This is a genomic window from Rhodococcus sp. 5G237 (assembly GCF_053764735.1).
Window position 1 is genome coordinate 170,116 of record NZ_JBSNCD010000002.1, and the last position, 230,686, is coordinate 400,801.

Annotated in this window: 205 protein-coding genes, 6 tRNA genes and 1 riboswitch (2 of these 212 running past the window's edge); of the genes, 108 read left to right on the forward strand and 103 right to left on the reverse strand. The window is 68.6% G+C overall.

The window, feature by feature from the left end; genetic code table 11:
• The 5 genes in view from ACWPOC_RS04155 to ACWPOC_RS04175 are tightly spaced (at most 14 nt apart) and all read right to left on the reverse strand, a layout consistent with a single transcriptional unit that may run on beyond the window.
• Positions 1–101, reverse strand: the 5' end (the start) of a protein-coding gene (locus ACWPOC_RS04155; RefSeq protein ID WP_455408049.1) for a nuclear transport factor 2 family protein. It extends 313 nt beyond the left edge of the window; the window shows 101 of its 414 coding nt (coding positions 1–101); it begins with the start codon at positions 99–101; the stop codon falls past the left edge of the window.
• Positions 98–979, reverse strand: coding sequence for a TIGR03619 family F420-dependent LLM class oxidoreductase (locus tag ACWPOC_RS04160; RefSeq protein WP_455408050.1), 882 nt, complete (start codon positions 977–979; stop codon positions 98–100). Before ACWPOC_RS04160 ends, ACWPOC_RS04155 begins: the two co-directional genes overlap by 4 nt.
• A gap of 9 nt (positions 980–988) precedes the next feature.
• Positions 989–2,164 carry a thiolase domain-containing protein gene (locus ACWPOC_RS04165; RefSeq protein ID WP_455408051.1) on the reverse strand — a complete coding sequence of 392 codons (1,176 nt, stop codon included), beginning with the start codon at positions 2,162–2,164 and terminating at the stop codon, positions 989–991.
• Entirely contained in the window at positions 2,164–3,225 is a 1,062-nt protein-coding gene (locus ACWPOC_RS04170) for a thiolase domain-containing protein (RefSeq protein WP_455408052.1), read from the reverse strand. Before ACWPOC_RS04170 ends, ACWPOC_RS04165 begins: the two co-directional genes overlap by 1 nt.
• A gap of 14 nt (positions 3,226–3,239) precedes the next feature.
• Positions 3,240–4,211 (reverse strand): Zn-ribbon domain-containing OB-fold protein, encoded by a 972-nt coding sequence (locus tag ACWPOC_RS04175; protein ID WP_455408053.1) that lies wholly within the window; start codon positions 4,209–4,211, stop codon positions 3,240–3,242.
• A 90-nt stretch (positions 4,212–4,301) separates the two neighbouring features.
• On the opposite strand from ACWPOC_RS04175, the gene ACWPOC_RS04180 reads away from it, so the two are divergent.
• A complete protein-coding gene (locus ACWPOC_RS04180; protein ID WP_120281369.1) occupies positions 4,302–5,339 on the forward strand; it encodes an LLM class F420-dependent oxidoreductase in 1,038 nt (345 codons plus the stop codon).
• Positions 5,340–5,416: 77 nt separating this feature from the next.
• Here the strand turns inward: ACWPOC_RS04180 and ACWPOC_RS04185 are convergent, their stop codons facing one another.
• Both ACWPOC_RS04185 and ACWPOC_RS04190 read right to left on the reverse strand, forming a co-directional pair.
• On the reverse strand, positions 5,417–6,946 hold the full coding sequence (locus ACWPOC_RS04185; RefSeq protein WP_120281370.1) for an AMP-binding protein: 1,530 nt from the start codon (positions 6,944–6,946) through the stop codon (positions 5,417–5,419).
• A gap of 129 nt (positions 6,947–7,075) precedes the next feature.
• A complete protein-coding gene (locus tag ACWPOC_RS04190) occupies positions 7,076–7,975 on the reverse strand; it encodes a crotonase/enoyl-CoA hydratase family protein (RefSeq protein WP_455408054.1) in 900 nt (299 codons plus the stop codon).
• A gap of 45 nt (positions 7,976–8,020) precedes the next feature.
• On the opposite strand from ACWPOC_RS04190, the gene ACWPOC_RS04195 reads away from it, so the two are divergent.
• Together ACWPOC_RS04195 and ACWPOC_RS04200 are read left to right on the forward strand one after the other, a co-directional pair.
• Complete coding sequence (locus ACWPOC_RS04195; protein WP_120281372.1) at positions 8,021–9,688, forward strand: acyl-CoA synthetase; 1,668 nt, start codon at positions 8,021–8,023, stop codon at positions 9,686–9,688.
• Between the two features lie 8 nt (positions 9,689–9,696).
• Positions 9,697–10,809 carry an NAD(P)H-dependent flavin oxidoreductase gene (locus ACWPOC_RS04200; protein ID WP_455408055.1) on the forward strand — a complete coding sequence of 371 codons (1,113 nt, stop codon included), beginning with the start codon at positions 9,697–9,699 and terminating at the stop codon, positions 10,807–10,809.
• A gap of 90 nt (positions 10,810–10,899) precedes the next feature.
• On the opposite strand, the gene ACWPOC_RS04205 is transcribed toward ACWPOC_RS04200, so the two are convergent.
• Positions 10,900–11,481, reverse strand: a complete 582-nt coding sequence (locus tag ACWPOC_RS04205; protein WP_238588733.1) for a TetR/AcrR family transcriptional regulator — start codon at positions 11,479–11,481, stop codon at positions 10,900–10,902.
• 38 nt (positions 11,482–11,519) lie between these two features.
• Entirely contained in the window at positions 11,520–12,341 is an 822-nt protein-coding gene (locus tag ACWPOC_RS04210) for an esterase/lipase family protein (protein WP_455408056.1), read from the reverse strand.
• A 109-nt stretch (positions 12,342–12,450) separates the two neighbouring features.
• Between ACWPOC_RS04210 and ACWPOC_RS04215 the strand changes: the two genes are divergently transcribed.
• The 8 genes from ACWPOC_RS04215 to ACWPOC_RS04250 all read left to right on the forward strand — a co-directional run bounded on the left by ACWPOC_RS04215 (position 12,451) and on the right by ACWPOC_RS04250 (position 23,191).
• On the forward strand, positions 12,451–14,250 hold the full coding sequence (locus ACWPOC_RS04215; protein ID WP_455408057.1) for a multicopper oxidase family protein: 1,800 nt from the start codon (positions 12,451–12,453) through the stop codon (positions 14,248–14,250).
• Positions 14,247–15,422: an alpha/beta hydrolase gene (locus tag ACWPOC_RS04220; RefSeq protein WP_455408058.1), complete on the forward strand. Its 1,176-nt coding sequence runs from the start codon at positions 14,247–14,249 to the stop codon at positions 15,420–15,422. Before ACWPOC_RS04215 ends, ACWPOC_RS04220 begins: the two co-directional genes overlap by 4 nt.
• Positions 15,419–16,696: an oxygenase MpaB family protein gene (locus tag ACWPOC_RS04225; protein WP_120281376.1), complete on the forward strand. Its 1,278-nt coding sequence runs from the start codon at positions 15,419–15,421 to the stop codon at positions 16,694–16,696. Before ACWPOC_RS04220 ends, ACWPOC_RS04225 begins: the two co-directional genes overlap by 4 nt.
• A 48-nt stretch (positions 16,697–16,744) precedes the next feature.
• Positions 16,745–17,797, forward strand: coding sequence for a lipocalin-like domain-containing protein (locus tag ACWPOC_RS04230; RefSeq protein WP_120281377.1), 1,053 nt, complete (start codon positions 16,745–16,747; stop codon positions 17,795–17,797).
• On the forward strand, positions 17,794–19,164 hold the full coding sequence (gene hmgA, locus ACWPOC_RS04235) for a homogentisate 1,2-dioxygenase (RefSeq protein WP_455408059.1): 1,371 nt from the start codon (positions 17,794–17,796) through the stop codon (positions 19,162–19,164). The genes ACWPOC_RS04230 and hmgA overlap by 4 nt, the downstream gene beginning before the upstream one ends.
• Complete coding sequence (locus ACWPOC_RS04240) at positions 19,164–20,639, forward strand: aldehyde dehydrogenase family protein (RefSeq protein ID WP_120281378.1); 1,476 nt, start codon at positions 19,164–19,166, stop codon at positions 20,637–20,639. The genes hmgA and ACWPOC_RS04240 overlap by 1 nt, the downstream gene beginning before the upstream one ends.
• Before the next feature lie 19 nt (positions 20,640–20,658).
• Positions 20,659–21,894, forward strand: a complete 1,236-nt coding sequence (locus tag ACWPOC_RS04245; protein WP_455408060.1) for a CaiB/BaiF CoA transferase family protein — start codon at positions 20,659–20,661, stop codon at positions 21,892–21,894.
• A gap of 166 nt (positions 21,895–22,060) precedes the next feature.
• Positions 22,061–23,191, forward strand: coding sequence for a nitronate monooxygenase (locus tag ACWPOC_RS04250; RefSeq protein WP_120281380.1), 1,131 nt, complete (start codon positions 22,061–22,063; stop codon positions 23,189–23,191).
• A 16-nt stretch (positions 23,192–23,207) separates the two neighbouring features.
• Here ACWPOC_RS04250 and ACWPOC_RS04255 read toward each other — a convergent pair whose 3' ends face one another.
• The 12 genes from ACWPOC_RS04255 to ACWPOC_RS04310 all read right to left on the reverse strand — a co-directional run bounded on the left by ACWPOC_RS04255 (position 23,208) and on the right by ACWPOC_RS04310 (position 36,146).
• A complete protein-coding gene (locus ACWPOC_RS04255) occupies positions 23,208–23,729 on the reverse strand; it encodes a DUF3253 domain-containing protein (protein WP_455408061.1) in 522 nt (173 codons plus the stop codon).
• Between the two features lie 16 nt (positions 23,730–23,745).
• Positions 23,746–24,957, reverse strand: a complete 1,212-nt coding sequence (locus ACWPOC_RS04260; protein WP_455408062.1) for an MCE family protein — start codon at positions 24,955–24,957, stop codon at positions 23,746–23,748.
• Positions 24,954–26,048: an MCE family protein gene (locus tag ACWPOC_RS04265; protein WP_455408063.1), complete on the reverse strand. Its 1,095-nt coding sequence runs from the start codon at positions 26,046–26,048 to the stop codon at positions 24,954–24,956. The genes ACWPOC_RS04260 and ACWPOC_RS04265 overlap by 4 nt, the downstream gene beginning before the upstream one ends.
• Positions 26,045–27,262, reverse strand: coding sequence for an MCE family protein (locus tag ACWPOC_RS04270; RefSeq protein WP_455408064.1), 1,218 nt, complete (start codon positions 27,260–27,262; stop codon positions 26,045–26,047). The genes ACWPOC_RS04265 and ACWPOC_RS04270 overlap by 4 nt, the downstream gene beginning before the upstream one ends.
• Positions 27,259–28,278 carry an MCE family protein gene (locus ACWPOC_RS04275; protein WP_455408065.1) on the reverse strand — a complete coding sequence of 340 codons (1,020 nt, stop codon included), beginning with the start codon at positions 28,276–28,278 and terminating at the stop codon, positions 27,259–27,261. Before ACWPOC_RS04275 ends, ACWPOC_RS04270 begins: the two co-directional genes overlap by 4 nt.
• Positions 28,275–29,291, reverse strand: coding sequence for an MCE family protein (locus ACWPOC_RS04280; protein ID WP_455408066.1), 1,017 nt, complete (start codon positions 29,289–29,291; stop codon positions 28,275–28,277). Before ACWPOC_RS04280 ends, ACWPOC_RS04275 begins: the two co-directional genes overlap by 4 nt.
• A complete protein-coding gene (locus ACWPOC_RS04285) occupies positions 29,288–30,445 on the reverse strand; it encodes an MCE family protein (protein WP_455408067.1) in 1,158 nt (385 codons plus the stop codon). Before ACWPOC_RS04285 ends, ACWPOC_RS04280 begins: the two co-directional genes overlap by 4 nt.
• A gap of 5 nt (positions 30,446–30,450) precedes the next feature.
• Positions 30,451–31,305 (reverse strand): MlaE family ABC transporter permease, encoded by an 855-nt coding sequence (locus tag ACWPOC_RS04290; protein WP_455408241.1) that lies wholly within the window; start codon positions 31,303–31,305, stop codon positions 30,451–30,453.
• Between the two features lie 2 nt (positions 31,306–31,307).
• Complete coding sequence (locus ACWPOC_RS04295; RefSeq protein WP_016692401.1) at positions 31,308–32,072, reverse strand: MlaE family ABC transporter permease; 765 nt, start codon at positions 32,070–32,072, stop codon at positions 31,308–31,310.
• Between the two features lie 119 nt (positions 32,073–32,191).
• Positions 32,192–33,826, reverse strand: coding sequence for a long-chain-fatty-acid--CoA ligase (locus ACWPOC_RS04300; protein ID WP_455408068.1), 1,635 nt, complete (start codon positions 33,824–33,826; stop codon positions 32,192–32,194).
• Positions 33,827–33,830: 4 nt separating this feature from the next.
• A complete protein-coding gene (locus ACWPOC_RS04305; RefSeq protein WP_120281389.1) occupies positions 33,831–34,946 on the reverse strand; it encodes an acyl-CoA dehydrogenase family protein in 1,116 nt (371 codons plus the stop codon).
• 15 nt (positions 34,947–34,961) lie between these two features.
• The gene (locus tag ACWPOC_RS04310; protein WP_120281390.1) at positions 34,962–36,146 is read right to left on the reverse strand and encodes an acyl-CoA dehydrogenase family protein; all 1,185 of its coding nucleotides are present in this window, start codon (positions 36,144–36,146) and stop codon (positions 34,962–34,964) included.
• A gap of 132 nt (positions 36,147–36,278) precedes the next feature.
• Here ACWPOC_RS04310 and ACWPOC_RS04315 point away from each other — a divergent pair, with 132 nt between their 5' ends.
• The 12 genes from ACWPOC_RS04315 (at position 36,279) to ACWPOC_RS04370 (ending at position 48,032) form a co-directional block, all read left to right on the forward strand.
• Complete coding sequence (locus ACWPOC_RS04315) at positions 36,279–36,464, forward strand: ferredoxin (protein ID WP_016692405.1); 186 nt, start codon at positions 36,279–36,281, stop codon at positions 36,462–36,464.
• Positions 36,465–36,597: 133 nt separating this feature from the next.
• Positions 36,598–37,524 carry a 3-oxoacyl-ACP reductase gene (locus tag ACWPOC_RS04320; protein ID WP_120281391.1) on the forward strand — a complete coding sequence of 309 codons (927 nt, stop codon included), beginning with the start codon at positions 36,598–36,600 and terminating at the stop codon, positions 37,522–37,524.
• Positions 37,525–37,993: 469 nt separating this feature from the next.
• Positions 37,994–38,758, forward strand: a complete 765-nt coding sequence (locus ACWPOC_RS04325) for an MlaE family ABC transporter permease (protein ID WP_006551898.1) — start codon at positions 37,994–37,996, stop codon at positions 38,756–38,758.
• 16 nt (positions 38,759–38,774) lie between these two features.
• Entirely contained in the window at positions 38,775–39,623 is an 849-nt protein-coding gene (locus ACWPOC_RS04330; RefSeq protein ID WP_120281392.1) for an MlaE family ABC transporter permease, read from the forward strand.
• A gap of 10 nt (positions 39,624–39,633) precedes the next feature.
• Positions 39,634–40,812 (forward strand): MCE family protein, encoded by a 1,179-nt coding sequence (locus tag ACWPOC_RS04335; protein WP_120281393.1) that lies wholly within the window; start codon positions 39,634–39,636, stop codon positions 40,810–40,812.
• 2 nt (positions 40,813–40,814) lie between these two features.
• The gene (locus ACWPOC_RS04340) at positions 40,815–41,834 is read left to right on the forward strand and encodes an MCE family protein (RefSeq protein WP_455408069.1); all 1,020 of its coding nucleotides are present in this window, start codon (positions 40,815–40,817) and stop codon (positions 41,832–41,834) included.
• On the forward strand, positions 41,831–42,889 hold the full coding sequence (locus ACWPOC_RS04345; protein ID WP_120281394.1) for an MCE family protein: 1,059 nt from the start codon (positions 41,831–41,833) through the stop codon (positions 42,887–42,889). The genes ACWPOC_RS04340 and ACWPOC_RS04345 overlap by 4 nt, the downstream gene beginning before the upstream one ends.
• Complete coding sequence (locus tag ACWPOC_RS04350; RefSeq protein ID WP_120281395.1) at positions 42,886–44,211, forward strand: MCE family protein; 1,326 nt, start codon at positions 42,886–42,888, stop codon at positions 44,209–44,211. The genes ACWPOC_RS04345 and ACWPOC_RS04350 overlap by 4 nt, the downstream gene beginning before the upstream one ends.
• Positions 44,208–45,425 carry an MCE family protein gene (locus tag ACWPOC_RS04355; protein ID WP_006551892.1) on the forward strand — a complete coding sequence of 406 codons (1,218 nt, stop codon included), beginning with the start codon at positions 44,208–44,210 and terminating at the stop codon, positions 45,423–45,425. The genes ACWPOC_RS04350 and ACWPOC_RS04355 overlap by 4 nt, the downstream gene beginning before the upstream one ends.
• Positions 45,422–46,834 carry an MCE family protein gene (locus tag ACWPOC_RS04360; protein WP_120281396.1) on the forward strand — a complete coding sequence of 471 codons (1,413 nt, stop codon included), beginning with the start codon at positions 45,422–45,424 and terminating at the stop codon, positions 46,832–46,834. The genes ACWPOC_RS04355 and ACWPOC_RS04360 overlap by 4 nt, the downstream gene beginning before the upstream one ends.
• On the forward strand, positions 46,834–47,346 hold the full coding sequence (locus ACWPOC_RS04365) for a hypothetical protein (protein ID WP_120281397.1): 513 nt from the start codon (positions 46,834–46,836) through the stop codon (positions 47,344–47,346). The genes ACWPOC_RS04360 and ACWPOC_RS04365 overlap by 1 nt, the downstream gene beginning before the upstream one ends.
• Entirely contained in the window at positions 47,343–48,032 is a 690-nt protein-coding gene (locus tag ACWPOC_RS04370; RefSeq protein ID WP_120281398.1) for a twin-arginine translocation pathway signal, read from the forward strand. The genes ACWPOC_RS04365 and ACWPOC_RS04370 overlap by 4 nt, the downstream gene beginning before the upstream one ends.
• A gap of 10 nt (positions 48,033–48,042) precedes the next feature.
• Here the strand turns inward: ACWPOC_RS04370 and ACWPOC_RS04375 are convergent, their stop codons facing one another.
• Both ACWPOC_RS04375 and ACWPOC_RS04380 read right to left on the reverse strand, forming a co-directional pair.
• Positions 48,043–49,554: a trehalose-6-phosphate synthase gene (locus ACWPOC_RS04375; protein WP_120281399.1), complete on the reverse strand. Its 1,512-nt coding sequence runs from the start codon at positions 49,552–49,554 to the stop codon at positions 48,043–48,045.
• A gap of 86 nt (positions 49,555–49,640) precedes the next feature.
• The gene (locus tag ACWPOC_RS04380) at positions 49,641–49,850 is read right to left on the reverse strand and encodes a hypothetical protein (RefSeq protein ID WP_016692417.1); all 210 of its coding nucleotides are present in this window, start codon (positions 49,848–49,850) and stop codon (positions 49,641–49,643) included.
• A 195-nt stretch (positions 49,851–50,045) separates the two neighbouring features.
• Here ACWPOC_RS04380 and ACWPOC_RS04385 point away from each other — a divergent pair, with 195 nt between their 5' ends.
• The 3 genes from ACWPOC_RS04385 to ACWPOC_RS04395 all read left to right on the forward strand — a co-directional run bounded on the left by ACWPOC_RS04385 (position 50,046) and on the right by ACWPOC_RS04395 (position 52,706).
• Positions 50,046–50,846, forward strand: coding sequence for an alpha/beta fold hydrolase (locus tag ACWPOC_RS04385; protein ID WP_085469374.1), 801 nt, complete (start codon positions 50,046–50,048; stop codon positions 50,844–50,846).
• A 235-nt stretch (positions 50,847–51,081) separates the two neighbouring features.
• Positions 51,082–52,473 carry a lysine N(6)-hydroxylase/L-ornithine N(5)-oxygenase family protein gene (locus tag ACWPOC_RS04390; RefSeq protein WP_120281400.1) on the forward strand — a complete coding sequence of 464 codons (1,392 nt, stop codon included), beginning with the start codon at positions 51,082–51,084 and terminating at the stop codon, positions 52,471–52,473.
• Positions 52,470–52,706 (forward strand): MbtH family protein, encoded by a 237-nt coding sequence (locus ACWPOC_RS04395; protein WP_006551884.1) that lies wholly within the window; start codon positions 52,470–52,472, stop codon positions 52,704–52,706. The genes ACWPOC_RS04390 and ACWPOC_RS04395 overlap by 4 nt, the downstream gene beginning before the upstream one ends.
• A gap of 9 nt (positions 52,707–52,715) precedes the next feature.
• On the opposite strand, the gene ACWPOC_RS04400 is transcribed toward ACWPOC_RS04395, so the two are convergent.
• Entirely contained in the window at positions 52,716–54,425 is a 1,710-nt protein-coding gene (locus ACWPOC_RS04400; protein WP_120281401.1) for a threonine/serine exporter family protein, read from the reverse strand.
• A gap of 145 nt (positions 54,426–54,570) precedes the next feature.
• On the opposite strand from ACWPOC_RS04400, the gene ACWPOC_RS04405 reads away from it, so the two are divergent.
• Positions 54,571–54,645: transfer RNA gene (locus ACWPOC_RS04405), tRNA-Thr, on the forward strand.
• Between the two features lie 32 nt (positions 54,646–54,677).
• On the opposite strand, the gene ACWPOC_RS04410 is transcribed toward ACWPOC_RS04405, so the two are convergent.
• From ACWPOC_RS04410 to ACWPOC_RS04425, 4 genes are all read right to left on the reverse strand, one after another.
• On the reverse strand, positions 54,678–54,965 hold the full coding sequence (locus tag ACWPOC_RS04410) for a hypothetical protein (protein ID WP_455408070.1): 288 nt from the start codon (positions 54,963–54,965) through the stop codon (positions 54,678–54,680).
• 87 nt (positions 54,966–55,052) lie between these two features.
• Positions 55,053–55,280 carry a hypothetical protein gene (locus tag ACWPOC_RS04415; RefSeq protein ID WP_455408071.1) on the reverse strand — a complete coding sequence of 76 codons (228 nt, stop codon included), beginning with the start codon at positions 55,278–55,280 and terminating at the stop codon, positions 55,053–55,055.
• A 122-nt stretch (positions 55,281–55,402) separates the two neighbouring features.
• Positions 55,403–55,645 carry a hypothetical protein gene (locus tag ACWPOC_RS04420; RefSeq protein ID WP_026061175.1) on the reverse strand — a complete coding sequence of 81 codons (243 nt, stop codon included), beginning with the start codon at positions 55,643–55,645 and terminating at the stop codon, positions 55,403–55,405.
• Positions 55,646–55,825: 180 nt separating this feature from the next.
• Positions 55,826–56,299 carry a general stress protein gene (locus ACWPOC_RS04425; protein WP_059382457.1) on the reverse strand — a complete coding sequence of 158 codons (474 nt, stop codon included), beginning with the start codon at positions 56,297–56,299 and terminating at the stop codon, positions 55,826–55,828.
• 134 nt (positions 56,300–56,433) lie between these two features.
• Between ACWPOC_RS04425 and ACWPOC_RS04430 the strand changes: the two genes are divergently transcribed.
• The gene (locus tag ACWPOC_RS04430) at positions 56,434–57,045 is read left to right on the forward strand and encodes a TetR/AcrR family transcriptional regulator (protein WP_059382456.1); all 612 of its coding nucleotides are present in this window, start codon (positions 56,434–56,436) and stop codon (positions 57,043–57,045) included.
• Between the two features lie 44 nt (positions 57,046–57,089).
• Complete coding sequence (locus ACWPOC_RS04435) at positions 57,090–57,959, forward strand: ribokinase (protein WP_455408072.1); 870 nt, start codon at positions 57,090–57,092, stop codon at positions 57,957–57,959.
• Positions 57,960–57,974: 15 nt separating this feature from the next.
• Here ACWPOC_RS04435 and ACWPOC_RS04440 read toward each other — a convergent pair whose 3' ends face one another.
• The 3 genes from ACWPOC_RS04440 to ACWPOC_RS04450 form a co-directional block, all read right to left on the reverse strand.
• Positions 57,975–58,805 carry a hypothetical protein gene (locus tag ACWPOC_RS04440; protein WP_016694817.1) on the reverse strand — a complete coding sequence of 277 codons (831 nt, stop codon included), beginning with the start codon at positions 58,803–58,805 and terminating at the stop codon, positions 57,975–57,977.
• A gap of 65 nt (positions 58,806–58,870) precedes the next feature.
• Positions 58,871–59,185: a DMT family transporter gene (locus tag ACWPOC_RS04445; RefSeq protein ID WP_455408073.1), complete on the reverse strand. Its 315-nt coding sequence runs from the start codon at positions 59,183–59,185 to the stop codon at positions 58,871–58,873.
• Between the two features lie 13 nt (positions 59,186–59,198).
• Positions 59,199–59,264: riboswitch (guanidine-III (ykkC-III) riboswitch) on the reverse strand.
• Positions 59,265–59,304: 40 nt separating this feature from the next.
• Positions 59,305–59,511 (reverse strand): hypothetical protein, encoded by a 207-nt coding sequence (locus ACWPOC_RS04450; protein WP_085469369.1) that lies wholly within the window; start codon positions 59,509–59,511, stop codon positions 59,305–59,307.
• A 147-nt stretch (positions 59,512–59,658) separates the two neighbouring features.
• Between ACWPOC_RS04450 and ACWPOC_RS04455 the strand changes: the two genes are divergently transcribed.
• The gene (locus ACWPOC_RS04455) at positions 59,659–60,756 is read left to right on the forward strand and encodes an alpha/beta hydrolase (RefSeq protein ID WP_455408074.1); all 1,098 of its coding nucleotides are present in this window, start codon (positions 59,659–59,661) and stop codon (positions 60,754–60,756) included.
• A 25-nt stretch (positions 60,757–60,781) separates the two neighbouring features.
• On the opposite strand, the gene ACWPOC_RS04460 is transcribed toward ACWPOC_RS04455, so the two are convergent.
• Genes ACWPOC_RS04460 through ACWPOC_RS04475 form a run of 4 tightly spaced genes read right to left on the reverse strand, consistent with a single transcriptional unit; the run spans position 60,782 to position 64,418 of the window.
• Complete coding sequence (locus ACWPOC_RS04460; protein WP_455408075.1) at positions 60,782–62,302, reverse strand: MDR family MFS transporter; 1,521 nt, start codon at positions 62,300–62,302, stop codon at positions 60,782–60,784.
• A gap of 58 nt (positions 62,303–62,360) precedes the next feature.
• Positions 62,361–62,786 carry an HIT family protein gene (locus ACWPOC_RS04465; protein ID WP_059382450.1) on the reverse strand — a complete coding sequence of 142 codons (426 nt, stop codon included), beginning with the start codon at positions 62,784–62,786 and terminating at the stop codon, positions 62,361–62,363.
• A 25-nt stretch (positions 62,787–62,811) separates the two neighbouring features.
• Positions 62,812–63,312, reverse strand: a complete 501-nt coding sequence (locus ACWPOC_RS04470) for an ArsR/SmtB family transcription factor (RefSeq protein ID WP_225623717.1) — start codon at positions 63,310–63,312, stop codon at positions 62,812–62,814.
• Positions 63,309–64,418: a serine hydrolase gene (locus ACWPOC_RS04475; RefSeq protein WP_120281409.1), complete on the reverse strand. Its 1,110-nt coding sequence runs from the start codon at positions 64,416–64,418 to the stop codon at positions 63,309–63,311. Before ACWPOC_RS04475 ends, ACWPOC_RS04470 begins: the two co-directional genes overlap by 4 nt.
• A gap of 132 nt (positions 64,419–64,550) precedes the next feature.
• On the opposite strand from ACWPOC_RS04475, the gene ACWPOC_RS04480 reads away from it, so the two are divergent.
• The 4 genes from ACWPOC_RS04480 to ACWPOC_RS04495 all read left to right on the forward strand — a co-directional run bounded on the left by ACWPOC_RS04480 (position 64,551) and on the right by ACWPOC_RS04495 (position 69,553).
• Positions 64,551–65,216 (forward strand): nucleoside/nucleotide kinase family protein, encoded by a 666-nt coding sequence (locus ACWPOC_RS04480; RefSeq protein WP_120281410.1) that lies wholly within the window; start codon positions 64,551–64,553, stop codon positions 65,214–65,216.
• 10 nt (positions 65,217–65,226) lie between these two features.
• Entirely contained in the window at positions 65,227–66,480 is a 1,254-nt protein-coding gene (gene purD, locus ACWPOC_RS04485; protein ID WP_268655138.1) for a phosphoribosylamine--glycine ligase, read from the forward strand.
• Positions 66,481–66,564: 84 nt separating this feature from the next.
• Positions 66,565–68,346: a CocE/NonD family hydrolase gene (locus ACWPOC_RS04490; RefSeq protein ID WP_225623718.1), complete on the forward strand. Its 1,782-nt coding sequence runs from the start codon at positions 66,565–66,567 to the stop codon at positions 68,344–68,346.
• A gap of 31 nt (positions 68,347–68,377) precedes the next feature.
• A complete protein-coding gene (locus tag ACWPOC_RS04495; protein WP_159416727.1) occupies positions 68,378–69,553 on the forward strand; it encodes a pyridoxal phosphate-dependent aminotransferase in 1,176 nt (391 codons plus the stop codon).
• Here the strand turns inward: ACWPOC_RS04495 and ACWPOC_RS04500 are convergent, their stop codons facing one another.
• Entirely contained in the window at positions 69,554–71,197 is a 1,644-nt protein-coding gene (locus tag ACWPOC_RS04500) for a GMC oxidoreductase (protein WP_229582335.1), read from the reverse strand.
• Between the two features lie 145 nt (positions 71,198–71,342).
• On the opposite strand from ACWPOC_RS04500, the gene ACWPOC_RS04505 reads away from it, so the two are divergent.
• From ACWPOC_RS04505 to ACWPOC_RS04535, 7 genes are all read left to right on the forward strand, one after another.
• A complete protein-coding gene (locus ACWPOC_RS04505) occupies positions 71,343–71,957 on the forward strand; it encodes a TetR/AcrR family transcriptional regulator (protein ID WP_120281415.1) in 615 nt (204 codons plus the stop codon).
• 44 nt (positions 71,958–72,001) lie between these two features.
• Positions 72,002–73,423, forward strand: a complete 1,422-nt coding sequence (gene purB, locus ACWPOC_RS04510; RefSeq protein WP_120281416.1) for an adenylosuccinate lyase — start codon at positions 72,002–72,004, stop codon at positions 73,421–73,423.
• 114 nt (positions 73,424–73,537) lie between these two features.
• The gene (locus ACWPOC_RS04515) at positions 73,538–74,140 is read left to right on the forward strand and encodes a TetR/AcrR family transcriptional regulator (RefSeq protein WP_120281417.1); all 603 of its coding nucleotides are present in this window, start codon (positions 73,538–73,540) and stop codon (positions 74,138–74,140) included.
• Positions 74,137–74,565: an HIT family protein gene (locus ACWPOC_RS04520; protein WP_159416724.1), complete on the forward strand. Its 429-nt coding sequence runs from the start codon at positions 74,137–74,139 to the stop codon at positions 74,563–74,565. Before ACWPOC_RS04515 ends, ACWPOC_RS04520 begins: the two co-directional genes overlap by 4 nt.
• A gap of 4 nt (positions 74,566–74,569) precedes the next feature.
• On the forward strand, positions 74,570–76,171 hold the full coding sequence (locus ACWPOC_RS04525) for an L-lactate permease (protein ID WP_455408076.1): 1,602 nt from the start codon (positions 74,570–74,572) through the stop codon (positions 76,169–76,171).
• 39 nt (positions 76,172–76,210) lie between these two features.
• Positions 76,211–77,275, forward strand: coding sequence for a Dyp-type peroxidase (locus ACWPOC_RS04530; RefSeq protein WP_419150175.1), 1,065 nt, complete (start codon positions 76,211–76,213; stop codon positions 77,273–77,275).
• Positions 77,272–78,090, forward strand: coding sequence for a family 1 encapsulin nanocompartment shell protein (locus ACWPOC_RS04535; RefSeq protein ID WP_159416721.1), 819 nt, complete (start codon positions 77,272–77,274; stop codon positions 78,088–78,090). Before ACWPOC_RS04530 ends, ACWPOC_RS04535 begins: the two co-directional genes overlap by 4 nt.
• A 145-nt stretch (positions 78,091–78,235) precedes the next feature.
• On the opposite strand, the gene ACWPOC_RS04540 is transcribed toward ACWPOC_RS04535, so the two are convergent.
• From ACWPOC_RS04540 to ACWPOC_RS04550, 3 genes are all read right to left on the reverse strand, one after another.
• Positions 78,236–78,715: a MarR family winged helix-turn-helix transcriptional regulator gene (locus tag ACWPOC_RS04540; protein WP_268655141.1), complete on the reverse strand. Its 480-nt coding sequence runs from the start codon at positions 78,713–78,715 to the stop codon at positions 78,236–78,238.
• A gap of 58 nt (positions 78,716–78,773) precedes the next feature.
• Positions 78,774–79,520: a cutinase family protein gene (locus ACWPOC_RS04545; protein WP_455408077.1), complete on the reverse strand. Its 747-nt coding sequence runs from the start codon at positions 79,518–79,520 to the stop codon at positions 78,774–78,776.
• A gap of 149 nt (positions 79,521–79,669) precedes the next feature.
• Positions 79,670–80,332 carry an alpha-ketoglutarate-dependent dioxygenase AlkB family protein gene (locus tag ACWPOC_RS04550; RefSeq protein WP_455408078.1) on the reverse strand — a complete coding sequence of 221 codons (663 nt, stop codon included), beginning with the start codon at positions 80,330–80,332 and terminating at the stop codon, positions 79,670–79,672.
• A gap of 119 nt (positions 80,333–80,451) precedes the next feature.
• On the opposite strand from ACWPOC_RS04550, the gene ACWPOC_RS04555 reads away from it, so the two are divergent.
• Together ACWPOC_RS04555 and ACWPOC_RS04560 are read left to right on the forward strand one after the other, a co-directional pair.
• Positions 80,452–81,282, forward strand: coding sequence for an SDR family oxidoreductase (locus tag ACWPOC_RS04555; protein WP_159416718.1), 831 nt, complete (start codon positions 80,452–80,454; stop codon positions 81,280–81,282).
• Positions 81,283–81,325: 43 nt separating this feature from the next.
• Positions 81,326–82,297, forward strand: coding sequence for a phosphotriesterase family protein (locus ACWPOC_RS04560; RefSeq protein ID WP_455408079.1), 972 nt, complete (start codon positions 81,326–81,328; stop codon positions 82,295–82,297).
• 36 nt (positions 82,298–82,333) lie between these two features.
• Here ACWPOC_RS04560 and ACWPOC_RS04565 read toward each other — a convergent pair whose 3' ends face one another.
• A complete protein-coding gene (locus ACWPOC_RS04565) occupies positions 82,334–83,050 on the reverse strand; it encodes a 2OG-Fe(II) oxygenase (protein ID WP_455408080.1) in 717 nt (238 codons plus the stop codon).
• 96 nt (positions 83,051–83,146) lie between these two features.
• Entirely contained in the window at positions 83,147–83,575 is a 429-nt protein-coding gene (locus tag ACWPOC_RS04570; protein WP_455408081.1) for a MarR family winged helix-turn-helix transcriptional regulator, read from the reverse strand.
• Positions 83,576–83,664: 89 nt separating this feature from the next.
• On the opposite strand from ACWPOC_RS04570, the gene ACWPOC_RS04575 reads away from it, so the two are divergent.
• Positions 83,665–85,563 carry an ABC transporter ATP-binding protein gene (locus ACWPOC_RS04575; RefSeq protein ID WP_120281429.1) on the forward strand — a complete coding sequence of 633 codons (1,899 nt, stop codon included), beginning with the start codon at positions 83,665–83,667 and terminating at the stop codon, positions 85,561–85,563.
• Here the strand turns inward: ACWPOC_RS04575 and ACWPOC_RS04580 are convergent.
• Genes ACWPOC_RS04580 through ACWPOC_RS04590 form a run of 3 tightly spaced genes read right to left on the reverse strand, consistent with a single transcriptional unit; the run spans position 85,514 to position 89,125 of the window.
• On the reverse strand, positions 85,514–87,163 hold the full coding sequence (locus tag ACWPOC_RS04580; RefSeq protein ID WP_455408082.1) for a (2,3-dihydroxybenzoyl)adenylate synthase: 1,650 nt from the start codon (positions 87,161–87,163) through the stop codon (positions 85,514–85,516). The genes ACWPOC_RS04575 and ACWPOC_RS04580 overlap by 50 nt on opposite strands.
• Positions 87,164–87,203: 40 nt before the next feature.
• On the reverse strand, positions 87,204–87,986 hold the full coding sequence (locus ACWPOC_RS04585) for a 2,3-dihydro-2,3-dihydroxybenzoate dehydrogenase (RefSeq protein WP_120281431.1): 783 nt from the start codon (positions 87,984–87,986) through the stop codon (positions 87,204–87,206).
• Positions 87,983–89,125, reverse strand: coding sequence for an isochorismate synthase (locus tag ACWPOC_RS04590; RefSeq protein ID WP_455408083.1), 1,143 nt, complete (start codon positions 89,123–89,125; stop codon positions 87,983–87,985). Before ACWPOC_RS04590 ends, ACWPOC_RS04585 begins: the two co-directional genes overlap by 4 nt.
• A 178-nt stretch (positions 89,126–89,303) precedes the next feature.
• Between ACWPOC_RS04590 and ACWPOC_RS04595 the strand changes: the two genes are divergently transcribed.
• The 5 genes from ACWPOC_RS04595 to entS all read left to right on the forward strand — a co-directional run bounded on the left by ACWPOC_RS04595 (position 89,304) and on the right by entS (position 109,094).
• Complete coding sequence (locus ACWPOC_RS04595; RefSeq protein WP_455408084.1) at positions 89,304–97,097, forward strand: amino acid adenylation domain-containing protein; 7,794 nt, start codon at positions 89,304–89,306, stop codon at positions 97,095–97,097.
• Between the two features lie 94 nt (positions 97,098–97,191).
• Positions 97,192–98,220 carry an ABC transporter substrate-binding protein gene (locus ACWPOC_RS04600; RefSeq protein WP_455408085.1) on the forward strand — a complete coding sequence of 343 codons (1,029 nt, stop codon included), beginning with the start codon at positions 97,192–97,194 and terminating at the stop codon, positions 98,218–98,220.
• A 111-nt stretch (positions 98,221–98,331) separates the two neighbouring features.
• Positions 98,332–107,571, forward strand: a complete 9,240-nt coding sequence (locus ACWPOC_RS04605; protein WP_455408086.1) for an amino acid adenylation domain-containing protein — start codon at positions 98,332–98,334, stop codon at positions 107,569–107,571.
• Positions 107,572–107,611: 40 nt separating this feature from the next.
• The gene (locus ACWPOC_RS04610) at positions 107,612–107,833 is read left to right on the forward strand and encodes a phosphopantetheine-binding protein (RefSeq protein ID WP_455408087.1); all 222 of its coding nucleotides are present in this window, start codon (positions 107,612–107,614) and stop codon (positions 107,831–107,833) included.
• A gap of 10 nt (positions 107,834–107,843) precedes the next feature.
• On the forward strand, positions 107,844–109,094 hold the full coding sequence (entS, locus tag ACWPOC_RS04615; RefSeq protein WP_455408088.1) for an enterobactin transporter EntS: 1,251 nt from the start codon (positions 107,844–107,846) through the stop codon (positions 109,092–109,094).
• 49 nt (positions 109,095–109,143) lie between these two features.
• Here the strand turns inward: entS and ACWPOC_RS04620 are convergent, their stop codons facing one another.
• Together ACWPOC_RS04620 and ACWPOC_RS04625 are read right to left on the reverse strand one after the other, a co-directional pair.
• Positions 109,144–109,542: a hypothetical protein gene (locus ACWPOC_RS04620; RefSeq protein WP_064064571.1), complete on the reverse strand. Its 399-nt coding sequence runs from the start codon at positions 109,540–109,542 to the stop codon at positions 109,144–109,146.
• A 74-nt stretch (positions 109,543–109,616) separates the two neighbouring features.
• Entirely contained in the window at positions 109,617–111,050 is a 1,434-nt protein-coding gene (locus ACWPOC_RS04625; RefSeq protein WP_455408089.1) for an MDR family MFS transporter, read from the reverse strand.
• A gap of 105 nt (positions 111,051–111,155) precedes the next feature.
• Here ACWPOC_RS04625 and ACWPOC_RS04630 point away from each other — a divergent pair, with 105 nt between their 5' ends.
• The gene (locus ACWPOC_RS04630; RefSeq protein ID WP_059382426.1) at positions 111,156–112,043 is read left to right on the forward strand and encodes a phosphoribosylaminoimidazolesuccinocarboxamide synthase; all 888 of its coding nucleotides are present in this window, start codon (positions 111,156–111,158) and stop codon (positions 112,041–112,043) included.
• Between the two features lie 6 nt (positions 112,044–112,049).
• The gene (locus ACWPOC_RS04635) at positions 112,050–114,197 is read left to right on the forward strand and encodes a S9 family peptidase (protein WP_230788241.1); all 2,148 of its coding nucleotides are present in this window, start codon (positions 112,050–112,052) and stop codon (positions 114,195–114,197) included.
• Positions 114,198–114,394: 197 nt separating this feature from the next.
• Here ACWPOC_RS04635 and ACWPOC_RS04640 read toward each other — a convergent pair whose 3' ends face one another.
• Positions 114,395–115,087, reverse strand: a complete 693-nt coding sequence (locus ACWPOC_RS04640; RefSeq protein ID WP_120281438.1) for a response regulator — start codon at positions 115,085–115,087, stop codon at positions 114,395–114,397.
• Positions 115,084–116,631, reverse strand: coding sequence for a sensor histidine kinase (locus ACWPOC_RS04645; RefSeq protein WP_159416705.1), 1,548 nt, complete (start codon positions 116,629–116,631; stop codon positions 115,084–115,086). The genes ACWPOC_RS04640 and ACWPOC_RS04645 overlap by 4 nt, the downstream gene beginning before the upstream one ends.
• Before the next feature lie 261 nt (positions 116,632–116,892).
• Here ACWPOC_RS04645 and ACWPOC_RS04650 point away from each other — a divergent pair, with 261 nt between their 5' ends.
• Positions 116,893–118,257: a cation:dicarboxylate symporter family transporter gene (locus ACWPOC_RS04650; RefSeq protein WP_120283942.1), complete on the forward strand. Its 1,365-nt coding sequence runs from the start codon at positions 116,893–116,895 to the stop codon at positions 118,255–118,257.
• Between the two features lie 96 nt (positions 118,258–118,353).
• Here ACWPOC_RS04650 and ACWPOC_RS04655 read toward each other — a convergent pair whose 3' ends face one another.
• From ACWPOC_RS04655 to ACWPOC_RS04690, 8 genes are all read right to left on the reverse strand, one after another.
• On the reverse strand, positions 118,354–119,217 hold the full coding sequence (locus ACWPOC_RS04655; RefSeq protein ID WP_230788221.1) for a fumarylacetoacetate hydrolase family protein: 864 nt from the start codon (positions 119,215–119,217) through the stop codon (positions 118,354–118,356).
• Positions 119,218–119,245: 28 nt separating this feature from the next.
• Positions 119,246–120,625, reverse strand: coding sequence for an MmgE/PrpD family protein (locus ACWPOC_RS04660; RefSeq protein WP_455408090.1), 1,380 nt, complete (start codon positions 120,623–120,625; stop codon positions 119,246–119,248).
• An 80-nt stretch (positions 120,626–120,705) separates the two neighbouring features.
• Positions 120,706–122,052: an MFS transporter gene (locus tag ACWPOC_RS04665; protein ID WP_225623720.1), complete on the reverse strand. Its 1,347-nt coding sequence runs from the start codon at positions 122,050–122,052 to the stop codon at positions 120,706–120,708.
• 112 nt (positions 122,053–122,164) lie between these two features.
• Positions 122,165–123,409, reverse strand: a complete 1,245-nt coding sequence (locus ACWPOC_RS04670; protein ID WP_145709508.1) for a flavin reductase family protein — start codon at positions 123,407–123,409, stop codon at positions 122,165–122,167.
• Positions 123,402–124,691, reverse strand: coding sequence for an MFS transporter (locus ACWPOC_RS04675; protein WP_455408091.1), 1,290 nt, complete (start codon positions 124,689–124,691; stop codon positions 123,402–123,404). Before ACWPOC_RS04675 ends, ACWPOC_RS04670 begins: the two co-directional genes overlap by 8 nt.
• An 83-nt stretch (positions 124,692–124,774) precedes the next feature.
• Complete coding sequence (locus tag ACWPOC_RS04680; RefSeq protein WP_145693018.1) at positions 124,775–126,019, reverse strand: acyl-CoA dehydrogenase family protein; 1,245 nt, start codon at positions 126,017–126,019, stop codon at positions 124,775–124,777.
• A gap of 43 nt (positions 126,020–126,062) precedes the next feature.
• Positions 126,063–127,064 carry an alpha/beta fold hydrolase gene (locus ACWPOC_RS04685; RefSeq protein WP_120281446.1) on the reverse strand — a complete coding sequence of 334 codons (1,002 nt, stop codon included), beginning with the start codon at positions 127,062–127,064 and terminating at the stop codon, positions 126,063–126,065.
• A 134-nt stretch (positions 127,065–127,198) separates the two neighbouring features.
• On the reverse strand, positions 127,199–128,059 hold the full coding sequence (locus ACWPOC_RS04690) for a VOC family protein (RefSeq protein ID WP_194699187.1): 861 nt from the start codon (positions 128,057–128,059) through the stop codon (positions 127,199–127,201).
• Between the two features lie 201 nt (positions 128,060–128,260).
• Here ACWPOC_RS04690 and ACWPOC_RS04695 point away from each other — a divergent pair, with 201 nt between their 5' ends.
• The 5 genes from ACWPOC_RS04695 to bluB all read left to right on the forward strand — a co-directional run bounded on the left by ACWPOC_RS04695 (position 128,261) and on the right by bluB (position 132,079).
• Positions 128,261–129,142, forward strand: coding sequence for a hypothetical protein (locus ACWPOC_RS04695; RefSeq protein ID WP_455408092.1), 882 nt, complete (start codon positions 128,261–128,263; stop codon positions 129,140–129,142).
• Between the two features lie 81 nt (positions 129,143–129,223).
• Positions 129,224–130,078 (forward strand): IclR family transcriptional regulator, encoded by an 855-nt coding sequence (locus ACWPOC_RS04700; RefSeq protein WP_159416698.1) that lies wholly within the window; start codon positions 129,224–129,226, stop codon positions 130,076–130,078.
• Between the two features lie 171 nt (positions 130,079–130,249).
• Positions 130,250–130,876, forward strand: a complete 627-nt coding sequence (locus tag ACWPOC_RS04705) for a DUF1801 domain-containing protein (RefSeq protein ID WP_268655152.1) — start codon at positions 130,250–130,252, stop codon at positions 130,874–130,876.
• A 47-nt stretch (positions 130,877–130,923) separates the two neighbouring features.
• Entirely contained in the window at positions 130,924–131,418 is a 495-nt protein-coding gene (locus tag ACWPOC_RS04710) for a glutathione peroxidase (RefSeq protein ID WP_455408093.1), read from the forward strand.
• A gap of 1 nt (position 131,419) precedes the next feature.
• Positions 131,420–132,079, forward strand: coding sequence for a 5,6-dimethylbenzimidazole synthase (gene bluB / locus ACWPOC_RS04715; protein ID WP_455408094.1), 660 nt, complete (start codon positions 131,420–131,422; stop codon positions 132,077–132,079).
• A gap of 108 nt (positions 132,080–132,187) precedes the next feature.
• Here bluB and ACWPOC_RS04720 read toward each other — a convergent pair whose 3' ends face one another.
• Positions 132,188–134,314 (reverse strand): oxidoreductase, encoded by a 2,127-nt coding sequence (locus ACWPOC_RS04720; protein ID WP_455408095.1) that lies wholly within the window; start codon positions 134,312–134,314, stop codon positions 132,188–132,190.
• Between the two features lie 139 nt (positions 134,315–134,453).
• On the opposite strand from ACWPOC_RS04720, the gene ACWPOC_RS04725 reads away from it, so the two are divergent.
• A complete protein-coding gene (locus tag ACWPOC_RS04725; protein ID WP_455408096.1) occupies positions 134,454–135,158 on the forward strand; it encodes a DUF2334 domain-containing protein in 705 nt (234 codons plus the stop codon).
• A gap of 58 nt (positions 135,159–135,216) precedes the next feature.
• Positions 135,217–136,860, forward strand: a complete 1,644-nt coding sequence (locus tag ACWPOC_RS04730; RefSeq protein ID WP_268655155.1) for an FAD-binding dehydrogenase — start codon at positions 135,217–135,219, stop codon at positions 136,858–136,860.
• A gap of 94 nt (positions 136,861–136,954) precedes the next feature.
• Here the strand turns inward: ACWPOC_RS04730 and ACWPOC_RS04735 are convergent, their stop codons facing one another.
• Positions 136,955–137,599 carry an MBL fold metallo-hydrolase gene (locus ACWPOC_RS04735; protein WP_455408097.1) on the reverse strand — a complete coding sequence of 215 codons (645 nt, stop codon included), beginning with the start codon at positions 137,597–137,599 and terminating at the stop codon, positions 136,955–136,957.
• Positions 137,600–137,629: 30 nt separating this feature from the next.
• On the opposite strand from ACWPOC_RS04735, the gene ACWPOC_RS04740 reads away from it, so the two are divergent.
• From ACWPOC_RS04740 to purM, 12 genes are all read left to right on the forward strand, one after another.
• Positions 137,630–138,520: an LLM class flavin-dependent oxidoreductase gene (locus ACWPOC_RS04740; protein WP_455408098.1), complete on the forward strand. Its 891-nt coding sequence runs from the start codon at positions 137,630–137,632 to the stop codon at positions 138,518–138,520.
• Between the two features lie 126 nt (positions 138,521–138,646).
• The gene (gene purS / locus ACWPOC_RS04745; protein WP_006551824.1) at positions 138,647–138,892 is read left to right on the forward strand and encodes a phosphoribosylformylglycinamidine synthase subunit PurS; all 246 of its coding nucleotides are present in this window, start codon (positions 138,647–138,649) and stop codon (positions 138,890–138,892) included.
• Complete coding sequence (gene purQ, locus ACWPOC_RS04750; protein WP_455408099.1) at positions 138,889–139,566, forward strand: phosphoribosylformylglycinamidine synthase subunit PurQ; 678 nt, start codon at positions 138,889–138,891, stop codon at positions 139,564–139,566. The genes purS and purQ overlap by 4 nt, the downstream gene beginning before the upstream one ends.
• 348 nt (positions 139,567–139,914) lie before the next feature.
• Positions 139,915–140,265, forward strand: a complete 351-nt coding sequence (locus ACWPOC_RS04755; protein ID WP_455408100.1) for a VOC family protein — start codon at positions 139,915–139,917, stop codon at positions 140,263–140,265.
• A 72-nt stretch (positions 140,266–140,337) separates the two neighbouring features.
• Positions 140,338–141,633, forward strand: coding sequence for a M18 family aminopeptidase (locus tag ACWPOC_RS04760; RefSeq protein ID WP_455408101.1), 1,296 nt, complete (start codon positions 140,338–140,340; stop codon positions 141,631–141,633).
• The gene (locus ACWPOC_RS04765; protein WP_455408102.1) at positions 141,630–142,304 is read left to right on the forward strand and encodes a Uma2 family endonuclease; all 675 of its coding nucleotides are present in this window, start codon (positions 141,630–141,632) and stop codon (positions 142,302–142,304) included. The genes ACWPOC_RS04760 and ACWPOC_RS04765 overlap by 4 nt, the downstream gene beginning before the upstream one ends.
• A gap of 67 nt (positions 142,305–142,371) precedes the next feature.
• Positions 142,372–144,651 (forward strand): phosphoribosylformylglycinamidine synthase subunit PurL, encoded by a 2,280-nt coding sequence (gene purL, locus ACWPOC_RS04770; RefSeq protein WP_120281458.1) that lies wholly within the window; start codon positions 142,372–142,374, stop codon positions 144,649–144,651.
• Positions 144,652–144,653: 2 nt separating this feature from the next.
• Complete coding sequence (locus tag ACWPOC_RS04775; RefSeq protein ID WP_455408103.1) at positions 144,654–146,429, forward strand: alpha/beta hydrolase; 1,776 nt, start codon at positions 144,654–144,656, stop codon at positions 146,427–146,429.
• A 98-nt stretch (positions 146,430–146,527) separates the two neighbouring features.
• Positions 146,528–147,118 (forward strand): CPBP family intramembrane glutamic endopeptidase, encoded by a 591-nt coding sequence (locus ACWPOC_RS04780; RefSeq protein WP_455408242.1) that lies wholly within the window; start codon positions 146,528–146,530, stop codon positions 147,116–147,118.
• A gap of 11 nt (positions 147,119–147,129) precedes the next feature.
• Positions 147,130–147,516 carry a sterol carrier family protein gene (locus ACWPOC_RS04785; protein ID WP_120281460.1) on the forward strand — a complete coding sequence of 129 codons (387 nt, stop codon included), beginning with the start codon at positions 147,130–147,132 and terminating at the stop codon, positions 147,514–147,516.
• Positions 147,517–147,614: 98 nt separating this feature from the next.
• The gene (gene purF, locus ACWPOC_RS04790; RefSeq protein WP_268655164.1) at positions 147,615–149,198 is read left to right on the forward strand and encodes an amidophosphoribosyltransferase; all 1,584 of its coding nucleotides are present in this window, start codon (positions 147,615–147,617) and stop codon (positions 149,196–149,198) included.
• Between the two features lie 137 nt (positions 149,199–149,335).
• Positions 149,336–150,409, forward strand: a complete 1,074-nt coding sequence (purM, locus tag ACWPOC_RS04795) for a phosphoribosylformylglycinamidine cyclo-ligase (protein ID WP_016695606.1) — start codon at positions 149,336–149,338, stop codon at positions 150,407–150,409.
• A 226-nt stretch (positions 150,410–150,635) separates the two neighbouring features.
• Here the strand turns inward: purM and ACWPOC_RS04800 are convergent, their stop codons facing one another.
• From ACWPOC_RS04800 to ygfZ, 4 genes are all read right to left on the reverse strand, one after another.
• On the reverse strand, positions 150,636–150,827 hold the full coding sequence (locus ACWPOC_RS04800) for a DUF3073 domain-containing protein (protein ID WP_006551813.1): 192 nt from the start codon (positions 150,825–150,827) through the stop codon (positions 150,636–150,638).
• 194 nt (positions 150,828–151,021) lie between these two features.
• Positions 151,022–152,002, reverse strand: coding sequence for an asparaginase (locus tag ACWPOC_RS04805; RefSeq protein WP_120281462.1), 981 nt, complete (start codon positions 152,000–152,002; stop codon positions 151,022–151,024).
• Positions 151,999–152,703: an MOSC domain-containing protein gene (locus ACWPOC_RS04810; RefSeq protein ID WP_120281463.1), complete on the reverse strand. Its 705-nt coding sequence runs from the start codon at positions 152,701–152,703 to the stop codon at positions 151,999–152,001. The genes ACWPOC_RS04805 and ACWPOC_RS04810 overlap by 4 nt, the downstream gene beginning before the upstream one ends.
• On the reverse strand, positions 152,700–153,830 hold the full coding sequence (gene ygfZ, locus ACWPOC_RS04815; RefSeq protein WP_120281464.1) for a CAF17-like 4Fe-4S cluster assembly/insertion protein YgfZ: 1,131 nt from the start codon (positions 153,828–153,830) through the stop codon (positions 152,700–152,702). Before ygfZ ends, ACWPOC_RS04810 begins: the two co-directional genes overlap by 4 nt.
• Before the next feature lie 56 nt (positions 153,831–153,886).
• Here ygfZ and ACWPOC_RS04820 point away from each other — a divergent pair, with 56 nt between their 5' ends.
• From ACWPOC_RS04820 to ACWPOC_RS04845, 6 genes are all read left to right on the forward strand, one after another.
• A complete protein-coding gene (locus ACWPOC_RS04820) occupies positions 153,887–154,741 on the forward strand; it encodes an aminodeoxychorismate lyase (protein WP_120281465.1) in 855 nt (284 codons plus the stop codon).
• A 217-nt stretch (positions 154,742–154,958) separates the two neighbouring features.
• Positions 154,959–156,458 (forward strand): cytochrome ubiquinol oxidase subunit I, encoded by a 1,500-nt coding sequence (locus ACWPOC_RS04825; RefSeq protein WP_455408104.1) that lies wholly within the window; start codon positions 154,959–154,961, stop codon positions 156,456–156,458.
• A gap of 12 nt (positions 156,459–156,470) precedes the next feature.
• Positions 156,471–157,508: a cytochrome d ubiquinol oxidase subunit II gene (gene cydB, locus ACWPOC_RS04830; RefSeq protein ID WP_455408105.1), complete on the forward strand. Its 1,038-nt coding sequence runs from the start codon at positions 156,471–156,473 to the stop codon at positions 157,506–157,508.
• Positions 157,505–159,214: a thiol reductant ABC exporter subunit CydD gene (gene cydD / locus ACWPOC_RS04835; RefSeq protein WP_455408106.1), complete on the forward strand. Its 1,710-nt coding sequence runs from the start codon at positions 157,505–157,507 to the stop codon at positions 159,212–159,214. The genes cydB and cydD overlap by 4 nt, the downstream gene beginning before the upstream one ends.
• On the forward strand, positions 159,211–160,878 hold the full coding sequence (gene cydC, locus ACWPOC_RS04840) for a thiol reductant ABC exporter subunit CydC (protein WP_455408107.1): 1,668 nt from the start codon (positions 159,211–159,213) through the stop codon (positions 160,876–160,878). The genes cydD and cydC overlap by 4 nt, the downstream gene beginning before the upstream one ends.
• A gap of 297 nt (positions 160,879–161,175) precedes the next feature.
• Positions 161,176–162,969, forward strand: a complete 1,794-nt coding sequence (locus ACWPOC_RS04845) for a BCCT family transporter (protein ID WP_455408243.1) — start codon at positions 161,176–161,178, stop codon at positions 162,967–162,969.
• A 73-nt stretch (positions 162,970–163,042) separates the two neighbouring features.
• Here ACWPOC_RS04845 and ACWPOC_RS04850 read toward each other — a convergent pair whose 3' ends face one another.
• The 7 genes from ACWPOC_RS04850 to ACWPOC_RS04880 all read right to left on the reverse strand — a co-directional run bounded on the left by ACWPOC_RS04850 (position 163,043) and on the right by ACWPOC_RS04880 (position 167,057).
• Entirely contained in the window at positions 163,043–163,705 is a 663-nt protein-coding gene (locus tag ACWPOC_RS04850) for an FABP family protein (protein WP_159416681.1), read from the reverse strand.
• A gap of 184 nt (positions 163,706–163,889) precedes the next feature.
• On the reverse strand, positions 163,890–164,195 hold the full coding sequence (locus tag ACWPOC_RS04855; protein ID WP_006551801.1) for a DUF1416 domain-containing protein: 306 nt from the start codon (positions 164,193–164,195) through the stop codon (positions 163,890–163,892).
• 2 nt (positions 164,196–164,197) lie between these two features.
• Positions 164,198–165,034 carry a sulfurtransferase gene (locus ACWPOC_RS04860; protein ID WP_060651898.1) on the reverse strand — a complete coding sequence of 279 codons (837 nt, stop codon included), beginning with the start codon at positions 165,032–165,034 and terminating at the stop codon, positions 164,198–164,200.
• A gap of 104 nt (positions 165,035–165,138) precedes the next feature.
• Positions 165,139–165,603, reverse strand: a complete 465-nt coding sequence (locus ACWPOC_RS04865) for a DUF4395 domain-containing protein (protein WP_230788186.1) — start codon at positions 165,601–165,603, stop codon at positions 165,139–165,141.
• A gap of 120 nt (positions 165,604–165,723) precedes the next feature.
• Positions 165,724–165,831, reverse strand: coding sequence for a putative leader peptide (locus ACWPOC_RS04870; RefSeq protein ID WP_367652172.1), 108 nt, complete (start codon positions 165,829–165,831; stop codon positions 165,724–165,726).
• Positions 165,832–165,852: 21 nt separating this feature from the next.
• Positions 165,853–166,278 carry a thioredoxin family protein gene (locus tag ACWPOC_RS04875; RefSeq protein ID WP_230788184.1) on the reverse strand — a complete coding sequence of 142 codons (426 nt, stop codon included), beginning with the start codon at positions 166,276–166,278 and terminating at the stop codon, positions 165,853–165,855.
• Positions 166,275–167,057 carry an LmeA family phospholipid-binding protein gene (locus ACWPOC_RS04880; RefSeq protein WP_081314531.1) on the reverse strand — a complete coding sequence of 261 codons (783 nt, stop codon included), beginning with the start codon at positions 167,055–167,057 and terminating at the stop codon, positions 166,275–166,277. The genes ACWPOC_RS04875 and ACWPOC_RS04880 overlap by 4 nt, the downstream gene beginning before the upstream one ends.
• 165 nt (positions 167,058–167,222) lie before the next feature.
• Between ACWPOC_RS04880 and ACWPOC_RS04885 the strand changes: the two genes are divergently transcribed.
• The 6 genes from ACWPOC_RS04885 to pstB all read left to right on the forward strand — a co-directional run bounded on the left by ACWPOC_RS04885 (position 167,223) and on the right by pstB (position 173,237).
• Positions 167,223–168,032: a winged helix-turn-helix transcriptional regulator gene (locus ACWPOC_RS04885; RefSeq protein WP_268655174.1), complete on the forward strand. Its 810-nt coding sequence runs from the start codon at positions 167,223–167,225 to the stop codon at positions 168,030–168,032.
• On the forward strand, positions 168,029–168,940 hold the full coding sequence (gene mshD, locus ACWPOC_RS04890; protein WP_455408108.1) for a mycothiol synthase: 912 nt from the start codon (positions 168,029–168,031) through the stop codon (positions 168,938–168,940). The genes ACWPOC_RS04885 and mshD overlap by 4 nt, the downstream gene beginning before the upstream one ends.
• A 276-nt stretch (positions 168,941–169,216) precedes the next feature.
• Positions 169,217–170,341 (forward strand): phosphate ABC transporter substrate-binding protein PstS, encoded by a 1,125-nt coding sequence (gene pstS / locus ACWPOC_RS04895; protein WP_060651904.1) that lies wholly within the window; start codon positions 169,217–169,219, stop codon positions 170,339–170,341.
• An 88-nt stretch (positions 170,342–170,429) separates the two neighbouring features.
• Entirely contained in the window at positions 170,430–171,485 is a 1,056-nt protein-coding gene (pstC, locus tag ACWPOC_RS04900; RefSeq protein WP_455408109.1) for a phosphate ABC transporter permease subunit PstC, read from the forward strand.
• 3 nt (positions 171,486–171,488) lie between these two features.
• On the forward strand, positions 171,489–172,415 hold the full coding sequence (gene pstA, locus ACWPOC_RS04905) for a phosphate ABC transporter permease PstA (protein ID WP_455408110.1): 927 nt from the start codon (positions 171,489–171,491) through the stop codon (positions 172,413–172,415).
• A 45-nt stretch (positions 172,416–172,460) separates the two neighbouring features.
• Positions 172,461–173,237: a phosphate ABC transporter ATP-binding protein PstB gene (gene pstB / locus ACWPOC_RS04910; RefSeq protein ID WP_455408111.1), complete on the forward strand. Its 777-nt coding sequence runs from the start codon at positions 172,461–172,463 to the stop codon at positions 173,235–173,237.
• Positions 173,238–173,340: 103 nt separating this feature from the next.
• Here pstB and phoU read toward each other — a convergent pair whose 3' ends face one another.
• The 6 genes from phoU to ACWPOC_RS04940 form a co-directional block, all read right to left on the reverse strand.
• Entirely contained in the window at positions 173,341–174,063 is a 723-nt protein-coding gene (gene phoU, locus ACWPOC_RS04915) for a phosphate signaling complex protein PhoU (RefSeq protein ID WP_120281475.1), read from the reverse strand.
• Positions 174,064–174,148: 85 nt separating this feature from the next.
• Positions 174,149–175,969 carry an LCP family protein gene (locus ACWPOC_RS04920; protein ID WP_455408244.1) on the reverse strand — a complete coding sequence of 607 codons (1,821 nt, stop codon included), beginning with the start codon at positions 175,967–175,969 and terminating at the stop codon, positions 174,149–174,151.
• Positions 175,970–176,869: 900 nt separating this feature from the next.
• Positions 176,870–178,012, reverse strand: a complete 1,143-nt coding sequence (gene dusB, locus ACWPOC_RS04925; protein ID WP_060651909.1) for a tRNA dihydrouridine synthase DusB — start codon at positions 178,010–178,012, stop codon at positions 176,870–176,872.
• Between the two features lie 118 nt (positions 178,013–178,130).
• On the reverse strand, positions 178,131–179,084 hold the full coding sequence (locus tag ACWPOC_RS04930; RefSeq protein WP_088897468.1) for an acyl-ACP desaturase: 954 nt from the start codon (positions 179,082–179,084) through the stop codon (positions 178,131–178,133).
• Between the two features lie 203 nt (positions 179,085–179,287).
• On the reverse strand, positions 179,288–179,890 hold the full coding sequence (locus ACWPOC_RS04935; RefSeq protein WP_258259618.1) for a DUF937 domain-containing protein: 603 nt from the start codon (positions 179,888–179,890) through the stop codon (positions 179,288–179,290).
• 86 nt (positions 179,891–179,976) lie between these two features.
• Complete coding sequence (locus ACWPOC_RS04940) at positions 179,977–180,438, reverse strand: hypothetical protein (RefSeq protein WP_016695567.1); 462 nt, start codon at positions 180,436–180,438, stop codon at positions 179,977–179,979.
• A 185-nt stretch (positions 180,439–180,623) separates the two neighbouring features.
• Here ACWPOC_RS04940 and ACWPOC_RS04945 point away from each other — a divergent pair, with 185 nt between their 5' ends.
• Positions 180,624–181,262 carry a hypothetical protein gene (locus ACWPOC_RS04945; protein ID WP_455408112.1) on the forward strand — a complete coding sequence of 213 codons (639 nt, stop codon included), beginning with the start codon at positions 180,624–180,626 and terminating at the stop codon, positions 181,260–181,262.
• An 87-nt stretch (positions 181,263–181,349) separates the two neighbouring features.
• Here the strand turns inward: ACWPOC_RS04945 and ACWPOC_RS04950 are convergent.
• A tRNA-Lys gene (locus ACWPOC_RS04950) sits at positions 181,350–181,422 on the reverse strand.
• Positions 181,423–181,754: 332 nt separating this feature from the next.
• Here ACWPOC_RS04950 and ACWPOC_RS04955 point away from each other — a divergent pair.
• From ACWPOC_RS04955 to ACWPOC_RS04990, 8 genes are all read left to right on the forward strand, one after another.
• Positions 181,755–182,414, forward strand: a complete 660-nt coding sequence (locus ACWPOC_RS04955) for a TetR/AcrR family transcriptional regulator (RefSeq protein WP_016695565.1) — start codon at positions 181,755–181,757, stop codon at positions 182,412–182,414.
• A gap of 100 nt (positions 182,415–182,514) precedes the next feature.
• Positions 182,515–182,587 (forward strand) — tRNA-Glu (locus ACWPOC_RS04960).
• A gap of 54 nt (positions 182,588–182,641) precedes the next feature.
• Positions 182,642–182,715: transfer RNA gene (locus tag ACWPOC_RS04965), tRNA-Asp, on the forward strand.
• 39 nt (positions 182,716–182,754) lie between these two features.
• Positions 182,755–182,831, forward strand: a tRNA-Phe gene (locus tag ACWPOC_RS04970).
• A gap of 85 nt (positions 182,832–182,916) precedes the next feature.
• Positions 182,917–182,990: transfer RNA gene (locus tag ACWPOC_RS04975), tRNA-Asp, on the forward strand.
• A 222-nt stretch (positions 182,991–183,212) separates the two neighbouring features.
• Positions 183,213–184,451, forward strand: a complete 1,239-nt coding sequence (locus ACWPOC_RS04980) for a glycosyltransferase family 4 protein (RefSeq protein WP_455408113.1) — start codon at positions 183,213–183,215, stop codon at positions 184,449–184,451.
• Positions 184,445–185,176: a class I SAM-dependent methyltransferase gene (locus ACWPOC_RS04985; RefSeq protein ID WP_258259622.1), complete on the forward strand. Its 732-nt coding sequence runs from the start codon at positions 184,445–184,447 to the stop codon at positions 185,174–185,176. The genes ACWPOC_RS04980 and ACWPOC_RS04985 overlap by 7 nt, the downstream gene beginning before the upstream one ends.
• Positions 185,163–186,254, forward strand: coding sequence for a prenyltransferase (locus ACWPOC_RS04990; protein WP_455408114.1), 1,092 nt, complete (start codon positions 185,163–185,165; stop codon positions 186,252–186,254). Before ACWPOC_RS04985 ends, ACWPOC_RS04990 begins: the two co-directional genes overlap by 14 nt.
• Before the next feature lies 1 nt (position 186,255).
• Here ACWPOC_RS04990 and ACWPOC_RS04995 read toward each other — a convergent pair whose 3' ends face one another.
• Genes ACWPOC_RS04995 through ACWPOC_RS05025 form a run of 7 tightly spaced genes read right to left on the reverse strand, consistent with a single transcriptional unit; the run spans position 186,256 to position 192,639 of the window.
• On the reverse strand, positions 186,256–186,918 hold the full coding sequence (locus ACWPOC_RS04995) for a class I SAM-dependent methyltransferase (RefSeq protein WP_455408115.1): 663 nt from the start codon (positions 186,916–186,918) through the stop codon (positions 186,256–186,258).
• Positions 186,919–186,962: 44 nt separating this feature from the next.
• Positions 186,963–188,030 (reverse strand): phosphotransferase family protein, encoded by a 1,068-nt coding sequence (locus ACWPOC_RS05000; RefSeq protein ID WP_455408116.1) that lies wholly within the window; start codon positions 188,028–188,030, stop codon positions 186,963–186,965.
• A complete protein-coding gene (locus ACWPOC_RS05005) occupies positions 188,027–189,136 on the reverse strand; it encodes a TIGR03857 family LLM class F420-dependent oxidoreductase (RefSeq protein ID WP_455408117.1) in 1,110 nt (369 codons plus the stop codon). Before ACWPOC_RS05005 ends, ACWPOC_RS05000 begins: the two co-directional genes overlap by 4 nt.
• Positions 189,133–189,501: a carboxymuconolactone decarboxylase family protein gene (locus ACWPOC_RS05010; RefSeq protein WP_016693004.1), complete on the reverse strand. Its 369-nt coding sequence runs from the start codon at positions 189,499–189,501 to the stop codon at positions 189,133–189,135. Before ACWPOC_RS05010 ends, ACWPOC_RS05005 begins: the two co-directional genes overlap by 4 nt.
• Complete coding sequence (locus ACWPOC_RS05015; RefSeq protein WP_059384236.1) at positions 189,498–190,397, reverse strand: NAD(P)-dependent oxidoreductase; 900 nt, start codon at positions 190,395–190,397, stop codon at positions 189,498–189,500. The genes ACWPOC_RS05010 and ACWPOC_RS05015 overlap by 4 nt, the downstream gene beginning before the upstream one ends.
• A complete protein-coding gene (locus ACWPOC_RS05020) occupies positions 190,394–191,143 on the reverse strand; it encodes an SDR family oxidoreductase (protein ID WP_455408118.1) in 750 nt (249 codons plus the stop codon). Before ACWPOC_RS05020 ends, ACWPOC_RS05015 begins: the two co-directional genes overlap by 4 nt.
• A 26-nt stretch (positions 191,144–191,169) precedes the next feature.
• Complete coding sequence (locus tag ACWPOC_RS05025; RefSeq protein ID WP_455408119.1) at positions 191,170–192,639, reverse strand: aldehyde dehydrogenase; 1,470 nt, start codon at positions 192,637–192,639, stop codon at positions 191,170–191,172.
• An 82-nt stretch (positions 192,640–192,721) separates the two neighbouring features.
• Between ACWPOC_RS05025 and ACWPOC_RS05030 the strand changes: the two genes are divergently transcribed.
• Positions 192,722–193,639, forward strand: a complete 918-nt coding sequence (locus ACWPOC_RS05030) for an SDR family NAD(P)-dependent oxidoreductase (protein ID WP_455408120.1) — start codon at positions 192,722–192,724, stop codon at positions 193,637–193,639.
• Positions 193,640–193,677: 38 nt separating this feature from the next.
• Here the strand turns inward: ACWPOC_RS05030 and ACWPOC_RS05035 are convergent, their stop codons facing one another.
• Positions 193,678–194,508, reverse strand: coding sequence for an oxygenase MpaB family protein (locus ACWPOC_RS05035; RefSeq protein ID WP_455408121.1), 831 nt, complete (start codon positions 194,506–194,508; stop codon positions 193,678–193,680).
• Positions 194,509–194,554: 46 nt separating this feature from the next.
• Positions 194,555–195,151, reverse strand: coding sequence for a TetR/AcrR family transcriptional regulator (locus ACWPOC_RS05040; protein ID WP_159416656.1), 597 nt, complete (start codon positions 195,149–195,151; stop codon positions 194,555–194,557).
• Between the two features lie 87 nt (positions 195,152–195,238).
• Here ACWPOC_RS05040 and ACWPOC_RS05045 point away from each other — a divergent pair, with 87 nt between their 5' ends.
• The 9 genes from ACWPOC_RS05045 to ACWPOC_RS05085 all read left to right on the forward strand — a co-directional run bounded on the left by ACWPOC_RS05045 (position 195,239) and on the right by ACWPOC_RS05085 (position 204,150).
• Positions 195,239–196,465 (forward strand): cytochrome P450, encoded by a 1,227-nt coding sequence (locus ACWPOC_RS05045; RefSeq protein WP_455408122.1) that lies wholly within the window; start codon positions 195,239–195,241, stop codon positions 196,463–196,465.
• 76 nt (positions 196,466–196,541) lie between these two features.
• On the forward strand, positions 196,542–197,102 hold the full coding sequence (locus ACWPOC_RS05050) for a TetR/AcrR family transcriptional regulator (protein WP_159419036.1): 561 nt from the start codon (positions 196,542–196,544) through the stop codon (positions 197,100–197,102).
• Between the two features lie 75 nt (positions 197,103–197,177).
• Complete coding sequence (locus ACWPOC_RS05055) at positions 197,178–198,365, forward strand: cytochrome P450 (protein ID WP_159419035.1); 1,188 nt, start codon at positions 197,178–197,180, stop codon at positions 198,363–198,365.
• Positions 198,358–199,143 (forward strand): SDR family oxidoreductase, encoded by a 786-nt coding sequence (locus tag ACWPOC_RS05060; protein WP_358418662.1) that lies wholly within the window; start codon positions 198,358–198,360, stop codon positions 199,141–199,143. Before ACWPOC_RS05055 ends, ACWPOC_RS05060 begins: the two co-directional genes overlap by 8 nt.
• The gene (locus ACWPOC_RS05065; RefSeq protein ID WP_455408123.1) at positions 199,140–200,528 is read left to right on the forward strand and encodes a cytochrome P450; all 1,389 of its coding nucleotides are present in this window, start codon (positions 199,140–199,142) and stop codon (positions 200,526–200,528) included. Before ACWPOC_RS05060 ends, ACWPOC_RS05065 begins: the two co-directional genes overlap by 4 nt.
• Positions 200,529–200,535: 7 nt before the next feature.
• Positions 200,536–200,730, forward strand: coding sequence for a ferredoxin (locus ACWPOC_RS05070; protein ID WP_271038543.1), 195 nt, complete (start codon positions 200,536–200,538; stop codon positions 200,728–200,730).
• Between the two features lie 15 nt (positions 200,731–200,745).
• Positions 200,746–201,297, forward strand: coding sequence for a Cif family virulence factor (locus tag ACWPOC_RS05075; protein WP_413768153.1), 552 nt, complete (start codon positions 200,746–200,748; stop codon positions 201,295–201,297).
• The gene (locus tag ACWPOC_RS05080) at positions 201,291–202,550 is read left to right on the forward strand and encodes a hypothetical protein (RefSeq protein WP_455408124.1); all 1,260 of its coding nucleotides are present in this window, start codon (positions 201,291–201,293) and stop codon (positions 202,548–202,550) included. Before ACWPOC_RS05075 ends, ACWPOC_RS05080 begins: the two co-directional genes overlap by 7 nt.
• 22 nt (positions 202,551–202,572) lie before the next feature.
• Entirely contained in the window at positions 202,573–204,150 is a 1,578-nt protein-coding gene (locus ACWPOC_RS05085) for a GMC oxidoreductase (protein WP_455408125.1), read from the forward strand.
• Positions 204,151–204,197: 47 nt separating this feature from the next.
• Here ACWPOC_RS05085 and ACWPOC_RS05090 read toward each other — a convergent pair whose 3' ends face one another.
• Together ACWPOC_RS05090 and ACWPOC_RS05095 are read right to left on the reverse strand one after the other, a co-directional pair.
• Positions 204,198–205,661 carry an FAD-dependent oxidoreductase gene (locus tag ACWPOC_RS05090; protein WP_455408126.1) on the reverse strand — a complete coding sequence of 488 codons (1,464 nt, stop codon included), beginning with the start codon at positions 205,659–205,661 and terminating at the stop codon, positions 204,198–204,200.
• 22 nt (positions 205,662–205,683) lie between these two features.
• The gene (locus ACWPOC_RS05095) at positions 205,684–206,529 is read right to left on the reverse strand and encodes an LLM class F420-dependent oxidoreductase (RefSeq protein WP_455408127.1); all 846 of its coding nucleotides are present in this window, start codon (positions 206,527–206,529) and stop codon (positions 205,684–205,686) included.
• A gap of 163 nt (positions 206,530–206,692) precedes the next feature.
• Between ACWPOC_RS05095 and ACWPOC_RS05100 the strand changes: the two genes are divergently transcribed.
• Positions 206,693–207,376, forward strand: a complete 684-nt coding sequence (locus ACWPOC_RS05100) for a TetR family transcriptional regulator (RefSeq protein ID WP_120281497.1) — start codon at positions 206,693–206,695, stop codon at positions 207,374–207,376.
• Between the two features lie 34 nt (positions 207,377–207,410).
• Here ACWPOC_RS05100 and ACWPOC_RS05105 read toward each other — a convergent pair whose 3' ends face one another.
• The 6 genes from ACWPOC_RS05105 to ACWPOC_RS05130 all read right to left on the reverse strand — a co-directional run bounded on the left by ACWPOC_RS05105 (position 207,411) and on the right by ACWPOC_RS05130 (position 215,152).
• The gene (locus ACWPOC_RS05105; RefSeq protein WP_455408128.1) at positions 207,411–208,238 is read right to left on the reverse strand and encodes a hypothetical protein; all 828 of its coding nucleotides are present in this window, start codon (positions 208,236–208,238) and stop codon (positions 207,411–207,413) included.
• 169 nt (positions 208,239–208,407) lie between these two features.
• Entirely contained in the window at positions 208,408–208,515 is a 108-nt protein-coding gene (locus ACWPOC_RS05110; RefSeq protein WP_006551747.1) for a methionine/alanine import family NSS transporter small subunit, read from the reverse strand.
• Positions 208,512–210,137: a sodium-dependent transporter gene (locus ACWPOC_RS05115; protein WP_455408129.1), complete on the reverse strand. Its 1,626-nt coding sequence runs from the start codon at positions 210,135–210,137 to the stop codon at positions 208,512–208,514. The genes ACWPOC_RS05110 and ACWPOC_RS05115 overlap by 4 nt, the downstream gene beginning before the upstream one ends.
• Positions 210,138–210,200: 63 nt before the next feature.
• Positions 210,201–211,322, reverse strand: coding sequence for a lysylphosphatidylglycerol synthase transmembrane domain-containing protein (locus ACWPOC_RS05120; RefSeq protein WP_455408130.1), 1,122 nt, complete (start codon positions 211,320–211,322; stop codon positions 210,201–210,203).
• Positions 211,323–212,753, reverse strand: a complete 1,431-nt coding sequence (locus tag ACWPOC_RS05125; RefSeq protein WP_455408131.1) for an HAD-IB family hydrolase — start codon at positions 212,751–212,753, stop codon at positions 211,323–211,325.
• Positions 212,750–215,152, reverse strand: a complete 2,403-nt coding sequence (locus ACWPOC_RS05130; RefSeq protein WP_455408132.1) for a glycerol-3-phosphate 1-O-acyltransferase — start codon at positions 215,150–215,152, stop codon at positions 212,750–212,752. Before ACWPOC_RS05130 ends, ACWPOC_RS05125 begins: the two co-directional genes overlap by 4 nt.
• A gap of 164 nt (positions 215,153–215,316) precedes the next feature.
• Between ACWPOC_RS05130 and ACWPOC_RS05135 the strand changes: the two genes are divergently transcribed.
• On the forward strand, positions 215,317–216,828 hold the full coding sequence (locus tag ACWPOC_RS05135; RefSeq protein ID WP_455408133.1) for a bifunctional aminoglycoside phosphotransferase/ATP-binding protein: 1,512 nt from the start codon (positions 215,317–215,319) through the stop codon (positions 216,826–216,828).
• A gap of 70 nt (positions 216,829–216,898) precedes the next feature.
• Here the strand turns inward: ACWPOC_RS05135 and ACWPOC_RS05140 are convergent, their stop codons facing one another.
• Complete coding sequence (locus ACWPOC_RS05140; protein WP_088897845.1) at positions 216,899–217,792, reverse strand: universal stress protein; 894 nt, start codon at positions 217,790–217,792, stop codon at positions 216,899–216,901.
• 148 nt (positions 217,793–217,940) lie between these two features.
• On the reverse strand, positions 217,941–219,473 hold the full coding sequence (locus ACWPOC_RS05145) for a CYTH and CHAD domain-containing protein (protein WP_455408134.1): 1,533 nt from the start codon (positions 219,471–219,473) through the stop codon (positions 217,941–217,943).
• Positions 219,474–219,637: 164 nt separating this feature from the next.
• Here ACWPOC_RS05145 and ACWPOC_RS05150 point away from each other — a divergent pair, with 164 nt between their 5' ends.
• On the forward strand, positions 219,638–220,183 hold the full coding sequence (locus tag ACWPOC_RS05150) for a flavodoxin domain-containing protein (protein ID WP_016693032.1): 546 nt from the start codon (positions 219,638–219,640) through the stop codon (positions 220,181–220,183).
• 46 nt (positions 220,184–220,229) lie between these two features.
• Here the strand turns inward: ACWPOC_RS05150 and ACWPOC_RS05155 are convergent, their stop codons facing one another.
• The gene (locus ACWPOC_RS05155; protein WP_016693033.1) at positions 220,230–220,736 is read right to left on the reverse strand and encodes an SRPBCC domain-containing protein; all 507 of its coding nucleotides are present in this window, start codon (positions 220,734–220,736) and stop codon (positions 220,230–220,232) included.
• A 28-nt stretch (positions 220,737–220,764) separates the two neighbouring features.
• Positions 220,765–221,685 (reverse strand): pseudouridine synthase, encoded by a 921-nt coding sequence (locus ACWPOC_RS05160; RefSeq protein ID WP_455408135.1) that lies wholly within the window; start codon positions 221,683–221,685, stop codon positions 220,765–220,767.
• 169 nt (positions 221,686–221,854) lie between these two features.
• Here ACWPOC_RS05160 and ACWPOC_RS05165 point away from each other — a divergent pair, with 169 nt between their 5' ends.
• Together ACWPOC_RS05165 and ACWPOC_RS05170 are read left to right on the forward strand one after the other, a co-directional pair.
• Positions 221,855–222,850, forward strand: a complete 996-nt coding sequence (locus ACWPOC_RS05165; protein WP_254072913.1) for an alpha/beta hydrolase — start codon at positions 221,855–221,857, stop codon at positions 222,848–222,850.
• The gene (locus ACWPOC_RS05170; protein WP_160873765.1) at positions 222,840–223,706 is read left to right on the forward strand and encodes an oxidoreductase; all 867 of its coding nucleotides are present in this window, start codon (positions 222,840–222,842) and stop codon (positions 223,704–223,706) included. Before ACWPOC_RS05165 ends, ACWPOC_RS05170 begins: the two co-directional genes overlap by 11 nt.
• 51 nt (positions 223,707–223,757) lie before the next feature.
• Here the strand turns inward: ACWPOC_RS05170 and ACWPOC_RS05175 are convergent, their stop codons facing one another.
• The 5 genes from ACWPOC_RS05175 to ACWPOC_RS05195 form a co-directional block, all read right to left on the reverse strand.
• On the reverse strand, positions 223,758–224,192 hold the full coding sequence (locus ACWPOC_RS05175; protein WP_159416641.1) for a GNAT family N-acetyltransferase: 435 nt from the start codon (positions 224,190–224,192) through the stop codon (positions 223,758–223,760).
• A 24-nt stretch (positions 224,193–224,216) separates the two neighbouring features.
• The gene (locus ACWPOC_RS05180; RefSeq protein ID WP_230788125.1) at positions 224,217–224,951 is read right to left on the reverse strand and encodes an aspartate/glutamate racemase family protein; all 735 of its coding nucleotides are present in this window, start codon (positions 224,949–224,951) and stop codon (positions 224,217–224,219) included.
• Between the two features lie 6 nt (positions 224,952–224,957).
• The gene (locus ACWPOC_RS05185) at positions 224,958–226,475 is read right to left on the reverse strand and encodes an NCS1 family nucleobase:cation symporter-1 (protein ID WP_455408136.1); all 1,518 of its coding nucleotides are present in this window, start codon (positions 226,473–226,475) and stop codon (positions 224,958–224,960) included.
• Positions 226,476–226,611: 136 nt separating this feature from the next.
• Entirely contained in the window at positions 226,612–227,334 is a 723-nt protein-coding gene (locus ACWPOC_RS05190) for a GntR family transcriptional regulator (protein WP_455408137.1), read from the reverse strand.
• Between the two features lie 102 nt (positions 227,335–227,436).
• Entirely contained in the window at positions 227,437–228,609 is a 1,173-nt protein-coding gene (locus ACWPOC_RS05195; RefSeq protein WP_455408138.1) for an RNA polymerase sigma factor, read from the reverse strand.
• A gap of 165 nt (positions 228,610–228,774) precedes the next feature.
• Between ACWPOC_RS05195 and ACWPOC_RS05200 the strand changes: the two genes are divergently transcribed.
• On the forward strand, positions 228,775–229,662 hold the full coding sequence (locus ACWPOC_RS05200; protein WP_230788114.1) for an oxidoreductase: 888 nt from the start codon (positions 228,775–228,777) through the stop codon (positions 229,660–229,662).
• Between the two features lie 52 nt (positions 229,663–229,714).
• Here the strand turns inward: ACWPOC_RS05200 and ACWPOC_RS05205 are convergent, their stop codons facing one another.
• Positions 229,715–230,686, reverse strand: partial view of a DEAD/DEAH box helicase gene (locus tag ACWPOC_RS05205; RefSeq protein ID WP_455408139.1) — the 3' portion only. The gene runs 1,329 nt beyond the window's last position; 972 of the gene's 2,301 nt are visible here — the last part of the coding sequence; its start codon lies off the right edge, out of view — the gene reads right to left on this strand; it ends in the stop codon at positions 229,715–229,717.

Below are 230,686 nucleotides of genomic sequence, written 5' to 3' on the forward strand. Positions count from 1 at the left end.
GCATCCTCGGCGAACAGCGCGAGCCACTCGTCCTTGCGCTTGCCGCTCGCCGCAGCCTGCGACGCCCGGGCCGCCACGCGCGCCGGATGTTCCTCGCTCATGCCGCGTCCTTTCCGTGGATGTACTTGTCGGCGAACTTCCGCAGCGATTCCTGCTTCGCCTCGAGCGGCGAGTCGAATCCGTGCCCGTCGAAGATCCACGGCACCACGATGATGTCGGTGACCCCGGCGTCGGCGAGTTCGGCATAACCGGAGCTGCCGAACCTGTCGACGCACACGGCCTGGATCTCGAACGGCTCGTCGCTGCGGCCGTACTCGGCGCGCAACTCGCGCAGGCGGGTGACGACCTCGACGAGATCGTCGAACTCGATCATCGCCGACGTCCACCCGTCCCCGACCCTGGCCGCGCGCCGCAGCGCCACATCGGTGTGCCCACCGACGTAGAACGGCACCGGCTCGGTGGGGGCGGGGCTCATCTGGAGTCGGTCGAAATCGTAGAACTCACCGTGGTGCTCGACCATGCCGCCGCCGAGGATCAGCTTCAGCACGTCGATCATCTCGTCCACGCGCTTACCGCGCTTGGCGTACGGGGCGCCGCACCACTCGAATTCCTCCGGCGCCCATCCGATCCCGACACCCAGACCGAACCGGTTGCCGGTGAGATTGGCGACCGAACCGACCTGCCGGGCCAGCAGCACCGGATTGCGCGAGCCGAGCTTGAGCACCTGCGTGTAGAACCGGATCGTCGACGTGGCGGCCGCCATGGACGCCGCGGCGATGAGCGGATCGACCCACGGGGTGTCGGGCGTCCACATCCGCGAACCGTCGGGGGTGTACGGATAGTCGACCGTCTGCTTCTCCATGTAGAACAGGGAGTCGGGCAGGGCGATCGAGGTGTATCCGCACTCCTCGGCGGTCTGCGCGATTCCGGTGAGCTGGTCGAGCGGGGTCATCGCGACCCCGACGGTGAACGAGACCATGCCCGCCTCCTAGTTCGTGGGCCGGTCGGAGCCCACGACCCACATGGAGAAGTACTGCGAGCCACCGCCGTAGGCGTGTCCGAGTGCCTTGCGGGCACCGTCCACCTGGTGGTCTCCCGCCTTGCCCATCACCTGGATCGCGGCCTCGGCGAAGCGGATCATGCCCGACGCGCCGATCGGGTTGGAGCAGAGCACGCCGCCGGACATGTTGATCGGCAACTGGCCACCGATGGCCGTTTCGCCGGCCTCGGTGAGTTTCCAACCCGAACCCTCGGGAGTGAAACCGAGATTCTCGAGCCACATCGGCTCGAACCACGAGAACGGCACGTAGATCTCGGCGCAGTCGATCTCGGTGAGCGGATCGGTGATACCGGCCTGCTTCCACAGCGCCGCGGCGGCGATGCGACCGGCCTCCGGATTGACCTGGTCGCGACCGGCATAGGTGGTCGGTTCGGTGCGCATCGCGGTGGCGTGGATCCAGGCCACCTTGCGGCCCGCCTGCTCGGCGGCCCTCGCGGTGTCCTCGTCACCGAGCACGACCGCGCACGCACCGTCGGACGACGGGCACGTCTCGTCGTACCGGATGGGATCCCACAGCATCTGCGAGGCCTGCACCTTCTCCAGGGTGATCTCGGGCTGCTTCAGATGCGCGTACGGATTCTTCGCGCCGTTGAGGCGGTCCTTGACCGCGACCATCGCTCCGATGTGCTCGGGCGCGCCGGACCGGCGGATGTACGAACGGACGTGCGGAGCGAAGTAACCGCCCGCGCCGGCACCGACCGGCATGGTGAACGGGACCGGTGTGGACAGCGCCCACATCGCGTTCGACTCGGACTGCTTCTCCCAGGCCACCGCGAGCACCCGGCGGTGCACACCGGCCTGGACGAGGCTTGCCGCGACGTTCGCCGTCGAGCCCCCGACGGACCCGGCGGTGTGTACGCGCAGCATCGGCTTGCCCGTGGCGCCGATGGCGTCGACCATCGACAGTTCGGGCATCATGACGCCTTCGAACAGGTCGGGGGCCTTGCCGATCACGACGGCGTCGATGTCGTCCCAGCCCACCTGTGCGTCCGTCATGGCACGGTCGATCGCCTCGCGGACGAGGCCGGACATCGACACGTCGTGCCGCTTGGCGACGTAGTGGGTCTGCCCGGTTCCGAGGACAGCTGCGGGTTGCTTCGCCATCAGTTGCGTCCCTCCAGAACGGCTACCAGATTCTGTTGCAGCACAGCACCACTCGTCGCATGCGCGAGTGCACGTCCGGCCGTGCCGTCCATGATCGCCTGCGCTGCGTAACCGATGCGCTCGAGACCGCCGGAGAACATCGGGTTGCCCGTCAGCGGTCCGCCGGACGGGTTGATCGTCGTCGAATCGTCCAAGCCGATCGCCTCGCGGAGGATGAGCTCCTGATGCGTGAACGGCGCGTGCAGTTCGGCGACGTCGAAGGCGGTGTCGCCACCGGTGACCGCCTGCGCGGCAGCCCGTGCGGAGACCGACACCGTGAGGTCGAGCGAGCCGAAGTTCGGTGAGTCGGTGCGGTGTTCGATCCCGGTGATCCACGCGGGGTTCTCGCACAGCTCGCGCGCCCGGTCGCCGCTCGCGAGGACGATCGCGGCGGCACCGTCGGTGACCGGAGCGCAGTCGTGCTTGCGCAGCGGATCGGCGATGTACGGCTGCGAGAGCAGGTCCTCGATGTCGAGATCGCCCGAGAGCTGGGCCTTCGGGTTGTTCTTCGCGGCCGCGCGGCTGCGCACCGCGACCTCGGCCATCTCGCGGTCGGTCCACTTGCCGGAGTCGAGACCCATGCGGGCCTGCAGACCGGCGAGCGAGACGGAGTCGACGCCGAGCGGTGTCACGAGGTACGGATCGAGCTGCAGGGAGAGGGTGCGCCGCAGGGTGCCGGCCGAGGACTTGCCGAAGCCGTACACGAGGGCGGTGTCGACCTCACCGGTGATGAGCTTGACCCACGCCTCGTAGAGCGCCCAGGCCGCGTCCATCTCGACGTGCGACTCGTTGATGGGTGGGACCGCGCCGATCGCGTCGATCGCCGAGATGAACGAGAACGCGCGTCCGGCAAGGTAATCGGAGGAACCCGAGCACCAGAATCCGATGTCGGACTTGGTGATGCCGAGCTTGTCGTACAGCTCCTGGAAGCACGGGACGAGCATCTCGACGCCGTTGGTGGTGCCGAACGTCTTGCGCACGTGCGGAGCATGTGCGAAGCCGACGACTGCAATGTCTGTCATGATGTCCGCTGCTCCTAGAGGTGGTGTTTGAAGGTGTCGTAGTCGGCGTCGGGTTCACCGGTGGGCCGGAAGTACTCGATGTTGCGTAGCGTGTGGTCCCACTCCTCGCGCGGACGCCACTTGGCCTCGACGCGCATGCCCATCCGCACCTCGGAGGCGTCGCACTCGAGGATCAGGTGCAGGAAGGGGATGTCGGCGCCGTCGAGTAGCACGTAGGCAGCGACGTAGGGCGGCTTGATCTGCTGGCCCATGAACGGGACGTTGACGATGCAGAAGGTGGTGACGATGCCCTTGTCGGAGACCTCCACCGGTTCCTTGGTGGGCACACCGTCGGTCGGGCTCGCACCGCGCGGCGGCACGTAGACCTTGCCGCCCGCACCGGTCCGCCCGCCGATGATCTTCCCCTCCTTGAGTCCGCGCAGATACCAGGACTCCTCGGGGGAGGCCGAGTGGCGGTAGTGCAGGTCGACGGGGGTGGTGATCATGGTGACCGGCTCGCCGTCGCCCACATCCACGGTGAGGGTCGACTCGCCGGGTTCGAACGCCTCGATGTCGTGGATGTCGCCGGTGCGCTCGGCGGCCCAGCGCACCCGCACGCGCAGACCCGTTGCGATCTCGTCCGCGGATGCGACGTCGACCGCGTGCAGCAGCGTCGTGTCGGCTCCGTCGAGACGGATCAGCGCCCACGCGAACGGCCGGTCGAACGGCTGTCCGGGCAACGGCTCGGCGTTCCACGTCCAGCTCACCACGGTGCCGGTCTGTCCGACCTCGACGAAATCGGTGAGCGGTTCATGGGTGACCGCGTCGAATTCGGGGGGTGGGACGAGGACCCGTCCGTCGGATCCACGCGCGCCGAGAATGCGGCCGTCGCGCAGTCCGGTGACGAAGGCTCCGACGGTCGGTCCGGTGGATCGTGTGTAGTCGAACTTCAGATTCAGCGGTGCGCTCAGCGGTGGCTCGGCAACCGCGCTCTTTCCCAGGCTCACAATTTCGAGTAGAACAGGTTCTAGTGTTGCTGGCAAGAGCGGCGCGCGAACTGCACCTCGCCGCGATTCGTCCGACAGGAAAGGCGTCCAATGAGACTGGGACTGCAACTCGGTTACTGGGGTGCCCAGCCACCCCCGAACGCACCGGAACTCGTTGCTGCGGCCGAGGCCGAAGGATTCGACGCCGTCTTCGCTGCCGAATCGTGGGGGTCCGACGCGTTCACTCCGCTCGCGTGGTGGGGTTCGTCGACCGAGCGGGTGCGGCTCGGCACGTCCGTCGTGCAGATCTCCGCGCGCACACCGACGAGTTGCGCGATGCACGCGCTCACACTCGATCACCTCTCGGGCGGCCGGCACATCCTCGGCCTCGGCGTCTCGGGGCCGCAGGTGGTGGAGGGCTGGTACGGGCAACCGTTCGCGAAGCCCCTCGCGCGCACCCGCGAGTACGTCGACGTGATCCGCAAGGTGCTCGCGCGCGAAGAACCGGTGACCAGCGACGGACCGCACTTCCCGCTGCCCTATGCGGGCGCCGGCTCCACCGGGCTCGGCAAACCGCTCAAGCCCATCACGCATCCGTTGCGGTCGGACATCCCGATCTGGATCGGTGCCGAAGGCCCGAAGAACGTCGCGCTCACCGCCGAGATCGCCGACGGTTGGCTCGCGATCTACTACACCCCGCGACTGGCGTCGATGTACGACGAGTGGCTCGACGAGGGGTTCGCCCGGCCGGGTGCCCGGCGCACCCGCGAGGACTTCGAGATCGCTGCGACCTGCCAGGTGGTCGTCACCGACGACCGCGCGGCGACCATCGAGGCGATGAAACCGGTGACGGCGCTGTACGTCGGGGGAATGGGCGCGCCCGAGTTGAACTTCCACGCGCAGGTCTACCGGCGGATGGGGTACGACGCCGTGGTCGAGGAGGTGACCGCGCTGTTCCGTGCCGGTCGCAAGGACGAGGCGGCCGCAGCGATCCCGGACGAGATGATCACCGAGACGATGATCGTCGGCGACGTCGACGAGGTGCGCGAAGGTGTGAAGCGGTGGGAGGAGGCCGGCGTGACGATGCTGCTGGTCGGTTGTCGCGACGTCGATCAGGTTCGCACGATCGCCGACGTGGTGCTCCGTTAGACCGTGGTGTTGCGCTGAGCGCGACAACGGGCGGAAACCGTTCCGTGAGGACGGTTTCCGCCCGTCGCGTGCGGACGTCAGGAGGCGTAGGCCGCCTTCAGCTTGCCCTTCACCAGCTTGCCCGTGGGGGTGCGGGGCAGTTCGTCGACGAAGTCCACCGACCGCGGCACCTTGAAGTGGGCGACCCGTTCGCGGACGTATGCGATGAGCTCGTCGGCGAGATCGGGTGATGCGGTGGCACCGGACGACACCTGCACGACGGCCTTGACCTCCTCGCCCATCTCCGGATGGGGCACGCCGATCACGGCGACGTCGTCGACGGCCGGGTGCAGGGCGAGTACGTTCTCGATCTCCTGCGGATAGATGTTCACTCCGCCGGAGATGATCGTGAACGACTTGCGGTCGGTCAGATACAGATAACCGTCCTCGTCGAGATAACCGAGGTCGCCGACCGTGGTCCAGGTGGGATGCTCGGGATGCTGCGACGCCGCGGTCTTCTCGGGATCGTTGTGGTACGAGAACGGAACCTTCTCGTATTCGAGATAGATCGTCCCCACCTCGCCGGCCGGAAGTTCGCGCCCTTCCTCGTCGCAGATGTGCGCGGGCCCGAGCACACTCTTGCCCACCGAGCCCGGGCGTTCGAGCCATTCCTGGCTGTTGATGAACGTGATTCCGTTGGCCTCGGTGGAGCTGTAGTACTCGTAGATCACCGGTCCGAGCCAGTCGATCATCGCCCGCTTGACCTCCGGCGGGCACGGCGCGGCGGCGTGGACGAGCACGCGCAGACTCGACAGGTCGTGGCGGGCACGGATCTCGTCGTCGAGCTTGAGCATGCGGACGAACATCGTCGGCACCATCTGCCCCGCGGTGATCTTGTGCTCCTCGATGTGCCGGAGCGCGGTCTCGGCGTCGAACTTGTCGGCGAGGACCACCGTGCCGCCGAGCGCGTGGATCGCCCCACCCCAGCGCAGAGGTGCTGCGTGATAGATCGGGGCGGGGGAGTAGTAGACGTCGGAATCGGTGAGGCCGAACAGGAACTGTGCCACCGTCACCAGTGGCTCACCGGGTTCGTCGACGCGACGGTCCGGGAGATCAGGCTGGATTCCCTTGGGGAAGCCCGTGGTTCCGGACGAGTACAGCATGATGGCGCCGCACGGTTCCTCCTCGAGTCGCGGGCCGGCCGCGGCGAGGGCGTCCTCGTACGACTCGAAACCGCGTACGGCGCCGCCGAACGCGAGTCGTGCGGAACCGATCGTGACCTTCTCGCCGACCTGTTCGGAGAGATCGCCCAGGGTGGCCGACACGATCAGGGCCTTTGCGCCGCTGTCCTCGACGATGTATGTCACCTCGCCGGCGGTGAGGTGGCTGTTGACCGCCGTGATGTACAAGCCGGACCGCATCGCGGCCCAGAACACCTCGAAGGCCTCCGGCTGATTCTCCGTGAGAAGGGCGACGACGTCGCCGGGGCGGAGTCCGGAATCGTGCAGCACGCGGGCGAGCGCCGCCGACCGGTCGTCGAGTTCGCGGTAGGTCAGGCTCCGGCCGCTGTCGGCCAGGACGACGGCGAGCTCGTCCGGGGCGGTTCGGGCGTGGACTCCTGGATACATGGGGCTCCTCATTACCTCGACGAACGCTGCGACTCTGTGTTGTGGGTCACAGCGGGCAATGTAGCAGGGCCGAGGGCATGGCTGTGACCGCGCTCTCACGAGTGGGAGCGCGGTTCGCAGCGCCGCAGGTCAGGAGCCGGTGAACTTCGGGGCGCGCTTCTCTGCGAAGGCCCGCGGACCCTCCTTCGCGTCGGCGCTCTTGAAGACGGCTGCGCCGAGCTCGGCGTCGATCCGGAACGCTTCCTCCTCGTGCAGACCTTCCGAGTCTCGGATGGTCCGGAGGATGGCCTGCACGGCGACCGGCCCGTTGTTCGCGATCGTCTCGGCGACCTCGAGGGCCTTGTCGAGGGCGGTGCCGTCGGGGACGACGTAACCGATGAGCCCGATCTCCTTGGCCTCGGCGGCCTTGATGTGGCGCCCGGTGAGCAGGATGTCGGCGGCGATCGTGTACGGAATCTGACGGACGAGACGCACGGCGGATCCGCCGAGCGGGAACAGTCCCCACTTCGCCTCGGAGACGCCGAATTTCGCGCTCTCGCCGGCGACGCGGATGTCGGTGCCCTGCAGGATCTCGGTGCCGCCGGCGATGGCGGCGCCCTCGACGGCCGCGATCAGCGGCTTCGTCAGGCGGCGACCCTTGAGCAGTGCGGGAAGCCGGCTGAGATCCCACCCACCGCCGTTGCCATTCCCGTCGCTCCGCTCGCCCTGCTCGAACTTGTCTCCGGGAGGTGCTGCATTCATGGCCTTCAGATCGGCGCCCGCGCAGAACGCGCCACCGGCGCCGGTGAGGATCGCGACGCGGATCTCGGGATCGTTGTCGACGCGGTCCCACGCCTCGTTCATGATCGCCATCATCTCGCCGGACAGCGCATTTCGTGCTTCGGGGCGATTGAGCGTGACGATCAGGACGTGGCCGCGTTGCTCGACGAGGCAGTGCGGTTCGCGGGACGAGATGTCCGAATCGGCTGCGCCGGGGGCTTCGGTAGCGGACACTGGCAGGACTCCTCGTGGTGTTGTGAACTGGATCATATTCGGGTCTTGTCAGAAACGGTAACACGTTCTACTTTTGTCAACGTGGCCCTAAACATCGCAGACCTCGTCGAACACGCAATCGACCTCGTTCCCGAGCGCGTCGCGCTGGCCTCGGACGGACGTGAGGTCACCTACGCACAGTTGGAGGAACGAGCCAACAGACTTGCTCATTACCTGCGCGAACAAGGCGTGGAGCCGGGCGACAAGGTCGGCATCTACTCCCGGAACACCATCGAGGCAGTAGAGGCGATGATCGCGGTCTTCAAGATCCGTGCCATCATGATCAACGTCAACTACCGCTATGTCGAGAACGAGTTGCAGTACATCTTCGACAACTCCGACATGGTGGCCCTCATCCACGAGCGCCGGTACTCCGACAAGGTGGCGAACGTCCTTCCGAGCACCCCGCTGGTGAAGACCGTCGTGGTGGTCGAGGACGGCACCGACGTCGACTTCTCGGCCTACGGCGGCATCGAATACGAAGCGGCACTGGCGCAGAGCCCGCCGGAACGCGACTTCGAAGACCGCAGCGCCGACGACATCTACATCCTCTACACAGGCGGCACCACCGGCCACCCCAAGGGCGTGATGTGGCGTCACGAGGACGTCTGGCGCGTCCTCGGCGGCGGCATCAACTTCATGACCGGCGAGTGGGTCAAGGACGAATGGCAGCTGGCGAAGGAGGGCGCCGAGAATCCCGGTCTCGTGCGCTATCCCATCCCGCCGATGATCCACGGCGGCGCCCAGTGGGCGCTGTTCCAGTCACTGTTCAGCGGTGGCAAGGTCATCATGCACCCCGAGTTCTCGGGCCACGAGGTGTGGCGCATCATCGACGACCACAAGGTCAACGTCATCTTCATCACCGGCGACGCGATGGCCCGTCCCATGCTCGACGCACTCGAGGAGGGCAACCCGAAGACCGGTCAGCCCTACGACCTCTCGACCCTGTTCGCTATGGCGTCGAGCGCCGCTCTGTTCTCCCCGTCCATCAAGGACCGCTTCCTCGACCTGCTGCCCGGCAAGATCATCACCGACTCCATCGGTTCGTCCGAGACCGGCTTCGGCGGCATCGGTATCGCCGAGAAGGGCAAGACCCTCGGCGGCGGTCCCACGGTGAAGATCGACGAGTCGACCACCGTCCTCGACGACGACGGCAACCCGATCGAACCGGGTTCCGGCAAGGTCGGCATGGTTGCGCGCACCGGCAACATCCCGCTCGGCTACTACAAGGACGAAGCCAAGACCAAGGCGACCTTCCGCGAGTACAACGGGATCCGCTACTCGATCCCCGGCGACTACGCGCGTGTCGAGGCCGACGGCACCGTCACGATGCTCGGCCGCGGTTCGGTCTCGATCAACAGCGGCGGCGAGAAGGTCTACCCCGAAGAGGTCGAGGGCGCACTCAAGCAGCACCCGGCGGTCTTCGACGCCCTGGTGGTCGGTGTCCCGGACGAGCGCTTCGGCGAGCGGGTCTCCGCCGTCGTCGCGCTGCGCGAGGGCGAGCAGACGACGCTCGACGAACTCATGACGACGGCGCGGTCGAAGATCGCAGGGTACAAGGTGCCGCGCGCGGTGTGGTTCGTCGACGAGATCAAGCGGTCGCCGGCGGGCAAGCCCGACTACCGGTGGGCCAAGGACCAGACCGGACTGCGTCCGGCCGACGAGGTCTACAACAACGGCGACGGCAACGGCGCCGCGGCGACGGGATAGAAGGACACATGCAGACCGGCCTCAGCAAGAAGTTCGGTATCGAGTATCCGATCTTCGGATTCACGCCCTCCGAACACGTCGCGGCGGCGATCAGCCGCGCAGGCGGACTCGGCGTCCTCGGGTGCGTGCGGTTCAACGACCCGGAGGAACTCGACGCCGTCCTGACCTGGATGGACGAGAACACCGACGGTAAACCGTACGGCGTCGACGTCGTGATGCCCGCCAAGGTGCCCACCGAGGGCACCGCGGTGGACCTCGACAAACTGATCCCCGCCGAGCACCGCGCCTTCGTCAACCGCACACTCGACGAACTCGGTGTGCCGCCGTTGTCCGACGACGTCGGCGAGGCGAGCGGTGTTCTGGGCTGGCTGCATTCGGTCGCGCGTTCGCACGTCGACGTCGCCCTCGCCCACCGGCCCGCCCTGATCGCCAACGCACTGGGATCGCCGCCGAAGGACGTCATCGACCTCGCGCACGAGAAGGGAGTGCCGGTCGCGGCACTCGCGGGCGCGGTCGAGCACGCGAAGCGGCACGTCGAGAACGGCGTCGACATCGTGATCGCGCAGGGCTACGAGGCCGGCGGGCACACCGGTGAGATCGCATCGATGGTGCTGTGGCCCGAAATCGTCGATGCACTCGGCGATTCCGCGGCAGTGCTCGCTGCCGGCGGTGTGGGATCGGGGCGGCAGGTCGCGGCGGCACTGGCTCTCGGCGCCTCCGGCGTGTGGATGGGTTCGTACTGGCTCACCACCTCGGAGTACAAGCTCGGGGCGGCCGCACACGGCCCGTCGTCGATCCAGCGCGCGTTGCTCGGAGCGAGCTCGTCCGACACCGTGCGGTCGCGGATCTACTCGGGCAAGCCCGCGCGTCTGCTCAAGACCAAGTGGACGGAGGCGTGGTCGAAACCCGATGCGCCCGAACCGCTGCCGATGCCGCTGCAGAACATCCTCGTGAGCGAGGCGCACCAGCGCATGTCTGCGGCCGACGACCCCGAGGCCGTCGCGATGCCGGTCGGGCAGGTGGTGGGGCGGATGAACGAGATTCGTCCCGTCGCGGAGATCATGGCCGAGCTCGTCCGGGGCTACGACGAGGCGGTCGAGCGGCTGAACGAGGCGCGCTAGACAGGACCACAGTGGTGGGGTGGCAGGTGCCCGGGGTGGAGTGATCCGCCCCGGGCATCGTCCCGTTTCGGGAACGGCGCCGGACAGGGATCAGCGGCGGACCAGGATCTTCAACAGCTCCTGGATCTGCGTGGCGGTGGGGGAGGGCAGGCTGTCGCGGCCGTACAGGAAGCCGATGCCCGCGTAGACGAGGGTGCCGGCGCGCAGCTCGGCTTCTTCCTCGTCGAAACCCAGTTCGAGGAAACAGTTTCGGACGACGGCCATGATGCGCTGGTCGAGTGCGCGAACCGACTCGGCGACCTGCGGGTCGCTGCGCGCCCATTCGCGGACCGCGACCTCGGCCTCCCAGGCGCGTTCGTCGACGAGCATTGCTCCCATGTGGGCGAGCCGTTCGTCGACGGGCAGTTCCTCGAGGCTCGTCAGACCGCGCGCGGCGTCGTTGTCCTGCGAGGTGTAGCGGGTGGCGATGGCCTTCATCAGGTCGTCGATGTCGGAGAAGTGCCAGTAGAAGCTACCTTTGGTGACTCCGAGGTCGTCGCACAGGCGCGAGATCTTCACGGCGCTGCGTCCTTCGGAGACGAGCAGGCGCAGACCTGCCTCGGTCCAGTCGTCGAGGGACAGTCGTGGTCGTCTGCCCGACCGGCGACCGCTCCTCGCCGGTTGCTCTGCCACGGATGGTCACCTCGTCTCGATCGGATCCGAAATCGAGACTACATGCCCGAACCGGGCAGTGCCGTGAGGACGGCATCGCGTGCCGAGCCATCGTGGGGGAGCGCCCAATGGTGAACGCATGGTGACGAATCCGGCCCGGGAAGCGTGACCGCGGTCGAGGTGGGCAGCGCCCCGTTCTCGGGCGGGACGACGAGTCCGTCGCAGCGGGAGACGATGTCGGTGTAGTCGATCCCGGTCGTGGGCGCTCCGCGCGCATGCAGGTCGCGTAGAAGATCCGATCCGGCGATGATCTCGCGGCATCCGGCACACAGGGGGTCGACGAGCGGCTTCTCGAGGGTGAGGACCGCGTCGTAGGTGCCGAGGTCGCGGCTGGTCTGCTCGGCGGCGGCCAGTCCGGCGATCTCCGTGCCGTGCCACATCGGGCCGAGTGTGGTCAGCGATCGGACCCGATCGTTGCCGTGATCCTGCAGGTATCGCTGGGTGACGAGGGAACCGGCGCCGTGCGCCACGACGTCGACCGTGCACTGCGATCGCTGCCCGCACAGCTCGTCCAGGGCGTCGGCCAGGTCGCGTGCGCCCGCGTCGACGCCCCGCAGGCCGGCGAGGGGGATCGGGACATCGGTGCCCGCCGGTTGGCCCCAGGTGACGGGGACGGTGCAGAAGCCGGCTCCGGTGAGGTCGGCGCGCAGATCGGACCACACGTCCGGAGTGCTCGCGAGGTCGTGGACGAGTGCCACAGCAGCGTCTGCGCCGGAGCACGGCGCAGGGCTCGGATCGGCCGCTGCGGGCGCCGGAGCCACCGCGGCGAGGGTGAGAACAGCGACCGCCGAAACCATCGCCGAGCAGGGGGATCGAGTCATCTGCACTCCTCTGTGCGCACCTTGACCAAACCATACCGTATGGTACTGTGGCGGCGGTCACGATGACTGTCCGCATCGACTCCCGATCCGGAACACAGAAAGCCGCGTCATGCAGAGACTCACCCGTAGAACCCTTCTCGCCGGGCTCGCCGCAGGAACCGGTGCGGTGCTTCTCGGTGGCCGAGCGTTCGCGGACGGGCCGGACATCTCCCGCCCCCTGTTGTTCCACTCCCCACGACTCGAACCCTTCGTCGACGGCCTGCCCGTCCTGCCGCGTCTGGACTCGTCGTCCTACCGGATCGACGCCGTCAGCACGATGCACAGCTTCCACCGCGACCTTCCGCCCGGTCCCGCTCTCGCCTACGGCGACAACACCTACGGCGGACCGACTCTCGTGGCGCACCGCGGGCAGGAGACGTCGATCGAGTACCGCAACCGCATCGACGCGCATCCCTTCGCCGTCGACTTCGACACCTCGCTGCACGGTCTGAGCGAACGCGACCGCACCGACGTCCCCACCTCGATGCACCTGCACGGTGGGGTCACGCCTCCGGAATTCGACGGCAACCCCGAGCAGATCTCCCGGCCCGGACAGGGATTCACGTACCGCTTCCCGAACCGTCAGGACGCGACGACGCTGTGGTACCACGACCACGCCATGGCCGTCACCCGCCTGAACGCCTACGCGGGACTGGCCGGCATGTACCTGCTCCGCGACGACTACGACACCGGACTGCCCGGCAACCCGCTGGGCCTGCCCACCGGCGAGTTCGAACTCGATCTGGTGCTGCAGGAGAAGATCGTCAACGGCGACGGTTCGCAAAGCATCCGTTCCACCCCGATCGTCCCGCAGGGTCGCTGGGAGGGCGGCGCCGTCGGCGACGTCGGCGTCGTCAACGGCAGGATCTGGCCCGAGGCCCGGGTCGCGCGCGGGCTCTACCGGGTCCGGCTGCTCAACGCGGCGTCGTTCAGCATCTGGGACCTGCACTTCTCCAACGGCATGCCGTTCTGGGTGATCGGCATGGAAGGTGGCCTGCTCGATGCGCCGGTTCCCACGACCCGCGTGCGACTGTCGCCCGGCGAACGCGTGGACCTGCTCGTCGACTTCGCGCAGCTCGACGTGGACGCCACTGTCGAATTGCGCAACTCCGAACCCGCCGCACCGCAGGCCGCGCAGATCGGTGCCGTGCTCATGCCGCTGTTCATGCGCTTCCGAGCCGAATCCGGCCGCGGGTTCACCGGTCCGGTCCCGGACCGCCTGCGCGGCGGCCCCGGACTACCGCCCGCGGTCGGGCCGATCCCGGTGCCGCAGAACGTACGGAACGTATCGCTGAGCCAGCCCTCGGAGGTGCGGATCCCGCCGTCGATCATGTCGCTGAACAACCTGATGTACCACAGCACCGACATCGAGATGCCGCGTCAGGGCACCGTCGAGCAGTGGAACATCGTCAACGCGACGCCCGACCCGCACCCGATCCACCTGCATCTGGTGCACTTCCGCGTTCTGGGACGGCAGGCGATCAACACCCTCGCGATGTGTGCGCGGCAGCCGCAACCGCCCATCGGGCTCAAGTGGACGCCCGATCCCGACCCGTACGTCGTCGAACCGATGCGGGGACCGGAGCCGTGGGAGACCGGCTACAAGGACACGGTCATCTGCGATCCGAACTCGGTGACCCGCATCATCGCGTACTTCCCGACCGCCGACGAACTCGGCTTCGACCCCGACGCGACGTTCTCGCGCGCGGTGCACACCTTCGATCCGCACCGCGCCGGCCACGGCAAACACGGTGACCACGCCGACCACGGCGACACTGCCGGCGGCGACCTGCAGGGATATGTGTGGCACTGCCACATCCTCGACCACGAAGACCACGACATGATGCTCAAATACCGGACGGTGACATGACTTCCACCAGTTCCACCACGACCCGAGACCACTTCCAGCGCATCCCGTACGAACCGGCGAACGACGGTCGCGTCGAGATGCACTCCGGGCTCAGCCGCCACTACCCGACGCTGCACGGCAACCTCGTCGCGCAACCCGGGTACTCGAAGGACGTCGGTGTGGTCATGTGCCACCCGGCCTCGAACTTCCTGAGCCACTTCCTGCTCCGCGCCTTCGCCGAAGCAGGCGTCCCCGCAATGGGACTCAACACCCGCTACTCGTCCAACGAACCGGCACTCATCATGGAGCGGGCCGCCTTCGACCTCGGCACCGGGGTGCGGTGGATGACCGACGAACTCGGCTTCGAGAAGGTCGTACTCCTCGGGTTCAGCGGCGGCGGGTCGCTCGCGTCGTTCTACCAGTCGCAGGCGCAGAACCCGACCGTGACGACCACACCCGCGGGCGACCCGGCACCGTTCGCCGAGGCGAACCTGCGACCGGCCGACGCCCTGATGCTCGTCGGCGCGCACCCCGGCCGGGCACGCGTTCTCCGGCACTGGATCGACGGCGCGGTCACCGACGAATCCGACCCCTACGCCACCGATCCCGATCTCGACCTCTACGCCCCCGGGCGCACAGCGCCACTCGATTCCGAATGGGTGCAGAGGTACCGCGACGCGCAGCTCGCCCGCATGCGCCGCATCGACGCGTGGGCGCTCGAGCAACTCGCCGACCTCGAACGCACCGGCGCCTCCGATCGCGGCTTCGTCGTACACCGCACCGTCGCGGATCCGCGCTTCGTCGACCTGAGCCTCGACCCGAGCGACCGCGCACTCGGCTCCATGTACGGAGATCCGAAGGCGGCCAACACCGCCGCCGGTGGACTGGCCCGCTTCGTCACGGTGCGCAGCTGGCTCAGCACGTGGAGCGTCGACCACACCCACGCCGACGCACTCACCGACCTCCGCAACGTCACCAGCCCGACGATGGTGATGAGCCTGCTCGGCGACCAGGCGGCCTTCGCCGAGGATTCCCGGCTGATGTACGGCGCGCTCGCGGGCAGCAACAACGAACTGATCGAGATGCGGAACCTCAACCACTATCTCGTGGATCAACCGGACGGTCTCTCCGACGTCGTCGGACGACTGGTCGAGTGGATCCGCCGAACGGTACTCGAGGAGGTATCGGCATGACCCGAATACTCGCCGGTCCCGGACGCACCGCACAGGACCGATGCCCGAGCGCCTTCCCCTACTGGCAGGCGCTGGAGAAGCCCGGGGTGAAGCGCACCCGCAACCTCGTCCGATGGCTCACCGGCTTCGACTTCCTGCCCACCGACGAACAGGCCCGGGCCCTGTGCAACGACCTGTTCAGCGGCGACCCCACGGCGGAGCGCTTCGTCGACGAGGTCTACCACGGTGAACTCGGGCCGAAGAAGACCCGCGAGATGCTCGACAAGGCCCTCGTCGACGGCATCGACTCGCTCGACGACGTGCCCGACGCGATGAAGGCCCTGTTCGAGGAGTTCGAGACCGTGCCCGACTGGGTGCAGCCCGAACTCGTCGAGCAGGGTGCCGCGATCTGGCGTCGCTGGGGCACGATGCTGTTCAGCTTCGCGGGCGCCGAGACCCTCGAGATCTACACCGAGGCAGCCGTCGCGACACCGCTGTCGCTCGCCGGAGGTTATGCCGGCGACAACGCCCTGCGCCGCTTCCTCGAGACCTGCCGGTTCTGGATCGACGTATCCGAACCCGGCGCGCTGCTCGCCCCGGGTTCGAAAGGGCGGGCCACCGCGCTGAAGGTCCGCGTGATGCACGTGTCCGTGCGCTCACGCGTCGCGAAGCACCCCGAATGGGACATCGCCAAGTGGGGACTGCCGATCAGCCAGACCTACATGCTGCTCACCCTCATCGCCGGCAGCCTCACCCCGGGTCTGGCCCTGTGGACCCTCGGCTACCACACCACCCCGCGAGAGATCCGCGCGCTCATCCACTTCCAGAAGTACATGGGCTACCTGCTCGGGGTGCGTATGCAGTGGTACCCCGAGACCATCGCCGACAGCATCCGCGCGCTCATGAGCACCGTGATCTCCCGCTCGTACGACTCGGGTGAGCACGGCAAGGAACTCATCGAGTCCTACCCGCAGGCGTTCGCCCCGCGCGACGGGCACCGCGGCCTGAAGAGACTGCGGGAGCACTACAACTTCCGCATCAACTCGGTGTACTCGGCGATGTTCATGGGGCCGGGCACCCGACGCAAGTACTCGATGCCGAAAGTGCTTCCCTGGATGATCATCCCGATCGTCCGCTTCCCGCTCATCACCGCGATGGAACTCACCCGGCGGTTCGTCCCCGGCGCGGCCGGCGTGCACGAGAAGATCATGTGCGCTCATCGCGAGAACTGGTACCGCGCCCAGATGGAGGGGCGCGAAGCGCAATTCGACGCCAGCGGAGCACTCCGTCGCTGATCGGCCCGGACAGTCCCGCCCCACTAGACCTCGTACGGAGAGAACTCGATGACCCTGCACATCGTCGAAGCATGGAACGGCCCCGGACGCCGCGACGGTGAGATCACCGCCGTGGAGGCCGCCGACAACGGCGCCCACCCGTCCACCGACAAGCACGCCTTCGAACACTGGTACTTCGACGCCCATCTCGACGACGGACGGATCGTCGTGGCGATGATCCAGACCCGGGAACTGGTGCACCGCAAGCCCGGTGTGGAGATCCACGTCTACAGCGCGGACGGCAAGCGACGCGAGGCGAGCCGGTCGTACACCGACGCCGACCTCTCGGTGTCCACCGAACGGTGCGACGTGCGCGTCGGCGAGAGCTTCGCGAAGCTGACCGGCGAGGAGGACGGGTTGCCCGTCTACCACGTGTCGGTGTCCGAAGGCGACCTCGCCTTCGACCTGACCTTCACCGCCGAGGTCCCGCCGTGGATGCCCGGTGGCGGCCGGACCAGCTACAACGAACGCGAATTCTTTGCGTGGGTCGTCGGCGCGCCGCGAGCGCGAGTCGCGGGGACGGTCACGGTGGACGGGCAGACCACCGAGGTCACCGGTCGCGGCTACCACGACCACAACTGGGGCGTCGGCGACATGAAGCGCCTCATCGACAAGTGGTACTGGGGCCGGCTGTACACCGAGGACTTCACCCTCGTCTACGCGATGGTGCACACCCAGAAGAAGTACGGATCGCACTGGTCGCAGCCGGTGATGGTCGCGCAGGGGCGCGAGGTGATCCTCAGCAACGGCGAGGTGGAACTGACGGAGGGGCCGATCGTGCACAACGCGGTCGCCGACCGCACCTACCCGGCGTGGATCCGTCTCCGCATCCCGGGCTCGCTCGACGTCAAGCTCACCGTCCGCGAGATCGTGCACGCCCACAACCTGCTCGAGGACGTTCCGCTCGCGTCGAGCAGGTTGCTCAAGCCTCTCGTCAACCGGCTCGTCGGTCATCCCGGTTACTTCCGCTTCCGGTCGGATTTCACGATGACGGTGACCGTCGACGGAACCGATCACGAGCGTTCGGGTTCGACGCTGCACGAGATGGTCGCGTTGACATGAGCGAGCGCGCGGACGTCGGTGTGGAGCCCGGCTGCGCGGGCATCGGTGTGGAGCCCGGCTTCGCGGGCATCGAGTATCTGCACGGCTTTGGCAACGAGCACCACAGCGAGGCCGTTCCGGGTGTGCTTCCGTGGGGACAGAATTCGCCCCAGCGGGTCGCGTACGGGCTCTACGCCGAACAGCACTCGGCCACCGCGTTCACCGAGCCCCGCGAGATCAATCGCCGCACATGGACATACCGGATCATGCCGTCCGCCGCGCACGGCCCCTTCGAGCGGATCGACGACGCCGGCTGGGTGTCGGCACCCGACGCCGGGGGAGTGCTCACCCCGAACCGGTTGCGTTGGGATCCGCAGCCGGAACCGGCACCGGGCACGGACGTCCTCGACGGCGTGACGACCTACGCAGTCAACGGGGACGTCCGCGCCCGCACGGGCATCGCCGTCCATCTGTACGCGGCGTCGCAGTCGATGACCGACCGTTACTTCGTCGACGCCGACGGAGAACTGCTGTTCGTCCCGCAGGACGGCGCGCTGCTGCTGTGCACCGAGCTGGGACGGCTGCTCGTCGAACCCGGTGAGATCGCGGTGATCGGACGAGGTCTGCGGTTCCGCGTGGACCTGCTGGGGGAGAAGGCGACCGGTTACCTGCTCGAGAACTACGGGGCCGCCCTGACCCTGCCGGAACTCGGCCCCATCGGCGCGAACGGTCTCGCCCACGCCCGCGACTTCCTGTACCCGACGGCCTGGTACGAGGACCGTTCGGACACGGTGCAACTCGTGCAGAAGTTCGGTGGGCACCTGTGGGCCACCGAACTCGACCACTCGCCCCTCGACGTCGTCGCCTGGCACGGCACGCACGGTGCCTACAAGTACGATCTGGGCCGCTTCAACGCGATGACCACGGCCGGCTGGGACCATCCCGATCCGTCGATCTTCACCGTGCTCACCTCGCCCACCCCGATTCCGGGGCAGGCCAACGTCGACTTCTGTGTGTTCCCTGACCGCTGGGTGGTGGGGGAGCACACCTTCCGGCCGCCGCACTTCCACCGCAACGTCATGACCGAGTTCATGGGACTCGTTCGTGGACAGCACGACTCGAAGGCGGAAGGATTCGTCCCCGGCGGCGCCTCGCTCCACAACCAGTGGGGCGCCCACGGACCCGACGTCGAGACCTTCGATCTCGCGACGTCGGCCGAACTGAAGCCGGTCAAGCTCGTGAACACCCTGTCGTTCATGTTCGAGACGAGACTCGCCCTCTCCGTCACCGACGCGGCCCACCGCGCAGCGCATCGCCAGCCGAACTACGACTCCTCGTGGTCCGGCCTCACCCGACGCTTCACCCCACCTTCTCCCCAGGAGTCGTGATGACCGAACTGTCCACCCCCGCACCCGTCGTCGTACCCGACCCGCAGCTGCGGATCGGCGGCCGGGCCGTGCCCGCCCGTTCGGGTGCCCACTTCTCGTCGATCAACCCGGCGACGGAAGAGGTCGTCGCCGAGGTCGCGGCGGGTGGGGCCGCCGACATCGACGCGGCCGTCCTCGCCGCGCGCGACACCTTCGAATCCGGTGCCTGGTCGCGGATGGCCGGTGCCGAACGCGGCCGGATCCTCTCCCGTGCCGCCGACCTCATCGAGCAGCACGCCCCCGAACTGTCGGCGCTCGAGACCGCGGAGATGGGCAAGCTCTACGCCGACACCGTCGCCGGGGACATCCCCGCCGCCGCGGCGTCGTTCCGGCACTACGCCGGCTGGGCCGACAAGATCGCCGGTGAGGCGATGATCCTGCCCGATGTGGGTCCGCAGCACCGCTTCGGATTCACCCTGCGCCAGCCCCTCGGTGTGGTCGGTGCGATCACCCCGTGGAACAACCCGACGGTCGTCGCGGCCTGGAAGATCGCCCCGGCCCTGGCCGCCGGATGCTCGGTGGTCGTCAAGCCCGCCGAGGACGCCTCGCTGTCGACCCTGAAGCTCGCCGACCTGCTCGCCGAGGCCGGAGTACCGGACGGCGCGTTCAACGTCGTGCCCGGTCTCGGTCCCGAAGCCGGTGCTGCGCTGGCCGCCCACGAGGGCATCGACAAGATCACCTTCACCGGCAGCCCGGCCGTCGGGAAGACCATCACCTCGCTCGCCGGCGAGAAGTTCCGGAAGGTGACCCTCGAACTCGGCGGCAAGGCCCCGCAGCTGATCTTCCCCGACGCCGACCTCGAGGCGTCGCTGCCGTGGATCGCGATGGGCAACTTCTACCACCAGGGCCAGGTGTGTGCGGCCGGCACGCGCGTGATCGTGCACGAGTCGATAGCCGATCAGGTCGTCGAGGGACTCGTCGAGTTCGCCCGCGGAGCGGTGATCGGTGATCCCTTCGACGCGTCGACGACGCAGGGCACCATCGTCAACCGCAAGCAGCTCGACCGCATCCTCGGCTACATCGAGAAGGGCAAGAACGAAGGTGCTCAGCTGCTGACCGGCGGGTCGCGGGTGGGGGAGCGCGGTTTCTTCGTGGAGCCGACCGTCTTCCGCGGCACCAACGACCTCACCATCGCCCGCGAGGAGATCTTCGGCCCCGTCGCCACGGTCATCACCTTCAAAACCACCGAGGAGGCCGTGCAGCTGGCGAACGCCACGAAGTACGGTCTCAACGCGTTCGTCTTCAGCCAGAACCTGTCGACCGTGCACAGCGTGATCCCGCAGTTGCGTGTGGGCACGGTGTGGGTCAACGGCTGGGGTGTCCCCGATCCGGCACTACCCTGGGGTGGACGTGACGCGAGCGGCATCGGGCGTGAACTGGGCCGCAGCGGGCTCGAAGCGTTCACCGAGGAGAAGACGGTTCACCTCGGTTACTGACCAGAGGACGGAAGAGGCAGTGACACAAGCCGAGTCGACACAAGGCGAGTCGCAGGCAGCGGGAGCGCTCGCGGACATCAGGGTGCTCGAACTGGGAACCTTGATCGCCGGTCCGTATGCAGGACGTCTGCTCGGCGACATGGGTGCCGACGTCATCAAGATCGAGGATCCGAAGCGTCCCGACCCGCTCCGCACCTGGGGACAGGGCGAGCGGGACGGGCATCGCTACTTCTGGACGGTGCACGCGCGCAACAAGCGCTGCGTCACCCTCGATCTGCGGGCACCCGACGGGCAGGAACTGTTCCGGCGTCTCGTCGCCGAGTCCGACGTGGTGGTCGAGAACTTCCGTCCCGGCACGCTCGAGAAGTGGGGGCTCGGCTACGACGTGCTCTCCGAGATCAATCCGGGCATCGTGCTGGCTCGCGTCTCCGGCTATGGGCAGACCGGTCCCAAGGCCGGGCAGGCCGGTTACGCGTCGGTGGCCGAGGCGGAGAGCGGACTGCGGCACCTGAACGGATATCCCGGCCAGGCGCCCCCGCGACTCGCGCTGTCCCTCGGCGACTCCCTCGCCGGGATGTTCGCCGTGCAGGGCATCCTCGCCGCGCTGCTCGGCCGCGAACGGACCGGACGCGGGCAGGTCGTCGACGTGGCGCTCACCGAGGCGTGCCTGGCCATCCAGGAATCGGTGATCCCCGACTACGACGTCGCGGGCGTCGTCCGCGGCCCCTCCGGCACACGGCTCGAGGGCATCGCCCCGTCGAACCTGTACCGGACGTCCGACGACATGTGGATCGTCATCGCCGCCAACCAGGACACGGTCTTCCGTCGCCTGTGCGCGGCGATGGAGCGCCTCGAGCTCGCCGACGACCCGCGCTTCGCCGACCATCTCGCGCGCGGCGTGAACCAGGACGAGCTCGACGCCCTCATCGGTGAGTGGGCGGCGACGTGGACGCTCGACGACCTGCTGGCGCATCTGTCGTCGTCGGGTGTGGTGTCCGGGCCGGTGAACACGGTCGCGGAGGTCGTCGCCGATCCGCAGTTCCGGGCACGCGAGATGATCGTCCCGCATCACGACGAGCGCACCGGCGCAGACGTACTCGGCCCGGGTGTGGTGCCGACGCTCACCGGGACGCCGGGTTCGGTACGTCGTGCCGGTCCGCCCGTCGCGGGATACGACAACGCGGCGGTCTACGGCGAGATCCTCGGACTGAGCGACATCGAGCAGAAGGAACTCCGCGAGCGGGGAATCATCTAGCACGGCATCATCCGAGGTACGCAACGCGAGGTGAAGGCTCGCAACATCGGCAGTCACTGCCGATGTTGCGAGCCTTCATCCGTTGTTGCGTGCCTTCCGCACAGGGCCATCTCGCACTAAGGTAGAACACGTTACAGTCTTCTACGTTTCTCTCGAGGAGTGCCGAATGCACACGCCCATCTGCGACGAACTCGGCATCGAGTTCCCGATCTTCGCATTCACCCACTGCCGCGACGTTGTCGTCGCCGTCGCCAAGGCCGGCGGCTTCGGCGTCCTCGGCGCCGTCGGGTTCACGCCGGAAGAGCTCGAAATCGAGCTGAACTGGATCGACGAGCACATCGGCGACCGCCCGTACGGTGTCGACATCGTCATCCCCAACAAGTACGAAGGTATGGACGCGAACCTCTCCGCCGAGGAACTCACGAAGATGCTGCAGTCGATGGTGCCGCAGGAGACCCTCGAATTCGGCCGTAAGATCCTCACCGACCACGGCGTCCCGCTGCCCGAAGGCGACGATAACGCGTTGCAGCTTCTCGGTTGGACCGAGGCCACCGCGACCCCGCAGGTGGAGGTGGCACTGCAGCATCCGAAGGTCACGCTCATCGCCAACGCGCTCGGCACCCCGCCGGCCGACATGATCGAGCACATCCACAAGGCCGGTCGCAAGGTCGCGGCGCTGTGCGGTTCGCCGAAACAGGCCCGCAAGCACGCCGACGCCGGTGTCGACATCATCATCGCCCAGGGCGGCGAAGGTGGTGGGCACTGCGGTGAGGTCGGCTCGATCGTGCTGTGGCCGCAGGTCGTCAAGGAGGTCGCACCGGTCCCGGTGCTGGCCGCCGGCGGTATCGGCAGCGGCCAGCAGATCGCCGCCGCGCTTGCGCTCGGCGCCCAGGGGGCGTGGACGGGTTCGCAGTGGCTCATGGTCGAGGAAGCCGAGAACACTCCGGTGCAGCAGGAGGCCTACATCAAGGCGAGCAGCCGCGACACCGTCCGCAGCCGGTCGTTCACCGGCAAGCCCTGCCGCATGCTCCGTAACGACTGGACCGAGGCGTGGGAGCAGGAGGGCAACCCGAAGCCCCTCGGAATGCCGTTGCAGTACATGGTCTCCGGTATGGCCGTCGCCGCCACCCACAAGTACCCCGACGAGTCGGTCGACGTCGCGTTCAATCCCGTCGGTCAGGTCGTCGGGCAGTTCACGAAGGTCGACAAGACCTCCGCGGTCATCGAACGGTGGGTGCAGGAGTACCTCGAGGCGACCGGCACACTGGAGAAGCTGAACGAGGCCGCGAGCGTCTGATCCGCTCGGATTCGTCTCACGGGGAGGGACGAGGGTGCTCGAGGTTCGGTCCGGGTGCGATCCGGATCGGACCTCGAGCCGTCTCCACGTCCACCGGTTCACCCTTCTGCGTGATCACGACGTGTTCGCTGTGTTCGAGTTCGGCGGCCACCGAGCGGGCGGTGTCCATCAGGTCGCGCCACGCCTCACCGCCCGCGACCCGCGCGGCGTCGCTCGGGCAGATGGTCGACGGATCCCGCTCGCGGAGCAGCGCACAGATCGTGGCCGCGAGCCGTTCGCGGGCCGCGTCGTCGTCGAGCGGTTCCCACCACGGATGCCCGCGTTCACCGAGCGCGACCTTGGCGTCCTGGACACGATGCCGCGCGGCGTCGCCCTTGCTCTTCACGAGACGACGGGCCCGCATCAGCTCCGCCACCAGCTGCTTCCGCAGAGGTTCGGGAATCGCGGGATCGGTGGCACGCCAACGCCGCCCCTTCACCACCACGTATCTGCCGTCGGGCGTGCGTTCCGCCTCGCCGGATGACCCGTCGGTGTCCATCGGCCCCGCCCGTCGCTCAGTTCGGCGGCGACAGAAGCCCTTCCAGACTCGTCGCCGAATAACCACCGTCGCGGCACAACTGTACCGTGGGGGCGCGGCGCCCCGGGTACTCGATGCACGGCATGTTCCGCGCCCCGCGCACCGCGATGGGGGAGTCCGCCGGCAGCTTGCAGTACAGATCGGGCGGGGTGTCGGGCACGTCGAACTCGGTGGGCGAGCGCCGCTGTTCCGGCGGCAGGAAGCCGGTGATGCACGGCGGCGGGTCGTTGAAGGTCGCGGTGAAGTAGGTGTTCTGGGACGGGTTGTCGACATTGGGCAGACCTGCCGACTGGGTCGACGCCATGATCGACGGGAACAACACCAGCATCTGTTCGAGCGACGGCCGGTACACCGCGACGACCTGCTCGACGGTGACGAGATTGGCGAGCAGCAGGGGCAGGGTCGGTTCGGCATCCTCGAACAGCGCCTGCACCTGCGCGGCCGCGGGGGCCGCCACACCGAGGAGTGTGCGCACGTCGCTGTCGGAGTCGCGCAGCTGTGCGGTGGTGCCCGCCAGGGAGGACGCCCATCGGGCGATCGCATCCGACGACGCGACCTGCGTGTCGAGCAACGGACCGGCCTGATCGATCAGCGCCGCGGTGCTGTCCGCGCTCGCGGCGGCCTCGGCGCTCACCGCCGCGCCGGCCTCGACGAGGATCCGCAGCGCGTCGCCGGAATCGGCCACCGCCGTGTGGGTCTCGTCGAGCAGCAGGGCGAGGCGGTCGGGACCCACGGACTGCAGCGTGGCGTCGAGCTGATCGAGCGCACTGCCGATCGGTTCGGGCACGGAGATGCGGTCGCGCGGAACGATCGAACCCGCGGTCAGGTACGGGCCGTCCTCGTCGTCGGGCAGGAACTCGACGTACTGCTCGCCGATCGCCGACATGCTGCGGATCTGCGCCGCCGACTCGGCCGGCACCGGGACGTCCGAGTCGAGCGACAGGACCGCCTCGGCGCCGCTCGTGGTCATGGTCAGCGACGTCACCCGGCCGATCTCGATGCCGCGGTAGGTGACGTTCGCCGAGGGATACAGACCACCGGCGTCGGCGAGGTCGAGACGCACCTCGTAGCGCCCCACCCCGAGCAGGGCGGGCACCTCGACGATGAACAGAGCGACGATCAGCACCGCCGCGATCCCGACCGAGAAGAACACCGCCAGTTTGCGGCGCAGCACCGCGGCAGGGCTCATCGGGTCGGCTCCGACACGGGCGGGACGAGCAGCGACACCAGATCCGGCACGGGTCGCCCGCCACCGGTGAGTGCGTTCTCGAAGGGCGTGCCGAGCAGCAGTGCGTTCTCGAGGGTCGGCAGGGTGAGGTCGAGGATGACCGTGCCGTTCGCGTAGTCGCCGCGTACCGCGTTGCGGTAGGTGTCGATGGGGAACGGGAAGGTCAGCAGGTAGCGCAGCGACTCGGTGAGCGAGTCGCCCGCCGACGCGAGCGACGCCAGCACCGGTTCGAGATCACGCAGGTTCGCGACGACGTCGTCACCGCTCGCCTCGACGACCTCGTTCGCGACGCGCCCGAACTGCCCGAGCGCATCGGCGGCGCGGGTCAGATCGTCGCGCTGGGTGGACAGCACCTCCATGGCGGGTGCGAGATCGTCCGTCGCCGCGGCGATCTCGGCGTTGTGTTCGGCGACCTCGACGGCGAGTGCGTCGAGCGATTCCATCGCGCTCACGATCTGCTCCTTCTGACCGTCCAGTCCGGCGAGCACCGCGTCGAGACGGGTGAGCAGGGCCCGCACCGACTCCTGCCGCCCGTCCATCGCCCGGTTGAGTTCGCGGGTGATCTCCTGGGCATGGGCGAGACCGCCGCCGCTGAGCACCAGCGACAGCGACGACAGGGTCTGCTCGGTGGTGGGGAACGCACCAGCCCGCTCGGGGGGGATGACGTCGCCGTCCGCGAGCCGGCCACGGGCTGGTTCGGCGAACGGGGGAGAGAGTTCGACGTGGGCGGACCCGAGCAGGCTCGTCTGGCCGATCTTCGCGACCGTGTTCCCGGGGAGCACCGTGCCGCCGTCGACCATCACCGTCACGAGCGCATGTCCGTCGCCGAGCCGCAGGTCGGCGACCCGCCCGACGGTGACGTCGCCGACGCGGACCCGCGAATTGCGTTCGAGGGTCGTGACGTCGGGCATCTCGATGGTCACGGCGAACGCGTCGTCGCCACGACCGTGCGTGCCGGGAAGGGGCAGGCTGTTCAGGCCGCGCCACTCGCACCCGGTGGTCAGCGCCAGGCAGGCCAGGACACCGATCGTGCGCAGGACTCGTGTTCTCACGGCGCCCCCGGGGAGAGCAGGTCGGCCAACGAGGTGGGCGACGGCGCACCGGGTGCCGGCATCAACTCGGGCTCGGTGTAGACGAGTTGGTCGGGCAACGCGCCCACGCCGCGCGTCGGGTTGATACGCACGGGCGGGTAGTCCATCGCGAGCAGCGGCAGGATCGGGCCGAGATACTGCACGCACAACTCCGACGCGGTGTGCGCGTCGACCTGCTCGGCCGCGGCGAGCGCCGAGCACACGAACTGGGCGGGATTCGCGAAATTGGTCAGCGACAACGCCGAGACCACCGTGTTGTGCGCGGGCTGGTAGATGCCCTGCAGGTTCGACAACGCCGTCGGCGCGACGTGCAGTACCTGCGCGATGCCGTCGCGCTGCGCCGCCAGGGTCTCGGTCAGTGCGGCAGTGCGATCGACGGTCGTGTCGACGCGCTCGCGGTTGTCGCGGACGAACCGTTCGACGTCGACGAGGACGGCGTCGAGTCCCGCCAGCGCGGCACCCATGTCGTCGCGGTTCGCGTCGAGGATCTCGGTGACGGACGCGAGTCGGTCGTGGAAGGAGACGATCTGGTCGCCGCTCATCGACAGCGCCTCGACGAAGACCTGCAGGTTGCCGAGGGTGCCGAACAGGTCGTGCCGGCCGTCGGAGATCGTGCGCATCGCCGTCGCGAGTTGCTGCAGGCTGTCGCGCAGGGCGGGGCCGTGCCCCTCGGCGTTGGCGGCCGCGACGTCGAGGACCTCGCCGAGCGCCCCCTGCGGGTCGGTGTCGTCGGGCCCGAGTTCGGTCGTCAGCCGCGTCAGTTGTTCGGTGATCTCGTCCCATTCGACCGGCACCGCGGTGCGTTCGACGGGAATCGTTGCTCCCACCGGCAGTTCGGGTCCTCCCGTGTGCGGTGGGGTGAGCTGGACGAAGCGGGCGGAGACCAGGGTGGGAGCGACGATCGCGGCCTGCGCGTCGACGGGGATGCGGCGCTCGGAGTCGACGTCGAAGCGGACGAGCACGCGATCGCCGCGCGGCTCGATCTTCGTCACGCGTCCGACCTCGACACCCATGATGCGCACGTCGTCGCCGACGTACAGGCCACGGCTCGAGGTGAATTCGGCCGCGTACTCGTCGGCCGACCGCCACGGCGCGACGGTGAACGACACCACCGCGACGACGGCGAGAAGCAGGATCGGGAGACCCCACGAGATCAGGGGACGCAGTCGCGTCACGGTGTACCTCCCGTCGGGGTGATACCGGCGTTCTCGAGCGCGGCGGTCAGGGCCGGCTCGATGATCTGCATGGGCAACAGGTTCTGGATGTACGAGTTGAAGAACGGGCCGGACGCGACGGCCTCGCCGAGTTCGGTCGCGTACGGGCCCAGCCGCTCGATGGCCAGGGCGATGTTGTCGCGGTTGCGTTCGAGGATCCCGAGGACGGCGTTCAGCTTGCCCAGGGTGGGTTCGAGCTGGGCCTCGTTGTCGGCGACGAGATTCGAGATCTGGATCGACAGCGCATCGACGTTCGCGAACAGGGTGTCGAGAGCGGCTCGGCGACGGTGCAGTTCGCCGAGGATGCGGTCGGCGTCGACGATCAACGCGTCGATCGCGTCGCTGCGCTCGGCGAGGACGGTGGTGACCTGTTCGGCGTGCGCGAGCAGCGCCCGCAGGGATTCGTCCCGCGACGCGACGGTCTCGGACAGTCGCCGCACACCGTCGAGCGCCGCACCGACGTCGTCGGGGGTCTCGCGCAGGGTGTCGGACAGTACTTCCATCGATTCGCGCAGTTGCTCGGTGTCGATCGCTGCGGCGGTGTCGGTGAGATCGCCGAGGGCGTCGGTCAACTGGTAGGGCGCGACGGTGCGGTCGAGGTCGATGGTGGCGCCGTCCTCGAGTCGTCCCGGACCGGCGGGGCGCACGCGCAGGTTCCGTGCCCCGAGCGCGGTGGCGGTGGCGATCTCGACGGTGGTGTCGGTTCCGAGGATCACCGCCCCGTCGACCGTGAACGTGACGGCCACGGCGTCGTGGTCGATGTCGATGTCGGTCACCTGGCCGGCATCCTTGCCCGCGACCTGCACGGTGTCGCCGGTGTTCAGGCCACCGGCGTCGACGAATCTCGCCCGGTAGGTCGTGCCGCCGTCGAGGAACGGCAGGGAGCGGATATTCAGGGCGCCGAGTACGAGCACGACGAGCACGATCGTGCCGACGACACCGACACGCACGGGGTTCATCTCGCGGAACTGGGTCATGCCGGCGCGCACCTGCCCGTCGTCTGGCCGAACAGCGGTGAGGTGACCTTGTTGCCGGACAGGTCGTTGATCTCGATGAGCATGCCGCACAGGTAGTAGTTGAAGAATCCGCCGTAGGCGCCGAGGCGCGTGAGGGCCTTGTAGGCGTCAGGGAGTTCGGTCGTCAGTTGTTCGACGGTGTCGCTGCGCGAGTCGACCTGCACTGCAAGGCTCCCGGTTTCGCGGATCGTGCCGGCGAGTGAGATGCGGGACTGCGCGAGCAGACCGGTGAGCGACCCGCCGATCGCGTCGATGTGGGTCACAGCGTCGCCGACCAGCGTGGCGTCCTGTGCGAGTCGCGCGGCCACCTCGTGGGCGCGCACCAGTGCGGTGTCGAAGGTGTCGCGGTGCGCGGCGAGATTCGCGAGGACCGAGTCGAGGTTCGTGATCACCTGCCCGACGAGGACGTCGCGGTCGGCGATGTGCGAGGTGAGCGAAGCCGCCTGGGCGAGGACGGATTCGACGGTGCCGCCCTGGCCCTGCAGCACGGTGATGAGATCGGCCGACAACCGGTTGACCTGTTCGGGTTCGAGCGCGCGGAACAACGGTGTGAAGCTGCCGATGAGCACGTCCAGATCGAGCGCCGGCCGGGTCCGGTCGGTGCCGATCGTCTCGCCGGCTGCCATGGGTGTGGGATCGCCGGCGCCGTCGGACAATTCGAGGTACCGGTCGCCGACGAGGTTGAGATAACGCACGGTGGCGATGCTCGCGCGGGTCGGGGTGTACGACGAGTCGACCTCGAAGGCCACGTCGATGCGGTTGTTCTCGGCGAACTCCACGGCGGTGACCCTGCCGACCTCGACCCCGGAGACGCGGACGAACTGGCCCTCCTCGAGACCGGAGACGTCGTCGAAGAGCGCGTGGTAGCGCGTGTGTTCACCGAACCGGACCTGGCCGAAGACGACGAACAGTCCGGCCAGGATCAGAACCATGACGAGGGCGTAGATGCCCGCGGCGATCGCGGTGCGTGTCATCCGGCGCCTCCGGTGAGCAGTTCGAACAGCGAGTCGGGGACGAAGACCGGTGAGGTGTTGCCGGCCTCGAACGGATTGGCGCCGGTGTTCGCTACGACGTACGGGGCGGGGGTCTCGTCGACCGTCACGATGGGCAGGGGACCGCAGCGTGGCCCGCCGGTGGCCTCGACGACCGGAAGATTGCGCGGATATTCGTACGGGTCGGTGCCGAGCAGGAAGGTCGACTTCAGCATCATCGACGAGCCGTTGCCACCCGAGGCCGGTTCGGCGAGCTGCCGGGCACGGTCGGCGCCCTGCAGGAAGCAGGGGAGGACCGGCGAGTACTCCTCGAGGAGAGAAGCCGTGGGGCGCAGGAGATCGAGCACGTCGACGATCTGCTCGCTGTTCGGCTCGACCACACGGCGACCGGCGTCACCCATGCCGATCGCGGCGAGCAGGACGCGGTCGAGGTCGTCGGCGCGGTCGACGAGGGTCGTGCCGGTGACGGCGAGATTGTCGAACGACGCCACGATCCCGTCGGTGGCTCCGGCGTAGATGTCGGCGGTCGCCTCGGCGGCGGCGAGATCGCGTCGCAGTGTCTCGGTGCGCGGTTCGATCCGGGTGAGGACGGCGTCGGTGTCGACGAGCGCGCGGCCGAGCGACTCGCCCTGTCCGCGCAACGCCGACGACAGCGCACCGAGCGTGCGGTTCAGCTTCGCCGGATCGACCGCGTGCAGGACGTCGGACAACGATTCGAAGACGGTGTTCGTCTCCACGGTCACGCTCGATGCGCGCAGCACCGTGCCCTCGGCCAGTCCGATCGGGCCGGGCGACGGTGGGTCGGTGAGGGTGACGTACTTGGCGCCGAAGACCGTCGTCGCGCGGATGTCGGCGCCGGGGTCGGCGGGCAGCCGGGCGGCGGCGTCCGGATCCAGGCGCAGTTCGATCACCGCGCCGGACGGCGTCTGCTGCACCGCCGTGACGCTGCCGACGTGCACCCCGTGCGCCTTGACCATGGCGCCGTCCTCGAGCATCAGACCGGAGCGGCCGCTCTCGACGGTCACCTTCACGCCGGGCGTGAACGAGCCGCGGAAGCCGTGGTAGACGAACACGAGAACGAGCGCGGAGACGACGACGAAGCACGTCGCAGCGACCTTCGGCAACCAGGCGGGCACGCTCCTCACCCCGCCAGATGCAGCTGGCGGCTGCTGCCGTAGAGGACCAGGGAGATCAGCAGGGTCACCGTCACCACCGCGATGAGCGACATCCGCACCGCGCGACCCGTCGCGACACCGACGCCGGATGGTCCGCCCGTGGCGGTGTAGCCGTAGTAGCTGTGCACGGTCATGACGACCACGGCCATGGTGATCGCCTGCCCGAACGACCACAGCACGTCGGTCGGGCGCAGGAAGGTCGCGAAATAGTGGTCGTAGACGCCGGGCGACTGGCCGAGCACCACGACGGTCGCGATGCGGCTCGACAGGAACGACGCCAGCACCGACAGCGAGTACAGGGGCACGACGGCGATCAAGCCCGCCAGGATGCGTGTGCCGACGAGATACGGCACCGACTTGATGGCCATGACCTCGAGCGCGTCGATCTCCTCGCTGATCCGCATCGCGCCGAGTTGAGCGGTGGTCCCGGCACCGATGGTCGCGGCGAGACCGACACCGGCCGTCACAGGTGCGACGACCCGGACGTTGACGTAGGCGGACAGGAAGCCGGTGAGCGCTTCGACACCGATGTTGCCGAGTGAGGTGAAACCCTGCACGGCGACGGTCGCGCCGGCGAACAGGGTGAGGAAACCCATGATGGCGACGCTGCCGCCCACCATCGCGAGCACGCCGGTGCCGAGGCCGATCTCCGAGACCACACGCAGGGTCTCGCGCGGATAGTGCCGGGCCGCCCGCACCGTCGAGAACAACGCGCCGACGAGGAAGACGACCTGGCGTCCCAGGGTGTCGATGCTGCGTGAGATCCCGTGGCCGAGGCGGCGCACCACCTGCGCAGTCCGACCGGTGGCCGCCCCCGCGATACTCATCGCCCCATCACCGCGATACCGATCGAGGTGAGCAGCATGTTGGCAAGGAACAACGCGACGAACGCGAAGACCACCGTCTCGTTGACGGCCTCGCCGACGCTCTTCGGGCCGCCGCTGACCGAGAGCCCGCGATGGCACGCGATCAGACCGGCGAGCAGACCGAAGACCGCCGCCTTGATCTCCGAGAGCAGCAGCTCACCGGGACCGACGAGCAGTGTGACCCCCGCGGCGTAGGCGCCGGGATCGACGTTCTGGAGTGTCACCGAGAAGAAGAACCCGCCGATCAGACCGATCGCGCACACCGCCCCGTTGAGCGTGACCGCGACGGCGGTCGACGCCAGTGCGCGCGGCAACACGAGCCGGGCGGCGGGGTCGATGCCGAGCACCTCGAGCGCGGCGATCTCGTCGCGGATGGTGCGGGAGCCGAGGTCGGCGGCGATCGCGGTGGCGCCGGCCCCGGCGACCACCAGCACCGTCACGAGCGGGCCGATCTGCGTGATGGCGCCGAGCCCGGCACCCGCTCCGCTCAGGTCGCCGGCACCGATCTCGAGCAGCAGCGAATTGAGCGTGAACACGACGAGGACGGTGAACGGGACGGACATCAGGATCGTGGGCACGAGCGACACCCGGGCGATGAACCAGAACTGGGTGAGGAATTCGCGCCATTGGAAGCGGGAGCGGAACAGGGCGGTGAACGCGTCGAGGGACAGCGCATAGAAACCGCCGAGTGCGTGTGCGGTCGCGCGTGGCACCGATCCCATGAATCCTCGCTTCTTCCACGGTCGCATCGACGAAACCGCGTCCCGACCTCTCGGGTGCGCCGAACATACCCCAGGGTATGTAGAGCGGCAAGGGAGCGATCCCGGGTCTCGGGACGACGCTATCGCGCAGAAGTGCCGACGGAGGCGGGTTCGAGAAGGTGCACCAGTTCGTCTGACAACAGCCGGAATTCGGAATCGCCACGTTCCCGAAGCCACACCGGATCGCTACAGGACCAGCGTTCGGCGGCCAGGGAACGGGTCAGGACCTTGAAGGTCGCGGTACGGGGGAACTCGCTGCAGACACGGATCAGACCGGGCATCTGCTTGGGGCCGAGATCGGTCTGCGCATCGAGGAAACGCGCGAACGCGACCGGATCGAAGTCGGAGCCCGCCGCAGGGATCACCGCGGCCATCACCCGGTCGCCGACGTTGCGGTCGGGCACCCCGTACACCGCAACCTGAGCGAAACCCTCGTACCGCATCAGGATGCGCTCGATGGGTGCCGCACCGAGATTCTCCCCGTCCACCCGGAGCCAACCCGAGCTGCGTCCGGCGAAGTAGACGAAGCCGTTCTCGTCCCGGTAGGCGAGGTCGCCGCTGTGATAGCGCCCGTCGCGGAGGCGTTCGGCGTCGGCCTCGGGGTTGTTGTAGTAGCCGTCGAACAGACCGGCACCGCGCACGTTGACGAGCTCGCCCGTCGCGGCGTCGGCGTTGGTGATCCTGCCGTTCGCGTCGAACACCGCCGGAGGGCAGCGTCGCCCCGTCTCGGGATCGAGGATCTCGATGCCCTCGGGAAGCCGGCCGAGGGCGCCGGCCGGGGCGTCGGGTGCCGACGCGATCGCGATGCCGCCCTCGGTCGAGCCGAATCCGTCGACCACCCGTGCGCCGAAGCGCCGCGTGAACTCGGCGACGTCGGCGGCCGACGCCTCGTTGCCGTACACGATGCGCAGCGGGTTGTCGTGGTCGTCGGGCTGCTCGGGAGTCGCCACGACATACGACAGCGGCTTGCCGACGTAGTTCGCGAAGGTCACGCCGTAGCGGCGGACGTCGGGAAGGAAACCCGACGCCGAGAACCGTCGGCGCAGAGCGATGCTGCCGCGCGCCGCGAGCCCGATCGACCAGCCGGCGATCATCGCGTTGGAATGGAACAGGGGCATCGACACGTACACGGTGTCGTCGGGGCCGAGACCGAACCGCGTGGCGAGCATCGTCGCGGGATCGGTGAACTTGCGGTGCGTGCACCGTACGGCCTTCGGGTCGCCGCTCGTGCCCGACGTGAAGATCAGCATGAACAGGTCGTCGGGGGAGGGCGAGGCAGTCTCCCCGACCGTGTCGGCGAACGGGGCGAGCATCGCCGTCCACTCGGACGAGTCGACGTCGATCACCCGCACGTCGCCGAGATCCACACCGTCGAGCAGGGACGCATGTGCGGCTTCGGTGAACACGACCCGGCAATCGGCGAGCGCGATGTCGCGGGCGAGCGCCGCACCGCGCCGGGTCGTGTTCAGGCCCACCACCACCGAACCGGAGAAGGCCGCGGCGCCCAGCAGCAACGAGAACTCCGGGACGTTGTCCATGAGGATCCCGATGTGCTTCGGCGCCGGGCCGTCGAGCAGGTCGCGTAACAGTGCGGCGCGTCGCCGGGACTGCGCGACGTGTTCGCGCCACGACAGTTCGGTCTCCTCGAAACGCAGGCCTCGATCGTCGACGTCGGCGAGTCGTTCGAGCAGTTCGGTGACGGTGAGAGCGGTCATGCGATCAGGCCGGGACGTCGGCGAGTTCGTGTCCGAGCGCGCGCAACTGGTCGGTGGCGGAGCCGAGCAGGAACTCGTGGTGCTTGGCCGCGAGGAAGTAGCGGTGCACCGGATGGTCCTCGTCGAGCCCGACACCGCCGTGCACGTGCACGGTCGTGTGCGCGACACGGTGTCCCGCATCGGCCGCCCAGAAGGCCGCGGTGCGCAGGGCGTCGTCGTGACGCTCACCCGAGGCCATCCGGAAGGCGGCCTGCCACAACGTCAGTCGCACCGCCTTGACGTCGATGTAGGCGTCGGCGAGTCGCTGGGAGACGGCCTGGAAACTACCGATCGGGCGATCGAACTGGACGCGTTCGCGCGCGTACTGCGCGGTGAGCTCGAGGGCCTGTTCGAGGACGCCGCACTGGTAGGCGGCGGAGCCGAGCAGGCTGCGGTCGCGCAACCACGTCGCCACGGCGACGCCGTCGGTGCCGAGAACACGGTCGGCCGGGAGCGGGACCTGCTCGAGGGTGACGATGCCGCGACTGTCGAAGTCGGTGGTCTGCTGCCGGGTGATCGAGACACCCGGATCGTCGGGTCGCACGAGGAAGACCGCCACCGAGTCGCTTACGGTGGCCGGGACGAGGAAACCGTCGGCGACCGGCGCCGCGTCGACGACGATCTTCACGCCGTCGAGCACGTGCCCGTCGCCCGTGGCCTGCGCCCGGGTCGCCGGGGTCGTGGGATCGGGATTCAGTTCCTCGGCAAGGGCTGCGGAGAGGATCTGCTCACCGGTCGCCGCGGGACGCCCCCACTCGGCCTGCTGCTCGGCGGTGCCGAACTCCGCGATCGCCGACGCGCACGCGGCGATCGAGCCGATGTAGGGGACGGCGGCGACGCCGCGGCCGAGTTCGCGCAGGATGCTCGCCTGCTCGAGTGGGCCGTACCCGTCTCCGCCCAGCGACTCGGGAAGAGCGGCGCCGAGCACGCCCGACGATGCGAGCGTGTCCCACAGGGTGCGGTCGATGCGGTCCTCGGAGGCGTCGAGTGTGCGCAGGTGTTCGTTGGTGACGATGTCCGCGACGATGCTGCGGGTCAGTTCTGCGAGATCCTGCTGGGCCTCGGTAAGGGTGAAGTCCACGGTGCGCGTCCTTTTCTAACGCTTGGCGGGCGGCTGGCCGAGAGCGGTCATCGCGATGATGTCGCGCTGTACCTCGTTGGTGCCGCCCCCGAAGGTGAGGATGAGGGAGCTGCGGTGCATGCGTTCGATCCGGCCGCGGAGCAACGCGCCGGCCGAGCTCTGCCGTACCGTCGCAGCGGGGCCGAGGACCTCCATGAGCAACCGGTAGGCCTCGGTCGCGAATTCGGTTCCGAACACCTTGTTGGCCGAGGCGGCCTCCGGGCCGAGCGGGGTCGTGCCGGCGCTCGAGGCGATGTCCCAGTTCATCAGCTGCAGGTATTCGGCCTTGGCATGGACGCGTGCCAGGTTGATCTGCACCCATTCCTGGTCGATCACCCGCTGCCCGTCGGGCAGATGCGTCTCCTGCGCCCAGCGCCGGACCTCGGTCAGCGCGGTGCGCACGGGGCCGGCGGAGGTGAGCGCGACCCGCTCGTGGTTGAGCTGGTTGGTGATGAGCGCCCAGCCGCCGTCGACCTCGCCGACGAGCGCGGACGCCGGGACGCGCACGTCCTGGTAATAGGTGGCGCTCGTGTCGGGGCCGGCCATGGTGTGCACAGGGGTGTACGAGAAGCCGGGAGTGTCGGTCGGCACGATGAAGACGCTGATCCCCTTGTGCTTCTTGACATCCGGGTTGGTGCGCGCGGCGAGCCAGACGTAGTCGGCGTAGGCGATCAGGCTCGTCCACATCTTCTGCCCGTTGATGACCCACTCGTCGCCGTCGCGCACCGCGGTGGTGCGCAGGGAGGCGAGGTCGGTGCCGGCGCCGGGTTCGGAATAGCCGATCGAGAAGTGCAGTTCTCCCGCGGAGATGCGGGGGAGGAAGAACTCCTTCTGCTCGTCCGTGCCGTAGTGCATGATCGTCGGCGCGACCGAATCGATGGTGAGGAACGGGACGGGCGCGCCGGCGATGGCCGCCTCGTCGGTGAAGATCAATTGGTCCATCGCGGAACGGTTCTGACCGCCGTACTCCTCGGGCCACCCGAGCGTGAGCCAACCGTCCTTGCCCATCTGCTGCACGACCTCGCGGTACACGTTGCCGGAGCCGTACTCCCCGGTCGTGGCCGCGAGCGCCTCGCGGCGCTCGGGTGTCATGATCTGTGCGAAATAGGCCCGCAATTCCTCGCGGAGGGCTTGTTGCCCGGGGGTGTAGGAGATGTCCACGAACGCTCCGTTTCGTCGCTGCGTGTCCCCGCGAATCGTCTCTGTGGGATCATCGCGAATCATTGCACAGAATTGGAACGCGTTCTAGTCTGGACCCGATCGGTCGGCGCGAATGTGAAGCGAGGTCCCGGAATGGATGTCAAGGTCGACTTCGACCGCTGTGAAGCGAACGGCGTGTGTGTCGGGCTGGCGCCCGACGTCTTCGATCTCAACGACGACGACGAGCTGATCGTCACGCATCCCGTACCCGAGGGTAGTGAGGACGCCGTCCGCGAGGCCGTCGCCCAGTGCCCGCGTGCGGCCCTCGCCGAGGCGTGAGCGTCGGACGGTGACCGGCACCGACCCTTGCCAGGAAAAATAACAAGTTCTACATTTTCGGTGCCCCCGGGTCCTGGTGGGGAGAGTACCGGCGTGCGGCCGGCAATCGGCCCGAATCTCGAGGAGTACGTGGATGAGTGCGGACGCCAACGGTGGCGTGGGGAACGACGATCGGGTGTCTCTCGAAGGGCGGGTCGCCGTCGTCACGGGAGCCGGAGCGGGTCTCGGACGTGCCGAGGCGCTCGCGCTCGCGCGGGCCGGAGCATCGGTGGTGGTCAACGATCTCGTGGAGAACGACGCGGTGGAGGACACTCTCGCGCGGATCCGCGATCTCGGTGCCGCAGCGGAGTTCGTGCCCGGCAGCGTCGCCGAGCGTGAGACGGCCGATGCGATGCTCGCCGCGGCGCAGGGCAAGTTCGGTGGTCTCGACATCGTCGTCAACAATGCGGGCATCACGCGGGATCGGATGCTGCCCAACATGTCCGACGACGAATGGGATTCGGTGGTCGCCGTGCACCTGCGCGGTCACTTCCTGCTCTCCCGCAATGCGGCGGCCTACTGGCGCGACAGGTCGAAGCAGGAGGGTGGCCCGGTCTACGGGCGGCTGGTCAACACGTCCTCGGAGGCCGGTCTGCTCGGGCCGCCCGGGCAGCCCAACTACGGCGCCGCCAAGGCCGGCATCACCGCACTCACCCTTTCGGCCGCCCGAGGTCTCGAGCGGTACGGGGTCCGGGCGAACGTGATCTGCCCCCGCGCGCGCACGTCGATGACCGAGGCGGTCTTCGGCGACGCACCGGACGACGGTATCGATCCGCTCTCGCCCGACCATGTGGCGAATCTGGTCGCCTATCTCGCCTCCCCGGCCGCCGATCGCGTCAACGGGCAGGTCTTCATCGTCTACGGACCCATGGTGGCCCTGATGGCCGCGCCGGTCGTCGAGCAGCGTTTCGACGCCGACGGGCAGTGGACCCCCGCAGCGCTCGCCGACGAGCTCGGCGGTTACTTCGCCGATCGTGATCCGGGCCGGACGTTCTCGGCCTCGACGGCTCTCGATCTGTAGTTCCGGCCACCCCTGCTGTTCCCGTTCGGGGTCAGCAGGGGATGCCGTGTCTTCGTCCCCGGGCCGGGATCCTGCAACTACGGGTGACGGACACCGGGGATTCCGGTAGCGTCACGCCCACTCGGGCTGTTCCTCCGGCTCTCGCCGGGTCCCGTATTTTCGCCTGGTACGTGTTCTAGTTTTTTCTTCAGCTGCGACGACCCGATCGGCCGTGACGGCCTCTCGCGCCGAGGCGATCGAGCTCGGGCCCGGCGTCGAAAATCTCACCGAAACCCCAGCGTAAAACCACTTATGAGCGTGTCGATGCGCGTCGGTCGACGCCCGTGTGTCCGTTCGGACGGAAATGGATCGAGATGCCCCTCGACGGATCTTTGACAGGTGAACACGTTCTAGTTACTATGACCCGGGTCACAGCACACGCCATCGATCGGCCGCGCGCCGACGACGTGAGGATCGAAGGGGGCACACGATGGTAGACCTCCTCGAGGTTCCCTTACGGGCCGTCGGCGGACTGTTCGCCATGACCGGCGAGACCGCCCGGGCGGCCTTCCGTCGCCCCTTCCAACGGCGCGAGTTCATCGACCAGGCCTGGTTCGTCGCACGCGTTTCGCTCGTGCCCACCGTGCTCGTCGCGGTGCCGTTCACGGTTCTGGTGAGCTTCACCCTCAACATCCTGCTCCGGGAGATCGGCGCCGCCGACCTCAGCGGAGCGGGCGCGGCCCTCGGCGCGGTGACGCAGGTGGGTCCCATGGTCACGGTGCTCATCGTCGCCGGTGCCGGCGCCACCGCGATCTGCGCCGATCTCGCGGCGCGCACCATCCGCGAGGAGATCGACGCGATGCGTGTGCTCGGCATCGATCCGATCCAGCGTCTCGTCGTGCCCCGGGTGCTCGCGTCCACCGTCGTCGCGCTGCTGCTCAACGGTCTCGTGTGCACGATCGGCATCCTCGGCGGGTTCGCCTTCTCGGTCTTCCTCCAGGACGTCAACCCCGGCGCGTTCATCAACGGCATCACCCTGCTCACCGGCTTCGGAGAACTGATGATCTCCCAGGTCAAGGCGGGGCTGTTCGGCATGATCGCGGGACTGGTCGCGTCCTATCTCGGTCTCAATGTCAAAGGTGGAGCGAAGAGTGTCGGCGACGCCGTCAACCAGACGGTCGTGTTCGCGTTCATGGCGCTGTTCGTGGTCAACCTCCTCGTCACGGCCGTCGGCATCAAGCTGACCGCGGGATGAGGGGAGCGGAGATTACATGGCAGTGATGTCCTGGCGCTTCCCCCGTGCGGTTCGGCGCGTGACACGTGCGTCGTCCACGGTGGACCGGGTGGGGGAGCAGGCGCTGTTCTTCGGGCGCGCCCTCGCGACGGTCCCCCGGGCGCTGATGCACTATCCCAAGGAGACGGTGCGTCTGGTCGCCGAGATCAGCATGGGCACCGGTGCACTCGCCGTCATCGGCGGCACCGTCGTGATCGTCGGCTTCCTGACGCTCTTCACCGGCGGCATCATCGCCGTGCAGGGCTTCAGCTCCCTCGGCAACATCGGCGTCGAAGCGCTCACCGGGTTCTTCGCGGCCTTCATCAATGTGCGTATCGCGGCCCCGACGATCGCCGGTATCGGGCTGGCGGCCACCATCGGCGCCGGCTCCACCGCCCAGCTCGGAGCCATGCGTGTCTCCGAGGAGATCGACGCGCTCGAGACCATGGCGATCCCGTCCATCCCGTATCTGGTGTCCACGCGCGTGCTCGCAGGGATGATCGCGATCGTCCCGCTGTACTCGCTCGCCGTGATCGCCTCGTTCGTCGCGAGCCGTTTCGCGACGGTGGTGCTCTACGGTCAGTCGGCCGGCGTGTACGACCACTACTTCACGACCTTCCTGATACCCACCGACATCCTGTGGTCGTTCGTCCAGGCCATCGTGATGGCGATCGCCGTGATGCTCATCCACACCTACTACGGCTTCAACGCAGGTGGCGGCCCCGTCGGTGTGGGTGTCGCGGTCGGCAACGCGGTGCGGGCCTCGCTCGTCGCGGTCGTCACCGTCACCCTGCTCATCTCGCTCGCCGTCTACGGCGCGACCGGCAACTTCAACCTGTCGGGATAGGGCGCGCGACATGGACACTCCTTCGTGGAAGAAGAAGCTCGCCGCCTTCGGTCTCGTGGGCGGCCTCGCCGCGATCGTCGCGGTGGCATTGACGATGTTCGCCGGTGGGTTCACCTCGACGGTCCCGCTCACCGTCACCTCACCCCGGTCGGGTCTGGTGATGGAGCCCGACGCCAAGGTGAAGATGCGCGGCGTCGAGGTGGGGCGCGTGGCGTCGATCGAGCACACACCGGCCGGTGCGGTCCTGCATCTGGACATGCAGCCCGGGCAGATGCAGCTCATCCCCTCGAACGCGCGGGTGGCGATCGAATCCACCACCGTCTTCGGTGCCAAGTTCGTCGACATCGTCGTCCCCGACGATCCGTCCTCGGTGCCGATGCAGGAAGGCGCCGTGATCGCGGCCGACAACGTCACCGTCGAGTTCAACACGGTCTTCGAGCACCTGTCCGACGTGCTCGCGCAGATCCAGCCCGAGAAGCTCAACGCCACCCTCGGCGCGCTGTCGGAAGCGCTCAACGGACGCGGCAACGCTCTCGGTGCCGCCCTGGCCGAGGCCGATGCGTATCTCGCCGAGATGAATCCGTCGCTGCCGCAACTGCAGGCCGACCTCGTCTCGGCCGCGCAGGTCACCGACGTCTACGCCGACACGGCCCCCGACCTCATGACCACGATCGGCAACGCCACCGACGTCGGCAACACCGTCGTCGACGAACAACAGCAACTCGACCTGCTGCTGATGAACCTCACCGGTCTCGCGAACACCGGACGGGACGTCCTGGGGGAGAACGAAGCACAGTTGACCACCGCACTCGACAGCCTGAGCCACACCACCGGCCTGCTCGGTGAGTACTCGCCCGAACTGACCTGCTTCATCGTCGGTCTCAACGACGCCCGGGTGGCGTTCGAACCGATGGCCGGCACCGGCGAGTACGCGGCCCTGACCCTGAGCACGAGCTTCATGGGCGGTGCCACGCCGTACAACGACGCCCAGGATCTGCCCGTGGTCGGCGCGACCGGCGGACCGAACTGCTGGGGCCTGCCGAACTTCGACCCGCGCCGCGACGGTCACGCGCCGTTCGTCGTGTCGAACACCGGCGAAACACCGTACAAGCCCGCAACGGAGGCCTGGATCCGCTACCCGACGATCTTCCAGTACCTGTTCGGCGACCATCTCGCGGGCGGGCGGTGACCATGAGAGCGACCACCGTCAAGTTCCTGATCTTCGCCGTCACGATGGCGTTGATCTTCGCCGGGCTGGCCGTCGTGTTCAGTCAAGCGCGGTTCACCGGCACCGAGAACTACCGGGCCACCTTCACCGATGTCTCCGGTCTCGGTGCCGGCGACAAGGTCCGCATCGCGGGGGTGCAGGTCGGCTCGGTGAAGAAGGTCGACATCGGCCGCGACAACACCGCCGAGATCGAGTTCGATGTGGACGCGAAACACACGCTGTTCACCGGCACCCGCGCCACCGTGCGGTACGAGAACCTCGTCGGCGACCGGTATCTCGAACTGCTCGAAGGTGCCGGCAGCGTCGACGTCCTGCCCGCCGGTGGCAGCATCCCGATCGAACAGACCGAACCGGCCCTCGACCTCGACCTGCTCCTCGGCGGATTCAAGCCGCTGCTGCAGGGCCTCGACGCGCAGCAGGTCAACGACCTCTCCGGAGCGCTGTTGCAGGTCTTCCAGGGGCAGGGCGACACGCTCGTGTCGCTGCTGGGGAACACCAACTCGTTCACCAACTCCCTCGCCGACCGCGACCAGCTGATCGGCGACGTCATCGACAACCTCAACGCCGTCCTCGGCACGATCGACGATCACGACCGCGAGTTCGAGAACACGATCGAACAGCTGCACACCCTGGTGGGCGGGCTGTCCGCGGATCGTGATCCCATCGGCGCGTCGATCCCGCAGATGGCCTCCGGCACCGCGGATCTCGCCGCACTGTTGCAGAACAACCGGCCCGACCTGCAGACGGTCATCGCCGAGACGAACCGCACCATGACCCAGCTCGATCTCGGCAAGGACGACATCAACCGCACGCTCGAACGTCTGCCCTCCGATTACAAGAAACTCATCCGCGTGGGTGCATACGGAAACTTCTTCCAATTCTTCCTCTGTGCCAACACTTTCAAGTTCTCCGGACCGGACGGCACCACCATCCGGTACACCACGGCGAACCACGACACGGGAAGGTGTGCGAAGGTCGAATGAGTGCACCTCGTGACCCCAACTACATCCGGACGGGCATCATCGGCCTGGCCGTGTCCGCCGCGATCGTGCTCGCCGGTCTGCAGTACGACCAGCTGCACTTCCTCTCCGGTGGCCTGAGCTACTCCGCCCGTTTCCAGGACGCCGGTGGCCTCGTCCCCGGCGACGACGTCATGCTCGCGGGCGTGAACGTCGGCGACGTCACCGACGTGCGGCTCGACGATCAGGCCGTGCTGGTCACCTTCCGCATCCGCGACGGCATCGGGCTCGGCGACACCACCGGTGCCGACATCAAGACCAACACCGTCCTCGGCCGGAAGTCCTTGGCGTTGCGCCCCGGTGGCGAGGGCGTGATGCGCCCGGGTTCGGTGATCGCGCTCGAACGCACCAACTCGCCGTACTCGTTGACCGACGCTCTCGGCGACCTCACGACGTCGGTCTCCGAACTCGACACCGACCGGATCAACGAGTCGCTCGACGCGTTGTCGCAGTCGCTCGAGAACACCCCGCCCGAGATCCAGGGCGCCCTGGAGGGCATGACCCGCCTGTCGCAGTCGATCAACGCCCGCGACGAATCGCTCGACCAGCTGCTCGAACGCGCCGAGGGGGTGACGAGCATCCTCGCCGAGCGCAGCGACCAGGTCAACGCGCTCATCGTCGACGCGAATGCACTGTTCGGCGAACTGAGTCTGCGCCGCGACGCCATCACCGAACTGATCGCGAACATCTCGTCCGTCTCACGTCAGCTCACCGGCCTCGTGCAGGACAACCAGGCGCAGATGGCGCCGACGCTCGAGAAGCTCAACCTCGTGACGGCCAACCTGCAGGCGAACAAGGAGAACATCGCCGGCGCACTCGACGGTCTGGGCCCGTACATCGGCGCGCTCGGCGAATCCGTCGCCAGCGGACCGTTCTTCAACGCCTACGTGTCCAACATCCTGCCGGCACCGTGGTGGAAGGCCGTGGTGGACAGCCAGGTCGCGCCCGATCTCCTCCCCGAGGATCTGCAGGACGTGATCCCGGACGAACCCCCGACGATCAAGAGGGACGGCGAATGAGTACCGATACCGTCGCAACGACCCGGCGGCGCCCGGCTTGGCTGATGGCGGCGATCATCGGTGCCGTCGTCGTGCTCGTGCTCGGCGCCCTCGCCGTGTTCGTCCTCCCGGACCTCGGCAAGCGCACCATCCACGCCGAATTCGCTTCCACCAGCGGCCTGTACGAGGGCGACGACGTGCGGGTGCTCGGGGTGTCGGTGGGACGCATCAGCGACATCGAACCCCGCGACGACCTCGTGCGGGTGACGATGCAGGTCGACAGCGGCGTCGAGATCCCGTCCGAGGCGAACGCCGTCGTCATCGCACAGAGCCTCGTCTCGGCACGCTTCGTCCAGCTCACCCCGGTCTACTCGGGTGGTCCGACGATCGAGGACGGCGCGACGATCCCGATGCAGCGCACGGCCTCTCCGGTCGAATGGGACCAGATCAAGACCGAACTGATGCGGCTGTCCGAAGCGCTCGGCCCCGAGGAACTCGACCCGCAAGGATCCCTCGGCCGGTTCATCGACACCGCAGCCGAGAATCTCGAGGGCAACGGGCAGACCGTGCGTGGGGCCCTGCGCGAGTTGTCGGACACGATGCGCACGCTCTCCGAGGGACGCACCGACCTGTTCTCGACGATCCGCAACCTGCAGACCTTCGTGTCGGTCCTCTCGTCGAGCAACGAGCAGATCGTCCAGTTCGGCGGTCGTCTCGCGTCGGTCTCCGACGTGCTCGCGCAGAGCTCCGACCAGCTCGGGGTCTCGTTGTCCGAGTTGAACATCGCCGTCGGCGACGTGCAGCGGTTCGTGCAGGACAACCGGGCCGGTCTCACCGAATCGGTGCAGCGACTCGCCGACGCGACCGAGGTGCTCGCTCGCAAGCGACCCGAGATCGAGCGGGTGCTGCACTCGGGCCCGACCTCCCTCGCGAACTTCTACAACATCTACAAACCGGCGCAGGGTTCGCTCACGGGCGCACTCGCGATCAACAACCTCGCCAACCCCGTCGAGTGGATGTGCGGGTCGGTCGCGGCCGCCGCCAACGCGACCTCCGAACGCAGCGAGGAACTGTGCCGCCAGCAGCTCGGACCGGTGCTGTCGTCCATCAACGCCAACTACCTTCCGCTGCTGGTCAATCCGCTCGCCGGTGTGCAGGCCTTCGACGGCGACATCGTCTACACCGAACCCTGGCTCGAAGGGGCGTCGGAAGGACGCGGCACCGCACCCGGACCGTCGCTGTCGGAAGCGGCGTCGCCGCTCGACGGGATCCTCGGCGGCCTGCCGTCGCTGCAGGTCCCGCAGGATCTCGGTTCCCTGCTGCAGCCGGGAGGAGGACGATGACCGGCCGATCGATGTTCCGCCGCCTGGGCGTCGCGGTCACTGCCGTCGCGGTGGGCACGACGCTCACCGCGTGCGAGTGGGGCGGGCTCAACTCGATTCCCATGCCCGGCACCGCCGGCCGCGGGGAGGGCGCCTACCGGGTGCAGATCGAGATGCCCAACGTGACGACCCTGACCCAGAACTCGCCCGTGCGGGTCGACGACGTCACCGTGGGGTCGATCTCGGGGATCGAACTCGACGGCTGGCACGCGCTCGTGACGGTCTCGCTCGACGAAGGCGTGATCGTTCCGGCCAACTCGCTCGCCCGGATCGGGCAGACGAGTCTGCTCGGATCGCAGCACCTCGAACTGATCCCACCCGTCGGCGAACCCCCGCAGGGCCGGCTCGAGGACGGCGACGTCATCCCGCTCGAACGCGCCGGTGCGTATCCGACCACCGAACAGACGCTCTCGTCGCTCTCGGTGGTGCTCAACGGTGGTGGGCTCGCGCAGATCAACGACATCACCACCGAGCTGAACGCGGCACTCGTCGGCCGGGAGGACTCGATCCGGAACCTGCTCCCGCGCCTGGACGAACTGGTGTCGACCCTCGACACGCAGCGCGGCGACATCATCGCCGCGCTGGAGGGCATGGACCGCCTGGCCGCGACCGTCGACGACCAGAACGCGACCCTCGTCCGGGCTCTCGAGGAACTGCCGCCCGCGCTCGAGGTGCTGGCCGATCAGCGCTCGAACCTCACGGCCGCGATGAGTTCGCTCGGCGAGATGAGCACCGTGGCGAGCCGGGTCGTGGAGACCTCGAACGACGACCTGAAGGCGAATCTCGAAGGGCTCGCGCCGACATTGAAGGCCCTGGCCGATTCGGGCAGTGCCCTCACCGAGGTGCTCGGTGTGCTGCTCACCTATCCCTTCCCGCAGGCGGGCATCAACAACATCATCCGCGGCGACTACGCGAACCTCGCGATGACGATCGACCTCAGTCTCGAACGCCTCGACCTGAACTTCCTGTCCGGGACGCCACTCGCGGGACGCCTCGCGGGTCCGGAAGGGATCCTCGGCCGCGACGCGGGACTCGCTGCGCAGGCGACCGATCCGTTCCGTGCGCCGCTCGAGCCGCCACCGCCGCCACCGCCCGGTCCCGAAGGAAAACTGACGATCCCCGGCATCGGTGAGATCACCATTCCCGGCCTGCCCCTGGGGGTGCCCGCGCCATGATGCTCACGCGGTTCGTCCGCATCCAGCTCACGATCTTCGCGATCCTCACGGTCGTCGGACTCGTCGTGATGTCGCTGATGTACGTGCGGCTGCCCGCTCTGTTCGGGGTCGGGCGGTACGAGGTGGTCGTCGAACTCCAGTCGACCGGTGGCCTGTACCCGCATTCGAACGTCACCTACCGCGGCAACACCGTCGGCACCGTCCGGAGCGTCTCGTTGTCGCCGACGGGCGTCGAGGCGACGTTGTCCATCGACAGCGACGCGAAGATCCCCGCCGACGTCGACGCGGCCGTGCGCAGCGTCTCGGCGGTCGGTGAGCAGTACGTCGATCTCGTGCCCCGCGCCGACGGTTCGGGCGGCGAACGCCTGGCCGACGGCGACGTGATCCCGATCGACCGCACGACGGTGCCGCAGGAGGTCGGTGCCCTGCTCGACCAGGCCGACGTGCTGCTCGCCTCGATCGGCGACACGCGACTGCAGACCGTGGTCGACGAGGCGTTCGACGCGTTCAACGGTTCCGGACCCGAACTGCAGGAACTGATCGACTCGACGCGCCTGTTCGTGCAGGAGGCCTCGGCGAACAGTGCCGAGACACGGCAGTTGATCGACCAGATCGGTCCGCTGCTCGACACGCAGGTGGTCACGAGCGACGCCATCCGGTCGTGGACACGCGACATGGTGACGTTCACCGATCGTCTGCGCGAGAGCGACCCCGACCTGCGGGCCCTGCTCGACATCGGACCGGGCGCTGCCGCCGAAGCCGAATCGCTACTGCAGGACCTGAAACCGACGCTGCCGCTGCTGCTCGCGAATCTGGTGAGCGTCGGCGAGGTGGGCGTCATCTACAACGCCGGCATCGAGCAGATCCTGGTGCTGTACCCGCCGATGACGACGGCCCTGATCACCGCGGCCGGCGACGGCCCGCCCGAGGACGGTGCCGTGGTGGACTTCCACCTGCAGTTGCACGATCCGCCGCCGTGTCTGGCCGGTTTCGTGCCGCCGGAACAGTGGCGCAGCCCGGCCGACACGTCCATGGTCGACACCCCGGGCGACGTCTTCTGCCAACTGCCGCAGGACTATCCGAACGCGATCCGCGGTGCCCGGAACCTGCCGTGCATGGAGTACCCGGGCCGTCGCGCACCGACGCCCGACACGTGCCGCACCGGGTACAGCCCCACCTACTCGGACAATCCGTGGACCGGGCCGCCCACGCCGGTGGCCTCGGAGAACGTCGCACCCACGCCCGCCTCCTACGGCGGGGGAGACGACACGGCTCCCGCGGGGGTCGCGGCGCGACGGATCGATCCGCAGACCGGGACGTACATTGGTCCCGACGGCACCGTGTACACGCACGCCGATCTCGGTGGAGATCGGAGCTTGGAGAGTTACATGAAGGCGCAGCAGGGCTGATGGCAGACGAGATCGACAAGAAGACGACGCCGAGATGGGCCAAGCCGGTCGCGATCATCGCGTCCGTGCTGGTGATCGCGCTCGTGGCGGTCGGGGCCTGGCTCATCGTCGACCGGCAGTCCGCGAACGAACGCGACGAGCGGCGGGAGGCGTACCTGCAGGCCGCACGGCAGACGGTGCTCAACCTGACCACCATCAACGCCGACACCGCCGACGCCGACGTCGCCCGTCTGCTCGACGGCGCGACGGGTGATTTCAAGGCCGAGTTCGAGGGCCGCGAAGGACCTTTCGTGGAGGTCGTGCAACAGGCCGGTGTCGACACCACCGGTGAGGTCCTCGAAGCGGGGATCCAGAACGAGGACGGCACGTGCGCGTCGTCGCTCGTTGCCTCCCGCGCGATGGTGAGCAACGCCGACCAGACCGAACCCGAAGCACGCGACTTCCGACTGCGGGTGACGATCTGCGACGAGAACGGCAGATTGTTGGCGTCGAAGGTGGAGTTCGTGCCGTGACCGACGAGAAGGACGATCGCGTGACGCTCGACAAGACGACCGATGACACTGTGTCCGACGAAGCCGTGTCGGGCAAGGTGTCCGACGACGCCGTGTCCGGCAAGGTGTCCGACGACGCCGTGTCCGGCGAGACCGAGGAGACGGGCGGATCCACCGCCGTCGAGGCTTCACCAGCGGACCCCTCCGACGCGGAGGCGACAAAGGCATCGTACCTGCCGCACATCGCGATCGGATTGTCGGTCGTGGCACTGGTTTTCGCGGTCCTGGTGGGATGGCTCGCCTACGGCACCGCCCAGCAGTCCGCCGCCGAGACGGCACGGACGGAGGCGCGGGTCGCTGCGGAGGAACAGGCGGTCGCGATGCTCGCCTACACCCACGATCAGGTGGACGCGCAGACCGACGCCGCCGCAGAGGGTCTCACCGGCGACTTCCGCGACGAGTACACGAATCTGATGAAGAACATCATCGCGCCGGGCGCCAAGGAGAAGGCGATCAGCGTGCAGGTGAGCGTGCAGGCGTCGTCGGTGGTCTCCGCCGACGCCGACAGCGCCGTGACCCTGCTGTTCCTCAACCAGATCACGACGAGTTCGGAGAACCCCGAAGCGGTGAGCAGCGGCAGCCGGGTGCGTGTCGAACTCGAAAAGCAGGACGGGCGTTGGCTCGTCGGCCGGTTGACCCCGATCTAGGAGAGAGCCGTCAGGTGGGGTCGGGTTCGCCGTCCTCACCCGGCGCGATCAGCGCGCGCCCGGCGGCGCCGGTGTTGGCGAGGGTGTCGAGGAACGAACGGGCCCAGCGATCCACGTCGTGCGTGAGCACCTGACGGCGCAGCGCACGCATCCTCTTGCGGCCGTCCTCGCGCGGCACCTCGATCGCGGCCTGGATCTTGTCCTTGACGTCCTCGAGGTCGTGCGGGTTGCACTGGAACGACTGCCGCAGTTCGGCTGCGGCACCGGTGAACTCGCTGAGCACCAACGCGCCGCCGAGATCGCTGCGGCACGCGATGTACTCCTTGGCGACGAGGTTCATGCCGTCGCGCAAGGGGGTCACCAGCATGACGTCGGCCGCGACGAAGAACGCGATGAGCTCGTCGCGGGGGACCGGGCGGTGGATGTAGTGCACCACCGGACGCCCCACCTCGGCGTACTCGCCGTTGATGCGGCTGACCGTCCGCTCGATCTCGCCGCGCATGTGGACGTAGGAATCGACGCGCTCCCGGCTCGGGGTCGCGAGCTGCACCATCACGGTGTCCTTCGGGTCCATGCGACCCTCGGCGAGAAGTTCGTGCACCGCCTCGAGCCGCACGTCGATGCCCTTGGTGTAGTCGAGGCGGTCGACGCCGAGCAGGATCTTCTTCGGGTTGCCGAGTTCCTTGCGCAACGCCTTGGCGCGATCGCGGATGGCCTTGCTCCGCGACTGCTGGTCGAGCCGGCCCGATTCGATGGAGATGGGGAAAGCGCCGACGCGCACCGAGCGGAAGCCGACCTGGACCACGCCGAGCTTCGACCGGATCCCGATGTTGCCGCGTGAGGTCTGGGCACCTGCCAGACGTCGGGCGAGATACAGGAAGTTCTGGGCACCACCGGGAAGGTGGAAACCGATGAGATCGGCGCCGAGCAGACCCTCGACGATCTCGGTGCGCCACGGCAGTTGCATGAACAGCTCGATGGGCGGGAACGGGATGTGCAGGAAGAAGCCGATCGTCAGATCGGGACGGAGCATCCGCAGCATCTTCGGCACCAGCTGCAGCTGGTAGTCCTGGATCCAGACGGTCGCGCCCTCCGCGGCGGCCTTCGCGGTCTCCTCGGCGAAGCGGCGGTTGATCTCGACGTAGGAGTTCCACCATTCGCGCCGGTACTCCGGGCGCACGATCACGTCGTGGTAGAGCGGCCACAGCGTGGCGTTGGAGAACCCCTCGTAGTATTCGGCGACGTCCTCGGTGCTCAACCGCACCGAGTGCAGGGTCAGCCCGTCCTCGACGATGACACCGGACTCGGCGTCGGCCACGCCGGCCCAGCCGACCCACGCGCCGTTGTTCGAACGCAGGATCGGCTCGAGCGCGGTGACGAGTCCGCCCGGACTGCGCTTCCAGCGGGTGGTGCCGTCGGGAAGCCGTTCGAGGTCGACCGGCAGGCGATTGGCGACGACCACGAAGTCCGACCCGGCGTGCGAGTCGTGGTTCCCCGCTGCGTTCGCTTCGCCTGCTGTCACGTTGTGGTCCTCTTTCGGGGCCGGTGCCGTCGCCGGCCCGGCAGGGGTGGGTGCCGCCACCGGCACCGGGGTGGGTGTCGTGCTCGTCAGTGCTTGTCGCTGGGACCGATGCCGAGCATCGACAGCAGCATGCGGCACTCGTCCGCATTCTCTGCGTAGGCGGCGACGACTCGCTGCGCCTGCCGTGCGGTTTCGTCGGCGACGGGTTCGAGATCCTCGTCGGCGATGTCGTTCGCGGTGGTCGGATCCGCGGCCATGATGTCCTCCCGGGGTCGCTGCTCTGTGCGAGCACGCATCGTCCTTCGACTCTAGGAGAATCGGACAGCTCACCGCCACCCGCCTTCCGAGGGCGGTCCTGGCACGGTCCTGCACGTCTACGTCGCGGTACCGTAGGACGGTCGTGCTGTAGGTACACGGTGTGTGTTTCCGGCGCACGACGTCACGGCGCCGACCCGCGGCGCACAACCGCGCTCTCGTCGAGGAAGGTATTCATGCCCATTGCCACCGTGAACGGCATCCCGCTGAACTATCAGGTCAAGGGAACGGGCGATCTCGTCGTCCTCATCATGGGAACGGGTAGTCCGGGGCGCGTGTGGGATCTGCACCAGGTGCCCGCGCTCGTCAAGGCCGGCTACCGGGTCGCCACCTTCGACAACCGCGGCATCGCACCGTCGGGCGAGAGCCTCGGCGGCATGACCATCGACGACCTGGTGAAGGACACCGCCGGTCTGATCGAACTGCTCGGCGGCCCCGCCTACGTGATCGGTACGTCGATGGGTGCGCGTGTCGCGCAGGAGCTGGCGCTCGCCCGTCCCGAACTCGTCCGCAAGGCCGTCTTCCTGGCCGGCCACGCCCGCATGGACCAGTTCCAGCTGACGCTCACCGAGGGCGAGCGGCAGCTCTACGACAGCGGCGTCGAACTGCCGCCGAAGTACCAGGCCGCCGTCACGGCCGTGATGAATCTGTCGCCGGCCTCGCTGGCCGACGAGCACACCGCCCGCGACTGGCTGGATGTCTTCGAGTTCAGCGGAGGAAAGGTGTCGGCAGGGGTGCGCGCGCAGCTCGGCATGGACCGGGAGTTCGATCGGCGCGCGGCCTACCGCGGCATCACCGTGCCGTGCCTGGCCGTCGGATTCGCCGACGACCGGATGATCCCGGCCTATCTGTCGCGCGAGGTGGCGGACGCCATTCCGGGTGCGCGCTACGAGGAGATCCCGGACGCCGGGCACTACGGCTACCTCGAGCGGCCCGAGGCGGTCAACAAGATCCTGGTGGACTTCCTGGCTTCTTAGAGGAATCCCTTCACAAGGGAAATCGGCAGGCGGGCGCGGTGGGATCGGCGACGAACCACCGCGCCCGTCGTCGTCGACATGCGACGAAGGTCCCCTGTGATCCGGGAGATCGGGACGTCCCGCGGACCGTCGGGCACTGGTACGCTCACCGAACAAAGGTTAGCCTGAGCTACCTTCGAGTCTCGTACGAACCGATCATGGGCCCCTCCGGCCCCCCTAGTACGGAAGTTGAGTGATGACCGACCGTTCCAGCCTTGTCGCCGATGACGCGGGGAGGTCGGAGGGCAACTCGCAAGGAGACGTCTTCGACCTCGTCGGTATCGGTTTCGGCCCCTCGAACCTGGCGCTCGCGATCGCCGTCGAGGAGCACAACACCGACAATCCCTCCTCGGCGATCCGGGCACGTTTCTTCGAACGCCAGTCGGCCTTCGCCTGGCACCCGGGCATGCTGCTCGAGGGCGCCACGATGCAGATCGCGTTCCCCAAGGATCTGGTCACCTTCCGTAACCCCACGAGCTCGTACAGCTTCTTCTCCTACCTGCACGACCGTGGCCGTCTCGTGGACTTCGTCAACCACCAGACGTTCTTCCCCACACGTCACGAGTTCCAGGACTACCTGCAGTGGGCGGCCGCGCGCGTCGATGCCGACGTCCGCTACGGAACCGAGGTCGTCTCGGTCGAGACCGTCCGCAACCACAACGGGGTTGCCGACCTGTTCGCCGTGCGGACCGCCGACGGCGCCGTCGTGTACGCGCACAGCGTCGTGGTCGGAGTCGGACTGCGTGCCCGGCTCCCGAAGTGGGCGACCGAGTCCGCCCGCTGCTTCCACAACCACCACTTCCTCTTCCACATCGAGGACATGCCGGAGCCGCAGCACCAGCGCTTCGTGGTGGTCGGTGCGGGGCAGAGCGCTGCCGAGGTCGTGCAGTACCTGCACACGCACTACCCGCAGGCCGAGGTCCACAACGTCTTCAACCGCTTCGGGTACAGCCCCGCCGACGACAGCCCGTACGCGAACCGCATCTTCGACCCGCAGGTCGTCGACGAGCTGCACGCGGCCCCGCTGTCCGAGCGTGAGCGTCTGCTCGCCCTGCACCGCAGCACCAACTACTCGGTCGTCTCGCCCGAACTCATCGAGGCGCTCTACGCGACCGAATACCGCGAACGGGTGAGCGGTCGTCGCCGCCTGTTCATGCGTCGTGCCTCGGAGGTCGTGTCGGCGATCGAGAGCGACGCGGGAGTCACCGTCGAGATCCGCGACAATCTCGAAGGCGACACCGAGACCTTCGAGTGCGATGCCGTGGTCCTCGCGACCGGCTTCGAGCCCACGCCTCTCACGCCGCTGCTGGGTGATCTCGCGCCCGAGACACCCGTTCTGTCCGTCGCCCGCGACTACCGTCTGCCGCTGCCCGAGAACGTCACGGCCGACGTCTACCTGCAGGGCGGAACCGAGAAGACACACGGTCTGACCGCGTCGTTGCTGTCCAACGCAGCGATCCGCGCGGGTGAGATCCTGACCTCGATCGTCGAACGCCGCGAGCTCCGTCTGCCCGGAGCCGGGGGAGGAATCGACGAGCTTGGTAGGATATCGGACCATCACACCTACGCAACAAGTGAGGCGAGATGAGCACGAATCCATTTGACGACGAAGACGGCCGCTTCTACGTCCTCATCAATGATGAGGAGCAGTACTCGCTGTGGCCGACCTTCGCCGAGGTTCCGCAGGGGTGGCGGGTGGTATTCGGCGAAGAGTCGCGCGCCGCTTGCGTCGAGTACGTCGAGCAGAATTGGACCGATATGCGTCCGAAGAGCCTTCGCGACGCAATGGAAGCCGACGAGAAGGCCCGCCAGGGCAGCTGAACGCTTCCGTCAGATCCGCCGAGAGTCACGCCCGCGCCGAAAGCGCAGCGTGGCTCTCGTCGTCTGTACGGACGATCCTGCCTCCCGGCCCGACGACGACCCCTGCGAAGCGACGGGGATCGGGCCCGTGGCCAGCGGACCCGACGCGATCGGGCCCGTGGGTATCGGGCCGGTCGCGATCGGTCCCGTCGCGAGGGGGCCCGTCCCGGGAGCTGTGGGTATCGGGCCGGTGTGCAGCGATCCCACCGGGATGGGACCCGTGGCGGGGCCGGGCGCCGGACGCCACACCGGGCGGTTCTTGTCGAGCCGGATCCGGGGGATACGCCGCAGCTGCGGGCGACGCAGCGCACCGACGCGGAGGACACCGCGCGGGTTGCGGGTGCGGCGGGCGAGCCATTCACCGAGCGTGACACCCGCGGCGAGCGCGCACCCGATACCGAACGCCGAGAACAGCGCCGTCATGCCGGTGGCCATCTGATTGCGGAGCATCGCGTACAGACCGCGATAGAGGGCGAGACCGGGTAGCAGCGGCGTGATGCCGGCGACCGCGACGACCAGCGGTGGTGTGAGCGCGCGGCGGGCCATCAGACCACCGGCGAAACCGATGACGGTCGCGGCCAGCGCCGACGAGATGATCGGGCCGAGCGACAGCCCGAGCGCGAGCTGGTAGCCGAGGCTGCCGGTGGCGCCGGCGAGCGCGGCGACCGTGAGAGCGCGACGTTCGGCGTAGCAGGCGAGGGCGTAGAACAACGCCGCCGCGGCACCGGCGAGGATCTTCGTCGGCAGCTGTGTGAGGTCGGGGAGTGCCTCGTAACTGATGAGAGGGAGTTCGGCGCCGAACACCGACGCGACCCGCAGGGTCGTGGCGACGCCCGCGATGATGCCGCCCGTCATCATCAGCACTTCGAAGAAACGCGCCGACGCCGTGATGGGGGCACCGGTGATGGCGTCCTGCACCGAACCCACGAGCGACAGACCGGACAGCAGCACCGTCACGCCGGCCGCGATGATCAGTCCCGGTGACACTTCGATCCCGATCGTCTCCCGTATCCCGTACAGCGTGATCGCCGGGGCCGTCGCGACGATGCCGCCCACCAGATGCTGGAAGAAGAACGGCAACCCGGCCGCGTTCAGTTTGCGGTTGACGCGGTCGATCACGAACGTCGAACCGAAGGCGACGAGCGCGACCAGCGCGTCGCCGCCGAGGAGCACGGAGATCGAGGCCGCCATCGCCGACCACGCGATCGTCGCCACCCAGCGGTTGTACGGATGCGCCTTGGTGGTGATGGCGAGCAGTTCTTCGTGCGCCTGCGCCGGGGAGATCGCGTCGCGGCGGATACGGCGGGTCAGACGGTCGACGGCCGCGAGTCGCGTGAAGTCCATCGAGCGGTAGTGCACCACCCGCATCGTGCTCGACGGCGGCATGGTCGGTCCGCGATAGGCGGACAGCACGATCGAGTTGTAGGTGACGTCGACGTCGCACTGCGCCAGACCGTAGGTGGCGGCGACGAACCGCACCTGTTCGGCGGTGTCGATCGCGCCGGTGCCCGAGGCGAGCAGAACCTCGCCGACACGCACGGCGACGTCGAGCGCCTCGGCGACCACTGCATCGTCGGTCAGATCGATCGGCTGCAGTGGCGCGGGCGCCTCGGTGACCGCGTCGATGGTCGCGCGGCGGGTACCGAGAACCCGATCGAGGAAGTCGTCGAAGCGGCTCACCGTCCGCGGCCTCCGGTACGGCTGGGGGAAACGGGGAGGGTGGGCATGCAATCCACCGTAACGAAGGCGGGTGGGTGCGCGCCGGGAGTGTGACGCGCTATATGATGGCGTCGCTCACGCGTCGTCCGCGACCGTCGAGTTCTGTGCCTCCTTAGCTCAGTGGTAGAGCACTCGCCTTGTAAGCGAGCGGTCGTCAGTTCAATCCTGACAGGGGGCTCCAGTAGGGCCCGTCGCGTACCGCGCGGGCCTGTTTCATCCGGTGCTGCTGTGAACCGCTGCGAAGACCACGAATACGGCGAACAGCGCCGCAGCGCCCAGGCAGGCACCGATCAGAGCTTCGCGACGATGCGTCGCCGTGCCCCTGTCGACCCGTTCGAGACCGATCCATCCGCACACCACCGCGACCAGACCTGCGGGGATCGCGACGAAGTCGCCGATGACGGGTACGAAGGCGAAGACGAGCGCGACGATTCCCGAGATCAGTGCCGTGTTCCCGGCGCCGTTGCGGGGCGGGACCGGGGTGAAGCGGTCTGCGGTCATCGTCCCTCGATCCGGGAGGCACACATGCACGGGCGGGTGTTCGCCCGGACCGGATCCCGATGTCCCGTCGAAGGCGAGAAGGACAACCTACATCGGAAGACGGGGCTCCGGGAGAGTTGCCGGACCGGTGCCGTCCTGCTCAGGCTGGTGGCGTTCACCGAGGCGGAGTGCTCGGCGCTCGGACAGGTCGATCACCGGTGCGATCGTGCGCGGCGCCTCGTGGAGGTCGCGGGCCGCGGCGACGCGGCCGAATACGAGGGCGACCACCGGGGATGCCGTGAACCATCCGAGCAGCGGCCAACCGATCCATGTCATACCCGGAGAACGGTTCGGGCGCACGGAGCGTTAACGGATCCGGTGCAGTTCACCCGGCAGTTCACCCCTCACATGTCACTGCAGGGGCGTGTGAATACGGAAGTGACGAAATGGATCGGATATCAGGACTTCGAGGATTCGAATGCGTCCATATCGACGAATATCAGTCGTCCGTCGTCGAGTGCCACGGCCCAGCGGCGCACGGGCGCCCAGTCGCGACCCAGTTTGTCGCCCACGGCTTCCTGTGCAGGACCGAAGTCTTCGACGATCGTGCCGGGACAGGCCTTGTCGCCCGCGACACCCGCGCGTACGACGACCTTCGAGCCCACAGCAGGCTTCGGGGGAGTATTCGACGATCCGGCCATAACTCGAATCATGCCATCAGTGGAAAGAAAAGACCGGGCAAACACGGATTATCCGCATCGGACGAATGTGGCGATTCGGGTGGAATATCCCTTTTGCGTTGTTCTTTCCTCCGGAAACGACTTCGCCCACGCCGGTCGGCGTGGGCGAAGAGGTTCTCGAATCGGAGAAACAATGGTCGGTCAGCGCAGTGCGAGCTTCTCGCGCGCCTGATCGACGAACTCGGAATCGACCATGAGGTCGTAGCGCGAGGCCTCGATGCTCTTTCTCGAGACGAAGTCGCGGCGTCCCCCGGTGCTCCAGTGAGTGAAGAAGCCGAGTGATCCGCCCCATACCGCGCCGAAGACGACAGCGGCGAGGATCACGGTGGCCATGCCGGTAGCAGGCAGGAGCAGTGCCAGGAGCAGCCCGAAGAGCAAGCCCGTCCAGACGCCCGCGGCGGCGCCGCGAAGGGCGGCCTTGCCGTTGGTCATGCGGCCTTCGATGTGTTCGACGGTGGTGACTCCCTGGCCCACGACCCGCAGGTACTCCACGGGAAAGCCTTCGTCGGACAGGTGGTCGATGGCCCTCTCGACGGCGTCGTAGGTGCGGTAGCTCTCGAGGACGGTTTCGGATTCGGTGTGGTGCCCGGGTGTCGGTGCGTAGATATCTGTCATGCGTTCCCCTTCGTCGACGATTGGAACGATACGCTCATCGTAGCGTATCGTTTCGTAGTGTTTGATTCGGGGTCGCCTTTTCGGGGAGACTCGGGAATCCTGCGGGTGTATGCCCGCGCGAGGAGGATGTAGACATGGTGGGCGAGGTCGAGACGGAGTCCGTGGCCCTGACGTCGCGGCGTCCCGTCAAGGAGCGTGCCGGGACCGACGCACGCATCGTGAAGGCCGCGCTCGAGATCCTGCGCCTTCACGGGCCCAACCGCGTCACCGTCGAGGCGGTCGCGGCGCTGTCGGGCGTTGCGAAGACGACGATCTACCGGCGCTACGCGAACCGCGAGGAGATCCTCGACGCGGCACTGCACTCGCAGGTCGCCTCGCCGTGCGTTCCCGACGGGTTGTGCGTCTACGACCGCGTCAAATGGACCCTCGAACTGATCCGTCGCGGACTGTCGAACGAGGTGGGCATGGGCAGTGTCGGCGCACTGCTCACCGACCAGGAACCCGAGTTCACCGAGTCGATCCGCGAGATCATCAATGCCCGGAGCGAGGTCGTCGCCGACGTGCTCCGCACCGCGATCGAGTCGGGCGCGATCCGCAAGGACATCGACGTCGACACCGCCGTCTCGATGCTCGTCGGCGCGTATCTCGGCGCCTACCTGCGTCACGGCGAGGTGGGGGAGTCCTGGGCGGACGAGGTCGTCCACATCGTCTGCCCCGAACTGGAACCGGACACGAAGGGGCAGTGATCGTAGGCCCGCCCCCGCGGGTCGATCGGCCGTAGGCTCGACCCGTGACCGAGTCGAGTCGATGCGTGGTGGCGGTCGTGGGATCGCTGAACCTCGACCTGACGGTCGTCGTGGCACGTGCTCCCGAAGAGGGTGAGACGGTACTCGGCCGGCATCTGCGCACCTATCCGGGAGGCAAGGGCGCGAACCAGGCCATCGGTGCTGCCCGCCTGGCTCCCACCGCCATCGTCGGCGCGGTGGGCAGCGATCATGCCGCCGACGTGCTGCGCGGCGTGCAACAGAGGGCCGGGGTCGACACCTCCCATCTGCGCACCACACCGGGCCCGACCGGCCGGGCCGTCATCATCGTCTCCGACGACGGGCAGAACCGGATCGTCGTCGTACCCGAGGCCAATTCGCTGCTGAAAGCCGAGGACGTGACCACCGCACTCGATGCCCTCGATCCCGCGGTGGTGCTCACCCAACTCGAGCTGCTCCCCGCGGTGACCTGGGCCGCCGCCCAGTGGGCGCGCGGTCACGACCGCCGGTTCGTGCTCAATCCGAGCCCGGTGATCGACCTGGACGAATACGTCCTCGCCGGCGCCGATCCGCTCGTACTCAACGAGCAGGAAGCCCTGCACTACGCGGGTCTTCCCGCCGGGGCCCCCTTCGACGAGATCGTGACCCGCCTGCTCGAACAGGTACGCACCGTGGTGATCACCCGGGGCGGGGAGGACGTCGTGGTCGGAACCGAGGACGCGATCGAACATCTGCGGGTCCCGCAGGTCGACGTCGTCGACACGACGGGTGCGGGCGACCACTTCGCCGGCACGCTCGCCGCACTGCTCGGCACGGGGGAGGACCTGTTCGCGGCAGCGCGCCGGGCATCGGCCGACGCTGCCCGGCTGGTCGCATCCCGTCGCTCCGATCGCTGATCCGCGGGAACCGCGTCAGGGCGGCGGAAGCAGTTCGCCCTTGCCGCTGCGCAGCCAGCGCCCGGGAAGGCGGCCGGCGAGGTCGCCGAGCGGACCGACGGCCCCGCGCAGCAGCTCGACCGTTTCCTGCAGCATGTCGATACTCGCGTTCATCTGCGAGATGCCGGGCGTGAGATGCGCGAGTGTCTCCGAGAGCGAGACGATCTGATCGAGCGGACCGCCCTCGGCGAGCAGTCGTTCCAGGGCGCCCCGTTCGGAGAGCAGGACGTCGAGGACGCCGCCCTGGGCGAGAGCCCGCTCGACGACCCCGCCGGGCCGGATCGCCACGTCGACGATGCCGCCCGGTGCGGTGAGCCGCTCCACCGCCCCGTCCTGGGCGAGCAGCCGCTCGAGCGGGCCGTCGTGCGCGGTGAGGCGATCGAGCAGACCACCTTCCGACACGAGGCGGTCGAGGGCACCGTCGTCGGCGAGGATCCGGTCGAGGGGACCGCCCGGCGCGGTGAGCCGGTCGACGGGTCCGCCCGGTTCGAGCAACCGATCGAGCAGGCCACCCGGCTCGGTGAGCCGATCCACGGGACCACCCGGCGCGAGCAGCCGGTCGAGGGGACCACCGGGACGCAGCGCGTGACCGAGTCCGCGGTCCTCCGACGTGAGCTTCGAGATCTGCTGCAGCAGACCCACCGAACTGCGGGTGTCGGGCAGGCCGACCGCGCCGAGCGCGGAGTAGGTGGTGGGCGACACCGCGACCCGCACGGTGCCGACGACCGTCTCGGCAACGCTCAGGGCGGCCTCTGCGGCGGTCAGACCCACACGCACCGGCATCACGAGTACGGACCCGAGGTTCATGGAACCGACTGTAACGGTCAGTGCTCGAGAACGTCGGTGTCCGAGAACGTCGGTGTCCGAAAAGGTCAGTGCACGAGTTTGAGACCGACGACGCACAGCACGATGCCCGCGATCAGTGCGATCTTCAGCAGTGAGGCCGCCTCGGTGCCGGTGACCATCGCGTATCCGACCGTGAGAGCGGCGCCGATACCCACCCAGATCGCGTAGGACGTCCCGACCGGCAGGGTGCGCAGGGCATACGCGAGTCCGGCCATGCTCAGGACGAGGGCGACGACGAACACCACGGTGGGGGTGAGCCGGCTGAAACCGGCGGATCTGCCGAGGGCCGTGGCCCACACGGCTTCGAGCACACCGGAGAGGACGAGAACGATCCAGGCCATGACGTACAACGCTCCTGCACCGTCTTGTCGCTGGCCGGGTACGGTGCGCTCGTCCGGGAGGCCGACCGGCGGCCACCTCCGTCGAGGTTAGGAATCCCGGGCGAGTATTGGCAAATTGCTCAGGACACGCGCAGCAGCTGTGATTCCTGCGCAATCACCGTGCACGAGCATCCGCCGTCCAGTTCGGTGCAGTCGAGAACGAGGGTGTGCCGCACGATCTCGAAGTCGACGCAGTCGGGTTCTGTGCAGTCGACCCGAGTATCGGCGTGGATCACGAGGGTGCCGTGGCAGTGGTCGAGATCGTGGTTGCACTGTGAGCACGTCATGCACCACTTGATAGCACTACCGTCGGACAGGTTCTCAGAGGCGGGTCGTGTGCCGTCCGGTTCGTCCGGTGCGCGGGCCCCGACGTCCCACGACTATCGTGAGCACGCGCAACAAGCAGGTATTGCCGACTCGGGGAGGAGTCACACATGGGGATCACGGACGTGGTCGGGAAGGCCGCGCGGAACGCGTGGTCGTTGTTCGTCGCCGACGGAATCGCGCCGCCCCATCGCACTCCCTCGGTGGTCGTCGGGGACGGTCGCCACCGGACGCTGCGTCGCTTCGGCCCGGAGAACGCCGGTCCGCCGGTGCTGCTCGTGACCCCGCTCGCCGCGTCGCCCACCTGCTTCGACCTGATGCCCGGCCAGAGTCTCGTCGAGCACCTGCTCGAGCTCGGCCGCAGCGTCTTCCTCGTCGAGTACGGCGAGATGACCTCCGACGACCGCGACCTCGGCCTCGAGTTCTGGATCGACGACGTCATCCCCGAAGCGATCGCCCGCACGTCCGAACTGTGCGGGAACCGCGAGGTGGACGTCGTGGCGTGGAGCATCGGCGGCACGCTGGCGATGCTCACCGCCGCGGCGCATCCCGACCTGCCGATGCGGTCGCTGACGGCCTTCGGCAGTCCGCTCGACTACTCCGCGATCCCGCTGATGGCGCTGCCCCGACTCGTCGGCCGGTTCGTCGCCGAGCCCGCACTCGGTCTGCTCGACGCCGTCTTCGGCGGGGTACCCGCACCCATCGTCCGCACGGCCTACCGTCTCACCGCGATCGAACGCGAGATCCAGCGTCCGTGGTTCGTTGCGACGCACCTCGCCGACGCGGAGACGCTCGCGCGGATGGAACGCGTCGACCGGTTCCAGGACGAGATCCACGGCTACGCCGGACGCGTGTTCCACCAGCTCGCGACGAGCGTGACCATCGACAACGAACTCGCCACCGGACGTCTGCACCTCGGCGACCGGGTCGTCGACCTCGCCGACGTCACGGTGCCGGTGCTCGCGTTCGGCGGCGAGGACGACGTGCTCGCCCCGATCCCGGCGGTCGAGCCCGTCACGAGGCTGCTCGTCGGCACGCAGGTGCGCTTCGTCCGCGTCCCGGGAACGCACCTCGGCATGCTCACCGGCAGCGCCGCGCGCGACACCTCGTGGGTCGAACTGGACGCCTTCCTCCGCGAACCCACGAACGGCAACGCGCCGGCCGCCACGCTTCCCGTCGAACAGGAAGTCGTGACGACCGGCGCGTGAGTGCCGGGCCGGTGCGTACTGCCGGCTAGTGCGTTCCGGCGGTCTCGGGGACCGACACCTTCACCGCATCCGCCTCGGGCTCCGGGGCCCGTCGGACGAACAGCGAGCCGACGACCGCGATCACCGCGATCACCGCGCCCCACGTGAAAGCGCCGTGGACACCGTCCGCGAGCGCACCGGCGGGATCGCCCGCGCTCTCGGCGCCCGCGACGCTCGTGCGGGTCAGCACCGTGATGAACAACGCCGTACCGGCAGCGCCGGCGACCTGCTGCATCGTGCTGACGATGGCGCTGCCGTGGGAGTACAGCCGTCGCGGCAGGGCTCCGAGCGCCGAGGTCAGCAGCGGCGAGAACATCAACGCGAGGCCGATGTTGAGCAGCACGTGCCACGCGATGACCGTGCCGATCGTGGTGGTCGCGTCGAAGGTCGTCATGCCCCACATCGCGACGCAGGCGATGATCGCACCCGGCGCGACGAGTGGCCGCGGACCGAACCGGTCGAACAGACGTCCGACGATGTAGCCGAGCAGACCCATGACCAGACCGCCGGGCAGCAGCATCAGGCCGGTGGTCAGCGTCGACTGACCCAGCACGTTCTGCAGGTAGATCGGCAGCAGGATGAGGGTGCCGAACAGCGACATCATGCTCACGGACACGAGTGCGACCGCGAGCGAGAACGCCGGGGTGCGGAACGCGTGCATGTCCAGCAGGGCGCCGTCGCCGAGGCGGATCTGACGCAGGACGAAGATCGTCAGCGACGCGATGCCGACGACCAGCGGCAGCCACGGCGGCATGAGCGGATCGCCCTCGGCGGCCTCACCGAGACTGCTCAGGCCGAAGACGAGACCGCTGAACCCGAGGGCCGACAACACCACCGACGGGGCGTCGAGCGGAACCGCGACCGGTTCGGTGACGTTGCGGATCCAGCTCAGGCCGAGTGCCGTCGCGACGACCGCGATCGGCAGCACCAGCCAGAACATCCACCGCCAGCTCAGCTGGTCGAGCACGACGCCACCGATGGTCGGGCCGACTGCAGGCGCGACCGCGATGACGATCGAGATCACGCCCATCGTGCGTCCGCGACGATCGGCGGGAACCAGGTTGAGCACCGTCGTGAACAGCAACGGCAACATCACCGCGGTGCCCACGGCCTGGACGACACGACCCAGCACGAGGACCGAGAAGATCGGTGCGCTCGCGGCGATCAGGGTGCCGAGCAGGAAGCTGCCCATCGCGATCGCGAAGACCGTGCGCAGCGACAGCCGGGTGAGCAGGTAACCCGTGATCGGGATGACGACGGCCATGGTCAGCATGAACGCCGTGGTGAGCCATTGGGCGGTGGCTGCGCCGACGTCGAACTCGACCATCAGCTTCGGCAGCGCGACGCTCATGATCGTCTCGTTGAGGATGACGACGAATGCGGCCCCGACGAGAACGGCGATCAGCAGACCGGCGCGCGGTGCGGCAGCGGCCTGCGGCTCGGTCGTACCCGCCGGGGCTGGGGAACTCGGTGGAGTAGCTGGGGAACTCGGTGGAGTAGAAGACACGAGGAACTCAACGGGATACCGGTCGGAATTGTTCCGCCGATATCCCGCCCGCCGGAGATCAGTCCGGGACGTGCTCGCCGTGACCCTGCTCGCGCAGCGCGTCCTTGATCTTCTGCTGCGCGCGGTCGAGCGATTCGGGGGAGGGATCCTTCTCGGCCGTCGCGAAATCGAAGTCGCCGAGGGAGTAGGCCGGGAAGACGTGCAGGTGCAGGTGGGGGACCTCCAGGCCGGCGATCATCAGGCCGGCGCGCGGGGCGTCGAAGGCGGCAGTGACGGCGCGGCCGAGGATGCGGGCGACGTCGTTCACCTTCGCCCACAGGTCGTCGTCCACGCTCTGCCAGTGGTCGACCTCCTGCCGCGGCACGACCAGCACGTGCCCCTCGGTGAAGGGGTTGATGGTCAGGAACGAGACGACGTCGTCGTCCTGCCAGACGAAACGGCCCGGCAGTTCACCGGCGATGATCTTGCTGAACACGGAAGTCATACCGGGAGGATAAGGGACACCGTGTTCACCGGAGCTGTTCCCCGACATCGGCCGCCGCGACGGTGAGGACCAACAGCGGCACGACCTTCTCCGGCGCGATCCGGTAGCGGTTGCGGCTCTCCTGTTCGACCACGCGCGCAGCCGACAGGGCACGGAGATGGTGGTAGAGCCGGCCGGTCGACGTGAGGTCGGTGGCCTCCTGCAGTTCGGTGGCGGTGGCGGGACCGCGCAGCAGGGTCCGCACGATCGCCAGTCGCGCCGGGTTGCCCAGGGCGTCGAGGACGGCGGCGACGGGAACGGGATCGAGTGCGAGGGATGCGCCCGCGTCGTACTCGATGTTCCAGCGGACGTTCCCGTGCAGGGAGACCGCGCCCCCGTAGGTCACGGACCCGGTGCCCGCCGCCACGTCCGCCGCGGGACCGTCCCCGGTGCCCGGGCGGGTCGCGTCGCCCTCGAGGATCCGCACACGGCGTTCGAGATCCGCGAGACGGGCCTCGTACTCGTCGTTCACGTCGCCGTCGCTCACATCGCGCAGCGTATCCGCTCGAGAAAATCGGGATCGTTCGCTGCCGCGGCGAGCATCTCCTGATGGGCGAACGATTCGAGGGCTCCCGCATAGTCACTGTCCGACATGCCGGACGCGAGCATCACCGTGGTCGCGATCGTGCCGTCGTCGCGGCGGAAGGTGACCGCGTCGGTGAGGATGCCGGGCAGGCTGCCGCCCTTGAATCCGACTCCCTCGAATCCCGGAACCGTGGACGGTTGCCATTCGAGGTGGGTGCGCGCGAGGTCGCTGCCGGCACCGAACGAACCGTCGGCGATCGCGCGATGCAGGGCGCTGAGTTCGGCGGCCGAGCCGGTGTTGTCGAAGCGCTGGACGCGGTCGACCCGGGCGAACAGATCCTCCGGCAAGGGGCGCTGCACCGCTTCGACGCGGTAGGCGGGGTCGGAGGCGTAGCGGCGCGCGGCGTCCCAGACCGCCGACGAGTCGTCGAGCGTCGGGTCGAGCAGCGCGAGCGTGTTGCCGAGCATCGTCGGCGGTGTGAAGTCGTCCCAGCCGCCCTGGGCGGCGGCCTCGCGCAAGGCGTCGTCGCCGAGCCGGTCGCGCAGGTAGTCGGGGACCGCGTTGTCGCTCTCCTGGATCATCGCCGACACCATCTCGTCGAGGGTGACGGTGTCCTCCGGGTCGTTCACACCGAGCCGTTCGAGAGCCCGGGGGTGTGCGCCGCCGTCGGTGTCGGGGAGATGCCAGCGTTCCCAGTCGGCGAGCGGTACGCGCTCGTCGGGGGAGAGTTCACCGGCTGCGACGGCGCGGGCATAGGCGGCGAGATGCACGACCTTCACGGCCGACGCGAGCGGTTGCCGTTCGTCGGGTCGTTGTTCGAAGGTCCCGCCGTTGCCGTCGTCGACCGCGATGGCGACCGTGTCGAAGTTCTCGGCGAGGTAGCCGATCCAGCCTTCGGCGGTGGTCACGTCGGCGGCGGGGGTGGGCGCGCATTCACCGGTCGGTGCGGAGGTCCCGGCGCCGGAAGGTGCGGCGACGTCGGGTTCCGACGGTCCGGTCTGTCCGCATCCGGCGAGCGCGATCACGACGCTCGTCGCGGCGAGGGTGGTTCCGATCCTGTTCGGCATGGCGATATCCGTCCGTGTCGAGGTTGTTAGTTCGTAATTTCGAACTTACGAAATAACGATAGACCGGTCGGGTGGGCGTGTCGAGAGCTCACCGCGACTCCGACGGTCGCGGGCGGTCGTATCGTCGGGCTCATGGGAGGTGACGGGAGTGCGCGGGAAGCGCCGCTGCGCGTGCTCGTGGACGAACTCGTCACACACGTCCTTGTGGGACTCCCTGCGGATCGGCGCACGGTGGTCGGTCTGTGCGGGCCGCCGGGCGCCGGGAAGAGTCGCGCCGCGGCGCTGCTCGTCTACGCCCTCCGGTGCGCGGGGGTCTCCACCGGGCAGGTGCCGATGGACGGCTACCACCTGTCCAACCGGCAACTCGACACCTTCGGCGCGCGGGACCGGAAGGGAGCGCCCGACACCTTCGACGTCGCCGGCTTCCGCGACATGCTGAGCCGGGTGCGGCAGTGCCGCGGCGAAACGATCTACGCCCCGGATTTCTCCCGGCCGCTCGACGAACCGATCGCGGCGGTGCACGCCGTGCCGGCCGACGCGCGGGTGATCGTCACCGAGGGCAACTACCTGATGTTCGAGACCGGAGGATGGGAACACATCCGCCCACTGCTCGACCTCGTCATCTACATCGACGCACCCCGCCGCACGCTCACCCGACGTCTCGTGCGCCGGCACCGCCACCACGGACGGGACGACGACGGAGCACGCGAATGGGTGCGGACCGTCGATCTGCCCAATGCGGAAGCCGTCCAGCGCACGCGCTCCCGCGCCGATCTCGTGTGGAGACCGGTCCCGTAGTCTGTCCTGCGTGCGCGTACTCGTTATCGGCTCCGGTGCCCGTGAACATGCTCTTGCTCTCGCCCTGTCCCGCGACCCCGGCGTGACCGCCGTGCTGGCCGCGCCGGGCAACCCCGGTATCGCGAACGTCGCCGAGCTGTTCCCCGTCGACGCGGCTTCCGCCGACAGCGTCGTCGCCCTCGCCACCGAGCAGAAGGCCGACCTCGTCGTCATCGGACCCGAGGTTCCGCTCGTCCTCGGTGTCGCCGACGCCGTCCGCGCCGCGGGTATCCCCTGCTTCGGGCCGTCGGCCGCTGCCGCACGCATCGAGGGATCGAAGGCATTCGCGAAGGACGTCATGGCCGCCGCCGGTGTGCGCACCGCCCACAGCGAGGTCGTCGACACTCCCGCGACCCTCGACGAAGCGCTCGACCGGTTCGGACCGACCTGGGTGGTCAAGGACGACGGTCTCGCTGCCGGTAAGGGCGTCGTCGTCACCACCGAGCGCGCCGCCGCCCGCGACCACGCCGCCGAGATCCTCGAGAACGGGCACCCCGTCCTGCTGGAGTCCTTCCTCGACGGCCCCGAGGTCTCGCTGTTCTGCCTCGTCGACGGCGAGACCGTCGTGCCGCTGCTCCCGGCGCAGGACCACAAGCGCGTCGGCGAGGGCGACACCGGCCCCAACACCGGCGGCATGGGCGCCTACACTCCGCTGCCGTGGCTGCCCGAGGGCAGCGTCGAGCGGATCGTCTCCGAGGTCGTCGAGCCCGTCGCGGCCGAGATGGTGCGCCGCGGATGCGGTTTCTCCGGACTGCTCTACGCGGGTCTGGCGATGGGTGCCGGGGGCCCGGCCGTGGTCGAGTTCAACTGCCGTTTCGGCGACCCGGAGACCCAGGCCGTGCTCGCCCTGCTCGAGTCCCCGCTGGGCGAGGCCCTGAACGCGGTCGCCACCGGTACGCTCGCCGAGCTCCCGCCGCTGCGCTGGAAGGACGGCGCCGCGGTGACAGTGGTGCTCGCCGCCGAGTACTACCCGTCCACTCCGCGCACCGGCGACGTGATCACCGGCGCCGAGGGCGACACGGTGCTGCACGCCGGCACCAGGCGCCGCGAGGACGGCGCGCTGGTCTCCGCAGGCGGACGCGTGCTCAACGTGATCGGTGTGGGTGCCGATCTCGCATCCGCGCGCGAGGCTGCCTATGATCGGCTCGCCGACGTGAAGCTGCCGGGCGGTCACTTCCGCCGCGACATCGGTCTGGCGGCCGTCGAGGGCCGGATCTCGGTCTAGCGTCTCACCCTCGTCCTTCACCTTGCACCTACCGGGTGTATGTTGCACACTCGGTGCATCTTTGATGCCGCCAGGGGTGACTGCATGGTTTCTCGAAGACGAACGCCGACGCTGGACCCGACACCGCTACGGCACCACCACGTCGTCGTCCACGGGTTGCCGGACGACGTCCTCGTCGAGCGCGACGTGCCCATCCGGACGGGCGACGGCACCGTACTGAGAGCGGACGTCTACCGCCCTGCCGGCTCCGGTGCGCAGGAGCGCTGCCCCGTGCTGGTCACCGTCACCCCCTACGGCAAGGACGCCGGTGTCGACCGTTATCCCGTCGACTTCGACGAACTCGCCGAATCCGGCAACCACGTCGGCGATCTCGAGATCAGCGACTGCACCTCCTTCGAAGCGCCCGACCCCGCCTACTGGGTTCCTCGCGGTTACGTCCTCGTCGTCGCGGACATGCGCGGTTACCACGCCAGCGGCGGACGTCCCCGACTGCTGCTCGGCCGGGCCGCGCTCGACTGCGCCTCCGTCGTGGAATGGGCCGGCGATCAGGAGTGGAGCAACGGCCGGGTCGGCCTCGCCGGTGCCGACTATCTCGCCACGCTGCAGTGGTACACCGCCGCGCTCGATCCGCCCGGTCTCGCGGCCATCGCGCCCTGGGAGGGGGTGAGCGATCCCTGCCGCGACATCCTTACCCAGGGCGGCATCCCCGAGACCCGTTACAGCGCGTTCTGGTACAGCGCGATGAACACGGGGGCCCGCTGCGGTGCCGCCTCTCTCCGGCGGTTCACCCCGTGGCTGCTGCGCCGGTTCCCCGACTTCTTCCGCCACGTCGCTCCGCCGCCCCGGCTCGAGGACATCACCGTGCCCGCCCTGGTCGGGGTCTCGTGGTCCGATCAGGGCCCGCGGGCCCGCGGTTCGGTCGAGGGCTACCGCCGCATCGGGTCGGAGCACAAGTGGCTCTACACCCACGGCCGGAAGATGTGGCAGACCTTCTACGGCAACGAGGCCCTCGACTACCAGCGACGATTCTTCGACCGCTTCCTCAAGGAGGAGGACAACGGCTTCGAGGACACCCCGCGCATCCGCCTCGAGACCCGCCACGACCTGCGGACCTATTCCGAACGCCTCGAGTCCGAGTGGCCGGTCCCCGACACCCGTTACGTCGCACTCCACCTCGACCACGCGAACGCCGACCTGAGCACCACCCCGTGCGAGAGCCGCCAGTTCCGCCGCACCTTCCCCGTCGCGGGCGACGAACTCGTCTTCACCCACACCTTCGACGAGGACACCGAGATCACCGGCCACGCGGCGCTACGTCTGTGGGTGCAGGCGAAGGACGCCAACGACATGGACCTGTTCGTCGGGCTGGCCAAGCGCGACGAGCACGGCCGCGACGTGTGGTTCGAAGGCCACGGCGGCTACGAGAAGGGATTCGTCGCCCACGGATGGATGCGGGTCTCGCGGCGGGCGCTGGACCCGGAGGCCTCCACCGCCTACCGGCCCGTCCACGACCGGACGAAGTACTGGCCGTTGCTGCCCGAGCAGATCGTGCCGGTCGACATCGAGATCATGCCGCACAGCACCTTCTTCGAGGCCGGATCGAGCCTCGTGCTCGTCATCGCCGGCCACGACCTCGACGAGAACCCGCGCGTCGGGCACGACCGCACCATCAACAAGGGCTTCCACATCGTGCACGCCGGCGGACAGTTCGACTCCCATCTGCTGTTGCCCATCGTGCCGCAGCCGGAGCCGGAAGCCGACGAGGCGGCCACCGACGCGGAGGTCGCGCCCGTGAAGGTCGTCGATCGTCAGGACTATCCGATCGCGTGGGGCGCCCTCACCCGACTTCAGCGCGTCCGGCTCTGACGAACGACGCGGGCGTACTACCGTCGTCGACGTGCGCCCCGAATCCCAACGCTCCGGTATCGAGACGTTCCATGTCATGGATGTGTGGAAGGCGGCCGCCGAGCGGCAGCGCTCCCACGGCGACGTCCTGAGTCTCGCCGCCGGACAACCGTCGACCCCCGCACCCGCTCCCGTGCTCCGCGCCGCCAACCTCGCGATCGACGCCGAACTGCTGGGTTACACGGAGACCTTCGGCATCCTGCCGCTACGCGAGGAGATCGCGGCGTACCACCGCCACAAGTACGGCATCGACGTCGACGCGGACGACGTCGTCGTCACCACCGGCTCGTCCGGCGCCTTCACCCTGGTGTTCCTCGCGGCCTTCGACGTCGGCGACACCGTGGTCGTCGCCCGCCCGGGCTACCCGGCCTACCGCAACACCCTCGCCGCGCTCGGCTGTCGCGTCGTCGAACTCGACTGCGGCCCACAGACCCGCTACCAGCCCACCGTCGCGATGCTCGAGGAACTCGACGCTCCGCCCGCGGGAATCGTCGTCGCCAGCCCCGCCAACCCGACCGGCACGATGATCGAACCGTCCGAACTCGCGGCGCTCGCACGCTGGTGCGACGAGCACGGCAGCCTGCTCGTCTCCGACGAGATCTATCACGGCATCGAATTCGATACGCCCGGCTCACCCGCGACCTCCACGGCCTGGGCGACCTCCCGCGAATCCGTAGTGATCGGCTCGGTGTCGAAGTACTTCTCGATGACCGGCTGGCGGCTCGGCTGGATGCTCGCCCCCGAGAGGATGCGGCCGGCCCTGCAGCGACTCGCGTCGAACATGACGGTGTGCCCGCCGTCGATCTCCCAGTTCGCGGCGATCGAGGCGTTCGGGACCGAGGCCCGCACCGAACTCGACGGGCACGTCTCCCGCTACGCCGTGAACCGGGAACTGCTGCTCGAAGGGCTACCGGACCTCGGCATCACGAAACTCGCACCGGCCGACGGCGCGTTCTACGTGTACGCCGATATCGGGCATCTGCTCGACGGGGAGAACTCGACCGCGTGGTGCGCCCGGCTGCTGCACGACACCGGTCTCGCGCTCGCACCGGGCGTCGACTTCGACACCGTGCGCGGCGACGGCACCGTGCGACTGTCGTTCGCGGGATCGACCGCCGACGTCACCGCGGCGCTCGACCGGCTGGCGGGATGGCTGCCCGTCTCGTGATCACCGCCCGTCGGCGATGATCCGCGCGATGTTCCGTTCGGCCAGCGCCGCGATGGTCAGCGACGGGTTCGCGGTGCCGGTGCTGCCCGGGATCAGCGCACCGTCGACGACGTAGAGACCGGGATGGCCGTGCACGCGGCCGTAATCGTCGGTCGCCTCGCCGAGCACCGCACCGCCGAGCGGATGCGCAGTGAAGGTCGCGTTGACGTCCTCGGCCATCGGCGATGCGCCCGGGATCGTGCCACCGGCCTGTGCCATCGCGTTGTGCACGGCCCGCAGGGCGTCGACGCTCTCGCGTTCGCCACCGGCCGGCCAGTTCACAACCGCTCGATCGGCACCCGGGTCGTACGCGAAGTCGGCGCGGGTGGGGTCGAGGGTCATGCCGAGGGAGGCGAGCATCCCGACGTCCTTCGCGGTGCCCGCGACGAACCAGTTCTCGAGGCTCAGCGGCAGACCGGACTCGTCGACGATCCGCGACGCCGACGGCGCGCCCTGGTCGCCGCCGAAACCTTCGGTGAGCGCGAACGAGCGGACGAGCACCGCGTCGCCGTTGGTGCCCCATCCCCGGCCGACACGCTCGTCGAGGTTCGGCAGCGAACCGGTGTGCCGGGCCTTGACGAGCAGTTCGGTGGTGCCGATCGATCCGGCGCCGAGGACGAGGCGGTCGCACGTGATCGTGGTGGTGCGCAGCACCGCCCCCGTCGGGTCGACGGCCTGCACGTCGAGCCGGTAGCGGCCGTCGCCGTCCTGACCGATCGCAAGCACCCGGTGACCGTGGCACACCAGGGTGCGCCCGGTGGCCTCTGCCGCCGGGATGTAGTTCTGCGTGAGATCGAACTTCGCGCCGTTCGAATTGCCGAGATTGCTCTCGCCCGCGACGGCCGACCGGCGGACCGAGCCGGCGAGTTCGGCGCGCACGACGTCCCAGTCCCAGATGCCGTCGATGCGGTGCGGGCTGTAACCGGCGGCGCGCGCGTCGTCGTCCCACCGCCGCGAATGCGTGAACTCGGCGGCGTTGTAGATGTCGTCGGGCATCGGGTCGAGGCGCAGCATCGAGCGCACCTTCGGGTACCAGGTGGACGTCATCTCGTCGTAGGACAGACGACCGCCGAAGACGTGCTCGAAGAAGTGCCGTTCGGGAGCGATCATCACCCCGGTGAACACGATCGATCCGCCGCCCACCGCGGCGCCGCGCCACACCGACATGTTCGGGTAGTCGACCACGTCGAGGACGCCGGCGAAGTCGTCGCACACCACCGGAATGCCCGTCGGCCCGGTGAAATGGGTGCGGTGGTGGTAGCCGCGACCATCGGCGAGCAGGTCGGTCGTGAAGATCTCGCGGTGCGGGTCGTGGGGCCAGCGCATGCCGCGCTCGAGCATCGTGACGCGGTTGCCGGCCTCGGCCAGGCGCAGCGCGGCGACGCTCGCACCGAAACCGGAGCCCACCACGACGACCTCGGAATGCGCCGGCGGGGCGGGCGGCGGAACGAACAGTTCGGGCACGAGACGGCGGTACTCGTCGACCCCGACGGGCAGCGCATCCGCACGCGGGAGGCCGAGACCGGACAGGCCCGGGGCCGCGGCGCCGGCACCCGCCAGGGCGGCCCCGAGAAGCGATGCCTGCAGAAAGCGTCGACGTCTCATCCGGTACGGCTCCGATCGTTCGATGACCTACTCGCGGGGCGGCGCCCGCCGAGGACTCGACACGCGCGGGCGGGCGCAATGGTACCGGTTGGTCTCCAATCCCGTTTTCCCCTGGTGAGACGCTCGGGACTGTCACCATGAGAAGGTGTCGATTGCTGCGACCCCGAAGGGCGAACGGCGCCGTCAGGCGCTGGTCGAGGCAGCGGCCGACCTCATCCTCGAAGGGGGGATCGACGCCGTCCGGCACCGGGCCGTCGCCACCCGCGCGGGCCTGCCGCTCGCGTCGACCACCTACTACTTCGAATCGCTCGACGACCTCGTCGCATGCGCGGTCGACTACAACAGCGAGCGGGAACTCGACGCGATGCGCGAGCGCGTCCGCGACATCGAGCCGCTCCCGCGCAGCCTCGAGGGCACGGCCGATCTCATCGTCGAACTGCTCATCGGACCGCGGGACTGCGACGGCGGCATCGACCGCGAACGCCTGATCTCCCGGTACGAACGGTGCGTCGCCACGGCCCGCTATCCGGAACTGCGCGACGTGCAGGTCCGCATGCGCGAACAGATCGACCATCTGCTCACCGACCTGCTCGAACGCTGCTGCCGATCGGTGCGACCCCGCGAGGTGCGCCGGCTCGTGGCGGTCGTGGACGGCGCGGTCCTCGGCGGACTGGGCGAGCTCGATCCCGACCCGCGCTCGCTCGCGCGCGGCATCCTGCTCGACGTCGTCGAGACCGTCGCGCCCCCAATCGAGGATTGAGGTCGGGGAATGTGGGAGCAGACCCGGACCGTAAACTCACTTGTGTGAGCCACATCCCCAACGTCCTCGCCACCCGCTACGCCAGCCCCGAACTCCGGGACCTGTGGTCGCCCGAGTACAAGATCGTGCTCGAGCGGCAGCTGTGGCTCGCGGTGCTGCGGGCGCAGGCCGAACTCGGGATCGACGTTCCCGCCGAGGCGGTCGCCGACTACGAACGCGTGGTCGAGCAGGTCGACCTCGAGTCCATCGCGCAGCGCGAACGCGTCACCCGTCACGACGTCAAGGCTCGCATCGAGGAGTTCAACGCCCTCGCCGGTCACGAGCACGTCCACAAGGGCATGACCAGCCGCGACCTCACCGAGAACGTCGAGCAGCTGCAGATCCTGCGGTCGCTCGAGCACGTCCACTCCCACGGTGTCGCCGTGGCCGCGCGCCTCGCCGAGCGGGCCACCGAGTACGCCTCGCTCGTCATGGCCGGTCGCTCGCACAACGTCGCGGCGCAGGCCACCACCCTCGGCAAGCGTTTCGCGTCGGCCGCCGACGAACTGCTCATCGCGCTGCAGCGCGTCCGGGAACTGATCGCCCGCTACCCCCTGCGCGGGATCAAGGGCCCCATGGGCACCGCACAGGACATGCTCGACCTGCTCGGCGGTGATTCCGCCAAGCTCGCGCAGCTCGAGCAGAGGGTCGCGCAGCATCTCGGCTTCGCGAACGTCTTCACCAGCGTCGGCCAGGTCTACCCGCGTTCGCTCGACCACGACGTGCTCTCTGCGCTCGTGCAGGTCGGCGCCGGCCCCGCGTCGTTCGCCCACACCATCCGGCTCATGGCCGGCCACGAACTCGTCACCGAGGGCTTCCAGCCCGGCCAGGTGGGGTCGTCCGCCATGCCGCACAAGATGAACACCCGCTCGTGCGAGCGCGTCGACGGCCTGCAGGTCGTCCTGCGCGGGTACGCGTCGATGGCCGCCGAACTCGCCGGCGCGCAGTGGAACGAGGGCGACGTCTTCTGCTCGGTCGTCCGGCGTGTGGCCCTGCCCGACGCCTTCTTCGCGATCGACGGCCAGATGGAGACCTTCCTGACGGTCCTCGCGGAGTTCGGTGCCTACCCGGCGGTGATCGAGAAGGAACTCGTGCGGTACCTGCCGTTCCTCGCGACGACCAAGGTCCTCATGGCCGCGGTCCGGGCCGGGGTGGGTCGCGAGACCGCACACGAGGTCATCAAGGAACACGCGGTCTCCGTCGCACTCGCGATGCGCGAGGAGGGTCGCGAACCCGATCTGCTCGACCGTCTCGCCGCCGACGACCGACTCCCGCTCGACCGCGCCGCGCTCGACGCGGCACTGGCCGACCGGGAGGTCTTCGCCGGAGCAGCGGTCGCGCAGGTCGAAGCGGTCGTCGCGGCGGTGCAGGACCTCGTAACGCAGTATCCGGAAGCAGCGAAGTACACGCCGGCGCCGATTCTGTAGGAAGCCGATTCGACAGGAATCACGGGAACCGACTGCCGGGGGGAGTGTCCGATGGGGGTGGCGGTATCAGCAGGGGAGAACGAAGTGTCGGTGAAACCGGGAAATACGGGTCGGGTGCGTGACGCAGCGCGAACACGCACCGCGCTGCTCGATGCGGCGCGCGAGGTGTTCCTGCGCGACGGATACGCGGCGGCGGCCACGGAGGAGATCGTCTCGGTCGCGGGGGTGACGCGCGGTGCGCTCTACCACCACTTCGCCGACAAGCGGGATCTGTTCCGCGGCGTCATCGAACGCATCCAGAAGGAAGCGGAGAGCTCCCTGGTCCCGGCCGAACCGGTCGAGGACCCCTGGGAGGGCTTCACCCAGGCCGTGCTCGCCTCGCTCGACGCCGTCTACGACCCCGCGACCCGCCGGCTGCTGCTCATCGAAGCCCCCGCGGTCCTCGGTTGGGCCGAGGTCCGCGAGACCCACCGGCACTCCTCGCTGAAGGCCATCGAGCGCATGCTCGTCACCCTCGATCCCGACACCTACGAGGCGTCGCGCACGCGGACGTCGGTGCTCGCGCATCTGCTCGTCGCGGCCGTCGAGGAAGCGATGCTGTGCCTCGCGCACAGCGACGATCCGGTGCGCGACCGTCCTGCGGTGCAGGGCGAACTGCTGCGCCTGCTCGAAACCGCGCGCGGACCGGCACGTGCGGAGGAGTCCACGCCACGGTGACGGACTGCATCTTCTGTGCCATCGTGGCCGGGCAGTCGCCGGCCAGCGTCGTACTCGACGAACCCGACGTGCTCGCGTTCATGGACATCCGCCCGTTCACCCCGGGTCACCTGCTCGTGATCCCGAAGCGGCACGCCTCCGGACTGGCACAGCTCGATCCCGACGACGGAGCGAAGGTGTTCGCCGCCGGGCAACGGATCGCCACGGCGATGCGCGCGTCCGACCTCCCGATCGAAGGCGTGAACTTGTTCCTCGCCGACGGCGTGGCCGCCGGCCAGGAGGTCTTCCACGTACACCTGCACCTCGTTCCGCGCAGGGCCGGGGACGGCTTCGGGATCCGCGCCGACTGGCGGACACCGAACCGGACCGTGCTCGACGGCACGGCCGCCACCATCCGCACCGCCGTGGAGACACACCGGTCGTGATGCAGTGACAGGTGCATACGTTCAGCCGATCGCGCCGGTCGGCGGGTCGCTCGCGTGGTCCGCACTGGTGGCGGTACTCCCGCTGCTGACCATGCTCGTCCTGCTCGCCGTCTTCCGGCTGCGGTCGCATTCGGCCGCGGGAATCGCGGTGGTCGTGGCCCTGATCGTGGGCACCGCCGTCTACGGCATGCCGGTCGGCTCTGCGCTCAGCGCCGGTGTCGAAGGTGCGGTCTTCGGTCTCTTCCCGATCATGTGGACGGTGGTCAACGCCGTCTGGGTGTACCGGCTCACCGTCGAATCCGGGCACTTCGACGTCCTCACCCGCGCCTTCGGTCGAATATCCCCGGATCCGCGGATCCTGACCATCGTCATCGCCTTCCTGTTCGGCGCGCTGCTCGAGGCGGTCGCCGGTTTCGGCACCCCCATCGTCGTCGCGACCGTCGTGCTCATCGGTGCCGGTCTGCCGCCGGTGCGTGCTGCTGCGGCGTCGCTGCTCGCCAACTCGGTCGTCACCCCGCTCGGCGTCATGGGCACACCGATCCTGACGATGTCGCGCGTGTCGGAGATCCCGATCGACGAGATCGGACCGGTCGTCGCGCGTCAGGTCTGCCTGCTCGCGGTGTTCGTCCCGCTCGTGCTGGTCGCGGTGGTCGGCGGGTGGCGCGGTGTCCGCGAGACGTGGCCGGTCGCGCTCATCGTCGGACTCGCCTTCGGCGCCGCCCAGTTCGTGTGCGCGAGCTACCTCACCGTGGGGCTGAGCAACATCGCCGGCGCCGTGGCCGGTCTGCTCGTGCTGCTGGTCGCGGTGAAGGTGCACCCCACGCATCGGGAGGCTCGCCGGGCCGCGGCCGACCGGATCCACGACTCGCGTCGACGCGTCGTCGAGGCGTTCGCCCCCTACGCGCTGATCGTCGTCGTCTTCCTCGTCAGCCGGTTCGGTCCGGTGGCGTCGCTGCTGTCGAACGCGAGCCTGTCGTTCCCCTGGCCGGGTGTGGACGTGACCACGGCCGACGGGGACGTTCCCACCGCGGAGACCTTCACCATCGATCTGCTCACCGCCCCGGGCAGCCTCGTCTTCGTCGCCGCGCTGCTGTCGATACCGGTGCTGAAGGTCGCGGTGGCCGACGCGGTGCGGTGCTTCGTCGCGGCGGTCGTGCAGTTGCGATGGTCGTTCGCGACGGTGACGGCGGTCCTCGCGCTCGCGTACGTGATGAACCTGTCCGGGCAGACCGCCACGATCGGCGGCTTCCTCGCCGGTGCGGGCGTGGCGTTCGCGCTGTTGTCGCCGGTGCTCGGCTGGCTCGGCGTCGTGGTCACCGGTTCGAACACCGCCTCCAACGCGATGTTCGGCAGCCTGCAGGTCGCTGCGGCCCAGCAGTCGGGACTCGACCCGACCGTGCTGGTCGCCGGGAACATGGCCGGCGGCACCACCGGCACCCCGATCGCACTGCAGAACCTGGCGCTGGTGTCGTCGGTGAAGGGACTGTCCGGCAAGGACGGACTGCTCATGCGCCGGATCTGGCCGCTGAGCATCGCCGGACTCGCGGTGCTCGCCGTCCTCGTGTGGCTGCAGTCCACCTCCGTACTGGGCTGGATGGTGCCTTGACGCTGCAGTTGTGCAGTGACGAACGTCGGCGTGCCGCGAATGCCTGTTTCGCCGGGGTGCACTAGCGTTGTCCGAGTGGTTCGTGCACAACCGATACTGACCCCGCTCACCGAAGCGGCGATCTTCCTCGTCGTCACCGTCGACGAGGGCGCAGAGGACACCGTGCGAGATCTGCTCGAGGATCTCTCGGGCCTGCGCCGCTCGGTCGGTTTCCGCATCCCGGAGGGCGGCTTGTCGGTCGTCACCGGCATCGGCTCGGACATGTGGGACCGGCTGTTCGACGGCCCCCGGCCCGCCGGACTGCATCCGTTCGTCCCGCTCGACGGCGGTCGGCACCAGGCACCCTCGACCCCCGGCGACCTGCTGTTCCACCTCCGCGCGTCGACGATGGACCTGTGCTTCGAACTCGCCGCGAAGATCAACGATCGGCTGCGCGGAGCGGCGCGGGTCGTCGACGAGACCCACGGCTTCCGTTATTTCGAACGCCGCGACCTACTCGGCTTCGTCGACGGCACGGAGAACCCCGAGGACGACGAGGCCGTCGAGGCGGCCCTGGTCTCCGACGAGGATCCGGACTTCGCCGGCGGTAGCTACGTCGTCGTCCAGAAGTACCTGCACGACCTCGCGTCGTGGAACTCGTTGACCGTCGAGGAGCAGGAGCGGGCGATCGGCCGGACCAAGCTCGACGACATCGAGCTCGACGACGAGACCAAACCCGCGAATTCGCACGTCGCGCTGAACGTGATCGTCGACGAGAACGGGGTCGAGCAGCAGATCGTGCGCGCGAACATGCCGTTCGGCAGCTTCGGCGCCGACGAGTTCGGCACCTACTTCATCGGTTACTCGGCCACTCCGGAGGTGACCGAGCAGATGCTGCGCAACATGTTCCTGGGCAGCCCGCCCGGCAACACCGACCGCATCCTGGACTTCTCCACCGCGGTGACGGGCTCGCTGTTCTTCTGCCCCTCGCTGGAGTTCCTCGAAGATCTTCCGCCGTCACCGGCGGAAATTCCCTCACATGAAGATTCGAGTGCCTCGACCGCCGGCCGGCCGGCCGACGGATCACTCGGAATTGGCGCTCTGCGAAGGAGTTCGACCCTGTGAACAATCTGTATCGCGACCTCGCCCCGATTTCCGAGGCAGCATGGACCGAGATCGAGGAGGAGGCCGCGCGCACCTTCAAGCGACACGTCGCGGGGCGCACCGTGGTCGACTTCTCCGGACCGCACGGCACCGACTTCGCGGCGGTGGGTCTCGGCCGCACCCGTGAGATCGAGCCCCCGGCCGCCGGGGTGCGGGCACGCCAGCATCGCGTCGCGCCGGTCGTCGAACTGCGGGTGCCGTTCACCCTGTCGCGCGAGGAGATCGACAGCGTCGAGCGCGGTTCCCGCGACATCGACCTCGACCCCGTCAAGGAAGCGGCCCGCCAGATCGCCTTCGCCGAGGACCGCGCGATCTTCGAGGGCTACGCGGCCGCGGGTATCGAGGGCATCCGGGCGTCGTCGTCGAACCCGTCCCTGCAGCTACCCGAGGATCCCCGCGACTTCCCGGAGATCATCAGCCAGGCGTTGTCGCAGCTGCGACTGGCGGGTGTGGGTGGCCCGTACTCGATCCTGCTCGGCGCCGACGAGTACACCAAGGTCAGCGAGACGTCCGACCACGGCTATCCGATCCGCGAACAGCTGCGCCGCCTCATCGACGGCGATCTCATCTGGGCCCCGGCGATCGACGGCGCGTTCGTGCTGACCACGCGCGGTGGCGACTACGACCTGCAGGTCGGTCAGGATCTGTCGATCGGCTACCTCTCGCACGACGCCGAGACGGTGAACCTGTACTTCCAGGAGTCGTTCACCTTCCTCGTCTACACCGGCGAGGCCTCGGTTCCGCTGGTGCCGACGACGCTCGAACTCCCGCGCTGAGCCGGTCCCGGGGCGTCCGCGTGTGCGGCGCCCCGGATCACCGTCCGGCCGGATCACGACGGCGCCGGCGCGGGTTTCCCCACGATCGTCCTGCTGTGCTGGGTGGCCTTCCGCCGCCGTCGGGGTTGCGGCAGCTACCGATCTGTCAGAGTGCTCCGGCCTTCAACGCCGCCGCGTTGACGCGGACGAGCGCGGCGTGTAGGTCCTGGAGTTCGTCGAGCCCGACATCGAGGGCATCGACGACCTGTCCCGGCACCGACTCGGCCTCGGCACGCAGCGCCCGTCCGGCGTCGGTGAGTTCGAGGACGAGTTGCCGTTCGTCGGCCGCGCTGCGTGCTCGGGTGATCAGGCCCAGCGCTTCGAGTCGCTTGAGCAGCGGAGACAGGGTGGGGGAGTCGAGCTGGAGCAACTGCCCCACCTCCTTGCTCGTCAGCGGCGAGCGTTCCCACAGGGCGAGCATCACCAGGTACTGCGGGTGGGTCAGACCCAGCCTGTCGAGGATCGGCCGATAGACCGCGAGCACAGCGCGGTTCGCCACGGCGAGCGCGAAACACACCTGCCGCTCCAGCGCGAGAGGATCATCGCCGGACGTGGGGAGGTGGGTGGCCGGGGACTCGACGCTCATGAACCGACGATACCGAACCGGCATGCCCCGGCCCGGATTCTCCCTGGTGCGACGACCCTCACGGGTCGTAATCGGGATAGGTCGTATGCAACCTCAGATAGCCGGTGACGTTCTCGCCCAACCACCCTTCGCTCTCCTCCGGCGTCACGCCGTCGCAGACCGCGTCGCCCTCGATGCAGATCCGTTCGACGGCGATCGTGCCGAAATCGTCGCGACCACCGCCGAGCGTGATGCCCGGTACGACCTCGCCCGGGAAGAGCGCTTCGACTCCCCGGGTGTCGCGCGGGTCGGAGTACAGCACACCGCTGATCCGCTCCGGCGGCACCGAACCGTCGGCCGCGATCTCGGCGAGGACGTCGCCGGCGATCGACGCGCCCTGTGAGTAACCGAGGACGACGAGCTCGCTGTCGGGGCACGAGCCGTGCCGGACGGTGACCGTCTCGCGCAGGCGCTGATGCCCGATCCTCTTGGACTCGTCGTAGGCGAGACGCCCCGACCCCTCGCTCGACCCGGACTCGGGCACCGGAACCACGACGGCGGGATAGCGGATGTGCTCGACCACCGTGCCGGGCGCCGCGTATCGCGCCGAGATCTTCGCGAGGGGCGAGTCGGGATCGATCGAATCCGGGGTGTCGAGGTTGCGGGTTCCGTCGACCGCGATGACGAACCGCTCCGGGCACGGGCGGAAGGTCTCCGCGCCGGCGGTGGACGCGGTGCCGGTAGTGGCAGCGGCGGCGACAGGTCCGGTCAGGCCGAGGGCGAGGCCTGCGATGATCGCCAGGGCACGACGGCAAGCGAAGGACATGGCAGTCTCCTGTGATCGATCCCGACACCGATGACTACCGCACGAGAATATCGTCCGATTTGACGTATTTCTCGTCGGAGAACCGCTACTTCGAGTGTAGTTGGTTACAAAGTCACAGACCGAACGTTCGGAATTTCGAGGGCGATCGGTCAGGAGAGTCCGGTGCTCCGCAGGGTGATGTTGAGGCGCCCCGCGGTGAGTCCGCAGCGGGCGCTGCCGGTGTCCGGATACACGACCGGCACCCCGTGATACGCGAATCGCGACGGCCCACCGAAGACGAACAGGTCGCCGGATTCGAGACGCACGTCGGTGTAGGGCCGGCCGCGCGACTCGGTGTTGCCGAACCGGAACAGGCAGGCATCCCCGAGGCTGAGCGACACGATCGGCGCGCTCACCCGCTCGTCCTTGTCCTGGTGCATGCCCATCCGCGCGTCGCGGTCGTAGAAGTTGATCAGGGCGGTGTCGGGCTCGTACTCGTTCCCGACCCCCGGATCGTCGTAGGCATCGGCGACGGCACGTCGCCCGAGTTCGACGAGCCGGTCGGGTAGCGGTGGAACGGGAGCGTCGTCGACGTCGATCGCGGTGCGGGTGTAGCGGTACGGCGACCAGTGCCATCCGAGGCACACCGTGCTCACCGACATCCGTCCGCCACCCGGCAGCAGGGTGTGCCGCATCGGCGCCGGTGGGCGCGCCCATTCACGACACAGCTCGACGAGCTCGCGCTGTTCGTCCGGGCCGAGCCAGTCGGGCACGTGCACGGCGCCCGGCGCGATCTCGCGTCGCGGACGGGAGACGGAGAACAATTCGTCCATCCGGGTGCTCGACCTCCGTGCGTGTGGGCGGTACCTACAGCCGGTGATACGTGTAGACAGGTTCCGTACCAACTGTGCCGCACGGGACGGCACTGCGATTCGACGGGGAGGTATCAGCGATGAAGGTCGAAGGCAGAGTGGCCGTCGTGACCGGCGGGGGCGGCGGAATCGGCGGCGCCATCGCTGCCGGCCTCGTCGAGCGAGGTGCACGAGTGGTGGTCGCCGACCTCGACGAACACGCGGCGCAGCGCGTCGTCACGGCGCTCCGGGAGAAGACCCCGGGCAGCGCCGTCGCGGTGGCGGCGGACGTCTCCGACGACGAACACATCCGCGGGCTCGTCGAGCGCGCCGAAGCGGAGTTCGGTCCCGTGGACCTGTACTTCGCCAATGCGGGTGTCACCGGTGTGCCCGGACTGGAGATCGAGGACTCGGTCTGGGAGCAGTCCTTCGACGTCAACCTGCGCGCACACATCCGTGCGGCGCGACTGCTGGTACCCCGATGGGTCGAACGCGGCGAGGGCTATTTCGTCAGCACGGCATCGGCGGCCGGCCTGCTCACACAGATCGGCTCGGCCACCTACTCGGTCACCAAGCACGCGGCCGTCGGTTTCGCCGAGTGGCTGTCGGTGACCTACGGCGACAAAGGTGTGAGGGTGAGCTGTCTGTGCCCGATGGGCGTCAACACACCTCTGCTGTACTCGGGGGACGCATCCGGGCACGCGCTCGGTGAACTCGCCACCCGGGCCGTCACGACCGCCGGTGCGGTGCTCGAACCCGCGGACGTCGCGGAGACGGTGTTCGCCGCGATGGAGGAGGAGCATTTCCTGATCCTTCCGCACCCGGAGGTCCTCGAGATGTACCGGAACAAGGGCGCCGACTACGACCGGTGGTTGCGCGGCATGCGTCGCTATCGTCAGGCCCTCGAGGAGTCGACTCCCACCGATTCGTGAAATCGGTGCCCCTGCCGCCGGTGGTGTCCTAACGTCACCGGTCATGACATCCGTCGACACCGTTCGCGGCCCTCTCGACACGGGTCGTCTGGGCAGAGTCCTCATGCACGAGCACGTCTTCGTACTCGGCGAGGAGATCCGCATCAACTTTCCCGACTACCCGAGCCCATGGGACGAGGACGAACGCGTCGACGACGCGGTCGCGAAGTTGAGCGCGTTGTCGGAGCGCGGCATCGACACGATCGTCGATCCCACGGTGGTCGGTCTCGGCCGGTACATCCCGCGCATCCAGCGCGTCGCCGAACGGGTGGACATCTCCATCGTCGTCGCGACCGGTCTGTACACCTACAACGACCTGCCGTTCCAGTTCCACAACGTCGGACCGGGGCTTCTGGTGGACGGACCGGAGCCGCTCACCGAACTGTTCGTGAAGGACATCCGCGAGGGCATCGCCGGCACGGGGGTGCGTGCCGGAATGCTCAAGTGCGCCATCGAGCTTCCGGGACTCACGCCGGGGGTCGAGCGCGTGATGCGAGCGGTAGGGCAGGCGCACGTCGAGACCGGCGTGCCGATCACGGTGCACACCAACCCGCACACCGGGTCGGGGGAGGTGGCGCAACGCGTGCTCGCGGAGGAAGGTGCCGACCTCACCAAGGTGGTGATCGGGCACAGCGGTGATTCGACCGATCTGGACTACCTGCGTCGCATCGCGGACGCCGGTTCGATTCTCGGGATGGACCGCTTCGGCCTCGACCTGCTGTTGCCGTTCGAGCAGCGCGTCGACACGGTGGTCGCGCTCGTGGAGGCCGGTTACACCGAGCGCATGGTGCTCTCGCACGATGCGTCGTGCTTCATCGACTGGTTCCCGCACGACGTGAAGCAGGCCGCCGTGCCCAACTGGAACTACAACCACATCAGCGACGAGGTACTGCCGGCCCTGCGCGAACGGGGCGTGACCGACGAGCAGATCACCACGATGCTCGTGGACAATCCGCGGCGGATCTTCGAACGCTGAAACGACGCAGGCCGCCTCGGGCAGCGCCCGGGACACTCAGGCGGCATCGTGCAGCACCAGGCCGAGGGTGCGACGCAGGCCCGAACGGACGGTGCTCACGCCGTGCCGGACCGGCGCCCGTGACCATCCACGCGCCGAGCGGATCGGTCGGTCGCGGGTGGTGAAGATCAGGGCGTGGCCTTGCTCGAGCACGGTGACGGTGCCTCGCGACTGCGCGCGGGGTCGTTGTTCGACCAGCAGGAACTCGCCGCCGGTGTAGTCGATGCCCACCCGGTCGAGCCCGATCACGACCTGCAGTGGGAACACGAGGTCGCCGTAGAGGTCGCGGTGCAGGGCGTTCCAGTCGCCGGTGGTGTAGCGCAGCATCAGCGGGGTGGGGTCGGTCTGGCCGGCCGCGTGGCACATGTCGAGCCAGTCGTCGAAGTCGTCGGGCCAGGGTGCCGGATCGCCGAGGCGTTCGGCCCACGAGCGCGCGACGGCGAGCAGCTGCCGGTAGAACGCCGAGCGCAGGTGTGCGACGGCGTCGGGGACGGGTGAGCCGAAGTACTTGTAGGTGCCGTGTCCGTACCGGTAGCGGCTCATGTCGACCGTGGTGCGAAAGCGGGCGTCGTTCCACAGGGCCGCGAGCTCGGCGCATTCGTCGTCGCTCAGCAGCGGCCCGGTGAGGACACAGCCGTTCTCGTCGAGCTCGCTCGTCGACTCGGGCAGGTTCAGTGCGTCGACGCGTGACTGCAGGCTGTCGATGGTCTTCACAGGGCTCTCCTCGATCGGGCGGGCAACATGGGCACAGGCCCTCGTAGGGAAGACGTCGCCGCCGTCGGGAATGTGAGTACCCGGAACCGGAAAGGATCAGCGCGGCCGGTCGTCGACGAGTTTGTGCAGCAGATCGGACAGTCGTGCGCGTTCGTCGGTGTCGAGCCGGTCGAACATCTCGACGGCGTCGGCATCGCGGGCCGAGGCCAGCTCGGCCCGGATCCTGCGGCCCTCGTCGGTCAGCCGTACGCAGACCGCGCGCCGGTCGGCGGGATCGGGGAGTCGCTCGGTCAGGCCCCGCGTCTCGAGGCGATCGACGACCTCGGTGGCCGAGCGGGGGACGATGCGCAGTTCCTTGGCCACGATGCCGAGGCGGATCGGGTCGTCGGCGCGTCCGATGACGTCGAGCGCCCGGTACTCGTGGGGTGACAATCCCCACGGCTGGAGGAGGTCGTGCCAGCGTCGGCGCAGCGTACGCGTGGTGGTGAGGAGCAGATCGCGCAGTGCGACGGGTGAATCCGACATAGTGGTCACACTACCTCACTTGACGGTTGCCACTCAATGAGGCAACCTCAATAATTACGGAACACGAACCACGAATCGAGGTGGCGCACATGATGCAGCCCCCACCCACACTCGGCGGCAAGCCGGGCAGCCGCGGCAGGATCGACAAGAAGGATCTCGAACAGCTCCGCGAAGCCCCGGTGAGCCTGCGCCGTATCGGCGCCCTCTTCGCGCCCCACCGGTGGAAGATCACCCTCGTCGTCGCGCTCATCATCGCCTCGTCGGTGATCTCCCTCGCGACGCCCTTCCTCGTCCGCGCCGTCATCGACGACGCCATCCCGCACCAGAACGTGAGCCTGCTGCTGTGGGCGGTCGGCGGGATGCTGGCCGTCACCGTCGCGAGCTCGCTCCTGTCCGTCGTCCAGACCTGGATCTCCACGACCGTCGGCCAGAACGTCATGCACGGTCTGCGCACCCGGGTCTTCTCCCACCTGCAGCGACAGTCGCTGAACTTCTTCACCCGCACCCGTGGCGGTGAGATCCAGTCGCGGCTGACCAACGACATCGGCGGCATGCAGTCCGTGGTCACCAACACCGCGACCTCGCTGGCGTCCAACGTCACCACCGTCGTCGGCACGGCGATCGCCATGGCGGTCCTCAGCTGGCGACTGGCCCTGCTCTCCCTGATCGTGCTCCCGCCGGCCATCTGGCTCACGCGCCGGGTCGCGCTCATGCGCCGCGCCGTCACCGCCCGTCAGCAGCGCCGCCTCGCCGACATGCAGTCGCAGATCGACGAAGGACTGTCGGTCAGCGGCGTGCTGCTCGTCAAGACGCTCGGAACCGGCCCGGCACTGTCCGACAAGTTCGCCCGCACGTCGGAGGAACTCGCCGATCTCGAGGTGCACGCGCAGTTGTCCGGCCGCTGGCGCATGGCCACGATGAACATCGTCTTCGCGGCGATCCCCGCGGTCCTCTATCTCGTCGCCGGTCTGCCGGCCACCTCGGACGGCATGACGATCGGCACCCTGGTGGCCTTCACGGGCCTGCAGGGCGCGCTGTTCCGGCCGCTGATGAGCCTGCTCGACGTCGGTGTCTCCGTCACCAGTTCGCTGGCCCTGTTCAGCCGCATCTTCGAATACCTCGACCTTCCCGTCGACATCGACGACCCGCGCGATCCGGTGCCCGTCGACCCGGCGACCGTCGCCGGCCGGGTGCGGTTCGAGAACGTGAGCTTCCGCTACGAAGGAGCGCACCGCAACGCGCTCGACGGGATCGACCTCGACGTCCCGGCAGGAGCGCAGGTCGCGCTCGTCGGCGAGACCGGCTCGGGCAAGACCACGCTCGGCTCGCTCGTCGCACGACTGTACGACCCGGTCGAGGGACGCGTGAGCATCGACGGCGTCGACCTGCGCGACATGCGGCTCGCCGATCTCGCCGGACTGGTCGGCGTGGTCTCGCAGGAGACCTACCTCCTCCACGCGACCGTCCGGGAGAACCTGCGCTACGCGAAGCCGGACGCGGCCGACGACGAGATCGAGGCCGCGGCCCGCGCCGCGCACATCCACGACCTGATCGTTTCGCTGCCGGACGGCTACGACACCGTCGTCGGCGCCCGCGGACACCGCTTCTCGGGTGGCGAGAAACAGCGACTGGCGATCGCACGCACGCTCCTGCGCGACCCGCGTGTCCTCGTGCTCGACGAGGCGACCAGCGCCCTCGACAACGACACCGAGCACGCCGTGCAGCAGGCCCTCGACGCCGCGCGCAGCGGACGCACGACCATCACCATCGCGCACCGGCTCTCGACCGTGCGGAACGCCGACGAGATCGTGGTCCTCGATCGGGGCCGTATCGTCGAACGCGGAACGCACGACGACCTCGTCGCCCGCGGTGGCCGCTACGCAACCCTCGCCGCTCGTGCCGAGCGAGGCGAGGCCATCCCGTCGTCGCGGAGCGAGATCAGTCCTTCAGAGTGGCCGCGAGAGCGCGCCGCAGTTCGTTCCGGCTGATCTTGCCCACTCCCGTGACCGGGAAGGCGTCGACGAACCGCACCTTGTCGGGGATCTTGTACTCGGCCAGCCCTCGCTCCCTCAGGAACTTCTTGAGCGCGAGGGTTTTCGGCGCTTCACCCTCGGTGACGACGAAGGCGCAGGTGCGTTCGCCGAGATACTTGTCGGGCATCGACACCACCGCCGCGTCGAGCACGGCCGGGTGCGCGATCAGATGGTTCTCGACCTCCTCGGCCGCGATCTTCTCGCCACCGCGGTTGATCTGGTCCTTCGTACGTCCCTCGACGACGATGTAGCCGTGCTCGGTGAGCCGGACGATGTCGCCGGTGCGGTAGAAGCCGTCCGGCGTGAACGCCGTCGAATTGTGTTCCGGCGCGTTGTAGTAGCCCCGGATGGTGTACGGGCCGCGGGTGAGCAGGTGACCGGTGGTGCCCACGGCGACGGGCTCGCCCGCGTCGTCGACGACACGGATCTCGTCGTCGGGACTGATCGGTCGGCCCTGGGTGGTGACGATGGTGTCCTCGTCGTCGTCGAGCCGGGTGTAGTTGACGAGACCCTCCGCCATACCGAAGACCTGCTGCAGCGTGCAGCCGAGTTCGGGGCGAACGCGTTTGGCGGCCTCGGCCGGGAACTTCGCACCGCCGACCTGCAGTACTTCGAGCGACGACAGGTCGCGTTCGGTGCGGGCCCGCGCCGACAGCCACGCCTGCGCGAGGGGCGGGACGAGCGACGCCATCGTCACGCCCTCGCTCTCGATGAGGGCGAACGCGGTGTCGGGGCTCGGATCCGGAGCGAGGACGACGGTGCCGCCGGCGTGCAGCACACCGAGGATGCCCGGCGAGCTCATCGGGAAGTTGTGCGCCGCCGGCAGCGCGACCAGCATGCGGGTGTTCTCGTCCACCCCGCAGATCACCGCGGACTCGCGCACGGAGTACAGGTAGTCGGCGTGGGTGCGGGGGATGAGCTTCGACGTTCCGGTCGTGCCGCCCGACAGCTGCAGGAAGGCAACGCTTTCGGCGTCGTTCTCCGTGATCGGCGCGGGTTCGCGGTCGCGCAACGAGCCGAGCGCAGTGAATTCCTCGGCCTCACCGGCGACCACGACCGTCGGAGGATTCTCCATCTCCGAGGTGACCTGCCGGGCGAGCGCGCGGTAGTCGAACCCGCCGTGTTCGTCGGCGATCACGTACGCTGCGGCGTCGCTGAACCGGCAGAAGTAGCCGATCTCCGACGCGCGGTGCGCGGGGAGGGAGAAGACGGGGAGCGCGCCGAGGCGGAAGACCGCGAAGAGCACTTCGGTGTACTCGACGATGTTCGGCAACTGCAGGACGACACGGTCGCCCTTCCGGACCCCGAGGTCGGCGAGACCGGCGGCGATGCGGGCCGAGGCATCGTCGAGTTCGCGGTAGGTGATGCGCCGCCAGGTGCCCGTCGCGTCGTGTCCGACGACGGCGGTGCGATCGGCGAACCGGGCAGCGCGGGCCGGGAGGAACTCGCCGAAGGTCTCGTTCGTCCAGTAACCGGCTGCGCGATACCGCTCGGCGAACTCCTCGGGGTAGCGGGCGGTGTCGGCGAGCGGCGTGCGCTCGAAACCGGTTGTCACGGAGCGGTTCCTTTCGGGATGCGGATCGATGTCGGGTCGGTCAGGCGCGGAGGGTGGCGCCGCCGTCGATGTAGAGCGCCTGCATGGTGATGTGACGAGCACGGTCGGACAGCAGGAACTCGATGGCCTCGGCGATGTCGGCGGGCTCGGCGATGCGGCCGAGGGGGATGCCGACCTTGAACTGCGAGAGATCACCCTCGATGGCGCTGCGGGAGCCGGCGTCGTCGTTCGGGTCCTCCCACAGCGAGCGCTGCATGGCGGTGTCGGTGGAGCCCGGCGCGACGATGTTGGCGCGGATCCCGTACTGCGCCAGTTCGAGTCCGAGGATCCGCACGATCATCGTGGACGCGGCCTTGGACGATCCGTAGGCGCCCATGCCCATGCGCGGCACGCCCGCGGAGTTCGATCCGACGACGACGATCGAACCCGACCGCCGCTCCCGCATGGCCCGTCCGACCGACCGCAGGACCGACAGCAGGCCGGTGACGTTGACGTCGTACATGTGCTGCCAGTCCTCGGGATCGGAGTCGAGCACCGAGCCCGTGGTGAAGACACCGGCGACGTGCGCGAGATGCTCGACCGGTCCGTGCTCGGATTCGATGCTCCCGACGATGTAGGCGACGGCGTCGTGGTCGCGGATGTCGACGGGGTAGGTGGGGACGGAACCGCCGAGCAGCGCCGCGGTCTTGCGCAGTCCTTCGGCGTTGCGGTCGGCGAGCACGAGACGGTGACCGGCACGCGCCAGGACCTCGGCGGTCGCGCGGCCGATACCCTGCGCCGCCCCGACGACGAGCGTGACGGGGGATGGTGCGGTCTCGGTCATCGGAGTACTCCCAGTGCATCGAGGACGGTGCCGAACTTGACGGTGGTCTCGGCCAGTTCGTCGGCGGGGTCGGAGTCGGCGACGATACCGCCCCCGGCGTAGGCCGTGAGCCCGACACCGTCGGCGTCGAGGACGGCACAGCGGATGGTGACCATCCATTCGCCGTCACCCGCGGCGTCGCACCATCCGAGGGCACCGGCGTAGAAGCCCCGGTCACCCTCGGTGGCGAGGATCAGATCGCGGGCGGCGGCGGTCGGCGTGCCGCAGATCGCGGGAGTGGGGTGCACTGCGAGTGCGAGATCGAGGGCCGTGACACCCGGATCGCGCAGGCGGCCCTCGATGGGAGTGCCGAGATGCCACAGCTGGCGCGTGCTCGTCACGGTCGGCTGCTCGGGGATGTCGAGGTCGACGCACAACGGTTCGAGCGCGGTGCGGATCGCATCGATCACGTGCGCGTGCTCGGCGAGATTCTTCGCGGAGCCGGCGAGCCTGTCGGCCGTCGCCCGATCGATCTCGGGATCGCGGTGACGCGGTGCGGATCCGGCGAGGGGGTGGGCGGTGACCCGATCACCACGACGGCGCACGAGCACCTCCGGGCTCGACCCCACCAGGTGACGTCCCGTCCACGCGCCACCGGCGGCCGTGAGGTCGACGAGGAAGCCGTTGTGCAGCGGATCGTTTCGCGTGAGGGCGACGAGGAGGTCGTGCGGGGTGACGGGCCGGTCGGCGCGCAGGGCGAGCGCCCGGGCCAGGACCACCTTGAGCAGGTCGCTGTCGTCCGAGCGGAGCAGGCGCAGTACGGTCTCGACCCGATCGATGTGTTCGCCTTCCGACGGCAGTGCGCCCGTGATCGTGATCGGGGGCAGGTCGACGGCCGGTGCGTCGTAGTGCGCGGGGGAGTGGTGGAGTGTGTTCGGAGCGGTCAGTGCGGCCGGTCCGTCGGGTGCGAAGGGCAGTGCTCCGACGAGTGCGGCGACCTGTCCGGTGCGCAGGGCGTCGGCGGCGGCGGACGCGCGGTCGAAGTGTTCGTTCACACCTTCGGCGACCACCGTGCCGTGCGGTCGGGACAGGACGAACGGGTGCGCGACGGGCCGCTCGGCCCGGTCGGTAGCGGTTGCGCCGAGGACCGGCACTTGCATTCTCGTACCTTCCGGTTGAGGAGGTCTGCTGGCAGGACCGCGCCACAGGACACACGATCACTGAGCAAGATATACGGTAAGCCTAACCTTTGGTACTGTGCCCTCCGGCGCCGCAGCGCGCACATCAGCGGATTCCGTTCCCAGCCAATCGTTTCGATCGAAGGAAAGAGGATCTCCAGTGCCCCTTGCCGGCCCGGACGCCTCACGGCTCGCTCTGTCGCGCGCACAGTCGGGCGTATGGTTCGCCCAGCAACTGAACCCCGACAACCCGCTGTTCAACACCTCGGAATGTATCGAACTGCGAGGCGCGGTCGACGAGGAAGCGCTGGTCACTGCGGTTTCCGCAGCGGCATCCGAGGCAGAGGTGCTGGTCGCGGGATTCGAGACTCTCGCCGACGGTACGGTCGTTCAGATTCCCGGTGCGCGCACGCTCGATCTCGCCCCCACCGTCGACCTCACTCTCGCGTCGGACCCCTGGCAGGCGGCCCACGAGTGGATGGTGCGCGACCTCGAACGGCCCGTCGACCTGTCGGTGGATCCGTGCGTCCGGGCCGCGGTCCTGCGACTCGCCGACGATCACGTCCTGCTCTACTTGCGTGCTCACCACATCGTCCTCGACGCCTTCGGGTTCTCGCTGTTCAACCGGCGCATAGCCGAGCGTTACACCGCCGCGGTCGCCGGTGCGGAAGTTGCTGCCGCACGGTTCGATCCGGTCGAATCGGTGATACGGGAGGAATCGGACTATCGCGACTCGGCCGACTTCGACGCCGACCGTGACTTCTGGAGCGCGTACCTCGACGGCGTGGACGAAGCGGTCGCTCTCCGGCCCGGACCGGGTGGCATCGCACGACGCTCCCGTGGTGCACGCTTCACCCTCGACGCCGACCGGCAACGCGGGCTGGTGGCCCTCGGCAAGGAGGTCGGCGCGAGCTGGGGCGACGCGGTCACCGCGCTCGTCGCCGCCTACCTGCGCGGAGCGACCGGCCGCGAGGACCTCACACTCGGTTTCCCCGTCATGAACCGGCTCGGCAGCGCCGCACTGCGGGTGCCGATCACCGCGGTCAATGTCGTTCCGCTGCGCCTGAATCCGACCGCCTCGGCCACGCTCGTCGATCTCGTAGCTCAGGTTCGCGACGGAGTGGCGCTGTGCCGCAGCCACTATCGTTACCGCACCGAGGACATCCAGCGCGACCTGCGACTACCCACCGGATCCCGCGGCGTCATCGGCCCGTCGGTCAACGTCAAGCCGTTCGGCGACTCGCTCCGGTTCGGCGACATGCGTGCGGCCGTGCACTCGGTGGCCCGAGGACCCCTGCAGGACTTCATGGTCACCGTGCGGCCGCTCGACGGCAGTGCCGGACTCGAGGTGTTCGTCGACGTCGACGCCGACGTCTACAGCGAGGCGGATCTGACGATCCACACCGAGCGACTGGAGATGCTGTTCGGCTCGGTGGCAGAGCGGGGTCTGCACACCCCGCTCGCGCAGGTGTCCGTCCTGACCGCCGACGAGCGACGGACGATCCTCGACGACTGGAGCCACAGCCCGGACATCCCGTTCGACCCCGACCTGACCCTCGTCGACCTGCTGCGAGAGAGGATCGAGGCGGCCCCCGACGCACCGGCCGCGGCGGACACCCATGTGACGCTCACCTACGCACAGTTCGGCGCCCGGGTGCACCGCCTGGCCCGCCACCTCGCCTCGAGCTTCGATCTCGACCGGCCGCACGCGCGGGTCGCGCTCGCGCTGCCCCGCACCGTCGACGCGCTGATCGCCATCCACGCCGTCCTCGAGACCGGCGCCGCCTACGTCCCGCTCGACGTCGACCAGCCCCTCGAACGCCTCGCCCACATCCTCGGCTCCACCGACCCCGTCTGCGTCCTCACCACCCGCACGACCGACGACCGGGTCGCCGAGGTGACGGGGGCGCCGCAGCGTGTCGTGCTCGAGGATCTCGACCTCGACGCCGTGTCCGATGCTCCGCTCGACGACGCGGAACGCGGTCCGCTGACACCCGACTCGATCGCCTACGTGATCCACACGTCCGGCTCCACCGGCAGACCGAAGGGCGTCGTCGTACCCCACCGCGGGCTGGTCAACCTGTTCCACAGCCACCGCGCCCAGGTGTTCACCCGCGCCGCCCGAGAGGCCGGCCGCGAATCCGTCCGCCTCGGACTGGCCTGGTCGCTCGCGTTCGACGCGTCGTGGCAGCCGCTGCTGTGGATGCTCGCCGGGCACACCGTCGACATCGTCGACGAGGCGACCCAGCGCGACCCGGCGGCACTCGCACGCCGCGCCCTCGACGAGGGATGGGATTTCGTCGAGTTCTCACCGAGCCAGCTCGAGCAGTTCGTCGACGACGGCCTGTTCCCCGACGGCACCGTGCCCACCCTCGGTTTCGGCGGCGACGCCGTCTCCGAGCGGTTGTGGAGCCGCCTGCGCGAACGCCGGGGTGCGGCCTTCAACTTCTACGGCCCCACCGAGTGCAGCGTCGACGTCCTCGTCGCGGAGGTCGCCGACGCCGAGACACCGGTCGTCGGCCGCCCCGTCGCGAACCTGCGCGTCCACGTCCTCGACGCGGGACTCGCCCCCGTGCCGGCCGGAACCGAGGGCGAGCTGTACGTAGCCGGACCGGGCGTGGTCCGGGGATATCTCGACGCACCCGCCCTCACCGCCACGAGGTTCGTCGCGAATCCGTACTCGGCGGACGCCTCCGGTCCGTACGCCCGCCTGTACCGCACCGGCGATCTCGTGCAGTGGACCGAGGACGGCCGCCTCGTCTACCGCGGCCGGGTCGACAACCAGGTCAAGGTCCGAGGATTCCGCATCGAGCTCGGTGAGGTCGACACCGCTCTGCTGCGCATCCCCGGTGTCTCCCGCGCCGCAACCGTGGTGCGCACCGATCCCTCCGGCGCCGCGCAGCTCGTCGGTTATCTCGTCGGACAGGACGTGCCCGAACCGGTCGAGGCCCGCCGTCTCGTCGCCGAGTTCCTGCCCGGGTACATGGTTCCCGCGGCGCTCGTCGTCCTCGACGAGATGCCGTTGACCTCCAACGGCAAGCTCGACCGCAAGGCGCTGCCCGAACCGGACTTCTCGTCGATGGTCTCGTCCCGCGTCGCGGAGACCGAGACCGAACGGGCGCTGTGCCGCATCTACGCCGACATCCTGGGCCTCGACACGGTGGGCGCCGACGACGACTTCTTCGCCCTCGGCGGGCACTCGCTCAGCGCCGCGAAGCTGCTCGCCCGCATCCGTGACGAGCTCGGTGTGGAGCTGCCGATCCGGACGGTCTTCGACCATCCGCAGGTCGTCGCGCTCGCCGCGCACTGCGGAGATCGAGCGACCACCGCTCCTGCCCGGCCGGCGCTCGCTCCCCGCGGTGCGATCGATCCAGCGAACCCGTCCCTCGCACCACTGTCCTATGCGCAGCAGCGCTTGTGGTTCATGTACCGCTTGGAAGGACCCAGCCCGACCTACAACGTCCCCATCACGGTGGACCTGCACGGACCCGTCGACCCGGATGCCCTGCGGCACGCGGTCTCCGACGTACTCGCTCGCCACGAGAGCCTGCGCACCGTCCTCGTCGAACGCGACGGCGTGGGGATGCAGCACGTGCGCGGAGCAGAAGAGGTTGCCGAGATCGGAGTTCCCTTCGCGGTCGAGTCCGTCGACCGCGACGCGCTCACCGGCCGCCTGCATTCCGAGGCCCGGCACGCGTTCGATCTCGAACGCGAGATCCCGCTGCGGATCCGGTTGTTCACGATCGCGCCCGACGAGCACGTGATGCTCGTGCTCGCCCACCACATCGCGAGCGACGAACTCTCCACGCCGCTGCTGCTGCGCGATCTCGGCAACTTCTACTCCGCGCACGTGCGCGGCGACTTCCACGAGCCGGCACCGCTACCCGTGCAGTACGCCGACTACGCGATCTGGCAACGCGCCCTCCTCGGCGACCAGGACGAGGAGAACTCGCTCGCTGCACGGCAACTCGCATTCTGGCGTGAGGAGCTCGACGGTCTTCCGGCCGAACTCGATCTCCCCGTCGACCGTCCACGCCCGGCCGCGGCCTCCTATTCAGGTGGCGGTGTCGAGCACCGGATTCCCGCCGACCGTGCGGCGACGATCCGGGAGGCTGCGCGCACGACCGGCACCACGATGTTCATGATGGTGCACGCGGCGGTTGCGGTCGCACTGTCGCACAGCGGCGCGGGCGAGGACATCCCGCTCGGATCACCCACCGCGGGACGGCCCGCTCCCGAACTCGACGACCTCGTCGGCTTCTTCGTGAACATGGTGGTGCTGCGCACCGACCTCTCGGGCGACCCCACCGTGCGGGAGCTGCTCGCCCGGATCAAGGACGCCGACGTCGCGGCGTACTCGCACCAGGACGTCCCGTTCGACCGCGTCGTGGAGACCCTCAACCCCGAGCGCAGCGCGGCCCGGCACCCCCTGTTCCAGGTGATGGTGCAGTATCAGAGCCCGCCCGCCATCACGGGATTCGACGACCTGAAGCCCACACCCTCGTTCGTCGCGAACGACACCGCGATGTTCGACCTCACCTTCGACGTCATCGAGGAATCCGACGGCGGTCTGTGCGTGCGCGTCGAGTACGCCCGCGACCTGTTCGACGAGTCGTCCGCCGAGGCCTTCGCCGCCCGGGTCGAGCGGGCGTTCGCCGCGGTGTGCGCCGATCCGGACGCGAGGCTCTCGCAGCTCGATCTGCTCACCGGCTCCGAGCGTGAGGTGCTGCGTGCCGGCGATGCCACCCCGCTGCCGGATCCGTCCGGCCCGCACCGTGGCAGCGCCGACTGCTCGGCGACCCGCAGCCTGCCCGAGCTGTTCGCCCGCACCGTGGAGCGCTACGGCGACGAGACCGCGCTGGTCACGCCGTCGAGCCGCCTGACCTTCCGCGACCTCGACGCCTGGTCCGACCGGATCGCCCGTCACCTCGTAGCCGACGGGATCGGTCCCGAAGACATCGTGGGACTGAGTCTTCCGCGGGAATCCGTGCTGGTCGCGGCGATCCTCGGCGTGTGGAAGTCGGGAGCGGCGTATCTGGTGCTCGACCAGGAACAGCCGGTGGAGCGGAACGAGTACATGCTCCGCGACGCCGGTGTGGGTGTCGTACTCGATGCCGACGCGGTCGGATCGATCACCGATCACCGCCCGGACGTGCACCTGCCGGTCGTGCATCCGGACACCACCGCCTATCTCGTCTACACCTCCGGATCCACCGGCACCCCGAAGGGCGTGGTGGTGCCGCACCGCGGTGTCGTGAACCTGTGGGAGACGGTGCGCACCCGTACCGTCGGCGATCCCGCGACGCGCCGCCGCACCGTGCTGCTGAGCTACACCTTCGCGTTCGACTCGTCCGTCGAGCCTCTCCTCGCGATGCTGGGCGGCCACACCGTGCACGTGCTCGCCGAGGACCTCATGGCCGATGCCGAGGGCATCGTCCGGTACGTCCGGGAACACCGCATCGACGCGCTCGACTGCGGTCCGGTGCTCGCCGGTCGACTGCTCGCCGAGGGACTCCTCGACCCCGCCGCACCGCATCGTCCCGAGTCGATGGTGCTCGGCGGCGAAGCGGTACCCGGTGACCTGTGGACGCAGTTCGCCGCGGAAACCGATGTGCGTGTGAGCAACATGTACGGTCCGACGGAATGCACCGTCGACGCGACCGGCGTCGTACTCACCCCGGGAAGCATCCCGAACATCGGAACCCCGATCCACGGCGGCCGGGTGTACGTCCTCGACGCGTACCTGCGGCAGGTGCCCCCGGGCGTGCCCGGCGAACTGTATGTCGGTGGTCCGCACGTCACTCGCGGTTATCTCGGCCGGAGCGCGCAGACCGCGGGACGGTTCGTGGCCGACCCTTTCGGCGCCGACGGCGAGCGTCTGTACCGCACCGGCGATCTGGTGCGCTGGAGGGTCTCCCGGACCGACGGCCCGGTGCTCGACTACCTCGGCCGGACCGACGACCAGGTGAAGATCCGCGGCTTCCGCATCGAACTCGGCGAGATCGAGACCGTGCTCGGCGGCCATCCCGCGGTGAGTGCCGTGGCGGTCGTGGTCCGCGAGGACGAACCGGGCCGCAAACGGCTCGTCGCCTATGCGGCCGGAACGGCGGACCCCGACAACCTCCGGATGTACGTCGCCGACCGGCTGCCCGACCACATGGTTCCCGCCGTCACGGTCGTGCTCGACGAACTGCCGGTCACCCGCAACGGAAAGATCGACCGCAGAGCACTTCCCGAGCCGGTCTTCACCCCGGTCACCGAGAGTCGCCTGCCGGCGGATGAACTCGAACAGCGCCTGTGCGAGCTGACGGCGGGTGTGCTCGGACTCGACGCCGTGGGCCCCGACGACGACTTCTTCGCTCTCGGTGGCGATTCGATCGTCTCCATCCAGTTGGTGTCCGCGGCGCGCGCCACCGGGATCCGGTTCACTGCACGACACGTCTTCGAACACCGCAGTCCGGCGGGACTCGCCCGCGTCGCAGAGATCGAGGACGGACCCGGGACGGTCGACGTGGAGGCGGCACTCGGGGAGGTCCCGGCAACCCCGATCGTCCACGACATGCTCGACCGCGGTGGACCGTACGCCCGCTACGCGCAGTCGCGGCTGCTCCTCGCGCCCGCAGGACTGACGCTCGAGCGGCTGACCGACGGCGTCCAGGCCCTGCTCGACACGCACGACGCCCTGCGGGCCGTCTTCGATCCGCAGGCACGCACGTTCGACGTCCGCCCGGTCGGTTCCGTCGATGCCGGGGATGTCGTGACCCGCGTGGATATCTCGAATTCGACCGACCTGCAGGAGATGATCGTCGCCGCGACCGGGACCGCCTACGCCGAACTCGATCCCGCCGCCGGCGCGCTCGTGCGCGTGATCTTCTTCGACGCCGGTCCCGACGCACCGGGGCGGGTGTTCGTCGCGGTGCACCACCTCGTCGTCGACGGTGTGTCGTGGCGCATCCTGGTGCCCGATCTCGCCGGTGCGGTCGACGGTGTCGCTCCGGTGCGCGCGGGTACGTCGCTGCGCCGCTGGGCGCGGGGACTGCTCGACGGGGTGCCGGCGCGCAGATCCGAACTGTCGTTGTGGCGGCGGATCCTCGCCCCGGCGGGACGCGTGCGTCTGGCGTCCGGTGATCCGGATCCCGTGCGACACACCATGGCAGAAACCGCGAAGGTGCAGGTCGAGGTTCCGTCCGATCTCACCGACGCGCTGCTCACCACCGTTCCGGAGAGGTTCCACGCCGGCGTCGAGGACGTGCTGCTCACGGCATTGGCGTTGGCGTCCGCGCGGGTCTGCGGCGCCGGGGCCGTCGCGGTCGACCTCGAAGGACACGGCCGTGAGGAACAGGCCGTTCCGGGGGCGGATCTCTCGCGCACGGTGGGATGGTTCACCACGCTCTATCCGGTGCGCCTCGACGTCGGAGGACTCGACGTCACCGACGCGTACGCCGGGGGCGCGAGCGCGGGCGACGCGCTGAAACGCGTGAAGGAGCAATTGCGGGAGATCCCGGACAGCGGAATCGGATTCGGGATGTTGCGACATCTCGACCCGGTGGGTGCCCCGGAACTCGCGAGCGTCGGTGCCGTGGACATCGGATTCAACTACCTCGGCCGGTTCACGCTGGGTGAGACCGAGGGGCAGGCATGGGCCGGTGCCCCGGAGAGTTCGGCGCTCGGCGGTGCCACCGAAGCCGACATGCCCGTGGCACACGCCGTCGAGATCGGTGTGCTCACCGACGATTCCGGAGCCGATCCGGTGCTGCGCGGAATGTTCGGGTACAGCCCCGATCTCGTTCCTGCGGAGACGGTGTCGGCGTTGGCCGACGAGTGGATCGCGGCGCTGCGTGCGCTCGCCGGGCACGCGTCGGACGAGGATGCGGGCGGGTTCACACCGTCCGACCTCACGCTCGACGACCTCGACCAGTCGGAGATCGACGATTTCGCGCTCGAATTCGGCTGAGGGCGGAGCGCTTGGCGGGGCGGTCTCTTTCGGTTAGCCTAACCAATCGTGACCGGGGCAACGCGCCCCGGCGGGAGAATCTGGGAGAACAACGATGCGCGTTCTGGAACGCAAGCGCGCGCGGGGCGCCGCGGCGCTCGGCGCGGCAGCTCTGCTGGCCGTCGGACTTGTGGGATGTTCGAGCGACGGCGACAGTGGCAGTAGCGCGGAGAGCGGCAACGCCTCCGCGACGCGCACCTTCGAAGCCCAGAACGGCAGCATCGAGATCCCGACCGACCCGCAGCGGATCGTGTCCTGCGGGTACGCGACCCTCCCCCTCATCCAGGCCGGCGCGAACCTCGCCGCCGTGTGCGAGTGGAGCCGCGAGCTCGACAACATGGACGAGGAGACCCTGGCCGCCTACGAGGCGCTGCCGAAGGTCGCTCCCGACGGGGCCGTCTCGGAACTCAACTACGAGGCCGTCACCGCCGCCGATCCCGATCTCATCATCATGGGCGTCCCGGCCCGCGTGCAGGAGCAGGTCGACGTGGCCAAGCTCGAGTCGCTCGCCCCGGTGGTCTTCGTCGGCCTCACGGTTCCGGGTGAGTGGCGCGAACTCGGCGAACAGTACGCCGACGCCGCGAACGTCAGCGACTCCTACGGGGAATTCAAGGACGAGTACGAGGCTCGCGCCGCCGAGATCGCCGACAAGTACGCCGACTCGCTCGGGGGCCTGAAGTTCGCGGGCGTCTGCGGTGTCTGTGGCACCGAGCCCGGTGAGTTCTCCCGCGAGTACGCCTCGTCGTACACCACCAACCTGTTCGACGATCTCGGCTTCGACTTCTACGGGGAGCCGACCGATCCTGCGGACGTCCACGCCGAGTACCTGTCGGTCGAGCAGTTGCCCGAGAACCTCGGCGAGGCCGAGGTGATCGTCTACGGTGTCGAGGCCGACGGTTCGCTGCCGCCCGAGCTGGAGGAACTGTTCGCCTCCCCGCTGTGGCAGGATCTGCCCGCCGTGAAGGCCGGCAACCTCGTCGCCGTCAAGCACTCCAGTGCGGCGACCTACGAAACTGCACTGCTGGCACTCGATTCCATCGATGCCGAGCTGGAGAAGCTTCCGGCCAACCAGAGCCAGGAGTAGTCGCTGCTGCGGGCCCGCCCCGCACCACCGACCGAACGGCCCCCGACGTCCCCGACGCGGGGGCCGTTCGGCGTCCGTGCCCGAAATGACCGTCTATACCGAAAGCGACAGATGACCCGTTCCACTGCGCTCGAAGACATCGTCCCGCTCTCGCCGCTGCAGCAGGGCCTGCTCTACCTGAGCACCGTTGCGGCGCCGACCGGCTCGACATCCGACGACACGGGTGCGACCGACCCCGACGCCTACACGGTGCAATCGGTGGTGCGGCTCTCGGGCGCGGTCGACGAGGACCGGATGGCGGCCTCCGCCCAGGCGCTGCTCGACCGTCATCCGGCGCTGCGCACGTGCTTCCGTCCTCGTAAGGACGGCCGTACGGCGGGTCTCGTCGTGTCGGGAGTGGAGAATCTCTGGCGCAGCGAGGATCTGTCCGATCTCGAGCGCGGCGAGGCGGGACAGCGGCTCGCGAGGATCGTCGAGGACGACCTGCACCGATGGTTCGACCTCACGCAGCCGCCTCTCGTGCGCTGGACCTTCGTGCGGTTCGGCGCCGACGAGGTGCGCCTGCTGCTCACCGCCCACCACATCGTCGTCGACGGCTGGTCGTCCCCGATCCTGGTGCGCGAGCTGCTCGAGATCTACGCCGCCGGCGGATCGGCGTCGGGTCTGCCGTCCGTGCGCCCCTACCGTGACTACCTCGCGTGGCTCGGGCGCCAGGACCACGAGGCCGCCCGGTCGCTGTGGCGCGAGGCGCTCGACGGTATGACCGAGCCGTCGCTCGTGGCGCCGCCGGGTGCGACCCGTTCGTCGGAACGCTGCGCCGAACTCGAGGTACCGGTTCCCGATGGACTCGGAGCACAGCTCGCGGAGCTCACCCGCGCGAGCGGGGTCACCCTCAACACGGTGTTGCAGACCGCGTGGGCGATGCTCCTGTCCGGTCTGCTCGGCCGCGACGACATCGTCTTCGGCGCGACGGTCTCCGGTCGCCCGCCGGAACTCGTCGGCGTGGAATCGATGGTCGGCCTGTTCATCAACACCGTCCCGGTGCGGGTGCGGCTCGATCCCGCCGCGACCGTCGCCGAGCTGCTGCGACTCGTGCAGCTCGAACAGTCGCGCACCGTCGACCACCAGTATCTGGGTCTGTCCGAGGTGCAGCGCGCCGTCGGGATCGGCGAACTGTTCGACACCCTCACCGTATTCGAGAGCTATCCCGTCGACCGCGACGCCCTCGAGCGAGCGCAGCGCGCCGGGGGAGTGACGATCACCGGTGTCGACGGACGCGACGCCACCAACTATCCGCTGGTCCTCACGGCCGGCATGTCCGACCGGCTCGTCGTCAAGCTCGACCACCGCCCGTCTCTGATCGACTCGGACGAGGCCGCCGCTCTGGGCGCCCGCCTCGTCGCGATCCTCGGGACCCTGTGTGCCCGGCCCGACGCGCCTGTCGCCGACCTCGACGTCCTGCCGTCCTCGGAACGGGAACGTGTACTCGGAACCTGGTCCACCGCACCCGCGGCACCGTCGAGTGGCACCGTCGCCGACCTTCTCGCGCGCCGGTTCACCACCGGCGCCGACCGCCCCGCAGTAGTGTGCGGTGAGCAGGAATCGTCGTTCGGTGAGCTCGGAGCGGCCTCGGCGCGACTCGCAAGGCTGCTCGTCGACCGCGGGGTGCGACCCGACGACCGGGTCGGTCTCGCGCTTCCCCGGACCGGCGCCATGGTCGACGCGATCATCGCCGTCCTCACCGCCGGAGGCGCCTACCTGCCGCTCGACCCGTCCTATCCCGCCGACCGGTTGAAGCACATGATCACCGACGCGGTACCGCGTCTGGTGATCACCACCGAGACCGTGCGCGCGGGTCTCGGCGACGTGCTCGACGGGGCCGACGTGCTGGTCCTCGACGACCCGGACGTCGAGTCCGCACTGTCGGCGCTGTCGTCCGCTCCGCTCACGGATGCGGACCGGCGCGCTCCGCTCCGTCCCGGCCATCTGGCCTACGTCGTCTACACCTCCGGTTCCACGGGGCTGCCGAAGGGCGTGGCCGTCACGCACGCCAACCTCGCCGACCTGCACGCCGCACAGGCCGCCGGGCCCATGCAGGCCGCCGATCGTGCGCCGCGCGACGGGCAATGGCACGTCCTGCTGACCTACCCGTTCGCCTTCGACTCGGCCGTCGCCGCGCTCACCTGGCTCTTCGAAGGCCATGTGCTGCACGTCCTTCCCGACGAGTACCGCGCCGACGTCGACCACATCGTCGACTACGTGCGTACCCACGGCATCGACTACGTCGACACCGTGCCCGTGCTCATGAACCGCCTCCTCGACGCCGGACTCCTCGAACCGGGCGGGCACGTTCCCGCGACCGTCACCGTGGGCGGCGAAGCAGTGAGCACCGCACTGTGGCAGCGACTCGCCGCGAGCGACGTGGTGGCGACGAACTGCTACGGACCCACCGAATGCACCGTCGACGCGACCTCCGCGCGCATCACCGGGGACACCGTGACGATCGGTGGTCCCACCCCCGGGACGAGCGTGCGGGTCCTGGATCACTGGCTGCGTCCCGTACCCATCGGAGTGGCCGGTGAACTGTATGTCTCCGGAAACGGTGTCACCCGTGGCTATCTCGGCCGTCACGACCTGACCGCGGCGCGGTTCGTCGCCGACCCCCACGGGCCGGCGGGTACCCGCATGTACCGCACCGGCGACGTCGTGCGCTGGACGCACGACGGCACACTCGAATACGTCGGGCGCGACGACGACCAGGTCAAGATCCGAGGATTCCGAGTGGAACCCGGCGAGATCGAGACCGCGCTCACCGCGCATCCGGCCGTGCGGAACGCCGTGGTGGTCGCGCACACCGACGACCGGGGGACCACGCGGCTCGTCGGGTACATCGTCGGTGACGGACCCGACACCGCCGCGGTGCGGACCGCGCTCGCCGACCGGCTGCCGGACTACATGGTGCCCGCCGTGCTCATCGCTCTTCCCGGCCTTCCGCTCACGGCCAACGGCAAGGTCGACCGGAAGGCGTTGCCCGAGCCCGACTTCTCGTCCCTGGCGGGTGCGGGCGAGCCGCGCACGGAGACCGAGCGGACGTTGTGCGCCACCATCGCCGACGTCCTCGGCCTCGACCGTGTCGGGGTCCACGACGATTTCTTCACCCTCGGCGGCGATTCGATCGTCTCCATCCAGCTGGTGTCGCGTCTGCGCTCGGCCGGGCTGCGCGTGACGGCCCGTCAGGTCTTCGAACTGCGTACCGCAGCCGCACTCGCCGCAGCGTGCGAGGCACCCGCCGAGGAACCCCGGCGAGCCCGGACGGCGGCGACCGGCCCGGTGCCCGTCACGCCGATCGTGCACGAATCCCTGGCGTCCGGATCGTTCGACTCGCTGCGCCGATTCACCCAGTCCCGGACGCTCGTCGCCCCCGTCGGTCTGCGGGAGGCGGATCTCGTCACGGGCGTGCGGGCGCTGCTCGCGGCCCACCCCATGCTGCGCTCGCGGTTCACCGTCGGCGACTCCGGACCGTCGTGGATCGTGCCCGACGACATCCCGGAGGTCGCGACGCTCGTCCGGCGAGTCGACCTCTCGACGACGGAACAGGTCTCGTGGAACGACCTCATCGCCGAAGCGTCGTCGGAGGCCGTCGACGCACTCGACCCCGAGGCCGGGGTCATGCTCCGCGTGGTCTTCCTCGACCCGGGACCGCAGCGGGCCGGGCGGATCGTCGTCGTCGCGCACCACCTCGTCGTCGACGGCGTGTCGTGGCGGATCCTGGTGCCCGACCTCGCCGGTGCCGTCTCCGCGGCCACCCGCGGGGAGACGCCCGCGCCGGAGGACACGGGGACGTCCTTCCGGGAGTGGGCGGAATCGCTCGTCGAAGTGGCTTCGTCCGAGCGGATCACCGGATCGTGGCCGATCTGGGAATCCGCCCTCGCTGCCGAGGGTGCGCCCGCGGTGGGAAGCCGCGCCCTGGACCCGCAGCGCGACATCGTGTCGACCTCGGCGTCCGTCGAGATCGACGTGCCGGTCGACCTCACCGAACGCATCCTCACCACCGTGCCGTCCGCCCTCGGTATCGGCACCGGCGATGTGCTGCTCGCGGCCCTCGCCCTCGCCGTCACCGACGTCTGTGGCGGATCCGCCCTGCGAGTGCATCTCGAGGGTCATGGCCGCGAGGAACAGATCGTGCCCGGCGCCGACCTGTCGCGCACCGTCGGATGGTTCACCTCCCTGTACCCCGTGACCGTCGAACTCGGCGGAGGCCGCGCGCTCGACGGCGGTGATCCGCTCCGGGCCGTCGCCCACGCGTCCGAATCGCTGAAGCGCATTCCCGACAACGGAATCGCCTTCGGTATCCTGCGTTTCCTCGGCGACGACCGCGACCGCTTCGCCGGCTACCGCGCTCCGGAGGTGATGTTCAACTACCTCGGCCGGATGACCCTCGGCGACACCGCCGACTCTGCATGGTCGGCCGCACCCGAGGTTGCCGCGCTCGGCGGTTCCGTCGATCCGGCCCTGCCCCTCGACCACGTCCTCGACGTCAATGCGATCACGGAGGACGGCCCGGACGGGCCCGCGCTGTCGGCGGTGTTCACCTACGCCACCGGTGCGCTCGACACCGACCGCGCCCGTCGGATCGGACAGCGCTGGCTCGCGGCGCTGCACCTTCTCGCCGACACGGTCACCGGCGGCGTCGTGGGAGCTCCCGTGCCGTCGGTGCTCACGGCGTCCGGATTGTCCGTCGACGAGGTGCTCGCCCTACACGCTGAGAACCTGGACGGCATCGAGGACGTCGTGCCGCTGACACCCCTGCAGCGCGGCATGTACTTCCTGGCCGGACTGGACGAGCCGTCCGGATCGGGCAGTGTCGCCGAAGGTGTCGACGTCTACACGATGCAGACCGAGCTCGCCCTCGACGGCCGCGTCGACGCCGATACGATGCAGCGCTCGGTGCGTGCACTCGTCGGCCGGCACGCCGTGCTCCGCACCGGATATCGACTCGGTGCGTCCGGAGAACCGATCGGTGTCGTTCGTCGCACCGCCGAACCGCACTGGGAGGTCGTCGATCTCGGGACCGTCGAGCCGGACGTGCTCGACGCACGGGTCGCGGAACTGCTCGCCGCCGACCGCACCCGCAGATTCGATCTCGCGGCCGCACCCCTGGTGCGCTTCACGCTGGTGGTCGCGGGGCCGTCTCGGGCGCGACTGCTGTTCACGATGCACCACCTCGTCTCCGACGGCTGGTCCACGCCGTTGCTCGTGCAGGAACTCCTGCAGATCTACGCCGCCGGGGGTTCCGCCGCCGGACTCGCGCCGGTTGCGCCGTTCTCCGACTACCTCGACTGGCTCGGCGAACAGGACGTCGCGGCCGGTGTCGAAGTGTGGCGTGAACTCCTCGACGGCGTGGACGAACCCACCCTCGTCGCACCGTCCGGTACGGCGCTGCGCCCGGAGTTCCCCGCCGAACTGACGGTCGCCGTGCCCGAGGGGTTGTCGCGGCGACTCGTCGAGGCGAGCCGCGCACAGGGCGTCACGGTCAACGGACTCGTCCAGACCGCCTGGGGGTTTCTCGTCGGATCGCTCACCGGCAGAAGCGACGTCGTCTTCGGCGCGATCGTCTCCGGGCGCGTCCCCGACGTGCCGGGCGTGGAATCGATGATAGGCCTGTTCATCAACACCGTCCCGGTGCGCGTCCGCGCGCAGGCAGGGGAGTCGATCACCGATCTCGTCGCGCGCACGCACGGCGCCCAGAACCGCGTGATGGACCACCAGTACGTGGGTCTCGCCGACATCCAGCGTGCCGTCGGCATCGGCGAACTGTTCGACACCCTCCTCGTCTTCGAGAACTATCCCGTCGACCGCGACGCCCTCGACGCGGCACAGCGGGACGGCGGCGTGCGGGTCGGCTCGGTCGGGGGCTCGGACGCCACGAACTTCCCGCTGGTGCTGGTCGCCGGGCTGGAGGACGAACTGCACCTCGGCCTCGAGTACCGGACCGATCTCTTCACCGACGCCGACGCCACCGCGCTGGGGGAGCGGCTCGTGCGCATCCTCGACCAGCTCGTCGCCGAGAACCCCGGGACCGTGGCGCAACTCGACGTGCTCACGGCCGACGAGCGGGCCGGTCTGCGTAGCGAGTGGTCGACGACCCCCGCGGCCCCGTCGAGCGGAGCGGCGACCGTCGCCGACCTCCTCGCACAGCAGATCGCGCGCACCCCGGAGGCACCGGCGGTGGTCGCCGGCGGCACGACGCTGTCGTTCGCGGAACTGGGACGCCGATCCGCGCGACTCGCCCGGCTCCTCGTCGACGCCGGGATCGGACCGGAGACGGTCGTGGGACTCGCGCTGCCGCGGTCCGAGCACATGGTCGTCGCGATCGCAGCGGCGATCTCGGCAGGGGGCGTCTATGTGCCGATGGATCCGTCCTATCCGCAGGATCGACTGGCGCACATCGTGTCCGATTCGCGTCCGCAGGTGATCGTCACGGTCGCCGCGGTTCTCGACGGCATCGCACCCGCCGCGGGTGACACGAGGATCGTGGTGCTCGACGACCCCGACCTGCAACGGCAACTCGACGGATTCTCCTGCGCCCCGATGACGGACGCCGACCGGCGCGCTGCGCTGCACCCCCACAACGGTGTGTACGTCATCTACACCTCCGGTTCGACGGGACTGCCGAAGGGGGTTGCGGTCACGCACGCGAACCTGCTCAACCTGTTCGAGAGTCACCGCGCCGATCTCTACGTCCCGACCGTCACGGCGACCGGACGCGACTCCGTCGGCGTCGGGCACGCATGGTCGTTCGGCTTCGACGCGTCGTGGCAGCCCACCCTGTGGCTGCTCGACGGGCACACCGTGCACGTCTTCGACGAGGACACCATGCGTGATCCCGAACGGATGGTCGCGTACACGCTCGAGCACGAACTCGACTTCCTCGAGGTCACCCCGTCCTTCCTCGACCGCATGCTCGCGGCGGGACTGTACGAGAGCGGACACCGCCCCGCCTCCGTCGGATTCGGCGGCGAGGCCGTCAATCCGGCGTCGTGGCAACGACTGCGGGAGTTGACGGACGGGCGTGCCTTCAACCTCTACGGACCCACCGAATGCACCGTGGACTCGCTCATCGGGTCGGTCATCGACGCCGATACACCCTGCCTCGGCCGAGCCGTGCACGGCGCCGGTGCCTACATCCTCGACGCGATGCTCCGGCCCGTGCCGATGGGTGTGGTCGGCGAACTGTACGTCTCCGGTGCCGGCGTCGCCCGCGGATATCTCGGACGGCCCGACCTCACGACGGTCCGGTTCCTGCCGAATCCCTTCGCCGACGACGGCACCCGCATGTACCGCACCGGCGACCTCGTCCGGAGGGTGCGCGGTGCCGACGGCCGACCCGTGCTCGAATTCCTCGGCCGCGGCGACGACCAGGTCAAGATCCGCGGCTTCCGGGTCGAACTCGGCGAGGTGGAGGCCGCGCTGACCGCGGTGCGCGGGGTGCGGGACGCGGTCGTGAACGCGCACACCGACAGTCGGGGAGTGACGCGTCTGGTCGGCTACGTGACCCCGGACGGTGACGTCGATCCGGCGGTCGTCCGTGCCGCCGTCGCCGAGCGCCTGCCCGACTACATGGTGCCCGCCGTGGTGCTCGTGCTCGACACCTTCCCCGTCACCGCCAACGGCAAGGTCGACCGGAAGGCGTTGCCCGAGCCGGACTTCTCGTCGCTGGTCGGCGCGCGTGCACCGCGCACCGACACCGAGCGGGTCCTGGCGGGACTCGTCGCGGACGTGCTCGGACTCGAACGGGTGGGGATCGACGACGACTTCTTCTCCCTCGGTGGCGACTCGATCGTCTCGATCCAGCTCGTGTCGAAGGTCCGGGCGGCAGGACTGTGGATCACCACCCGTCAGGTGATCGAACTGCGCACCGTCGAGGCACTCGCGGCCGCGATCGACAGTGGCGGCGGACAGACCCGTCCGGCAGCCGTCGGCGACGCGACCGGCGAGGTGACCGTCACGCCGATCGTGTGGGACACCCTCGAACAGTGGACCGGCCTGTCCCGGTTCTCGCAGGCGAGACTGCTCGTCGCGCCGGTCGGGCTCACGCTCGACACCCTGCGGACCGCGGTCGAGGCACTCGTGGCCGCCCACCCGATGCTGCGCTCGACCTTCCGTGTCGACGACGAAGGCCGGCCGTCGTGGATGGTCCCCGAGACCGTCCCCGACCTCACCGGCTCCGTGCGGCGCGTCGCCGCGACCGGCCGGGAGTGGGGCGAGCTGTTCGACGAGGAACGTGAGAACGCGTACGCCGCACTCGATCCCGGGAACGGTGTCATGGTGCAGGTCGTGTGGTTCGACTTCGGGTCGCAGCAGGCCGGACGCGTCCTGATCGTCGTGAACCACCTCGTGGTGGACGGCGTGTCGTGGCGGATCCTCGTCCCCGACCTCGCCGACGCCGTCGAACAGGCCGAGCGTGGGGAGACAGTGACCCTGGCGTCGAGCGGAACACCCTTCCGGGTGTGGGCGGACGAACTCGCGAAGGCCGCACGCTCGGAGCGGATCACCGCGTCGTGGTCGACCTGGCAGCGCGCCGTCGAGGCCGACGAACCGATGCTCGGTTCGCGCCCGCTCGATCCGGCACGCGACACCGTCCTCTCGACCCGGTCGACCCGCGTGCACCTGCCCGTCGACGTCACCGAGCGGGTCCTGGCCGCGGACGTCGTCGACGACATCCTGCTCTCGGCCCTCGCCGTCGCGGTGGCGTCGGTCCGGGGCGGCGACCAGGTCCGCATCGACCTCGAGGGACACGGTCGGGAGGAGCAGGTGGTCCCCGGTGCCGACCTCTCGCGCACGGTCGGCTGGTTCACGTCGATGTACCCGGTGACGGTGGACCTGTCGGAGGTCGACGTGGCGTCCGCGTCCCGGGACACCGATGCCGCGGGCGCGGCGCTGCGCGCGGTGGCCCGCGCGTCGCGGGAACGGCCCGACAACGGCATCGGTTTCGGCCTGCTGCGTCGACTGAACCCGGACTTCTGCGACCGCTTCGCCCGGTACGTGCCGCCGGCCGTCGTCTTCAACTACCTCGGCCGGCTCACGCTCGGCGAGGCGTCCGGCAGCCCGTGGTCGGGTGCACCGGGTGCGGCTGCGATCGGCGGTTCGGTGGATCCGGACATGCCGCTCGACCACGTCCTGCAGGTGGACGCGATCACCGAGGACACCCCGGACGGCGCGGTTCTGGAATGCGAGTTCGCCGCCGCAGCGGACGTGGTCGACGCGGACACGCTCGCCGAGATCGCGCGGATCTGGCAGGACACGGTGCAGGTCGTCGTCGCGAGAGAACTCACCGGCACCGCTTACTAGCGCACAGCGCGCCTGCACACATCGAAAGAAGGAGAACACCATGCTCGATCGCACTACCGTCCTTGCCGACACCGCCCGGATCCTGGACATCGACGTCGACGAACTCGACCCCTCGGCGAGCCTCGTCGACCAGGGACTCGACTCCGTCCGGCTGATGGCCCTCGTGGAACAGTGGCGCAGCGCCGGCATCGAGGTCGACTTCGTGGACCTCGCCTCGGCCCCCGACCTCGAGCAGTGGATCGCGCTGCTCACCCGCGGATGAGCGGGTGATCGTGGCCGTCTTCGAGAAGCTCTTCATCGACCTCGACCCGCTGCGGACCAGCCGCGAGTTCCGGTACCTGTTCACCGCACGCGTCGTGTCGCTGTTCGGTCTCGGTTTCCTCATCGTGGCCGTGCCCGTGCAGGTGTACCAGCTCACCGGCTCGACGGCGCAGGTCGCCGCGGTCTCCGCGGTGATCGGTGTGACCACCTTCGGGGCCACCTTCGCGGGTGGGGTGCTCGCCGACCGGTACGACCGGCGGAACGTCATCGCCCTCGCGCGCGGCACCGCGGGCGTCGCCTTCGCGCTGCTGGCGATCAACGCGTTCCTGCCCGAACCGCAGATGTGGGCGATCTACGTGCTCGCCGTCGTCGACGGCATTGCGGGCGGGATCTCGTCGACCGCACTGATGGCCGTCACCCCGAGCTTGATCCCGCGCGACAAACTCGCCGCGGCCGGTGCACTGATGGCGCTGACCGCCGATCTGGGCTCCATGATCGGCCCGGCGCTCGGTGGTGTCGTCATCGCCGGCGGTGGTGTGGGCGTGGCCTACGCGCTCGCGGCGTTCACCACGGCGATCACCACCTTCTGCATCACTCGCCTGCCGTCGCTGCCTCCGACACACGTCGCGGAGGAATCACCGTTGACATCGGTGGTGTCGGGCTTCCGGTACGCAGCGCACAACCGCGTGGTGGGGCAGGTGCTGATCGTCGGATTCCTGGCGATGCTGCTGTCCGGCTGGGCCGTGCTCATCCCCGAGTTCGCCGACGAGGTGCTCGGCGTCGGACCGTCGGTGGTGGGCCTGCTCTACACCGCGCCCGCCGTCGGTGCGGTGGTCGGCTCGCTGACCAGCGGCTGGACCGGCTCGATCCGACGCTACGGGCTGGTGGTCTACCTGCTCATGGCGGTCTCCGCCGCGGGTCTGGTGGGCGCCGGCGCGACCGGTGTCCTCGCTGTCGTGCTGCTCGGCCTCGCCGCGCACGGTTTCGGCGACTCGCTCGCGGACGTCGTGCGGTACGCGACCGTCCAGCGCAACACCTCCGACGAGTACCGCGGACGGATCGCGGCCGTGTGGGGTGCGCAGGTGACGGCCGGTGCCTCCGTCGGTGCGGTTGCGGCGGGCGTCGTGGCCTCGCTGGTGCCGATCTCGATGGCCCTGACCGTCTACGGCGTGGCCGGTGTGGCGATCATTGCGATCATGTTCGTCGCGACCCCGACGCTGCGGCGGTTCGAGGACGCGGGCGACCTCGAAGCTGTGGGCTGACCTGCGGGTCGACGAGGTGGGGCCGGGTGAACCCGGCCCCACCTTCGTGTCATGCCCGTCCGTCGCGCGCCCACGCCTCCACGGCCGAATACCCTTCGCTGACGCCCTGGGTGTAGGCGACGAGCGCGCCGTACAACCGGGATCCCTCGGTGGCGAGCTCGATGGTGCCCACCCAGTCGGCAGCGCGTGCCATGACGTGCGCGGAGATGTCCTGCCGGTCGCGGGTCGCGGACGACACGATCCGGAACGCCTCGTCGGCGATCCGGAAGGTCTCGGCGACACCGCGCCAGAAGTACTCCGCATCCATGGCAGAGCGCAGCGACTCGTAATCCGTCGTGTCCTGCATCGCCGTGGCGTGTGCCAGTCGCTGCAGAGCATGCTCCGCAGCCCCGACGGGGAAGTACGTCACGTCGTCGATGGTGTCCTTGCCGCCGCTTGTCGTTCTCACCGCAGAGATGGTGCCCGATCTCGCGCGAATACGAAACAGCGCGTAGGTAACGGTATAGGCACGCGGCGTGTCGCCTACCCGGTCGCCACCGGACGGTTCGGGATCAGGCACACGCACGACACCAGCAGGACGGCACAGACCAGAACGGCGACGAACACCGGCGCCACGGACGCGGCCAACTGCGCCGCGTCGGGAGCCCCCGTGGTGGTCTCGTCCGCCACTGCACCACCGAGGGCCGCGTTGGCGAGCGCACCGAACACCGCCACTCCGACCGCGCTGCCGATCGCGCGGGCGAAGGCGTTCGCCCCCGTGACGACACCCCGCTCGGACCACTCGACGCTCGACTGCGCAGCGATCAGCGACGGGCTGGCGATCAACCCCATCCCGAGACCGACGAGCACGCAGCAGACCGCGACCTGCCAGGGAGCCGAATCCTTCCCGACCTGCGTCAGCAGTGCCGCGCCGCAGAGCAGCGGCACCGCACCCACCAGGCCGGTGTTGCGGAAACCGATCCGCAGGTAGAACCGGCCCGACTGCGCCGCGGCGATCGGCCAGCCGATCGTCATCGTCGCCAGCGTGAAACCCGCGACGAGCGCCGAGGTCCCCAGCGCGCCCTGCACGAACGACGGAACATACGAGGTCAGCCCCAGCACGACCGCACCCACCAGGCACGACACCGCGCTGGTGGTGACGAGCACCCGCCGGGTGAACAGGCGGATGGGCAGGATCGGCTCGGCCGCGCGGGACTCGATCCACACGAACACCGCGATCAGCGTCGCGCCCGCGCCGAAGATGCCGATGCTCGCCGCCGACGTCCACGTCCACGACTGGCCGCCCTCGAGCAGGCCGAGGATCAACAAGGCGGCGCCCGCCGCGAGGGTCGCCGCGCCGGCCCAGTCCACCCGCGGTCGTGGTCCGGCCGGTTTCTCCTCGCGGAAGTTTCGGACGAGCACCCACGCCGCGAGGGCGCACAACGGCAGGTTGACCCAGAAGATCCACCGCCACGACAGGAAGTCGGCGAAGATGCCTCCCACGGCCGGGCCGACCACCGCCGACATGCCCCACACGCTGGCCAGATAACCCTGCGCCTTGGCTCGCTCGGCGACCGTGTAGATGTCCCCGGCGATCGTCTGCGCCATCGGCAGCACCGCACCGGCGCCGAGTCCCTGCACTGCGCGGAACGCGATCAGCGCCGGCATGCTCCACGCCAGCGCGCACAGCACCGAGCCCGCCGCGAACACCCCGATCCCGAACAACAGCAGCGGAGTGCGGCCGAAGACGTCGGAGAGCTTGCCGTAGACCGGGACGAGCACCGCCTGCGTGAGCAGGTAGGCGGAGAACAACCACGGGAACTGCGTGAAGCCACCCAGGTCGGCGACGATCGTCGGGACCGCGGTGGCCAGGATCGTGCTCTCGAGCGCCACGAGGGCGGTGGCGAGCATCAGAGCGATGAGGATCGGGCCCCGCTCGGAACTGAACCCGACGTCCACCCGCGACGATGCGGCCATGCCACTCCTGTTCTCGCTCGCGTCGCTGCTCCGTCGTGCTGTGACCGAGTGGGATATCCGCCACGGGTTGCGGTACGCCCACTCGATGAGCACTAGGGTGTCAGCGTGCGTCCTTCACTCGAGTCCTACCAACACCTCGCCGGCGGCAAGGTGCGTGATCTGTACGTGATCGACGACGAGCACCTGCTCCTCGTCGCCAGTGACCGGATCTCGGCCTACGATCACGTGCTCGAGACCCCGATCCCCGACAAGGGACGGGTCCTCACTGCGATGAGCGTGTTCTTCTTCAAGCTGCTCGACGCCACCAACAACCATCTCGCGGGAGAACCCGACGACGAGCGTATCCCCGAGGAGGTCCTCGGCCGCGCACTCGTGGTCAAGCGCCTCGAGATGGTGCCCGTCGAGTGCGTCGCCCGCGGTTTCCTCACCGGCTCCGGCCTGCTCGACTACCAGGCCACGGGATCCGTCTGCGGTGTCGCCCTGCCCGAGGGCCTCGTCGAGGCCAGCAGGCTGCCCGAGCCGATCTTCACCCCGGCCAGCAAGGCCGCGCTCGGCGACCACGACGAGAACATCTCGTTCGACGACGTCGTCGAGAAGGTCGGGCTCAACCTGGCGATGAAACTGCGCCAGGACACGCTCGACATCTACGACCGCGCCGCGATGTACGCCTCCGAACGCGGCATCCTGCTCGCCGACACCAAGTTCGAGTTCGGTCTCGACAAGGCCGGCAATCTGGTGCTCGCCGACGAGGTCCTCACTCCGGATTCGTCCCGCTACTGGGACGCGAACGAGTACGAGGAGGGCAAGGTGCAGCCCAGCTTCGACAAGCAGATCGTCCGGAACTGGCTCACCGGACCCGAATCGGGCTGGGACCGCGCCTCCGACACCCCGCCACCGCCGCTGCCGCAGCACGTCGTCGACAAGACGCGTGCCCGCTACATCGAGGCGTACGAACGTATTTCGGGAATGTCCTTCGACGATTGGATCGGCTGACCGCATATGACCTCCTCGAAGATCACTCCGCCGGTCGCGAAGAAGGTGCCGTTCGAGCGCACCCACCACGGGCACACCTTCGTCGACGACTACGAATGGCTGCGCGACAAGAACGACCCCGAGGTCGTCGCGTACCTGGAAGCGGAGAACTCGTACACCGAGGCGCAGACGGAGCATCTCGCTCCGCTGCGTGAGGCGATCTTCGAGGAGATCAGGTCGCGCACCCAGGAGACCGACATGTCGGTCCCCACCCGGATGGGCGACTGGTGGTACTACGCCCGCACCGTCGAGGGCAAGCAGTACGCGATCCAGTGCCGGTGCCCGATCGCCGACGCCGACGACTGGACACCGCCCAACGTCACGCCGGGCGTCGAACTCCCCGGCGAACAGGTGCTCCTCGACGGCAACGTCGAGGCCGAAGGGCACGAGTTCTTCTCGCTCGGGGCGTTCTCGATCAGCCACGACGGCACGCTGCTCGCGTACTCGACCGACGTCGTGGGCGACGAGCGCTACACCCTGCGCATCAAGGACCTCACCACCGGTGAGATGCGGGCGGACGAGATCCCCGGCACCGCACCGGGAGCGACGTGGGCGCTCGACCACAGCCATGTCTTCTACCAGACGGTCGACGAGTCGTGGCGGCCCGACACCGTCTGGCGGCACAAGCTCGGCACCTCCGTCGACGAGGACGTGAAGGTCTTCCACGAACCCGACGAGCGGTACTGGGTGTCGATCGGTTCGACCCGCAGCGAGAAGTACCTCATGATCTGGGTCGGCTCGAAGATCACCACCGAGGGGTGGGTGCTCGAATCCGAGAACCCTACAGGCGAATTCCGCGTGATCCTGCCGCGCCGCGAAGGTGTCGAGTACGGTGCCGAGCACGCCGTGATCGCCGGTGAGGACCGCTTCCTGATCCTGCACAACGACGTCGACCCCGAGACGGGGGAGAAGGCCGAGAACTTCGTTCTCGCCGAGGCTCCCGTCGACGACCCGTCCGCGCTGCGCACCCTGATCGAGCACCGCCACGACGTGCGCCTCGAGGACGTCGACGCGTTCGAGGGACACCTCGTGCTCGGCTACCGCCGCGAGGCCCTCACCCGACTCGCGGTGTGGCCGTTGACCGACGAGGGCTACGGCACGCTCACCGAACTCGAGTTCGACGAGGAACTCTTCGCCGTCGGACCGGGCGCGAACCCCGAATGGACCCAGCCCACACTGCGTCTGGGCTACACGTCGTTCATCACGCCGAGCCGGGTATACGACTACACCGTGAGCACCGGCGAGCTGAAGCTGCTCAAGTCGCAGCCGGTGCTCGGCGACTTCGACCCGACGCTCTACGAGCAGCGCCGCGAGTGGGCGACCGCCGAGGACGGCACGAAGATCCCGCTGTCGATCGTCGCGCGCAAGGGCACCCCCGACAACGCCCCCACGCTGCTGTACGGCTACGGCTCGTACGAGGCCAGCATCGACCCGGCCTTCTCCGTCGCACGCCTGTCGCTGCTCGACCGGGGCATGGTCTTCGCGGTCGCTCACGTGCGCGGTGGTGGCGAGATGGGCCGGCACTGGTACGAGAACGGCAAGTCGCTGACGAAGAAGAACACCTTCACCGACTTCGTGGCGTGCGCGCGGCACCTGATCGACACCGGCGTCACGAGTCCGGAGAAGCTGGTCGCCGACGGAGGCAGTGCCGGTGGTCTGCTCATGGGTGCGGTCGCGAACATCGCACCCGAGCTGTTCGCGGGCATCCTCGCGAACGTCCCGTTCGTCGACCCGCTCACCTCGATCCTCGATCCGTCCCTGCCGCTCACGGTGATCGAATGGGACGAGTGGGGCAACCCGCTCGAGAACCCCGAGGTGTACGAGTACATGCGCTCGTACAGCCCCTACGAGAACGTCGAGGCCAAGGACTACCCGGCGATCCTCGCGATCACCAGCATCAACGACACCCGCGTGCTGTACGTCGAACCCGCCAAATGGGTCGCCGAGCTGCGCGCGACGAAGACCGGCGATGCCCCCCTGCTGCTCAAGACGGAGATGAGCGCGGGGCACGGCGGTGTGTCGGGTCGCTACGAGAAGTGGCGCGAGGTCGCGTTCGAGTTCGCGTGGGTGCTCGAAACGTCCGGCGCCTACCGCGCGGAGGCTTCCGCGCAGTAGCCTGCACCTCGAGGCCACGTCGGTGGAACAGGGGAGGTGACCGGTGCGGTCGATCCGGCGACCCGCACCGTCCGCACCCGTGAACACGGTCCGCAAGCACTACCTGCCGTGAGCTACTCGTATCCGCTCGCGTTTTCGCTGTTCACCGCAGCAATTGCCGTAGCGGATGGTCGAACTCGTAGCGGATGCACGACCGCTCACCTGCGCAGTTCGTACCGGACCTGCGGCCGGCCGGCGCGGCCGTACTCGGTGAGGCGGGTCGCGGCTCCGTCGTCGGCGAGTCGTTCGAGATAACGCCACGCGGTGACGCGTGAGACCCCCACGGCCGAGCCGACTTCCGCGGCGGTGCGGGGGCCGTCGGCGTCGTGGAGGAAATCGGTGATCTTCGACAGCGTGTCGGGGGAGATGCCCTTGGGGGTCGACGGACGGGAACTGCTCGTGCGCAGCGCCGCCATGGCGCGGTCGATGTCGTGCTGACCTGCCGCAGTCTCGGCGTCGCGCAACGCCGAGCGGTAGGCCACGTACTGTTCGAGCTTGTCCTGCAGCGCCGCGAAGGTGAACGGCTTGAGCAGGTACAACACGACGCCCCGCGCGACCGCCGTCCGCACGACCTCCAGATCGCGGTTCGACGTGACGGCGATGATGTCGGGGCTCGGGCGACCGGCGCTCAGGCGCGCGGCGACCTCGAGGCCGTTCGTGTCGGGGAGCCCGATGTCGAGCAGCACCAGATCCACCGGCGTTCCTGCCCGCGCCGCCGACGCGACCGCCCGCACGGCGTCGCTGCCCGTGTGCGCGACGCCCACCACCTCGAATCCGTCCACCCTGCCGACGTATTCGCGGTGGGCTTCGGCGATGAGCGGCTCGTCCTCGACGATGAGCACCCGGATCACGATGTGCCCCCGACGGGGATCTCGGCGACGATCATCGATCCCAGCGATGGTTCGGTGCGCAGGGTGCCACCGTGGCGCGCGACGACCTGGGCGACGAGCGCGAGTCCGAGACCGCGCTGCTCGGACTTGGTGGAGTACCCGCGCTGCATGGCCCGGGCCAGCACTTCCGGCGACATCCCCGGTCCGCTGTCGGCGACCTCGACGATCATCGACGAATCCTCCTGGCGCACAGTAACCTCCACCCATGGATCGTCCGACGCATGGGAGGCGTCGATGGCGTTGTCGATGAGATTCCCGACGAGAGTGACGATATCGCGCGCCGGGATCGGAACCGGACCGAGTTCCGTGTCGTCGGTGACGGTCAGTTCCACACCGCGTTCGGCGGCCTCGTCGATCTTGCCGAGCAGCAGGGCCGACAGCGCCGGTTCGTGGACGGCGCCGGTCAACCTGTCGATCAGGTGCTGGGACACCGCCAGTTCCTGCGTCGCGAAGGCGACCGCCTCCTCCGGCCGGCCGAGTTCGACCATCGTGATGATGGTGTGCAGGCGGTTCGCCGACTCGTGTGCCTGCGCACGCAGTGACTCGGCGAACCCGCGGACCGAGTCGAGTTCACCCAGGACACCGCGTAGTTCGGTGTGGTCGCGAAGAGTGACGACCGTGCCGATGCGTCGCCGCTTCCACAGCACCGCATCGCTGTTCACCACCAGGACCCGGTCCCGGGTCAGATGCACCTCGTCGCGTGCCTCGTCGGCGACGGCGAGTTCGCGCACCGTCGCGGGCAGACCGTCGAACTCCACCGCGCCGACGGGCTCCAGCCCGAGCAGCCGGCGGGCCTCGTCGTTGACGATGTCGACGCGGGGGGAACCGTCTGCGGTGCCGAACACCAGTAGTCCCTCACCGATCGAGTGCAGGACGGCGTCGTGGTGTTCGTACATGCGCCGCAGCTGGTCGGGATTGAGGCCGAGGGTCTGCCGGCGGAGCCGCCGGGAGATGAGGTAGCCACCCGCCGCGGTGACCACGAGCCCGGCCGCCACCAGGCCGAGGATGCCCGGCAGGCTCCGCACGAAGTTCTCGGCGATCCTTTCCCGCGTCACCCCGACCGACACGAACCCGACGAGCGTGCCGTCGTCGTAGACGGGGGCGATGGTGCGTATCGACGGGCCCAGGCTGCCGGTGTACGTCTCGGTGAACGGCGTGCCCGAGCGGGCCTCGTCGGTGTGACCCGTGTAGGGGAGTCCGATCTGCTCCGGGACCGGGTGTGTCACACGGATACCCTCGGGGTCCACGACGACGACGAAGTCCACCCCGGTCGCCTCACGGATCTGTTCGGCGCGGGGTTGGAGCGCTGCCGTCGGATCAGGAGAGACCAATCCGTCCGAGACCTCCGGGAAGAGCGCGGCGGTCACTGCGATATCCGTCACGGTGCGGCGCGTGGCCTCGTCGGCGTCGCGGCGTTCGTCGACGACGATGAGCGCGCCCGCCACGATCGCTACCACCGTGAACACCACCAGTTGGAGGATGAGCAGCTGGCCCGCCACGCTCATCGGCGGTCTCGCCTCGCGACGGTTCACCGGTCACCTCCCGTGAACACTATGTACACAAACTTCTCCCGCAGTGAGCGGACCACCACCATTTCCCTGTGTGGACGTGATGCCGGTCACCGCCCGGGCGCGGAAAGGCCCTACCAGGGTCCCGTAGTACCCGACCGAACCACGGTCGATTCCCGAGTCCTCGCCGGTGCGTCACCGCATCCCGTTATCCGTGAACATCGCGCGACGAGCCCGCGCATGATCGAAGGGCACTCCATGAGCACCACAACAGTGCGTGGCGAGAAACGCCGCGACCGTACCCACTGGCTGTACATCGGCGTCATCATCGCTGTCGTCGCCGGTATCGCCGTCGGATGGCTGGCCCCGGAGACGGGCAAGTCGCTCGGTGTCCTCGGCACCATGTTCGTCGACCTGATCAAGATGATGATCAGCCCGGTGATCTTCTGCACCATCGTGCTCGGCATCGGGTCGGTCCGGGCCGCGGCGAGTGTCGGCCGGATCGGCGGACTCGCGCTGATCTACTTCGTGGGCATGTCGACCGTGGCACTCGCGATCGGCCTCGGTGTGGGCAACCTGCTCGACCCGGGCTCGGGCCTGACCCTCGACCCGGCCAACGCCGGTTCGGGTGCCGAACTCGCCGAGAAGGCGCACGCGGCCGGCGGCACCGTCGACTTCATCGCGTCGATCATCCCGACCTCCCTGCTCTCCGCGCTGACCGCAGGCAGTGTCCTGCAGACCCTGTTCGTGGCGCTGCTCGTCGGCTTCGCGATCCAGGGCATCGGCAAGTCGGGTGAACCGATCCTCCGCGGTATCGCCCATCTGCAGAAGCTCGTCTTCCGCATCCTGACGATGATCCTGTGGCTCGCCCCGATCGGTGCGTTCGGCGCCATCGCCAACGTCGTCGGTCAGACCGGACTGAGCGCGGTCCTGCAGCTCGGTGTGCTGATGATCGCCTTCTACCTCACGTGCGCCGTGTTCGTCTTCGGCGTCCTCGGATCGCTGCTGCGGGCCGTCGCCGGTGTCTCGGTGTTCAAGCTCGTGAAGTACCTCGCCCGCGAGTATCTGCTCATCTTCGCGACGTCGTCGTCGGAGTCCGCGCTGCCGCGCCTGATCGCCAAGATGGAGCACCTCGGTGTCCAGCGCACCACCGTCGGCGTGGTCGTGCCCACCGGCTACTCGTTCAACCTGGACGGCACCGCGATCTACCTGACGATGGCCGCTCTGTTCGTCTCCGACGCGATGGGCAGCCCGCTGAACATGGGCGAGCAGCTCTCGCTCCTGCTGTTCATGATCGTTGCCTCGAAGGGTGCGGCCGGCGTCACCGGTGCAGGTCTGGCGACGCTGGCCGGTGGTCTGCAGAGCCACCGTCCCGACCTGCTCGACGGCGTCGGCCTGATCGTCGGTGTCGACCGGTTCATGTCCGAGGCGCGAGCCGTCACCAACTTCTCCGGCAATGCCATCGCGACCCTGCTCATCGGCACCTGGACCCGGTCGGTGGACCGTGAACGCGTCGACGAGGTGCTCAGCGGACGGTTGCCGTTCGACGAGAGCATGATGATCGACGATCACGAGCCCGCTCCCGAGCGCGAACCGGCGACGCTGGAGAAGGTCTCCGTCTGATCCGGCATCCGCTACGACAATGGCTGTCCGCTACGGAAAATTTCCGTAGCGGACAGCCATTTCTGTAGCAACCAGGAGCCGGCGGCGACAGCAGATCTACGCGCCGGCGGCGACGAAACGCTGGTGCAGTTCGCCGATGCCTTCGATCCAGCTGTCGAGTCGCTCACCGGCGCGCAGGTAGCGCTGCGGGTCGCGGCCCATGCCCACACCGGCGGGTGTGCCGGTGAAGATCACGTCGCCCGGGTACAGGGTGACGTTGCGCGACAGCTCGGCGACCAGCGCGGGCACGGAGAAGATCATCTCCCGCGTGCGGCCCTTCTGGACCTCCTCGCCGTCGATCGCGCACCCGAGTTCGAGATCGTCCGGGTCGGCGAACTCGTCGGGGGTGACGAGCCACGGACCCTGCGGAGCGAAGCCGGGATACGACTTGGCGAGACCGAACTGGGGCGCCGGTCCGCGCATCTGGGCGACGCGTTCGGAGATGTCCTGCCCCGCCGTCAGGCCCGCGACGTACGACCAGGCGTCTGCTGCGTCGACGTTGCGTGCCTCCCGACCGATGACGGCGACGAGTTCGATCTCCCAGTCGACGTTGCCGCCGTCCGGAATCGTGACCTCGGAGTCGGGGCCGGTGAACGCCGAGACGTACTTGGTGAACACCGGGGGCAGATGTGTGGGGGCCTCGAAGCCCGATTCGGCGGCGTGGTCGTCGTAGTTCAACCCGACCGCGAAGACCTGGCGGGGCGCAGGGGAGGGGGCACCGAGCCGGGCACGGTCGATCGAAGCGTTGTCGGTGACGTCTGCGTCCGCCGCCCACGCCCGCACCTCGTCCCACGACTCGTAGATCGAGGCGAGCTCGGGTCCGAACCGGCCGGCGGACGCGGTAGCGATGTCGACGGCCTGCTCGTTGCCGGAGTCACCGACGACGAGGACGGCACGGTTGTCGAGGTTGGCGATGCGCATGGATTTCTCCTCGAGGGACTGGAGGGCGTTACGGGGCGCCGGGCCCGAACAGTGCGGACAGGTCGATTCGATCATTCGAGGCCAGGATCGCGCGCACTCGGGACAGCGAGGCGTCGGCGGATTCCCCGAGACCTGCATGTCGCAAGTTCGCCACGAACTTGGCGTCGACGTCGGCGCGCCCGGCGGGCACGCCACGAGGGTCACCCCACGGATGGTCGATACGGTCCGCGTGGGTCCGTCCGTCGTCCGCCCGTATCTCGAGATGCGCCGCGGTCAAGGGGAACGATGACTCGGCTGCCGGTCGGAGACGGACGAGGTGCGCGAGCCGGAGAACCTCCGGGTCGTTGCGGAACGGGTCGTCGAAGTGGGCGGGCACCGGCCGTCCTCGCACCAACGCGTTCGCAGTCTGGAACTGGAAGCCGAACAGGGCCGCCGGCCGGGACACCTCCGCGTCCTCCACCGGGAGGTCCAGGGGCGAGCCGATGTGGTGCGGATGGACGGTGAGGGTGATCTCCCGTACGGTGCCCGGATCGGCGACCTCGCGGAGATTCCTGGCGACGTCGATCGGACCGTGTGTGAATCGACAACCCGGATAAGGCTTGACGATCCGGTCCCCGAAGTACACCTCACCGAGACCGGCCGTCACCGAGGACTCGTCGGGGAATCCTGTGCCGTATGTGCGGAACAGGCCGAAGCGGCCGTCCAGCGCACCGTCGCCACCTGCATAACCGTGCCGGACCAGATCGGCGGCCTCGATACCGTCGCGAGCGGCGAGTCCTTGCACGAAGGTGAACGCATCACTGTGCTCGTCGATGGCCTGGAAGGTTCCCGACACCTGCTGGAGCACCAGTCCCCATGCTCGCACCAGTTCGTCCGCACTCAGGTTCCACAGCCGCGCGGCGACGACGGCCGAGGCGAACCGGTTGATGAGCCCGGGGTTGTCCCATCCGGTCCCGGGGACGAATTCGAGTGCTCTGCTGATCCGTGCTGCCACGTCGTCGGCCACGATGAGGGCTTCGAGCATCGTCCGTGCCGAAGCGCCGCAGTCCTCGGCCAGGGCGACGGCCACGGGTACGGTCGTCTCCGAGATATGGGACCAGATCGGTGACGCCCCGTCGAAGGGGGTCAGGGGGCCGAAGTCGTAGGCCCGGGCAAGAAGTGCATTGGCGTAGGCCGCCGAGGCAGGCCCGACCTTTCCTTCCTCGAGCGCGACGGAGGACCGGCCGGGTGCGGAGTTCCGGGTGACGAGTGCTGCGGCCCGGCGGGTCGAATCGACTCGTGTGCCGGCGATCATGCAGCCCAGCGTGTCCACGACCCGATCGAGAAGGTACCGATCGTGCGGAGACTCGAAGGCGGCATCCGGGGTCGCTTCGATGGCATGGGACGCCAGGGTGCGTGCGAGATTCATGGTGGAGGATCTCCTGATGTCTCTGCGAGCGAGCGGTGCCGCGGCGCATGCCGACGGCCCCGCTCACTCGTGGGGGATCCCTACTTGGAGACCAGATCGTTCGGCGCAGCGACGGGCCCGTCGCTCGCGGACTCCTCACGTTGCTGGATCCGGCCCAGAGTGACGATGCAGATCGTGCCGACCGCCAGCGGGACCGCCATCAGGTAGAAGAGGTTGCCCGCGGTCCAGCCGCTCTCGAGCAGGAAACCGGTGCCGATCGGGGAGACGATCGAGACCAGGCGGCCGACGCCGACCATCCAGCCGACACCGGTGCCGCGCAGCGAGGCGGGGTAGACCGTCGGGCCCACGGCGTAGAAGCCGGCGACCGAGCCGACCGCGACGATGCCGAGGAAGATGCCGAGGGTGATCGCGAGCCATCCGACTCCGAAGGCCGCGCCGTAGACGGCGTAACCGATGGCGCCGAGACCGAGGGTGGTCATGAGGATGTTGCGGGGGATCCACCGGAACGCGGCGGCCGCGAACAGGAGGCTGCCGATGATGCCGCCGAGGTTGAGGACGGTGCCGACCGTGGTGCCGCTCTGCACGTCGCCGGTGGATTCGGCGACCAGCTTGGGGATCCACGAGTTCGCGAAGTAGTAGGCGGCCATCAGGCAGGCGTAGGCGAGCCACAGGGCGAGCGTCTTGATGCCGGTGGTGCCGGTGAAGATGGCGCCGAGCCGGGCGTTGTGACGGTCTGCGGGGGTCTGCTCGGGCAGTTCCTTCAGCGCCGGATGCCCCATCTTGCCGAGCATCGAGTTGATGCGTTCGAGGGCGTTCTTCGGACGGCGTGCGACGAGGAAGTCGATCGACTCGGGCAGTGCGGCCCACGCGAGGACGAGCAACACCACGCTCAGCACGGTGCCGACGACGAACAGGTTCTTCCAGTCGGCGGGATCGAACAGGCCGGCCACGACACCGGCGAGAGCGGCACCGATGGGGAAGCCGGTGGCATAGATGCCGACGACGGTGCCGCGGCGCTTCTCCGAGGCGAACTCGGAGACGTACGCGTTGAGCTGCGACATGGCACCGATACCGAGCCCGGTGATCACACGGGCGACGATCATCGTGGCGACGTTGGGGCTGATCACCGCGAGCACCATGCCCACCACGACCATGCTCATCGACACGATGGTCAGCGTGCGACGCCCGTAGCGGTCACCGAACGGGCTGAACAGGATCGCGCCGGCGGCCATGCCGAAGAGGCTGCCGCTGAGAACGATTCCGAGGGTGCCGGAGCTGACGCCCCATTCGTCCGACATCGGCTTCGCGGCGAACGACATCACCGCGATCTCGAATCCGTCGAGAATGATCAATGCGAGTGCTATGGCGATCGCACGGATCTGCAGGGGAGTCATCTTCGACGCCCTGATGTCAGCCAACACATCCATCGTTAGGTTCCTTCACTTTGGTCGCGCTCGAGGAGCGAAGCTCCGAGCTGAGACGACACCACGCCAGGTGGCGGCAGTCACATAGTGCAGTGGGGGTCCGTTGTGATCACAGTCACCGGTGCCACTGGGTGGCATCGTCGGCCGGTGTGCCGCAACGGGATCCCGTCGGCTGCCGCAGGGCGATCTCGACGACCGCCGCCGACTGCTCGATTCGATGGATGTAATCGAGTATGTCTGCGCCCGAAGTGCTCTCGGGAAGCCTCGACAAGCGCAGGACCATGACGACATTACCCTCCGGGTCGTGGACGGGCACGGAGAGCTGGAGCGGCGTGTACGTCGCCACGGGATCGATCTCCGCCGGTTCGTGGTGCGCGGACATCCGCTGCAGGGCGTCGATGAGTCTCTGTTCGTGCTCCGGCGTACGGTCCGGCGTGCTGAAGGCATCGACGAGTTCGTCGAGCGTGTGGGTGTCGACCTCGCCCGAGAGGGTCACCGACCATCCGCGTTCCTGGACGCGTTGCAGCTGGAGCTCCGCCGCCTCTCGGATCTCCGGCGACCGGCGCGGCACGCGGTCGAGCCAGTCCTCGCTCGACGGGGCGCCGCGGTGGCCGACCATGAGGGAACCGAGCGGCGGGACGAACGGCAGACGGGTGCCGGGCATCGTCGAGTGACTTGCACCGTCGGCGCTCGCCGTTGCCACGAAAGCGAATTCGTCACCGAGCGGGGCGAGTAGGCTGACCTCCACGCCGAGTTCGGTGGCGAGGAGCTCCATTTCCTGACGTCCGCACTCCGCCGTGCGGATGGCGGCGGCGAGGGAGCGGTAGTCCGAGGCCATCAACGATCCCGGCGTGAACCGGCCGTAGCCCCGCTGGAAGAACAACAGCGGCAGGCAGTTCCGCTCGGTCGCTAGTTCCCGCACCGCGCCGAGGACGAAGTAGTGGTCACCGGCGTCGAGCACGTCCGACCACTCGCATTCGATCCACGCCGTCGTTCCCTCGAGAATCGGTGCACCGGTGGGGGACTCGTGCCAGTCGACGCCCTCGAACTTGTTCTCCCGCCGCATGAACGCCCCACACACGTGTTCCTGGTCGGCGGCCATGATGTTGACGCAGAAGGTACGCGACTCGCGCAGTGCGGCGAAGGTGTACGACGACTTCATCGGCATGAACGACACCAACGGTGGGTCCATCGACACCGAGTTGAACGTCCCGACCACCATGCCGAGCGGCGTGCCGTCGGCTGCGCGTCCGGTGACGATGGCGACGCCGGTGGGGTAGCTGCCCAGGACGTGCCGCATGTGCTGGGGGTCGATCGGCGCGGCGACCGGAAGGTCGGCGAGCGTGGTTGCTTCAGACATCTGACGTAGTCCTTTCGGCGACCGGCGTCCTTTCGGGGACCGGCGTGGACGGAACGGGGACGATCTCGGCGGGATCGTCGAGACGGGACAGTCGCAGGCCGCGCGGTCCGAAACGCAGGACCACCGCCGCGACGACCAGCAGCAGCGCGGCGAGCCCGACGGTGGACCGCAGGCCGATCAGGTCGGCGGCCGCGCCCTGCAGAGCAGCGCCGAGGGCCACCGAACCGGTGTAGACCATCACGCTGACCGACAGCACCCGTCCCCGGATGTGGTCGGTGACGAGCACCTGCACGGTGCTCTGCCCGATGGTGAGGGAGAGGAGGAAGAAGACGCCCACGCCGACGGTGGCGGCGGTGGCCGTGACCGTCGTCGGGGCGATGGCGAATAGTGCCAGCGTGATTCCGAAGCCGATGAAGGCGACGAGGGCGACGGTCGACCGGCCGACGCGGCGCAGGGCGCCTCCCAGCAGCGGGATGCCGGCCATGGTGCCGATGCCGAGTCCCAGGTTGAGGGCGGCCAGACCCAGCTCACCGCTGTCGAAGACATCCTCGGAGAACGTGATCACGTGCTGGAAGATCGGCATCCCCAGAGTGCCCGTTACGAGGACGACGGTCACCGCGGTGAGCACCCCCGGGGTGGATCGGGTGTAGCGCAGTCCTTCGACGAAGCGCCCGCTCTTCCTGCTGCCCCGAGCGGCGGGGGCGGGGGCGTTGACGGGTTTCGCGACGATCAGCGCCACGACGACGGAGAGCACCATGACGAAGGTGACCGCGAATGCGACCGCCGGTCCCCACCAGTACAGGACGACACCGGCCACTGCGGGTCCGAACGATCGCGCGAGGTTGAACTGGATCGTGTTCAGTGACGCGGCGGAGGCGAGCGAAGCGCGCGGCGCGTAGTCGTTGGTCAGTGCCTGCCAGCTCGGCATCGACACGCCCTGCCCGATGCCGGTGAGCGCAGCGAGGCCGAGCAGCAGCCACGGCGAGTGCCATTCGGCGAGCCAGCACACGCAGATGGCCAGGGCCACCAGGGAACGCATCAGCTGCATCCACAACACGAGCAACCGCCGGTCGACCCGGTCGGCGAGCGCACCCGCGTAGGGGCCGAGCACCATGATCGGAACGAACTGCGCCGCGGTGGCGAGACCGACCCACGCGGCCGAACCCGTGATCTGGAAGAGCACGAACGGAACGGCCAGCGATTGGAACCACCCACCGGTGTTGGTGAGGAAGGCGCCGGTCAGGAAGACCACGAAGCCGCGGTGCCGCAGCGCTTCGAACATGGTGTGCGCGTCCTTTCCTCCGGTACGGGACCGGAATGACGAGGAGGCGCGACCGGGTTCCGGCCGCGCCTCCCGACCGTTGATCAGCTGTAGAGGCGGGCGGAGCGCTCGCGGGCGCCGGCGCGGTCCTCGTCGCTGAGCAGGAAGGCTGCGGCCGCCGGATTGCCCATCTCGAGGTTCGCCGCGGTCGCGGCGGCGAAGTCGGTGTTCTGGGTGAAGTGCTGGCGGGCCACGATCAGGTCGCGGTAGATGCGCGAGAGCGGGTTGGCCTCGTGCACGACACTGGCCGACATCGACGGCATGAGCTGCTGCGGGACGTTCAGTGCGGCCTCGGCGGTGCGCGCCATGTCGTAGATGCCGCGGGCGGCCTCGAGATCGCCGGGGATCTCGAAGTTCTCGGCCTGCTCGAAGCCCTTGCGCAGCCACCGCAGAGCGGTCTCCTGCTGATCGGACAGGCGCACACGCACGTCGTTCATGCGCAGCAGCTCCACGCGGTCCTCGCTGAGCTTCTGGTTGTCGAAGCGGCGGGTGAACTTCTTCAGCTGGGCGACGTACTCGTCGTAGAAGGCCCAGGCGGCACCGAGGGCGGGCGCACCGGCGACGAGGTTGTAGAGGTAGCCCTGCGGGATCCGGTAGAGCGGGTTGACGTTCTGCTTCAGGCCGGGACCTGCCTGAGCGAGCAGGATCTGGCGGTCGAGCACGCGATGCGCCGGCACGAAGACGTTCTTCAGCGCGACCGAGCGCGAACCGGTGCCGCGCATGCCGAGCACGAACCAGTCGTCGATGATCTCGGCCTCGGACAGCGGCACGACGAAGTTGTGCATGATCGGCTTGCCGTCGACCTCGACCGATGCGCCGAGGATCACCCACTGGGCGTGCGTGATGCCCGAGGAGGACTTCCACGAACCGTCGAGGATGTAGCCGCCCTCGACCGGCGTCGCCTTGCCGTGCGGCGCGTAGGACGAGGAGAGCAGCGTGGTCGGATCGTCGAGGAACAGCTCGTCCTGGAGCTGTTCGGTCATGTGAGAGACCTCCCAGCTGTGGACACCGAGCAGCATGAGGACCCAGCCGGTCGAGGTGCAGGACTTCGACACCTCGATGACCGCCTCGACGAAGTCGGCCGGGTGGGCCTCCTCGCCGCCGTACCGCGCGGGCTGCAGTGCCCGGGTCAGGCCGCAGTCGATCATCGCCTGCACGGCCTCGGGAGCCACCGTGCGCTGCTGATCGTTCTGGACGGCGTACTCGGCGACGATCGGGGCGATCTGCCGGGCGCGCTCGACGAGGGAGAGACCGGTGGTGGTGACGGGGGGTTCGGCGTAGGTGGTCATCGGGATGCTCCTTGGTACGAGAGTGGGCGAAGAGGTATCGGGGTCAGCGTGCGGACAGGGCGTCAGCGGGCACGTCGACCAGATCGGGACGGGGGGCGCGGCGGGTCGAGATGCCGGCGGCCTGCGCGGTCTCCCAGGAGACCTTGCCGTCGCGGAAGAACTCGAGGAAGACCTGGTTGTGCAGCTCGGGACGGTCGGTCTGGCCCTGGTGGCCGGTGTTCTCCGGGTAGAAGAACTGCACCTTCGGCAGTGCGTCCTCCTGCAGGTGGGCGGCCTCCACGGCGTAGAGCACGTCCTTGTCGCCGAACATCGCGATGCCCGGGATGGAGATCCGGTCGAGCCGGCCCGTGGTGGTGAGGCGGAGCAGCTCGTCGGGGTCGGTCGGGCGCAGGACCCGGCCCATGTTGGCGTCGTAGTACTCCTGGTTGCGGTTCGCGGCGGCGGTGCGCATGGTGACCAGTTCGTCGGTGACGCCGGACGGGTCGACGACCATCGACTCGATCATCGCGCGCATCATCGTCTCGGAACCGTCGTAGGTGCCGCCGCTGCCGGGCAGCGGTCCGTTCTTGGCCCGGTTGTCCACCGCGCGCATCTCGTCACGGGTGACCAGGTCGCCGATCATGCCGGCGATCACCGCGAAGCGCTCGACCCGTTCCGGGTGTGCGACAACGTAATTGACGGTGTTCTGGCAACCCATCGAGTTGCCGCCGAGGCAGAAGGTGTCGAGGGCGACGGCGTTGACGAAGTCCTGCAGGAAGTCGACCTGGCCGCCCTGCCCGTACGCGTAGAAGCGTCCGGGATCCTCCGTCAGGCCGAAGCCGGGGAAGTCGGGGCAGTAGACACGGAAGCCGTGGGCGCCGAGAAAGGGTGCCATGTAACGGAATCCGGCCGAACCGGAGCTACCGGGGATACCACCGTGCAGCAGGACGACGGCGGGACCGCTCTCGCCCGAGGTCGAGTAGTGGGCCTTGACGCCCGTCTGCAGCCGGACGTAGCGGCTGAGCAGTCCCGGAACGTGAATCTCCTGGTCGTCGGTCAACGACACGGTGTCCTCCTCGATGTTGCGTGCATCACGTCGTGAGCAGCAGTGTGTGACGGGTTCTCGGATAGGGGTCATCGCGAGGTGCCACTGTTCGGCACCGGCGTCCGGTCCTCGCCGGACGGGCTCGACGGGGTCCGTCAGCCGACGCGCTGATGTCCCCAGAAGTGGGCGGCGTTCCACCGGCCGGGAACCCAGGTGTCCTCGTCGATCTCGAGTCCGCCGTAGCCGTACTCCATCTCCCAGCCGGACGGCGTCTTGACGTAGTACGAGATCATCTCGTCGTTGGTGTGCTTGCCGAGCGTGGCGCCCAGCGGCGCGGCTCCCTCGAGGATCCGGTCGTAGGCGCGTCCGACCGTATCGAGGTTGTCGACCTGCACCATGAGGTGGCCGAGGCGCGGGCCGAAGCCGGGACGGTGGGCGAAGGCCACCGAGTGATGGCGGGGATTGCAGTGCAGGAAGGTACCCGGGTCCGGGCCGATGTCGATGTAGTCGCTCAGGCCGAGGCCGAGGATGTCCATGTAGAGCTCGCGGAACGGAGCCGACTCGCTGACCGCGAACATCACGTGGCCGATGCCCATGCCCTCGGTGACGAAGCGCGCGCCGGTCGGGGAGACGAACGGCGTCGACTCGCGGTGCTGGCCGTAGTAGACCTCGATGCCGTGGCCGTCCGGGTCTGTGAAGGCCAGGTAGTCGGTCACCTGGCGGTAGGCGGCCTCCTCGGCGCTCGCGCGGTGGGTGGAGTAGCCGTGGTCGATCAGCGCCTTCTCGAGGGCTTCGATGTCCTCGGGTCCGCGGACCTCCCAGCCGACGGCGTCGATGTGCTCGACCTCGCCGCGGTGCAGGTCGATGCGCCAGGACCGCTCGTCGAGGCGGAGCTTGAGCCTGTCCTCGGTGTGCTCCACGATCTGCATTCCGTGGACGTCCGCAGCGAAGACCTTCCAGGCTTCGATGTCCCTCACGGTCGCGACCAGGTAACCGAATGCGCGGACCCGTCCCATCTTTCCTCCTGATTGCCTGCGTCCTGTGGACCGACCACCTGCCGCTCGGGCGGGGTCGTGTCCGGCGATGAATGACAGAGTGGCCCCGGTCACGCCCCGCTGGCACGTATCGCGTGCCACGGCGTGAAACCGCCACGGGGTTCCGTCAGGTGGCACGGCCGGATTGCCTCAGCGGCCCGTGTGGTCTGCACCATGGTCGCCATGACCGCACTCTCGCCGGCCCCGGCACCGTGGGACGAAGCGCCCAAGCAGGCGGCACCGTGGGACGAAGCGCCCAAGCAGGCGGCACTGCGCACGGTCGCGAACATGCTGTTCAATGCCGGACTGACCGGGCGCCCGGCCCGAGCCGCCGACGAACTGCTTGCCCCCTACGCCGAGCAGGGCGCCGAGGACGTGGCCGTCACCAATTTCCGGCGCGGAACCGACGAAGGGTGCCGGGTCGCGGGCCGCGCGGTGACCGTGGTCGACACCCCGGCCGGTGAGGTGGCGGTCGGCGGCTACTACTTCGGCGGTGCGGTGCATGCCACCGGCACCGGGATCCCCGACACGCTCCTGGTTCGTCCGCGGGTCTCCGCGACGCTCGCGCTGCGCGTCGGACGACGCATCGACCGGCCGGACGCGACGGTCGCAGAGATCCTCGGTGCAGTGGACGGCGTGCACGCAGCGCTGGTCGTCGCCTGCCCACGGGTCGGTGAGCCCGCAGGTTCGACGGTCCTCGAGTGCATCGCGGACAACGCTCACGCCGGGCACGTCGTCGTCTCCGACACCTGGATCGTGCCGTCCGGTGCCGACCCGGCCGGAACCCTCCTCGACATCGAGGTGGGCGGTGCCACGGCTCTGCACCGGCCGCACCCGTCCGCCTCGCTGCACCTGGTCTCGGCGCTGCGCCGAGCGATCGCGCTGTTCGGCTCGGTGTCCGTCGGGGAGGTGCTCGTCCTCCCGTCGGCCGGTCCGGCACTCGAACTCGGTCCGGGAGCGACTGCGGTGCTTCGTTCGCAGGTGTTCGGGACGGTGACGGTCGAGCGGGCGAAGGGGGAGTACGAGGACGGCTTCGAACCCCTGACCCACGCGTACGGTCGATAGGGACTTCCCTACCGTGCCGGTGGGTGTGGTTGACTTCGACACCTGGGGGTGACCGTCGTCATAGGTGAAAGGCAGTGAACCGTGAGTTCCGGAAACCCTCAGGAATCGGCCGTCAACGTCAAGCCGAGCATCGCCGTCGGCCGTGCGCTCTCGCTGCTCGACGCCTTCCTCGACGCCGGGCACACCATGAGCCTGACCGAACTGGCCCAGCTCACCTCGCTGCCGAAATCGACGGCCTTCCGGATCCTCGGGCAGCTGACCGCCAGTGGCCACGTCATCCGCAACGGCAACCAGTACCGTCTCGGCATCAAGATGTTCGAGCTGGGCAACCACTTCGTCCACAGCCGTCCGACCGGGCTCAAGGAGGTCGCCGCACCCCTGCTCGGTGACCTGTTCCTGCACGTCGGTGCCACGGTGGGACTGTCCGTCCTCGAATCGTGGGACGTCATCCTCATCGACCAGATCACGAGTTCACGCAGCCGGATCGTCACGCCCGTCGTCGGAGGCCGGGCCCCGGCCCTGAGCACCGCGTCGGGCAAGGCCCTCGTCGCCTTCCTCGACACCGAGAACCGTGAGAGGGCGGTCGCCCACCACGTCCGGCAGGAGCCGTGCTCGAGCCGTACCGTCCGGCACGCGGGCCGGTTGCGTTCGCAGCTCGCCGAGGTGCGCGAGAACGGTCATTCGTGGGCGTGCGACGAATTCAGCATGGGGATGAGCGCGGTCGCCTCACCGGTGCTCGTCAACGGCCGGCCGATCGCCGCGGTGAGCGTCTCGGCGGCGACGGGCCGGCTCGACAGGGTGAAGGCTGCCGCGGCGGTCCTGCGCACCTCCCGACTGATCGCCACGCAGTTCATCCGGGCGCGCGAGCTCGCACAGGACTACAGCACCTCGGAGCTGCAGTGGGACATCGAGGACGAGTTCGACCGGGTCTCCTGATCGCACCCTGCTGTCGGAGGGATGCGGCATAGTTCGGGGAAGAAGCCACGCAACGCTCTCCAACCGCACAACTTCGGGAGTCGCTGTGAAGAACCGGGCTCGATTCGTCGATGTCGAAGGCCGTCCCGCGATCCGCTTCGAGCGGGAGTACCCGTATCCGCAGGAACGCCTGTGGAGCGCGGCGACCGGGAGACCGCCGCGATGGTCGCCGCGGGCTGGACGGTCTGCCTCGACGAGTTCGACGCCCTGCCGGCAGGCGAACCGCCGTCGCAGGAGACCGACTCGGAGGCCTGGCGGCCGGTCTACGAGCTCCTACATCGCAGAAGGATTCCCGGCGGGTGCTCCCGTGCCGGGACAAGGAGGGGAGACCTCATGAGCGAGTCCGAGAAGGGCACCGGACCCAAGCTGTTGTCGGGTGGCAACCCGCAGATACCGAAGGGGATGGGCAGGGAACCGGTCGAGGCCTACATCGCGGCGATGCCCGAATGGAAGCACGACATCGGTCGGCGCCTCGACGAGCTGATCCGCGAGGAAGTTCCCGACGTCCACAACGCCGTGAAGTGGAACCAGCCGCTCTACGGCACCGCCGACGACAGCTGGTTCCTCACGTTCCGCTGCTTCACCAACTACGTGCAGCTGAGTTTCTTCAGGGGGAGTTCGCTCGACCCGCTGCCCGAGAAGGGGTCCAAGCATCCCGAGATGCGCTATCACGACATCCGCCGGCTCGAGGACCTCGACGAGGACAAGGTCCGGAAGTGGGTGAGGCAGGCCGCCGAGCTGCCGGGCGAGAAGATGTAGCACGCCGATGTTCGGGGGAGTGATCGGGCACACGATAGTTTGGAAGCATGACCACGCCTCTCCAGGACATCCCGATCAACACCCTCTCGGGTGAACCCACGAATCTCGGCGCGTACGAGGGCCACGCGGTTCTCGTCGTGAACGTCGCGTCCAAGTGCGGCCTGACCCCGCAGTACACGGCGCTCGAGAAGCTCGCGCAGGAATACCGCGACCGCGGACTGTTCGTCGTGGGCGTGCCGTGCAATCAGTTCATGGGTCAGGAGCCGGGAACGCCGGAGGAGATCCAGGAGTTCTGCTCCGCCACCTACGGCGTGACCTTCCCGCTGCTCGAGAAGATCGAGGTCAACGGCGAGAACCGGCATCCGCTCTACGCCGAGCTCACCAAGCACCCGGACGCCTCGGGCGAGGCCGGCGACATCCAGTGGAACTTCGAGAAGTTCCTCATCGCTCCCGACGGCACGGTCGCCGCGCGCTTCCGTCCCCACACGGAACCGGATGCGCCCGAGATCCTCGACGCCCTCGAAGAGATCCTGCCGGCCTGACATGTTCGGCACAGAAGCGCGGGACGCGCTGTACGACATCATCCGCATGCGTCGCGACGTCCGTGCAGAATTCAGCGGGGAACGGCTCGACGAGGAGACGCTGATGCGCATCCTGCGGGCCGCCCACCACGCACCCAGTGTCGGCAACACCCAGCCCTGGGACTTCGTCGTCGTGCAGGACGAACAGCGGCTGAAGGAGTTCGCCGAGCACGTCGCCGGTTGCCGACAGGCGTTCGCCGACTCGCTCCCCGAGGACCGGAAGAGCACCTTCGACCCCATCAAGATCGAAGGCATCGTCGAATCGGGGACCGGCGTCGTCGTCACCTACGACCCCGAACGCGGCGGCAAGCACATCCTCGGCCGCCACACCATCGACGAATCCGGCCTGTTCTCGGCCGTGCTGGCGATCCAGAACCTGTGGCTCGGCGCGACCGCCGAGGGGCTCGGCGTGGGATGGGTGTCGTTCTACGAGGAGGACTTCCTCGCCGACTTCGTCGGAGTGAGCGCACCTGTGCGTCCCATCGCGTGGCTGTGCGTCGGCCCGGTCACGCGGCTCCAGGAAATCCCAGACCTCGAACGGTTCGGCTGGCGCAAGGGTCGCCCGCTCGAGGAGGCCGTGCACCGCGACAGGTTCGTGGCGCCGGGCGACCGGGAGGCCTGATCCGACGGGGTGGCGGCCGGTTCGTGAGTGCACGCGCCGGCCGCCACCCACTGCTTTCACAGCTCGGTCGCAACCTGCCGCTTCACAGCTCGGTTGCCACCTTCCGCTTCACAGGTCGGTTGCCACCTTCCAGGCACTGTGGACGGCGCCCTCGATGTAGTCGACCCGACCCGCGTCCCCGACGACGCGGACGTCGATGCCCGAGCCGGCCAGCTCGTCGGCGAGCGGTGCCGCCGCCGACACCCCGGACGCGACGACGACCATCCGGGCGCGCACCGACTTCGTCTCCCCACCGACCGTGAACTCCACCGTCTTCCGCGTGATGCGCCGAACGGTCGTGTTGCGATGGACCTCGAGACCCACCTCGCGCGCGTGCTTGACGGCAGTCCACCGGCGCGGCATCGCCATCGGCACCCCGAGCTGTTGCCCCTCGGCGAGCAGGGTCACCCGGCTGCCGCGCTCGGCCATGAACTCGGCCAGTTCGAGGCCGACGAGCGACCCGCCGATCACGACGACGTCCTTCGCCATCGGCAGGAAACGCAGGAACCGTCGGCTCAGATCGCGGATCCTCCGAGGGCTCGTGGTGATACCCGCGAGCTTGCCCAACCGGCCCATCACCCGCAGCACAGGCGACTGGCCGGAGACGTCGCCCGCGCCCGTCATGAGCGCACGCATACTGTCGCCGGTGTGCACGTGCGGCAGGTCCCCGCCCGGCACGGTGGGACGCTCCCGCACCGCGCCCGTCGCGACGACCACGACGTCCGGATTCAGGGCACGGATCGATGCGGCGGTGGCCTCGGTGCCGAGTCGCACATCGATGCCGAGGCGGGTGACCTCGGTTGTAAGCCACTTCAGCAACCGTTCGTTGTCGGGGGTGGTGAGGGTCGAGAACCACAGGGTCCCGCCCAGCCGGTCGGTTTTGTCCAGGACGGTGACGCGGTGCCCGCGCTCGGTGGCGACCCGTGCAGTCTCGAGCCCGCCCGGACCGGCACCGACCACGACGACGTGCTTCGGCGCCGCAGTGCGGACGAACGGCACGAGCGTTTCGTTGCCCAGCGCCGGATTGACCGCGCAGATGGGCGTGGCGTCCCAGAAGTTCTCCTGCACGCATACGTAGCAGTTGATGCACGGGCGGATCTGTTCGCTGCGCCCCTGTTTCAGCTTGGCGACGAGCGCGGGATCGGCCAGCAACTGACGGCCCATCGCGACGAAGTCCGTGACGCCCTCGGCGATCATCCGCTCGCCGACTTCCGGCAGCATGCGGCCGACGGTGATGACGGGGATGGACACCGCGCGCTTGATGACCGCGGCGTCGGAGGTGTAGAAGCCGACCTTGTCCGGCAACGGGCCGTCGGTGAAGTTCGCGAACGCGTTGAGCGCGGTGCCCGTGACGTGGAGGGCGTCGGCGCCGGCCTGCTCGAACAGCACTGCGGCAGCGGCGGATTCCTCGACGGTCAGGCCGTCCGTTTCACCGTATTCCTGCCCTGCCAGGCGCACGATGACGGCGAGGCGGTCGCCGACCCGGTCCTTGACCGCGCGGATCACCTCACAGGTCAGACGCGCCCGGTTCTCCAGCGACCCGCCGTACTCGTCGGTGCGCCGGTTCGTGTAGCGGCTGAGGAAGGCGCCGAGCACGTAGTTGTGGGCGGCGTGGATCTCGACGGCGTCCGCTCCGGCGGCAGCGACCCGGCCCGCTGCCTCGGCGAACATGCGGATCAGCCACTGGATATCGGTTTCGGTGGCTTCGTTGTAGGTGGCCTGCTTGCCCCCCTGGATCGCAGCCATGCGCTGCAGCTCCTCGGGGGTGCAGTCCGCCATGGCGCTCATGTCGCTCGGCGGCTTCGGGATGCTCGGTACCAGTTGCGGACGGCCCTGCAGAGTGTCGATACGAGCGACCTTGCCGTGATGCACCATCTGCACGCACAGCTTGCTGCCGGCCTCGTGGACGGCGTCGGCCAGCGCACGGAGACCGGGGATGAACCGGTCCTCGGACAGGCCGGGTTCCTTCGTGCTGGCGCATCCCGCCGGATAGGCGACCGCGCAGCATCCGGTGATGATCAGCCCGGTGCCTCCGGCCGCGCGGGCGACGAAATGATCGATGTCGCCCTGCTCGATCTCCCCGTCCTCGCAGAGGTTCATGTCCATGGCGGGCATCACTACGCGGTTGTCCAGGGTGATCGGCCCGATGGTGCCGGGGGAGAGAAGGCGCGTATAGGTCTGGTTCGGGACTGTCACGCCCGGACGGTATGCCCGCCTCGATGTGGTCGCCGACACAATCTCGATGAGCGGGATGCAAGCTGGTCCGACCGGGTTTCACCGAGACTTCCTCTGGTGGGCAGGGTGCTGTTAACCCGCGCGGGGCAGGCTCGGGGTCATGAGCGGACGGATGATCGTGTCGGTGTCGGGGATCCGGGACGTCACGCGTGATGTCGTGAACGACTTCGCGCGCGAGATGGATGCGCGTGGTGTGCCGTTGTCGCTGCTCGTCGCTCCCCGCCTGAAGGACCACTACCGTCTCGTGCGCGATCCGGCGACGCAGGAATGGCTGCTCGAACGACGCGAGGGCGGCGACGCGATCGTGCTGCACGGCTACGACCAGGCTGCGACGAAGCGTCGTCGCGCCGAGTTCGCCACGTTGCCCGAACACGAGGCTCGGCTGCGCCTGCTCGCGGCCGACCGCGTGCTCGAGGAGACAGGACTCCGCACGCGACTGTTCGCGCCTCCGCGGTGGGTCGCCTCGCCCGGAGCTGTGGCTGCACTTCCGCAGGTCGGTTTCCGGATGATGGCGGACGTCGCCGGAATCCGCGATCTCGCGGCGGGCACCGTGACGAGAACGCGGGTGTACGGCATCGGTGACGGTGCGAAGTCGGAGCCGTGGTGGTGCCGGGCGATGGTGATCGGAGCGTCGCGGGTCGCGCGGCGGGGTGAAGTACTCCGGCTGGCGATCGCGGCTCCCCGGCTCGCCGAGTCCGGACCTCGGCAGGCGATCCTCGACGCCGTGGACATCGCGCTGCACCACGGTGCAGAGCCGGCCGTCTACAGCTGGCACCGGCGCCCCGCAGGTACCACCGCGGCATGATCCCGCCGGCCTCCCGGGTGCTCCCGGTCGCGGCTTCCGCTCGGTAATGTTGGCGGCCATGGACGCTGACGTGATCGTGGTGGGGGCGGGACTCGCGGGGCTCGTGGCGGTCGGTGAACTGATCGACGCCGGTCGTAAGGTTCTGCTGGTCGATCAGGAGAACTCGAACAACATTGGTGGGCAGGCCTTCTGGTCGTTCGGTGGGCTGTTCTTCGTCGACAGCCCCGAACAGAGGCGACTCGGTATCAAGGACTCCTACGAGCTCGCCCTGCAGGACTGGATGGGCACCGCCGGCTTCGACCGCGAGATCGAGGACCGCTGGCCGAGGCGATGGGCGCAGGCCTATGTCGAGTTCGCCGCGGGGGAGAAACACGCCTGGCTGAAGCAGCGCGGCCTGAAGATCTTCCCGATGGTCAACTGGGCCGAACGTGGCGGATACGACGCTGCAGGGCACGGCAACTCGGTCCCGCGATTCCACATCACCTGGGGCACCGGTCCGGGCCTCGTCGAGATCTTCGAGCGCAAGCTCCGCGAAGGCGTCGAACGCGGACTCGTCACGCTGAAGCACCGCCACCGGGTCGACGAACTCGTCGTCACCGACGGCGCCGCCACCGGTGTGCGCGGGGCGATCCTCGAACCCACCGACGCGCCGCGTGGCGTGGCGTCCTCCCGCGCCGTCGTCGGGGACTTCGAGTTCTCCGCCGGAGCCGTCATCGTCACCTCCGGTGGTATCGGCGGCAACTACGACCTCGTGAAGAAGAACTGGCCGAAGCGGATGGGGGAGCCGCCGAAGCGCATGCTCAGCGGTGTGCCCGCGCACGTCGACGGCCGGATGCTCGAGATCACCGAGAAGGCCGGCGGGAACATCGTCAACCGCGACCGTATGTGGCACTACACCGAGGGCATCACCAACTACGACCCGGTGTGGCCCGATCACGGCATCCGCATCCTGCCCGGCCCGTCGTCGCTGTGGCTCGACGCCACCGGCAAGCGGTTGCCGGTGCCGTTGTTCCCCGGATTCGACACGCTCGGCACCCTCGAGTACATCGTGAGCACGGGCTACGACCACACCTGGTTCGTGCTCGACCAGAAGATCATCGAGAAGGAGTTCGGGCTCTCCGGTTCCGAACAGAATCCCGACCTCACCGGGCGCAGCCTTCGCCTGCTGCTGCAGCGGGTCAGGTCGGGTGCACCCGGACCGGTCGAGGCCTTCAAGGAGCGCGGTGTCGACTTCGTCGTCCGCGACACGCTCGCCGATCTCGTCGCGGGCATGAACGAGCTCACCCCCGAGGCGCCGCTCGACTACGAGCAGGTGCGTTCGGTGGTCGAGGCCCGCGACCGCGAGATGGACAACAAGTACACGAAGGACCTGCAGGTCGCGGCGGTGCGCTCGGCGCGCGCCTACGCACCCGACCGCGTCGTTCGCATCGCCGCGCCGCACCGGATCCTCGACCCGAAGGCCGGACCGCTCATCGCGGTCAAGCTGCACCTGCTCACCCGCAAGACGCTCGGCGGGCTCGAGACCGACCTGTCGTCGCGCGTCCTGCGGTCGGACGGGTCGGTCTTCGACGGCCTCTTCGCGGCCGGTGAGGTCGCCGGCTTCGGTGGTGGCGGTGTCCACGGCTACCGGTCGCTCGAGGGCACCTTCCTCGGCGGGTGCATCTTCTCGGGCCGGGCGGCAGGTCGAGCCGCCGCCCGCTGAACCTCCCGGCGGCGTCGACCGAGACAGCAGAGCGCGAAACGGTCGTAGGAGCGCGAAACATCCCGCGCCGACGACCGTTTCGCGCTCCGAAGCGTCAGACCTCGACTCCGTCCTCGTGCGGAAGCACGCGGAACTCGGTGCCCTCCGGCGCCATCTCGCTGTACCGGCCGTAGAAGATGCCGCGACCGTTGTCGTTGACGATGCCCTGGTGGATCGGCACGGCGACCCGCGGATTCACCGCGCGCAGGTAGTCGATCGCCTCCCAGATCTTGAGCCACGGCGCGGTCGACGGCAGGGCCAGCACGTCGACGCGCTCGTGCGGGATGTACAGCGAGTCGCCGGGGTGCAGCAGCCGCGACGGATTCTCGTCGTCGCCGACGAGGAAGGCCGTGTTGTCGATGACGGGCATGTCGGGGTGGATCACCGCGTGCCGTCCGCCGGTGCCGCGCACGGTCAACGAACCCACCGAGAAGGAGTCGCCGGGACGCACCGCGGTCCAGTCACCGTCGAGCAGGTTCGCCGACTGCGGGTCGGAGAACAGCTGCGCTCCGGGATTGGCCTCGAGGAGCGAGGGCAGCCGGGTGGTGTCGGCGTGGTCGGGATGCTGGTGGGTCACGAGGATCGCGTCGAGTCCGGTGATGCCCTCGAACCCGTGGGAGAAATTTCCGGGGTCGAAAAGGAGCTTCGCGCCGAGGTGTTCGACGAGGATGCAGGAATGGCCGAAATGGGTCAGTTGCATGCCGTCGAGTATGCCGTCGGAAGGAGCCCGATGACCGACTACGGACAGGAACTCTGCTTCGGCAGCTTCCTCACACCCTCCGCCGCCGACCCGGCGGGCGTCGTCGACCTCGCCGTGGTGTCGGAGCGCGCCGGACTCGACCTGGTGACGATCCAGGACCATCCCTACCAGCCGCGATTCCTCGACACCTGGACGTTGCTCGGGTGGATCGCTGCGCGCACCACGACCGTGACGGTCGCGCCCGATGTCGCGAACCTGCCCCTGCGCGGGCCGGTGATCCTTGCGCGGAGTGCGGCCTCGCTGGACCGGCTCAGTGGGGGTCGCGTCGAATTGGGTCTCGGGTCGGGGGCCTTCTGGGACGCCGTCGCCGCGAACGGCGGACCGCACCGCAGCCCCGGCGAAGCGGTCGATGCGCTGATCGAGGCGATCGAAGTGATCCGCGCCCTGTGGTCGGACGAGAAGGGCGCGGCCCGGGTCGACGGCACGTACTACCGGTTGACCGGCGCGAAGCGGGGCCCGTTCCCCGCGCACGCTCTCGGCATCTGGCTCGGCGCCTACGGCAGGCGGATGCTCGACGTCACCGGCCGATCCGCCGACGGATGGTTGCCGAGCTCGTTCGCCGCCGGGCCCGAGAAGCTGGGGGAGATGAGCGCCCTCGTCGACGAGGGCGCGCACCGTGCCGGACGTGATCCCGCCGCGATCCGTCGGCTCTACAACATCTCCGGCACCTTCGCGGACACCGCGGACGGGTCGTTCCTGCACGGGCCGCCCGAGGTGTGGGCCGAACAGCTCGCCGAGCTGACCTTGCGGCACGGGACCAGCACCTTCGTCCTCGGTAGCGACGAGCGGTCCGACCTCGAACGTTTCGCCGGTGAGGTCGCGCCCCGCGTGCGCGAACTCGTTGCTGCCGAGCGGCGTTGAACGGGGGTGACGGGTCTCGCACGAGCGGGACCTCGGCCGATGCCCGTCCCGGTGGCCACGGCCGGTAAACTGCTGGATGTCCGGTGTCCGTCCCCGGGCGCCAGCACTACTACCGAGGAGCAGCACGTGGCGCGTGTCGTCGTCGAAGTCATGCCCAAAGCCGAGATTCTCGACCCCCAGGGTCAGGCCATCACCGGGGCGCTGTCGCGGCTGGGCTTCGCGGGCGTGACCGACGTCCGTCAGGGCAAGCGTTTCGAACTCGAGGTCGACGGCAGCGTCGGCGACGAAGAGCTCGAGAAGATCGCCGAGTCGTTGCTCGCCAACACGGTGATCGAGGACTGGGCCATCCGGCGGATCGACGGTGACGCATGAGCGCACGCATCGGAGTCATCACCTTCCCGGGCACGCTCGACGACATCGACGCCTCCCGCGCGGTGAAGCTCGCCGGTGGTGAGGCCGTGAGCCTGTGGCACGGGGACGCCGATCTCAAGGGAGTCGACGCGGTGATCGTGCCCGGCGGCTTCTCCTACGGCGACTACCTGCGTTGCGGTGCCATCGCCCGGTTCGCGCCGGTGATGGGCAAGGTTGTCGAGGCCGCGCAGAAGGGCATGCCCGTCCTCGGCATCTGCAACGGCTTCCAGGTGCTGTGCGAGGCGGGTCTGCTGCCCGGCGCGCTCACCCGCAACGCCGGTCTGCACTTCGTCTGCCGCGACGAGTGGCTGAAGGTCGAGTCGAACATCACCGCGTGGACCTCACGCTACGAGGCGGGCGCCGAGATCCTCATCCCGCTCAAGTCGGGTGAGGGCCGTTACCAGGCATCGGAGAAGGTGCTCGACGAGCTCGAGGGTGAAGGTCGCGTGGTGTTCCGTTTCGCGGGCGACAACCCGAACGGTTCGCAGCGCAGCATCGCCGGCATCTCGTCGGCGAACGGCCGGGTCGTCGGTCTCATGCCGCATCCCGAGCATGCCACCGAGGCGCTCACCGGCCCCAGCGACGACGGACTCGGCATGTTCTACAGCGTGCTGGACGCGGTCGTCAACGCGTGACCGCCTGACCGGAACTTCCGGCGAAGCCCCCATCGACCTTCCCGGGTCGTGGGGGCTTCGCTCGTTCCGGCGGGCTCGAGGAATCCTCCGAACCCGAAGTCCCGGAACAGGAGAGACGGAACGAGGGACCCCGCCACCGTCCCGATCGGCTGCGGAATCCCTCGTCCCTACGACCCGGAGCTCGACCCCCCGATCAAGTCCCGGGCGCGATGTCGTCGTCATCCCCCATGCGCGACATCGCGGATCAGTCTGCCGGAGCCGAGCCGGCCTGTCCTGAGTAGGACTACCCAAATCGGGCACGTCCGTCGACGGGCGTTGCGTGTCGGTCCCCGGCAGTACTGTCGCGCCATGACAGCGACCATCGCGATGATCACCTTCGACACCACCGATCCCGCTCCGATCGCGAGCTGGTGGGCCGAGCGTACGGGCGGCCGAGTCGAGCAGGAGAACGACGGCTGGTTCTTCATCGTCGCCCTGCCGCAGGGCATCAGGCTCGGCTTCCAGAAGGTGCCGGATCCGACGCCCGGGAAGAACCGCGTGCACCTCGATCTCGCGGCCCCCGATCTCGACGCCGAGGTCGAGCGCTTCGTGCAGGCCGGTGCGAAGGAGGTCCACCGCGAGGACATGGGCGACGACTTCCGCTGGGTGACGCTCGCCGACCCCGAGGGCAACCTGTTCTGCGTCGCCGAGGGCCACTGACACTCGGCGTGAGGAGAGCGGCGCGGCGCTTTCGGTCGGCACTCCCGCTGTTCGTGATGCGAAGATGCAGTCATGTCTTCCACGCGTGCCGATGCTCGGGGTCTCTGTAATTTCGTCGACCTGTCGCCGTCGCCGTTCCACGTCTGCGCCACCGTCGCCGCGGCGCTGACCGAGGCGGGCTTCGTCGAACTGCACGAGCAGCAGGCCTGGCCCTCCGAGCCGGGACGCTTCTTCCTGGTGCGCGGCGGGTCGCTGCTCGCGTGGAGCACCGAGGGTGTCGCCGACGATCCGGCCGCGCCCTTCCGCATCGTCGGCGGGCACACCGACAGCCCCAACCTGCGGGTCAAGCAGCATCCCGATCTCACGTCGGCGGGCTGGCGGATGGTGGGGCTCGAACCGTACGGCGGTGCGTGGCTCAACTCGTGGCTCGACCGCGACCTCGGGATCTCGGGCCGCTTCACCGTGCGTGCGGGGGAGACGACCGAGGACGTCCTCGTCCGCGTCGACGCGCCGATCCTGCGCGTCCCGCAGCTCGCCATCCACCTGTCCGAGGACCGCAAGGGCGTCCAGCTCGACCCGCAGCGCCACGTCGACGGTGTCTGGGGAGTCGGCACCGAACCGCGCTCGTTCATCGCGTGGGTCGCCGAGCAGCACGGGATCGACCCGGGCGCGGTGCTCGGCTGGGAGCTGATGACCCACGACCTCGCACCGAGCGCAGTCGTCGGGCCGGGCCGCGACCTGGTCAGCGCACCGCGTCTCGACAATCAGGGCACCTGCTACGCCGGACTGCACGCCCTGCTCGACGCCGCGGAACACGTCGCAGCGCACGGTGGCCCGATGCCGCTCCTCGCCCTGTTCGATCACGAGGAGGTCGGCAGCATGTCCGACCGCGGCGCCTTCTCGGAACTGCTCAACACCGTCCTCGAACGGATCGTCCTGCTCCGGGGCGGTGGACGCGAGGAGTTCCTCCGCGCCCGCGCCGGCTCGATCGTCGCGTCGGGCGACATGGCACACGCCACGCACCCCAACTATCCCGAGCGGCACGAACCCGCTCACCGCATCGCGGTGAACGGCGGACCGGTCCTGAAGGTGAACCAGAACCTGCGGTACGCGAGCGACGCGACCGGCGCCGGAGCCTTCGCACTGGCCTGCGAGCAGGCGGGAGTCCCGCTGCAGCGGTACGTACACCGCGCCGACCTGCCGTGCGGCTCGACCATCGGCCCGATCACCGCGTCGAGGACCGGCATCACGACCGTCGACGTCGGCGCCCCGCAGCTCGCCATGCACTCGGCGCGCGAGTTCATGGGCGCGGAGGACGTGACGAGCTATGCGCAGGCCCTGACCGCTTTCCTGACCCCGGCATCGTGACCGCGTTCGCCCGCCCCGAAGCACTCGCCGGTGACACACTGAAGACGGTCGTGTCCGGTCGGAGAGAACGGGGGAATGCAGTGGACGTCCCGTCCTACCCCGATCATCTGCTGTCCCTCGCCGAGTGGGCGGCCCTGCCCGAATCCGACGGGCACCACGTGGAGGTGTGCGAGGGCGTGCTCGTCGCCGCGCCCGCGCCGGGGGCGGCGCACGAGCACGCCGCGGTGACCTTGGCGTTGCTCCTCGACGAGAAGCTGCCCGACGAATGGTGCGCGCTCGGAGGCGTCGAGGTGCTGGTCGCGGAGAAGCCGCTGACGGTGCGGTGCCCCGACGTGATCGTCGTGGGACGCTCCCTCGTCGACGCCGACCCCGATCGGGCGCCGATCTCCGAGGTGAAGCTGGTCGTGGAGGTCACCGTCGACGGCACCGCCCGCACCGACCGGGTCACGAAGTTCTCCGAATATGCGGAGGCCGGCGTCCCGCAGTACTGGATCGTCGATCTCGGCGGGCCGCCGGTGATCGCGACCTTCACGCTCGTCGACGGGTGGTACCGATTCGACGGGGAGCACTCGGGCACCGTCACCCTCGATGCGCTGGGCACCGAGGTGGCCGTCACACCGTCGGAGCTCGTGCCCGCACCGGTGAACCCCGTCGCGCCTGCGCAGCGATAGACTGATCCGCGGCAGTTCCCGCCCGGCCTGCCGTTTTCGATCCCAGAGTGAAGGGACCCGACGCCCAGTGTCACCGCACGTGGATACCGTCTCCCACGCCGCCGAAACCCCCGACGCCGCTCAGCCCTATCGGGAGCTGGGTCTGAAGGAAGACGAGTACACCCGGATCAAGGAGATCCTGGGCCGTCGCCCCACCGACGCCGAACTCGCCATGTACTCGGTGATGTGGTCCGAGCACTGCTCGTACAAGTCGTCGAAGGTGCACCTGCGCTACTTCGGCGAGACCACCACCGACGAGATGCGCGAGTCGATGCTCGCGGGCATCGGTGAGAACGCCGGTGTCGTCGACATCGGCGACGGCTGGGCCGTCACCTTCAAGGTCGAGTCGCACAACCACCCGTCCTACATCGAGCCGTACCAGGGCGCCGCGACCGGCGTGGGCGGCATCGTCCGCGACATCATGGCCATGGGCGCCCGCCCGATCGCCGTGATGGACCAGCTCCGCTTCGGCGCCGCCGATCATCCCGACACCCGTCGCGTCGTCGACGGTGTCGTGCGCGGTGTCGGCGGCTACGGCAACTCCCTCGGCCTGCCCAACGTCGGTGGCGAGACCGTCTTCGACGCCTCCTACCAGGGCAACCCGCTCGTGAACGCGCTGTGCGCGGGTGCGATGCGCGTGGAGGACCTGCACCTCGCCCACGCTTCCGGCACGGGCAACAAGGTCATCCTGTTCGGCGCCCGCACCGGCCTCGACGGCATCGGCGGCGTGTCCGTCCTCGCCTCCGAGACCTTCGACGACAGCGCCGGTGGCCGCCCCAAGAAGCTCCCGAGCGTGCAGGTGGGCGACCCCTTCACCGAGAAGGTGCTCATCGAGTGCTGCCTCGACCTCTACCGCGAGAAGCTCGTCGTCGGCATCCAGGACCTCGGCGGTGCCGGTCTGTCCTGCGCGACCTCCGAGCTCGCCGCCGCCGGCGACGGCGGCATGCACATCAACCTCGAGCGTGTCCCGACACGCGCGAAGGGCATGACCCCGGCCGAGGTGCTGTCCTCGGAGTCGCAGGAACGCATGTGCGCGGTCGTCACGCCCGACAACGTCGACGCCTTCATGGACGTCTGCAAGAAGTGGGACGTCCTGGCCACCGTCATCGGTGAGGTCACCGACGGCGACCGTCTCGTCATCGACTGGCACGGCGAGACCGTCGTCGACGTGCCGCCGCGCACGGTCGCGCACGAGGGCCCGGTCTACGAGCGCCCCGTCGAGCGCCCGGCCTCGCAGGACGCGCTGATCGCGAACACCACCGCCGGCCTGAAGCGTCCGGAGACCGCCGACGAGCTGCGCGAGACGCTGCTGAAGATGCTCGCATCGCCGGCGCTGTGCAGCCGCAAGTGGATCACCGAGCAGTACGACCGCTACGTGCGCGGCAACACGGTGCTCGCCGAGAACGCCGACGCCGGTGTAGTCCGCATCGACGAGGAGACCGGCCGCGGCATCGCGCTCGCGACCGACGCCTCGGGCCGCTACACGCAGCTCGATCCGTACACGGGCGCCCAGCTCGCCCTCGCCGAGGCCTACCGCAACGTCGCCGTCACCGGTTCGACGCCGAAGGCCGTCTCGAACTGCCTGAACTTCGGTTCGCCCGAGGATCCCGGCGTGATGTGGCAGTTCCAGCAGGCCGTGCGCGGCCTCGCGGACGGCTGCGCGAAGCTCGGCATCCCCGTCACCGGCGGCAACGTCAGCTTCTACAACCAGACCGGCGCCACCGCGATCCTGCCGACCCCGGTCGTCGCGGTGCTCGGTGTGATCGACGATGTGCACCGCCGCATCCCCACCGGCGTCGGCCTCGAGCCGGGCGAGACGCTGATCCTGCTCGGCGAGACCCGCGACGAGTTCGACGGCTCCATCTGGGCGCAGGTCGAGCACGACCACCTCGGTGGTGTCCCGCCGAAGGTCGATCTCGACCGTGAGCGGCTGCTGTCGGAGATCCTCACCGCCGGTTCGCGCGACGGCCTGATCTCGGCCGCACACGACCTGTCCGAGGGTGGTCTCGCGCAGGCCGTCGTCGAGGCCGCACTCGCGGGCGAGACCGGCTGCCGCGTGCTGCTGCCCGAGGGCGCCGATCCGTTCGTGACGTTGTTCTCCGAGTCGGCCGGCCGCGTGCTCGTGGCCGTGCCGCGCACCGAGGAGTCGCGCTTCACGGGCATGTGCACCGCACGCAACATGCCGTGGGTGCGCATCGGCGTCGTCGACGAGGGATCCGACTCCGTCGAGATCCAGGGCCTGTTCTCGATCCCCATGACCGAGCTGCGCGAGGTGTGGGAAGGGACCCTGCCTGCCCTGTTCGGGTAACCGTGCCGGCCACCCAGGTCGATCGGCTGGCGGCGTTCGAGGCCCGGCAGGGCCGGATCATCGCCGCGGTCACCGACTTCGGTGAGCGCCACCCCCTCACCGCACGGGTGTGGGGGTGGCTCGGCCTGGACTTCACGGGCGTCGCCTTCGCCGCGCTGTTCTTCTGCTGGTCGCTGACGCCGTCGCTGCTCCCGCGCGACTGGCTCTTCCAGGGCCTGATCGGCGGCATAAACGCCGCGATCGGGTACGGCGTCGGATGCGTCGTCGGCTGGGCCGTGGCCCGCTTTGTGCTCCCCGCGCGGCGATGGTGGCCGCCGCCGCTGCCGGTGCTGCGTGCCATCAAGGTCGCGGTTCCGGTCGCGGCCGTTCTGGCGTCGCTCGTCGCGCTCGTGCTCTCCGCCGGCGAGCAACGCCAACTCGCCGCCCTGATGGGTGTCGAGGGCACCACGACCTCGGGATATCTGCGCACCATCGTGCTGAGTGTCGCGGTCGCTGCCGCCCTCATCGCCCTGTGGCGCGGGCTGCGCGACATCGTCCGCTGGGTGTCGATGCTGCTCATGCGCCGCACCCGGATGCCGCTCGGTCTCGCCCGCACGCTGGGCGTTCTCGTCGTGGTCCTCGCGACCTTCATGCTCATCGACGGCGTGCTCATCCGCGGCACCTACGCGATCGTCAATCAGGCGTTCGGCCTGCAGGACGACACCACCCGTCCCGGGGCGATCCAACCGGTCGATCCCGCGAAGTCCGGCAGCCCCGAATCCCTCGCGCCGTGGGAGACGCTCGGATTCGAGGGTCGCAACTTCGTCTCGCGAGGACTCGACGCCGAGGAACTGACCGCCGTCAACGGCAGTCCCGCACCGGAACCGATCCGGGTGTACGTCGGTCTCGACACCGCACCCACCCCGGAAGAACGCATCGACCTCGTCCTCGCAGAACTCGAACGGACCGGTGCCTTCGACCGCTCGACGCTCGTCCTGATCCCCACCACCGGCACCGGCTGGGTCAATCCCACCGCGGCCCGCGCGATGGAGCTCGTCCACAACGGCGACCTGGCGATGGTGGCCTGGCAGTACTCCTACCTCCCGAGCTGGATCTCCTTCCTCGCCGACCGCGAGAAGGCCGCTGCCGCAGGCAAGATGCTGATCGAGCGGGTGCACGAACGCTGGTCGCAGCTGCCCGAGGACGACCGCCCCGATCTGTTCCTCTACGGCGAGAGCCTCGGCACGCAGTCGGGGGAGGGCGCCTTCGACAGTCTCGCCGAGATCCGCGCCCAGATGGACGGGGTGCTGTGGGTGGGCCCGCCCAACTCCAACCGTCTGTGGCGGCAGCTCGTCGAGCGCCGCGATCCCGGCACGACCGAAGTGCAGCCGGTGTACGCGGACGGTCTCGTCGTACGCTTCGCCGACAGCCGGGAGGCGATCCACGAGCCCGACACGCCGTGGCTGTCGCCGCGCGTGCTCTACATCCAGCACGCCTCGGATCCCGTCGTCTGGTGGTCGCCGGATCTGTTGTTCTCCCGCCCCGACTGGCTGTCGGAGCCGCCCGGACACGACCGGTTGCCGCAGATGCGGTGGTTCCCCTTCGTCACCTTCTGGCAGGTCTCCGCCGACCTCACCAACGCGGCCGGCGTGCCCGACGGGCACGGCCACAACTACGGGTCGGCGGTGCTCGAGGGATGGATCGAGATCACCCAGCCCGAGGATTGGACCGAGACCGACACCGAGCGGGTGCGCATCGCCCTCGAGGCGTTCGCCGAGGACGACGGGCCCGAGAAGTGACATCGCGAGTTGCCGCTGTGAGTGGCACCGCCGTGAGCTGTACCGCTGCGGGATGCGCCGCCGCGCTGGTCGCGTGGAACAACGTCGTCCTCCCGGTGATGGATCTCGGTCCGCGCGGCAGGGCCGCCGCGAACGCCGGATTCGGTGTCGTGCTCGCCGCGGCGACCCGCGCGGCCGGCGTCTCCGCAGCCGAACTCGGCTGGCGCGAGGCAGGGAAGGGCCTGCGGTGGGGGACCGCCTCGGCGGTCCTGCCGGTCGCGGCCTACACGGTGATGCTCGCCGTCCCGCCCGTGCGGCGGCGGATGGCCGCCGGAGCGCGACGCGCCGACCACACCGAGTGGGTCTTCGTGCACATCCCCTTCGGGACGGTCCTGGCCGAGGAGCTGATGTTCCGATCGGTGCTGTACGCCCTGGCGCGCCGCGCTTCGCGGTGGTGTCATCCGAGCCGCGCCTCGCGGAGGTGGCACCGGGTGCTGACCTCGGTCGCCTTCGGGCTCTGGCACATCGCCCCCGCCCGGCACGCCGGGGACTCGGTGCCCGGAACGGTCGCGCTCACCGCCCTGAGCGGGGTGGTGTTCGACGAATTGCGGCGACGGAGCGGCAGTGTCGTCGCGCCGATGCTCCTGCACCTGGCGATCAACGCCGGCGGTGCCGTCGCGGTGGGCATCGCGACGAGCTCACCTCGTTAGGCTGTGCTGCCATGGCACCTCGGAGACCCGTCGACCCCGCCGAACTGCGCGCAGCTCTCGAACGGGTGGGTCCGTGGGTGACGGGGGAGAGCGACGAGAAGCCGCCGCGCCCCGATCTCGCCGCCGCTGTGCGGCTCAGTGCCCGCACCCTCGAACAGATCGCCCCGGGGTCGAGTGTGGAGGTGCGGGTGCCGCCGTTCGTGGCCGTCCAGTGCATCGAAGGCCCACGTCACACACGGGGGACACCGCCGAACGTCGTCGAGACCGATCCGCGGACCTGGCTGCGTCTGGTGGTCGGCAGCATCGATTTCCACGGGGCCGTGGACTCGGGTGCGGTGGAGGCGTCGGGTGGGCGCGCAGCGGAGATCGGACGGCTGCTCCCGATCGCCCGACTCTGACGTTCGCCGGGGTTCACACCCGGCGTCCGGGAGGGAGCACCCCGCGCTGCCCGTAGAATGGGGGGAGCCCCGCTTGTCCAGCCTCAGGGAGCACGTCCGTGACCAGTGCCGATCTGTCGGTCCACACACGTAATCTTCTCGCCTCCACCGAACCCGAGAACGAACCCCGCGAAGAGTGCGGAGTGTTCGGAGTGTGGGCTCCGGGCGAGGACGTGTCGAAGCTCACTTATTACGGTCTCTATGCGCTGCAGCACCGCGGCCAGGAAGCTGCGGGCATCGCCGTGGCCGACGGTTCACAGGTGCTCGTATTCAAGGATCTCGGTCTCGTCAGCCAGGTCTTCGACGAGCAGACGCTCGCCGCGATGACCGGCCACATCGCCATCGGCCACTGCCGCTATTCCACTACCGGGTCCACGACCTGGGAGAACGCGCAGCCGATCTTCCGCACCACCGCCGCCGGCTCGGGCGTCGCGCTCGGCCACAACGGCAACCTCGTCAACACCGCCGAACTCGCCGAACGCGGACGCCGTCTCGGCGTGCTCGATCCCACACGGCCCGGTGCGGCGAACTCCGACTCCGACACCGTCGGTGCGCTGCTCGCCCACGGCGCGAAGGACAGCACGATCGAAGAGGCTGCGATGAAGCTGCTCCCGCAGCTGCGCGGCGCGTTCTGCCTGACCTTCATGGACGAGCACACCCTCTACGCGGCCCGCGACCCGTGGGGCATCCGCCCGTTGTGCCTCGGACGCCTCGATCGCGGCTGGGTCGTCGCCAGCGAGACCGCCGCCCTCGACATCGTCGGTGCCTCCTTCGTCCGCGACATCGAGCCCGGCGAACTGCTCGCGATCGACGCGGACGGTGTGCGCTCGTCGCGTTTCGCGAACCCCGAACCCAAGGGCTGCGTCTTCGAGTACGTCTACCTCGCACGCCCCGACTCGACCATCGCCGGTCGTTCCGTCCACGCGACCCGCGTGGAGATCGGACGCCGGCTCGCGAAGGAACACCCGATCGACGGCGATCTGGTCATCCCGGTGCCCGAGTCGGGCACCCCGGCCGCCGTCGGCTACGCGCAGGGCTCGGGAATCCCGTACGGGCAGGGTCTGATGAAGAACGCCTATGTCGGCCGCACCTTCATCCAGCCCAGCCAGACGATCCGTCAGCTCGGTATCCGGCTCAAGCTCAACCCGCTGCGCGAGGTGATCCGCGGCAAGCGCCTCGTCGTCGTCGACGACTCGATCGTGCGCGGCAACACCCAGCGCGCCCTGATCCGCATGCTGCGTGAGGCCGGTGCCCTCGAGATCCACGTGCGCATCGCCTCGCCGCCGGTCAAGTGGCCCTGCTTCTACGGCATCGACTTCGCGTCGCCGGCCGAGCTGATCGCCAACGGTGCGGGCACCCGCGACACCGTCGACGAGGGGCACGACTACGACGAGATGGTCGAGATGGTGCGCCGGTCGATCGGTGCCGACTCGCTCGGCTACATCTCGATCGACGGCATGATCGGCGCCACCGAGCAGCCCGCATCCCGTTTGTGCGCTGCATGTTTCGACGGCCACTACCCGATCGCCCTCCCCAGCGAACATCAGGCGGGCAAGGACGTCCTCGCCGGCGTCGTCGACACCGATTCGGCCACCCCGACCGTGTTGGACAACGACAACGCGGACGTTCTCAGTCGGCCGTAGAAGCTGGTCGGGTACCGTAAGTGCCGCGGTCGGCACGGTTCGGCGTGCGTTTCGCATGTCCGGACGCAGGTGTGCCTGCCCGCATGTAGCCAGATTTTTCACGACAAGACACAACTCGAGGCTGGAGCCGACAACTCATGACCGAGGACGCAACCCCCGGAGCTTCCTACGCCGCGGCGGGCGTGGACATCGAGGCCGGTGACCGAGCCGTCGAACTGTTCGCCCCGCACGCGAAGAGGGCCACCCGCCCGGAGGTCATGGGCGGCCTGGGTGGGTTCGCCGGTCTGTTCGCGCTCAAGGGCGGATACAAGGAGCCGCTGCTGGCGGCGTCCACCGACGGTGTCGGCACCAAGCTCGCGGTGGCACAGGCGCTCGACAAGCACGACACGGTCGGTCTCGATCTCGTCGCCATGGTCGTCGACGACCTCGTGGTCTGCGGCGCCGAGCCGCTCTTCCTGCAGGACTACATCGCCGTCGGCCGCGTCGTGCCCGAGCGGGTCGCGGAGATCGTTGCCGGCATCGCCGAGGGCTGCGTCCAGGCCGGTTGCGCGCTGCTCGGTGGTGAGACCGCCGAGCACCCGGGCGTCATGGCCGCCGACGACTACGACCTGTCCGCGACCGGCGTGGGTGTCGTCGAGGCCGAGAAGCTGCTCGGACCCGACCGCGTGCGCCCCGGCGACGTCGTCATCGCGATGGGCGCCTCGGGACTGCACTCGAACGGCTACTCGCTCGCCCGCAAGGTGCTGCTCGACATCGGCAAGATGAGCCTGACGGCGCACGTCGACGAGTTCGGTCGCACCCTCGGCGAGGAGCTGCTCGAGCCCACCCGCATCTACGCCAAGGACTGCCTCGCGCTCGCCGCCGAGACCGAGGTGCGTACCTTCTGCCACGTCACCGGTGGCGGCCTCGCCGCGAACCTCGCGCGCGTGATGCCCAAGGGGCTCGTCGCCGAGCTCGACCGCACCACCTGGAGCCCGGCTCCGGTCTTCGGCCTCATCGCGCAGCGCGGACGGGTCGAGCGGGTCGAGATGGAGAAGACCTTCAACATGGGCGTCGGCATGGTGGCCATCGTGGCCCCCGAGGACGTCGACCGCGCTCTGGCGGTGCTCACCGCCCGGCACATCGACTGCTGGACGCTCGGCACGGTCCGCAAGGCACAGGACGGCGCCGACGAGCGCGCGGTGCTGCTCGGAGACCACCCGCGCTTCTGACGGGCGCGCGTCGCCCGACGCGAACACGACGAAAGGCCGGTTCCCCCAGGATGACTGGGGGACCGGCCTTTCGGCTCACTGCCGTGTTGTGAACTCGGAAGTCACAGACTCGAAGGCTGCGGACGGTGACGAGCGCCGTCCGGCCTTGCGTCGAACGCCGACCACATCACCGACGGAGGGGGAGCCGAACGATCGGCCTCCCCCTCCGTCGGAGAGTGATTTCAGGTCAGCGACGCCAGTCGTCGTCGTAGTCGTCGTCCCAACCGGAACGTTGCTCGGCGAAGACTTCGTCCCGCTGCGAGTTGGTTGCTCCGCCAGACAGCTCTCGCTGGAGGCTCTCGAAGTCGGTGGACGGCGAGCTGTACTTGAGTTGCCGTGCAACCTTGGTCTGCTTTGCCTTAGCCCGGCCGCGGCCCATGGCCAACCCCCTCGCGCTTTGACGGGGCGGCCTGGGGAAAAGTGGCGGCCCCGGTGTGTTGAGTATTTTCCTGACGCCCACTTTAGCGTGGAAACTTCGGTTGCGCCTCCACACACCCGGGTGGGCCGGTGTCCGTTACGCCTCATAACGACCCGACCTGCATGAATGCTGTTGAAATGTGATAAAGATGCCTGTCAGAACACCCCCGGGACGGCCCGGACGGTGCCGACTCGCACGCCACCACCGAAGACCGGTGCCGACGAGAGCACCGCCAGCCGTTCGGAATCGAAGGTCGCGGCGTTCGCGGCGGCACCCGCTCCGAGGCGGTGGAGCAGGGCCGCGGTGAGCGGGAGGCGTGCCCGCTCGTGCCCGTCGTCGATCTTGAAGGCGAAGGACGTGCCGTCCGGCAGCGCGCCGGCGTGGATCCCGTCGGCGCCCGCCTTGCACAGCAGGCCGCCCACCGCGCGCATGAGCTTCAGGTCGTCCTTGCCGGTGCCGGAGATCAGAAACGGATGCTCGCGCACCGCGTCGGCCACGGCGCGCTCGGGCGTGCCGGTCTCCGCCGTCGCGAGCCGCGAGTAGGCGCGGGCGAGATTGAACAGGGGGACGGGCACGATCGGCAGGCCGCAACCGTCGATGCCGAGATCGGTGTCCTCGATGTCGCCGGTCAGCTCGAGGATGGTCTCGGTCACCAGTTGCTGCAGGGGGTGCCCCGCGTCGGTGTAACCGTCGGTGTCCCAGCCGTTCGCCGCACACGCCGCGAGCATCGCCGCGTGCTTGCCCGAGCAGTTCATGTAGATCGACCGCGGCGTGCGCCCGGCGGCGAGCACCTCGGCGCGGGCGAGTTCGTTGCCGGGCAGATCCGTCGGGCAGCGCAGGTCCTTCTCGGTGAAACCGGCACCGGAGAGGACCCGCTCGACGGCCTCCACGTGGTCGGTCTCACCTTCGTGCGAGGCCGTGGCGATCGCGAGTTCGGCGGAGTCGCGGGGGACGAAGCCGGCGCGCAGCAGCGCGACCGCCTGCATCGGCTTGTTCGACGACCGCGGATAGATCGGTGTGTGCACCTCGCCCAGCGAGACGAGGACCTCACCGTCGGGGTCCAGGACGATCAGCGAGCCGCGGTGGACGCACTCCCGGAAGCCCGAACGCACCACCTCGACCAGTTCGACGCTCAACGGCTCTCTCCCTTCCGTGTGCGCCCCTCCTGTGTTCGCCCGACGAGGCGGCGGGCCTTGTCGGCGACGCTGGGAGCGATGTCGGCCTGCTGCTCGAGCATCGCGGCGACCCGCTCGTGGCCCTGCCCGGTGAACAGATCGCGCACCGTGGCCCCGTGGGAGGGGACGTGCTCGACGACGATGCGGTCGCCCGCGGCCACCGGTCCCTCGGAGATCACCTTCAGGTACGCGCCGCAGTCGCCGCGAGCGACGAACCGGGTGGCCCAGTCGTCCTCCTCCGAACGGATCGCGAAGGTGCGGCAGGGGGTGCGGGGGCCGGTCACCTCGAGGAGCAGACCGCCGTCGCCGACGCGCCACCGCTCGCCGATGACGGCATCGGTGGGGGAGAACCCGGAGACGTGCAGATTCTCGCCGAACCAGCCGATGGGCAACTCCCGGTCGAGTTCGGCGCCCCAGCGGCGCGACTCGTCCTGCGAGAAGGCGTAGACGGCCTTGTGGACACCGCCGTGGTTGGCGGTGTCGCACTGACGGTCGCCGGTCAGGCCGAGCTCGCCGACGTGCACCGGCCCGTCGACGGGACGCTTGTCGATCGCGGTGACGGGATTACGCCGCAGTCCGGTCTCGTGCAGCGTGTGCACGACGCAGACCGCTGCGACGGTCCCCGAGGTCGCCGGCCGCGTGCCGGCCGTCTCGGCGGTCACCGGCCGCGCAATCGATCGACCGCCGCCCTTCCTGCCTGGATGCCGTCGTCGGGAGGGATGGAGTCGGGGTCGATGGACGCCGCGCACGGTCCTGCGACGAGGGCCGTGTCGGGCGTGATGGTGCGTTTGACGAGTGCGAGCGCGATCGGCCCGAGTTCGTGATGGTCGACGATCGTGCCGATGCGTCCGACCGCGCGACCTCCGGCGGTGATGTCGTCGCCCGTCTCGGGTCGTCCGTCGGCCGAGCCGTCGAGATGGAGCAGGACGAGATGTCGCGGGGGCTTGCCGAGGTTGTGGACCCGCGCGACCGTCTCCTGCCCGCGATAGCACCCCTTGTCGAGGTGGACGGCGCCGTGCTGCTCGGGTCCGCCGATCCAGCGGGCCTCGTGAGGGATGGTGCGCTCGTCGGTGTCGACACCGATCCGGGGGCGGACCGCTTCGACGCGCAGGGCCTCGAACGCCCAGCTGCCGGCCGGACGCGCGCCGGCGTCCCGCAGGGCTGTGAAGATCGCGGTGAGCGACTCGCGCGGCACCAGGAGGTCGAAGGAGTGCTCGGTGGGCCACGGCATGCGGCGGACGAAGCCACCGGCGGGCAGGGCGACGGCGGCATAGGACTCGGCCGGCAGCGCGTCGATCCCGAGCGCGGCGAGCACGGCGGGGCTCCCGGCGTCCGGCCCGAGGAGGCTCAGGACCGCGAGTTCGTTGCCGTCACGGGGTTCGGCCTTCGCCCAGAACACCATCTTCTTCAGGAAGGCGAGCAGGTCGGGGCCGCGGTCGGCCTCGGTGTCGATCCAGGTCACGCCGTCGAGGTCGGTCTGCACGAAGTGGTGTTCGACGCGGCCGTTCGCGTCGAGGCTCAGGTTCTCGGCGGAGGTGCCGTTCGGGAGCGACGCGATGTGCTGGCTGGAGATGGTGTGCAACCAGCTCAGGCGTTCGTCGCCCGGGATGGCGATGACGAAACGGGTGGAACGGTCGACCACGGCGGCCGAAGTGGCGGCGGCGCGTTGCTCGCCGAGCGGGTCGCCGTAATGCCAGGGGAGTCCGGCATCGGGCCCGCCGGAAGGCGAGGCGACTGCGCCGGGAAGTGCGAGAAGGGCGCTTTCGGACACGATCGGAGACTCGGTCACGACACCAGTCTATGGGGAACCGGCCGCCGGGTCTGCCAGTGGCTAGGCTGAGCGCCATGGCTGAGCGGGTGCTGGTGACGCTGGACGGCGAGGTGAGGGATGCGGACGCACCCCTTCTGCACGCCGACGATTTCGGTGTTCTTCGTGGCGACGGGGTGTTCGAGACGTTGCTCGTGCGAGGCGGCCGGGCGCGTGCGCTCGAACTGCATCTCGCCCGGCTCGCGGCGTCCGCGGCCGCCGCACAGTTGCCCGAACCCGACCGCGACGACTGGCGGCTCGCCGTCGACGTGGCACTCGAGCAGTGGGGCGCCGAGCAGGAAGGCGTCCTGCGCCTGGTCTACACGCGGGGTCGTGAGGGCGCCGACACGCCGACGGCCTTCCTGCTCGTGACGCCGGTGGCCGAGCGCGTCGGCATCGCACGGCGCGACGGCGTGTCCGTGGTGACCCTCGAGCGGGGCTACTCGACCGATCTGGCGCAGAAGGCGCCGTGGCAGCTCCTCGGCGCCAAGACGCTGTCGTACGCGACGAACATGGCGGCACTGCGGCACGCCGAGTCGATCGGCGCCGACGACGTGATCTTCGTCAGTGCCGAGGGCTACGTGCTCGAGGGGCCGCGGTCGACGGTGCTCGTCGCGCGCGGCCGGACGCTGCTCACGCCGCCGCCGGAGCAGGGGATCCTTCCCGGCACCACGCAGCAGGCGCTGTTCGACCTGGCGGGCGAGCGGGATTTCACGGTTCGGTACGAGCCGCTGCGTCCGGCGGATCTCGTCGTCGCCGACGGTGTCTGGCTGATCTCGAGCGTGGCCCTCGCGGTGCGGGTGCACACGCTCAACGGGCACGCGCTGGTCTCGCGGGTCCAGGAGGGCGAGATCGAGGGGCTCGTGAGCGAGGCGGTCGACACCGCTTCCTGATCGGCGGCGGGGTGTGCCCCCGCGGGTGATCCGTATCCGATGTGACGTGAGTCCGATGTGTCGGGCGACACGAACGTGTTCCACTTCGCGCAATCGCTACTACATTCGGTAGTAGCAAGGCCGGAGCAGAGCTGCCGGCGTGACTTTGCGAACGAGAACCGCAGCGTCGGCCCCGCTCGGATTTCCGTATCGACCCGGGCCTCACCTCGGAGTGGCAATGGATGTCTTGGATCTGTCCCGGTGGCAGTTCGGGATCACGACGGTGTATCACTTCATCCTCGTGCCGTTGACGATCGGCCTCGCACCGCTCGTCGCGATCATGCAGACGATGTGGGTGGTCACCGGCAAGGACCACTGGTACCGCCTCACGAAGTTCTTCGGGAAGATGTTCCTGATCAACTTCGCGCTCGGTGTCGCGACCGGCATCGTGCAGGAATTCCAGTTCGGCATGAACTGGAGCGAGTACTCCCGATTCGTCGGCGACGTCTTCGGCGCACCCCTCGCCCTCGAAGGCCTCGTCGCCTTCTTCATGGAGTCGACCTTCCTCGGCCTGTGGATCTTCGGCTGGACGCGCCTGCCGAAACTCGTTCACCTCGCGACCATCTGGCTCGTCGCGATCGGTGTGAACGCGTCCGCCTTCTTCATCATCGCGGCGAACTCGTTCATGCAGCATCCCGTCGGCGCCACCTACAACCCCGAAACCGGACGCGCCGAGCTGACGAGCATCTGGGCACTGCTCACCAACAACACCGCGCTCGCGGCCTTCCCCCACGCGGTCGCCGGCGGGTTCCTCACCGCCGCAACCTTCGTCGCCGGCATCGGTGGCTGGTGGATGGTCCGCAACATGCGACGCGCCGCCGAGATCCGCACCTCCGAACCCGAGGAGGCCCAGCGACTCGAGGACGACGCGCGCGGCCTGTTCCGCCCCGCGACCCGCCTCGGCCTGATGGTCATGATCATCTCGGGCATCGGGTTGTTCGTCACCGGCGACGTCCAGGCCAAGCTCATGTTCGAGCAGCAGCCGATGAAGATGGCCTCGGCCGAATCGCTGTGCCACACCGAGACCGACCCCAACTTCTCGATCCTCACGATCGGCACGCACAACGACTGCGACGGCGTCATCCACGTCCTCGACGTGCCCTTCGTGTTGCCCTTCCTCGCGGAGGGCGAGTTCAGCGGCGTGACCCTGCAGGGTGTCGAGGACCTGCAGGCGCAGTACGAACAGGAATTCGGCCCCGGCAACTACAAGCCCAACCTGTTCGTCACCTACTGGTCGTTCCGCGCGATGATCGGCCTCGCCGCCGGTTCCGCGGCGCTGGCCCTGGCCGGGCTGTGGGTCACCCGCGGCGGCCGGGTGCCCGACCAGAAGTGGTTCTCGACGCTGTCGCTCGTCGCGATCCCCACGCCCTTCCTCGCCAACAGTGCGGGCTGGATCTTCACCGAGATGGGCCGGCAGCCCTGGGTGGTGCATCCGAACCCCACGGGTGTGGACATGATCCGGCTCACCGTCGACCAGGGTGTCTCCGACCACGCGGCCGGAACGGTGCTCACCTCGCTCATCGCGTTCACCCTCGTGTACGCGGCGCTCGGTGTGGTGTGGTTCTGGCTCATCCGCAAGTACGCGATGGAAGGCCCGCAGGAGCACGACGCGCAGCCGCCGGGCTCGAACGACGACACCGACGACACGCAGCCGAAACAGCTGTCCTTCGCGTACTAGGAGTGGGCGGACATGGGACTTCAGGAAATCTGGTTCATCCTCATCGCAGTACTGTTCACCGGCTACTTCGTCCTCGAGGGGTTCGACTTCGGTGTCGGCATGCACTTCCCGGTGCTCGGCCGCGGTAGGAGCGTCGAGGCCGACACCCGGCGCCGGGTGCTGCTCAACACGATCGGTCCGGTCTGGGACGGCAACGAGGTCTGGCTCATCACCGCGGGCGGTGCGCTGTTCGCGGCGTTCCCCGAGTGGTACGCGACCCTCTTCTCCGGCTTCTACCTCCCGCTGCTGCTGATCCTGCTCGCCCTGATCGTGCGGGTGTGCGCCATCGAATGGCGCGGCAAGGTCGACGACCCGACCTGGCGTCGCCGCTGCGACTGGGGGATCATCTTCGGCTCGTGGGTGCCCGCCGTGCTGTGGGGTGTGGCGTTCGCGAACATCGTGCGCGGCGTGGCGATCGACGCCGACAAGCAGTACGTCGGCGGGTTCTTCGACCTGCTGAACCCGTACGCCCTGCTCGGCGGTGCGACGACCGCGCTGGTCTTCGCGCTGCACGGCGCGGTCTTCATCGCGCTCAAGACCGAGGGGCAGGTCCGGACCGACGCCGTGGCGATGTCGCGGAAGCTGGCCGTGCCCGCCGTCTTCGTTGCCGGTGCGTTCGTGGTGTGGACCCAGCTCGCCTACGGCAAGGGCTGGACGATCGCACTCGTCGCGGTGGCGGGAGTCTCCCTGCTCGCGGTGGTCGCACTGACCGCCGCCGCGCGTGAGGGCTGGGCGTTCGTGTTCACCACCGTCGCGATCGCCGCGACCTCCGTGCTGCTGTTCGCGTCGCTGTTCCCGAACGTCATGCCGTCGACGCTCGACCCGTCCTGGTCGCTGACGATCGAGAACGCATCGTCGAGCCCGTACACACTGAAAGTCATGACGTGGGCCGCAGTATTCGTGACCCCGGTCGTCCTGGCCTACCAGGGCTGGACGTATTGGGTGTTCCGTCAGCGTCTGTCGACCGACCACATCCCGCACTCGATCGGTCTGAAGATCGGCTCGAAATGAGCATGACGCAGTCCGCCGCCCCCGCCGACGCGCCCGCGCGCCGGCGGGGGCCGGTGGACCCGCGGTTGTGGCGCTACTCGGCTGCGGCCCGCGGATATCTCGTCCTGACGGTGGCCACCTCGGTGGTCGACGTCGTGATGGTGGTCGTCACCGCGCTCATGGTCGGCCGGGTCCTCGCGGGCGTTATCACCACCGACGCCCGGTCCGTCGGCGACTGGACGACCGAACTGACGATCCTCGCGGCGGCGATCGTCGTGCGGGTCGCGGTGACGTTGCTGCAGTCGCGGTATGCGCACCGGTCAGCGACCCGCGTGGTCGCCGAACTCGAACACGAGGTCCTCGATTCCGCGGCGAATCTGCCTCCGCGAGAACTCGACCCGCGGCGCGACGAGATCGCGGTGGTCCTCACCCGCGGACTCGACGGACTGAAGGAATATCTCACCGGCTACCTCCCGGCGCTGTTGCTGGCCGTGATCCTCACACCGGTGACGATCGTCGTGATCGCCCTGCACGACCTCACCTCGGCGATCATCGTGGTGATCACCCTGCCGTTGATTCCGATCTTCATGATCCTCATCGGCCTGCTCACCAAGGGCAAGGCCGACCGCACCCTGCGTGCGATGACGACACTGTCGTCGCAACTGCTCGATCTGCTCGCGGGTCTTCCGACGCTGCGCGCTCTCGGTCGCGAGAAGGGGCCGGCCGATCGCGTGCGCGAACTCGGCGACGAGCACCGCGCGACCACGATGTCGGCCCTGCGCGTGGCGTTCCTGTCCGGCACGGTCCTCGAATTCCTCGCGACGCTGTCCGTCGCCCTCGTCGCTGTGAGCATCGGCATGCGACTCGTCTACGGATCCATGCCCCTCGAGGCCGGCATCATCGCCTTGATCCTCGCGCCCGAGGCCTACCTCCCGCTACGCACCGTCGGCAACAAGTTCCACGCCGCGGAGGACGGGATGGCGGCGGCCGACAAGGCGTTCGCCGTGCTCGACTCGCGGCCGGACGCCGCCTCCTCTCGCCGCACCTCCACAGAGACGACCGGCACCGACCGGGTCGCGAGCTGCGAGATCGTCTTCGACGGCGTCTCCGTGCCCGGCCGCGACGGCTGCGCCCCGCATCGACTCGACGCGATCTGCCGTCCCGGCACGATCACCGCGTTCACCGGTGCCAACGGTGCCGGTAAGTCCACCGCCCTGCTGGCGCTGCTCGGACTCGCCGAGCCGAGCGAAGGGACCGTCACCGTCGACGGCCGGCCCGTCGCGGGCGACGAGAACTGGTGGTCGCAGGTGGCGTGGCTTCCGCAGCGGCCGGTGCTGCTGCCCGGCACCCTCGCCGACAATCTGCGACTCACCGGTGTCGACCCCGAGACCACCGACCTCGACGACGTCTGCGCGGCCACCGGGTTCGACAGCGTGCTCGCCGAACTCCCGGACGGCTGGGAGACCGTCGTGGGGGTGGGCGGCACGGGCCTGTCGCTCGGTCAACGTCAGCGACTGGCGCTCACCCGCACCCTCGCCTCCCCACGCCCGGTCCTGCTGCTCGACGAACCCACCGCCCACCTCGACGAGGACACCGAGGCCACCGTGCTCGACACGCTGCGCGGTCTCGCCGCGGCCGGCCGCACGGTGGTGGTCGTCGCGCATCGTCCCACCCTGCTCGCCATCGCGGACGAGGTCGTCACCGTCCACGGGGAGGGATCCCGATGAAGGACCTGCGCCGGGCGATGGCCCTGCTCGAACTCGAACCGCGCCGGGTGCTGCTCGCCGTCCTCGCCGGTGTCGCGACCCTGGGCAGCGCGCTGCTGCTCGCCGGTCTCTCGGCGTGGCTGATCGTGCGCGCGTGGCAGATGCCGCCCGTCCTGGACCTGACCGTCGCGGTCGTCGCGGTGCGGGCGCTGGGCATCTCCCGCGGATTGTTCCGCTACTTCGAACGTCTCGCGACGCACGAGACCGCTCTGCGCGGCACCACCTCGGCGCGGGCGAATCTCTACCGGCGACTCGCGGACGGCGATCCGGCCGCCGCCCTGGGTCTCGGTCGCGGCGACCTGCTCGCCCGCACCGGAGCCGACATCGACGCCCTCGGTGACGTCGTGGTGCGCGCACTCGTGCCCATCGCGGTCGCCGCGGTGCTCTCCCTCGCGGCGGTCGTCACCGTCACCGTCATCGCTCCCGCCGCCGGCGTGGTGCTCGCAGTGGCGCTGCTCGTCGCCGGCGTGCTCGCGCCGTGGCTGTCGGCTCGCGCCGCCGCCCGCGCGGACGCGGATGCGAACGCCACGCGGACCCGCTTCACCGAGGACGCGGTCACGGTGCTGGACCACGCGGCGGAACTGCGGGTCGCGGGACGGCTCGACCCGCTCGCGCGACGGGCCCGCGCCGCGAACATCGCCTCCGTCCGGGCCACCGACCGCTCGGCGGTCCCCGCGGCGTTCGCCGACGCGGCCGCGCCCCTCGCGGTCGGCGTGAGTGTGCTCGGTGCCCTCCTCGTCGGTATCGCCGTCTTCGGCTCCGGTCCGGCGGCCATGAGCCCGACGACACTCGGCATCCTCGTCCTGCTGCCGCTGTCGGCGTTCGAGGCCACCGCCGTCCTCCCGGCAGCCGCGCAGACCCTCAACCGCGCACGCCTGGCGGCCGGTCGCATCACGGAGATGCTCGACCGCGCCGACAGGACGGTTCCGCACGGCGCCGAGCCGGCCGACGGACCCGGCCGGCTCCGTGCGGTGGGCCTGCGGGGCGGATGGCCCGGCGGACCGTCCACCGAACCGGTCGACCTCGACCTGCGGCCGGGCGCTCGCGTCGCGATCGTTGGCGGCAGCGGCAGCGGCAAGACCACCGTGCTCATGACGCTCGCGGGTCTGCTCGCCCCACGCGAGGGCACGGTGACGCTCGACGGGGTCGACCTCACGGACGTCGACCCCGCGGCCCTGCGCCGGAAGATCGGTTTCTTCGCGGAGGACGCCCACCTGTTCGACACGTCGATCCTCGAGAACCTGCGTGTCGCGCGGGGCGACGTGGACGAGGACGAGGCACTGGCCGCCCTTCGGGCCGTGGGGCTGGGGGAGTGGGTGGACGGACTGTCGCAGGGCGTCCACACCGTCCTGGGAGCCGGGGCCCGCACCGTCTCCGGTGGGCAGCGCCGGCGCCTCCTGCTGGCCCGGGCACTGCTGTCGCCCGCACAGGTCCTGCTGCTCGACGAACCCACGGAGCATCTCGACGACGAGAGCGCCGACCTGCTGCAGCGACTCCTCCTGGACCGTGACGCACACCTGGTCGGCCCCGAGCGCACCGTCGTGGTGGTCACCCACCGCCTGCCCGCGGACACCGCCGCCGACCTGGTCGTTCGCGTCGAGAAAAATGCGTTGCCCGCCTCGTGAACGAAGCGTAGTTTCGCTGGTACACGAGGAAGGAGGTGGTCTGGAAGTGATTGATATTCGGACGCGTGAGGTGGCTACCCGCTAGCTGCTTGCCGACGACGGAATTCACCGACCGCGCGCGGCTGGCGAATCCCAGGTAGTCACCCGGCCCCCGAGCTCCCGATCCGTCCGATCGGGACCGCCGAGCCACGGAGCGATCCGTGCGGCGGTGCGGCTCGGGGGCTGTTCGCGTTTCGGGCGAGATCGACATTTCGGGTGTGCAAGGTCGTCCGTTTTGGGTACACCGGTTTGGTGCCGATACTCCAAAAAGCTCACGATTCGTTAAGATTGCGCACGTCACCGGGGGTTTTCTTCTCGTCCGCGTTCATCGCACTGCTCTTCGTCGTCGTGACGATCCTGTTCACCGACGGCGTCGATTCGATCTTCAGCACCGCATCGAACTGGATCATGACGAACCTCGGATGGTTCTACATCCTCGGTGTCACGACCTTCCTGCTCTTCCTCGTCGGAATCGCCTTCACCCATTACGGCCGGGTCCGGCTCGGGGGCGACGACGAACGGCCCGAGCACTCGACCCTGGCGTGGTTCTCCATGCTGTTCGCGGCCGGCATCGGCTCGATCCTCATGTTCTGGGGCGTCGCCGAACCGATCTCCCATTTCGCGAACCCACCCCAGCAGGACGTCGAACCGCAGTCCGTGCAGGCCGCGGAAGAGGCCATGGGCTTCGCGCTCTACCACTTCGGACTGCACACCTGGGCCATCTTCGCGCTTCCCGGTCTGGGCTTCGGGTACTTCATCTACAAGCGGCACCTGCCGCCGCGCGTCAGCTCGATCTTCGCGCCGCTGCTCGGAGGCCGCATCTACGGCCCGATCGGCAGGACCATCGACGTCGTCGCAATCCTCGGAACGGTCTTCGGTGTCGCGACCTCGGTCGGCCTGGGCACCCTGCAGATCAACGCCGGCCTCGCGCAGTTGTTCGACATCCAGGAATCGGGTTTCACTCAGATCGCGCTCATCGCGATCGTGACGGTGATGGCCGGCATCTCGGTGGCCCTCGGTCTCGACAAGGGCATCAAGCGCCTGTCGAACCTCAACATCGGCATGGCCGTGATGTTGCTGATCTTCGTCGTCGTCACCGGACCGAGCCTGTTCCTGCTCAAGGGCATGATCGAGTCCGCCGGCATCTACGCCGAGGCGCTGCCGCGTCTGGCGTTCTGGAACGACACCTTCGCCGACTCCGGCTGGCAGAACACCTGGACGGTCTTCTACTGGGCGTGGACCATCACGTGGTCGCCCTTCGTCGGTATCTTCATCGCCCGCATCTCGCGAGGCCGGACCGTGCGTGAGTTCGTCGGCGGTGTCCTCGGCCTGCCCGTGCTGTTCTCGGTGATCTGGTTCAGCATCTTCGGGATGGGCTCGTTCCACATCGAACTCGAGGGCGAGGGTGGTCTCGTCGAACGTGTCGTGGACGCCGGCGACATCCCGGGTGCCCTGTTCGAGTTCCTCGGCAACTTCCCGCTCACCGGCCTGGTGTCCGGCATCGCGATCATCCTGGTGGTGATCTTCTTCGTCACCTCGGTGGACTCCACGTCGATGGTGCTCGACATGATGGCCTCCGGGCACGAGGAGAAGGCGCCCATCCACCAGCGCCTGTTCTGGGCGGTGCTCATGGGCCTGGTCGCAGCGACCATGCTCGTCGCGACCGGTAAGGACGGGCTCGACGCCCTTCAGCAGGTCATCACCGTGGTGGGTCTGCCGTTCTTCGTGATGGGCTTCATCATGATGTACAGCCTGGTGCGCGGTATCCGCGAGGACCTGGGCGAGCGGCCGGAGCCGATCACCCGGCAGTGGCCCGAGGTGCGATCGGCCGAGGAACTCGAGGCTGCCCAGGAACTACCGGCACCCGAGGTCGTCATCCACACGCGGGCCATCCCCGACGAGGGCGACGACGAGAACGCAGCCGAGGATGCCGAGGACGCCGGAGTGAACCGGGTCCATGCCGGCGAACCCGAGGCGCTCGGTGCACGAGGCAACGGCGCGCATGCCGAGAAGAAGAGTTCCATCGGCACGACGGTCGTCGAGGAGGACTGAGACAAGCGGACCGGGCCTGTTCCTCGAATGAGGAACAGGCCCGGTCCGTTCGGGTCGGTAGGAAGAGGTGCGGTCAGCCGATGTGGCGCGACAGGCGGGCGGACATCCGGGGCTTCAGCTCGCCGTCGGCGGTGACGCGCTCCTCGACGTAGGCGAGATCGCCTCCGTCGACGATGCCGTAGAGCCGCTTGGCGCCGCCGACGACCTCACCGGACTTGGTGCGGATCACGACGTCGGTCGCGAGCTCCCAGGAGGACTGGGTGAGCGCCGTGCCGTAGTACAGCTCGACGACGCCGGAGCTGTGCGTCAGCAGTAGTTCGAGCGTCTCGGGATCGTCGCTGTCGGGCGCACCCGTTCCGGACACGCGCCAGAAGCCGCTCTCGCGCCGATCCTCACCCACGTAGGCACCCGCGTCGTCGAGACGCCACGTGCGCGACTCCCACATCAGATACGGGCTGCCGTTGTGCGCGACGGTGATCTGCTGACCGAACGGGTAGTCGCCGGTCTCGGGATCGTTGGCCTCGCCCTCGCCGCGCCACACGCCGACCATAGGGAGGACGGCGAGCAGGGCAGGACTCAGGTCGGGGCCGAGCCGCAGGTTCGCGGTGTCCTCGGCGCCCGGCAGCCCGGCCAGGACGGGGATGTTCAGCTCGGCGGTGACGCGAGCGCGCTCGGCGGCCCGGGCGATCGCCTCGTCGCCGCTACGACGCGGGGCGTCCGATCCGTCGTTCGTCACGATCCGTCGGAGACCACGCGGTAGATGGTGTACAGCGCGAACCAGGTGATGAGGAGCGCCGCGGCGACCAGCAGGATTTCGAAGAAGATGACCACGCGGTCATTCTAGACAACCCCTTTTCCGGTACGACGAAGGGCTCCGCTCCTGATGGAGCAGAGCCCTTCGACGAGGTGTTCCGGCCGGATTACTTCGCGACCGTCACGTCCACGTTGTGCACACCGGGAGCGGTGGGGCTCACGGTGGAGGTGCCGTTGCCGGAGCTCGACAGAGCGCGGATCTTCCAGTCGCCGGGGGCGGCGAAGAAACGGAAGTCGCCGGTCGCCGAGGCGACGACCTCGGCGGTGAACTCGTCGGTGCCGTCGAGCAGGCGCACGAACGCGCCGCCCACGGGCTCACCGTCGGCGTTCAGGACGCGGCCGGTGATGACCGTCTCCTTCTCGGTGTCGACGCCGGCGGGCAGGGTCTGGGTCTGGACAGGGGCTCCGCACATGATCAGTTGACCTCCAGTTCGATGGGTGCACCGACGAGCGAGCCGTACTCGACCCAGCTGCCGTCGTAGTTCTTGACGTTCTTCTTGCCGAGGATCTCCTGGAGCACGAACCAGGTGTGGCTCGAGCGCTCACCGATACGGCAGTAGGCGATGGTCTCCTTGCTGTCGTCGAAGCCCTTCTCGGCGTACAGCTTCTCGAGGTCCTCGTCCGACTTGAAGGTGCCGTCCTCGTTGGCGGTGGTGCTCCACGGGATGTTGATGGCGCCGGGGACGTGGCCGCGCTGCTGCGCCTGCTCCTGCGGCAGGTGCGCCGGAGCGAGGATCTTGCCGGAGAACTCGTCGGGCGAACGCACGTCGACGATGTTCTTGGTGCCGATCGAGTCGATGACCTCGTCGCGGAAGGCGCGGATGGAGTAGTCGGGCTCGGCGGCCTTGTACTCGGTGGCCGGGCGGGTGACCTCGTCCTTCGACAGCGGACGGCCGTCGAGCTCCCACTTCTTGCGGCCGCCGTCGATGAGCTTGACGTCCTGGTGGCCGTAGAGCTTGAAGTACCAGTAGGCGTAGGCGGCGAACCAGTTGTTGTTGCCGCCGTAGAGCACGACCGTGTCGTCGTTGGCGATGCCCTTGCGCGAGAGGAGCTCGGAGAACTGCTCACGGTTCAGGAAGTCGCGGCGCACGGCGTCCTGCAGGTCCTTGCGCCAGTCGAGCTTGACGGCACCTTCGATGTGGCCGCCGTCGTAGGCGGAGGTGTCCTCGTCGACCTCGACGAAGACGGTCTTCGGCGCATTGAGGTTCTGCTCTGCCCAGTCGGCGGAGACCAGGACGTCGGAGCGAGCCATGGGTGTTCCTTTCGGTGAGGGAATCCGGGAGGTTTCCGTGACCGGAACCCGTGCGCGGGTCCGTGCCAGTGGAGATGTGGGATGTCGAGTTCGGTGACCGCCGGTCAGGCGGGCACGCGACGCATTCGGGCGACCAGCGGGTGGATCCGGCAGCCGAGACACACGCCGAAGGCGGCGTTGAGCAGCGCCGCGAACAACGCGAAGCCTGCGGCCACCGAGCCCACGACGATCGCGCCGGCGAAGAACGCGAGCGTTCCGACGAGGGCGAAGACGAATCCGACGAGCTGCGCGAACCGCAGCGGCTCCACCGGCTCGGTCTCGATCGGAGCACCGAGACGGGGAGCGACGAACCTCGCGAACAGCGCACCGTACGGGCTGCGTCGCGGGCCGAGTGCCGCTCCGAGAGCGAACACGATCGTCTGCAGGGCCAGGATCACGGCCGCTGCGACGGGAGAGAAGGTGGCGACGACCAGAGCGAGGACGAGGACGCCGGTGGTGATCCACGCCGCGAAACGCGGGCCACGGACGTCGACCTGCCGGCCGGGCGTGCCGGGAGTGGATACGGACATGGGGAATCTCCTGCTGGATTCTGATTCGCTGGGCGGAGGGTGTTCATACGACCGCGGGGCGACGTATCGGTGGAGCGGCATCGATCTGCCGCAGGAGTCGGGACGAGCCCGCCGATACGTTCAGCAGGGACAACAACAGCCACCGAGGCGGCACAGATCGACTGCGCGGCGTCGGGTGAGCATCAGCTCGTGGCGGTTCTGCACGCGAGGGAGTTTAACGCACGTCACCTCGGTGGTGGACCCCCGGGATCACAACGACGACAGGGCTGTGCGCAGGTCGTCGGCGGACGGAACGCCGGACGCGCGGAACCGCTCGCGTCCGTCACCGTCGAAGACGAAGGTGGTGGGCAGCGACAGGACTCCGAGTTTCCGTGCCAGCACGGGATTTTCGTCGAGATCCAGCTCGACCTCGCGTGCCCGACCGGGCTCGCGGTCGAGAACCTGCACGACGACGCGTCGCACGGCCGCGCACGGTCCGCACCAGGGTGCGGAGAAGTGCAGGACCACCGGTACGCCGTCCCCGACGCCCGCCGCGGCCAGTGCGGGATCGGGTTCGTGGGTGCCTGCCGAGGCGTCGGCGCCGGTGGTGCGGAACTTGCCGGAACGGGTGCGCAGGACTGTGCCCACCGCCAGTGTGGCGACTATCACGACGATGAGGACGATCACTGCGATCATGCGGGCGTCTGCACTTCCTGCAGATCGATGACGACGTCGCGGGCCTCGCCCTCGATGACGATCCGGGAACCACGCGCCTCGACGAAGGTGGGCCGGACGCCGAAAGGCAGATTCTGCGGCTCGATCGTCGTCGTGAACAGTCCGAGCACCGCCGGCTTCAGGACGTCGGGAACCGAGAAGTCGGCGCGTCCCTCGGGACCGAAGTAGAGATCCGACGCGACGACGTGGACGCGGTCGCCGTCGAGCACCAGATCGGCCTGGACGCTGACCGTCGCCTCCACCGGTCCGACGGGCACCGTTCCGGTGAGGACGACCCCGCCGGCAGTCGTGGGCCCGGACCCACCGGACCCACCCGTGCCGTCGGACTTGCTCGCCGGGGGAGCAGAAACCTGCAGGTCGGGGATGCCGTAGAGCTGTCCGAGCTCGGTGGCGTCGAGCATGACGCGGCCGTACAGCAGGTCGACGGGCACCGACCGGATCGACCCGTCGAGCAGCTCACCGGCCTCGGCGTGCGCACCGATCAGATTGGCCTCGACCGTGATGTCCCCGAGCAGATCGGTGTGGACGTTGTCGGCCACGATCTCGACGTTCTCGTAGTGACCGTCGCGGGCCTGGAGGAGGAAGGGGAAGCCGTGGATGGTCACGGCCGGATCGGACTCGAGAACGCCACCCTCCCGCAGCGCACGCGAGACGCGGTATTCCGACCACGCCGCCGCGCCGAAGTCGGCGAGGACCGCGAGTCCGAGCAGCACTACGAGACCGAAGATCAGTTTGCGCACGCCCACCATTGTGTCGGACGCGCCGGGTACCGGACCGCGCCCGTCCGCTCCGAGACCGTCCACGGAATTCTCGTGCTTACATAGCGGTAACAATCGGGGCGTTACTCTGTTGCACGACGTTTACGACCCCTATCCGCGCTGGTCGCGCGAAGAACTGGAGGCCCGGTGGAGCTGCTCCTTCTGACCTCCGACCCGAATCCGGATGCGGTCCTGCCGTCCCTGGCGCTGCTCCCGCATTCGGTCAGGCCGGCCCCTACAGAAGTGTCGTCGCTGCTCGAGGCCGGTTCGGCGGATATCGCCATCGTCGATGCCCGCTCCGATCTCGCGGCCGCGCGAGGACTGTGTCGCCTGCTCGGCAGCACCGGGTCGGCAGTGCCCGTCGTCGCCGTGCTCACCGAGGGCGGGCTCGTGGCCGTCAACCCCGAATGGGGACTCGACGACATCCTGCTGTCCACCACCGGACCGGCCGAGCTCGACGCGCGCCTGCGACTGCTCATAGGTCGCTCGGGTGTTGCGGTGGGGCCGGAGAACACCGGCAAGATCACCCTCGGTGAACTGACGATCGACGAGGGCACCTACACCGCCCGCCTGCGCGGACGCCCCCTCGACCTCACCTACAAGGAGTTCGAACTCCTCAAGTACCTCGCCCAGCACGCCGGCCGGGTGTTCACCCGCGCCCAGCTGCTGCAGGAGGTCTGGGGTTACGACTTCTTCGGTGGTACCCGCACCGTCGACGTCCACGTCCGACGTCTGCGCGCGAAGCTCGGCCCCGAGCACGAAGCACTGATCGGAACGGTCCGCAACGTCGGCTACAAGGCGGTGCGTCCGTCCAACCGCGTCGGCAAGGGTGGCAATGCCACTCCCGATATCGACGACGACGATGTGGACGACACGCTTCTCGACGACCCCCGTGCGGAGGAATCCGGCGCGGGTGACTCGGGCGCAGGGGAGTCCGGGGCACAATTCGTTCCGTGAGCACCGATACGGAATTCGTCGACCACCCGTCCGCCGACCACGCCGAAGCCGTACGCGCCGTGTTGTCGCGGGCGACGCAGACCGACGGCACCGCGCCGATCTCCGAACAGGCGGTGCACTCCCTCGGCCGCGACGGTGCGGCCCGGCATCTCGTCGCGCTCGGAGACGACGGTGAGGTCGCGGGTTACGCGAACGTCGTGCCTGCTCAGGACGGTCATCCGGCCATGGCCGAAGTCGTCGTCGACCCGCCGCGGCGCGGGCACGGACTCGGCCGCGAACTCGTCGAGCGTGCACTCACCGAGGGCGGCGACGGCACCCGCGTGTGGGCACACGGGGACCTGCCCGCCGCGCAGGCGGTGGCGCGCCGTCTCGGTCTGGCCGGTGTCCGCGAACTCCTGCAGTTGCGCCGTTCCCTCGAGCAGGACGATCTTCCCGCCCTCGAGGTGCCCGACTCGGTGCTGCTGCGCACCTACGGCGGCCCGCAGGACGACGCCGAACTGCTCCGCGTCAACGCGGCGGCCTTCGAGTGGCATCCCGAGCAGGGGCGTTGGACGGCCGCCGACGTGGAGGAACGCCGACGCGAGTCCTGGTTCGATCCCGAAGGCCTGTTCCTCGCGTTCGATCCCGCCGAGCCCGACAGGCTGCTCGGCTTCCACTGGACCAAGGTGCACCCGGCCACGGCGTCCGACCCGCAGCTCGGCGAGGTCTACGTCGTGGGAATCGACTCGTCCGCGCAGGGCAGAGGGCTCGGTCGCCTGCTCACCCTTGCGGGCCTGCACTATCTCCGCGATCGGGGTCTGCCCGGTGTCCTGCTCTACGTCGAGGGCGACAACACCGCGGCGCTGAACACCTACGGCAAACTCGGCTTCGAGCGGTTCCACGTGGACGTCGCCTACGCCCGGGCGTGACCCTCTCCGATCGGGTGGACGAACGGTGTGAAGGGTGGACTCTGCCACCCGACACGCCGATCGCGGTCAGGATTCGAGTGATGGTCGCAACACCATCGCCAGGTGTATCCGGCGTGTTCATCCGGCGTTAACCTTCGGTCGTCCGAGTGTCCACCGTCTCCTCCTAACTTCACTAGCGGGTCGAGTGCCGCAGACCCGGCGCCGGCATCGCCCGCGCCTCGATGCCGCCGCCGCTCGGCGCCGCGGTCGTGTGAAGTTACTTCCGGAGGAGAACAGGTGAACCTCAAGCGCAATGGCGCCCTGCTCGGTGTTGTGGCCGCTGGAGCCCTCACGCTCGCCGCGTGCGGTACCGACAACAATGCCGGATCGGTCGACGTCGATGCGTCCGCGTCCGCTGCAGCCTGCGACGGCAAGTCCAACCTCTCGGGTGCCGGCTCGTCGGCACAGAAGAACGCGATGGACCAGTTCGTCTCCACCTACATCGCGGTGTGCTCCGAGAAGGGCACGAACGTCAACGTCGCGTACAACCCCACCGGCTCCGGTGACGGCCGCACGCAGTTCATCGCGAACCAGATCGACTTCGCCGGCTCCGACTCGGCGATCAAGGACGAGCAGGCGGCACAGGCCGCCGAGCGCTGCGCCGGCAATCCCGCATGGAACCTGCCGCTGGTCTTCGGCCCGGTCGCGCTGGCCTACAACGTCGAGGGTGTCGACGAGCTCGTGCTGGACGCCGAGACGGCCGCGAAGATCTTCAACGGCTCGATCACGAAGTGGAACGACCCGGCGATCGCCGCGCTCAACGAGGGCGCCGAGCTGCCCGACGCGAACATCACCCCGATCGTGCGCTCGGACTCGTCGGGCACCACCGACAACTTCCAGCAGTACCTCGAGACCGCGTCGAACGGCGCATGGACCTCCGGTGCCGGTTCGGACTTTACCGGCGGTGTCGGTGAGGGCGCGAAGGGTTCTGCGGGTGTCGCGCAGGCCGTCTCCGGCTCGCCGAACTCCATCACCTACGTCGAGAAGTCCTTCGCCGACCAGAACGGTCTGAGCATCGCGCAGATCGACAACGGTTCCGGACCCGTCGAGCTGACCGAGGAGACCGCCGGCAAGGCCATCGAAGGCGCCGAGTTCGTCCCGGCCTCCGAGGGCGACCTCACGCTCGACCTGTCGTCGATCTTCGGCAGCTCCGAAGAGGGTGCCTACCCGCTGGTGCTGGCCACCTACGAGATCGTGTGCTCGGCCGGCTACGACGCCGACACCGCCGCGGCCGTCAAGTCGTTCCTGATCTCCGCCGCCAACGAGGGCCAGGAAGGCCTGTCCGAGCAGGGCTACGTCCCGCTGCCCGACGCCTTCAAGACCCGCCTCACCGAGTCGATCGACGCCATCGCCGCCGGATGACCCGCCGATCCCTCGGTCCGGTGAGTGACCGAGGGATCATCGACCCGCCCGTTCCTGACGAATACGCTGAGAAGGATTGCGAGCGCACATGAGTGACGCGCACAACACGTCGGTCTCCATCGCGACCGACGAACCGACCCGCTCAGGAACGGGCGGTGCAACCGGCATCACGGAGGACACGATCAGCACCCCACCCTCATCCCCGGACAGGGCACGCAAGACAGTCGTGCGGCCGGGAGACAGAATCTTCGGCTCGCTCGCCTCCGGCTCCGCCGTCCTGATCTCCGTGATCATCGGCGCGATCGCAGTCTTCCTCGTCTGGCGTGCCGTCCCGGCTCTGCAGCGCAACCAGGTCAACTTCCTCACCAGCCGTGACTGGATCACGCAGGACATCACCGACATGGCGTTCGGTGTCCTCGACCTGTTCCAGGTGACGGTGCTCGTCTCCTTCTTCGCGCTGTTCCTCGCCATGCCCGTGGCACTGGGCATCGCGATCTTCCTCACCTCGTACTGCCCCGACCGGCTCCGGAAACCGCTTGCGTACGTCATCGACCTGCTCGCCGCGGTCCCGTCGATCGTCTACGGCCTGTGGGGCATGCTCGTCCTCGCCCCGTTCCTGCGCCCCGTCGCGGAATGGCTCAACACCACCCTCGCCTGGTTCCCGCTCTTCGCCACCGGCAGCGGCTCCATCGTGGGCGGCGGAACGATCTTCACCGCCGGCATCGTCCTCGCCGTGATGATCCTGCCGACCATCGCCGCGGTGAGCCGCGAGGTGTTCGTGCAGACCCCGACGGCCCACATCGAGGGCGCGCTCGCACTCGGCGCGACCCGCTGGGAGGTCGTGCGGACCACCGTCATCCCGTTCGGCAAGTCCGGCTACATCAGCGGTTCGATGCTCGGTCTCGGCCGCGCGCTCGGCGAGACGATGGCGCTGTACCTCATCCTGCGCACCACCTCGCAGGCGTTCTCCTGGTCGCTGTTCGACGGCGGCGCGACGATCGCATCCAAGATCGCGCTCGGATACGCCGAGTTCAACAACGACATCCAGGCGGGCGCCTACATCGCCGCCGGTCTCGTGCTCTTCGTGCTCACCTTCGTGGTCAACGCCGCCGCGCGCATGATCGTCGCAGGAAAGAAGGACTGATCCATGTCGACCACCACCACCACGTCGACCACCGCGCTCTCCTCGCCGGTCAAGCCCCCGGCCTTCCAGCGGGTCAGCGGACGTCGCCGCGTCAAGGACACCGCAGCCACGGTGCTCGTCACGCTGTCGGTCGTCGTCGCGCTGATCCCCCTGGCCTGGGTGCTGTTCACCGTCGTCGCCAAGGGCCTGCCGGCCCTGATCTCGCCGACCTGGTTCACGCACTCGCTGAGCGGACTGACGTCCTCGTCGATGGGCGGCGGCATCTACCACGCCCTCGTCGGCACCCTCCTGCAGGGACTCGTCTGCGCGATCATCTCGATCCCGCTCGGCGTCTTCGTCGCGATCTACCTCGTCGAGTACGCCGGCCGGTCGCGGCTCGGCCGGATCACGACGTTCATGGTCGACATCCTCAGCGGTGTCCCGTCGATCGTCGCGGCACTGTTCATCTACGCACTGTGGGTGTCGACCTTCGGGATGCCCAAGTCCGGCTTCGCGGTGGCGCTCGCACTCGTGCTGCTCATGGTGCCGGTGGTCGTGCGCAGCACCGAGGAGATGCTGCGCATCGTCCCGCAGGACCTGCGCGAAGCGTCCTACGCCCTCGGTGTCCCCAAGTGGAAGACCATCGCGCGCATCGTGCTGCCCACCTCGCTCGCCGGCATCATCACCGGCATCATGCTCGCCCTGGCCCGCGTCATGGGCGAGACGGCGCCGCTGCTGATCCTCGTCGGCTACGCGCCCTTCATCAATTTCGACCTGTTCGGCGGTGAGCAGGGCACCCTCCCGGGTGTCATGGTCGCCGAGATGAACAACCCGACCGACGCCGGTTCGCAGCGCATCTGGGGCGCGGCGCTCACCCTGATCCTGGTCATCGCGGTCCTCAACATCGCGGCCAAGTTGATCAGCCGGTACTCGCAGGTCGGCAAGAAGTAACCCACAGACCTCTTCTCACATCGATACACCAGTAGGGAGCCGGTAATGGCCAAGCGTCTGGATCTCAAGGACGTCAACATCTACTACGGCAAGTTCCACGCCGTGGCCGACGTGACGCTGTCCGTGCCGCCGCGGAACGTCACCGCCTTCATCGGCCCGTCCGGTTGCGGCAAGTCCACCGTGCTCCGGTCGATCAACCGCATGCACGAGGTGACACCCGGCGCCCGTGTCGAGGGATCCGTCCTCCTCGACGGTGAGGACATCTACGATCCGAACGTCGACCCGGTCGGTGTGCGCAAGACGATCGGCATGGTCTTCCAGCGTCCCAACCCGTTCCCCACGATGTCGATCCGCGACAACGTCGTTGCCGGCCTCAAGTTGCAGGGTGTGCGCGACCGGAAGACGCTCGACGAGATCGCCGAGAAGTCGCTGCGCGGCGCCAACCTGTGGAACGAGGTCAAGGACCGTCTCGACAAGCCGGGCGGTGGCCTGTCCGGTGGTCAGCAGCAGCGTCTGTGCATCGCCCGCGCCATCGCGGTCCAGCCCGACGTGCTGCTCATGGACGAGCCGTGCTCGGCTCTCGACCCCATCTCGACGCTGGCCATCGAGGACCTGATCGGTGAGCTGAAGAAGGACTTCACCATCGTCATCGTCACGCACAACATGCAGCAGGCCGCGCGCGTGAGCGACCAGACGGCGTTCTTCAACCTCGAGGCGACCGGCCGCCCGGGTGGTCTGGTGGAGATCGACGACACCGAGAAGATCTTCTCGAACCCGAGCAAGAAGGCCACCGAGGACTACATCTCCGGCCGCTTCGGCTGAGCCGCCACCACCTACACGAGACCCCGACCGGATCCGTCCGGTCGGGGTCTCGTCGTTCGTGTGCTTACTGCACTCGACAGTCCTGCACTCGACAGTCCTGGACTCAGTGGTTCTGCGCTCGGTGGTTCTCCGGGTAGACGGTCAGACTGTCCACCTTCTCTACGAGCTGACGGATCTCCTCCTCGGTGGGGAGCTTGCCGGTCACGAGGAAGATGACGCGGCGGCCCACCTCGACGGCGTGATCTGCGAACCGCTCGTAGAAGCGGCCGAGCAGCGTGACGTCGACGGCGGCTGCGACGCCGTGCTCCCATTCGCGGTCCATGAGCACGGTGAACAGGTGGCGGTGCAGATCGTCCATCGCCTCGTCCTCGTGGTGGAGGCGGGCGGCCCGGGCGGGATCACGGGTCTCGAGAATCTCCCGTGTGGCCGCACCGAGGGCGACCGCGATCCGTCCCATCTCGGCGAAGTAGCCCTTCACCTCATCGGGGAGCACGTGCTTGGGATGGCGTCGGCGGGTCGCCTTCGCGATGTGCAGTGCGAGCGCACCCATGCGGTCGATGTCGGCCACGATCTGGATGCCGCTGACGACGGCACGCAGGTCGCCGGCGACCGGACCCTGCAGGGCGAGCAGCTGGAACGCCTTCTCCTCGCAGATCGCGCCGAGTTCGGTGATCTTCTCGTGCTCGTCGATCACCTGCTCGGCGAGAGCGAGATCGGCTTCGAGAAGAGCTCTGGTGGACCGCTCCATCGCGGTCCCGGCGAGCCCGGCCATCTCCCCGAGGAGATCACCGAGTTCGCCCATCTGTTCGTTGTAGACGACGCGCATAATGGCACAGCCTACGACCTCGAGCGGTCCGAACGGCGAGCATCGGATGAACCACAGGTGAACGTCGACGGCCGAAGAGTGGTGTCTACGTGCACAGATCGTCGGCGGCGTTGGTGATCGCGAGATCGGCGGGGAGCTCGACCGACGACTCCGACCGGGTCTGGATCTGCATCGGGGCGAGTGGCGTGCCCGCGGGGGTGGGAGCGACGACGGTGCCGTCGAAGCTGGTACCCAGGACGATCTCCACGATGCTGCCCAACTGGGCCGATGGCGGAGCCTCCTGCAGCACCGCACCGGGGAAGGCCGAGGCCACCGTCGCGGCGTCGGTCTCCTGGCCTTCGCTGAAGCGGATCACGGTCTGCTTGCTCGTCCCGGAGGCGTAGTTGCCGATCGAGTAGACCGGGAAGCCGTAGGCGGCGACCTCCTCGGCGGTGCCGGCCGCCAGCCCGGACAGACCCGACGCGTTCGAGACCTGCACCGACACCGTCGACGGATCGACAGCGAGCTGCGCCGGCAGCGGTTCGGCCGGGGGAGCGGCCGCGACCTCCGTCGGGTCCTCCTCCCGCTTCTCACCCGGCAGCGGAAGATCGTCGATGATCGCGGTGAAGATCGCCTTGATGTCGTCCGTGCGCGGGATCTCGTTGCCCCAGTCGTTGGTACCGGCCGTGGGGATGGTCAGGAAGGACACCGCACCCGCCTCGACGTTCTGCATCGAACGCCCGAGTTTGACGAGCGACTCGGCGTTGACGTTCTCGACGAAGGTCGCGCGGGTGAAGGCGCCGATGAAACCGTTGAGCTTCCCGGGATCGAACAGCACCTTGTTCGACAACGTCGAGCGCAGCAGCGACGACAGGAACTTCTGCTGCCGGCTGATCCGGCCGTAGTCACTGTTGCCCTCCTGGTCGATCTTGCGGGCGCGGACGTAGTCGAGTGCCCGTTTGCCGTCGAGCGTGTGGGTGCCGGGAGTTTCGATCAGGGGACCGAGTTCGTTGTCGTACAACGGTATGGAGGTGCACACCTCGACGCCGCCGATTTCGTCGACCATCGATTCGAAGCCGGCGAAGTCGATGCCCACGAAATGGCCGATCTTCAATCCGGACATCTTCTGGATCACCTTGACCAGGCACTTCGGTCCGCCGAGGGCGTAGGTCGCGTTGAGCTTGTCGCCTTCGGCGGCCGGATACAGCTCGGAATCGTATTCGCCGGTCGCGCTGTCCCATCCGCGGCAGACCGGTCGCTCGACGTCCAGGTCGCGGGGGAACGAGACCGCGACCACGCGGCTGCGGTCGGCGGGGATGTTGACGAGGATGACGGTGTCGGCACGAGCGCCCTCTGCGTCCTCGACGGTCCCGGCGCCGATCTCACCGCTCGCACCGGCGCGGGTGTCGGTGCCGATGATCAGGTAGGTCTCGTCGCCGGTCTGACCGACCGGGTCGACGATGTCCTCCGATTCGGTGTCCAGCGCGGCGATCTGGGAGAAGCCGGCCTCCGTGGACCGGACGTATCCCCACACCGCACCGTTACCGAGGAGCGCGAGGACCGAGACGAACGCCACCGCTGCTCTCGCCGCGAACCTCAGACGCTTCCGCTTGCGCTGCTTGCTCTGCGCGAGCCGGCCGAGACCGGCGTTGCCCACCGTGCGGGGCCGAGCGGAGCCGTGCGCCTTCTCGTCCGCCGCCTTGTCGTCGCTGTCGTCCTCGACGGGCGACGCAGTGCCCTCGGGGGACACCGCATCGATCTTGACGGTCGGCTGTTCGTCCGCGATCGGGGGTTGCTCTCGCGGGGGAGGTGTCTGCGGGGGTCCGCCGGGGGGCGCCGGACGGGGCTCGACCGGTGGACGTGGCTCTGCAGGCGGGACCGGGCGTGAGTCCACCGGAGGCGCCGGGCGTGAGTCCACCGGAGGCACCGGGCGCGAGTCCACCGGAGGCACCGGGCGCGAGTCCACCGGAGGCACTGCTCGCGGGGGCGGGGCCGAGGCCGGGGGAGTCGGTACCGAGGGCGGAACAGGCGGGGGGCCCGCCATCCGATCCGGCGCCTGGGTGCGAGGCGGGACGGGATTCTCCGGCGGCCGGGGCCGGGACGGTCCCGGGGGGACCCGGGGAGCACCGGGCTGCACCGGTGGGACGACCGTGGTCGGCGGTCCCGAAGAAACCGGCGGCACCGGAGGGCTGGGAGGTCCCGAAGGAGTCGACGGCGCAGCCGGAGGAGGCGTCCTGCGCGGGAGCTCCGCTCGACCGGCATCGTCCTCGGCCGCGACGTGCCGGGCGGATTCCGGGTCGCGGGGACGGGCCGGGGGCAGCGACGAGGTGGACGTGTGCGGCGGATCGGCAGGGGGCGGATCGGTGGGCGGATCCGACCGGGAGGACGGATCGGATCGTCGTCCCATCTTGTCGAGCAGTTCGGCGACCGTCAGCTGCTCCGGATCGTCCGAGTCCGCGGCCCGGCGGTTGCGTGCACTCTCGTGGCGACGCGAATCGGGATCGGTGTCGTCGGAGCGGTGCACCCCACCCGAGCGGCTTCGGCGGGACGAGCGGGATTCGCGGTAGCTGCTGTCGGCTATCGGCCGTTCCCAGGGAGCGCGAGGATCCGGGGATCCTGTCTCGTGCTCCTCGTCCACCGCTACCTGCTCTTTCCGCGGTCGCACCGCCTCGTCATCCGTCGTCGTCCACGTGATCGCTCACCGGCGACCGTCGCGAGGACTCCGCAATGATACTGATCGTCTGTTGCATGTGATCGTGACGCGGCTGTGTCGCACGACATCCATCGGTCGATCCGTCTGTCGTCCGGGACTACGTGCCGGGACGGGTTACCCGCCCGAGTGCATCATGTCGGCGCCCTCGGGCACGCAGGTGTCCTCGGGATCGTCGAGCCAGCCGTCGGGCAGAGCGACGCTGCTCGGGGAGCCCTGACGTCCCCGCGGGCCTTCGGCATCGGCGGGGAAGGGTACGTCGTGGTCGAGTTTGCCCAGCAGGTCGTCGAGTTCGGCGAGCGTCGACACCCGGGCGAGGCCGTTGCGGATCTCCGAACCCGCAGGGAAGCCGCGCAGATACCAGGCGATGTGCTTGCGCATGTCGCGCAGACCGCGGTCCTCGCCGTGGTGATCGGCGAGCAGTTCGGCGTGCCGCCGCATGATCTGTGTCACCTCACCGAGATTCGGCGGGGTGGGGATCGGGCGACCACCGAGCGCGGCGCTCAGTTCGGCGAACAACCACGGACGTCCGAGGCAACCGCGACCGACGACGACGCCGTCGCAACCGGTCTGCGCCATCATCTTCTCGGCGTCGGAGGCGTCGAAGATGTCGCCGTTGCCGAGCACGGGCACGTCGGTGACGTGCTCCTTCAGCCGCGCGATCTCGTCCCAGTCGGCCGCTCCCGAGTACCGCTGCGCAGCGGTCCGGGCGTGGAGGGCAACGGCCGCGGCACCCTCGGCGGCCGCGATGCGACCGGCGTCGAGATGTGTGTGGTGTTCGTCGTCGATCCCGATGCGGAACTTGACCGTGACCGGGATGTCGGTGCCCTCGGTCGCGCGGACGGCGGCCGCGACGATCTGCCCGAACAAACGGCGCTTGTAGGGGAGGGCGGACCCTCCGCCCTTGCGGGTCACCTTCGGGACCGGGCATCCGAAGTTCATGTCGATGTGGTCGGCGAGGTTCTCGTCGACGATCATCTTCGCCGCCGCGTAGGTCGTGTCGGGATCGACGGTGTACAGCTGCAGCGACCGCGGCGTCTCGGTGGGGCCGAAGGTCGTCATGTGCATGGTGACCGGGTGTCGCTCGACGAGGGCGCGGGCGGTGACCATCTCGCAGACGTACAGGCCCGACGTGCTGCCGGCCCGTTCGAGTTCGAGTTCGCGGCACAGCGTGCGGAATGCGACGTTCGTCACTCCCGCCATCGGCGCCAGCACGACCGGGCTGTTCAGTTCGAGCGGGCCGATACGGAGGGAAGACATGGGTACCTCTGGAAAACGTTGTGTGACAAAGAAATAGCGTGCCCGTCAGTGATAGGCCGCGGAAACGACTGTGCCCGGCACCGAAAACGGCACCGGGCACAGGATAACCTCCGCCGACTCAGGCGTCCGCGCCCACCTTCTCGCGCTTGGCGGCCTCACGGGCGAGGGAGCGATCGCGCATCTCCTCGAACCGCCCCGCCTGACGTCCCAGTTCGTCGAGGAAGTTGCCGAGCTTGTCGAGATCCTGCTGCGCCTCGCTGCCGAGATCGCGCTCGAAGATCCTCCACTTGCGCAGCACCGGCATCACGACGTCGTCGAGGTGCTGACGCAGGTCGTAGATGCCGTGCTTGGCCATCAGCACACCGTTGCGACGGAAGTTCGGCATGCCGGCGCCGGGCATCTGGAAATTCTCGAGCACCTCGACGATCGCGGCGAGCGTCTGAGCCGGTGCGATGTCGATCGCCGCATCGCAGATGTTCCGGTAGAAGATCATGTGCAGGTTCTCGTCGGCGGCGATGCGCTGGAGCATCTTGTCGGCGATCGAGTCGTCGCAGGCACGGCCGGTGTTGCGGTGCGACACGCGGGTCGCGAGCTCTTGGAAGGTCACGTAGGCGACGGAGTGGAGCATGCCCGTCGAGTTGGGGGACGAGAAGCCGTTCGTCATGTGCTCCATGCGGGCGTTCTCGAGTGCGACGGGATCGACACCGCGCGTGACGACCAGGTAGTCGCGCATGACGATGCCGTGGCGGTTCTCCTCCGCCGTCCACCGGCCGACCCAGGTACCCCAGGCGCCGTCACGCGAGAAGCTCTCGGCGATCTCCCGGTGATAGGAGGGCAGATTGTCCTCGGTGAGCAGGTTGGTGATCATCGCCGCCTTGGCGACCTCGTCGAGCTTCGACTGCTCCGGCTCCCAGTCGACACCGCCCATCGCGGCGAAGTTCCGGCCCTCGTCCCACGGCACGTAGTCGTGGGGATGCCAGTCCTTCGCCATCGAGAGATGCCGGTTGAGGTTCGCTTCGGCCACAGGCTCCAGCTCTCGCAGCAGCTCCAGTTGAGTCAGGACTCGCGTCATGCTCTTCTACCCCTCACATCGTGTCCGTGTACTCCGCCGGCCTACGGAGGAAAGGGCCCGGCCGTTCGTCGCCGCGGCACGCGGTGCACCGGTGGCCCCCATATTCGCCCGGATCACGGTACAGGTCCGGACCGCCCGACGACAGCACCGTTCCGCTCGTGACATATCACAGGCACGAGCGGAACGTGCTGTTCCAGCGGGTCTCAGCGCTTGCCGCCACCGAGAAGTCCACCGAGGAGCCCGCCGAGTCCGCCACCCGAGTTGCCACCGAGCACGCTGCCGAGGACGTCGCCGATCCCACCGCCGGAGGTGGCCGATCCGCCCCCGGCGTTCTTCAGCAGACCCCCGAGTAGATCGGCGAGACCTCCACCCTGCGGGGCGCTCGCGGTGTTCGTTCCCCCGCCGCCGCCGATCTGCTTGGCGAGATAGGACAGCACGATGGGGGCGATGATCGGCAGGACCTTGGCGATCAGATCGTTCCCTCCGGCGCCGTTCACGGAACCGAGGGTCGAGATCACCTGGTCCTTCTTGTCGCCGAAGACGTTGGAGACGATCCTGTCGCCGTCCTCGGTGTCGATCCCGTCGACGTCGACCGCACCCTCGGCCAGGTTCGACTCGGAGTGCTTGCCCAGCGCGGAGAGCAGCGACGCCGCCCCGGTCGGATTCTGGGCGTTGGCGTCGAGACCACCGACGAGGGTGGGGAGTGCTGCGCGGACGGCCGTCTCCGCCGTCGCGTTGTCGACACCGAGCCGCTGCGCCACCTGGTCGACGGGAATGCGGGACATCAGATCGTCGAGACTTGCCATCGTTCCTGCCTTGACTCGTGGGTGCCCCGAAGCGGCCACCCGGTGCCGAGAGAGTATCGGGACGAGGCCCGTTCCAGCGGGAGGCGTCAGTCGAGCGAGGCGGCGCTCGTCGACGAACGGCGCAGCGCGATGAGGCAGCACAGCAGCGCGACGAGCGTGCCGCTGAGCAGGAGCACGGTCCCGTTCTGATTGGTCAGTGTCGTACTGCGATTGAGTTCGACGTACTCGCCGTGGGTCTGGAACAGGCGCGTCCAGAACACCGCGGCCGTCGCGACACCGATCAGCGTCCCGGCCCAGCCGACGGCCACCGAGTCGAACAGCGCGGCGGCGAGGAGCAGGACCGCGGCGACGACCAGCGGTACCGCGAGGGACTCGTACAGCGGCAGACCCGGGACCGCGACACCGGCGAGATCGCCGTCGGGGAAACCGTCGCGCAGCGCCGACAGGGGAATCTCGGTGGGTCGTATCCCGCCGACCACCGGCAACACCGACCCGATTCCCAGAGCGACGGCGGCCAGGAACAGGCCCAGGTCCACGAAACTGCGCATGTTCCTCCCCGGACGATGAACGTTCGATTACCCCTGCGGCTCACCGTATACAAAGACGGGCAACCGCACCGGGTGAAATTCGCAGTGCGAAGAGACCTGCCCGAATGCACTGCTCCGAATGCGGTGGTCCGTAGGCTGAGATGCGCACGGCAGGTGCACGTACCGATCGGCCAGGAAGGTTCGAAATGACGGACATGAATGTCGACGAGACCGGTTCGCGGAAAGGCTTGCCGCCGTGGGCGAAGAAGACCATCGCCGTGGTCGTGGCGCTGATCGTGCTCGTCATCGCCTACTACACCCTGGCGGCGTTCGTTCCTCGCTGGTGGGCGCAGCGGATCGCAAACCTCGCCGAGGGCGGCTTCGGGCGCGGAGTGCTGTGGGGTCTGCTCTTCGGCATCCTCTGCACGGCGATCCCCATCGCGCTGCTCGCGTGGATCTGGCAGGTCCGCAACTGGAAGTACCACCGCGGGCTGCAGATCACCTTCGCTGTGCTCGCGCTGGTGATCGCCCTGCCGAACCTCATGACCCTGGCGGTCGTGCTGGGCACGGGGAACGGTGCGCACGCGGGGGAGCGGATCCTCGACGTGGACGCGCCGGGTTTCCGCGGCGCCACGTTGATCGGTGCGATCGTCGGAGCCCTGCTCGCGGTGATCTTCGTCGTCGCGCTCACCCGCTACCGCAAGCGCGGACGTGATCTGAAGCGGGCCCGCACGGATCTCGAGCAGCGCCGGATCGAGCAGGAGCGCCTCGAAGCGCGCCGTGAGGCGGAGAAGGAACTCGGCCGGAACACCGACGACGTCCCACCCGGCTCCCACCGTCTCTGACGAAGGACCGCGCCGTCTCCGACCACAGGCTGTGGAACGTCCCGGAACGACGAACGCCGGCGTCGCGTACGACGCCGGCGTTGCCGGTGCCCCCAGTAGGGCTCGAACCTACGACCTGCGGATTAAAAGTCCGTAGCTCTACCAACTGAGCTATAGGGGCATGGGCGCACAGTGTAACCACACCGCAGTGACCACACCGCATGGTGCGGTCACCACATCACAGGGTGAGCCACGCTGCGCGATCGATGATATCGGACATCCGGCGGTGCGGACGCCGCCCGTGACGAATGGAAAGAGGCCCGGGTGCCCACCCCCTGCTTCGCACCCGAGCCGGACAAAGCGTACCACTCGGTGTGTTCTGTGGAAACCCGGGTCCCGGGGGTGGGATTTCACATTTCACCCGGTGGAACACGGCCCGGAGCCGGGGTTGTGGGGGCAGACTAGAGTTGTCTCGTGGGGGAAACACAGGAACGTGGAAGGCTGAATTTCCCCATGCCCCGTCAACAGGAGCGTGCGCGTCGTACGCGGGCTGCGATCGTCCGATCGGCAGCCACCGAATTCGCGCGGCGAGGTTTCGCCGCAGCATCGATCAACGCCATCCTCGAGCAGTCGAACGCGACCAAGGGTGCGATGTACTTCCACTTCGCGTCCAAGGAGGATCTGGCCCGGGCGGTACTCGACGAAGGACTCGAGCACTACCGTGCCATCGTCGGCAGGTGGATGGACGTCCCCGATCTCGACCCCTTCGAGCGGCTGCACGGTCTCGTCGGTGATCTCGGTGCGGCTCTGCACGACGATGTGGTCATCGCCGCGGAGTTCCGTCTGGTCACAGAACCCGAGTTCGCGGAGGAGGTCAGGCTGCGCGGCAGCGTCCTGTGGGGGCGGGCCGGCTACCAGCTGGCGCGCGAAGCGCAGGAGAAGGGCCTGTTCCGGCCCGATGTCGACCTCCAGCGTTTCGTCGAGGCGATCGCGTCGTCGCTCGCCGGTCAGCGCTATCTCGCCGACCTCACGTCGCCGGAGACCGACGTCCGCGCACGCTTCGAGGCCTGCGTGGAGGTGCCGCTCGAGGCGATGGCGTCGGAGCAGTGGCTCGCGCAGTGGCGGGAGAAGGGCTGGCCGAGCAGGCCCGACAACGACGAATCGGCCACTTGACCTGCTGATTTGTGATTCGCGAATGCCGTGGCATAAGCTGTCCAAGCTCCCAACGGAACGCCAAACCCGTTGAGGGTGCGGTTCGGAGAAATCCGATCGGGCCCCCTTCGTCTAGCGGCCTAGGACGCCGCCCTTTCAAGGCGGTAGCGCGGGTTCGAATCCCGTAGGGGGTACGCTTCGACCTCGTCGAAGTGTGCAGTATCTTGGTGTGAGAAGTGAATATGTATGGCCCTGTGGCGCAGTTGGTTAGCGCGCCGCCCTGTCACGGCGGAGGTCGCGGGTTCGAGTCCCGTCAGGGTCGCTCCAGAGTTTCGATCGGCATTCGGTTCGGGTGCCGTCCGGCCAGGTAGCTCAGTTGGTACGAGCGTCCGCCTGAAAAGCGGAAGGTCGCCGGTTCGATCCCGGCCCTGGCCACCACGGTTGTCCGGCGAACAACCATCAATTTCATATCTTCGACCCACCGGTTGCGGTGGGTCGAGCTGTGGGAACTCCGGTTCCTCATGGCCCTGTGGCGCAGTTGGTTAGCGCGCCGCCCTGTCACGGCGGAGGTCGCGGGTTCGAGTCCCGTCAGGGTCGCTCCAGGCGAAGCCCCGGTATCACATCGATACCGGGGCTTCGTCGTCGTCACCCGTTCGCAGGCGGTGCCTGCTCGCCGTCCCACTCGTATCGCCGATCCGCCCCGGGTGCGGTCCGGCTCGCTATCGTGAGGACACAAAACATGTTCTAGTGTGTGCCCTACACAACTAGTGGACATCTGTCCGAGCGACCTGGCCCTCCGAGCGAACCCCGAGGTGGAATGTGCGCATAGCTCTGTTGTCGTACCGGAGCAAGCCGCATTGTGGGGGTCAGGGGGTCTACGTTCGCCATCTCAGTCGCGAACTCGTCGCCCAGGGACACACCGTCGAGGTGTTCTCCGGGCAGCCGTACCCCGAGCTCGACCCCGGCGTGACGCTCACGAAGGTGCCCAGTCTCGATCTCTACCGCGACGACGATCCGTTCCGCACCCCGAATCCGGGTGAGTACCGCGACTGGATCGACGTCCTCGAGGTCGCCACCATGTGGACCGCCGGTTTCCCCGAACCGCGCACCTTCGGTCTGCGCGCCGCACGACTGCTGCGCGACCGCCTCGGCGACTTCGACGTCGTGCACGACAACCAGTCGCTCGCGTCCGGGCTGCTGCGCATCGCCGAGGACCTTCCCCTCGTCGCGACGATCCACCATCCGATCACCCGCGATCGCGAACTCGATCTCGCCTCCGCGACCACCCTCCGCCGTAGGATCACGCTCCGGCGCTGGTACGGATTCCTGCGCATGCAGGAGAAGGTGGCCCGGCGGATCCCCACCCTGCTCACGGTGTCGGAGAACTCGGCCGACGACATCCGCACGGCCTTCGGGATCGAATCCGAACGCATCCACACGATCCCGCTCGGCGTGAACACGGAGGTGTTCGCGCCGCGGAAGGACGAGCGCGTTCCCGGTCGGATCGTCTGCGTCGCGAGCGCCGACGCCCCGCTCAAGGGTGTTCCCACCCTGCTCGAGGCGGTCGCGAAGCTGCGCACCGAACGCGAGATCGAACTGGTCCTCGTCTCGAAGCTCGCCCCGGGCGGTGCCACCGAGAAGCTCATCGACGAACTCGCGATCGGCGACGTCGTGCGCACCGTCTCCGGGATCGACGACACCGAACTCGCCGACCTGCTCGCCTCCGCCGAGATCGCGGCGGTGCCGTCGCTGTACGAGGGATTCTCGTTGCCGGCCGTCGAGGCGATGTCGTGCGGAACACCGCTCGTCGCGAGTCGCGCCGGGGCCATCCCCGAGGTCGTCGGGGACGCCGGTCTGCTGGTGCCGCCGGGCGACGCCGAACAGCTCGCCGCAGGACTCGCGAGCCTGTTCGACGACCCGGCCGAGCGTCGGCGTCTCGGCGCGAAGGGCCGCGACCGTGTGCTCGAACGCTACAGCTGGGCGGCCGTGGCCGCGCAGACCGCCGCGATCTACGACAAGGCGATCGCCGCGCATCGAGAGGGGAAGAACGGATGCTGACCGTCGACTTCGACCGCCTGGGCGTCGTACCGGGGATACGCGCTCTCGACATCGGGGCCGGCGCGGGGCGCCACTCCTTCGAGCTGTACCGCCGCGGCGCGGATGTCGTCGCCTTCGACCAGAACGCCGACGACATGAAGGCCGTCGCCGACATGTTCGTCGCGATGGAACTCGAAGGCGAGGTCCCCGAGGGTGCGCTGGCCCGGGCCGAGGTCGGCGACGCGCTCGCGCTGCCCTATGACGACGCGACCTTCGATCTCGTGCTCATCTCCGAGGTGCTCGAGCACGTGCCGGAGGACGAGCGGGCCATCGACGAACTCGTCCGGGTCCTCAAGCCCGGTGGTGTCGCGGCCGTGACCGTGCCGCGCTGGCTGCCGGAGAAGATCTGCTGGGCACTGTCGGACGCCTACCACGAGGTGGAGGGTGGGCACATCCGCATCTACAAGGCCGACGAACTCGCCGCGAAACTCGCCGCCGCCGGTCTCACGGTCTCGGGCACCGACCACGCCCATGCGTTGCACGCACCGTACTGGTGGCTCAAGTGCGCCGTCGGCGTCGACAACGACGACAATCCGTTGACGAAGGCGTACCACCGGCTGTTGGTCTGGGATCTCATGAAGGCCCCGTGGATCACCCGCACGGCCGAGAAGATCCTCGATCCCGTCATCGGGAAGAGTGTCGTGTTCTACCTCGAGAAGCCGGGAAACGCCGGTGCGGCGCGGTGAATCCGCGCGCGTGACGGTGCCGTCGGTGCCGGGTGTGCTGTCGCCGGAACAGAGCCTGGCGACGGGCCGGGCCATCGCGCGGATGCAGGAGCCCTCGGGCGCCGTCCCGTGGTTCCCCGGTGGGCACATCGACCCGTGGGATCACATCGAATCCGCGATGGCGTTGACCGCCATCGGTTTACGCGAAGAGGCGGACGCCGCCTTCGAGTGGTCGCGGCGGACGCAGCGTGCCGACGGATCGTGGCCCATCCAGTTCCGCGGCGACATCGTCGAGAACCACGACACCGACAGCAATTTCACGGCATACATCGCCGTGGGCGTATGGCACCACCATCTCGTGACGGGCGATCGCGAGTTCGTCGAGCACATGTGGCCGACGGTGCGTGCTGCGCTCGACCTCGTGGTCGACATGCAGTTGCCGGGCGGCCAGATCTCCTGGGCGCGAGGCGACGGCGGGATGTTCGACGAAGCGCTGCTCACGGGCTGTTCGAGCATTCACCAGAGTCTGTGGTGCGGTCTGCGGATCGCCGACCTGATCGGTGAGGCGCAACCCGAATGGGAGGTCGCGCTGATCCGTCTCGGCCATGCTCTGCGTCGGCACCCCGAGGCGTTCACACCCAAGCCCGAGTACTCGATGGACTGGTACTACCCGATCCTCGGGGGAGCGGTGCGCGGCACCGACGCGCACGAACGGATCCGCGAGCGCTGGTCGGATTTCGTCGTCGACGGTCTCGGGATCCGGTGCGTCGACCATCGTCCGTGGGTCACCGGGGCCGAGACCTGCGAACTGGTCCTGGCGCTCGACGCCCTCGGCCACGCCGGGCGTGCCCGCGAATTGTTCGCGGCCATGCAGCATCTGCGCGACCCGGACGGTTCGTACTGGACCGGTCTGGTCTACGCCGACGGCAAGCGCTGGCCGGTGGAGGTCAGTTCCTGGACCAGCGCAGCGGTGATCCTCGCCGCCGACGCGCTCTCGCGCACGACGGGAGGAAACGCGATCTTCCGGGATGCGGCGGCACCCGCCGACCAGGTGGGCGCCGACCGCTGCACCGAGCGTTGCCCGGTGCTCGTCCCGTAGTTCAGCTGCCGGGCGGTGATCCGACCGTGCCGGCGGTGCGTTCGAGAACCCGCAGCGAGGATGTCACCGACTTCTCGACGAACTCGCCGCTCTCCAGTGCGAGACAGTAGATCTCGTACGGAGGCCGGCCGCCGTCCTTCGGGTCGGGGAAGACGTCGTGGATGATCAGGGCGCCGCCGATGCGCACCCATCTCGCCCAGCCGTCGTAGTCCGCCCGGGCCGCCTCGCTGCTGTGTCCGCCGTCGATGAACACGAACGAGGCGGGGGTGCGCCAGAACGACGCCACCACAGGAGAATTGCCGACCACCGCGACGACGTGCGATTCGAGGTCGCCGTCGGCGAGGGTGTGCCGGAGAGCGCCGACCGTGTCGAGGCGGCCGGTGTGCGGGTCGACCAGCGACGGATCGTGGTACTCCCAGCCGGGCTGGTGCTCCTCCGAACCGTGGTGGTGGTCGACGGTGACGATGGTGCCGCCGGTCGCCTTGGCCGCAGCGCCGAGATACACGGTCGAGCGGCCGCAGTAGGTGCCGATCTCGACGCCGACGCCGTCACCGAGATACTGCACCGCAGCCTCGTGCAGTGCGGTTCCCTCGTCCTGGGGCATGAAACCCGGTGTCGCCTCGGCGAGTTCGATCGCCTCACGGGGCAGGGTGGTGCGGGACATCGGATGGATCTCCGTTCTTCTCGCGTGATGCGGTGTATCCCGAGTCACCCTACCGACCGGTCGCGCCGTCCGATGCTCTCGGACACGACGGTGAGACTGTCGAGATCGCGGATCGCGGCGCACGACCGCTCGACCATCACCGCGAACATGCGGTCGCCGCGCTCGGTCCTCGTGCCGTAGGCGCACCCGAAGACCGCGACGAGCGGTCCCTGCAGCATCGCGAAGCGGTAGTCGTCCCAGCACTGCTGCAGGCCGTAACCCTCGACGCCGTGGCACAGCAACGCGCGATGATAGGTCGAGACCAGGGCCTGCTCGTGCTCGCGCCGGACCGCCGGCGCCAGGCTCGTCCCGACGAAATACGCGAGGTCGCGGGCGGGAAGCCCCACCGTCAGGGTCTGCCAGTCCACCGCGACGACACCGCTCTCGCCACCGGGAGGGAACAGGAGGTTGTCGAGCCGGTAGTCGCCGTGCAGCAGCGCGAACCGGTCGGATCGCGCGAGCACCCACTCCTCGGTGAGCTCGGCGCAGGCCCACAGCGTGTCGCGGTCCTCCGCGCCGATCAGGTCGCCGAGACCGTCGAGAAAGGTCTCGATGGCCGGGACGTACAGCTCGGCGAGGATCCGTGCCTGCTCGGCGTCCGTCGTGGTGAGCCAGTCCGATTCGTGGAGGTCGGGTGCACACCAGCGAGGACCGTGCAGTCCGGCGAGATTGCGGACGGCGTCGTGCGCCTCGTCGACGGTGCACCCGGCGAGCTGGTCGCCGGGTCGTGCGGGTGCGGCGTCCTCGAGGAGCAGGGTGAACTCCCCGTCCTCACCGTGGGCGACGTGATAGCAGGTGGGGGTGCGCACCGCGACGGACGGCTCGATGTCGCTGTAGAAGCGTGCCTCCCCGCGATAGGCGCCGGCGAGCATCCTCCGCGTCCCGGGATCGGGTGACGGGAGCTTCGCGACGAGTGAGGACGGCACGTCGTCACCCGTCAGGACGAGTCGATAACACAGGGCGATCTGACCCGTTCCGATCCGCTCGACCTGCACCGTGCGTACCGTGCCGCCGAGCACGGCCGAGAGTCGTTCGGGAGTCAGGTCGTCCACCGACAGCAACAGATCGGTCATCGTGCGCTCCGGCCGGGGTTGGCGGGTAGGGATACGAAACGCTCGGGGTCGCGGATCGCCCGCCACGCGGCGACGACCGGAGCGAGTTCGGTGGGCGTGGCGCCGTGCAGGATGACGCTGTCGGCACCGGCGTCGAACTGGTCGGCGATGCGGGTCGCGCACTGTGCCGCGCTGCCGGTCGCGCTCGCGGCGAGCCACTCGTCGGGCAGCAACGACCCGATGTGCATCAGCAGTTCGACCGGCGCTGCGTCGATCGGCCCGGAATGGGCACGGACCTGCGCGTCGTCCCGAAAACGGTGCAGGACCTGGGGATCCCAGCCGTTCGCGCGGACGAGCACGTCGCCGTAGCCCTGCAGGTAGGTCGCGAGCCGTCCGGTCAGCTTCCGCAACCGGAGATCTTCGGGGATCTCATCGTCGACGGTCGCGAGGACCGACCAGATGCGGACGGACTGCGGGTCGCGGCCGGCCTGCTCGGCGGCTCGTCGCACGGTCTTCACGGCGCGCGCGAGTGTGTCGTCGGTGAAGAAGGTGTGCAGGACGACGGCGTCGGCCACGCGTCCCGCCAGGTCGAGCGTGCGCTCGCCGAGCGCGACCATGAGGATCGGGATGCGGTCGACGCCCTCGGCGGTGCGTCGCAGATACGGGAAGTCGCCGGCCGGGCCGTGATGATCGACGACGGCGTCACCGCGCCACAGCGTCCGGAGCAGGTCGACGGTGTCCTCGAGCCGCGCCGACGTCACGCGAGGCAGACCCATGAGATCGAACAGCACGTCGAAGCCGCGGCCGAGCCCGAGGGCGTACCGGCCGCGGCTCAACCGGTGCAGGGTGGTCGCCATCGTCGCCGTGACGAGGGGATGGCGGGTGTGCGGATTGGTCGCCGCGGTGCCGATCCCGAGAGTGCGGCTCGTCGCGACCGCCGCACCGGCCAGCGCTGCTGCGTCCTTGGTGTCGAACCGTTCCGACAGGAAGACCGAGCCGAGACCGATGCGTTCGGCGACGGTGATCTCGTCGAGCAGCGCCCTCGGGTCGTCGGCGTGCCCGGCGAGGCCGTAGAACCCGAGTTCCGGGCAGTCCGGCTCCGGTACGGACCCGCCGGGGATGCTCACGAGCGGGCCGCCGCCTTCCGCCGCTGCAGCACGCTGCCCACTGCGTTGTCGAGTTTCGAGCCCAGCGGCCAGCCCACGTAGTGGCACAGGAACAGGGCGATCTCGCGGAGCTGCTGCTCGTCGAGTTCGTCGTTCTTCAGCGCAGCCTCGATCTGGATCTCGGCGATGTCGGGAGCTCCCTGCGCGGTGAGTGCCCCGAGCAGCAGCAGTCGCCGATCGCGGATGGTCAGCCCGGGCCGGGTCCAGATGTTCGCGAACAGGTGGTCGGCGGTGACGGCGAAGTGCTCGCCGGGACCGTCCTGCATCTCCCAGCCGTAGACCTTGGACATCATCTCCAGGCCGCGGCGGCGGGTCTCGTCGGTCATGCGTGCTCCTTCCGGGAACGGGTCCGTGCGATCTCCCCCGTGCCGACTCCGAGGCCGGGGCCGAGGTCGGACAGCGCCCGGGCGCCGAGCGGCAGATCGACGCCGAGGCGATCGCCGAGGTCCAGTGCCAGCGCGAGATCCTTCTCACCCAGGGCGCGCACGCGCGAGAAGATCGGGAACCAGGAGTCGTCCTCCGCGAGGGGAGAGGTGGTGTCGCGCCACATGATCGAACCGGCGCCGCCGGTGATCGCGTCGGTGTGCCGGACGACCTTGCCGAGCTCGGTGATATCGATGCCCGCGGCCTCGGCGAGTCGTTGCGCCTCCGTCGCCGCGGTGAACGCGATGAAGTGGAGCAGGTTGCGGGCGAGTTTCATCCGGGTTCCTGCGCCGACGGGACCTGCGTGCACGACCAGCGACGCGAAGGTGCCGAACGGTTCCTCGATCTTGGCGAAGCCGTCGTCGGTCGCGCCGACCATCACTGCGAGAGTGCCGTTCTTCGCACCGCCGGCGCCACCACTGACGGGTGCATCGACGAAGTCGACTCCCTTCTCGGCGCACTTCGCGGCGAGCTCGACGGCGGTGGTGTCGGAGATCGTCGAGTGCACCGCGACGACCGTGCCGGGCCGGGCCGTCGCGAGCAGTCCGTCCGGACCGGTGACGACGTCGCGGACCTGGGCGTCGTCGAGGACGGTCACGCACACGAGATCGCAGCCGGCGGCCAGCTCCGCCGGGCTCGACGCCGCGGCGGCACCCTTGTCGGTGAACGGGCTCATCGCCTCGGGCACCACGTCGAGCACGGTGAGGCCTCCGGGTCGGGTGAGCAGCCGCTCGGCCATCGGTGCCCCCATGTTGCCCAGCCCGATGTAACCGACCCGGCCGATCGTGGAGCCGGTCACGAGCGGATCACCTGCCCGCCGTCGACGTTGAAGATCTGCCCCGTGACCCAGGCGGCCTCGTCGGAGAGCAGGAACAGGCACATGCCGACGAGATCGTCGGGAGTGCCCATGCGCTTGAGCGGCAACTGCTTCACCATGTCGGCGACCATGTTCGCGGGAGTGGTGGTGCGGGTCGCCTCGGTGTCGATGGGGCCGGGGGCGATCGCGTTGATGCGGATGTTCGACCCGCCGAGTTCGACGGCGAGTTGCTGTGTGAGACCGTTGATCCCGACCTTCGCGAGCCCGTAGAAGCCCGAGTACAGCCAGGCCGCCGTCGACGACTGGTTGACGATCGACCCGCCGTTCTTCGTCATGTGCGGCCACACCGCGCGGGTGACGTTGAGGGCGCCGTCGAGGTTCACGCTCATGAACTTCTTGTAGTAGTCCCACGGAACCGTCAGCAGCAGATCGAGTTTCATGCCGCCGTAGATGGCGGCATTGTTGACGACATGGTCGATGCCGCCGTAGGTCTCGACGGTCGACGCGGCGAGTGCCTCGGCGGAGGCGGGGTCGGAGACATCGACCGAGGTGAAGCTCGCGATGCCGCCGTCGGCGACGATCTGCTTGGCGACCTGCTCGCCGAGTTCGGCATCGATGTCGGCGACCACCACGTTCGCGCCCTCGGCGGCGAGCGCACGCGCGTACGCCTCGCCGATCCCCTGGGCGGCGCCGGTGACGATCGCGGTGCGACCGGTGAAACGTGCCATCGGAAAAGTCCTTTCGGAAGTTCGGGTCAGCTCGCGGGCTCGGCGACGAGCTTGGTCTCCAGGTACTCCTCGAAACCGGCCACACCCATCTCGCGGCCGATCCCGGACTGCTTGTAGCCCCCGAACGGGGCGTCGGCGGCGTACCAGATGCCGCCGTTGACGCCCAGCGTGCCGGTCCGTACACCTGCGACGACCCGCGCGATGCGGTCCGGATCGGTGCCGTACACCGAACCCGAGAGGCCGTAGGGGGAGTCGTTGGCGATGCGGATCGCGTCGTCGTCACCGTCGTGAGGGATGATCACGAGCACCGGGCCGAAGATCTCCTCCTGCGCTGTGCGCGCGGAGTTGTCGAGGCCGGCGATGAGGGTGGGCTCGACGAAGAAGCCGCGCTCGTGTTCGGCGGGGCGTCCGCCGCCGGTGACGATCGTGCCGCCCTCCTCGACGGCGAGGCGGATGTAGCCCTCCACGCGCTGCCGCTGCTTCTCGGAGATGAGCGGCCCGCACACCGTGCCGGGATCGCGCGGGTCGCCGGGCCGGATACCGCTCATGGACTTCGCGGTCAGGGCCACGGCTTCGTCGTACCGTTCACGGGGAACGAGCAGGCGCGTGGTGATCGCGCAGCCCTGGCCGGCGTGCGTGCACACGGTGAAGGCCGCCATCGAGCAGGCGCCGCGCAGGTCGGCGTCGTCGAGGACGATGAACGCCGACTTGCCGCCGAGTTCGAGGAAGACCTTCTTGAGGTTCTCGGAAGCCGCGCGCATCACGGCCCGGCCGGTCGCGGTGGAACCGGTGAACGAGATCAGGTCGACGCGCGGATCCTCGCTCAGCTGTGCGCCGAGGCGGTGGTCGCTCGAGGTGACGATGTTCAGTACTCCCGGCGGGATGTCGGTCTCCTCGGCCGCGATCCGCCCGACCAGTGCCGCACACCACGGGGTGTCGGGGGCGGGCTTGAGTACCACGGTGTTCCCGGCGGCGAGAGCGGGCCCGAGCTTGGCGAAGTTGATCTGGTGCGGGAAGTTCCACGGCGTGATCGCGCCGACGACCCCGACTGCTTCCTTGAGCAGATAGCGGTGGGTCGGGATGCCCATGGGGGAGGCGTTGCCGAGATCCTGCGTCCACGCGTAGCTCTCGGCGAGGTCGGCGAAGTACAGCAGGTCGTCGACGGGGCCTTCGAGATGCGCGGCGCTCGTGAGGAATCGGGGAGCGCCGACCTCGGCGATGGTGATCTCCCGCAGTTCCTCGATGTGCTCGCGCAGGGCGTCGCGCAACTGACGGAGGCAGCGGGCCCGGAAGGCGTGGTCGCGTGACCAGTCGGTGTCGTCGAAGGCGCGACGCGCGGCCGCGATCGCGGCGTCCATGTCGGTGGCGGTGCCCTCGGCCGCGTGGCCGAGCAGTTCTTCGGTGCTCGGATCGGTGATCGCAAAGGTGCCCCCGCTGCCGGGTACGAGCTTGCCGTCGATCAGAAGGGTGGAGCTGTCGGTGGGGCGAAGTGTCATCAGACGTTCCCTCGGTTCTGGACAGGTGTCTGGACTATAGTTCGGGCACTCGAGGCAGCGCAATGGGTGAACGGGGAACCTTATGGCAGACAACAATTCGGGGACGGACAATTCGACCCCGCTCGCGGGCCGCGTCGTGGTCGTGACCGGATCCAGCCGAGGGATCGGGCGAGCGGTGGCGCGGACCCTCGTGGACGAGGGCGCACGGGTGGTGGTCAACGGCCGCGACGCCGACGCGGTGCGCGACACCGTGGAGGAGCTCGTGTCACAGGGCGGCAGTGCGATCGGAGTGTCCGGTTCGGCGGCCGCCTTCGGGATCGCGGAGGATCTCCTCGCCGCAGCCCTCGACGAGTTCGGGGCGGCGGACGCGCTGATCAACTGTGCCGGAACCGCGGAACCTCCGGGCTCGTCGATCCTCACGGTCACCGACGAGGAGTGGGACGACCTGATCGACGCGCACCTGACCGGCACCTTCCGTACGTGCCGGGTGTTCGCGCCCCGGTTCGTGGCGCAGGGGAGCGGGGCGATCGTCAACACCGGATCGTTCGCGTTTCTCGGCGACTACGGCGGTACCGGCTATCCGGCCGGAAAGGGCGCGGTGAACAGTCTGACCGCGGCGATCGCCGCGGAACTACGCGAGCACGGAGTGCGAGCCAACGTCGTGTGCCCGGGAGCCCGCACTCGGTTGTCCACGGGACCGGAGTACGAGCGGCACATCGAGCGACTGCACGAGCGCGGACTGCTCGACGACGTCACCTACGAGGGCTCGCGCAACCCGGCACCGCCGGAGTACGTGGCGCGACTCTACGCTTTCCTCGTGAGCGACCTGGCGTCCGTGACCGGCGGAATCTTCGCTGGCTCCGGATGTTTCGTCGGGCGGTTCGACAAGCCGGCACCGACGCTGCTGGCGTGGCGGGACCACGACACGTCGCCGCCCTGGACGCTCGGCGAACTCGCCCATCTCATGGAAGGCGCGAGTCGTGCGGGAGCGCCGGGATAGGCCGGTCCTCGACGAGCTCCGTCGTGTGAGGGCAGGGCTCAGAAGACCCGCAGTCCGAGGCGTCGCCGCGTGCGCAGATCGAGCAGATAGGCCTTCCACAGCAACGGCCACGCCCACGGGGTGACGCGGTGCAGGCGCCGGACCGCCACGAGATAGCGGTCGAAACGCCGCTGGTCGTCGGCGGTCCACGGGTAGTGCATGAGGTCGCGGAACTCCGGCGGCAGTGCACCGCGGGTGATCAATTCGAACGACCGGCCGAGCACCCGGTGGATCCCGCGGCCCAGTCGTCCGAGACGCACCTCGAGGAACGCGAGATTGCAGAGTTCGGTGAGGTACTCGCGCACCTGCTCGTTCATGGAGATGTCGGCGACGCCGGCCTTCCACAGTTCCTCGTACTCCTCACGGGTCGTGGGCCACGACTCCGGCCGGACGTTCAGTGTCGTCGCGAGGGTCGCGCCGTCGCGGAGGATCCGGGCGTACTGCTCCTCGGTGAGCGGGCCATACAGGAACTCGTGCTGGTCGATGAAGTACTTGAGCAGGCAGACGGCGACCCACAACTGCAGGGCGGGGGAGTTGGCGCTGTAGCGGACCTCCGCGCCGGGTGACGACGTTACCCGGGCGTGGATCTTCCGTACCGACTCGCGGACGAAATCGCGGTCGGCCTCGGTGCCGAACACTGCGACCGCCAGATAGGTGCCGGTCGTGCGGGCCCGCTTGACCGGATGGAGATCGGCGCGGCCGGAGTCGACCGTGCTGTCGACGACGCCCTGGCCGACGCGGGGATGGGCGAGCTGCATGATGACGTTGGCGGCGTTGATCGTGCCACCGAGCGGTGAGACGAGATCGCCGAGAGTGTCGATCGTCCGCATGACCCCTCCATCTGAAGACGGACGTGTTCAGTTGATGCGTGCCACTCTAGCGCGTCTTCGTGGGGTCGAGGGATGCGCCGGCCAGAACTCCGCGCACGACCGTCTCGTAGATGTGGTCGAGATCGAGCTCGTCGCCCAGGAAGCCGCTGCTCTGGAGGACCGCGAAACCGTGCAGGGCCGCGAACATGCCGACCGCGGCCTCGAGCGTCTCCTCCTCCGGAACGCCGCAGGATGCGAGCATCGTGCGCAGAGCGACGTTGGCGTCCAGTGCGGCGGCGAGCAGACCGTCGCGGTCGACCGGTGCGGTGGTCAGTGCTTCGTAGCGGCGGGGATGTTCGACGGCCCAGGTGTGGTGGGCGTCGATCAGGGCGCGAAGCCCGTCGACGCCGCTGCGGCCCATCGCGACCTCGCGCAGATACGCCCCGAGATCGCTCATCGCGCGGATCTGCACGGTCGCCCGTACGTCGTCGAGATTGCGGACGTGGTTGTACAGCGAGGCCGTGACGATTCCCAATCGCGACGAGAGAGTGCTCATCGTGAGCTGTTCCCATCCCAGCTCGTCGACGATCCCGAGCGCTGCTGCGACGACCTTGTCGCGGGTCAGTGTCCGCCGACGCGCGGGTCGGGAATTGTCGTCTGCCATGGAAGCAGTCTAAGGGGCTTCCATTCCAAACGAAGGTGAGTAGTTTATAAACGAATGCCATTCGTACAATCCCACGAGAGCGGCTTCATGACGACTTCACCCACAGATCTCAAGAACCCCGACGTCTTCGCCCAGGGGGTCCCGCACGATTACTTCTCCGAACTCCGGCGCACCTGTCCGGTCCACCGCCAACCCGAGGAGGGCGGCGCGGGCTTCTGGGCCGTCACCCGGCACGCCGACGTCATCGCGGTCTCCCGCGACAGCGCGACCTTCTCCTCGGCGCTCGGAACCACCCAGATCGACGATTTCGACGAGGAGACACGCCTCAAGCAGGCGTCCATGCTGCTCAACCTCGACCCGCCGGAGCACACCCGCCTGCGGCAACTCGTGAGCCGAGGGTTCACCCCGCGCATGGTGAAGACGCTCGAGGAGCGCATCCGGCGAACGTGCGAACGCACCGTCGACGCGGCGATCGAGGCCGCGCGCGACGGCACGGTGATCGACTTCGTCCCGGCGATCTCGGCACCACTGCCACTGGAGGTGATCGCAGCGCTGCTCGGCGCACCGGCCGAGGACGTCGGGAAGCTGTACGACTGGTCGAACCGCATGATCGGTTGGGCCGACCCCGAATATGGCACCACTCAGGAGGACGGCGAGCTCGCCGCCGCCGAGATCTTCCTGTACGCCAACGAGATCGCTGCACAACGACGTTTCGAACCGCGCGACGACATCGTCTCGAAGCTGGTGTGTCCCGACGAGAACGGCGACACGCTGTCCGAGATGGAGTTCGACATGTTCTTCGTCCTGCTCGTCATCGCGGGCAACGAGACGACGCGCAACGCGATCTCGGGCGGGATGCAGGCGTTCGTCGACCATCCCGAGCAATGGCGCCGGTTGCAGGACGATCCCGGTCTGATCGACAACGCCGTGGAGGAGATCCTGCGCTGGGTCACCCCCGTGGTGGGCTTCCGCCGCACGCCCACCTGTCCGGCGTCGATCGGCGACCAGCACGTCGAACGGGGCGACAAGGTGATCATGTACTACCCGAGCGCGAACCGCGACGAGGAGGTCTTCGACGACGCGCACGTCTTCGACATCGGGCGCGAGCACAATCCGCACGTCGCCTTCGGGGGGACGGGTGTGCACTTCTGTCTCGGGGCACATCTGGCGCGGCTCGAACTGCGGATCGTGTTCGAGACCCTCGTTGCCCGTATCGACCGAGTCGAACCGGCCGGCGAACCGCGGCGGTTGCGGTCGAACTTCATCAACGGCGTCAAGTCCATGCCCGTCCGCATCCACCCACGAGAGCGCTGAATTCGCCGAATGAACGCGCTGCGGGCATTGCCGACCCCCTCCAACCGTAGTAATGTCCAGACACGTGTCCAGAAACGTGAATCTCGAATCGACCCGTCGCCGCCTGACCGAGAAGCAGGCCGACACGGTTGCGAGGCTCACGCAGGCCGCGGTCGAGGTGCTCCGCGAGGAGGGATTCACGGGGTTGACGGTGCGTATGGTCGCCGCCCGTGCCGGTGTCGCCCCGGCCACCGCCTACACCTACTTCTCGTCCAAGGAACACCTCGTCGCCGAGGTGTTCTGGCGTCGCTTGGCCAACGCTCCCACGGCCGACGCCGAGAGCACGAGCCGTGCCGATCGGGTGGTCGCGGTGCTGAGGGGAATCGCGCTGCTGTTGGCCGACGAACCCGAACTCGCGGCCGCCGTCACCAGTGCACTGCTCGGTCACGACCCCGATGTCGAACACCTGCGTGCGCGCATCGGACTCGACATCCGTCACCGGATCTCGGCAGCGCTCGGCACCGACTCCGATCCCGACGAACTCGAAGCACTCGAACTGCTCTACGCCGGCGCGCTGGTCCGGGCCGGTATGGGCTACGGCACCTACGAGAAACTCGCCGACAGGCTGGAGACATCCGCCCGACTTCTATTGGAGTGATCCATGATCCAGGCATCCCCGGGCTCCGCGTCGCACGCAGGGCCCGCTTCGCCCGATCCACCGACGCTCGCCCCCGTGATCTTCAACCCGTACGACTACGCCTTCCACGAAGACCCGTATCCCACCTACCGCCGCCTCCGTGAAGAGGAACCGGCCTACCACAACCCCGACCTCGGGTTCTGGGCCCTGTCCCGCCACGCCGACGTCGTCGCGGCCTTCCGCGACAACACCCGGCTCTCGAGCGCCAACGGTGTCTCGCTCGATCCGTCCGCCTACGGGCCCAACGCCCACAAGGTGATGTCCTTCCTCGCGATGGACGACCCGCGCCACATGCGCATGCGTCGGCTCGTCTCCAAAGGATTCACTCCGCGGCGCGTCGCCGACCTCGAGGAACGCATCCTCGAACTGACCCTGCGCTATCTCGAACCCGCGGTGGAGGCAGGGGAATTCGACTGGATCTCGGAGTTCGCGGGCAAGCTGCCCATGGACGTGATCTCCGAACTCATGGGCGTACCCGAATCCGACCGCAGTGAGATCCGCCGCCTCGCCGACCTCGTCGTCCACCGCGAGGAGGGCGTGCTCGACGTGCCGGTCGCCGCGATGGAGGCATCGCTGCACCTCGTCGGCTACTACGCCGACATGCTCGCCGAACGCCGGAAGAAGGACACCTCCGACCTTACGTCGGCGTTGCTGGCCGCCGAGATCGACGGCGACCGGCTCACCGACGACGAGATCATCGGCTTCATGTTCCTCATGGTGGTCGCAGGCAACGAGACCACCACGAAACTCCTCGGCAACGCCCTCTACTGGGGAGCGCACAACAAATCCGAGGTGGCGCAGGTACTCCGCGATCCCGCTCGCGCACCGCAGTGGGTGGAGGAGACCCTCCGCTACGACACTTCGAGCCAGATCGTCGCCCGCACCGCCGTCGCCGACATCGAACTGCACGGCGCCACCATCCGGTCCGGCGACAAGGTACTGCTGCTCATCGGATCCGCCAACCGCGATTCCGACGTCTTCGACACCGCCGACGACTTCCGCATCGGACGCGACAGCTCCCAGAAGATCGCCAGTTTCGGTGGGGGAGTGCACTTCTGTCTCGGCGCACATCTCGCCCGCCTCGAGGCGAACATCGCGCTGGAACAGTTCGCCCGGCGCGTCGCCGACTACGAGATCGACGAGGACCGCTGTGAACGTGTCCATTCCACCAATGTCCGAGGCTTCGCGGCCCTTCCTGTAGAGGTCACCGAACGACATGCCTAGATTCGAACCCCATCCCGAACGCCGTCCCGCGCTGGTCGCCGGAGCCTCCTCCGGAATCGGTACCGCCACCGCCTACGCGCTCGCCGAGGCCGGGCACCCCGTCGCGCTCGGGGCGCGCCGCGTGGAGGAGTGCGCGGCGATCGCGGAGAAGATCCGCGGCGAGGGTGGCGAGGCCTTCGCCCACTTCCTCGACGTGTCGTCCACCGAATCCGTCGACGAGTTCGTCACCGCGGCCGAGGAGGCCCTCGGCCCCGCCGAGATCGTCGTCTCGGGAGCGGGCGACATGGATTTCGCGTTGCCGCACGAGATGGATCCCGACCGGTTCGCCTTCCAGGTGAACGTGCACCTGATGGGCACACAACGTCTGGCCCATCGTGTGCTGCCCGGCATGATCGACCGGAAACGCGGCGACTTCGTCGTGATCGGATCCGACTGTGCCGTGCTTCCCCGGCCCTGGATGGGTGCCTACAACGCCGCCAAGACCGGCCTCGAAGCGCTCGTCCGCGAAATGCGGATGGAACTCGAGGGTACGGGTGTCCGCGCATCGGTCGTGCGCCCAGGGCCGACGCAGACCGGTGCCGGCATGACCGCGCCGGCGGAGGTCCTCGAACCGATGCTCGAGGACTGGGGCACATGGGGTTTCGCCCGACACCCCTACTTCCTTCGTGCATCCGACATCGCCGCGGCCGCGCTCTCGGTCGTCTCGGCCCCCCGCGGCGCCCACATCGTGCTCATCGAGGTTCAACCCGAAGCGCCCCTGCGGAAGGACAATCCATGACCACACTCGTCGAGCCCCGGCGTGTGTCCGGCGGCGAACACGAACACGGCCACCTCGAGGAACTGCGCACCGATCCCATCGCGCTCATGCGCCGGGTGCGTGAGGAGTGCGGCGACGTCGGGGTCTTCCAGCTCGCCGACAAGAAGGTCGTACTACTCTCCGGTGCGGAGGCCAACGAGTTCTTCTTCCGTGCCGCGGACGAGGATCTCGACCAGCAGGCCGCCTATCCGTTCATGAAGCCGGTCTTCGGTGAGGGCGTCGTCTTCGACGCCAGCCCCGAACGCCGCAAGGAGATGCTGCACAATTCGGCGCTGCGTGGCGAACAGATGCGGGGCCACGCGGCGACCATCGACCGCGAGGTGCAGGACATGGTCGCCGGCTGGGGCGACGAAGGCGATATCGACCTGCTCGAATTCTTCGCCGAAATGACCATCTACACGTCGTCGGCCTGCCTGATCGGCAAGAAGTTCCGCGACCAGCTCGACGGACGATTCGCCCACCTCTACCACGACCTCGAGAAGGGCACCGACGCACTGGCCTTCGTCGATCCCTACGCGCCGATCGAGAGTTTCCGGCGACGCGACGAGGCCCGCCACGGACTCGTGGCACTCGTGCAGGAGATCATGGACGGACGCATCGCGAACCCGCCGCAGGGCAAGGAGGACCGCGACATGCTCGACGTCCTCGTCTCCATCAAGGACGAGGACGGCAAGGAACGGTTCAGCGCCGACGAGATCACCGGCATCTTCATCTCGATGATGTTCGCCGGCCACCACACCACCTCCGGAACGGCGGCCTGGGCGCTCATCGAACTGCTGCGCAACCCCGAGTACATGCAGCAGGTCACGGCGGAACTCGACGTCCTGTACTCCGACGGCGAGAGCGTGAGCTTCCATGCACTGCGGCAGATCCCGGTGCTCGAAGCGGTGCTCAAGGAGACGCTGCGCCTGCACCCGCCACTGATCCTGCTTCTTCGGGTCGCGCGCGACGACTTCGAGGTCGCCGGATACCGGATCTCGGAGGGCGATCTCGTGGGTGCGACACCGGCGATCTCCAACCGGATCCCGGAGGACTTCCCGGATCCCGATGCCTTCGATCCCGGCCGCTACATCGACCCCAACCAGGAGGACATCGTCAACCGGTGGACCTGGATTCCGTTCGGGGCGGGTCGGCACCGCTGTGTGGGAGCGGCGTTCGCGCTCATGCAGCTGAAGGCGATATTCTCGGTTCTGCTGCGCGACTTCGAGTTCGAACTGTCCCAGCCGCCCGAGACCTACCGCAACGACCACTCGAAGATGGTGGTCCAACTCGAACAGCCGTGTGCTGTGCGGTACCGGCGTCGCACCCGGGCGGCATCCGGCACCGGCACAGCGACGCAGGAGTGAGGTTCGGATGAGGATCGAAGCAGACCTCGATCTGTGTCAAGGACACGCGATGTGCTCGATGGAAGCCCCGGACGTCTTCACCGTCGCCAAACGGGGTGAGGTGGAGGTCCTCCTCGATCCCGTGCCGGAGGAGATGCATGCCGACGTACGAGCAGCTGTGAAGTACTGCCCCACCCAAGCCCTTCGCATCGTCGAAGACTGAGGACCAGGAGACAGGATGGCCACGTTCGATCGTGCCGAGCTCGACGAGATGATCACCCGCTGGGTCGACGCCAACAAGCGCGCCGAAGCCGAAGGCGACTGGAAGCCTTTGGCCGACATGTACACCGAGGACGCCACCTACGGCTGGAACTACGGTCCGAAGGACGAGTTCATGGCCGTGGGCCGCGAGGAGATCCGCGACCTCGCATTGGGCCAGGAGATGGACGGGCTCGAAGGCTGGCAGTATCCCTACCAGCAGTTCGTCGTCGACGAGCGCTCCGGCGACGTGATCGGCTTCTGGAAGCAGATCGCCGACAGGACCCGCGAGAACGGCGAGCACTACTCCGTGCACGGTATCGGCGGGAGCTGGTTCCGGTACGGCGGCAACTTCCAGTGGTCGTGGCAGCGCGACTTCTTCGACTTCGGCAACGTCTCGCACCTGTTCCTCGAGATGATCACGGCGAACGCGCTGTCCGACGGCATGCAGAAGCGGATCGAGCGATCGACGGGGAAGAAGCGGCTTCCCGGCTGGTACCGGGTCGGCGAGTCGCCGGTTCCGTTGTGGTGACCGGCGTGGACACCGGCGGATCGTTCGCCGCGCTCTCCCGCACCGACCTCGCCGTGCTCGTCCCCGAACTGTTGCTGTGCGGTCAGCTCATCGACCGTTCGGGGATGGCGCATCTGATCTCGGCGTTCGGTCGGGAGGGCATGGCGGAGGTGGCCATCGAGGAATGGCAGGCGTCCTCACCGTGGTACACGCGCCGCATGCAGCGTGCCCTGAAGTTCGAGGGCGACGACGTCGTCACCATCTTCAAGGGCATGCAGCTCGACATCGGGGCGCCCCCGCAGTTCATGGACTTCCGTTATCGCGTCCACGACCGCGACCACGGCGAGTTCTGGCTCGACCACTGCGGGGCGCTGATGGACGTCGAGCCGCTCGGCGACGCCTACGTGACCGCGATGTGCCACGACATCGAGGACCCGACCTTCGACGCCACCGCGCTCGCCACCAATCCGCACGCCCGGGTCCGGCCGATCCATCGGCCGCCCCGTGCGCCGGCCGACCGGCACCCGCACTGCGCGTGGACGGTCACGATCGACTCCTCGTACGACCCACCGGCTGTCGAACCGCACACCGAAGCGCTCGGCCGGACTGCGGCCGTGGCACTCGAGTTGAGCCCGATCGACCCCGATGGAGAGGGGAAACACGACTATTCGGGTCCCCTCCTCGCAGACCTCCGGTTCGACGAGTTCTCGAAGCCGGCCCTGGTACGCATCGCCGAGGAGGTGTGCCTGCAGCATCACCTGCTCGCTCTCGGATTCCTCATGAGTGTGCGCAAGCGAACCGACGAGCAGTCTGCGATCGAGCTGACCCGTAAGCAGCTCACGGGTATCGCCGGCATCACGTCCGAGCGCATCCGTACCGCGCTGGGATTGCCGCGCTCGTTCGCCGGCCTGTCGGTGGTGCTCGACGTACACCCCATGCTGGCACCGGACCGGTATGTCGATCGGGTGATCTGTTTCGACGACGACGCGCTGGGTCTCCGGATCAACCGGCGAGGTGGCGCCTTCGACGACGGGTCCTGGCCCACCTTGATCGACCCCGAACACCTCGGCCCGCTCGACGCTCTGGTGCGCGGTGTGGACCCGCACTTCACCACCCGCCTGGTCTCTGCGACCGACGAGGCTCTCGTCGTCGAGGTGTTCCGTGACGAATCCCCGGCGAAGGAGTGCGACGAGGTCGCCATCACGCGCTTCAGTACGGGTTCGTCCTTCGTCTTCGAAGATCGGGGAATCCCCCTCCCGCTCACCGTTGTCTGACCACGCTCCAGGAGAGCCCTTCGTGAATAGTGCGCTGTCCCGCCGTACCTTCCTGCGGGGAACCGTCGTCGGTGGTGCGGCCGTTGCCGCGTTGTCGTTGTCCCCGATCCCACGCGCACGCGCCGAGGTCACCGAGGAGCGCCATCGGGCGGTCGTCGTGGGCAGCGGATTCGGCGGTGCGATCACCGCGCTGCATCTCGGCCGGGCCGGTGTGCAGACGCTGGTCCTCGAACGGGGCATCCGCTGGCCCACCGGACCGAACGCCGAGACGTTCCCGCACATGCTGCAACCGGACCGGCGCATGTCGTGGTTGTCGTCCGCCCCGGTGATGACCGGTACTCCGCCGATCCCGACCGAACCGTTCACCGGGCTCATCGAACGAGTTCCGGGGAACGGGATGGACGTCATGTGCGGAGCGGGCGTCGGCGGGAGTTCGCTGGCCTATCACGGCATGACCGTGCAACCCGACGGGCAGCGATTCTCCGATTCGGTGTCCTCGCGTATCGACTACGACCTGCTGGCCTCCGACCACTATCGGCGGGTTGCGCGGATGCTGCAGGTCGCGACCATTCCGGACGATCTGCTCGACCACGATCGGTACCGGTCCTCACGCCAGTTCCTGGACCGTGCAGGTTCGCAGGGTTACGACACCTTCAGAGTGCCGATGTGCATCGACTGGGACTTCGCGCGACGGGAGCTGACCGGGGAACTGAAACCGTCCTACACGACGGGCGACGTCATCTACGGAGTCAACAACGGCGGTAAGTTCTCGGTCGACGTCACCTATCTCGCCGAGGCGGAACGCACGGGGCACGTCACGGTCGCGCCACTGCACCGGGTCGGCGACATCGAGCGTGCTCCGGACGGCACCTGGATCGTGCACGTCGACCGGATCCACACGGACGGAACGATTCTCGAACGCAAGCGGATCCTCGCACAGTCGCTGTTCCTCGGTGCCGGATCGGCCGGCACGACCCGTCTCCTCGTGAAGGCGAAGGCGAAGGGGCTCGTCCCCGATCTTCCCGACGGCGTCGGAACGGGATGGGGCAACAACGGCGACCGGGTGTTCGCCGTGACGAGCCCGCTCGTCAGTCCCGGCGACCATCAGGGCGGGCCCGCCTGTGTGGGTATGCGCGACTACACCGATCCCGCCGGCCCGTTGATGATCGTCACCGGCCCGGTGCCGTTCCCCGTCGATGTGGGAACGACCACGATGATCGGTCTGGGGATCGTCGACGGCCGAGGAGTCTGGCACTACGACGCCGGCCGCGACGATGCGGTCCTGAACTGGGATCAGGCCTACGACCGGGAACTCACCCGTGCCATCGAGGCCCGCATCCGGCGGATCGCGGGACCGGCCTCGATCGTCGTCGACGTCAACGCCGTCGACATCAACACCTTCCATCCGCTCGGTGGTGCGCCGTTCGGGACGGTGTGCGACGACGCCGGTCGCGTGCACGACCAGCCCGGCCTGTATGTGGTGGACGGCGCGAAGATTCCGGGATCGACCGGGGCGTGCAATCCGTCGATGACGATCGCGGCGCTCGCCGAGTACGGCGCCGATCGGATCGTCTCTCGCGACCTGGATCGCGTGTTCTGACCCGATGGGTGGTTCCGGTGGCCGGGCCACCGGAACCGTTCCGGCTGTCAGCCTTTCGCAGCCGACAGGCCGGCGCGACGCCCGAAGAAGCTTCCGTCGCCCAGCGACGTGCCGCTCGCATACCCCCACGCGCACACACCCGACGTGCAGCGACCCGCGGCGAACAGGCCGGGGATCGGATCGCCGGACACGTGCAGCACCTCCGAGTTCACCGAGGTGCGCAGACCGCCGAGCGTGAAACCTGCTGTGCAGTTGCGCAGATCGAGCGCCGCGATCGGGCTGCCGATGGGCTTGACCCACTCGCTCTTCTTGCCCAGCACCGGATCGCTGCCGTTCTCGGCGTGCCTGTTGTAGACCTCGACGGTCGCCTGCAACGTTCCCGCCGGCAGCTCCATGTCGGATTCGAGTTCGGCGACGGTCTCCGCGACCCACTTCGGTCGGAACCGGAAGAAGGGCGTCGAACTCGTTGCCGCACAACCCTCTTCGTACGCCTGTTCGTCGATGATCAGATAGGCCTGGTTGTCGTTCTTCAGCAGCGTGAGCTGACCGATACGACCCGGATAGGTGTCCTCGGGGACGTACCGCTGACCGCGGCCGTTGACGAGGATGCCGCGGGCCATCAATTGCGGGTCGCCGAAGAAGGCGACCTCGGTGGCGTCCATGTGCGCGAGATCGGCGCCGAGTGCCTGCGCCATGCGGATCGCGCGGCCGTCGTGCTCCTCGATCGCCGCACCCGGGCGACCGCTGAGTTGCGGCGCGTACGACTCGACCATCTCCTTGTTGTACGCGAAACTGCCGGTCGCGAGGACGACGCCGCGGCGGGCCCGGATGTGGACGTCCTTGCCGTACTGCTTGGCCGTCAGGCCCACGACACGTCCGTCGCCGTCGACGATCAATCGCTGCACCCGCACGTCGTATTCGGCTCGTACACCGAGGTTTTCGGCAACCTGCGAGAGCGGCTGCATGAGCATGTACCCGCCGCCCTTCTCGCCGGTGCGCTTGTCGGTCATCTGCGGGACGTGCCCGCGCGGGGAGGGCGTGGCGATCTCGTTGAAGGGCGCGGAGTTCTCGCCGCCGGAGTACATCAGACCGTCGTCACCGGGGATCTCCCACCCGGGTTCGCCCCAGAAGCTCTCCTTGAACACCACACCGTTGTCCACGAGCCACTCGTAGTGTTCGACGCTGCCCTCGCAGTACTCGGTGATCTTCGCTTCATCGGCGCCCGGCCCGAGCGCGGCGAGCATGAACGCCTTCATGTTCTCGGGCGAGTCGTCGAATCCGAGGGCCTTCTGCAGCGGGGTGCCGCCGCCGAGGTAGACGATGCCGCCCGACAGCGAGGCCGCACCGCCCCAACCGCCGGTCCGTTCGAGCACGAGCACGTCGGCACCGGCGCGGGCGGCCTCGATGGACGCCGAGACACCGGCGATGCCGTAACCGGCGACGACGACGTCGGCTTCGTGGTCCCAGGTGGAGACGCTGTCGGCGGGAAGGGGATGGAGATCGGTGCTCATCGGGGTCCGTTCGGGTCGGTGATCAGTGGTCGAGTTTCGAGGCGAGTCGGTCGATGTACGCGACGACGTCGTCCTGGGGACGGTCGGGCAGGCCGAAGATCACCTCGGTGACCCCGGCGTCCTCCCAGATCCTCAGTTGCTCGGCGTCGTGACGGCCTGCCAGGGCGAGGATCTCGGGAGTCCCTGCACGGCCGGCATCGGCCCAGGCCTTGTGGAGGCGCGCGACGTTGTCGACGACGTTGTTCTCCGTGGGTGTGGTGATCCACCCGTCGGCGTGGCGGACGATCCAGTCGAAGTTGCGGTCGGTGGAACCGGCGCCGAGGAAGATCGGGGGCCGTGGCTGCTGCACAGGTTTCGGCCACGCCCAGCTCGGCCCGAACGCGACGAAGTCTCCCTCGTAGGAGGCCTCTTCCTCGGTCCACAGCGCCTGCATCGCTTCGAGATACTGGCGCATCGCGGTGCGCTTCTTCTTCGGCGGTACGCCGTGGTCGGCGAGTTCCTCGGCGTTCCAACCGAATCCGACACCGAAGTTCACCCGGCCGCCGGAAAGGTGATCGAGGCTCGCGATGGTCTTGGCGAGCGTGATGGGGTCGTGCTCGAGGGGCAGTGCGACGGAGGTGCCCAACTTGATCGTCGACGTCACCGCGGCGGCGAGTCCGAGCGCCACCCACGGATCGAGGGTGCGCATGTAGCGGTCGTCGGGAAGGGTCTCGTTGCCCGTTCCCGGATGCGCGGATTCGCGACGGATCGGGATGTGAGTGTGTTCGGGCACATAGAAACTGTCGAAACCGCGACTCTCCGCGGTCGAGGCAGCGACTTCGGGCCGGATTCCCCGGTCGCTCGTGAACAGGGTGATTCCGTGGCGCACAGCAGCCCCTCTCCAGACGGTGACGGAGAAAATGTAACGCGTTCTACATCCGGAGGGAAGAGATTTCCGGACACCTGTCTGATTGTGGCCGGTCGGCGGTACGAAAAGGCAGGCGCACCACGCTGAACTATCCTCGAAACGGGCATGAACGGAAGGTGGCGTGATGACGGAGCAGTCGACGACGGAGACCGCGGGCGAGGAGTCGGCGTCGACGCAGACCTCGCGACCGGCCCTCGGGTCCACCCGGTCGCCCGGTGCGGGCCTGCGGCCGGCGCAGCGGGCACGGTACATGCGGATCATCGCCTCCGCCGAGGAGCTCGCCTCGGAGGGCGGTTACGACGCCGTGCAGATGCGGGCTGTCGCAGACCGATCCGGTGTCGCTCTCGGTACGGTCTACCGCTACTTCCCGTCGAAGAACCACCTGCTCGTCGTGGCGCTCGTACTCGAATTCGAGACCGCCGCCGAAGCCGTGACCACCGCGGAGATCCCGGGCGGCAGTGCCGCCGAGCGCCTCATGGGCGTGCTGCGCGGGGTGATGCCGCGGCTGTCCGAGAACCCGCTGCGCTACGACGCGCTCATCCGGGCGGCGATGTTCGCCGACGCGTCCTCGGCGCCCGAACTCGACCGTCTCGGTGAGGTGCTCACGCGCCTGTTCGCGCAGGCGGCGGGCATCGACATCGTCACCGAAGAAGTACTCAACGCCGTGCGGATCATCGCCGACGTGTGGATGTCGGCGCTGGTCGCGTGGGTGGCCGGCCGGCAGTCGGTCGACGATGTGCTCGCACACATGGACACCGCCGTCACACTCGTGTTCGACCGGCTGAACCGACTGCAGCGGGCGAGCTGACGCCCACCCGCCGCAGTTCGAGTTCGGGGTTCGATCAGGCCGGCACGTCCACGATGCCGATCGTGGGCAGGAAGAAGCACTGTGCGTCACCGTTCCGGACGTTGCCGAAAACGGCTGCCAGCACGGTTCCCGAGCCGGTCTCGACCGGCGCGACCCGCACGCCGCCCAGTGGCAGCGTGTCGGCGATGAAGGTTGTGATCGCCTGCTCGACGATGCCGCGGGCCTGCGCGGGGACTCCGGCCGGGACGGCGCCTGCGGCAGCCTCCTCCGGCGTGCCCATCGGTACGAAGCCGCCCTGGAATGTGTTGACGTTGAACCACGCGAGCTGGATGCCCGAGGTGTCGGCGTCCTCCTCGAGGCCGACCGGGACGAACGCGAAGAGCGTCTCGGCGGGGGCGACGACGTTCAGGTTCTCCGACACCCACGGAAGGTCGGAGTTGGGCCACGGTCCGGGCAGGGCCCCTGCAACCGCAGGCACGGTGCCCAGCGGCAGGTCGCCGTCGGCCGTGCAGAACGGCGCGACGGTGGGGTAGAGGAACGGTTCGACGCCGAGACGGCGCAGGAACTCCATGCCGTCCTCGTAGGCGCCGAGCGGTGTCGCTTCGGCCGCGTCGACAGCGCTTCCGCGTGCGTTCGCGATCGCTTCGGCAGCAGCGAGGGCGGTTCGATCGACGCCGGGCAGCGCGCGGAGGGCCTCGAGCGAGCTCACGAGCGGACTCGTGGCGGGCGCTTCCGCCGGTGCTGCCGGCTCCGCGGGTGCGGGCTCGGCGCCGGCGACGCTGGGAAGCGCCAGGCCTGCGGCGACGGTCAGGGCTGCGGCGGCCGAGATGCGACGCATCCGATTGCGGTGTCTGCGGCTCATGTGGGGTTCTCCTCCTGTGGGTCGTGACACCCGGACGGGCTCTACCTAACTCTAAAGTAGAGGTTTAGAGTACGACCGTTCCAGGAGACCACAAGGGCGGCGCTTCGGCCAGAGCGCCGCCCCGTGGTGTTACCGAACCGACACCCATGTGGGTCGGTTGTGCAGATGATCAGTCCGGATCGTCCGGATGCTTTCGCAGATGCAGGATGCTCAGCAGGAGACCGCCCCACAGCGTGACGAGGGCGAGAATCATCATGGCGACGGCCGCTGTGCTCATCGGGTACCTCCGGTGGACGAGTCGGGTCCGGGCGAGGGATCGCCGGACGAAGCAGGCGCCTGGGCGGACGCGAGCGGACGGTTTTCGTCCAGCTCGTATTCCTCGTCGATTCCCCTGCGCCACGGGATGAACGTCAGGAGGACGGCGAGGATGATCACGCCGGCCTGCACGCTCCACCCGAAGGCCGTGACCAGGCTGTCGGGAAGACCGCCGTAGCCGTCGCGGACACGGTCGCGGATCTCGCTGAACAGCATGTAGCCGAGGACGAGCGGGGTGATGATGCCCGTGAACACCATCCAGCCCGTGCCGACCTTGAACGACGACACCGAGTTGAGGTGGTCGCGGAGTTCGGGCAGACGACGATAGATCCACGCGACCACCACGAGCGCCACGAAGGCGACACCCACGATGCCGAACTGGTTCGCGAAGCGGTCCACCACGTCGAGGGTGTTCAGGCCGGTGGTGGTGGGGAAGAGCAGCAGCGACACGATCGCCGACACACCACCGATGGCGAGAACGGCAGGCACCCGGCCGAGGCCCGTCTTGTCCTGGAAGGCCGAAACGGTCACCTGGATGATGCTGATCATCGACGTGAATCCGGCGAAGACCAGCGAGCCGAAGAACAGCACACCGAAGAGCGGGCCGCCGGGCATCTCCGAGACGATCGTCGGGAAGGCGATGAAGGCGAGACCGATACCGCCGGCGACCACCTCACCGACCTCGACGCCTTGCGCCTGGGCCATGAAGCCGAGAGCGGAGAAGACACCGATGCCGGCGAGCACCTCGAAGCTCGAGTTCGAGAACCCGACCACGAGACCCGAACCGGTGAGGTTCGTCTTGCGCTTGAGGTACGACGAGTACGTCACCATGATGCCGAAGGCGACGGACAGCGAGAAGAAGATCTGCGCGTACGCCGCGATCCACACTCCGGTGTCGGTCAGCGCCGACCAGTTCGGGGTGAAGAACGCATCGAGACCGGCGGTCGCGCCGTCGAGGGTCAGCGACCGGACGACGAGCGCACCGAACAGCAGGACCAGCAACGGCACGAAGAACCGGTTGGCGTTGCCGATACCGCGCTGGACGCCGAGAGCGAGCACCGCGAGCGTCGCGATCCAGACCAGCAGCAGCGTCCACGCGACGCCCGGCACGAAGCTCAGGCCGAAGGTCGCATCGGTGTCCTGGTTCAGGAACGAACTCATGAAGAAGCCTTCGGGGTCGTCGCCCCAGGCCTCGGTGATCGAGAAGAAGGTGTACCGCGCGGCCCAGGCCACGATCACCGCGTAGTACACGCCGATGACGAAGCACACCAGCACCTGCCACCAGCCGATGAACTCGGCGCCGCGGCGCAGTCTGCGGAAGGCCAGCGGCGGCGATCCGCGGAACTTGTGCCCGATCGCGTAGTCGACCAGGAGGAGGGGGATACCCGCGGTCAGCAGCGCGACCAGATACGGGATCAGGAATGCGCCACCACCGTTCTCGTAAGCGATGTACGGGAAGCGCCAGATGTTGCCGAGTCCGACCGCCGAGCCGATTGCGGCCATGATGAACACCGACCGGCCTGACCAGACCTCCCGTTTACGTGTGACCTCGTGCTGTGCCACGGACCTCGTCCCTCCATTCATTCGGATGGAGGACAACGCTAGCGCCCCGACCGGCGCGCAGGCGATCTTTTCGGGTCGGCGTCTTCAGTCGTCGTCCCAGATCCGCAGGTCCGGGGGAGTGTCGTCCTCGTCCTCCTCCTCGCCGACGTTCCGGTAGCGGAATGCGAAGACGATCCAGCCGACCGCGGCGACGAGCACGAAACTGATCAGCCGGTACACGACCACCGCCGACAGGGCTTGCGCGCCGGTCATGCCGGAGGCGGTGAGCGCCGGGACGAGCACGGCATCCATGACACCCAGACCGGCAGGAAGCAAGGGGATGGCTCGGCTGGTGGCGGTCCCGGCAGCGTAGGCGACCGCGATACCGGCCAGGCTCGGCGCGCCACCGACCGCGTACGCGGCGAACGCCAGGCACGCACCGTCGCACACCCAGTTGCTCAGCGACCAGCCGAACGCGCGGGCCGCGTGCGGACGATCGAGTTGCACCGCGCTCAACTGAGCAACGATCTTCCGCCACGCCCGCGCACCCGCCTGCTCGGGCTTCTTCCGCAGCCGGTTCAGGCTCCTCAGGGCGATCAGTCCGATCGATTCGAACGAACCCGGATTGCCCGCCGCGTACTGGATGAGCACGACCAGCAGCAACAGGCCGCCGATCGAGAAGATCAGTGAGAACGGGTTGTTGCTGGCGCCGACGAGCAGAGCGCCGACGAGGCCCAGCAGGGCGAGTCCGGCAGCCTGCAGGAGACCGGCCATGACCAGCTGCCAGGTCGACACCACCGGCGATGCACCCCAGTGACGCATCTGCCGGTAGGTGAAGGTCGTCCCGACCACCGGTCCGCCCGGGAGGGTCACGCTCATGGAGTTCGCCGCGAGTGCCACCGAAAGCGATTGCCGTTGTGAGACCTTCACACCCGCCGCGGACAGCAGCGCCCGCTGCACCCGTGCGAAGGTCGACATCTCCGCCATCGACGCGCACACCGCCGCGAGGACCCACCACCAGTACAGGTGTCCGAGGCCGCGGACGCTGTCGGACAGCTCCGGCCACACGAGCACGATCTCGACGGTGAGCACCACGACGAGCAGCGCGCCGACGATCCATTTGAGATACCGGCGTCGCTTCGGGGTGAGCGGCCCGTTCTCACCGTTCGGGCTCTCGTCGGCTCCGTCGTCGTCCGGCTCCTCGGGTGTCACGGTCTCGTTCGTCATCTATTCGGTGGGCCAGCTCGACAGCGTGCGGCGGTAGAGGTCCTCGACCTCGGCGATGTGCTCGCCGAGGTTCTCCCGTGACCAGCCGCTCACGTCGATCGGTTCGAGCACCGCCACGTCGACGGTGCCCGACCGCAGCAGGGTCGAGTGCTTCCACAGGATCTCGCCGGCGTTGCGGATCACGACCGGCACGATCGGCACACCGGCCTGCATCGCGATGTGGAAGGCGCCCTTCTTGAACCTGCCGATCGCCGGGGTCAGCGAGCGCGTGCCCTCGGGGGCGATGACGATCGACGTCCCCTCGCGGAGGGTGTCGACGACGGGTCCGAGCGCCGCTACCGCCCGTTCGGTGTTCGTGCGGTCGACGAAAGTGGCGCCGACGAACCGCAGGAGCGGCCCGAACAGCGGGTCGTTGGCCATCTCCTTCTTCGTCACACCCGTGAAATCCTGCCTCAGGACCTTGGCCAGCACCACCGGGTCGAGCTGACTCTGGTGGTTGAAGATGAACACCGCCGGCCGGGCGGCCCACGCATTCGCTTCCCCCACGATGCGTACGTCCACTCCTGCCAGGGCCAGGGAAACCTCGGTGCCGATGCTGATGATCGAGTCCAGCGCGGTCTTGCGGCTGCGGTTGATCAGGCCGAGTCCGAGACCCGTCCACACCGAGCCGAACATTCCGCCGTAGGCGGCGGCGGTGCGGACGAGTTCGCGGGCGCCCGGCGTGCCGCGCGGCCGGAACCGCATGATCGGCCAGTCGCGTTCGATGGCGACGCGGGTGAGAGTGCGATCGGGATTCGTGGCGGTGGGGTTGCCGGCGACGGCCAGGAAATCCACGTCCTCACCACCGTTGGAATAGGTGTAGCTGGCCTCGGCGTCGATGCCGTGTGTCTCGACGAAATTGCGTGCCGCCTCCGCTTTGCCGCTGCGCCACAACGATTTCCCGTCGACCCGACCGGTGAGCACACCGTTCTCGACCTCGAGCGGGGTGAACAGGATGTGCTCGACGCCCAGCGCGTCCCCGGCGGCCTGGATCTGGTAGCAGGACGCCGACGAGGCGATCACCACCGTGTGGCCCGCGTTCTGGTGTGCGCCGATGAGTTGCCACGCCTCCGGATACAGGTGTCCCGCGATCGTCGTCATGAACAACCGGCGGCCGATCTCGTAGAGCTCGTCCTCGGTGTGACCGCGCCACGCCTTGAAGGCGATCGCGACGAAGCGTTCGAAGTCCTCCTCGGTCTCCGTCCCGCGGATCCCGTTGATCATCGTCGCGGCCAGTTCGGATGCGGAGACCTTCCCGGCCAGCACCCGGTCGCGGAAGAAGTGGACACCGGAGAAGCCGTGCACGATGGTGCCGTCGAAATCGAAGAAGGCCGCCACTTCGGGTCCCTGTGGACCCGTGCGCACCCGTTCGAGGGCCTGCTCGAGGTTCACCGTTCCACCTTTCTGTTCGACACGTCGAGCGACTCGGCCAGCGCGACCCGCTGGGCCAACTCCGACAGCTCTGTTGCGAAGGCTTTCCTGCGCTCGCGGACGATCTCGGGGTCCTCGTCGTGGTCGAGCAGTCCTCGATTGCGCGCCAGGTCGAGCGCGGATGCGAACAACTCCGACGACACCGATTCCGGCCCGTACAGGCGGCGCTGCAGCAGCATCTGCCGGCCCACCGCGACACACTCCGACAGGAAGGCGGCGCGGTCGACCTCGAGCTCCGGGTCCCGGACGGCGAGGCGCTCGGCGACGACGAGCTGCGCGTCGAAGAACGACCGCAGCGTGCGGTGCGACATGAAGAAGCCGGTCTCGACGAGACCGGTCAGAGCTTCGTCCTTCGTCGGCAGCGTGTCGCCCCAGGACGGGACGAGCCAGGCCAGCTCGTCGCGCATCTGGGCCTCGAAGGTGTCGCGGTCGGGGAAGAAGAACTCGAACTTCAGCAGGTCGCGCAGGTTCTTCGCCTCCTCCCACGCCACCCGCGCAGGATCGTCGCCGGGATTGGCGTGCGCGTAGAGGATGGCCAGCTCCATGATCGACCGGTTGACGAACCAGTGCACACCGCTGTTGCGGTAGAACGCCGCGACGAGATGCTGACCCGGCTGGATCGAGTAGACCGGTTCCTCCCCGCCGGCGTAGGTGGTCACCACGCCCGCGTGGGAGAGCGACGAGAGCACGTCCTCGAGACCACCCTCGACGTCGAGGATGTGGAGGCCGCCCTGCGGGACACCGCGGCGATCGAGATAGCGGCGGACAGGTGCGATCACGGCCCGCACCTCCTCGAGCGTCAGCGAACGGTCGCGCACACCGAGCAGGGCCAGGGTGACCAGGCAGTTCACCGTCACCGGAGTGTTGCAGTTGATGCCGACCGCGACTTCGAAGGCGACCTTCTGCAGCGCCTTGCGGCGCAGCGCCCGTATCTCCTCGGAATCCGTCGGCGCCGCGGACGGGTCGGCTGCCAGCGCCGGTGCGGTCAGGTCCGGATCCCCGCCGGTGACCAGCAGTTCGCGCATCGACACGGGATCGCCGAACCGCACGTACACGTTCCCGGCCCGCTTGCGCTGATTGCGGGCGTAGCGCACGAGCCATCCCAGGCCTTCGGGTTTCTTCGTCGCGCCGGTCTGTTCGGCGGCGACCGCCGCGACCTCGGCGAGCCCTTCGTAGGTGATCGAGACCGGCACCAGCATCGCGTCCTCGACCCGTCCGCCGCGGATCGCGTTGGCCACGTAGCTGAGCAGCCCGTAGCGCGGGACCCGGAGCTTGCCGGTCCGGGTCCGGCCACCCTCGAAATACCACTCGAGGTTGAACCGCTTGCTCAGCAGAAACGCGAAGTACTCCTCGAGCGCGGCCTTGTAGACGTCGTCGTCGGCGAAGCTGCGCCGGATGAACACCGTGCCGGTGCGGCGGGCGACGGGACCGATCGGCCAGAAGGTGAGGTTGGCTCCGCCCATGATGTGGTTGCCGGGAAAGTCGTTCGCCGCCAGGATGTCGCCCAGCACGAAGGCATCGGCGTAGGACCGGTGCGAGGGGAGGAAGACCAGGGAGTACCGGCGGTTGGACTCGCGCAGTGCGCGCAGACCGGCCTCGTCGGCGTGCACGGTCCATGCCGACGAGTGCAGCGGCCGCATCGCCTGCGTGAACAGGTCGGTGACCAGTCGTGACTGCACGGCCACGAGTTCGTCGAGCGAACTGCGTGCCCGCGCCTCGACCTCGGCGCGCGAGAGGCCGTGCTCGGCGGCGATCTCGTCGAGACGGCGCCGGAAGATCGGCGAGTCCATGATCTGGGCGGCGACGAGCCGCGGGACCTTGTAGCGGTCGCCGATCACCGCTCGCTCGGCGCGTTCGAGCGCGACGACGGCGCGACGGGTCACGTACCGTGCGAGTGCCCCGTCGTCGCCGTCACTGCCCTCCACCCTGAGCGCATCCCGCAGTTCGGACAGGCGGGCCGGTTGCGCGACGACGATCCGGTAGCGGTCGGCGCCCTTGCGCACGAGCCATTTCTGCAGCAGCAGATTCGGATTGCGTGGGTTCGTGAGGGCGAGGACGTCGGAGAACCGGACACGCCGCGCACCGTCGCGCTCTGCCGGGAGCCACACGACCCGCACGGGCAGGATCAGCGGATCGTCGGTGCGGGTCACGAGCTCCTCGGTGAGCACCCGTGAGTCGAGGTCGAGCGACTCGGGGTGGGTCGGCGTGCGGTACTCGGCGGGAAGCTCGTCCGAGCGCAGCCACTCCTCGATCATCGTCCGCTCGAGAGCTGTCGTGTACGCGACAACCGCCACCGTGGGTCCGTCGTCCGCCCGCACGGTGTCGTCTCCTCGTACCCGGCTCGGTTGATCGTTCCTCATCTCACCCCGTCCAGAAGTCGCCCCGGTGTGAAAGCTACCTGTCGCGGACGGTTCGTTCGGGCGATCCGGACGAGAACGCGCACACTGTGCGGATGCACCGGTGGGCGCTGTGCGGATGCACCGGGGGAGTGTCTGAACGACAATGTGGTGGACGAGACGACTCGGTGGGATCCGCCGACGGCAGGGAGGGCGCAGTGACCACAGGTGCCGGACCGGAGGGTGTCGGCTACGCGGGGGTGAGGGAGACGCATTCGTCGGTGGTCTTCTTCGTCGGCAACCGCGTGCACAAGCTGAAGAAGCCGCTCGACCTGGGTTTCCTCGACAACCGCACGCGTGAGGCCCGCGAACGGATCTGCCACCGGGAGGTGGAGCTCAACCGGCGTCTCGCACCGGACGTCTACCTGGGTGTCGCGGACGTCCACGGCCCGGACGGACAGCTGTGCGAGCACCTCGTCGAGATGGTGAGGCTGCCCGACGACCGGCGCCTGGCCGCGGCGGTCCGTCGAGGTGAGGACGTGTCGGCGGTGATCGACGAGGTTGCACGGCAGGTCGCCGCACTGCACGCCTCCTCGCCGCACGGTCCCGAGATCGACCGGTGTGCCTCCGCGGACTTCGTCGCCGAGTTGTGGGATCTCAGTCTCGACCATCTCGGCCGGCTGGAGGTGGGGGCGGATCGTGCCGGGGCGTTGACGCGGATCCGGGAGTCCGTGCACCGTTACCTCGCCGGTCGGACGGTGCTGTTCGACGAACGCATCGCGGCGGGCCGGGCCGTGGACGGACACGGCGACCTGCTCGCCGACGACATCTTCTGTCTCGACGACGGTCCGCGCATCATCGACTGCCTCGAGTTCGACGACGAGTTGCGCTACGGCGACGCAGTACTCGATCTCGCCTTCCTCGCAATGGATCTCGAACGTCTCGGTGCCGAGTCCGCGGCACGGCGGTTGCTCGAACAGTACGGCGAGGTCTCGGGCGATCACCCGCCCCCCTCGCTCGTGCACCACTACATCGCCTATCGAGCGTTGGTGCGCGCGAAGGTGACCGCCCTGCGCTACGAGCAGGGTGATGCAGCGGCGCGGGAGACGGCAACCGGTTTCGTCGAGCTGCTCGAGGGACATCTCGACCGGGGACGTGTGCGCATGGTGCTCGTCGGTGGTGTCTCCGCGACCGGCAAGACGACACTGTCGCGCACGGTCGGTGCGTATCTCGGAGCGGATGTACTGCGCAGCGACGTCGTCCGCAAGGAGTTGGCGGGTCTGCAACCCACCGACCGCACCGGCGACGGTACGGATGCCGGTCTGTACGCACCGGCGCATTCGGAGGCGACCTACGGGGAACTGCTGCGCCGCGCCGAGGCCGCTCTTGCCCGCGGGCGATCCGTCGTGCTGGACGCGACCTGGTTGTCGTCCGGGCAGCGCGACGCGGCCCGTAAGGCCGCGGTCGGCGCCGCAGTGGACGTGATCGAGATCGAGTGCCGTGCGGACAAGGGAATCCTGTTGCAGCGGATGGCATCCCGCGCCGATCGCGGCGACGATGCCTCCGATGCGACCCCTGCTGTGCTCGAACAGCAACTCCGTCGGCGGGATCCGTGGCCGGAGGCGGTGGCGATCGATACGGGTGTCGAGACCGTCGACGCGGCGCGGCTGGAGAGCATGCTCGGTCCGGCGCCCTGGTGATCGCGCCCCGGGAACAGCGAACGGGGATCGCTTCGACGAAGCGATCCCCGTCGGCCCGGAACGGTCGGTTCTAGACCTTGCGGGCGATGAGCACCGGGCACGGAGCCTTGTGCAGCAGGTTCTGGCTCGTGGATCCGAGCAGGGCGGCGCGGAACTGGCCACGCCCGTGGCTTCCGACCGCGACGAGCTGGGCGTCGTCGAGGTGCGCGAGCAGGACCTTCGAGGCCGGGCCCCGGTCGATCACACGCTCGACGGTGACCTCGGGATGGCGATCGCTCCATCCGGCCAGCGTCTCGGCGAGAACCGCGGTCTCCGAGGTCTCCACGGCATCCCAGTCGACCAGTGCGGCCGTGGCGCCGACACCGAGTGCGGCGTCACCGAGCCAGGAGTGCACTGCCCGGAGCGGAACCCCGAGGGCCGACGCGAGATCGAACGCGTGAGTGACTGCGGCAGCGGACAATTCGCTGCCGTCCACACCGACGACGATCGGCCGGGAATCGGGCAGCGGAGAATCGGTGTTGCCGCGCCACACGACCACCGGGCAGGGTGAATGGTTCGCGACGCGCAGAACGGTGGAGCCGAGCAGGAAGTTCTCCAGCGCACCCGCGCCGGTGGCGCCCATGACGACCAGGCGTGCGTCCTCGGCGGCTTCGAGCAGCGACTTGGCTGCGGGTCCGGGACCGATGAACCTGCTGATCTCGAGATCGGGGTGATCTGCGCGGACTCGTTCGGCGGCGTCGGCGAGGAGCTTCTTGCCGTCCTCCTCGAGCTGCTGGATCATCTGCGACTGCACCAGCACCGCGGCCTCGCTGTAGAAGATGCCTTCCGGGGGCATCGAGTGCACGAGGTGGAGGGGTGCTCCGATACGCGACGCGACGGCTCCGGCCCACCGCGCTGCCGCTACAGCCGTTTCGGAGCCGTCGACGCCTGCGACGACTGCCTTGCGGGTGCTCGGTGTGCTCATCGATATCTCCTTCTCGTTGCGGCGCGCGGCTTCCCGTGCGCCGGTCGGCTCGAGGCCACGTTACCGCCACGACGCGGCTGTGGCCCGGTGTCGACGATCTTCATGATCTCCGATCCGGGGTGCCCGGGCCAGGGCCTTCGGACCTCGATCAGGTCCACAATCGACGGGCGGAGCGGAAGGCCTTCTTCCAGCCGCCGTCCAGATGCGCGGCCTGCGCGTCGCCGAGCTCGGTTTCGATGCGGAACAGGATCCCGAGCCCGAAACTGGTCTCGGCGGTGTGCCCCTGCTCGGAGAGCATGTCCAGGAGATGCTCCCGCGCCACGACGGAGTCCTGGAATTCACCGAGCAGATCCTGGAAGTCGTCGAACCGGTCGAGGATCCGCCCCGAACGTTTCGGGTGCAGCGGCGCGATCACCTCTATGGCGTACCGCATCCGCTTGGCGCCCTTGCGGGCCCGGTGCATCAGCGCGTCGCGCTCCGCGGGGTTCTCGGCGTCGCCGACCCTGTCGACGCGGCGTGAGACCTTCTTCGACAGCGCTGCGACCGCGTGCAGCAGTTCCTTCTGTGCCACCTTCGGTCGCGCCCCCGCCGCTTCGGTGGCGGGAGCGAGGTCGTCGATCGCCGCGTCGAGGCGGGTGAGCAACCCGACATACCGATCCGAGTTCAAGGTGTCGACGGCCTCGAGGCGGGCGGACTCCGACCTGGCCGAGAAGTACTCGTCGATACGGGCTCTCGTCGCTTCCCGATGCGATTCGACCGGGATGTCGGCCACGCGATCCGCGAGCCGCTCCCATTGAACCTCGAGATCGCGCGAGGGGCTGAGACGTCTTCCGAGCCAACGGAGTTCGTCGACGAGATCGTGATCGACGACGATCTCGTCGGAATAGGTCTGCAGTGCGCTGCGCAGACGCCGCGCGGCCTTGCGCATGCTGTGCACCGCGTCGGGCGTGTCGCGACGGACCGCGATGTCCGACAGCTCCAGGGTGTGCAGTTCGCTCGAGAGATAGTCGCGTACCGGGAGCAACCCCTTCGCGATCGACGGGCGGGTGGGGATCAGGTCGCCGAGCACGCGGTGGAGCTTCGACGGGCTCTCCGAACGGGTGATGCCGACGGCCGCGAAGCGTTCCTCGAGCGCCGTGAGGAATCGGCCGACCGCCTTGTCGCCGAGGGTGGAATTCCACTCGACCTCGATCTCCTTCCAGCGGATCTCCGATCCGTCGGCTCCGCGCACGGCGTCGACATCGTCGACCACCACCTCCGCGACGAGGCCGCCGTCGGACGACCGGAGTCGGTGCCGATGTCGTCGGGTCACGAGCAGAGCGGCCAGGCTCAGCGGGGCGCCGCGCCGGATGCCGCGCAACAAGGACTCGAGGTCGGCGGGAACGTCCTCGGCCGAGTCGTCACCGAGAGGGAAGTGCAGTTCGGTGCGGGTGTCGATACCGGACGGCAGTTTGAGATGCCATCCCGCGTCGTCGCCGCCCTCGCGCCTCCGGAGCGTGATCTTCGAGCGCAGCAGGCTCAGCTCGGCGGTGTCGTAGTACTGGGCCGACAGTTCGAACCGGTCGACGTCGATCGCATCGACGGACGGCAGTCCCGTCAAGTCCGGAAGCGGCCGGTCGCCGGGGGCGGAGTACTTGCGTTCCGCCTCCTCCGCGACGGTCGCCGGCGATGTGCTGGGCATCCATCTACTCCTTCTCCGTCTATGTCGAGTCCACCTTGCCACGCGGTCCGATATGAGGGGGTTCGTCCGACTGTGATCTGCCGATACCGGGCAAAGGGCACTTCGGCCCTGGTCAAGGCCCGGTTCCGGGGTGATCATGGTTCGACGCGGGTCCGGAGGTAGTGATGAAGGTTCTTGTTTCGGTGGCCAGTCGGCACGGTTCGACCGCGGAGATCGCGACAGCGCTGGCCGCGTCGATGCGCCACCACGGCGCGCAGGTCGACGTGAACGCGCCCGAGCACGTCGACGAGGTCGACGCGTACGACGTCGTGGTGCTCGGCAGTGCCGTCTACCGCAGTCGCTGGCTGCGCAGCGCGCGGGAGTTCTCCGACCGGCACGCGGCCGAACTGCGCGAACGCGACGTCTACCTGTTCTCGTCGGGTCCCGTCGCCTCGGGCGGGAGGTCGGTGAACACGTGCTACGACGCGTGCGCCGTCGCCGAACGCGTCGAGGCCGTCGAACATCGCACCTTCCCGGGGAAGTTGGATCCGGCGGTGCTCGGCACCGGCGAACGGATGGTTGTCAGGATGGTCGGTGCCCCTTCCGGTGACTTCCGGGACTGGGACGCGATCGGTGCCTGGGGTGCGCGCATCGTGGCGCGCACGACCGCCCGGGAACACGATCTCGACGGCGTCGGTTCGGCTCCTGCGCGACGTGGGGCGCGCCGCTAGGCGGATATTCCACCCGGGCGGTCGGCCCGGATCCCGAGCCGGGCGATCAGCCCGAGCTTCCCTGATAGTGCGTGCTCAGTTCGGCTGCGCGGTCCCAGATCGACCAGTCGACCGGACGTTCCTCCAACTGGGCCTCGACCACCTCGAATCCGGCGTGCCAGGCGGCGCCGTGTGCGAGGGCGTCCTCCTCGTCGTCGGTGGTGTGGGTGAGGGTGAGCCAGCACCCGCCGGAGCCGTCCGGAGTGAGTTCCCAGTGCAGAACGTCGGTGTCCCAGAGGTATTCCAGGATCCGTGCGGGCCGCACCGTGAGGACACTGCCCATGGTGGTGTGCCCTTCCGGCAGGCCGAAACGTCGGGTCTGTTCCTGCGTCGAGCGGAATTCGAGTGTGGCGCCGGGTGTGAGCTCGAACTCGACGTCGGCAGGGAACCAGGCGCGGAGATGGTGCGGATCGGTCAGGACCCGCCACACTCTCTCCGGCGAGTGGGGGAACGAGCGTTCGAACCGCAGGGCCACCCGCCCGTCATAGGTACGCGAGATGCTGCCGATTTCCATGGAAACCTCCAAGACGAGAACTCGCCGGTCAGCGGGGTCCTGGTGTGCTGTTACTCCATGCTGCCAGGTTTCGTCGGCTTACGAAGCGGGTCGGCCGACCTGTGATCGGATCGTGGAACGACAGGGACCTGGCCAGAAGCTGCAGCGGATTCGAATAGTCCTGCGGCCCAACCTCGTACACCTCCGGATAGAGGTTGTCGCCGAGGATGGGGATTCCCAGGGAGTTCATGTGTACCCGGAGTTGGTGCGTCCGGCCGGTCTCGGGACGCAATCGGTAACGCGCACGGCCGCCGGCCGTGCCTGTGACGTCGATCCGGGTGACGGCGTTGACGGGACCGTCGACCTCGCGTGCCTGCATCACTCCGCGTTCCTTGACGATGCGGCTGCGGACCTCGCGAGGGAAGTCGAGATGCGGCGCCGCCGGGGCGATCGCCTCGTACTCCTTCTCGACGAGACGCCGGTCGAACAACATCTGGTACGCGCGTCGTGCCTCGCGCCGGACGGTGAACACCAGAACGCCCGCCGTGAGCCGATCGAGACGATGGACGGGGGACAGCTCGGGCAGATCCAGTTCCTTGCGCAACCGGACGACGGCGGTCTCCGTCACCCACGAGCCGCGCGGGGTGGTCGCCAGGAAGTGCGGTTTGTCCACTACGAGCAGGTTCTCGTCGCGGTGGAGGACGTCGATCTCGAAGGGGACGCGCTGTTCGGCGGGCGGATCACGGTAGAGATACACGAATTCGCGCGGGACGTACGGGGTCGAATGTGTGATCGCTGTGCCGTCCTGTACGACCACTTCGCCGCATTCGATCTTCTCCGCGATGCGCGTCGCATCGCTCGGGAAGCGCGCGAGCAGGAACTCCGCTATGGTCTCCCAACTGGGGTTTTCCGGCAGTCGCAGGCGGGTGGGGTTCAGGCCGTCGCGAACGGGGAGGGGAGCTTCGGGCACGGATCGTCAGGCTAGCGGTGCGAACGGAATGCGAATGCCGAGGGCCCGACGATAACGCTGCCGGACTTTCCACGATAACGATTGTGTGCAAGCCTGCTTAAGGTTTCTGCACCGTCGATACCCTGGGACGGAAGTGAAGAATGTTACTGGAGTGCAAGGGGAGCTTGTTGTGACGATTTCGGCGAAGACCGGAACCCGTCGGCGGGGGGGACGCGCTCTCGTACGGCTGCTGGTGGCGGCACTGGTGCTTCCGCTGGCACTCGCGTTCAGCGGGCTCGGTGCCGGCACGGCTGCGGCCGACCCGTACGAACGCTTCCACGAGGACATGGTCGCCGCACCGGGTGGGGTCGGGGCGATCAAGGTGCGCATCTGGCGAGCGAACAACGGCAGCAACAAGGCCGTCTATCTGCTCGACGGTCTGCGCGCCACCGACGACGTGAGCGGCTGGGAACACGAGACCAACGCGGCGTGGCTCGCCGATCACGGCGTCAACGTGATCATGCCGGTGGGTGGACAGTCGAGCTTCTACGCCGACTGGTACGCGCCGAGCAATTTCAACGGCCAGCCCTACACCTACAAGTGGGAGTCCTTCCTCACCCAGAACCTCCCCGACCATCTCGCGAACGCCTATGGCATCGACCGCAACAACAACGCGGTGGTCGGCCTGTCGATGGGCGGTAACGCGGCGCTGATCCTGGCCGCCTACCACCGCGACCAGTTCAAGTTCGCCGGCTCGCTCTCGGGTTACCTCAACCTCTCGGCTCCGGGTATGCGCGAAGCCATCCGTCTCGCCATGCTCGACGCCGGCGGATACAACGCCGACGCGATGTGGGGACCGCCCTGGAACCCGGCGTGGCTGCGTCACGACCCGTTCGTCGCGGCGCCGCAGCTGCGCGGCCTGCCGATGTGGATCTCCGCGGCGAGCGGCCTGCCCGGCCAGTACGACCGGCCGAGCTCGCTGGTGGGCAGCTTCAACACGACCAACGCCATGGGTCTCGAAGCGCTCGCCCGCACGCAGAACCGTGCCTTCCAGGTGCGCCTGCTGACCTTGGGGATCGACACCGCACACTTCTCGTTCCCGATCGTCGGTACCCACTCGTGGGGCTACTGGCAGGACGAGCTGTGGGCGATGCTCCCGATGCTCAAGTCCTCGATTGGCGCCTGACGCCACCACATCGCTGGCCGGCCGCACCGTCGTCGTGACGGGGGCCACCAGCGGGGTGGGTGAAGCGACGGCCCGGGCCCTCGGGGCTGCCGGTGCCACCGTCGTCCTCACCGGTCGCAACGTCGACCGGGGCAAGCGCATCGCCGACGAGATCGGCCCCCGGGCCGAGATGATGTCGCTCGATCTCGCCGACCTCTCGGCGATCCGTGCCTTCGCGGACGCCTTCGCCGATCGGCGGATCGACATCCTGGTCAACAACGCCGGGGTCATGGCGGTGCCGCTGCGTCGCACCGCCGACGGGTTCGAGATGCAGATGGGAACGAACCATCTCGGACACTTCGCCCTGACCGGACTGCTGTTGCCGCGCATCACCGGTCGCGTCGTCACGGTGTCGAGTGCCGCCCATCTGATCGGCCGGATCGATCTCGACGACCTCAACTGGGAACGCCGCCCGTACAACCGCGCCGCGGCGTACGCACAGTCGAAGCTCGCGAACCTGCTGTTCGCGCTCGAGCTCGAACGACGACTCGCCGCGGTCCGCTCACCGCTGCGCGCCGTCGCGGCCCATCCGGGCTACGCGGCGACCGAAGTGGGCAGTCACACGGGGACGTGGTTCGACCGGTTGTTCGGTTTCGGCAAGACGATCCTGCAGCGCACCCCGGACCAGGGAGCCGAATCGGTCGTGCTCGCCGCTTCCGATCCGGGCATCGCGGGCGGCTACATCGGTCCGCGTTTCCTGCTCTACGGAGCGCCCGGTGTCGCCGGCGTGGGGCGTCGCGCCCGCGACCGCGAGACCGCGACGCGGCTGTGGGAGTTGTCGGAGAAACTCACCGGAGTCCATGTCGAGATCGGCTGATACGCGTCGTCGCCCGCACCCCGTGACCGCAGCCCGACGGGCGCCGTGTGGTCACGGGGTGCGGCGCATCGGCACGTGGTCGATCCCGGCCTCGAGGTAGTTTGCTCCGGTGCGCACGAACCCGAATCGCGCGTACCAGTGCTCCAGGTACGCCTGCGCCGAGATGTCGACCACCCCCGGACAGGTCCCGAGCGCCACCTCGATCAGCTCCGCGGCGAGGCCGCGCCCGCGTGCGTGCCGGGCGGTGGCGACACGGCCGATGTGGGCGATGTCCCCGTCGTCGTGGAGCACGCGCAGTGTCGCGAGAACGTCGTCCCCCTCCCGCGTCCAGAACAGTTCGGTGGTCGGGTCGAGATCGCGGCCGTCGAGTTCCGGTTCGCTGGTGATGCCCTGCTCGAAAACGAACACGTCGGTCCGCAGAGCGACGATCCGGTACAGGCTCTCGGGGTCGGTCTTCCTCAGCGGGGCATGATGGATGGATGGCACGTCCCGATCGTAGGGGGCGGGGCTTCACCCGCCCGTCGTGAACCCCTCGAGGAGTCCCGCATAGCGCTTCGGCGGGGGAGTCGCGAACTCTTCTCGCTTGCCGGTCGCCAGCCCCATCGTGACCAGCGACTGTACGGTCAGCGTCGCGGCCGCGACACCGTCCACCACCGGCACGCCGATCTCCGCGGAGATGTGCGCACACAGGTCGGCCATCCCGGCGCAGCCGAGCACGATGGCGTCGGAACCGTCCTCGTACAGGGCGTCGAGGCACGCCTCGGTGACGATCTTGCGTGCGTCGGGATCGCTGTCGAGGGCGAGCACCGGCAGGTCGCACGCGTGCACGCCCCGGCACGCGTCGCGCATGCCGTAGCGGTGCGCGAGGTCCCACGCGCGTCCGGTCGTGCGGGCCAGCGTCGTGACGACGGAGAATCCGCGCCCCAGGACCGCGGCGGTGTGCATGGCGGCCTCGGCGATGCCGACGACGGGCCCGGCGGCGAGCTCGCGCGCCGCGTCCAGCCCGGGATCGCCGAAGCACGCGATGACGTAGCCGTCGACGCCGTCGCGTTCACCCTTCTCGATCTCGGTGAGGATGCCCGGCACGGCGAGTGCCTCGTCGTAGTGGCTCTCGATCGACGGAGGTCCCATCGCGGGGCTGACCGCCTCGACGCGTGTGCCCGGACCTGCGACGGTCCGGGCACACGCCTCGATCGTGGCGGTCATCGACCACGTGGTGTTCGGGTTGACGACCTTGATGAACATGGAGGATCAGCCTGCTTCCTGTGCGACCCGGTCGGGGAGACGGACTGCGAGGCGGGTACGGGTCGCGAGCAGGTGGTAGACGACGAAGCCGAGACCGCAGCCGATGAACCAGCTGTACTGGGCGGCGGTTCCCATGCCGGGAGCATCGTTGAACAGCACGGGGATCATCGCGATCACGGCGCCGACGACGGTCGCGATCACCGCGGCCGGGTTGTAGCCCTTGCGGTAGAAGTACGCACCCTTCCCCGACATCGTGAACAGGTCGTCGACGATCACCTTCTGCTTGCGCACGAGGTAGTAGTCGGCGATGAGGATGCCGAACAGCGGACCGATGAACGCGCCCAGGGTTTCCAGGGTGTAGTGGATGACCTCGGGGTTGTTGTACAGATTCCACGGGGTGATGAGCACCGAGCCCACCGCGGCGATCATGCCGCCGGCGCGCCAGCTGATCTTCTGCGGGCTGACGTTCGAGAAGTCGAAGGCCGGCGAGATGAAGTTCGCGACGATGTTGATGCCGATCGTGGCGATGGCGAAGGTCAGCGCGCCGAGCACGATCGCGAAGGTCGAATCGATGCGGGCGACGGTCTCGACGGGGTCGGTGATCAACTCGCCGTAGACGGGCAGCGTGAGCGACGCGGTGATCACCACGAGCAGCGAGAAGACCAGGAAGTTCACCGGCAGACCGAGGAAGTTGCCCTTCTTGACGGCGGCGTAGGACTTCCCGTACCGGGAGAAGTCGCCGAAGTTGAGCATCGGGCCGGAGAAGTACGAGACCACCAGGGCGATCGCGCCGAGCATGACCGGCACCGACGACCATCCGGTGTGCGTGACCTCGCCGAGGGTCAGATCGATCGCACTCCAACCGGCCTGGGAGATCAGGTAACCGCACAGCAGGAACATCACGACGTAGACGGCAGGGCCGCAGAAGTCGATGAACCGTCGGATCGACTCCATGCCGCGCCAGAACACGCAGGCCTGCAGCACCCAGAGCGTCAGGAAGCTGACCCATCCGAGTGCGGACAGGCCGGCGAATCCGTAGTCCTCGACCACCGCGTACGGCGCGAGCGAGGGGAACAGCTTGATCAGTACCACGTCCAGCGCTGCCGAGGCGAGGAAGGTCTGGATCCCGTACCACGCCACCGCGATCAGGCCGCGGATGATCGCGGGGATGTTCGCGCCGAGAACGCCGAAGACGCTGCGGCAGATCACCGGATAGGGCACGCCCGTGACCTGGCTGGGTTTGGCGACGAGATTGCAGAAGAAGTAGACGATCGTGATGCCCACGAGCAGGGCCACGAGGACCTGCCAGCTGGCCAGACCGAGAGCGAACAGGCTGCCTGCGGTAACGTACCCACCCACGCTGTGGACGTCGGACATCCAGAACGCGAAGATGTTGTACGAGCCCCACCGCTGGTTCTTCAGCGGGGCGAGGTCGTCGTTGGTCAACCGCGGGTCGTATCCGGTCGTGGGCGGCGGGGGTGCGGTGGGGACGCTACCGGCGCTCGGTGTCAGCACTTCGGTCATGCCTGCTCCTGTGCGAGGGGGAGCCGCCCGTGCCCCGGTGCGAGGCCGGTGGGCGGAGTCGAATCGATCGACGGAACATCAACGGCAGTGGTGAATTCCGATGTGCAGACCGTAACGGGGCGATATTGCCGGAGAGTTACCCGAAATGTATATCTTCGGCGGGAAGCAGGCCGGATTCGGCGGTGAGGCCGGAGATGGCGACGTCGAGATGCCGGTTGTGGTGTTCGGACGCCGCGAGCAGCGCGTCGGTGTCGCGCGCCAGGAAAGCGGTGAGCATCGCCTCGTGCTCGCGATGGAGTTCGGCGCGCTCGGAATCGCTCACGTGCACCATCGGCTGCACGGGTTCGGTGATGTTCCAGGCATATTCGAGCATGTGCAGCAGGCGGTGCATGCGGGACGGCCTGGTGAGGGCCATGTGGAAGACGCGGCTCTCGCGGTGATAGCCACGCGAGTCTCCCTCCTGCACAGCGCGTTCGAGAAGTCGATGCGACTCCTCGACGCGCCGGTCGTCCTCCTCGGTGGCGTTGCGCACGGCCGCCGCGAGCGACGCCGATTCGAGAGTCTCACGGACGAGGTACATCTCGCGCAGCTCCGCGATCGTCAGCTGGGCGACGATGTATCCGTGGTTCTGCCGGTGGGTCACGAGGCCTTCGCCGATGAGGGTCTTGAGTGCCTCCCGAACCGGGATGCGGCTCACCCCGAACAACTCTGCGACCTCCCCGACGGGGATCGGCGTGCCCGGGGGTGCGGCTCCGGAGAGGAAGGTGCGGCGCAGCTCCTCGAGGATCACGTCCTGTGGGCGGCCCGGTACGTCGACGCGGAGCTCGTCCAGCAACGCGGATCTACGGCGTGGTGCCACGACCGGGTCCTCCTTCGTCACCGGAATGCGAGTGCTCGACTCCGCGAAGGTAGACCCGTCGTGTTACGTCCTCGTCTCCGTTGCGTGACAGGGATTAGGCCCTCATGCGCCGCCGCGCGGAGGGAAGGTCGGCAGCGTCGGCATCGGCCGCGGCGTGGTGGGCGTACCCGTGGTGGGGCGAGGCGTCCCCGTGTTCGGCGCGTCGCTCTCCTCGGTGTCCCGGCGGGGGCGGTCCTCGTCCGGCTCGGTGTCGCGTCCCGGCCCGCCGCGCCTGGTGAAACCACCGGCGGTCGACGTCGCCGTGGTGGGGGCGGCGGTGGTTTCCGCATCCGGCTCGGCGGTCGGTGCCGAGGTGGTGGTCACCACCGGTGCCTCGACCTCGGGTTCCTCCGTCGTCGTCTCCGCGGCCTCGGTGGTCGTGGTCTCGGTCGTCGCTGCGGTCGTGGTCGTCGCGACGGGCGACCCCATGTCGAGTGTCGGCTCGGCGGCAGGACGCAGGACCTGCCGCTCGACGGGCTCGGCCTGCGGGAACACGAACAACGCGCCGACACCCAGCACCGCGAACACCGCCACCGATGCCGCGATGACGGGAACGGTGCGCTTCGTCCGGCGATCGCGACGGGGGAAGCCCTCCCGGTCCAGCGGTTCGAGACGGCGCCCGAGATCGATCAGTTCCGCCTCCGAGGGCTGCACCGCGAGCAGCCGTCCCCGCAGGTGCGCGGGTAGGGGAGTGAACGGGAGAAGCGAGAACGTTCCGAGAGCGTTCGGCACCCGGGGCACCGCACGATCGACGAAGTCCTGCGCATGGGCGAGGACACGTCCGTCGCCGCCGGAGCCGAGCATTGCCTCGATCTCGTGGGACGAGAAGTGATGCCGGACCGTGAGGTCGACGACCTCGCGGGCGGTGCCGTCGAGCAGGTGGACCGCCTCACGGACGTCGAGCACCTCGGAGGCGGCCTGATAGGCGGGGTCGGCCGCGGGGAGATATTCGAGGGCGGAGCCGGTGCGCTCGAGCACACGGATACATTCGGCGCGGACCGCGGCGTAGAGCCAGGCCCGCAGGAGGCTCTCGTCGCGCAGCGAACGGATCCGTGCGGTCGCCGTCCAGACCGCGTCGTACACCACGTCCGAGGCCGACGACACGGCGACGAAGCCGCACGCGTACGCGTACAGGCCGGGGGCGAAACGATCGAAGACCGCTGCCGTGGCGTCCGGCTCCCCGTTCCGCAACGCTGCGGCGAGTTCGCGGTCCGGACGTCCGGGGTGGTGCCCCATCGATGGAACCTCCCTGTCGTGCATGCGCCCCCGCGCGCCTGCGGTCGTGAGTTCCGGGGAAGTCTACGAGCAGGTGCGCCCCACGGCGAGGACGCGATCCATCGGGCCCGTCGACGCCGGAAACGGGGGTGTCGCCACGCGGCGCGCGTCCGTAGGGTGGCGGGCATGGGGTGGACCACGAACGATATTCCGGATCTGTCGGGACGCACGATGGTCGTGACGGGGGCCAACAGCGGACTCGGTGCGGAGACCGCCCGGGCGCTGGCGCGGGCCGGTGCCGAGGTGGTGCTCGCCTGCCGCGATGTCGCCAAGGGTGAGGCGGTCGCGGCCGACCTCGGCGACCGCGCGACCGTGCGCCGTCTGGACCTGGCGGATCTCTCGTCGATCCGTGCGTTCGCCGACGAGGCGCGTGCCCGGCACGAGCGTATCGACGTCCTGGTCAACAACGCCGGTGTCATGGCGGTGCCGCTGCGGCGGACGGCCGACGGTTTCGAGATGCAGATCGGGACCAATCACTTCGGCCACTTCGCCCTCACCGGGTTGCTGCTCGACCGCATCACCGACCGGGTGGTGACGGTCAGTAGCACGATGCACCGCATCGGCAGCATCGATCTCGACGACATCGACTGGGAACGTCGCCGCTACGAACGGTGGCTCGCCTACGGGCAGTCGAAGCTGGCGAACCTGCTGTTCGCGTACGAACTGCAGCGGCGCCTCAGCGCCGCCGGATCGAGCGTGAGTTCGCTTGCTGCACATCCGGGTTATTCGTCGACGAATCTGCAGTACCGCAGCGAGTCCTGGCACGGGAAGATCGTCGAACTCGTCACCCCCATCATCGGGCAGTCCCCGCAGCAGGGCGCACTCCCGACTCTTTACGCGGCGACCTCGCCGGAGGCGGAACCGGGCGGCTACTACGGGCCGGATTCCTTCTTCGAGATGCGCGGCCGGCCGAAGCGGGTGCAGTCCACCTCGCGGTCACGCGACGAGATCCTGGCGCGGAGGTTGTGGGAACTGTCCGAGCGGCTGTGCTCCGTCGAGTACTCGATGCCCTAGAGCGTCGATGCCGTAGACCCTGCAGGGCTGCAGTCCTGCAGGGCTGCAGTTCTCAGGTCAGGGTGAACGAGACCGGCGGCAGATCGTCGCGCCGGCACAGTCCGGTCTGATCCACGAGGTCGAGGGTGCGCAGATAACGCCGGACCAGATCGCCTGCCGAGAGCCCCGCATCCGATGCGGTGCGCAGGGCGGCGGCGAGTCCGTCCCCGCGTGCCCAGCGGTGGATCGCGGCGACGGCGATCGGATCCGGATCCGGCCCCACTTCCAGGCCGAGACGCTCTTCGCGTCCGGCGAGTTCGCTCCACAGCCGTGAGGTGGCGCGCAGCGCCTCGTCGATCGCCGGGGTGGTGCGTCCCGGGACTCCGACGGTGCGGCGCCGGGTCTCGCCCAGAGCGCTCGAGGCGACGGCGGCGAGTTCGGCCGGTGTCAGCCCCGACCACGCGCCCGTCCGCACGCATTCGGCGACGAGAAGGTCGTTCGCACAGTAGATCCGGCCCAGGCGACGACCGTCGTCGGTGACGTAGGCCGACCCGCCCATCGGGTCGCGGAGCAGATAACCCCGCTCCTCGAGCAGATCCAGTGTGCGATCGAAGGTCTCGACGAGGCGGCCGGTGACCGTGTCGATCTGCGACCGCATCCGTTCGGTGTCGCCGTGCACCGCGGCGCGTCGCGCCGAGAGGGCGAGAAGGCGTTCCCTGTCGCCGCGTCGATGCGCGGGATGCGACCGCACCGCCCGTGCCAGCGACGTCACCAGCTCGGCCGAACCGGAGCGCCGTGCCTCGGCGAGCCGGTCGCACAGATGCCGGTACTCGGTGAAGCCCTCGACGTCCCCGAGTTCGGTGTCGAGATCACGCAGCGCCGTCGTGTTCGCGCGGACGGCGTCGGTGAGCGCCGCGACGGATCGTTCGGCCTGGAACTGGGCGAACGAGCGTCGCAGGAACTCGCGGGAGCCGGGGATGCCGCGACCGGCGACCAGATTGACCGCGGTGTTGTAGCCGACGCGCAGCGAACTGTGCAGCGGATA

Coding starts and splice junctions, on each gene's coding strand:
- ACWPOC_RS04875 (WP_230788184.1), bottom strand. CDS start 166,278: ATGATCGCAGTGATCGTCCTCATCGTCGTGATAGTCGCCACACTGGCG.
- ACWPOC_RS05120 (WP_455408130.1), bottom strand. CDS start 211,322: ATGACGAACGAGACCGTGACACCCGAGGAGCCGGACGACGACGGAGCC.
- ACWPOC_RS05130 (WP_455408132.1), bottom strand. CDS start 215,152: ATGAGGAACGATCAACCGAGCCGGGTACGAGGAGACGACACCGTGCGG.
- ACWPOC_RS05020 (WP_455408118.1), bottom strand. CDS start 191,143: ATGGCACGTTTCACCGGTCGCACCGCGATCGTCACCGGCGCCGCCCAG.
- ACWPOC_RS04160 (WP_455408050.1), bottom strand. CDS start 979: ATGGTCTCGTTCACCGTCGGGGTCGCGATGACCCCGCTCGACCAGCTC.
- ACWPOC_RS04420 (WP_026061175.1), bottom strand. CDS start 55,645: ATGGCCGGATCGTCGAATACTCCCCCGAAGCCTGCTGTGGGCTCGAAG.
- ACWPOC_RS04855 (WP_006551801.1), bottom strand. CDS start 164,195: ATGTGCGGAGCCCCTGTCCAGACCCAGACCCTGCCCGCCGGCGTCGAC.
- purQ (WP_455408099.1), top strand. CDS start 138,889: ATGAGCGCACGCATCGGAGTCATCACCTTCCCGGGCACGCTCGACGAC.
- ACWPOC_RS04690 (WP_194699187.1), bottom strand. CDS start 128,059: ATGGGACGGGTCCGCGCATTCGGTTACCTGGTCGCGACCGTGAGGGAC.
- ACWPOC_RS04735 (WP_455408097.1), bottom strand. CDS start 137,599: ATGCAACTGACCCATTTCGGCCATTCCTGCATCCTCGTCGAACACCTC.
- ACWPOC_RS04985 (WP_258259622.1), top strand. CDS start 184,445: ATGCTGACCGTCGACTTCGACCGCCTGGGCGTCGTACCGGGGATACGC.
- ACWPOC_RS04350 (WP_120281395.1), top strand. CDS start 42,886: ATGAGTACCGATACCGTCGCAACGACCCGGCGGCGCCCGGCTTGGCTG.
- ACWPOC_RS04220 (WP_455408058.1), top strand. CDS start 14,247: ATGACTTCCACCAGTTCCACCACGACCCGAGACCACTTCCAGCGCATC.
- ACWPOC_RS05040 (WP_159416656.1), bottom strand. CDS start 195,151: ATGGCAGACGACAATTCCCGACCCGCGCGTCGGCGGACACTGACCCGC.
- pstA (WP_455408110.1), top strand. CDS start 171,489: ATGTCGACCACCACCACCACGTCGACCACCGCGCTCTCCTCGCCGGTC.
- ACWPOC_RS04650 (WP_120283942.1), top strand. CDS start 116,893: ATGAGCACCACAACAGTGCGTGGCGAGAAACGCCGCGACCGTACCCAC.
- ACWPOC_RS05140 (WP_088897845.1), bottom strand. CDS start 217,792: ATGAGCACACCGAGCACCCGCAAGGCAGTCGTCGCAGGCGTCGACGGC.
- ACWPOC_RS04570 (WP_455408081.1), bottom strand. CDS start 83,575: ATGTCGGATTCACCCGTCGCACTGCGCGATCTGCTCCTCACCACCACG.
- ACWPOC_RS04865 (WP_230788186.1), bottom strand. CDS start 165,603: ATGTCCGTATCCACTCCCGGCACGCCCGGCCGGCAGGTCGACGTCCGT.
- ACWPOC_RS04760 (WP_455408101.1), top strand. CDS start 140,338: ATGTCTTCCACGCGTGCCGATGCTCGGGGTCTCTGTAATTTCGTCGAC.
- ACWPOC_RS04255 (WP_455408061.1), bottom strand. CDS start 23,729: ATGGACACCGACGGGTCATCCGGCGAGGCGGAACGCACGCCCGACGGC.
- ACWPOC_RS04730 (WP_268655155.1), top strand. CDS start 135,217: ATGGACGCTGACGTGATCGTGGTGGGGGCGGGACTCGCGGGGCTCGTG.
- ACWPOC_RS04250 (WP_120281380.1), top strand. CDS start 22,061: ATGCACACGCCCATCTGCGACGAACTCGGCATCGAGTTCCCGATCTTC.
- ACWPOC_RS04440 (WP_016694817.1), bottom strand. CDS start 58,805: ATGAACCTCGGGTCCGTACTCGTGATGCCGGTGCGTGTGGGTCTGACC.
- ACWPOC_RS05065 (WP_455408123.1), top strand. CDS start 199,140: ATGACCACACTCGTCGAGCCCCGGCGTGTGTCCGGCGGCGAACACGAA.
- ACWPOC_RS04930 (WP_088897468.1), bottom strand. CDS start 179,084: ATGACGCGAGTCCTGACTCAACTGGAGCTGCTGCGAGAGCTGGAGCCT.
- ACWPOC_RS05070 (WP_271038543.1), top strand. CDS start 200,536: ATGAGGATCGAAGCAGACCTCGATCTGTGTCAAGGACACGCGATGTGC.
- ACWPOC_RS04445 (WP_455408073.1), bottom strand. CDS start 59,185: ATGGCCTGGATCGTTCTCGTCCTCTCCGGTGTGCTCGAAGCCGTGTGG.
- ACWPOC_RS04785 (WP_120281460.1), top strand. CDS start 147,130: ATGGCACCTCGGAGACCCGTCGACCCCGCCGAACTGCGCGCAGCTCTC.
- ACWPOC_RS04230 (WP_120281377.1), top strand. CDS start 16,745: ATGACCCTGCACATCGTCGAAGCATGGAACGGCCCCGGACGCCGCGAC.
- ACWPOC_RS04325 (WP_006551898.1), top strand. CDS start 37,994: ATGGTAGACCTCCTCGAGGTTCCCTTACGGGCCGTCGGCGGACTGTTC.
- ACWPOC_RS04695 (WP_455408092.1), top strand. CDS start 128,261: ATGACCGCACTCTCGCCGGCCCCGGCACCGTGGGACGAAGCGCCCAAG.
- ACWPOC_RS05045 (WP_455408122.1), top strand. CDS start 195,239: ATGACGACTTCACCCACAGATCTCAAGAACCCCGACGTCTTCGCCCAG.
- ACWPOC_RS04190 (WP_455408054.1), bottom strand. CDS start 7,975: ATGATCCAGTTCACAACACCACGAGGAGTCCTGCCAGTGTCCGCTACC.
- ACWPOC_RS04410 (WP_455408070.1), bottom strand. CDS start 54,965: ATGACCGCAGACCGCTTCACCCCGGTCCCGCCCCGCAACGGCGCCGGG.
- ACWPOC_RS04355 (WP_006551892.1), top strand. CDS start 44,208: ATGACCGGCCGATCGATGTTCCGCCGCCTGGGCGTCGCGGTCACTGCC.
- ACWPOC_RS04390 (WP_120281400.1), top strand. CDS start 51,082: ATGACCGACCGTTCCAGCCTTGTCGCCGATGACGCGGGGAGGTCGGAG.
- ACWPOC_RS04500 (WP_229582335.1), bottom strand. CDS start 71,197: ATGAGACGTCGACGCTTTCTGCAGGCATCGCTTCTCGGGGCCGCCCTG.
- ACWPOC_RS04710 (WP_455408093.1), top strand. CDS start 130,924: ATGACCACGCCTCTCCAGGACATCCCGATCAACACCCTCTCGGGTGAA.
- ACWPOC_RS04425 (WP_059382457.1), bottom strand. CDS start 56,299: ATGACAGATATCTACGCACCGACACCCGGGCACCACACCGAATCCGAA.
- ACWPOC_RS05090 (WP_455408126.1), bottom strand. CDS start 205,661: ATGAGCACCGATCTCCATCCCCTTCCCGCCGACAGCGTCTCCACCTGG.
- bluB (WP_455408094.1), top strand. CDS start 131,420: ATGTTCGGCACAGAAGCGCGGGACGCGCTGTACGACATCATCCGCATG.
- ACWPOC_RS04560 (WP_455408079.1), top strand. CDS start 81,326: ATGACATCCGTCGACACCGTTCGCGGCCCTCTCGACACGGGTCGTCTG.
- ACWPOC_RS04415 (WP_455408071.1), bottom strand. CDS start 55,280: ATGACATGGATCGGTTGGCCGCTGCTCGGATGGTTCACGGCATCCCCG.
- ACWPOC_RS04675 (WP_455408091.1), bottom strand. CDS start 124,691: ATGTTCGAAGCGCTGCGGCACCGCGGCTTCGTGGTCTTCCTGACCGGC.
- ACWPOC_RS04800 (WP_006551813.1), bottom strand. CDS start 150,827: ATGGGCCGCGGCCGGGCTAAGGCAAAGCAGACCAAGGTTGCACGGCAA.
- ACWPOC_RS05200 (WP_230788114.1), top strand. CDS start 228,775: ATGGGGTGGACCACGAACGATATTCCGGATCTGTCGGGACGCACGATG.
- ACWPOC_RS04200 (WP_455408055.1), top strand. CDS start 9,697: ATGCAGACCGGCCTCAGCAAGAAGTTCGGTATCGAGTATCCGATCTTC.
- cydD (WP_455408106.1), top strand. CDS start 157,505: ATGAGCATGACGCAGTCCGCCGCCCCCGCCGACGCGCCCGCGCGCCGG.
- ACWPOC_RS04225 (WP_120281376.1), top strand. CDS start 15,419: ATGACCCGAATACTCGCCGGTCCCGGACGCACCGCACAGGACCGATGC.
- ACWPOC_RS04395 (WP_006551884.1), top strand. CDS start 52,470: ATGAGCACGAATCCATTTGACGACGAAGACGGCCGCTTCTACGTCCTC.
- ACWPOC_RS05150 (WP_016693032.1), top strand. CDS start 219,638: ATGAAGGTTCTTGTTTCGGTGGCCAGTCGGCACGGTTCGACCGCGGAG.
- ACWPOC_RS04320 (WP_120281391.1), top strand. CDS start 36,598: ATGAGTGCGGACGCCAACGGTGGCGTGGGGAACGACGATCGGGTGTCT.
- ACWPOC_RS04645 (WP_159416705.1), bottom strand. CDS start 116,631: ATGAGCGTGGCGGGCCAGCTGCTCATCCTCCAACTGGTGGTGTTCACG.
- ACWPOC_RS04725 (WP_455408096.1), top strand. CDS start 134,454: ATGAGCGGACGGATGATCGTGTCGGTGTCGGGGATCCGGGACGTCACG.
- ACWPOC_RS04335 (WP_120281393.1), top strand. CDS start 39,634: ATGGACACTCCTTCGTGGAAGAAGAAGCTCGCCGCCTTCGGTCTCGTG.
- ACWPOC_RS04955 (WP_016695565.1), top strand. CDS start 181,755: ATGCCCCGTCAACAGGAGCGTGCGCGTCGTACGCGGGCTGCGATCGTC.
- ACWPOC_RS04945 (WP_455408112.1), top strand. CDS start 180,624: ATGACGGACATGAATGTCGACGAGACCGGTTCGCGGAAAGGCTTGCCG.
- ACWPOC_RS04940 (WP_016695567.1), bottom strand. CDS start 180,438: ATGCGCAGTTTCGTGGACCTGGGCCTGTTCCTGGCCGCCGTCGCTCTG.
- ACWPOC_RS04820 (WP_120281465.1), top strand. CDS start 153,887: ATGGCTGAGCGGGTGCTGGTGACGCTGGACGGCGAGGTGAGGGATGCG.
- ACWPOC_RS04465 (WP_059382450.1), bottom strand. CDS start 62,786: ATGACTTCCGTGTTCAGCAAGATCATCGCCGGTGAACTGCCGGGCCGT.
- ACWPOC_RS04280 (WP_455408066.1), bottom strand. CDS start 29,291: ATGACACGCACCGCGATCGCCGCGGGCATCTACGCCCTCGTCATGGTT.
- purM (WP_016695606.1), top strand. CDS start 149,336: ATGACCGAGGACGCAACCCCCGGAGCTTCCTACGCCGCGGCGGGCGTG.
- ACWPOC_RS04860 (WP_060651898.1), bottom strand. CDS start 165,034: ATGGCTCGCTCCGACGTCCTGGTCTCCGCCGACTGGGCAGAGCAGAAC.
- cydC (WP_455408107.1), top strand. CDS start 159,211: ATGAAGGACCTGCGCCGGGCGATGGCCCTGCTCGAACTCGAACCGCGC.
- ACWPOC_RS04530 (WP_419150175.1), top strand. CDS start 76,211: ATGCCTGTTTCGCCGGGGTGCACTAGCGTTGTCCGAGTGGTTCGTGCA.
- ACWPOC_RS04605 (WP_455408086.1), top strand. CDS start 98,332: ATGACCCGTTCCACTGCGCTCGAAGACATCGTCCCGCTCTCGCCGCTG.
- ACWPOC_RS04240 (WP_120281378.1), top strand. CDS start 19,164: ATGACCGAACTGTCCACCCCCGCACCCGTCGTCGTACCCGACCCGCAG.
- ACWPOC_RS04430 (WP_059382456.1), top strand. CDS start 56,434: ATGGTGGGCGAGGTCGAGACGGAGTCCGTGGCCCTGACGTCGCGGCGT.
- ACWPOC_RS04480 (WP_120281410.1), top strand. CDS start 64,551: ATGGGAGGTGACGGGAGTGCGCGGGAAGCGCCGCTGCGCGTGCTCGTG.
- hmgA (WP_455408059.1), top strand. CDS start 17,794: ATGAGCGAGCGCGCGGACGTCGGTGTGGAGCCCGGCTGCGCGGGCATC.
- ACWPOC_RS04825 (WP_455408104.1), top strand. CDS start 154,959: ATGGATGTCTTGGATCTGTCCCGGTGGCAGTTCGGGATCACGACGGTG.
- ACWPOC_RS05030 (WP_455408120.1), top strand. CDS start 192,722: ATGGCAGACAACAATTCGGGGACGGACAATTCGACCCCGCTCGCGGGC.
- ACWPOC_RS05025 (WP_455408119.1), bottom strand. CDS start 192,639: ATGACACTTCGCCCCACCGACAGCTCCACCCTTCTGATCGACGGCAAG.
- pstC (WP_455408109.1), top strand. CDS start 170,430: ATGAGTGACGCGCACAACACGTCGGTCTCCATCGCGACCGACGAACCG.
- ACWPOC_RS04215 (WP_455408057.1), top strand. CDS start 12,451: ATGCAGAGACTCACCCGTAGAACCCTTCTCGCCGGGCTCGCCGCAGGA.
- ACWPOC_RS04295 (WP_016692401.1), bottom strand. CDS start 32,072: ATGGGATCGGTGCCACGCGCGACCGCACACGCACTCGGCGGTTTCTAT.
- ACWPOC_RS04665 (WP_225623720.1), bottom strand. CDS start 122,052: ATGGATGTGTTGGCTGACATCAGGGCGTCGAAGATGACTCCCCTGCAG.
- ACWPOC_RS04275 (WP_455408065.1), bottom strand. CDS start 28,278: ATGACCCAGTTCCGCGAGATGAACCCCGTGCGTGTCGGTGTCGTCGGC.
- phoU (WP_120281475.1), bottom strand. CDS start 174,063: ATGCGCGTCGTCTACAACGAACAGATGGGCGAACTCGGTGATCTCCTC.
- ACWPOC_RS04935 (WP_258259618.1), bottom strand. CDS start 179,890: ATGGCAAGTCTCGACGATCTGATGTCCCGCATTCCCGTCGACCAGGTG.
- ACWPOC_RS04540 (WP_268655141.1), bottom strand. CDS start 78,715: ATGAGCGTCGAGTCCCCGGCCACCCACCTCCCCACGTCCGGCGATGAT.
- ACWPOC_RS04365 (WP_120281397.1), top strand. CDS start 46,834: ATGGCAGACGAGATCGACAAGAAGACGACGCCGAGATGGGCCAAGCCG.
- ACWPOC_RS05110 (WP_006551747.1), bottom strand. CDS start 208,515: ATGAGCACAGCGGCCGTCGCCATGATGATTCTCGCCCTCGTCACGCTG.
- ACWPOC_RS04625 (WP_455408089.1), bottom strand. CDS start 111,050: ATGGCCGCATCGTCGCGGGTGGACGTCGGGTTCAGTTCCGAGCGGGGC.
- ACWPOC_RS04360 (WP_120281396.1), top strand. CDS start 45,422: ATGATGCTCACGCGGTTCGTCCGCATCCAGCTCACGATCTTCGCGATC.
- pstB (WP_455408111.1), top strand. CDS start 172,461: ATGGCCAAGCGTCTGGATCTCAAGGACGTCAACATCTACTACGGCAAG.
- ACWPOC_RS05000 (WP_455408116.1), bottom strand. CDS start 188,030: ATGACCGATCTGTTGCTGTCGGTGGACGACCTGACTCCCGAACGACTC.
- ACWPOC_RS04490 (WP_225623718.1), top strand. CDS start 66,565: ATGGTTTCTCGAAGACGAACGCCGACGCTGGACCCGACACCGCTACGG.
- ACWPOC_RS04600 (WP_455408085.1), top strand. CDS start 97,192: ATGCGCGTTCTGGAACGCAAGCGCGCGCGGGGCGCCGCGGCGCTCGGC.
- ACWPOC_RS04330 (WP_120281392.1), top strand. CDS start 38,775: ATGGCAGTGATGTCCTGGCGCTTCCCCCGTGCGGTTCGGCGCGTGACA.
- ACWPOC_RS04555 (WP_159416718.1), top strand. CDS start 80,452: ATGAAGGTCGAAGGCAGAGTGGCCGTCGTGACCGGCGGGGGCGGCGGA.
- ACWPOC_RS04585 (WP_120281431.1), bottom strand. CDS start 87,986: ATGACCGAGACCGCACCATCCCCCGTCACGCTCGTCGTCGGGGCGGCG.
- ACWPOC_RS05195 (WP_455408138.1), bottom strand. CDS start 228,609: ATGGGGCACCACCCCGGACGTCCGGACCGCGAACTCGCCGCAGCGTTG.
- ACWPOC_RS04340 (WP_455408069.1), top strand. CDS start 40,815: ATGAGAGCGACCACCGTCAAGTTCCTGATCTTCGCCGTCACGATGGCG.
- ACWPOC_RS04475 (WP_120281409.1), bottom strand. CDS start 64,418: ATGCCGAACAGGATCGGAACCACCCTCGCCGCGACGAGCGTCGTGATC.
- ACWPOC_RS04590 (WP_455408083.1), bottom strand. CDS start 89,125: ATGCAAGTGCCGGTCCTCGGCGCAACCGCTACCGACCGGGCCGAGCGG.
- ACWPOC_RS05100 (WP_120281497.1), top strand. CDS start 206,693: ATGACGGAGCAGTCGACGACGGAGACCGCGGGCGAGGAGTCGGCGTCG.
- ACWPOC_RS05035 (WP_455408121.1), bottom strand. CDS start 194,508: ATGCGGACGATCGACACTCTCGGCGATCTCGTCTCACCGCTCGGTGGC.
- ACWPOC_RS04550 (WP_455408078.1), bottom strand. CDS start 80,332: ATGGACGAATTGTTCTCCGTCTCCCGTCCGCGACGCGAGATCGCGCCG.
- ACWPOC_RS04575 (WP_120281429.1), top strand. CDS start 83,665: ATGATGCAGCCCCCACCCACACTCGGCGGCAAGCCGGGCAGCCGCGGC.
- ACWPOC_RS04780 (WP_455408242.1), top strand. CDS start 146,528: ATGGATCTCGGTCCGCGCGGCAGGGCCGCCGCGAACGCCGGATTCGGT.
- ACWPOC_RS05185 (WP_455408136.1), bottom strand. CDS start 226,475: ATGACCGAAGTGCTGACACCGAGCGCCGGTAGCGTCCCCACCGCACCC.
- ACWPOC_RS04995 (WP_455408115.1), bottom strand. CDS start 186,918: ATGTCCCGCACCACCCTGCCCCGTGAGGCGATCGAACTCGCCGAGGCG.
- ACWPOC_RS04670 (WP_145709508.1), bottom strand. CDS start 123,409: ATGTCTGAAGCAACCACGCTCGCCGACCTTCCGGTCGCCGCGCCGATC.
- cydB (WP_455408105.1), top strand. CDS start 156,471: ATGGGACTTCAGGAAATCTGGTTCATCCTCATCGCAGTACTGTTCACC.
- ACWPOC_RS04450 (WP_085469369.1), bottom strand. CDS start 59,511: ATGACGTGCTCACAGTGCAACCACGATCTCGACCACTGCCACGGCACC.
- ACWPOC_RS04755 (WP_455408100.1), top strand. CDS start 139,915: ATGACAGCGACCATCGCGATGATCACCTTCGACACCACCGATCCCGCT.
- ACWPOC_RS04165 (WP_455408051.1), bottom strand. CDS start 2,164: ATGGCGAAGCAACCCGCAGCTGTCCTCGGAACCGGGCAGACCCACTAC.
- dusB (WP_060651909.1), bottom strand. CDS start 178,012: ATGTCTTCCCTCCGTATCGGCCCGCTCGAACTGAACAGCCCGGTCGTG.
- ACWPOC_RS04740 (WP_455408098.1), top strand. CDS start 137,630: ATGACCGACTACGGACAGGAACTCTGCTTCGGCAGCTTCCTCACACCC.
- ACWPOC_RS04180 (WP_120281369.1), top strand. CDS start 4,302: ATGAGACTGGGACTGCAACTCGGTTACTGGGGTGCCCAGCCACCCCCG.
- ACWPOC_RS05115 (WP_455408129.1), bottom strand. CDS start 210,137: ATGAATGGAGGGACGAGGTCCGTGGCACAGCACGAGGTCACACGTAAA.
- ACWPOC_RS04185 (WP_120281370.1), bottom strand. CDS start 6,946: ATGTATCCAGGAGTCCACGCCCGAACCGCCCCGGACGAGCTCGCCGTC.
- ACWPOC_RS04345 (WP_120281394.1), top strand. CDS start 41,831: ATGAGTGCACCTCGTGACCCCAACTACATCCGGACGGGCATCATCGGC.
- ACWPOC_RS04545 (WP_455408077.1), bottom strand. CDS start 79,520: ATGTCCTTCGCTTGCCGTCGTGCCCTGGCGATCATCGCAGGCCTCGCC.
- ACWPOC_RS05145 (WP_455408134.1), bottom strand. CDS start 219,473: ATGCCCAGCACATCGCCGGCGACCGTCGCGGAGGAGGCGGAACGCAAG.
- ACWPOC_RS04315 (WP_016692405.1), top strand. CDS start 36,279: ATGGATGTCAAGGTCGACTTCGACCGCTGTGAAGCGAACGGCGTGTGT.
- ACWPOC_RS05060 (WP_358418662.1), top strand. CDS start 198,358: ATGCCTAGATTCGAACCCCATCCCGAACGCCGTCCCGCGCTGGTCGCC.
- ACWPOC_RS04385 (WP_085469374.1), top strand. CDS start 50,046: ATGCCCATTGCCACCGTGAACGGCATCCCGCTGAACTATCAGGTCAAG.
- ACWPOC_RS04455 (WP_455408074.1), top strand. CDS start 59,659: ATGGGGATCACGGACGTGGTCGGGAAGGCCGCGCGGAACGCGTGGTCG.
- ACWPOC_RS05155 (WP_016693033.1), bottom strand. CDS start 220,736: ATGGAAATCGGCAGCATCTCGCGTACCTATGACGGGCGGGTGGCCCTG.
- ACWPOC_RS04680 (WP_145693018.1), bottom strand. CDS start 126,019: ATGACCACCTACGCCGAACCCCCCGTCACCACCACCGGTCTCTCCCTC.
- ACWPOC_RS04610 (WP_455408087.1), top strand. CDS start 107,612: ATGCTCGATCGCACTACCGTCCTTGCCGACACCGCCCGGATCCTGGAC.
- ACWPOC_RS04380 (WP_016692417.1), bottom strand. CDS start 49,850: ATGCGTGCTCGCACAGAGCAGCGACCCCGGGAGGACATCATGGCCGCG.
- ACWPOC_RS05075 (WP_413768153.1), top strand. CDS start 200,746: ATGGCCACGTTCGATCGTGCCGAGCTCGACGAGATGATCACCCGCTGG.
- ACWPOC_RS04660 (WP_455408090.1), bottom strand. CDS start 120,625: ATGAATCTCGCACGCACCCTGGCGTCCCATGCCATCGAAGCGACCCCG.
- ACWPOC_RS04300 (WP_455408068.1), bottom strand. CDS start 33,826: ATGACCGCTCTCACCGTCACCGAACTGCTCGAACGACTCGCCGACGTC.
- ACWPOC_RS04260 (WP_455408062.1), bottom strand. CDS start 24,957: ATGAGCCCTGCCGCGGTGCTGCGCCGCAAACTGGCGGTGTTCTTCTCG.
- ACWPOC_RS05180 (WP_230788125.1), bottom strand. CDS start 224,951: ATGTTCATCAAGGTCGTCAACCCGAACACCACGTGGTCGATGACCGCC.
- ACWPOC_RS05105 (WP_455408128.1), bottom strand. CDS start 208,238: ATGAGCCGCAGACACCGCAATCGGATGCGTCGCATCTCGGCCGCCGCA.
- ACWPOC_RS05010 (WP_016693004.1), bottom strand. CDS start 189,501: ATGACCGACGAGACCCGCCGCCGCGGCCTGGAGATGATGTCCAAGGTC.
- ACWPOC_RS04655 (WP_230788221.1), bottom strand. CDS start 119,217: ATGCGCATCGCCAACCTCGACAACCGTGCCGTCCTCGTCGTCGGTGAC.
- ACWPOC_RS04170 (WP_455408052.1), bottom strand. CDS start 3,225: ATGACAGACATTGCAGTCGTCGGCTTCGCACATGCTCCGCACGTGCGC.
- ACWPOC_RS04635 (WP_230788241.1), top strand. CDS start 112,050: ATGACCTCCTCGAAGATCACTCCGCCGGTCGCGAAGAAGGTGCCGTTC.
- ACWPOC_RS04210 (WP_455408056.1), bottom strand. CDS start 12,341: ATGACTCGATCCCCCTGCTCGGCGATGGTTTCGGCGGTCGCTGTTCTC.